217 protein-coding genes and 2 tRNA genes (2 of these 219 cut by a window edge) are annotated in these 226,009 nt (G+C 68.5%); 105 read left to right on the plus strand and 114 right to left on the minus strand.

Annotation, left to right across the window (positions count from 1 at the left end):
- The 3 genes in view from BLW00_RS09620 to BLW00_RS09630 are tightly spaced (at most 18 nt apart) and all read right to left on the minus strand, a layout consistent with a single transcriptional unit that may run on beyond the window.
- A protein-coding gene (locus BLW00_RS09620) for an error-prone DNA polymerase (RefSeq protein ID WP_092552915.1) crosses the window boundary here: on the minus strand, nt 1-1,854 show its 5' portion. The gene continues 1,548 nt to the left of window position 1, outside the view; the window shows 1,854 of its 3,402 coding nt (coding positions 1-1,854); its start codon is at nt 1,852-1,854; its stop codon lies off the left edge, out of view.
- Between the two features lie 18 nt (nt 1,855-1,872).
- Nucleotides 1,873-3,477, minus strand: a complete 1,605-nt coding sequence (locus BLW00_RS09625; RefSeq protein ID WP_092552918.1) for a DNA polymerase Y family protein — start codon at nt 3,475-3,477, stop codon at nt 1,873-1,875.
- Nucleotides 3,474-4,232, minus strand: coding sequence for a hypothetical protein (locus BLW00_RS09630; RefSeq protein WP_175494212.1), 759 nt, complete (start codon nt 4,230-4,232; stop codon nt 3,474-3,476). The genes BLW00_RS09625 and BLW00_RS09630 overlap by 4 nt, the downstream gene beginning before the upstream one ends.
- A 125-nt stretch (nt 4,233-4,357) precedes the next feature.
- Here BLW00_RS09630 and BLW00_RS09635 point away from each other — a divergent pair, with 125 nt between their 5' ends.
- The 10 genes from BLW00_RS09635 (at nt 4,358) to BLW00_RS09680 (ending at nt 14,193) form a co-directional block, all read left to right on the plus strand.
- Nucleotides 4,358-6,094, plus strand: a complete 1,737-nt coding sequence (locus BLW00_RS09635) for a DUF885 domain-containing protein (RefSeq protein WP_092552921.1) — start codon at nt 4,358-4,360, stop codon at nt 6,092-6,094.
- A gap of 7 nt (nt 6,095-6,101) precedes the next feature.
- On the plus strand, nt 6,102-6,833 hold the full coding sequence (locus BLW00_RS09640; protein WP_092552924.1) for a DUF4166 domain-containing protein: 732 nt from the start codon (nt 6,102-6,104) through the stop codon (nt 6,831-6,833).
- Nucleotides 6,830-7,867, plus strand: a complete 1,038-nt coding sequence (locus tag BLW00_RS09645; protein ID WP_092552926.1) for an epimerase — start codon at nt 6,830-6,832, stop codon at nt 7,865-7,867. The genes BLW00_RS09640 and BLW00_RS09645 overlap by 4 nt, the downstream gene beginning before the upstream one ends.
- Nucleotides 7,864-8,712 carry a DUF3592 domain-containing protein gene (locus tag BLW00_RS09650; protein WP_092552929.1) on the plus strand — a complete coding sequence of 283 codons (849 nt, stop codon included), beginning with the start codon at nt 7,864-7,866 and terminating at the stop codon, nt 8,710-8,712. The genes BLW00_RS09645 and BLW00_RS09650 overlap by 4 nt, the downstream gene beginning before the upstream one ends.
- 192 nt (nt 8,713-8,904) lie before the next feature.
- The gene (rpsA, locus tag BLW00_RS09655) at nt 8,905-10,356 is read left to right on the plus strand and encodes a 30S ribosomal protein S1 (protein ID WP_092552932.1); all 1,452 of its coding nucleotides are present in this window, start codon (nt 8,905-8,907) and stop codon (nt 10,354-10,356) included.
- Nucleotides 10,357-10,447: 91 nt separating this feature from the next.
- Complete coding sequence (locus BLW00_RS22895) at nt 10,448-10,852, plus strand: hypothetical protein (protein ID WP_139256674.1); 405 nt, start codon at nt 10,448-10,450, stop codon at nt 10,850-10,852.
- 52 nt (nt 10,853-10,904) lie between these two features.
- Nucleotides 10,905-11,534, plus strand: a complete 630-nt coding sequence (gene coaE, locus BLW00_RS09665) for a dephospho-CoA kinase (protein ID WP_092552938.1) — start codon at nt 10,905-10,907, stop codon at nt 11,532-11,534.
- Nucleotides 11,535-11,538: 4 nt separating this feature from the next.
- Nucleotides 11,539-12,309, plus strand: coding sequence for a LamB/YcsF family protein (locus tag BLW00_RS09670; protein WP_092552941.1), 771 nt, complete (start codon nt 11,539-11,541; stop codon nt 12,307-12,309).
- Nucleotides 12,306-13,064 carry a 5-oxoprolinase subunit B family protein gene (locus tag BLW00_RS09675; protein ID WP_092552944.1) on the plus strand — a complete coding sequence of 253 codons (759 nt, stop codon included), beginning with the start codon at nt 12,306-12,308 and terminating at the stop codon, nt 13,062-13,064. Before BLW00_RS09670 ends, BLW00_RS09675 begins: the two co-directional genes overlap by 4 nt.
- Nucleotides 13,054-14,193 (plus strand): 5-oxoprolinase subunit C family protein, encoded by a 1,140-nt coding sequence (locus BLW00_RS09680; RefSeq protein ID WP_217634346.1) that lies wholly within the window; start codon nt 13,054-13,056, stop codon nt 14,191-14,193. Before BLW00_RS09675 ends, BLW00_RS09680 begins: the two co-directional genes overlap by 11 nt.
- Nucleotides 14,194-14,265: 72 nt before the next feature.
- Here the strand turns inward: BLW00_RS09680 and BLW00_RS09685 are convergent, their stop codons facing one another.
- On the minus strand, nt 14,266-15,291 hold the full coding sequence (locus BLW00_RS09685) for a 6-phosphofructokinase (RefSeq protein WP_092552950.1): 1,026 nt from the start codon (nt 15,289-15,291) through the stop codon (nt 14,266-14,268).
- A 99-nt stretch (nt 15,292-15,390) separates the two neighbouring features.
- Here BLW00_RS09685 and uvrB point away from each other — a divergent pair, with 99 nt between their 5' ends.
- Together uvrB and uvrA are read left to right on the plus strand one after the other, a co-directional pair.
- Nucleotides 15,391-17,460: an excinuclease ABC subunit UvrB gene (gene uvrB, locus BLW00_RS09690; RefSeq protein ID WP_092552953.1), complete on the plus strand. Its 2,070-nt coding sequence runs from the start codon at nt 15,391-15,393 to the stop codon at nt 17,458-17,460.
- 106 nt (nt 17,461-17,566) lie between these two features.
- Nucleotides 17,567-20,455: an excinuclease ABC subunit UvrA gene (gene uvrA, locus BLW00_RS09695; protein ID WP_092554630.1), complete on the plus strand. Its 2,889-nt coding sequence runs from the start codon at nt 17,567-17,569 to the stop codon at nt 20,453-20,455.
- A gap of 53 nt (nt 20,456-20,508) precedes the next feature.
- Here the strand turns inward: uvrA and BLW00_RS09700 are convergent, their stop codons facing one another.
- Nucleotides 20,509-21,819, minus strand: a complete 1,311-nt coding sequence (locus BLW00_RS09700; protein WP_092552956.1) for an IS1096 element passenger TnpR family protein — start codon at nt 21,817-21,819, stop codon at nt 20,509-20,511.
- A 172-nt stretch (nt 21,820-21,991) separates the two neighbouring features.
- On the opposite strand from BLW00_RS09700, the gene uvrC reads away from it, so the two are divergent.
- From uvrC to BLW00_RS09750, 10 genes are all read left to right on the plus strand, one after another.
- A complete protein-coding gene (gene uvrC, locus BLW00_RS09705; protein ID WP_092552959.1) occupies nt 21,992-23,917 on the plus strand; it encodes an excinuclease ABC subunit UvrC in 1,926 nt (641 codons plus the stop codon).
- A gap of 68 nt (nt 23,918-23,985) precedes the next feature.
- Nucleotides 23,986-24,864 carry an RNase adapter RapZ gene (gene rapZ / locus BLW00_RS09710; protein ID WP_092552962.1) on the plus strand — a complete coding sequence of 293 codons (879 nt, stop codon included), beginning with the start codon at nt 23,986-23,988 and terminating at the stop codon, nt 24,862-24,864.
- 88 nt (nt 24,865-24,952) lie between these two features.
- Nucleotides 24,953-25,930, plus strand: a complete 978-nt coding sequence (gene whiA / locus BLW00_RS09715; protein WP_092552965.1) for a DNA-binding protein WhiA — start codon at nt 24,953-24,955, stop codon at nt 25,928-25,930.
- Nucleotides 25,931-25,985: 55 nt separating this feature from the next.
- Nucleotides 25,986-28,535: a helix-turn-helix transcriptional regulator gene (locus tag BLW00_RS09720; protein WP_175494213.1), complete on the plus strand. Its 2,550-nt coding sequence runs from the start codon at nt 25,986-25,988 to the stop codon at nt 28,533-28,535.
- A 67-nt stretch (nt 28,536-28,602) separates the two neighbouring features.
- The gene (locus tag BLW00_RS09725; RefSeq protein WP_092552972.1) at nt 28,603-29,226 is read left to right on the plus strand and encodes a superoxide dismutase; all 624 of its coding nucleotides are present in this window, start codon (nt 28,603-28,605) and stop codon (nt 29,224-29,226) included.
- Between the two features lie 101 nt (nt 29,227-29,327).
- Entirely contained in the window at nt 29,328-30,335 is a 1,008-nt protein-coding gene (gap, locus tag BLW00_RS09730; RefSeq protein ID WP_092552975.1) for a type I glyceraldehyde-3-phosphate dehydrogenase, read from the plus strand.
- Nucleotides 30,336-30,341: 6 nt separating this feature from the next.
- Complete coding sequence (locus tag BLW00_RS09735) at nt 30,342-31,556, plus strand: phosphoglycerate kinase (protein WP_092552978.1); 1,215 nt, start codon at nt 30,342-30,344, stop codon at nt 31,554-31,556.
- Nucleotides 31,547-32,335 (plus strand): triose-phosphate isomerase, encoded by a 789-nt coding sequence (tpiA, locus tag BLW00_RS09740; protein ID WP_092552981.1) that lies wholly within the window; start codon nt 31,547-31,549, stop codon nt 32,333-32,335. The genes BLW00_RS09735 and tpiA overlap by 10 nt, the downstream gene beginning before the upstream one ends.
- 73 nt (nt 32,336-32,408) lie before the next feature.
- A complete protein-coding gene (gene secG / locus BLW00_RS09745; protein ID WP_022894976.1) occupies nt 32,409-32,660 on the plus strand; it encodes a preprotein translocase subunit SecG in 252 nt (83 codons plus the stop codon).
- A gap of 11 nt (nt 32,661-32,671) precedes the next feature.
- On the plus strand, nt 32,672-33,031 hold the full coding sequence (locus tag BLW00_RS09750; protein ID WP_092552984.1) for an RNA polymerase-binding protein RbpA: 360 nt from the start codon (nt 32,672-32,674) through the stop codon (nt 33,029-33,031).
- A gap of 306 nt (nt 33,032-33,337) precedes the next feature.
- Here the strand turns inward: BLW00_RS09750 and pgl are convergent, their stop codons facing one another.
- The 6 genes from pgl to tkt are packed head-to-tail and all read right to left on the minus strand — an operon-like array spanning nt 33,338 to nt 41,507.
- The gene (gene pgl / locus BLW00_RS09755; RefSeq protein WP_092552987.1) at nt 33,338-34,108 is read right to left on the minus strand and encodes a 6-phosphogluconolactonase; all 771 of its coding nucleotides are present in this window, start codon (nt 34,106-34,108) and stop codon (nt 33,338-33,340) included.
- 17 nt (nt 34,109-34,125) lie between these two features.
- Nucleotides 34,126-35,100 (minus strand): glucose-6-phosphate dehydrogenase assembly protein OpcA, encoded by a 975-nt coding sequence (locus BLW00_RS09760; RefSeq protein ID WP_092552990.1) that lies wholly within the window; start codon nt 35,098-35,100, stop codon nt 34,126-34,128.
- Nucleotides 35,097-36,638: a glucose-6-phosphate dehydrogenase gene (zwf, locus tag BLW00_RS09765; protein WP_092552993.1), complete on the minus strand. Its 1,542-nt coding sequence runs from the start codon at nt 36,636-36,638 to the stop codon at nt 35,097-35,099. The genes BLW00_RS09760 and zwf overlap by 4 nt, the downstream gene beginning before the upstream one ends.
- A gap of 29 nt (nt 36,639-36,667) precedes the next feature.
- Nucleotides 36,668-38,272, minus strand: a complete 1,605-nt coding sequence (locus BLW00_RS09770) for a glucose-6-phosphate isomerase (RefSeq protein ID WP_092552996.1) — start codon at nt 38,270-38,272, stop codon at nt 36,668-36,670.
- Nucleotides 38,269-39,375, minus strand: a complete 1,107-nt coding sequence (gene tal, locus BLW00_RS09775) for a transaldolase (protein ID WP_092552999.1) — start codon at nt 39,373-39,375, stop codon at nt 38,269-38,271. Before tal ends, BLW00_RS09770 begins: the two co-directional genes overlap by 4 nt.
- 29 nt (nt 39,376-39,404) lie before the next feature.
- Complete coding sequence (tkt, locus tag BLW00_RS09780; protein ID WP_092553002.1) at nt 39,405-41,507, minus strand: transketolase; 2,103 nt, start codon at nt 41,505-41,507, stop codon at nt 39,405-39,407.
- Nucleotides 41,508-41,644: 137 nt separating this feature from the next.
- On the opposite strand from tkt, the gene BLW00_RS09785 reads away from it, so the two are divergent.
- From BLW00_RS09785 to BLW00_RS09825, 9 genes are all read left to right on the plus strand, one after another.
- Complete coding sequence (locus tag BLW00_RS09785; RefSeq protein WP_092553005.1) at nt 41,645-42,565, plus strand: heme o synthase; 921 nt, start codon at nt 41,645-41,647, stop codon at nt 42,563-42,565.
- A gap of 8 nt (nt 42,566-42,573) precedes the next feature.
- Nucleotides 42,574-43,539 (plus strand): COX15/CtaA family protein, encoded by a 966-nt coding sequence (locus tag BLW00_RS09790; RefSeq protein ID WP_092553008.1) that lies wholly within the window; start codon nt 42,574-42,576, stop codon nt 43,537-43,539.
- A 119-nt stretch (nt 43,540-43,658) separates the two neighbouring features.
- On the plus strand, nt 43,659-45,077 hold the full coding sequence (gene sufB / locus BLW00_RS09795) for a Fe-S cluster assembly protein SufB (RefSeq protein ID WP_092553011.1): 1,419 nt from the start codon (nt 43,659-43,661) through the stop codon (nt 45,075-45,077).
- Nucleotides 45,078-46,283 (plus strand): Fe-S cluster assembly protein SufD, encoded by a 1,206-nt coding sequence (gene sufD / locus BLW00_RS09800; protein WP_092553014.1) that lies wholly within the window; start codon nt 45,078-45,080, stop codon nt 46,281-46,283.
- Nucleotides 46,284-46,285: 2 nt separating this feature from the next.
- Complete coding sequence (locus tag BLW00_RS09805; RefSeq protein ID WP_092553017.1) at nt 46,286-46,612, plus strand: non-heme iron oxygenase ferredoxin subunit; 327 nt, start codon at nt 46,286-46,288, stop codon at nt 46,610-46,612.
- A gap of 1 nt (nt 46,613) precedes the next feature.
- The gene (sufC, locus tag BLW00_RS09810) at nt 46,614-47,378 is read left to right on the plus strand and encodes a Fe-S cluster assembly ATPase SufC (RefSeq protein WP_092553020.1); all 765 of its coding nucleotides are present in this window, start codon (nt 46,614-46,616) and stop codon (nt 47,376-47,378) included.
- A gap of 4 nt (nt 47,379-47,382) precedes the next feature.
- The gene (locus BLW00_RS09815; protein ID WP_092553023.1) at nt 47,383-47,712 is read left to right on the plus strand and encodes a metal-sulfur cluster assembly factor; all 330 of its coding nucleotides are present in this window, start codon (nt 47,383-47,385) and stop codon (nt 47,710-47,712) included.
- A gap of 172 nt (nt 47,713-47,884) precedes the next feature.
- Nucleotides 47,885-48,769: an endonuclease domain-containing protein gene (locus BLW00_RS09820; protein ID WP_092553027.1), complete on the plus strand. Its 885-nt coding sequence runs from the start codon at nt 47,885-47,887 to the stop codon at nt 48,767-48,769.
- Between the two features lie 217 nt (nt 48,770-48,986).
- Nucleotides 48,987-50,585, plus strand: a complete 1,599-nt coding sequence (locus tag BLW00_RS09825) for an ABC-F family ATP-binding cassette domain-containing protein (RefSeq protein WP_092553030.1) — start codon at nt 48,987-48,989, stop codon at nt 50,583-50,585.
- 31 nt (nt 50,586-50,616) lie between these two features.
- Here the strand turns inward: BLW00_RS09825 and BLW00_RS09830 are convergent, their stop codons facing one another.
- The 3 genes from BLW00_RS09830 to BLW00_RS09840 are packed head-to-tail and all read right to left on the minus strand — an operon-like array spanning nt 50,617 to nt 52,021.
- On the minus strand, nt 50,617-51,459 hold the full coding sequence (locus BLW00_RS09830) for an SURF1 family cytochrome oxidase biogenesis protein (RefSeq protein WP_092553033.1): 843 nt from the start codon (nt 51,457-51,459) through the stop codon (nt 50,617-50,619).
- Nucleotides 51,456-51,686 carry a hypothetical protein gene (locus BLW00_RS09835; protein WP_092553036.1) on the minus strand — a complete coding sequence of 77 codons (231 nt, stop codon included), beginning with the start codon at nt 51,684-51,686 and terminating at the stop codon, nt 51,456-51,458. Before BLW00_RS09835 ends, BLW00_RS09830 begins: the two co-directional genes overlap by 4 nt.
- Complete coding sequence (locus tag BLW00_RS09840; RefSeq protein WP_092553039.1) at nt 51,683-52,021, minus strand: DUF3099 domain-containing protein; 339 nt, start codon at nt 52,019-52,021, stop codon at nt 51,683-51,685. Before BLW00_RS09840 ends, BLW00_RS09835 begins: the two co-directional genes overlap by 4 nt.
- Before the next feature lie 83 nt (nt 52,022-52,104).
- Between BLW00_RS09840 and BLW00_RS09845 the strand changes: the two genes are divergently transcribed.
- A complete protein-coding gene (locus tag BLW00_RS09845; RefSeq protein WP_092553042.1) occupies nt 52,105-52,824 on the plus strand; it encodes a beta-ketoacyl-ACP reductase in 720 nt (239 codons plus the stop codon).
- Between the two features lie 28 nt (nt 52,825-52,852).
- Here the strand turns inward: BLW00_RS09845 and serB are convergent, their stop codons facing one another.
- Together serB and BLW00_RS09855 are read right to left on the minus strand one after the other, a co-directional pair.
- Nucleotides 52,853-53,536 (minus strand): phosphoserine phosphatase SerB, encoded by a 684-nt coding sequence (gene serB / locus BLW00_RS09850; RefSeq protein WP_407650966.1) that lies wholly within the window; start codon nt 53,534-53,536, stop codon nt 52,853-52,855.
- An 8-nt stretch (nt 53,537-53,544) separates the two neighbouring features.
- Nucleotides 53,545-54,789, minus strand: coding sequence for a glucose-1-phosphate adenylyltransferase (locus BLW00_RS09855; protein WP_092553048.1), 1,245 nt, complete (start codon nt 54,787-54,789; stop codon nt 53,545-53,547).
- A 48-nt stretch (nt 54,790-54,837) separates the two neighbouring features.
- Here BLW00_RS09855 and glgA point away from each other — a divergent pair, with 48 nt between their 5' ends.
- The 4 genes from glgA (at nt 54,838) to BLW00_RS09875 (ending at nt 58,085) form a co-directional block, all read left to right on the plus strand.
- Nucleotides 54,838-56,019 carry a glycogen synthase gene (glgA, locus tag BLW00_RS09860; RefSeq protein WP_092553051.1) on the plus strand — a complete coding sequence of 394 codons (1,182 nt, stop codon included), beginning with the start codon at nt 54,838-54,840 and terminating at the stop codon, nt 56,017-56,019.
- 49 nt (nt 56,020-56,068) lie between these two features.
- Nucleotides 56,069-56,851: an ABC transporter ATP-binding protein gene (locus tag BLW00_RS09865; RefSeq protein WP_092553054.1), complete on the plus strand. Its 783-nt coding sequence runs from the start codon at nt 56,069-56,071 to the stop codon at nt 56,849-56,851.
- A 104-nt stretch (nt 56,852-56,955) separates the two neighbouring features.
- The gene (locus tag BLW00_RS09870; RefSeq protein ID WP_092553057.1) at nt 56,956-57,216 is read left to right on the plus strand and encodes a type B 50S ribosomal protein L31; all 261 of its coding nucleotides are present in this window, start codon (nt 56,956-56,958) and stop codon (nt 57,214-57,216) included.
- A gap of 104 nt (nt 57,217-57,320) precedes the next feature.
- On the plus strand, nt 57,321-58,085 hold the full coding sequence (locus tag BLW00_RS09875; RefSeq protein WP_092553060.1) for a hypothetical protein: 765 nt from the start codon (nt 57,321-57,323) through the stop codon (nt 58,083-58,085).
- An 18-nt stretch (nt 58,086-58,103) separates the two neighbouring features.
- Here the strand turns inward: BLW00_RS09875 and BLW00_RS09880 are convergent, their stop codons facing one another.
- On the minus strand, nt 58,104-59,171 hold the full coding sequence (locus BLW00_RS09880) for an exonuclease domain-containing protein (RefSeq protein ID WP_092553063.1): 1,068 nt from the start codon (nt 59,169-59,171) through the stop codon (nt 58,104-58,106).
- Between the two features lie 9 nt (nt 59,172-59,180).
- Nucleotides 59,181-60,905 (minus strand): maltose alpha-D-glucosyltransferase, encoded by a 1,725-nt coding sequence (treS, locus tag BLW00_RS09885; protein ID WP_092553066.1) that lies wholly within the window; start codon nt 60,903-60,905, stop codon nt 59,181-59,183.
- A 129-nt stretch (nt 60,906-61,034) separates the two neighbouring features.
- Here treS and BLW00_RS09890 point away from each other — a divergent pair, with 129 nt between their 5' ends.
- Both BLW00_RS09890 and BLW00_RS09895 read left to right on the plus strand, forming a co-directional pair.
- Complete coding sequence (locus BLW00_RS09890; protein ID WP_092554632.1) at nt 61,035-62,006, plus strand: alpha/beta fold hydrolase; 972 nt, start codon at nt 61,035-61,037, stop codon at nt 62,004-62,006.
- Nucleotides 62,003-63,106 (plus strand): glycosyltransferase family 4 protein, encoded by a 1,104-nt coding sequence (locus BLW00_RS09895; protein ID WP_092553069.1) that lies wholly within the window; start codon nt 62,003-62,005, stop codon nt 63,104-63,106. Before BLW00_RS09890 ends, BLW00_RS09895 begins: the two co-directional genes overlap by 4 nt.
- Here BLW00_RS09895 and BLW00_RS09900 read toward each other — a convergent pair.
- On the minus strand, nt 63,033-63,659 hold the full coding sequence (locus BLW00_RS09900; protein ID WP_092553072.1) for a histidine phosphatase family protein: 627 nt from the start codon (nt 63,657-63,659) through the stop codon (nt 63,033-63,035). The two genes, BLW00_RS09895 and BLW00_RS09900, sit on opposite strands and share 74 nt — an antisense overlap.
- A gap of 49 nt (nt 63,660-63,708) precedes the next feature.
- Entirely contained in the window at nt 63,709-64,560 is an 852-nt protein-coding gene (locus BLW00_RS09905; protein WP_092553075.1) for a Sir2 family NAD-dependent protein deacetylase, read from the minus strand.
- 115 nt (nt 64,561-64,675) lie between these two features.
- Here BLW00_RS09905 and BLW00_RS09910 point away from each other — a divergent pair, with 115 nt between their 5' ends.
- From BLW00_RS09910 to BLW00_RS09920, 3 genes are read left to right on the plus strand one after another with little or no spacing between them, the layout of a single operon-like run.
- On the plus strand, nt 64,676-65,485 hold the full coding sequence (locus BLW00_RS09910; protein ID WP_092553078.1) for a TrmH family RNA methyltransferase: 810 nt from the start codon (nt 64,676-64,678) through the stop codon (nt 65,483-65,485).
- A 49-nt stretch (nt 65,486-65,534) separates the two neighbouring features.
- Entirely contained in the window at nt 65,535-67,094 is a 1,560-nt protein-coding gene (locus BLW00_RS09915; protein ID WP_092553081.1) for an APC family permease, read from the plus strand.
- 34 nt (nt 67,095-67,128) lie between these two features.
- Nucleotides 67,129-68,370 (plus strand): D-alanyl-D-alanine carboxypeptidase family protein, encoded by a 1,242-nt coding sequence (locus BLW00_RS09920; protein ID WP_092553084.1) that lies wholly within the window; start codon nt 67,129-67,131, stop codon nt 68,368-68,370.
- Nucleotides 68,371-68,483: 113 nt separating this feature from the next.
- Here the strand turns inward: BLW00_RS09920 and BLW00_RS09925 are convergent, their stop codons facing one another.
- On the minus strand, nt 68,484-69,284 hold the full coding sequence (locus BLW00_RS09925) for an SGNH/GDSL hydrolase family protein (protein WP_092553087.1): 801 nt from the start codon (nt 69,282-69,284) through the stop codon (nt 68,484-68,486).
- 110 nt (nt 69,285-69,394) lie between these two features.
- Here BLW00_RS09925 and BLW00_RS09930 point away from each other — a divergent pair, with 110 nt between their 5' ends.
- The 4 genes from BLW00_RS09930 (at nt 69,395) to BLW00_RS09945 (ending at nt 73,634) form a co-directional block, all read left to right on the plus strand.
- Nucleotides 69,395-71,218, plus strand: coding sequence for a DEAD/DEAH box helicase (locus tag BLW00_RS09930; protein WP_092553090.1), 1,824 nt, complete (start codon nt 69,395-69,397; stop codon nt 71,216-71,218).
- Nucleotides 71,197-71,709, plus strand: coding sequence for a GNAT family N-acetyltransferase (locus tag BLW00_RS09935; RefSeq protein WP_245741496.1), 513 nt, complete (start codon nt 71,197-71,199; stop codon nt 71,707-71,709). The genes BLW00_RS09930 and BLW00_RS09935 overlap by 22 nt, the downstream gene beginning before the upstream one ends.
- A 94-nt stretch (nt 71,710-71,803) precedes the next feature.
- Entirely contained in the window at nt 71,804-73,279 is a 1,476-nt protein-coding gene (locus tag BLW00_RS09940) for a peptide MFS transporter (RefSeq protein ID WP_217634347.1), read from the plus strand.
- Between the two features lie 4 nt (nt 73,280-73,283).
- The gene (locus BLW00_RS09945; protein ID WP_092553096.1) at nt 73,284-73,634 is read left to right on the plus strand and encodes a VOC family protein; all 351 of its coding nucleotides are present in this window, start codon (nt 73,284-73,286) and stop codon (nt 73,632-73,634) included.
- Nucleotides 73,635-74,197: 563 nt separating this feature from the next.
- Here BLW00_RS09945 and BLW00_RS09955 read toward each other — a convergent pair.
- The 4 genes from BLW00_RS09955 to BLW00_RS09970 form a co-directional block, all read right to left on the minus strand.
- The gene (locus BLW00_RS09955; RefSeq protein ID WP_092553099.1) at nt 74,198-74,926 is read right to left on the minus strand and encodes an FAD-binding oxidoreductase; all 729 of its coding nucleotides are present in this window, start codon (nt 74,924-74,926) and stop codon (nt 74,198-74,200) included.
- A gap of 6 nt (nt 74,927-74,932) precedes the next feature.
- Nucleotides 74,933-75,535, minus strand: coding sequence for a sulfite oxidase-like oxidoreductase (locus BLW00_RS09960; RefSeq protein ID WP_092553102.1), 603 nt, complete (start codon nt 75,533-75,535; stop codon nt 74,933-74,935).
- Nucleotides 75,536-75,565: 30 nt separating this feature from the next.
- Entirely contained in the window at nt 75,566-76,066 is a 501-nt protein-coding gene (locus tag BLW00_RS09965) for a DUF1269 domain-containing protein (protein ID WP_092553105.1), read from the minus strand.
- 111 nt (nt 76,067-76,177) lie between these two features.
- Nucleotides 76,178-76,262: transfer RNA gene (locus tag BLW00_RS09970), tRNA-Leu, on the minus strand.
- A 106-nt stretch (nt 76,263-76,368) separates the two neighbouring features.
- Between BLW00_RS09970 and BLW00_RS09975 the strand changes: the two genes are divergently transcribed.
- The 3 genes from BLW00_RS09975 to mshC all read left to right on the plus strand — a co-directional run bounded on the left by BLW00_RS09975 (nt 76,369) and on the right by mshC (nt 79,960).
- Complete coding sequence (locus BLW00_RS09975; protein WP_092553108.1) at nt 76,369-77,682, plus strand: M20/M25/M40 family metallo-hydrolase; 1,314 nt, start codon at nt 76,369-76,371, stop codon at nt 77,680-77,682.
- 94 nt (nt 77,683-77,776) lie between these two features.
- Nucleotides 77,777-78,613 (plus strand): undecaprenyl-diphosphate phosphatase, encoded by an 837-nt coding sequence (locus BLW00_RS09980; protein WP_092553111.1) that lies wholly within the window; start codon nt 77,777-77,779, stop codon nt 78,611-78,613.
- 48 nt (nt 78,614-78,661) lie between these two features.
- Complete coding sequence (mshC, locus tag BLW00_RS09985; RefSeq protein WP_092553114.1) at nt 78,662-79,960, plus strand: cysteine--1-D-myo-inosityl 2-amino-2-deoxy-alpha-D-glucopyranoside ligase; 1,299 nt, start codon at nt 78,662-78,664, stop codon at nt 79,958-79,960.
- 319 nt (nt 79,961-80,279) lie between these two features.
- Here the strand turns inward: mshC and BLW00_RS09990 are convergent, their stop codons facing one another.
- Nucleotides 80,280-81,209 (minus strand): proteasome assembly chaperone family protein, encoded by a 930-nt coding sequence (locus BLW00_RS09990; protein ID WP_092553116.1) that lies wholly within the window; start codon nt 81,207-81,209, stop codon nt 80,280-80,282.
- A gap of 119 nt (nt 81,210-81,328) precedes the next feature.
- On the opposite strand from BLW00_RS09990, the gene BLW00_RS09995 reads away from it, so the two are divergent.
- From BLW00_RS09995 to lnt, 10 genes are all read left to right on the plus strand, one after another.
- The gene (locus BLW00_RS09995; RefSeq protein ID WP_281242404.1) at nt 81,329-82,015 is read left to right on the plus strand and encodes an HAD family hydrolase; all 687 of its coding nucleotides are present in this window, start codon (nt 81,329-81,331) and stop codon (nt 82,013-82,015) included.
- The gene (locus BLW00_RS10000; RefSeq protein ID WP_092553122.1) at nt 82,012-83,034 is read left to right on the plus strand and encodes a tRNA (adenine-N1)-methyltransferase; all 1,023 of its coding nucleotides are present in this window, start codon (nt 82,012-82,014) and stop codon (nt 83,032-83,034) included. Before BLW00_RS09995 ends, BLW00_RS10000 begins: the two co-directional genes overlap by 4 nt.
- A gap of 48 nt (nt 83,035-83,082) precedes the next feature.
- The gene (locus BLW00_RS10005) at nt 83,083-84,000 is read left to right on the plus strand and encodes an FKBP-type peptidyl-prolyl cis-trans isomerase (RefSeq protein WP_092553125.1); all 918 of its coding nucleotides are present in this window, start codon (nt 83,083-83,085) and stop codon (nt 83,998-84,000) included.
- 68 nt (nt 84,001-84,068) lie between these two features.
- Nucleotides 84,069-85,088 carry a helix-turn-helix transcriptional regulator gene (locus BLW00_RS10010; protein ID WP_092553128.1) on the plus strand — a complete coding sequence of 340 codons (1,020 nt, stop codon included), beginning with the start codon at nt 84,069-84,071 and terminating at the stop codon, nt 85,086-85,088.
- On the plus strand, nt 85,088-86,107 hold the full coding sequence (locus BLW00_RS10015; protein WP_092553222.1) for a helix-turn-helix transcriptional regulator: 1,020 nt from the start codon (nt 85,088-85,090) through the stop codon (nt 86,105-86,107). Before BLW00_RS10010 ends, BLW00_RS10015 begins: the two co-directional genes overlap by 1 nt.
- A 9-nt stretch (nt 86,108-86,116) precedes the next feature.
- A complete protein-coding gene (locus BLW00_RS10020) occupies nt 86,117-86,473 on the plus strand; it encodes a hypothetical protein (protein ID WP_092553226.1) in 357 nt (118 codons plus the stop codon).
- Entirely contained in the window at nt 86,463-86,741 is a 279-nt protein-coding gene (tatA, locus tag BLW00_RS10025; RefSeq protein ID WP_092553229.1) for a Sec-independent protein translocase subunit TatA, read from the plus strand. The genes BLW00_RS10020 and tatA overlap by 11 nt, the downstream gene beginning before the upstream one ends.
- A gap of 47 nt (nt 86,742-86,788) precedes the next feature.
- Complete coding sequence (tatC, locus tag BLW00_RS10030; RefSeq protein WP_092553232.1) at nt 86,789-87,541, plus strand: twin-arginine translocase subunit TatC; 753 nt, start codon at nt 86,789-86,791, stop codon at nt 87,539-87,541.
- Nucleotides 87,541-90,036 (plus strand): DEAD/DEAH box helicase, encoded by a 2,496-nt coding sequence (locus BLW00_RS10035; RefSeq protein WP_092553235.1) that lies wholly within the window; start codon nt 87,541-87,543, stop codon nt 90,034-90,036. The genes tatC and BLW00_RS10035 overlap by 1 nt, the downstream gene beginning before the upstream one ends.
- A 13-nt stretch (nt 90,037-90,049) precedes the next feature.
- Nucleotides 90,050-91,681, plus strand: coding sequence for an apolipoprotein N-acyltransferase (gene lnt / locus BLW00_RS10040; protein ID WP_245741503.1), 1,632 nt, complete (start codon nt 90,050-90,052; stop codon nt 91,679-91,681).
- Nucleotides 91,682-91,708: 27 nt separating this feature from the next.
- Here the strand turns inward: lnt and BLW00_RS10045 are convergent, their stop codons facing one another.
- The 4 genes from BLW00_RS10045 to BLW00_RS10060 form a co-directional block, all read right to left on the minus strand.
- The gene (locus BLW00_RS10045; protein WP_092553238.1) at nt 91,709-92,074 is read right to left on the minus strand and encodes an RNA polymerase-binding protein RbpA; all 366 of its coding nucleotides are present in this window, start codon (nt 92,072-92,074) and stop codon (nt 91,709-91,711) included.
- Between the two features lie 107 nt (nt 92,075-92,181).
- On the minus strand, nt 92,182-92,985 hold the full coding sequence (locus tag BLW00_RS10050) for a glycerophosphodiester phosphodiesterase family protein (protein WP_175494201.1): 804 nt from the start codon (nt 92,983-92,985) through the stop codon (nt 92,182-92,184).
- Nucleotides 92,963-94,081 (minus strand): SPFH domain-containing protein, encoded by a 1,119-nt coding sequence (locus tag BLW00_RS10055; RefSeq protein ID WP_092553244.1) that lies wholly within the window; start codon nt 94,079-94,081, stop codon nt 92,963-92,965. Before BLW00_RS10055 ends, BLW00_RS10050 begins: the two co-directional genes overlap by 23 nt.
- Nucleotides 94,078-94,569: an NfeD family protein gene (locus BLW00_RS10060; RefSeq protein ID WP_092553247.1), complete on the minus strand. Its 492-nt coding sequence runs from the start codon at nt 94,567-94,569 to the stop codon at nt 94,078-94,080. Before BLW00_RS10060 ends, BLW00_RS10055 begins: the two co-directional genes overlap by 4 nt.
- A 125-nt stretch (nt 94,570-94,694) precedes the next feature.
- Between BLW00_RS10060 and BLW00_RS10065 the strand changes: the two genes are divergently transcribed.
- Together BLW00_RS10065 and BLW00_RS10070 are read left to right on the plus strand one after the other, a co-directional pair.
- Entirely contained in the window at nt 94,695-95,468 is a 774-nt protein-coding gene (locus BLW00_RS10065) for an SDR family oxidoreductase (RefSeq protein ID WP_092553250.1), read from the plus strand.
- A gap of 4 nt (nt 95,469-95,472) precedes the next feature.
- Complete coding sequence (locus BLW00_RS10070) at nt 95,473-95,967, plus strand: NUDIX hydrolase (RefSeq protein WP_092553254.1); 495 nt, start codon at nt 95,473-95,475, stop codon at nt 95,965-95,967.
- 14 nt (nt 95,968-95,981) lie between these two features.
- Here the strand turns inward: BLW00_RS10070 and BLW00_RS10075 are convergent, their stop codons facing one another.
- Nucleotides 95,982-96,590 (minus strand): HdeD family acid-resistance protein, encoded by a 609-nt coding sequence (locus BLW00_RS10075; RefSeq protein WP_175494214.1) that lies wholly within the window; start codon nt 96,588-96,590, stop codon nt 95,982-95,984.
- Between the two features lie 171 nt (nt 96,591-96,761).
- Here BLW00_RS10075 and BLW00_RS10080 point away from each other — a divergent pair, with 171 nt between their 5' ends.
- Genes BLW00_RS10080 through BLW00_RS10095 form a run of 4 tightly spaced genes read left to right on the plus strand, consistent with a single transcriptional unit; the run spans nt 96,762 to nt 101,336 of the window.
- The gene (locus BLW00_RS10080; RefSeq protein WP_139256675.1) at nt 96,762-97,760 is read left to right on the plus strand and encodes a hypothetical protein; all 999 of its coding nucleotides are present in this window, start codon (nt 96,762-96,764) and stop codon (nt 97,758-97,760) included.
- Nucleotides 97,760-99,388 carry a TolC family protein gene (locus BLW00_RS10085; RefSeq protein WP_245741506.1) on the plus strand — a complete coding sequence of 543 codons (1,629 nt, stop codon included), beginning with the start codon at nt 97,760-97,762 and terminating at the stop codon, nt 99,386-99,388. Before BLW00_RS10080 ends, BLW00_RS10085 begins: the two co-directional genes overlap by 1 nt.
- On the plus strand, nt 99,385-100,074 hold the full coding sequence (locus BLW00_RS10090) for an ABC transporter ATP-binding protein (RefSeq protein ID WP_092553263.1): 690 nt from the start codon (nt 99,385-99,387) through the stop codon (nt 100,072-100,074). Before BLW00_RS10085 ends, BLW00_RS10090 begins: the two co-directional genes overlap by 4 nt.
- Nucleotides 100,071-101,336: an ABC transporter permease gene (locus tag BLW00_RS10095; protein WP_245741507.1), complete on the plus strand. Its 1,266-nt coding sequence runs from the start codon at nt 100,071-100,073 to the stop codon at nt 101,334-101,336. The genes BLW00_RS10090 and BLW00_RS10095 overlap by 4 nt, the downstream gene beginning before the upstream one ends.
- A gap of 226 nt (nt 101,337-101,562) precedes the next feature.
- Here the strand turns inward: BLW00_RS10095 and BLW00_RS22900 are convergent, their stop codons facing one another.
- Complete coding sequence (locus tag BLW00_RS22900) at nt 101,563-101,775, minus strand: hypothetical protein (protein ID WP_139256676.1); 213 nt, start codon at nt 101,773-101,775, stop codon at nt 101,563-101,565.
- A gap of 188 nt (nt 101,776-101,963) precedes the next feature.
- Nucleotides 101,964-102,233 carry a hypothetical protein gene (locus BLW00_RS22905; RefSeq protein WP_139256677.1) on the minus strand — a complete coding sequence of 90 codons (270 nt, stop codon included), beginning with the start codon at nt 102,231-102,233 and terminating at the stop codon, nt 101,964-101,966.
- A gap of 676 nt (nt 102,234-102,909) precedes the next feature.
- Between BLW00_RS22905 and BLW00_RS10100 the strand changes: the two genes are divergently transcribed.
- The gene (locus BLW00_RS10100) at nt 102,910-103,917 is read left to right on the plus strand and encodes a cell wall-binding repeat-containing protein (RefSeq protein ID WP_175494215.1); all 1,008 of its coding nucleotides are present in this window, start codon (nt 102,910-102,912) and stop codon (nt 103,915-103,917) included.
- A 76-nt stretch (nt 103,918-103,993) separates the two neighbouring features.
- On the opposite strand, the gene BLW00_RS10105 is transcribed toward BLW00_RS10100, so the two are convergent.
- Genes BLW00_RS10105 through BLW00_RS10115 form a run of 3 tightly spaced genes read right to left on the minus strand, consistent with a single transcriptional unit; the run spans nt 103,994 to nt 105,591 of the window.
- Nucleotides 103,994-104,566 (minus strand): recombinase family protein, encoded by a 573-nt coding sequence (locus BLW00_RS10105; protein WP_092553269.1) that lies wholly within the window; start codon nt 104,564-104,566, stop codon nt 103,994-103,996.
- Nucleotides 104,567-104,572: 6 nt separating this feature from the next.
- Complete coding sequence (locus BLW00_RS10110) at nt 104,573-105,379, minus strand: Fic/DOC family protein (RefSeq protein ID WP_092553272.1); 807 nt, start codon at nt 105,377-105,379, stop codon at nt 104,573-104,575.
- A gap of 2 nt (nt 105,380-105,381) precedes the next feature.
- On the minus strand, nt 105,382-105,591 hold the full coding sequence (locus tag BLW00_RS10115; RefSeq protein WP_092553275.1) for a hypothetical protein: 210 nt from the start codon (nt 105,589-105,591) through the stop codon (nt 105,382-105,384).
- 84 nt (nt 105,592-105,675) lie between these two features.
- Here BLW00_RS10115 and BLW00_RS24420 point away from each other — a divergent pair, with 84 nt between their 5' ends.
- Entirely contained in the window at nt 105,676-106,032 is a 357-nt protein-coding gene (locus BLW00_RS24420; protein ID WP_175494216.1) for a translation initiation factor IF-2 N-terminal domain-containing protein, read from the plus strand.
- A gap of 5 nt (nt 106,033-106,037) precedes the next feature.
- Entirely contained in the window at nt 106,038-106,697 is a 660-nt protein-coding gene (locus tag BLW00_RS10125) for a Rossmann-fold NAD(P)-binding domain-containing protein (RefSeq protein WP_092553281.1), read from the plus strand.
- Nucleotides 106,698-106,907: 210 nt separating this feature from the next.
- Here the strand turns inward: BLW00_RS10125 and BLW00_RS10135 are convergent, their stop codons facing one another.
- The 3 genes from BLW00_RS10135 to BLW00_RS10145 all read right to left on the minus strand — a co-directional run bounded on the left by BLW00_RS10135 (nt 106,908) and on the right by BLW00_RS10145 (nt 109,565).
- Nucleotides 106,908-107,564: a dihydrofolate reductase family protein gene (locus BLW00_RS10135; RefSeq protein WP_092553287.1), complete on the minus strand. Its 657-nt coding sequence runs from the start codon at nt 107,562-107,564 to the stop codon at nt 106,908-106,910.
- Nucleotides 107,565-107,610: 46 nt separating this feature from the next.
- Nucleotides 107,611-107,982 carry a hypothetical protein gene (locus tag BLW00_RS10140; protein ID WP_092553290.1) on the minus strand — a complete coding sequence of 124 codons (372 nt, stop codon included), beginning with the start codon at nt 107,980-107,982 and terminating at the stop codon, nt 107,611-107,613.
- Nucleotides 107,983-108,053: 71 nt separating this feature from the next.
- Nucleotides 108,054-109,565: an MFS transporter gene (locus tag BLW00_RS10145; protein ID WP_092553293.1), complete on the minus strand. Its 1,512-nt coding sequence runs from the start codon at nt 109,563-109,565 to the stop codon at nt 108,054-108,056.
- Nucleotides 109,566-109,684: 119 nt separating this feature from the next.
- On the opposite strand from BLW00_RS10145, the gene BLW00_RS10150 reads away from it, so the two are divergent.
- Nucleotides 109,685-110,344: a TetR/AcrR family transcriptional regulator gene (locus BLW00_RS10150; RefSeq protein WP_092553296.1), complete on the plus strand. Its 660-nt coding sequence runs from the start codon at nt 109,685-109,687 to the stop codon at nt 110,342-110,344.
- 59 nt (nt 110,345-110,403) lie between these two features.
- Here BLW00_RS10150 and BLW00_RS10155 read toward each other — a convergent pair whose 3' ends face one another.
- A complete protein-coding gene (locus BLW00_RS10155; protein ID WP_092553299.1) occupies nt 110,404-111,405 on the minus strand; it encodes a helix-turn-helix transcriptional regulator in 1,002 nt (333 codons plus the stop codon).
- Nucleotides 111,406-111,506: 101 nt separating this feature from the next.
- Here BLW00_RS10155 and BLW00_RS10160 point away from each other — a divergent pair, with 101 nt between their 5' ends.
- The gene (locus BLW00_RS10160; protein ID WP_092553302.1) at nt 111,507-111,974 is read left to right on the plus strand and encodes a VOC family protein; all 468 of its coding nucleotides are present in this window, start codon (nt 111,507-111,509) and stop codon (nt 111,972-111,974) included.
- 19 nt (nt 111,975-111,993) lie between these two features.
- Here BLW00_RS10160 and BLW00_RS10165 read toward each other — a convergent pair whose 3' ends face one another.
- On the minus strand, nt 111,994-112,344 hold the full coding sequence (locus tag BLW00_RS10165; RefSeq protein WP_092553305.1) for an ArsR/SmtB family transcription factor: 351 nt from the start codon (nt 112,342-112,344) through the stop codon (nt 111,994-111,996).
- A 111-nt stretch (nt 112,345-112,455) separates the two neighbouring features.
- On the opposite strand from BLW00_RS10165, the gene BLW00_RS10170 reads away from it, so the two are divergent.
- From BLW00_RS10170 to BLW00_RS10180, 3 genes are read left to right on the plus strand one after another with little or no spacing between them, the layout of a single operon-like run.
- A complete protein-coding gene (locus BLW00_RS10170; RefSeq protein WP_092553308.1) occupies nt 112,456-112,866 on the plus strand; it encodes an arsenate reductase ArsC in 411 nt (136 codons plus the stop codon).
- 38 nt (nt 112,867-112,904) lie between these two features.
- Nucleotides 112,905-114,233, plus strand: coding sequence for an FAD-dependent oxidoreductase (locus BLW00_RS10175; protein WP_092554643.1), 1,329 nt, complete (start codon nt 112,905-112,907; stop codon nt 114,231-114,233).
- On the plus strand, nt 114,230-114,757 hold the full coding sequence (locus BLW00_RS10180; protein ID WP_092553311.1) for a GNAT family N-acetyltransferase: 528 nt from the start codon (nt 114,230-114,232) through the stop codon (nt 114,755-114,757). Before BLW00_RS10175 ends, BLW00_RS10180 begins: the two co-directional genes overlap by 4 nt.
- Here BLW00_RS10180 and BLW00_RS10185 read toward each other — a convergent pair.
- Nucleotides 114,732-115,589, minus strand: coding sequence for an SDR family oxidoreductase (locus tag BLW00_RS10185; RefSeq protein ID WP_092553314.1), 858 nt, complete (start codon nt 115,587-115,589; stop codon nt 114,732-114,734). The two genes, BLW00_RS10180 and BLW00_RS10185, sit on opposite strands and share 26 nt — an antisense overlap.
- A gap of 183 nt (nt 115,590-115,772) precedes the next feature.
- On the opposite strand from BLW00_RS10185, the gene BLW00_RS10190 reads away from it, so the two are divergent.
- Entirely contained in the window at nt 115,773-116,828 is a 1,056-nt protein-coding gene (locus BLW00_RS10190) for an iron-containing redox enzyme family protein (protein ID WP_092553317.1), read from the plus strand.
- Entirely contained in the window at nt 116,821-117,045 is a 225-nt protein-coding gene (locus BLW00_RS10195) for a CDGSH iron-sulfur domain-containing protein (RefSeq protein WP_092553320.1), read from the plus strand. The genes BLW00_RS10190 and BLW00_RS10195 overlap by 8 nt, the downstream gene beginning before the upstream one ends.
- 12 nt (nt 117,046-117,057) lie before the next feature.
- On the opposite strand, the gene BLW00_RS10200 is transcribed toward BLW00_RS10195, so the two are convergent.
- From BLW00_RS10200 to BLW00_RS10215, 4 genes are all read right to left on the minus strand, one after another.
- On the minus strand, nt 117,058-117,561 hold the full coding sequence (locus BLW00_RS10200) for a MarR family winged helix-turn-helix transcriptional regulator (protein ID WP_092553323.1): 504 nt from the start codon (nt 117,559-117,561) through the stop codon (nt 117,058-117,060).
- Nucleotides 117,562-117,694: 133 nt separating this feature from the next.
- Nucleotides 117,695-119,839 (minus strand): RNA polymerase recycling motor ATPase HelR, encoded by a 2,145-nt coding sequence (gene helR / locus BLW00_RS10205; protein WP_217634348.1) that lies wholly within the window; start codon nt 119,837-119,839, stop codon nt 117,695-117,697.
- Nucleotides 119,840-119,982: 143 nt separating this feature from the next.
- On the minus strand, nt 119,983-121,446 hold the full coding sequence (locus BLW00_RS10210) for a DHA2 family efflux MFS transporter permease subunit (protein ID WP_092553329.1): 1,464 nt from the start codon (nt 121,444-121,446) through the stop codon (nt 119,983-119,985).
- Between the two features lie 18 nt (nt 121,447-121,464).
- On the minus strand, nt 121,465-122,202 hold the full coding sequence (locus tag BLW00_RS10215) for an SDR family oxidoreductase (protein ID WP_092553332.1): 738 nt from the start codon (nt 122,200-122,202) through the stop codon (nt 121,465-121,467).
- Between the two features lie 299 nt (nt 122,203-122,501).
- Between BLW00_RS10215 and BLW00_RS10220 the strand changes: the two genes are divergently transcribed.
- Complete coding sequence (locus tag BLW00_RS10220; protein WP_092554645.1) at nt 122,502-123,428, plus strand: alpha/beta fold hydrolase; 927 nt, start codon at nt 122,502-122,504, stop codon at nt 123,426-123,428.
- Here BLW00_RS10220 and BLW00_RS10225 read toward each other — a convergent pair.
- On the minus strand, nt 123,346-124,029 hold the full coding sequence (locus tag BLW00_RS10225) for a YrhK family protein (protein ID WP_092554647.1): 684 nt from the start codon (nt 124,027-124,029) through the stop codon (nt 123,346-123,348). The genes BLW00_RS10220 and BLW00_RS10225 overlap by 83 nt on opposite strands.
- Before the next feature lie 85 nt (nt 124,030-124,114).
- Here BLW00_RS10225 and BLW00_RS10230 point away from each other — a divergent pair, with 85 nt between their 5' ends.
- A complete protein-coding gene (locus BLW00_RS10230; protein ID WP_092553335.1) occupies nt 124,115-125,539 on the plus strand; it encodes a glutamate decarboxylase in 1,425 nt (474 codons plus the stop codon).
- Here the strand turns inward: BLW00_RS10230 and BLW00_RS10235 are convergent.
- The 6 genes from BLW00_RS10235 to BLW00_RS10260 form a co-directional block, all read right to left on the minus strand.
- Nucleotides 125,529-126,368 carry a class II glutamine amidotransferase gene (locus BLW00_RS10235; RefSeq protein ID WP_092553338.1) on the minus strand — a complete coding sequence of 280 codons (840 nt, stop codon included), beginning with the start codon at nt 126,366-126,368 and terminating at the stop codon, nt 125,529-125,531. The genes BLW00_RS10230 and BLW00_RS10235 overlap by 11 nt on opposite strands.
- Before the next feature lie 122 nt (nt 126,369-126,490).
- The gene (locus BLW00_RS10240; protein ID WP_092553341.1) at nt 126,491-128,506 is read right to left on the minus strand and encodes a cell wall-binding repeat-containing protein; all 2,016 of its coding nucleotides are present in this window, start codon (nt 128,504-128,506) and stop codon (nt 126,491-126,493) included.
- A 44-nt stretch (nt 128,507-128,550) separates the two neighbouring features.
- Entirely contained in the window at nt 128,551-130,005 is a 1,455-nt protein-coding gene (locus BLW00_RS10245) for an aspartate ammonia-lyase (protein WP_245741559.1), read from the minus strand.
- 104 nt (nt 130,006-130,109) lie between these two features.
- On the minus strand, nt 130,110-131,546 hold the full coding sequence (locus tag BLW00_RS10250) for an aldehyde dehydrogenase family protein (RefSeq protein ID WP_092553346.1): 1,437 nt from the start codon (nt 131,544-131,546) through the stop codon (nt 130,110-130,112).
- Nucleotides 131,547-131,570: 24 nt separating this feature from the next.
- Entirely contained in the window at nt 131,571-131,807 is a 237-nt protein-coding gene (locus BLW00_RS10255) for a hypothetical protein (RefSeq protein WP_092553349.1), read from the minus strand.
- Entirely contained in the window at nt 131,804-132,988 is a 1,185-nt protein-coding gene (locus BLW00_RS10260; protein ID WP_092553352.1) for an inorganic phosphate transporter, read from the minus strand. Before BLW00_RS10260 ends, BLW00_RS10255 begins: the two co-directional genes overlap by 4 nt.
- 148 nt (nt 132,989-133,136) lie before the next feature.
- Here BLW00_RS10260 and BLW00_RS10265 point away from each other — a divergent pair, with 148 nt between their 5' ends.
- Complete coding sequence (locus tag BLW00_RS10265) at nt 133,137-135,257, plus strand: S9 family peptidase (RefSeq protein ID WP_092553355.1); 2,121 nt, start codon at nt 133,137-133,139, stop codon at nt 135,255-135,257.
- A 46-nt stretch (nt 135,258-135,303) separates the two neighbouring features.
- On the opposite strand, the gene BLW00_RS10270 is transcribed toward BLW00_RS10265, so the two are convergent.
- The 3 genes from BLW00_RS10270 to BLW00_RS10280 all read right to left on the minus strand — a co-directional run bounded on the left by BLW00_RS10270 (nt 135,304) and on the right by BLW00_RS10280 (nt 138,370).
- A complete protein-coding gene (locus BLW00_RS10270) occupies nt 135,304-135,648 on the minus strand; it encodes a cupin domain-containing protein (protein ID WP_092554649.1) in 345 nt (114 codons plus the stop codon).
- An 89-nt stretch (nt 135,649-135,737) separates the two neighbouring features.
- The gene (locus BLW00_RS10275) at nt 135,738-137,852 is read right to left on the minus strand and encodes a DEAD/DEAH box helicase (RefSeq protein ID WP_092553358.1); all 2,115 of its coding nucleotides are present in this window, start codon (nt 137,850-137,852) and stop codon (nt 135,738-135,740) included.
- A 179-nt stretch (nt 137,853-138,031) separates the two neighbouring features.
- Entirely contained in the window at nt 138,032-138,370 is a 339-nt protein-coding gene (locus tag BLW00_RS10280) for a DUF6804 family protein (protein ID WP_092553361.1), read from the minus strand.
- Nucleotides 138,371-138,409: 39 nt separating this feature from the next.
- Between BLW00_RS10280 and BLW00_RS10285 the strand changes: the two genes are divergently transcribed.
- The 4 genes from BLW00_RS10285 to BLW00_RS10300 are packed head-to-tail and all read left to right on the plus strand — an operon-like array spanning nt 138,410 to nt 142,209.
- Nucleotides 138,410-138,808 (plus strand): hypothetical protein, encoded by a 399-nt coding sequence (locus BLW00_RS10285; RefSeq protein WP_092553364.1) that lies wholly within the window; start codon nt 138,410-138,412, stop codon nt 138,806-138,808.
- A 13-nt stretch (nt 138,809-138,821) separates the two neighbouring features.
- Complete coding sequence (locus tag BLW00_RS10290; protein WP_092553367.1) at nt 138,822-139,757, plus strand: pseudouridine-5'-phosphate glycosidase; 936 nt, start codon at nt 138,822-138,824, stop codon at nt 139,755-139,757.
- Complete coding sequence (locus BLW00_RS10295) at nt 139,750-140,832, plus strand: carbohydrate kinase family protein (protein WP_092553370.1); 1,083 nt, start codon at nt 139,750-139,752, stop codon at nt 140,830-140,832. The genes BLW00_RS10290 and BLW00_RS10295 overlap by 8 nt, the downstream gene beginning before the upstream one ends.
- 9 nt (nt 140,833-140,841) lie before the next feature.
- Nucleotides 140,842-142,209, plus strand: coding sequence for a M20/M25/M40 family metallo-hydrolase (locus tag BLW00_RS10300; RefSeq protein WP_245741509.1), 1,368 nt, complete (start codon nt 140,842-140,844; stop codon nt 142,207-142,209).
- A 30-nt stretch (nt 142,210-142,239) separates the two neighbouring features.
- Here the strand turns inward: BLW00_RS10300 and BLW00_RS10305 are convergent, their stop codons facing one another.
- The 10 genes from BLW00_RS10305 to BLW00_RS10350 form a co-directional block, all read right to left on the minus strand.
- Nucleotides 142,240-142,821, minus strand: coding sequence for a GDSL-type esterase/lipase family protein (locus BLW00_RS10305; protein ID WP_092553373.1), 582 nt, complete (start codon nt 142,819-142,821; stop codon nt 142,240-142,242).
- A gap of 136 nt (nt 142,822-142,957) precedes the next feature.
- The gene (locus BLW00_RS10310; protein WP_092553376.1) at nt 142,958-143,818 is read right to left on the minus strand and encodes an aldehyde dehydrogenase family protein; all 861 of its coding nucleotides are present in this window, start codon (nt 143,816-143,818) and stop codon (nt 142,958-142,960) included.
- On the minus strand, nt 143,815-145,254 hold the full coding sequence (locus BLW00_RS10315) for an aldehyde dehydrogenase family protein (protein ID WP_092553380.1): 1,440 nt from the start codon (nt 145,252-145,254) through the stop codon (nt 143,815-143,817). Before BLW00_RS10315 ends, BLW00_RS10310 begins: the two co-directional genes overlap by 4 nt.
- A gap of 8 nt (nt 145,255-145,262) precedes the next feature.
- A complete protein-coding gene (gene deoC / locus BLW00_RS10320; protein WP_092553383.1) occupies nt 145,263-146,270 on the minus strand; it encodes a deoxyribose-phosphate aldolase in 1,008 nt (335 codons plus the stop codon).
- Nucleotides 146,271-146,331: 61 nt separating this feature from the next.
- Nucleotides 146,332-147,576 (minus strand): MFS transporter, encoded by a 1,245-nt coding sequence (locus BLW00_RS10325; RefSeq protein WP_092553386.1) that lies wholly within the window; start codon nt 147,574-147,576, stop codon nt 146,332-146,334.
- A gap of 22 nt (nt 147,577-147,598) precedes the next feature.
- Nucleotides 147,599-148,546: a bifunctional riboflavin kinase/FAD synthetase gene (locus BLW00_RS10330; protein WP_092553389.1), complete on the minus strand. Its 948-nt coding sequence runs from the start codon at nt 148,544-148,546 to the stop codon at nt 147,599-147,601.
- Nucleotides 148,543-148,953, minus strand: coding sequence for a hypothetical protein (locus BLW00_RS10335; RefSeq protein ID WP_092553392.1), 411 nt, complete (start codon nt 148,951-148,953; stop codon nt 148,543-148,545). Before BLW00_RS10335 ends, BLW00_RS10330 begins: the two co-directional genes overlap by 4 nt.
- Before the next feature lie 50 nt (nt 148,954-149,003).
- On the minus strand, nt 149,004-149,372 hold the full coding sequence (locus tag BLW00_RS10340; protein ID WP_092553395.1) for a hypothetical protein: 369 nt from the start codon (nt 149,370-149,372) through the stop codon (nt 149,004-149,006).
- Complete coding sequence (truB, locus tag BLW00_RS10345; protein WP_092553398.1) at nt 149,369-150,370, minus strand: tRNA pseudouridine(55) synthase TruB; 1,002 nt, start codon at nt 150,368-150,370, stop codon at nt 149,369-149,371. The genes BLW00_RS10340 and truB overlap by 4 nt, the downstream gene beginning before the upstream one ends.
- Before the next feature lie 37 nt (nt 150,371-150,407).
- Entirely contained in the window at nt 150,408-151,022 is a 615-nt protein-coding gene (locus BLW00_RS10350) for a nucleoside/nucleotide kinase family protein (RefSeq protein ID WP_092553401.1), read from the minus strand.
- A 31-nt stretch (nt 151,023-151,053) separates the two neighbouring features.
- On the opposite strand from BLW00_RS10350, the gene BLW00_RS10355 reads away from it, so the two are divergent.
- Nucleotides 151,054-151,947 (plus strand): HhH-GPD family protein, encoded by an 894-nt coding sequence (locus BLW00_RS10355; protein ID WP_245741510.1) that lies wholly within the window; start codon nt 151,054-151,056, stop codon nt 151,945-151,947.
- Between the two features lie 76 nt (nt 151,948-152,023).
- Here BLW00_RS10355 and rbfA read toward each other — a convergent pair whose 3' ends face one another.
- The 5 genes from rbfA to BLW00_RS10380 all read right to left on the minus strand — a co-directional run bounded on the left by rbfA (nt 152,024) and on the right by BLW00_RS10380 (nt 158,628).
- Nucleotides 152,024-152,461: a 30S ribosome-binding factor RbfA gene (gene rbfA / locus BLW00_RS10360; protein ID WP_092553404.1), complete on the minus strand. Its 438-nt coding sequence runs from the start codon at nt 152,459-152,461 to the stop codon at nt 152,024-152,026.
- Between the two features lie 76 nt (nt 152,462-152,537).
- The gene (gene infB / locus BLW00_RS10365) at nt 152,538-155,381 is read right to left on the minus strand and encodes a translation initiation factor IF-2 (RefSeq protein ID WP_092553408.1); all 2,844 of its coding nucleotides are present in this window, start codon (nt 155,379-155,381) and stop codon (nt 152,538-152,540) included.
- Nucleotides 155,382-155,466: 85 nt separating this feature from the next.
- Nucleotides 155,467-155,754, minus strand: coding sequence for a YlxR family protein (locus BLW00_RS10370; protein ID WP_092553411.1), 288 nt, complete (start codon nt 155,752-155,754; stop codon nt 155,467-155,469).
- Nucleotides 155,755-155,806: 52 nt separating this feature from the next.
- Complete coding sequence (gene nusA / locus BLW00_RS10375) at nt 155,807-156,805, minus strand: transcription termination factor NusA (RefSeq protein WP_092553414.1); 999 nt, start codon at nt 156,803-156,805, stop codon at nt 155,807-155,809.
- A gap of 59 nt (nt 156,806-156,864) precedes the next feature.
- Entirely contained in the window at nt 156,865-158,628 is a 1,764-nt protein-coding gene (locus BLW00_RS10380) for a proline--tRNA ligase (RefSeq protein WP_175494217.1), read from the minus strand.
- A gap of 124 nt (nt 158,629-158,752) precedes the next feature.
- On the opposite strand from BLW00_RS10380, the gene BLW00_RS10385 reads away from it, so the two are divergent.
- Nucleotides 158,753-159,265: a methylated-DNA--[protein]-cysteine S-methyltransferase gene (locus BLW00_RS10385; RefSeq protein WP_092553417.1), complete on the plus strand. Its 513-nt coding sequence runs from the start codon at nt 158,753-158,755 to the stop codon at nt 159,263-159,265.
- Nucleotides 159,266-159,390: 125 nt separating this feature from the next.
- Here BLW00_RS10385 and BLW00_RS10390 read toward each other — a convergent pair whose 3' ends face one another.
- The 23 genes from BLW00_RS10390 to BLW00_RS10500 form a co-directional block, all read right to left on the minus strand.
- Nucleotides 159,391-160,137, minus strand: a complete 747-nt coding sequence (locus BLW00_RS10390; protein WP_092553419.1) for a YaaA family protein — start codon at nt 160,135-160,137, stop codon at nt 159,391-159,393.
- A 73-nt stretch (nt 160,138-160,210) separates the two neighbouring features.
- A complete protein-coding gene (locus BLW00_RS10395) occupies nt 160,211-160,477 on the minus strand; it encodes a F0F1 ATP synthase subunit epsilon (protein ID WP_092553422.1) in 267 nt (88 codons plus the stop codon).
- A 2-nt stretch (nt 160,478-160,479) separates the two neighbouring features.
- A complete protein-coding gene (gene atpD, locus BLW00_RS10400; RefSeq protein WP_092553425.1) occupies nt 160,480-161,943 on the minus strand; it encodes a F0F1 ATP synthase subunit beta in 1,464 nt (487 codons plus the stop codon).
- 21 nt (nt 161,944-161,964) lie between these two features.
- Nucleotides 161,965-162,864 (minus strand): F0F1 ATP synthase subunit gamma, encoded by a 900-nt coding sequence (locus BLW00_RS10405; RefSeq protein WP_092553428.1) that lies wholly within the window; start codon nt 162,862-162,864, stop codon nt 161,965-161,967.
- Nucleotides 162,865-162,867: 3 nt separating this feature from the next.
- Nucleotides 162,868-164,505, minus strand: a complete 1,638-nt coding sequence (gene atpA, locus BLW00_RS10410; RefSeq protein ID WP_092553432.1) for a F0F1 ATP synthase subunit alpha — start codon at nt 164,503-164,505, stop codon at nt 162,868-162,870.
- Nucleotides 164,506-164,558: 53 nt separating this feature from the next.
- Complete coding sequence (locus BLW00_RS10415; RefSeq protein WP_092553435.1) at nt 164,559-165,356, minus strand: F0F1 ATP synthase subunit delta; 798 nt, start codon at nt 165,354-165,356, stop codon at nt 164,559-164,561.
- Nucleotides 165,357-165,362: 6 nt separating this feature from the next.
- Entirely contained in the window at nt 165,363-165,917 is a 555-nt protein-coding gene (locus tag BLW00_RS10420; RefSeq protein ID WP_092553437.1) for a F0F1 ATP synthase subunit B, read from the minus strand.
- 29 nt (nt 165,918-165,946) lie between these two features.
- Nucleotides 165,947-166,183: an ATP synthase F0 subunit C gene (gene atpE / locus BLW00_RS10425; protein WP_022895070.1), complete on the minus strand. Its 237-nt coding sequence runs from the start codon at nt 166,181-166,183 to the stop codon at nt 165,947-165,949.
- A gap of 48 nt (nt 166,184-166,231) precedes the next feature.
- Nucleotides 166,232-167,023 carry a F0F1 ATP synthase subunit A gene (gene atpB, locus BLW00_RS10430; protein ID WP_245741511.1) on the minus strand — a complete coding sequence of 264 codons (792 nt, stop codon included), beginning with the start codon at nt 167,021-167,023 and terminating at the stop codon, nt 166,232-166,234.
- Nucleotides 167,024-167,214: 191 nt separating this feature from the next.
- A complete protein-coding gene (locus BLW00_RS10435; RefSeq protein ID WP_245741513.1) occupies nt 167,215-167,703 on the minus strand; it encodes a hypothetical protein in 489 nt (162 codons plus the stop codon).
- A gap of 4 nt (nt 167,704-167,707) precedes the next feature.
- Entirely contained in the window at nt 167,708-168,904 is a 1,197-nt protein-coding gene (locus BLW00_RS10440) for an MraY family glycosyltransferase (RefSeq protein WP_092553443.1), read from the minus strand.
- Between the two features lie 3 nt (nt 168,905-168,907).
- A complete protein-coding gene (locus BLW00_RS10445) occupies nt 168,908-169,570 on the minus strand; it encodes an L-threonylcarbamoyladenylate synthase (protein ID WP_092553446.1) in 663 nt (220 codons plus the stop codon).
- Between the two features lie 31 nt (nt 169,571-169,601).
- Nucleotides 169,602-169,790: a PLDc N-terminal domain-containing protein gene (locus tag BLW00_RS10450; RefSeq protein WP_092553449.1), complete on the minus strand. Its 189-nt coding sequence runs from the start codon at nt 169,788-169,790 to the stop codon at nt 169,602-169,604.
- Between the two features lie 22 nt (nt 169,791-169,812).
- A complete protein-coding gene (gene prmC, locus BLW00_RS10455) occupies nt 169,813-170,706 on the minus strand; it encodes a peptide chain release factor N(5)-glutamine methyltransferase (RefSeq protein ID WP_092553452.1) in 894 nt (297 codons plus the stop codon).
- A gap of 51 nt (nt 170,707-170,757) precedes the next feature.
- Complete coding sequence (prfA, locus tag BLW00_RS10460; protein WP_092553455.1) at nt 170,758-171,837, minus strand: peptide chain release factor 1; 1,080 nt, start codon at nt 171,835-171,837, stop codon at nt 170,758-170,760.
- Nucleotides 171,837-174,077: a transcription termination factor Rho gene (gene rho, locus BLW00_RS10465; protein ID WP_092553458.1), complete on the minus strand. Its 2,241-nt coding sequence runs from the start codon at nt 174,075-174,077 to the stop codon at nt 171,837-171,839. The genes prfA and rho overlap by 1 nt, the downstream gene beginning before the upstream one ends.
- A gap of 209 nt (nt 174,078-174,286) precedes the next feature.
- A complete protein-coding gene (gene thrB / locus BLW00_RS10470; RefSeq protein WP_092553461.1) occupies nt 174,287-175,243 on the minus strand; it encodes a homoserine kinase in 957 nt (318 codons plus the stop codon).
- Nucleotides 175,240-176,346: a threonine synthase gene (gene thrC / locus BLW00_RS10475; protein WP_245741514.1), complete on the minus strand. Its 1,107-nt coding sequence runs from the start codon at nt 176,344-176,346 to the stop codon at nt 175,240-175,242. The genes thrB and thrC overlap by 4 nt, the downstream gene beginning before the upstream one ends.
- Nucleotides 176,346-177,683: a homoserine dehydrogenase gene (locus tag BLW00_RS10480; protein ID WP_092553464.1), complete on the minus strand. Its 1,338-nt coding sequence runs from the start codon at nt 177,681-177,683 to the stop codon at nt 176,346-176,348. The genes thrC and BLW00_RS10480 overlap by 1 nt, the downstream gene beginning before the upstream one ends.
- On the minus strand, nt 177,680-179,113 hold the full coding sequence (lysA, locus tag BLW00_RS10485; RefSeq protein ID WP_092553467.1) for a diaminopimelate decarboxylase: 1,434 nt from the start codon (nt 179,111-179,113) through the stop codon (nt 177,680-177,682). The genes BLW00_RS10480 and lysA overlap by 4 nt, the downstream gene beginning before the upstream one ends.
- Before the next feature lie 161 nt (nt 179,114-179,274).
- Nucleotides 179,275-180,057 carry an LmeA family phospholipid-binding protein gene (locus tag BLW00_RS10490; protein ID WP_092553470.1) on the minus strand — a complete coding sequence of 261 codons (783 nt, stop codon included), beginning with the start codon at nt 180,055-180,057 and terminating at the stop codon, nt 179,275-179,277.
- Between the two features lie 65 nt (nt 180,058-180,122).
- Entirely contained in the window at nt 180,123-181,781 is a 1,659-nt protein-coding gene (gene argS, locus BLW00_RS10495) for an arginine--tRNA ligase (RefSeq protein WP_092553472.1), read from the minus strand.
- A 43-nt stretch (nt 181,782-181,824) separates the two neighbouring features.
- The gene (locus BLW00_RS10500) at nt 181,825-182,619 is read right to left on the minus strand and encodes a transglutaminase-like domain-containing protein (protein ID WP_092553475.1); all 795 of its coding nucleotides are present in this window, start codon (nt 182,617-182,619) and stop codon (nt 181,825-181,827) included.
- 96 nt (nt 182,620-182,715) lie between these two features.
- Here BLW00_RS10500 and BLW00_RS10505 point away from each other — a divergent pair.
- Nucleotides 182,716-182,788, plus strand: a tRNA-Arg gene (locus tag BLW00_RS10505).
- A gap of 16 nt (nt 182,789-182,804) precedes the next feature.
- Here BLW00_RS10505 and BLW00_RS23405 read toward each other — a convergent pair.
- The 3 genes from BLW00_RS23405 to BLW00_RS10515 form a co-directional block, all read right to left on the minus strand.
- On the minus strand, nt 182,805-182,951 hold the full coding sequence (locus BLW00_RS23405) for a hypothetical protein (protein WP_175494219.1): 147 nt from the start codon (nt 182,949-182,951) through the stop codon (nt 182,805-182,807).
- Nucleotides 182,952-182,991: 40 nt separating this feature from the next.
- Nucleotides 182,992-184,269 carry a C40 family peptidase gene (locus BLW00_RS10510; RefSeq protein ID WP_092553478.1) on the minus strand — a complete coding sequence of 426 codons (1,278 nt, stop codon included), beginning with the start codon at nt 184,267-184,269 and terminating at the stop codon, nt 182,992-182,994.
- A gap of 248 nt (nt 184,270-184,517) precedes the next feature.
- On the minus strand, nt 184,518-185,252 hold the full coding sequence (locus BLW00_RS10515; protein WP_245741515.1) for a gamma-glutamyl-gamma-aminobutyrate hydrolase family protein: 735 nt from the start codon (nt 185,250-185,252) through the stop codon (nt 184,518-184,520).
- A gap of 171 nt (nt 185,253-185,423) precedes the next feature.
- On the opposite strand from BLW00_RS10515, the gene BLW00_RS10520 reads away from it, so the two are divergent.
- From BLW00_RS10520 to BLW00_RS10540, 5 genes are all read left to right on the plus strand, one after another.
- Nucleotides 185,424-187,481, plus strand: coding sequence for a TPM domain-containing protein (locus tag BLW00_RS10520; RefSeq protein WP_175494220.1), 2,058 nt, complete (start codon nt 185,424-185,426; stop codon nt 187,479-187,481).
- Between the two features lie 84 nt (nt 187,482-187,565).
- The gene (locus tag BLW00_RS10525) at nt 187,566-188,312 is read left to right on the plus strand and encodes a PspA/IM30 family protein (RefSeq protein ID WP_092553487.1); all 747 of its coding nucleotides are present in this window, start codon (nt 187,566-187,568) and stop codon (nt 188,310-188,312) included.
- Between the two features lie 12 nt (nt 188,313-188,324).
- Nucleotides 188,325-189,152 (plus strand): arginase family protein, encoded by an 828-nt coding sequence (locus BLW00_RS10530; protein WP_245741516.1) that lies wholly within the window; start codon nt 188,325-188,327, stop codon nt 189,150-189,152.
- Nucleotides 189,153-189,196: 44 nt separating this feature from the next.
- A complete protein-coding gene (locus BLW00_RS10535) occupies nt 189,197-190,654 on the plus strand; it encodes a dihydrolipoyl dehydrogenase family protein (protein WP_092553490.1) in 1,458 nt (485 codons plus the stop codon).
- Nucleotides 190,654-191,031 carry a Fe-S oxidoreductase gene (locus tag BLW00_RS10540; protein WP_092553493.1) on the plus strand — a complete coding sequence of 126 codons (378 nt, stop codon included), beginning with the start codon at nt 190,654-190,656 and terminating at the stop codon, nt 191,029-191,031. Before BLW00_RS10535 ends, BLW00_RS10540 begins: the two co-directional genes overlap by 1 nt.
- Nucleotides 191,032-191,060: 29 nt before the next feature.
- Here BLW00_RS10540 and BLW00_RS10545 read toward each other — a convergent pair whose 3' ends face one another.
- Together BLW00_RS10545 and BLW00_RS10550 are read right to left on the minus strand one after the other, a co-directional pair.
- Nucleotides 191,061-191,447, minus strand: coding sequence for an SIP domain-containing protein (locus BLW00_RS10545; protein WP_092553496.1), 387 nt, complete (start codon nt 191,445-191,447; stop codon nt 191,061-191,063).
- A gap of 62 nt (nt 191,448-191,509) precedes the next feature.
- Complete coding sequence (locus BLW00_RS10550; RefSeq protein ID WP_092553499.1) at nt 191,510-192,934, minus strand: amidase; 1,425 nt, start codon at nt 192,932-192,934, stop codon at nt 191,510-191,512.
- Between BLW00_RS10550 and BLW00_RS10555 the strand changes: the two genes are divergently transcribed.
- Entirely contained in the window at nt 192,933-193,358 is a 426-nt protein-coding gene (locus BLW00_RS10555) for a DMT family transporter (RefSeq protein WP_322788337.1), read from the plus strand. The genes BLW00_RS10550 and BLW00_RS10555 overlap by 2 nt on opposite strands.
- Before the next feature lie 15 nt (nt 193,359-193,373).
- Here the strand turns inward: BLW00_RS10555 and BLW00_RS10560 are convergent, their stop codons facing one another.
- From BLW00_RS10560 to BLW00_RS10580, 5 genes are all read right to left on the minus strand, one after another.
- A complete protein-coding gene (locus tag BLW00_RS10560; RefSeq protein WP_092553502.1) occupies nt 193,374-193,964 on the minus strand; it encodes a GNAT family N-acetyltransferase in 591 nt (196 codons plus the stop codon).
- A 24-nt stretch (nt 193,965-193,988) separates the two neighbouring features.
- Nucleotides 193,989-194,681, minus strand: coding sequence for a uracil-DNA glycosylase (locus BLW00_RS10565; protein WP_092553505.1), 693 nt, complete (start codon nt 194,679-194,681; stop codon nt 193,989-193,991).
- Nucleotides 194,682-194,683: 2 nt separating this feature from the next.
- Complete coding sequence (locus BLW00_RS10570) at nt 194,684-195,415, minus strand: Type 1 glutamine amidotransferase-like domain-containing protein (RefSeq protein WP_092553508.1); 732 nt, start codon at nt 195,413-195,415, stop codon at nt 194,684-194,686.
- Complete coding sequence (locus BLW00_RS10575; RefSeq protein WP_092553511.1) at nt 195,412-195,948, minus strand: phosphoribosyltransferase; 537 nt, start codon at nt 195,946-195,948, stop codon at nt 195,412-195,414. Before BLW00_RS10575 ends, BLW00_RS10570 begins: the two co-directional genes overlap by 4 nt.
- 521 nt (nt 195,949-196,469) lie before the next feature.
- Nucleotides 196,470-197,810, minus strand: coding sequence for an HNH endonuclease signature motif containing protein (locus BLW00_RS10580; RefSeq protein ID WP_092553514.1), 1,341 nt, complete (start codon nt 197,808-197,810; stop codon nt 196,470-196,472).
- A 272-nt stretch (nt 197,811-198,082) separates the two neighbouring features.
- Here BLW00_RS10580 and BLW00_RS10585 point away from each other — a divergent pair, with 272 nt between their 5' ends.
- Nucleotides 198,083-199,579 (plus strand): MFS transporter, encoded by a 1,497-nt coding sequence (locus tag BLW00_RS10585; protein ID WP_092553517.1) that lies wholly within the window; start codon nt 198,083-198,085, stop codon nt 199,577-199,579.
- Here BLW00_RS10585 and BLW00_RS10590 read toward each other — a convergent pair.
- Nucleotides 199,563-200,339: an SDR family oxidoreductase gene (locus BLW00_RS10590; RefSeq protein WP_217634349.1), complete on the minus strand. Its 777-nt coding sequence runs from the start codon at nt 200,337-200,339 to the stop codon at nt 199,563-199,565. The two genes, BLW00_RS10585 and BLW00_RS10590, sit on opposite strands and share 17 nt — an antisense overlap.
- A gap of 64 nt (nt 200,340-200,403) precedes the next feature.
- Here BLW00_RS10590 and BLW00_RS10595 point away from each other — a divergent pair, with 64 nt between their 5' ends.
- The 6 genes from BLW00_RS10595 (at nt 200,404) to BLW00_RS10620 (ending at nt 207,750) form a co-directional block, all read left to right on the plus strand.
- Nucleotides 200,404-201,462 carry an acyltransferase family protein gene (locus tag BLW00_RS10595; RefSeq protein ID WP_092553524.1) on the plus strand — a complete coding sequence of 353 codons (1,059 nt, stop codon included), beginning with the start codon at nt 200,404-200,406 and terminating at the stop codon, nt 201,460-201,462.
- 86 nt (nt 201,463-201,548) lie between these two features.
- Nucleotides 201,549-202,874: a bifunctional o-acetylhomoserine/o-acetylserine sulfhydrylase gene (locus tag BLW00_RS10600; RefSeq protein ID WP_092553527.1), complete on the plus strand. Its 1,326-nt coding sequence runs from the start codon at nt 201,549-201,551 to the stop codon at nt 202,872-202,874.
- A gap of 309 nt (nt 202,875-203,183) precedes the next feature.
- Nucleotides 203,184-204,389, plus strand: coding sequence for a homoserine O-acetyltransferase MetX (gene metX, locus BLW00_RS10605; protein ID WP_092553530.1), 1,206 nt, complete (start codon nt 203,184-203,186; stop codon nt 204,387-204,389).
- A gap of 213 nt (nt 204,390-204,602) precedes the next feature.
- Nucleotides 204,603-205,766: a sensor histidine kinase gene (locus BLW00_RS10610; protein WP_092553533.1), complete on the plus strand. Its 1,164-nt coding sequence runs from the start codon at nt 204,603-204,605 to the stop codon at nt 205,764-205,766.
- Entirely contained in the window at nt 205,763-207,022 is a 1,260-nt protein-coding gene (locus BLW00_RS10615) for a hypothetical protein (RefSeq protein WP_092553536.1), read from the plus strand. The genes BLW00_RS10610 and BLW00_RS10615 overlap by 4 nt, the downstream gene beginning before the upstream one ends.
- A 20-nt stretch (nt 207,023-207,042) precedes the next feature.
- The gene (locus tag BLW00_RS10620; protein ID WP_092554665.1) at nt 207,043-207,750 is read left to right on the plus strand and encodes a response regulator; all 708 of its coding nucleotides are present in this window, start codon (nt 207,043-207,045) and stop codon (nt 207,748-207,750) included.
- Nucleotides 207,751-207,752: 2 nt separating this feature from the next.
- On the opposite strand, the gene BLW00_RS10625 is transcribed toward BLW00_RS10620, so the two are convergent.
- Nucleotides 207,753-208,064: a thiamine-binding protein gene (locus BLW00_RS10625; RefSeq protein WP_092553539.1), complete on the minus strand. Its 312-nt coding sequence runs from the start codon at nt 208,062-208,064 to the stop codon at nt 207,753-207,755.
- A complete protein-coding gene (locus BLW00_RS10630) occupies nt 208,012-209,295 on the minus strand; it encodes a glycosyltransferase family 87 protein (protein WP_139256678.1) in 1,284 nt (427 codons plus the stop codon). The genes BLW00_RS10625 and BLW00_RS10630 overlap by 53 nt, the downstream gene beginning before the upstream one ends.
- A 129-nt stretch (nt 209,296-209,424) precedes the next feature.
- On the opposite strand from BLW00_RS10630, the gene BLW00_RS10635 reads away from it, so the two are divergent.
- Nucleotides 209,425-210,126: a YceI family protein gene (locus BLW00_RS10635; protein ID WP_139256679.1), complete on the plus strand. Its 702-nt coding sequence runs from the start codon at nt 209,425-209,427 to the stop codon at nt 210,124-210,126.
- Nucleotides 210,127-210,134: 8 nt separating this feature from the next.
- On the opposite strand, the gene BLW00_RS10640 is transcribed toward BLW00_RS10635, so the two are convergent.
- A complete protein-coding gene (locus tag BLW00_RS10640) occupies nt 210,135-211,049 on the minus strand; it encodes an ADP-dependent NAD(P)H-hydrate dehydratase (RefSeq protein ID WP_092553548.1) in 915 nt (304 codons plus the stop codon).
- A gap of 94 nt (nt 211,050-211,143) precedes the next feature.
- Between BLW00_RS10640 and BLW00_RS10645 the strand changes: the two genes are divergently transcribed.
- A complete protein-coding gene (locus BLW00_RS10645; RefSeq protein ID WP_245741517.1) occupies nt 211,144-212,226 on the plus strand; it encodes an NADH:flavin oxidoreductase/NADH oxidase in 1,083 nt (360 codons plus the stop codon).
- A 231-nt stretch (nt 212,227-212,457) separates the two neighbouring features.
- Here the strand turns inward: BLW00_RS10645 and BLW00_RS10650 are convergent, their stop codons facing one another.
- The 3 genes from BLW00_RS10650 to guaB1 form a co-directional block, all read right to left on the minus strand.
- Nucleotides 212,458-213,492: a hemolysin family protein gene (locus tag BLW00_RS10650; RefSeq protein WP_092553554.1), complete on the minus strand. Its 1,035-nt coding sequence runs from the start codon at nt 213,490-213,492 to the stop codon at nt 212,458-212,460.
- Nucleotides 213,485-214,873, minus strand: a complete 1,389-nt coding sequence (locus tag BLW00_RS10655) for a hemolysin family protein (RefSeq protein ID WP_092554667.1) — start codon at nt 214,871-214,873, stop codon at nt 213,485-213,487. Before BLW00_RS10655 ends, BLW00_RS10650 begins: the two co-directional genes overlap by 8 nt.
- A 131-nt stretch (nt 214,874-215,004) precedes the next feature.
- A complete protein-coding gene (gene guaB1, locus BLW00_RS10660; protein ID WP_092553557.1) occupies nt 215,005-216,441 on the minus strand; it encodes a GMP reductase in 1,437 nt (478 codons plus the stop codon).
- Nucleotides 216,442-216,612: 171 nt separating this feature from the next.
- Between guaB1 and BLW00_RS10665 the strand changes: the two genes are divergently transcribed.
- On the plus strand, nt 216,613-220,407 hold the full coding sequence (locus BLW00_RS10665; protein ID WP_407650963.1) for a multifunctional oxoglutarate decarboxylase/oxoglutarate dehydrogenase thiamine pyrophosphate-binding subunit/dihydrolipoyllysine-residue succinyltransferase subunit: 3,795 nt from the start codon (nt 216,613-216,615) through the stop codon (nt 220,405-220,407).
- Nucleotides 220,408-220,483: 76 nt separating this feature from the next.
- Nucleotides 220,484-220,948, plus strand: coding sequence for a septum formation family protein (locus BLW00_RS10670; protein ID WP_092553563.1), 465 nt, complete (start codon nt 220,484-220,486; stop codon nt 220,946-220,948).
- Here BLW00_RS10670 and BLW00_RS10675 read toward each other — a convergent pair.
- Nucleotides 220,945-221,184: a zf-HC2 domain-containing protein gene (locus BLW00_RS10675; protein ID WP_092553566.1), complete on the minus strand. Its 240-nt coding sequence runs from the start codon at nt 221,182-221,184 to the stop codon at nt 220,945-220,947. The two genes, BLW00_RS10670 and BLW00_RS10675, sit on opposite strands and share 4 nt — an antisense overlap.
- On the minus strand, nt 221,181-221,777 hold the full coding sequence (locus tag BLW00_RS10680) for a sigma-70 family RNA polymerase sigma factor (protein WP_092554669.1): 597 nt from the start codon (nt 221,775-221,777) through the stop codon (nt 221,181-221,183). Before BLW00_RS10680 ends, BLW00_RS10675 begins: the two co-directional genes overlap by 4 nt.
- A gap of 130 nt (nt 221,778-221,907) precedes the next feature.
- On the opposite strand from BLW00_RS10680, the gene aroA reads away from it, so the two are divergent.
- The 4 genes from aroA to BLW00_RS10700 all read left to right on the plus strand — a co-directional run bounded on the left by aroA (nt 221,908) and on the right by BLW00_RS10700 (nt 225,819).
- The gene (gene aroA / locus BLW00_RS10685) at nt 221,908-223,269 is read left to right on the plus strand and encodes a 3-phosphoshikimate 1-carboxyvinyltransferase (protein WP_092553569.1); all 1,362 of its coding nucleotides are present in this window, start codon (nt 221,908-221,910) and stop codon (nt 223,267-223,269) included.
- A complete protein-coding gene (gene rsgA / locus BLW00_RS10690; protein WP_092553572.1) occupies nt 223,266-224,306 on the plus strand; it encodes a ribosome small subunit-dependent GTPase A in 1,041 nt (346 codons plus the stop codon). The genes aroA and rsgA overlap by 4 nt, the downstream gene beginning before the upstream one ends.
- A gap of 62 nt (nt 224,307-224,368) precedes the next feature.
- Nucleotides 224,369-225,208 carry an inositol monophosphatase family protein gene (locus tag BLW00_RS10695; protein WP_092553575.1) on the plus strand — a complete coding sequence of 280 codons (840 nt, stop codon included), beginning with the start codon at nt 224,369-224,371 and terminating at the stop codon, nt 225,206-225,208.
- An 89-nt stretch (nt 225,209-225,297) separates the two neighbouring features.
- Nucleotides 225,298-225,819, plus strand: a complete 522-nt coding sequence (locus BLW00_RS10700) for a septum formation family protein (RefSeq protein WP_092553578.1) — start codon at nt 225,298-225,300, stop codon at nt 225,817-225,819.
- A 27-nt stretch (nt 225,820-225,846) separates the two neighbouring features.
- On the opposite strand, the gene BLW00_RS10705 is transcribed toward BLW00_RS10700, so the two are convergent.
- Nucleotides 225,847-226,009 carry the 3' end of a S1C family serine protease gene (locus tag BLW00_RS10705; protein WP_092553581.1) on the minus strand. 1,355 nt of this gene lie beyond the right edge of the window, so 163 of the gene's 1,518 nt are visible here — the last part of the coding sequence; the start codon falls outside the window, past its right edge; it ends in the stop codon at nt 225,847-225,849.

The following is a 226,009-nucleotide window of genomic DNA, read 5'->3' on the forward strand; positions in this document are numbered from 1 at the left end:
GAGATCCCATTTCCGGCCGGTGGATTCCTTCACGAGGTCGAAGGTGTACTGCAACGCCGAGAGCATGCCGAGCCCCAGCAGGTCGAACTTGACCAACCCCATCCAGGCGCAGTCGTCTTTGTCCCACTGCAGCACTGTGCGGTTCTCCATCCGCGCATTCTCGATGGGGCACACCTCGCCCACGGGACGATCGGTGAGCACCATGCCCCCGGAGTGGATGCCCAGATGGCGGGGGAAGCCGAGCAGCTCGGTGGCCAGCTCGATCACCTCGGGTGGGATGTCATGGTCGCCGCTTTCGACCATCGGCCCCCAGCGCTCGATCTGCTTCGACCAGGCATCCTGCTGGCCGGGGCTGTGGCCGAGCGCCTTGGCCATGTCGCGTACTGCGAATTTCGGCCGGTATTGGATGACGTTGGCCACTTGGGCGGCGTTGCGTCGGCCGTATTTCGTGTAGACGTACTGGATCACCTCCTCACGCCGCTCGGAGTCGAAATCGACGTCGATATCGGGCTCCTCCTCGCGCAGCGCCGAGAGGAAGCGCTCGAACGGCAGCTGGCAGAGGATCGGGTCGACGGCGGTGATCTTCAGCACGTAGCAGACTGCGGAGTTGGCCGCCGAGCCGCGGCCCTGGCAGAGGATGCCGAGAGAACGTGCCTCCCGCACGATGTCGTAGACGATCAGGAAATAGCCCGGGAAGTCTTTCTTCTCGATGACATCGAGTTCTTTGTCTATCCGCTTCCAGACCTCGTCTCCGGCTTCGGGGTAGCGATCGGCCACGCCCGCGGTGACCAGTTCTCGCAAATACGACATGTCGGTGTGCCCTGGCGGAACCTCCTGCTGGGGGAGCTTCGGCTTCGCCCGCCTGAGCTCGAAGGCCAGCTCGTCGGCGACCTCGACGGTGTGCTCGACCGCACCGGGGTACCGGCCGAAACGGCGTGCCATCTCCGCACCGGTGCGCAGATGGGCAGCCGGTGCCGCCGGCAGCCAGCCGTCGAGCTCGTCGAGGCTGCGGCGTGCCCGCACCGCAGCGATGGCCTCGGCCAGGCGGTGTCGGTCGGGAGTGGCGTAGTGCACGTTGCCGGTGGCGACGGCGGCGAGACGGTGCTTCTGCGCGAGGTCGAACAGGGCGTCGTTGATGCTGCTGTCGAGCGGATGGCCGCGGTCGGTCAGCTCGACCAGCACGTTCTCGCGACCGAAGAGTGCCACCAGGCGGTCGAGCTCGCGCTCGGCCCCTTCTTCTCCCTCGAGCGTGAGAGCGTGGCGCACGAGGCCTTTACGGCAGCCGGTGAGCACCATCCAATCGCCGCCGGAGTCGGCGGAGAGCTGCTCGAGGGAGTAGAGCGGCTTGCCTTTCTCGGCGCCGGGGGCGAGCTGTGCCGTGGTGATGGTGCCGGCGAGCCGGTGGTAGCCGGGCTGCTGTCGGGCGAGCACGAGCAGGTGCGAGCCCTCGGGATCGGCGATGCCGTTCTGCGGGGCGCTCAGGTCGAGCGAGAGCTCGGCGCCGAACATCGTTCTGACGCCGTGCATCTCGGCGGCCTCGGCGAAGCGGGCGAGCCCGTAGAAGCCGTCGTGATCGGTGAGGGCGATCGCGTGCAGCTTCATCCGCGCCGCTTCCTGCACCAGTTCTTCGGGCGAGGAAGCTCCGTCGAGAAAGCTGAAGTTCGAGTGCGCGTGCAGCTCGGCATAGGGCACGACTGTTTCGCCGTCGTCCGTCTCCACCACCGGCGGCGGCACGTAGGCGGGCCGCTTGTGCGAGTGCGTCTCCTCGTCGGCCATCACCCGTCGGGGTCGTGTGCGCCCCGACAACGTCGCCTCGAGTTCCGACCACTTGATCGGTGGATTACCCCATCCCATCAGCGGCCTCCGATGAACTCAGTCATAGCGGGCCTCCGCATACCAGGTGCCGCGTTCGAGGGCGAGGAGCCAGGCGGTGCCATCGGCGTCGATCATCTGGAAACGGTCGAATCGGCGGCGGGCGGCGGAATCCCACCAGCGTTCGTACACCGGCCAGGGCCCCGCCCAGGCCTCGAGCGGCCGGAGCCGCCGGCCGGCGGCCTCGGGGGAGAAGTAGGCGGGTTCTGCAGACAGCTCACCCCGCTCGGTGACCGTCACCTCTTGCTGCTCTGCAGCGAGCACCAAGACCGCGTGCGGTTGCTCGAAGACCGTGGTGGGCAACGGCGGCGGAACGCTCCCCGGCCACGGCGCCGCCTCCTCGCGCCGGCCACGGACACGACTCGTCGGGGCGACGGCGGCCTTCTGCTCGTGGCGGTCGCCCCAGGGCACCAGGACCTGTCGTTCGTGCGGCGAACGCCCCCCGCCGATCGATGCCGTGAGCACCCCCTCGTGCCCCACGATGCTCTGCACCCGGGAGAGGCCGTGATGGATGCGCTCCTCGGAGCCGCTGCCCCAGAGCCCGGTCTCGTGTCGTTCACTGCGGTCGACGGTTTCGGCGACGATGCGCACCCGGGCGATCGGCGAGGTGAGCGCGCTCTCGATGGTGCTCCCGCCCTGCAGCTGCCAGCGCACCCGGTCGACCACGTCGCTCGCGGTGAACCAGCGCGGATGCAGCCAGCCGCGATCACGCCACTCGCCACGCTCACTGGTGATCTCGACGCGCAGTGCGGTGCAGACGAGATGGGCGGCCGCGAGCTCTCCGATGAAACGCTCCGCCGCGGCCCGCACACCGAAGGCCACCTGATCGATGCGGTCGAGGGGCGGTTCGAAGTCGCTGACGCTCTCACGCACCTCGGGTGGGATGCGTGGCTCCACCCGGCGGCCGTCGAGACCGGCGGCCTTGGCGTGGGCGCGGGCGCCGGACTCCCCGAAGCGAGAACGCACGTCGTCAGCCGGCAGCCGGGCGAAGTCGCCCAGCGAGCGGATGCCGAGCCGCCACAGCAGCGTCGTGAGCTCGGGTTCGTCGAGCAGCTGCAGGGGCAGATCGCGCAGGAACTCCGGTGACGCACCAGCCGGCACGATCCTGATCAGGTCGACGCCGGGCAGCCGAGCCGCCTGATCGGCTGCGAACATCCCGTCGGCCACCCCCACCCGGGCATCCGTCACCCCCAGCTCGGCGAAGCGCTCGAGAAAGGCCAGGGCCGCGGCGTGCTCGCCGCCGTAGAACCGTGCCGCACCGCGCACGGCCAGGGCACAGCTGCCTGAGCGCACGATCTGGACGTTCGGGCTCATCTCCTCGAGCGCGCTGATCAGCGGTTCGAAGGCGCGGTCGACCCGCACCGGGTCGTAGGCGAAGTCGCGCAGCCGGGGACTCCGTGCCTGCGCCTCTCGCAGCCGCAGCCCACGCCGCACCCCGTCGGCCCGCGCCGCGGCCGAACAGGCGAACACCAGACCTTTCTCGATCACGGCGATGCTCTGCTCGACCGAGACCCCCTCGCTCGCAGCAGTGGCCACCACCGGCCAGTCCGGGCACCAGAGCACCATCGTGCGAACCGGCGCCACTGCGCTCCGCATCCCGTTCATCCCGCCACTCCCTGCAGCAGTCGGAGACCCGTGGTCGCCACACCGGGGCCACCCGTCTCACCTCGGCTGCCGGCGACATCCGTCTGCTCCAGCACCGGGCGGAACGACTCACGTCGGTCGGGCAGCCACAGTCGTGCCCGCCGCGGCCGCCCCGAGCCCACCCGAGCCGTGGAAGAGACCAGCACCTGCCGGGCGGCGAGATGCCCGTTTCCTTGCCCGATGCCCGCCCACGAGCTCTCGACGATGCGAAGGGAGGCCTCGCTCTGCGGCCAGTCGCCGAGCACGATCAGGGTGACTCCTCGCTGGCGGATGCGGGCCTGCAGCCGGGCCATGGCCGAGTCGGTGACCCGGCCGGGCGCCCTGGTCACCACCACGCCCACAACATCGGCCATCGCGGCCGTGACCGTGAGCCACTCCTCGCCCGGATGCGGCACGAGTGCGAGTCGCTCGAGGTCGATGCCGAAATGCGACGCCGCCTCCACCCCGAAATCGGGAAGCCCGATCACTCCGCACCACACCCCGTCGGCGGAGGGGCCGGCCATCAACGCCATCACCAACGCGGTGGAGGACTCGACCGAGTATGCCGCCCCGGAGCGCAACGATCCCCCGGGCAGCAGCGACTCGAGCGCCGGATGCGTTCGCACCCTCCGGGTGTCGAGCTTCGTGGCCTGCATCTGCTGGATGCGTGACTGCAGCGCACGGATCTCCTCGCCCGCCGGAGCGGGGGAGGAGAGAGTGAGTGCGGCATCGGTCATGCCCTCATGTTCGAATATATGTTCGAATAAGTCAATCCGGTGACGCAGCCTGTGGAGAACCGATTTTCATCCACAGCCTCGACCGCTCATCGACCGGTGTCGGCACCGTGCCCTAGGGTCGAAACATGACCAGCACGACAGTACCGACCCCCGCCGACACCCGTCCTCCGACCGCGATCGACGCCATCGCCGAGCGCTGGGTCGACACCGTGGTGGAGCTCGAACCGGTGCTCGGCACCTACATCGGCCGCTCCGAGGTGAACGACCGCTACGGAGACCTCTCGCCCGCGGGGAACGACCGGTACATCGCCGCCGTGAAGTCGGTGCTCACCGAACTCGCTGCGGCCACCCCGGTCGACGAGGTCGACGAGGTCACCAAGACCGACCTGCGCAACGAACTCGAACTCGCCGTGGCGAGCTCGGAGGCCGGCCTGCACCTGCGCGACCTGAACGTGATCGACTCGCCCAGTCAGCACATCCGCGAGGTCTACGACCTCATGCCCACGGCCACGGTCGACGACTGGTCGGTCGTCGCGAAGCGGCTCTCCGCGGTCGAGGAGGCCGTCGACGGCTACATCGTGACCCTGCGCGAGGGCATGCGCCGCGGCACCGTCCCGGCCCGCCGCCAGGTGGTCGAGGTGCTCGCTCAGGTGCGCAAGAACTCCGGCCCCGACAGCTTCTTCGCCGAGTTCGTCGAGGGCGCCCGGGTCGACGCCGAGACCGAGGTCGAGAGCGAGACGGGTACGGGCGGCGCTCCCTCCGAGCTGCCCGCGAGCCTCCGTGCCGATCTCGAGCGGGCCGCGGAGACCGCATCCGAGGCTTATTCGAAGCTGGCGCAATTCCTCGAGAACGAGCTGGCCCCGGTCGCCGGCTCCCAGGATGCGGTGGGCCGCGAGCACTACGCCCTGCAGTCGCGCCGCTTCCTCGGCGCCACGATCGACCTCGACGAGACCTACGAGTGGGGCATCGAGGAACTCGGCCGCATGGTGCGCGAGCAGGAGGCGATCGCCGAGGAGATCAAGCCCGGCGCATCCGTCGCCGAGGCCATCGCCTTCCTCGACGGCGATCCGAGTCGCAAGCTGCACGGCACCGATGCGTTGCAGGCCTGGATGCAAGCCACCAGCGACCGCGCGGTCGCCGAGCTCGGCAAGACGCATTTCGACATCCCGCAGGAGATCCGCGCCCTCGAGTGCATGATCGCCCCCACCCACGAGGGCGGCATCTACTACACCGGCCCCACCGACGACTTCTCCCGCCCCGGCCGCATGTGGTGGTCGGTGCCCGACGGCGTCACCGAGTTCGACACCTGGCGCGAACTCACCACGGTCTACCACGAGGGCGTTCCCGGCCATCATCTGCAGATCGGCCAGGCCGTCTACAACCGTGCCAAGCTGAACACCTGGCGCCGTCAGCTCGCCGGCACGAGCGGTCACGCCGAGGGTTGGGCGCTCTATGCCGAGCGCCTCATGGAAGAGCTGGGCTACCTCGACGACCCGGCCGACCGCCTCGGCATGCTCGACGGTCAGCGGATGCGCGCGGCCCGCGTCGTGCTCGACATCGGCGTGCACCTCCAGAAGCCGCGCCTCACCGGATCGGGGGTGTGGGATGCGGAGTACGCCCTCGAGTTCATGCGGCAGAACGTGAACATGGATGACGCGTTCATCCGCTTCGAGGTCAACCGCTACCTCGGCTGGCCCGGCCAGGCGCCGTCGTACAAAGTGGGTCAGCGCATCTGGGAGGAGTTGCGCGACACCCTCCGGGCCCGCGAGAAGGAGGCCTTCTCGTCGAAGGAGTTCCACCGCAAGGCGCTCGACCTCGGCGGCGTGGGGCTCGACACCCTGCGTTCGGCGCTGCTGAAGTAGCCGCGGCGTGGTGCGTGCTCCTCGTTCCCCCTATGAGCTGACCTCGGGCTCGGCGCTCGACGATCTGCATCCGGTGCTCCGCCGGTACTTCGGCGCGATTCCGGCCGGCCTGCGTGGCTACGGCAGCGGCACCTTCGAGGTGGTGGGCACACCACGGCGCTGGCTGCGGCCGGCGCTCGCCCTGCTGGCGCGACAAGGCGTCCTCTTTCCGGTGTGGGAGCACAACGTGCCCTTCACCGTCGTGAACGCCCCGCTGGTCGACCGCGACGGGCGAACCGCGGTGGTCGCCGTGCGTCGCTTCCACTTCCTCGGCGGGGCACGCGCGATGGTCGATGCCATCACCGCCGAGAACCCCGGTGCCGACGGTCTGGTCGATCACCTCGGGTTCGATCGTCGCTTCCGCGTGCGGCTCTCCGCCCGTGTGGTGCGGGGTGAGTTCCACCTCGCCTCCACGAGCCTGGAGCTGCGGATCGGGCGCCAGTACTTCGCCCTGCCGGCCGCGATCTCGCCGCGCGTCACGCTGATCGAGCGTTTCGACGACGCGGCAAACGGGGGAGCGGGGGCGCAGCGGGTCTCCGTCACCGTCGACGCGCCGGCGCTCGGGCGCCTCTACGAATACACGGGCACCTTCACCTACGAGCTGCGGCCGGACGATGTGGAGGAGAAGGCCGCGACCGCGGATGCCGCAGTCGCGCACGACGCGGAAGACCCCCAAGACGCCGGGGCGGGCTCCCGATGACCGAGCGCCGTCGTCGCGTCGTGCTGGCCGGCGCCTCCGGTTTCATCGGTGCGCGGTTGGCGGAGGCTTTCCGTGAGGAGGGCGCGGAGGTCGCGCTGATCGGCCGCGCCGGTCCGGCTGCGCGCTGGAACGATGCCGCCGCGATCGCCGCCCTGGTCGACGGCGCCGACCTCCTGATCAACCTGGCCGGCAAGAGCGTCAACTGCCGCTACGACGCCGCGAACCGCGCCGAGATCTTCCGCTCGCGACTCGCGACCACTCGCGCACTGCACGACGCGGTCACTGCGGCCGCGCATCCGCCCCGCCTGTGGATCAACTCATCCACCGCCACCATCTACCGGCATGCCGACGACCGCCCGATGACGGAGTCGACCGGTGAGATCGGGGAAGGCTTCTCGGTGAATGTGGCGACGAGCTGGGAAGACGAGTTCTTCCGTGGCGAGCTCGCCGGCACCCGGCGCGTCGCGCTCCGCATGGCGATCGTGCTCGGCGACGGCAGTGCGCTCACCCCCATCCTCGCGCTCGCCCGCGCCGGTCTGGGCGGTCCGCAGTTCGACGGGCACTGGCCGGCCACCCCGGCTCGGCGAGCCGCCGGCACCGACCATCGCTTCCGTCGGGGCTCGCGCGGCGGCCGGCAGAAGTTCAGTTGGGTGCACCTCGACGATGTGCTGGGCATCATCCGCTTCCTCGACACCCGTCCGGAGATCGACGGCCCTGTCAACGCCGCAGCACCGCACCCCACCGACAATCGCACATTCATGGCTTCGGTGCGCCGCGCGGTCGGAGCGCGGTTCGGCCTCCCGACCGCGCGCTGGATGCTCGAACTCGGCTCGTTCGTGATTCGCACCGAGACGGAGCTGGTGCTGAAGAGCCGCTGGGTGGTGCCCGAGCGACTCGAGGCGGCGGGGTACTCGTTCGCCTTCCGCGACCACGAGACCGCCCTCGCCGACATCGTGCGCGCCCGGCGCGCGAAGCGGGCGACGACGACCCGATCCCCCATTCAGGGGACACCTGTCGATAAACTGCCGACATGAGCACCATCGACCCTCGGATCGCCCGGGCGGAGAAGGCGAACCGGCCGGCTCGCAGCGCCGGCCGCGTCGCGATCACCGCCGTTCTCGGCATCGTTCATGTCGGCCTCTGGGCCCTCGCGGGCTATGGCTTCGGCGAGACCTTCGACACCATGCGCCTGATGGCGATCAACCAGGTCGGTGACGGGTGGGACAGCCGTTTCGACGGCACGCTTCCCCTCCTGTTCATCGTGGGCGTGACACTCGGCGCCATCCTCGGTTTCGCCCTCACCGGCGTATCCGGTCGCGTGCTGGGACTGGCCGGCGCCACCCTGTTGCCGCTGTTCACCGGAGCGACGGGCATCGCGATCGGTCTTGCCCTGTTCTACCCGGAATGGACCCCGGCCGAGAGCTACGGCCAGCTGCTGGGTTTCATGGCGGGCGACGCACCCACGCCGTGGGACACCTCCGCCTGGGTGCAGTACTGGCTGCCGGTGTGGCTGCCGATCGTCTTCGGTGTCATCGCACTGGTGCTGCTCGTCGTGGTCGTGCTCGCCGCATCCGGTGCCCGGCGCAAGGCGAAGCGGATGGCCGAACGCGTGACCACCGGGCGCAGGGTGGCGGGCGTGGTCACCGAGGTGCTGCCGACCGGCGTGGAGATCAGTGGGATGCCGCGCCTGCAGTTCACGGTGACGTTCCGCGATCTGGCGGGCGTCGATCGGTGGGTGACGAAGAAGGGCAACTTCTCGCCGGCAGCGCTCCCACGGGCCGGGGATGCGGCAGTGGTCTGGTTCGATCCGCTGAACCCCGGATCGGAGAAGGACATCGTGGTCGGGCTCGGCCCCGAGGCCGCCGCCGCGGCATCCTGAGCGCACGGAATGCTCGGAGCCTCCCGAGCGTTGTATGAAACGGCACTGAGAACGCGGCTTGCCGCATCCGGCGCCACCTAGCTAGACTAGAGCGTCACTCTTGTGACTTCTATCCGCCTGCCAGTTGCGGACCAGACAATATCACCACCTCGCAACCGGCCCGAACTATGTCCACAACGGAGCAACCACTACATGACAATCGCAACGACCGAAAAGGCAACCAAGCAGGTCGCCATCAATGACATCGGATCTGCTGAAGACTTCCTCGCCGCGGTCGAAAAGACTCTGAAATTCTTCAACGACGGAGACCTCATCGAAGGCACCGTCGTGAAGATCGACCGCGACGAGGTCCTCCTCGACGTCGGTTACAAGACGGAGGGCGTCATCCCTTCGCGTGAACTTTCCATCAAGCACGATGTGGACCCCACCGAGGTCGTCCAGGTCGGCGACTTGGTCGAGGCGCTCGTCCTCCAGAAGGAAGACAAAGAAGGCCGCCTCATCCTGTCCAAGAAGCGTGCTCAGTACGAGCGTGCGTGGGGCGACGTCGAGAAGATCAAGGACGCCGACGGCGTGGTGACGGGTTCCGTCATCGAGGTCGTCAAGGGTGGCCTCATCGTCGACATCGGCCTCCGCGGCTTCCTCCCGGCTTCGCTCATCGAGCTCCGCCGCGTGCGCGACCTGACCCCGTACCTGGGCCAGGAGATCGAGGCCAAGATCCTCGAACTCGACAAGAACCGCAACAACGTCGTTCTGTCGCGCCGCGCCCTGCTCGAGCAGACGCAGTCCGAGAGCCGCACCACCTTCCTCAACAACCTCCAGAAGGGGCAGGTCCGCAAGGGCGTCGTCTCGTCGATCGTCAACTTCGGTGCGTTCGTCGATCTGGGCGGCGTCGACGGTCTGGTGCACGTCTCCGAGCTGTCCTGGAAGCACATCGAGCACGCCTCCGAGGTCGTCGAGGTGGGCCAGGAGGTCACCGTCGAGATCCTCGAGGTCGACCTCGATCGCGAGCGCGTGTCGCTCTCGCTCAAGGCGACGCAGGAAGACCCGTGGCAGGTGTTCGCCCGTACCCACGCCATCGGCCAGGTCGCGCCCGGAAAGGTCACCAAGCTGGTGCCGTTCGGTGCGTTCGTCCGCGTCGCCGAGGGCATCGAGGGTCTGGTGCACATCTCCGAGCTCTCCGGCAAGCACGTCGAGCTCGCCGAGCAGGTCGTGTCGGTCGGCGACGAGGTCTTCGTCAAGGTCATCGACATCGACCTCGAGCGCCGCCGCATCTCGCTGAGCCTCAAGCAGGCCAACGAGGGCGTCGACCCCGAGGGCACCGAGTTCGACCCGGCACTCTACGGAATGCTCACCGAGTACGACGACCAGGGAAACTACAAGTACCCCGAGGGCTTCGACCCGGAGACCAACGAGTGGAAGGAAGGCTTCGAGGCCCAGCGCGAGAAGTGGGAGCAGGAGTACGCCGAGGCTCAGGCTCGCTGGGAGGCCCACAAGAAGCAGGTCGCCGCATCCGCTGCCGATGCAGCCGCGAGCGACATCCCTTCGGGTTCCTCCTCGTTCTCGAGCGAGTCGACCGGCGCGGGCACCCTCGCCGACGACGAGACCCTCGCCGCCCTGCGCGAGAAGCTCAGCTCGAACAACTAGTCACACCGCACCACACACGGATGGCCGTCCCTTCGGGGGCGGCCATCCGGCCGTTAACGAGCCAACCCTCACTAGCGAGTATTGTTCAGGTATGGACATTGTTGCTCCAACAGCTCTAAGCGGAATGTTCGCGGCTTGGATACTCCAACTGGGCGTTTCCGGGCCTCGTCAATCCACCCGAGTCAATGCAGTCACCAAGCAGCTGCTCGACCTGATAGGTCGACACGCGAGTGAGGGCACGGATTGGGCCGATGTCTTCGACGAATTCGGAACATCGTCATGGGCGCGTGGATGGCACGACGCGGTCGGTGTGACTCGAACGATTGCGCCGGACTTCGAGGCTCGCCGCCTAATCCGCGGGCTCCGCACGAGCTGGGAGACTGACGGCAACTACCAGCTCACCGAGATCGCTCGACGTGCGCAGGTGATGGGCGATGAAGTCATCTGGGCGTTCCCAGTCGGCCGCTTGCGCGTCCGTTGCTCCCCGATCAGCTGACCGGCGCCGGCGAGAACAGTGAGACGGATGCGGCGCCCGATACCATGAGCACGTGTACGTGATCGGACTCACCGGGGGAATCGCCGCAGGCAAGTCGACAGTGGCGCGCCGCTTCGCGGAGCACGGGGCCGTGGTCTTCGACGCCGATCAGCTCGCCCGGGAGGCCGTCGAACCGGGAACTCCGGGTCTCGCCGCCATCCGTGAGCGCTTCGGCGACTCCGTGGTCGCCCCCGACGGAAGCCTCGATCGCCCGGCGCTCGGCGCGATCGTGTTCGGCGACGAACAGGCGCGGCTCGATTTGAACGGCATCACGCATCCCGAAATCGCCCGGCTGCTGATAGAACGACTGGAGCAGACCCGCGCCGCCGATCCGGATGCCGTCGTCGTGTACGACGTGCCCCTGATGGTGGAATCGGGTGGGCGCCGGGGCGGGTTGTTCGAGCACGTCGTGGTGGTCGAGTCGCCGGCCGAGGTGCGGATCGCGCGACTGGTCGACCTGCGCGGGATGTCGCGCGAAGAGGCCGAGCGGCGCATCCGCTCGCAGGCCACCGATGAGGAGCGGCGGGCGATCGCCGACACGGTGATCGACACGAGCGGCAGCCTCGAGCAGACGCTGGAACAGGTGGATGCCGCGTGGGAGAAGCTGCAGGGGCGCGGAAGCGCTCGGGAAGCCGCGGTGTGAGGCCATGGCCGTGATCGATCTGAACGCCGACCTCGGTGAGTCGTTCGGCGCCTGGGACCTCGGCGACGACCGCGCGATGCTCGATCTCGTGACCAGCGCGAACGTCGCCTGTGGGTTCCACGCGGGCGATCCCACGCGCATCCTCGAAACCCTGCGGCTCGCCACCACCCGCCGCACCGAGATCGGCGCGCAGGTGTCCTACCCCGATCTCCGCGGTTTCGGCCGGCGCGACCTCGATCTTCCCGCCGCCGACCTCACGGCCGACGTCATCTACCAGATCGGCGCCCTGCAGGGCCTCGCCACGGCCGCCGGAACCCGGGTGCTCTACGTGAAACCGCACGGCGCCCTGTACAACCGGATCGTGCACGACGAACGGCAGGCCGGTGCCGTGGTCGACGCGGTGATCGCGATCGATCCCTCGCTCGCGATCGTCGGGTTGCCCGACTCGGAGGTGGGGCGCCTGGCCGAGGCGGAGGGTCTCCGCTTCGTGCCCGAGGCCTTCGCCGATCGCGCCTACCGGCCCGACGGCACACTGGTGCCCCGCATCGAGGCCGGCGCCGTGCTGCACGATGCCGGCGAGATCGCCGAGCGGATGCTCCGCCTCGCAACCGAAGGCGTCGTCACCGCCATCGACGGAACCGACATCGCTCTCTCGGCCGAGACCATCTGCGTGCACGGCGACACCGCCGGTGCGGTGGCGATCGCCCGGGCGGTGCGCGACTCGATCGAAGCAGCCGGCCTCACGATCGCCCCGTTCGCCTCGTCGTCGCGATGACCGCACGGCTGGTGACGCAACCCGCCGGTGCGGGAGCGTCGCGCCCCGCCCTCACGGTGCTGCCGGTCGGGTCGGCCGCGGTGCTCGTCGAGCCGCCGGATGCGCGGAACGTGGTCGAGCTGTACCTGCGGCTGCGCGCGACGGCGCCAGCTGGCGTGACGGATCTCGTGCCCGCGGCGACCACGGTGCTGGTCGGCTTCGAGCCCGGGACGCAGTCGCGCGTGGCGGTCGTCGAGTGGATCCGGCGAGTGGGCGCGGAGGAACCTCGGGCGGCGCCGGAGGAAGTCGGCGCGAGTGCCGGGCCATTGCGCGAGGCCGACATCGGAGCCGGCGCCGACGCCGCGACCCGCTTGGCAGCCGAGCCGGAGCGTGGTGCGATCGTCGAGCTGCCGCTGCGGTACGACGGGCCCGATCTCGCCGTCGTCGCGGAGTTGACCGGCGCATCCGTCGATGAGGTCATCGGGGCGCACCTCGAGCAGGTGTGGACGGCGGCGTTCATCGGGTTCGCTCCCGGTTTCGCGTACCTCGCCGGTGAGGACGACCGTCTGACGGTGCCGCGTCGGGTCACTCCACGGGCTGCTGTGCCGGCCGGTTCGGTCGCCCTGGCGGCCGGATACTGCGGCGTGTATCCGCGGGAGTCGCCAGGCGGCTGGCATGTGATCGGACACACCGCTGCGGTTCTCTGGGATGCGCAGCGCGCCGATCCGGCGCTGCTGGCGCCCGGGACGCGGGTGAGGTTCGTCCGTGAAGGCTGACGAGGGCGCTCAGGTGGCCAGTTCCACCGCGGCGTTCGAGGTGCTCGCCACCGGCCCGCTCGCGCTCCTGCAGGACGAGGGGCGGCCGGGATACGCGCACTTCGGGGTCACCGCATCCGGCGCAGCCGACCGTTGCGCCTACGCCGCGGCGAACCGGCTCGTGGGCAACGAGCAGGGCGCGGCTGCGATCGAGGTCGTCCTCGGCGGGCTCGAACTACGGGCGCTCCGCACGATGCTCGTCGCGCTGACCGGGGCTGCGGCCGTCGCCACCGTCACGGAGTTCGTGCGGGTCGGCCGCCACTCCAGAGTCGCGGACCCCGAGGCCAGCGCCCCGGTCCCTGCCCGCGCGGTGAACGATGGCAATTCGGCGGGCGGCGGTGACTCGGCGAGCGATGACGATGCACCGGGCCAGAGCGGCCCGATGGGCGGCGGCGGCCCGCCGCGTGCGGCCGATGCGGGCCCCGCCGTGGACGCTGTGCGGCGCATCCGTCGAACCGTCGTGAACCCGGCCGGCACATCGTTCACCGTGTTCGCCGGCGACACGATCGCGGTGGGAGCACCCGAGGGTGGACTCCGCTCCTATCTGGCGGTGCGCGGCGGCTTCGCGGGGGAGCGGGTGCTCGGCAGCCGCTCGAGCGACGTGTTGAGCGGGCTCGGTCCGGCGGCGCTGCGGGCGGGCGACGTGCTCGAACTCGCGGGCGACGAAGAGGGAACACCCGGCGACTGGCCTGGCACCACGCTCATCCCGCCGCCACTGCCGCGGTCCGGTCCCGTGATCCTCGCCATCGCCCGGGGTCCGCGCGACGACTGGTTCGGCGACGCCGGCTGGCAGGCCTTGCTCGGCGCGACGTGGACGGTCGGAACCGACTCGAACCGGGTCGGCGTGCGATTGGCGGCCGACGGGGTCGCGATCGAGCGTGCTCCTGGACACGCCGGCGAACTCCCCAGCGAAGGGATGGTGGTGGGCGCGGTGCAGATCCCTCCGAGCGGCCAGCCCGTCGTGTTCCTCCGCGACCACCCGGTGACCGGCGGCTACCCGGTGATCGGCGTACTCACGGCGGATTCGGTCGACCGAGCGGCGCAAGCCCGGCCGGGAGACCCGGTGCGATTCCGGGAAAGGCGTCAGTAATTACGCAGATGACGAGGACCGACGCCCTATACGGGGTCGGTCCTCGTCATGTGCGCAATCATTCGCCGCGGCTCAGCCGAAGAGCATCGCCGCTTCGTCGTAGCGGTGCTGCGGCACGACCTTGAGCTTGCCGAGCGCCTCCTCGAAGCCCACGGTCACGATGTCGGTGCCGCGCAGCGCCACCATCTGCCCCCAGGCCGATTCCTGCACGATGTCGGATGCGGCCATGCCGAGACGGGTCGCGAGCACGCGGTCGTAGGCGGTCGGCACGCCGCCGCGCTGGATGTGGCCGAGCGTGGTCGCCCGCGTCTCGATGCCGGTGAGGTCTTCGATCATGGGCGCGAGCCGCTCGCCGATGCCGCCGAGACGCGGACGACCGAAGGCGTCGAGGCCCCGCTCGGAGTGCGGGTCGTCGGCGTGGTCGGGCGTGAACCCCTCGGCCACGACGACGAGGGGAGCGCGCCCGCGGTTCGCGGCGCTCTGCACCCACTCCGCCACCTGCGCCATGCTCGTCTTCTGCTCGGGGATCAGGATGGCGTGAGCCCCCGCGGCCATGCCGGAGTGCAGCGCGATCCAGCCCACGTGCCGCCCCATCACCTCGGCCACCATGCAGCGGCTGTGCGAGTCGCCGGTGGTGCGCAGGCGGTCCATCGCCTCGGTGGCGATCTCGACGGCGGTGTCGAAGCCGAAGGTGTAGTCGGTGGCGTCGAGGTCGTTGTCGACGGTCTTGGGCACACCGACGATCTTGAGGCCGGCATCCGTCAGCCGCTTCGCCGCGGCGAGGGTGCCCTCGCCGCCGATCGCCATGATGGCGTCGATTCCGAGACGGTCGAGGGTCTCCTGGATGCGCTCCGGCCCGCCGTTGCCCTCGAAGGGATTCGTGCGCGACGTGCCGAGGATGGTGCCGCCCTGCTTGGCGATGCCGCGCACGTGGCTGCGCTCGAGCGGGAGGATGTCGCCGTTGACGACGCCGCGCCAGCCGTCTTTGAAGCCGACGAACTCCTGCCCGTTGATCTCGGTGCCCTTGAGGACTGCGCCGCGGATGACCGCGTTCAGTCCAGGACAGTCTCCGCCGCTGGTCAGGATGCCGATTCTCATGTGTGTCTGCCTCGAGGTGGTGGTGAGGTGGGATGCGCCGCCATGACGCTGAGAGCGAGCACCGACCGGGATGTCGGTGGCTCTCCCTAAACTTAATGCATGGAACCCACTCGCTCTGTTCACCCCTTCGAGGTCGTCAGCGACTACACCCCGAGTGGCGACCAGCCTGCTGCCATCGCCGAGCTGGCCGGCCGCATCAACGCGGGTGAGACGGATGTCGTGCTCCTCGGTGCCACGGGAACGGGCAAGTCCGCCACCACGGCCTGGCTCATCGAGCAGGTGCAGCGCCCCACCCTCGTGCTCGCGCACAACAAGACGCTGGCCGCTCAGCTGGCGAACGAGTTCCGTGAGCTGATGCCGAACAATGCGGTCGAGTACTTCGTGTCGTACTACGACTACTACCAGCCCGAGGCCTACGTGCCGCAGACCGACACCTTCATCGAGAAGGACTCGTCGATCAACGCCGAGGTGGAGCGCCTGCGCCACTCCACCACGAACTCGCTGCTCAGCCGCCGCGACGTCGTGGTGGTCTCGACCGTGTCCTGCATCTACGGCTTGGGCACCCCCGAGCAATACCTGAACGCGATGATCGCGTTGCAGGTCGGCCAGAAGGTCGATCGCGACTGGCTCATCCGCCGTTTCGTCTCCATGCAGTACCAGCGCAACGACATCGACTTCTCCCGCGGCAACTTCCGGGTGCGCGGCGACACCATCGAGATCATCCCGATGTACGAAGAGCTCGCCATCCGCATCGAGATGTTCGGCGACGAGATCGAGGGTCTCTACAGCCTGCATCCGCTCACCGGCGAGATCGTGCAGAAGCTCGACAACGTCTCGGTGTTCCCCGGCTCGCACTACGTGGCCGACACGAACGTGATGCATCGCGCGATCGAGACCATCCAGACCGAGCTGCACGACCGGCTGGCGGTGCTCGAGCGCGAGGGCAAGCTGCTCGAGGCGCAGCGGTTGCGCATGCGCACCACCTTCGACCTCGAGATGATGCAGCAGATCGGGTTCTGTTCCGGAATCGAGAACTACTCCCGCCACATCGACGGTCGGATGCCCGGTGAGGCCCCGCACTGCCTTCTCGACTACTTCCCCGACGACTTCCTCGTGGTGATCGACGAGTCGCACGTCACGGTGCCGCAGATCGGCGCCATGTACGAGGGTGACTCCTCGCGTAAGCGCACGCTGGTCGACCACGGGTTCCGCCTGCCGAGCGCACTCGACAACCGGCCGCTGAAGTGGAACGAGTTCAAGAACCGCGTCGGCCAGACCGTCTACCTCTCCGCGACTCCGGGCAAGTACGAGATGGGCATCGCCGACGGGGTGGTGGAGCAGATCATCCGCCCCACCGGCCTCATCGATCCGGTGCTCATCGTGAAGCCCTCGAAGGGTCAGATCGACGATCTGCTCGAAGAGATCCGCCTCCGCGCCGCCCGCGACGAGCGGGTCCTGGTCACCACGCTCACCAAGAAGATGGCCGAAGAGCTCACCGACTTCCTCACGGAGGCGGGTGTGCGGGTGCGCTACCTGCACTCCGACGTCGACACCCTCCGCCGCGTCGAACTGCTCACCGAGCTGCGGATGGGCGTGTACGACGTGCTCGTCGGCATCAACCTGCTCCGTGAAGGTCTCGACCTGCCCGAGGTGTCGCTGGTGGCCATCCTCGACGCCGACAAGGAGGGCTTCCTGCGCTCGTCGACGTCGCTCATCCAGACCATCGGCCGCGCGGCGCGCAATGTCTCCGGCGAGGTGCACCTCTACGCCGACAAGATGACCGACTCGATGCGGCTCGCGATCGACGAGACCGACCGCCGGCGCGAGAAGCAGGTCGCCTACAACACGCTGCACGGCATCGACCCGCAGCCGCTCCGCAAGCGCATCGCCGACATCACGGAGGCCCTGGCCCGCGAGGGTGCCGACACGGCGGAACTCCTGCGCGAACGCTCCGGCCGGGGTAAGAAGAGCCCCACGCCCAATCTGCGTCGCGAAGGCATCGCGGCAGCCGGCGCGAACGACCTCGAGGCCATCATCGCCGACCTCAACAGCCAGATGCTCGAGGCGGCAGCCGAGCTCAAGTTCGAGCTGGCCGGGCGGTTGCGCGACGAGGTCGCCGAGCTGAAGCGCGAGCTCCGCCAGATGGAGAAGGCGGGCCACATCAGCTGAGCCCTGAGCGTAATCGGGCGCCAGTGTCAGTGGGTCAACATAGACTTTCGGGGTGTCGATTTCGAGCGTAGATTCCGTTGATTCCCTGGGCCCTCGTCCCGTCCCGATCCCGGTCGAGCCGGTCGAGTTCCGCCATGGTTCCAGCGGAAAGCTGAGCGTCCACGGCGCCCGGGTGCACAACCTGCGCGATGTCGACATCGAGATCCCGCGCGACTCGCTCGTGGTGTTCACCGGTCTCTCCGGCTCGGGCAAGTCGAGCCTCGCCTTCGACACGATCTTCGCCGAGGGGCAGCGCCGCTACGTCGAGTCGCTGAGCGCCTATGCCCGGCAGTTCCTCGGCCAGGTCGATCGTCCCGACGTCGACTTCATCGAGGGCTTGAGCCCGGCGGTGTCGATCGATCAGAAGTCGACGAACCGCAACCCGCGATCGACGGTGGGCACCATCACCGAGATCTACGACTACATGCGTCTGCTCTGGGCACGCATCGGCATCGCGCACTGTCCGGTCTGCGGCGAGGTCATCTCGGCTCAGACCGTGCAGCAGATCGCCGATCAGCTGATGGAGCTCGAACCCGGTGTGCGGTATCAGATCCTCAGCCCGGTCGTCTCGCAGAAGAAGGGCGAGTTCGTCGACCTCTTCAAGGAGCTCTCCGCGAGCGGATACTCGCGGGCGATCGTCGACGGCGATCTCATCCAGCTCACCGAGCCGCCGAAGCTCAAGAAGCAGTTCAAGCACGACATCTCGGTGGTGGTCGACCGTCTGGTGGCCGGCCCTGAGATCCTCGGCCGGCTCACCGACTCGCTCGAGACAGCCCTGCGCCTCACCGATGGGCTGGTGCAGATCAACTATGTCGACGAGAACGGCCCCGAGGCCTGGCAGACCTTCTCCGAGAAGCTCTCCTGCCCCAATCAGCACCCCATCCAGCTCACCGAGATCGAGCCGCGCACCTTCTCGTTCAACGCCCCGTTCGGCGCCTGCCCGGAGTGCTCCGGCCTCGGCACCCGGATGTCGGTCGATCAAGACCTCCTGCTCGGAGACGAAGACCTCAGCATCAACGACGGCGTCATCATCCCGTGGACCACGCAGGGCAAGGGCCTGTTCCAGTACTACGAGAAGCTGCTCGAGGGCCTCGCCCGCGATCTCGACTTCTCGTTGAACACACCGTGGAAGAAGTTGAAGCCCGATGTGCAGGAGGCGATCCTGCGCGGCAACAACTTCGAGGTCAAGGTCAAGTGGAAGAACCGCTACGGCCGGGAGATGAGCTACACCTCGGGCTTCGAGGGCGTCATGCCCTACATCGAGCGCCAGTTCATCCAGGCCGACTCCGACTCGCAGCGCGCGCGGTGGGGTGAATACCTCCGCGAGGTGCCCTGCCCGGTCTGCGACGGCAAGCGCCTGAAGCCCGAAGTGCTCGCGGTCACGGTGAACGAGCGAAGCATCGCGGATGTCGCGGAGCTCAGCCTCATCGACGCCCAGGAGTTCATGGGCGAGCTCACGCTCACCGACCGCGAGGCCATGATCGCCGCCCAGGTGCTGCGTGAGATCAAGGCGCGCCTCGACTTCCTCATCGAGGTGGGCCTCAACTACCTCAGTCTGGCCCGTGCGGCCGGTTCGCTCTCGGGTGGCGAGGCTCAGCGCATCCGTCTCGCGACGCAGATCGGATCGGGCCTCACCGGGGTGCTCTACGTGCTCGACGAGCCGTCGATCGGTCTGCACCAGCGCGACAACCGGCGTCTGATCGAGACCCTGGTGAAGCTGAAGAGTCTCGGCAACACGCTGATCGTGGTGGAGCACGACGAAGACACCATCCGCACGGCGGACTGGATCGTCGACATCGGCCCCGGTGCCGGGGTGAACGGCGGCACCGTGGTGCACTCCGGGCACTACGACGAGCTGCTCGCCAACACCCGTTCGCTCACCGGCGACTATCTCTCCGGCCGCAAGTCGATCGAGGTGCCGAAGAAGCGTCGCCCGATCGATCGCAAGCGCATGATCTCCGTGGTCGACGCCGAGGCCAACAACCTCAAGAAGGTCACCGCCGACTTCCCGCTCGGCGTCATGACGGCGGTCACCGGTGTCAGCGGCTCGGGCAAGTCGAGTCTTGTCAACGACATCCTCTATCGCGTGATGGCCAACCAGCTGAACGGGGCGCGCAAACTCCCGGGCAAGCACAAGCGCGTGCTCGGACTCGACAACCTCGACAAGGTGGTGCACGTCGACCAGGCGCCGATCGGCCGTACCCCGCGCTCGAACCCGGCGACCTACACGGGGGTCTTCGACCGCATCCGTACGCTCTTCTCGGAGACCGCCGAGGCGAAGGCCCGGGGCTACCTGCCCGGCCGGTTCTCGTTCAACGTCAAGGGAGGCCGCTGCGAGGCCTGCTCGGGTGACGGCACGATCAAGATCGAGATGAACTTCCTGCCCGACGTCTACGTCGCGTGTGAGGTCTGCGGTGGTGCGCGCTACAACCGCGACACCCTGGCCGTGCACTACAAGGGCAAGAACATCGCCGAAGTGCTCGACATGCCGATCTCCGAGGCGGCCGAGTTCTTCGAGCCGATCTCGGCCATCCACCGGTTCTTGAAAACACTGGTCGAGGTGGGCCTCGGCTACGTGCGTCTCGGCCAGAGCGCCACCACGCTGTCGGGCGGCGAGGCGCAGCGCGTCAAGCTCGCCACCGAGCTGCAGCGACGGTCGAACGGCCGGAGCGTCTACGTTCTCGACGAGCCGACCACGGGTCTGCACTTCGAAGACGTGCGCAAGCTCCTGCTGGTGCTGAACAGCCTGGTCGACAAGGGAAACACGGTGATCGTGATCGAGCACAACCTCGACGTGATCAAGTCGGCCGACTGGCTGATCGACCTCGGCCCTGAGGGCGGATCGGGTGGCGGCACGGTCATCGCCACCGGTACGCCGGAGAAGGTCGCCAAGGTCGAAGCGAGCCACACCGGACGGTTCCTCAAGGAGGTCCTCGCCGCTCCCGGCAAGCGCTGAGGAGCTCGTGAGGTGCGCTGAGCAGCCGAGCTGCGCGTCGGCGCGCCCGCCTGTCAGCGCAGGCGGAGCGGCGCGAGCAGCCGGTCGGCTTCGGCGACGTCGGCCGACGCCCCGACACAGCGGGGGAGCGGTCGCGCGTCGGACTCCGCGACCCGTTCCAGACGGATCACCAGCCGGCGCGGATCGTCGGCACCGTAGCGGTAGGAGATCTCGTCTCCGACGTCGATGAGCAATTCGCCGAGCTGCACCTCGTTCTCGTCGATGGTGCTGTCGTCGGAGTCGTCGGCCGATCCGACGCCGCCGGCCGGCCCGTCGTCGCCGATCCGGTCGACCGCGGTGATCACCACGCCGGGCTCGGCCGCCACGGTGAACGCGTGGGGTTCGTCGTTCGGCCAGTCCAGACTCAGTTGGGAGGCCAGATGCAGTTCCCCGAGATCGGAGCCGGAGGCCAGCAGCAGCCGCCGCCACTGGGCGGGCCGAGACCCGATCACCGCGACCTTCACCTGGAGCGCCGTTCCTGCGTGGTGCGGGTTGAGCGGGTCGTCGTCGAGGAGTCCCAACTCTTCCGCGATCTCGACCACCGCGTCGGCGAGGGCGGGCCGCAGATCGGCCGGCGTCTCGTAACGGGCGACCCCGGAGGCTTCGGTGAGCCGGAGCAGTCCATCGTGCTCGAGGAGCGCCAGCATCCGTGCCGTGTCAGGGTCGGCGGCGCGCGCCTCCTCGACGGTCACACCGGCGGCGGTGTCGAGCATCGCACGGATGCGTTCCTCCGACCTCTCCGGCAGGAGGCCTGGATCGGCGGCCACGCAGAGCAGCCCCATGACGCGCTCGACCGCCAAGGCTGCCGGAACGGCGGGCTCGACGTCACCCGACACGCGGTCGACCGGGTCGCCGGGCACAGCCCCCAGAACGCCTCGAAGGCGCTGGACCAGCTCGGCCGGGGTACGGATGGTGGCCGGCAGGCCTTCGAAGGCGCGGCGCGCTCGGCCGGCCGGAACGGCTTCGACATCGTCGAGCGAATCCAGGAGGAAACCGAGCAGTTCCGTGCTCAACTCGAACGCCACCTCGAGGAGCTCGGCGCTCTCGTCGATCTCCTCGTCGGTGCCCAGCCACGTGCCCGTCTCCACCACGAAGTCGAGATAGTGCTCGAGCGTCTGGATGACCTCGGGCAGGTCGGCGGATCGCTCCGGGTCGTCGTCGATCCCGGCGAGCAGATCTTCCAGCACGGGGGCGAGCGGCGCGTGCAGCGCGCCCCGGCTCCGGTCGAACAGTTCGCCGAGCAGGGCGACGGCGTCGTCGGCGCTCAAGTGGCCTTCGCTGTCGACGATCAGGTGCCGCGCATACCAGCGCTCGAAACCGATCAAGAGGGCCTTCGTCGCGGTCGCCGACGTCGGGCCGGCCCCCTGACGTACGGGTCGCCGAGGCGGTCGACGTTTGACACCCATCACGAACCTGCTTCCTGTCCGCTCACCGCGCACTCCTCACCGATCGTAGACGCGCCCGATGTCGGTGCCGGATGCGAGAATTGAAACAACCATGGCAGACACCGTCTCTTATCGCCCGAAGGCCGGGGAGATCCCCACGCAACCGGGCGTCTACCGCTTCAAAGACGCATCCGGTCGTGTGCTCTACGTCGGCAAGGCGAAGAACCTCCGGGCCCGGCTCAGCAACTACTTCGCGCCCCTGCGGAGCCTGCACGAGCGCACCCGGCGCATGGTCACGAGCGCCGCGGGTGTCGAGTGGACGGTGGTGGCGACGGATGTCGAGTCACTGCAACTCGAATACACCTGGATCAAGGAGTTCGACCCGCCCTTCAACGTCAAGTTCCGCGACGACAAGACCTACCCCTTCATGGCGGTGACGCTCGGCGACGAGGCGCCGCGGGTGATGGTGACGCGCAACCACAAGATCAAGGGCGCCCGCTATTTCGGGCCGTACCCGAAGATCTGGGCGGTGAAGGACACCATCGACCTGATGATCAAGGCCTTCCCCATCCGCACCTGTTCCGACTCGAGCTACAAGCACGCGATGCAGACGGGGCGACCCTGTTTCCCCGGGCAGATCGGCCGTTGCGGCGGGCCGTGCTCGGGCAAGGTCACGATCGAGGAGCACCGGAAGATCGTCGACGACTTCGTGGCGTTCATGGCCGGCGGCGACACCCGCTTCGTCTCGGCGGCGCGCAAGAACATGAAGAAGGCCTCCGAGCGCCTGGACTACGAGGCGGCCGCGAAGTACCGCGACCAGTTGCAGGCCCTCGAGGCGGTGCTCGCGAAGAGTGCGGTGGTGCTGCGCGACGGCGTCGACGCCGACGTCTTCGGCGTCGAGCACGACGAGCTGGCCGCCAGCGTGCAGCAGTTCATCGTGCGCGGGGGGCGCATCCGCGGTGAGCGGTCGTGGACCGTCGACAAGGAGATCGACGTCGACACGGCCGAGCTGGTCGACTCGATCCTGCAGCAGGCCTACGAGGGCGACCAGGAGCCGCCGCGCGAGATCATCGTGCCGGCGCTGCCCGACGACACGGCCGAGCTCGAGACCTGGCTGGGGGAGCGGCGGGCCAAGGGCAAGGTCAAGCTGCACACGGCCCAGCGCGGCGAGAAGGCCGCCCTGATGACCACGGCGTCGATGAACGCCAAGAACAATCTGATGCTCTACAAGACGCGGCGATCCTCCGATTTCGTGGCGCGGTCGCAGGCCCTCACCGACATCCAGGAGGCGCTCGGGATGACCGATGCGCCGCTCCGGATGGAGTGCTACGACGTCTCGCACCTGGCCGGCACCAACATCGTCGCCTCGATGGTGGTGTTCGAAGACGGGCTGGCGCGCAAAGACCAGTACCGCCGTTTCTCGATCGCCGACTCCACCGACGACACCGAATCGATCTACCAGGTGATCACCCGGCGACTGGCCTACCTGAAAGACCAGCCCGCCGAGGAGGCGTCGACCCGACCCGACCAGACCTTCACCGAGGGCGAAGGCCCCGCCGAGAGTGCGGCAGAGGAGTCGGTGGTGCAGGAGCGACGCAAGAAGTTCGCCTACCCGCCGAACCTGCTCATCGTCGACGGCGGCCAGCCCCAGGTGAACGCGGCTGCTCGTGCCCTCGAGGAGTCGGGGGTGCAGGGCATCTTCCTGGCCGGCATCGCGAAGCGCCTCGAAGAGGTCTGGCTGCCCGACACCGACTACCCGGTCATCCTCCCGCGCGGCAGTGAGGCCCTGTTCATGATCCAGCGCATCCGCGACGAGGCGCACCGTTTCGCCATCACGCACCAGCGGGCCCGGCGCAAGCGCGACATCTCGAGCGTGCTGAGCGACGTTCCGGGCCTCGGGCCGTCGCGGGTGCGCGAGTTGCTGAAGCACTTCGGGTCGGTGAGCGAGCTGAAGAAGGCGGATGCCGCGGCCATCGCCGAGGTGAAGGGGATCGGGCCCCTGCTGGCCGAGAGCATCCGCTCCACTCTGTCCCGGTGACCGACTCCTGTCGATAGGCTAGACGCACGGCCCAGACCCCACGATCACCTTCGAAGCGAAAGCGCACGATGACCCCGGAACCACCCCAGCAGCAGGAAGTGCTGATCGTCACGGGCATGTCCGGCGCGGGTCGTTCCACCGTCGCCAACGCGCTGGAAGACCTCGGCTGGTACGTGGTCGACAACCTCCCGCCTCAGATGCTGCGGCCCCTGGTCGATCTGGCCGAACACGCCGGTTCGACGCTCCCGCGCATCGCCGCGGTGGTGGATGTGCGCGGCCGAGACTTCTTCTCCGATCTGCAGGAGATCATCCAGGCCCTCCGCGGCGGCATCCAGCTGCGCGTGGTCTTCCTCGAAGCCACCGATCAGGCGCTGGTGCGCCGCTTCGAGCAGGTGCGGCGCCCGCATCCGCTGCAAGGCAACGGAACACTGCTCGACGGGATCGGTGCGGAGCGCTCCAGGCTCAGCCCCATCCGCGAGTCGAGCGACATCGTGATCGACACATCCGATCTCAACATCCACCAGCTGGCCACCGTGGTGCAGGAGCGGTTCTCCACCGCCGACACGGCCGGCGTGCAGGTGACCGTGATGAGCTTCGGTTTCAAGTACGGCGCGCCGACGGATGCCGACGGCATCGCCGACGCGCGGTTCCTGCCCAACCCGTTCTGGGTGCCGGAGTTGCGCGCCCACACCGGCCTCGACGCCGACGTCGCCGACTACGTGCTCGGGCAGCCCGGAGCGCGCGAGTTCGTCGACGCCTACGCCAAAGCACTCGAACCCGTTCTCGCGGGGTATCAGCGAGAGAACAAGAGACACGCGACGATCGCGATCGGATGCACGGGCGGCAAGCACCGCTCCGTCGCCGTCGCGCGTGAACTCGCCGACCAGATCGCCAAATACCCGGGCGTGGTCGTCAACGTCAAGCACCGCGACCTCGGTCGCGAGTGACGGCGACATCCGGACCGGGGATTCGTGTTCCCCGCTCCGGATGAACAGAACGTGAATGAACGCCCGCTAACAGAAGAAGGTTTGCATCTTGGCACTCACCGCCGACGTCAAAGACGAACTGGCCCGCGTCGCGGTCAGCAAGACGACCGTGCGCGCCGCCGAGCTCGCGACCGTGCTGCGCTTCGCAGGAGGGCTGCACCTCATCTCGTCGCGGATCGCGATCGAGGCCGAGCTCGACACCCCCGACATCGTGAAGCGCGTGCTCCGCGATCTCGCCGAACTCTACGGAGTGAAGGGCGACGTGTCGATGATCGCCCCCTCCGGCGTGCGCCGCGAGGGCACCTACCTCGTGCGCGTGCTCGACGGGGGAGAGACGCTGGCCCGCCAGACGGGGCTCCTGGATGCGCGCCGGCGCCCCATCCGCGGCCTCCCGAACCGACTCACCACCGGTGGGCGCGACGATCTCGCGGCCGTCTGGCGCGGGGCGTTCCTCGCCGCCGGATCGCTCACCGACCCCGGCCGGTCGGCCGCCCTCGAGGTCACCTGCCCCGGCAACGAGGCCGCCATGGCGCTCGTCGGGGCGGCCTCCCGGCTCGGTGTCTCCACCAAGGCGCGTGAGGTGCGCGGAGTGCACCGTGTCGTCATCCGCGACGGCGAGGCGATCGCCGCGATGCTGGCTGTCATGGGCGCCGCCAACACGGTCACGAAGTGGGAGGAGATGCGCCAGCGCCGTGAGGTGCGGGCCACCGCGAACCGCCTGGTGAACTTCGACGACGCGAATCTCCGGCGTTCGGCGCAGGCCGCGGTGGCCGCGTGCGCGCGGGTGGAGCGGGCCATGGAGATCCTCGGCGACGACATCCCGGAGCACCTGAAATACGCCGGCGAGCTGCGCCTGGCGCACCGCGACTCCAGTCTCGACGAACTCGGACATCACGCCGATCCGCCGATGACCAAGGATGCGATCGCGGGCCGCATCCGTCGCCTGCTCGCGATGGCCGACAAACAGGCCTCCGATCTCGGCATCCCGGGCACGGAGGCCAATCTGCCGCCCGATCTCGACGACTGACCCGTGGAGGAGTGAGCGACGTGGCTGGCGCGCCCGACATCGGCGAGGCGATCTGATGCTGCCCGGGCCGCCGTCGGCCCGATCGGCCGCGGTGATCACGGTGCGCGAGGCGCTGTCACAGGGTGTCGGTGTCTTCGTCGTCGGAGACACCGGTTCGGGCCGCACCCGGTTCGTGCAGCAGGTGCTCGCCACGGTGAGCGCTGAGACGCGTGAACGCCTGTGGGTCGGCGACGACGTGCAGCGTCTCGATGACGCACAGGCGGATCGACTCGCCCGGGCGGTCGCGGCGGGCAAGGTGCTTCCTCTGGCGACGTCGCTGGCCGGCCATCACCTTCCAGCTGACCTCGAGAGACTGTGCCGCGACGGCCTCGCCCAGCGGATCGAGCTTCCTCCGCTCTCGGCCGCTGAGATGCTGCGGATGGTGGAAGAGGCCCTCGGCGCGCCGCTGCATCCGGATTCCGTGCCGGCGTTCGTGCCCCGACGCGCCGGCGGGGACCTCGTCGTGCTGCGGGAATCGGTGCTCGCCGCGCGCGCATCGGGTGCGCTCGTCGAGAGCGGCGGGAGTTGGCGGCTGACGACTCCGCTCCGGCCGAGCGACGGTGTGCGCCGACTGGTGCACGCCCGGCTGATGCCCCCGCCCTCGATGACGCCGGAGACCGCCCTGGTGCTGGACATCCTCGGACTCGCGCCGGAGTTGCGGTTGGACAACTGTGTCGGCGTGGCCTCGCGCGAAGCGTCGCGCGATGACGTCGTGGCTCAGCTCGAGCGTCTCGAGAGCGACGGAGTGATCGACGTGCTGGGCACACCCGGTGAGTTGCGGCTGCGCATCCGCGATGCCGTCGTCGAACTCGTGCTGCCCCAGACGATGGGAGTGCTGCGCCGGCAGCGGCTGACGACCGCGTTGGTCGACCTGCTTGGCGAATTCGAACCCGCGGCGCTCGGGGGCGGCGAATTGGCCGCTCTGGCCAAGTACGCCACTCCGCTCGGCCGCCCCGTCGATCCGGCGGTCTTGACCCGGGCGGCGGTGGCCGCCTTGCAGGCATCCCGGTTCGAGCTCTCGTTCCAACTCGCGTCCGCCGCGGCACGGCACGGCGGGGATTTCGACACCCAGCTGGTGCTCGCCGCAGCGGAGTCGAGACTGGGTCAGGCTCGAGCCGCCCTGGCTCGGCTGAGTGCACTCGAGGAGAAGGCGCGGGGCCGGCCCGACCGGATCGAGACGCTCACGAGGCTGACCGGCGACGTGCGCGACCAGCTCGGTGAGCCGGCTTTCGGCTGGGATCTTCCGTCCGGCGCCCAGGTCGATGCTCAGCGGCTCGATCTCTCCTCGGTTCTCCGGGTGGACTCGACCCGCGCCAATCTCGAGCCGGTGCCCGACGGGGAGCCGCCGGTGCCCGAGCGCCTGCACGAGCTGCTCGGGGGCGAGTGGCATCTTCAGGAGGCCGTGCTCGCGGCGCTGAAGGGGGAGTTGACCGTCGCCCATGAGCATCTGAACGCGAGCGAGGCGATCTTCGCGGGCGTGAACGGCGGCTCGCGCGGTCTGGAACTCCGTCGACTGTTCACGGAGAGTCTCGACGGCCGCCTGGGCGAGAGCATCGACGCCGCTCTCGCGCTGGCCGATCAGGCAGCGGCAGAAGGGCAAGCCGTCGACCAGGCGGTGGCCACCTGGCTCTCGGGCCATCTCCTGCTCTACTCCGGCCGACTGGCCGACGCGTCTCGCGTGCTGGTGACGGCGGCGACGATGATGGACCGGTTCGGCATGCACCGCACCGGCCACCTGTCGCGCGCGGAGGCCGCGATCGCGCTGGCCCAACTCGGTGCGGTGGAGGAGGCGTCGGCGACGTTGGCGCCGGCCTTGGACGCACCGGACGATCAGTTCGCGTTCGCGGCGACCGCGCATCAGGCCTCCGGCTGGATCCACGCGGCATCCGGGCGCCTCGACGCCGCCGTCGAGAGCTTCCTCCGGGCTGCGGACGCGTTCGACGTGCTCGGGCACGAACTGATCGCGGTCGTTCCCCTCGTCGAAGCGGCGCGCGCCGGTGCTGCCCGCCGGGTGCTGTCGCGGCTCGACGAACGGGCGGGCGTCGTTCAGGGTCTGAACGGCACGACCTTGATCCAGCACGCGCGGGTGCTCGCATCGTTCGAGGCGTACGAGGCCGGGGCCGGGAAGGGCGACGTGCCGCAGGGGATGGCCGACGAATTCGACGCGGTGGGCGCAGCCTATGTGACCGCGAGCTTCCATCTGAACGCCGCCGAAGCCTTCTCGCGGGCTGCGCTGCTGCACGGGCGATCAGGGCATGATCGCCACGCCGCAGCCTCGGCGCGGTGCGCCGACCAGCAGCTCGCGATCTGCGGGGTCTCCACCGCACCGCTGCTGCCCTCCCACAGCAGCACGCTGCTCTCGCAGCGGGAGCAGGAGATCGCGGCGCTGGCCGTCGCCGGCTCGAGCAATCGTGAGATCGCCGAGACGCTGGTGCTCTCGGTGCGTACCGTCGAGACGCACCTGCAGCGGGTGTACTCGAAGCTGGGTGTACGCGGTCGTTCCGAGCTCGCCGCTGCGCTGCCATCCGGTGTCATGCGCGGGCAGCCGTCCAGCGGAACGCAATAGACTGAAGAGGTCACTCACAGCCGCCGCTCAACGGGTCGGCGGCCTCTATCACGAGGAGATCATCACAATGGCTGAGTACACTCTGCCGGAACTGCCGTACGACTACGCGGCGCTCGAGCCGCACATCAGTGGCAAGATCATGCAGCTGCACCACGACAAGCATCACGCCACCTACGTCGCGGGTGCGAACACCGCGCTCGGCGCCCTCGCCGCGGCCCGTGAGGCCGGCGACCTCGCCAACGTGAACAAACTCGAGAAAGACCTGGCGTTCAACCTCGGTGGCCACGTCAACCACTCGATCTTCTGGACCAACCTCACCCCCGACACACAGACCCCCGAGGGCGAACTGGCGGCGGCGATCGACGACGCGTTCGGCTCCTTCGAGAAGTTCCAGGCCCACTTCACCGCCGTCGCGCTGGGTGTGCAGGGTTCCGGCTGGGCGGTGCTCGGCTACGACGTGATCGGTGGCAACATCACCGTGTTCCAGCTCTTCGACCAGCAGGGCAACATCCCGTTCGGCGTCGTGCCGCTGTTCATGCTCGACGTCTGGGAGCACGCCTACTACCTCGACTACCTCAACGTGCGTGCCGACTACATCAAGGCTGTCTGGAACATCGCCAGCTGGGCGAACGTCGCGGAGCGCCTGGCGGCGGCCCGCGAGAAGACCTCCGGCCTGCTGGTACTGTCGTAGCGACGCAGGTTTCCGCCGGGGCGCGTCATTGACCGCCCCGGCGTCCTCTCCATCGCTACCCACCACCCTGCCCTCCCGGGCCCCAGCAACAGGAGCAATTCGTGTCTGTAAAGATCGGCATCAACGGCTTCGGCCGCATCGGTCGTAACTTCTTCCGCGCCGCCCTCGCCAAGGGAAGTGACCTCGAGATCGTCGCGGTCAACGACCTCACCGACAACAAGGCCCTCGCCCACCTGCTCAAGTACGACTCGATCACCGGCCGTCTCGACGCCAAGGTGGAGCTCGACGGCGACAAGATCGTCGTCAACGGCAAGCCGATCATCGTGCTGGCCGAGCGCAACCCCGCCGACCTGCCCTGGGGCGAGCTGGGCGTCGACATCGTCATCGAGTCGACCGGCCGCTTCACCAAGAGCGACGACGCGCGTCAGCACATCACCGCCGGCGCCAAGAAGGTCATCGTCTCCGCGCCGGCGACCGGTTCGGATGTCGCGACTCTGGTGCTCGGCGTCAACGAGGGTACCTACGACCCCGCCGTGCACGACATCATCTCCAACGCCTCCTGCACCACGAACTGCCTCGCGCCGCTCGCCAAGGTGCTGCTCGACAACTTCGGCATCGAGCGCGGCCTGATGACCACGGTGCACGCCTACACCGCCGACCAGAACCTGCAGGACGGCCCGCACAGCGACCTCCGCCGTGCCCGCGCCGCCGCGGTCAACATCATCCCGACGTCGACGGGTGCCGCCAAGGCGCTCGGTCTCGTCATCCCCGAGCTCGTCGGCAAGCTCGACGGCTACGCGCTGCGCGTTCCGGTTCCGACCGGTTCGATCACCGACCTCACGGTCGAGCTCAGCACCCCGGCCACGGTCGAGCAGATCAACGAGGCGTACAAGAACGCCGCGAACGACTCGCTCAAGGGCATCCTGAGCTACACCGAAGACCCGATCGTGTCGAGCGACATCGTCTCCGACCCGCACTCCTCGATCTTCGACGCCGGCCTCACCAAGGTCATCGGCAACCAGGTCAAGGTCGCGTCGTGGTACGACAACGAGTGGGGCTACTCCAACCGTCTCGTCGACATCACCGAGTACGTCGCCGACCGGCTGTAAACACCCGTGACGCTCCGCACTCTCGACTCTCTCGGTTCGCTCGCGGGCAAACGCGTCATCGTCCGGTGTGACCTCAACGTTCCTGTGAAGGACGGGGTCATCACCGACGATGGGCGCGTGCGCGCGAGCCTGCCCACCCTGAACGCCCTCATCAACCAGGGCGCCCGGGTGGTCGTGATCAGCCACCTCGGCCGCCCCGACGGCGCCCCCGACACCAAGTACACCTTGGAGCCCGTGGCGCAGCGCCTCAGCGAACTGCTCGGCAAGCCGGTCGTGTTCGCGCACGACACGGTGGGCCAAGCCGCTCAGGATGCGGTCGGCGGCCTGGAAGACGGCGACGTCGCCTTGCTCGAGAACCTCCGTTTCAACCCGGGCGAGACGAGCAAGGACGAGGCGGAGCGTCGCGGGTTCGCGGAGCGCCTGGCCGCGTTCGGAGACGCCTTCGTCTCCGACGGCTTCGGCGTGGTGCACCGCAAGCAGGCGAGCGTCTACGACCTCGCCGAACTGCTGCCGAGTGCGGCGGGTCTGCTCATCCAGACCGAGCTCGAGGTGCTCGACAAGCTCACCGAGAACCCCGAGCGCCCCTATACGGTGGTGCTCGGCGGTTCGAAGGTCTCCGACAAGCTCGGCGTGATCGGTCACCTGCTCCCGCGGGTGGACACGTTGCTCATCGGTGGCGGAATGCTCTTCACCTTCCTCAAGGCGCAAGGTCACGCGGTCGGTTCCAGCCTCCTCGAAGAGGACCAGCTCGACACGGTGCGCGGCTACCTGAAGAAAGCCGACGAGCTGGGTGTCACCATCGTGCTGCCCACCGACGTCGTGGTGGCCTCGAAGTTCGGGGCGGATGCCGATGTCGTGATCACGGCGGCCGACGCCATCGAAGAGACTCCGTTCGGCGCATCCGGTCTGGGGCTCGACATCGGCCCCGAGACCGCCAAGGCGTTCGCCGAGATCATCGTGGCCTCGAACACCGTGTTCTGGAACGGCCCGATGGGCGTGTTCGAGCTCGCCCCGTTCGCCGAGGGCACCCGGGCCGTCGCAGCGGCCCTCACCGAAGTCGACGGCCTCGGCGTCGTCGGCGGGGGAGACTCCGCAGCCGCCGTGCGCGCGCTCGGTTTCTCCGACGACCAGTTCGGTCACATCTCAACCGGAGGCGGTGCCAGTCTCGAGTTCCTCGAGGGCAAGCGTCTCCCCGGCCTGGAGGTCCTCGGATGGTCCTGAAGCGCACGCCCCTGATCGCGGGCAACTGGAAGATGAATCTCGACCACCTGCAGGCCATCGCCTTCGTGCAGAAGCTCGCCTGGTCGTTGAACGATGCGAAGCACGACTTCAGCACGGTCGAGGTCGCCATCTTCCCGCCCTTCACCGATCTGCGCTCGGTGCAGACGCTCGTGTCGGCCGACAAGCTCGAGATCGCGTACGGCGCGCAGGATGTCTCGGCGCACGACTCGGGCGCCTACACCGGTGAGATCTCGGGCCAGTTCCTGGCCCAGCTCGACGCCAAGTACGTCATCATCGGCCACTCCGAGCGGCGCACGCTGCACGGCGAGACCGACGACGACGTCGCGGCGAAGGTCAAAGCAGCGATCAAGCACGGTCTCGTGCCCGTGATCTGCGTCGGCGAGACCGCCGAAGACCTGGAGAAGCACGGGCAGAGCGCCGTGCCGGTCGCCCAGCTGAAGGTGGCCCTCGACGGCCTCAAGGCCGATGCTGATGTCGTCGTGGCCTACGAGCCCGTCTGGGCCATCGGCTCCGGCCAGGCCGCGACCCCCGAGCAGGCGGAGACCGTCGGGGCGGCCCTGCGGGCCGTCGTGGCCGAGAGCCTCAGCGCCGACGCGGCCGCCGCGACGCGCATCCTCTACGGCGGTTCGGTGAAGTCGGGCAACATCGCCGGCTTCATGCGCGAGCCCAACGTCGACGGTGCTCTCGTCGGCGGCGCGAGTCTCGACATTGCGGAGTTTGCGGCCATCGTGCGGTATCAGAAGCACGTCGGCGTGTGACCTCCGGGTTATACTAACCTGTGGTCTTCGGGGGAGCGACCCGGCTCTCCCGTATGTGAAAGGCAAGCAAGCAGTGCAAATCCTTCAGGTCATCCTCCAGGTGGTGCTCGGCATCACGAGCCTGCTCTTGACCCTTCTCATCCTCCTGCACAAGGGGCGCGGTGGCGGACTGTCCGACATGTTCGGCGGCGGCGTCACCTCGAACCTCGGTGCGTCGGGCGTGGCTGAGCGCAACCTCAACCGCATCACCGTCATCCTCGGGTTGGTCTGGGTCGGCAGCATCGTCGTGCTCGGCCTGATCACCAAGTTCGACACCAGCCTTTAGGGGGCAACAGCATGGCATCAGGAGGAAGCGCGATCCGTGGATCCCGCGTCGGCGCGGGGCCCATGGGCGAACAAGACCGTGGTTTCCACGCGGAACGCATCCAGGTCTCGTACTGGGATGCGCTGGGCAACGAGACCGTGCGGTACTTCGCGGCGAACCTGCCCGACGAGGAGATCCCCGAGACCATCGACTGCCCCACCTCGGGGCTGCCGGCCGGTCGCGACAAGGAGAACCCGCCGTCGGTGGCGAAGCTCGAACCCTACAAGACCCACCTCGCCTACGTGAAGGAGCGCCGCACCGAGAAAGAGGCGGAGCAACTCCTCGAAGACGCGCTGCAGCAGCTCCGCGCCCGCCGAGGCACCGCCTCCTGACCCGAGAACGTCAGTTCGTCTCTGAACCCTGAAAGGGAGCCCTCACAACGACGTGGGAGCCTCCCTTTCAGTGTTTGTGGGTTCCGCTCCGCCACATTTCCCGGGCTCGCCCGGCCTCTGGCTGGGCGGGCCCTCACTGCTCGCGCCGCCGCTTCTGCGGCGCGAGGCGACATGTTCGCGTGCGGTCGCAAGGCGGCCGCGCGCTCACCCTGGGTCGTCGAGCGCGGCCCGCAGCCTGCGATCACGTACCGACCCATGCGGGCGGTTGGAACCAGCGCCCTCTGACCGCGCGCTCACATGTGGCAGCTAATAAGACGGCGCGATCAGGGACTCCGGCACCTCGGCGGCCGCCTCACGGTCGACGAAGAAGACCGTGCGCTTGCGGCCCTGGGCACCTGCCACGGGCACCTCGTCGGTGCTCGCGCCCGCGAGGGCCAGACCGATGGCCGAAGCCTTGTCGGCGCCGGCCAGCACCATCCAGATGCGGTCGGCCGACTGGATGACCGGAAGGGTCAGGCTGAGACGCTCGGGTGGCGGTTTGGGGGAGTTGCGCACCGGCACGACCGTCGCATCCGTGATGCGGATCTCGTCGTGGCCGGGAAAGAGCGACGCGATGTGGCCGTCGGGCCCCACGCCGAGGAACATGATGTCGAACCGCGGGTAGGCGGCTCCCTCGGGCGCAGCGGCGGCGAGCTCGCGCGCATACACGCGGGCCGCTTCGTCGAGATCGGCGACCTCGTCGGAGGCCGGGAAGGCGTGCACCCGCGACTCATCGATCGGGATGTGATCGAGCAGCGCCTCCCGCGCCTGGAGGTCGTTGCGGTCGGGGTCGCCCTTCGGCACGAACCGCTCGTCGCCCCACCAGAAGTTGATGCGCGACCAGTCGATGGTGTCCGCCGCCGCCGACGAACGGATCGCCGCGAGCACTGCGCTCCCCATGGTGCCGCCGGTGAGCACCACGGTCGCATCGTCGAACTCGTCGAGGATGTCGATCACCTTCGTGATGAACCGGGCGGCCACGGAGCCGGCGAGCGACTCCTTGTCGGGGTGGACGAGTACACGGCGATCAGTTGTCATAGGGCCACACCTTAAGATCAGACCGCGTCGCGCGCGCTGCCGTCGTTCTTCTCGAGCAACTCGACCAGTCCTTGGGAGATGACTTCACCATACAGGTCATCCGGGTCGAGTCGCCGCAGCTCCTCGGCCAGGCAATCCCGCAGGTTGCGGCGGGGGAGCGAGAGGTCGTGCGTGGGCTGGTTCGGCTGGCTGAGCCGTGCCACGTTGGGCACTTCCCGCACGAGCTCGATCGGCCCGGCATCCCGCGAGAGGATGACGCCGTGGATGCCGCTGGAGCCGTTCGCCCGCGGTGCGAGGCCGTACTTCACCGACACCTTCAACTGGTGGCGGAGCCAGGCGGCCAGCAGCATCGTCGACGGGGAATCGGATGCGCCCGAGACCTCGACGGCGGTGACCGGCTCGTACGGCGGCTGGTCGAGCACCGCGGCGAGCTGTGCCCGCCACAGGGTCAGCCTGGTCCAGGCGAAGTCGGTGTCGCCGGGTGCATAGGTCTTCGAACGGCTGAGCAGCGCCTCGTACGGGTTCGCCTGGTTCGACGAGTCGGTGATGCGCCGTGTGGCGATCCGGCCGAGGTCCGAGGTGGAGACGTTCTCGGGTGCCGCACCCGGCCACCAGACGACCACCGGTGCGTCGGAGAGGAGAAGACCCGTCACGAGCCCCTCCTGGTCGCTCGCCGCGGCTCCGTAGGCGCGCAGCACGATGACCTCGCTCGCGCCGGCGTCGCCGCCGACCCGGATCTGGGCATCCAGTCGCGCACCGCGACCGGTGTTCATGCCGTCGTTCTCATGGTCGGTGGAGACCACGATGACGCGCATCGGATGCTCGCGCGAGGCGTCGTTCGCCGCCTCGATGGCGTCCTCTTCCTCGCCGAGCGAGGTCACGATCACGAGGGTGAGCACGCGGCCCAGTGCGACCGCGCCGCCCTCCTCTCGGATCTTGACGAGCGACTTCGAGATCTTGCTCGTAGTGGTGTCAGGCAGATCGACGATCACGGACGTCTCCAAGTTCTTCCGTCGCGGGCCAGCAGTTCATCGGCCGAAGCCGGACCCCAGGTTCCGGGGCGGTACTGCTCAGGCTGGCCCTGCGTGGTCCAGTACTCCTCGATGGGGTCGAGGATCATCCAGGAGAGCTCGACCTCCTTCTGACGTGGGAACAGCGGCGGATCGCCGAGCAGCACGTCGAGGATGAGGCGCTCGTAGGCCTCGGGGCTGGCTTCGGTGAAGGCGTGGCCGTAACCGAAGTCCATGGTCACGTCGCGCACCTGCACGCCGGCGCCGGGCACCTTCGAGCCGAAGCGGATCGTGACACCCTCGTCGGGCTGAACGCGGATGACAAGGGCGTTCTGGCCGAGTTCGGAGGTCTGGCTCTCGGCGAAGAGATACTGCGGGGCGCGCTTGAACACCACCGCGATCTCCGTCACCCGCCGGCCGAGGCGCTTGCCCGCGCGCAGGTAGAACGGAACGCCCGACCAGCGCCGGGTGCCGATGTCGAGCCGCACGGCGGCGTAGGTCTCCGTGGTCGACTGGGGGTTCATCCCGTCTTCCTCGAGGAAGCCGAGCACCTTCTCGCCGCCCTGCCAACCGCCGGAGTACTGACCCCGTGCCGTGACGGTGCTGAGGTCGTCGGGCAGCTTCACCGCAGCGAGCACCTTCTCCTTCTCGGCACGCAGATCCGCGGCGTCGAAGGAGATCGGCTCCTCCATGGCGGTGAGCGCCATGAGCTGGAGCAGGTGGTTCTGGATGACGTCGCGAGCGGCGCCGATCCCGTCGTAGTAACCGGCGCGACCGCCCACGCCGATGTCTTCGGCCATCGTGATCTGCACGTGGTCGACGTAGTTGGCGTTCCAGATGGGTTCGTACAGCTGGTTCGCGAAGCGGAGGGCCAGGATGTTCTGAACCGTCTCCTTGCCGAGATAGTGGTCGATGCGGAACACCGAGTCGGGCGGGAACACCGATTCCACGACCTCGTTGAGCTCGATGGCTGTCTTCAGGTCGCTGCCGAACGGCTTCTCGATGACGACCCGGCGCCAACGGTCTTCGCGCTGGTCGGCCAGGCCCGAACGGCGCAGTTGCTCGGTGACGAGCGGGAACGCCTTCGGCGGGATGGAGAGGTAGAACGCGTAGTTGCCCATCGTTCCGCGGTCGCGGTCGAGTTCGTCGATCGTGGTCTTCAGCTGCTCGAAGGCCTGGTCGTCGTCGAATTCGCCCGACACGAAGCGGATGCCCTCGGAGAGCTGACGCCAGACGTCTTCATCGAAGGGAGTGCGGGAGTGCTCCTTCACGGAGTCGTGCACGACCCGCTCGAAGTCCTGGTCTTCCCAATCGCGCCGGGCGAACCCGATGAGGGAGAATCCGGGCGGCAGCAGCCCCCGGCTGGCGAGGTCGTAGACCGCCGGCATCAGCTTCTTGCGCGACAGGTCGCCGGTGACACCGAAGATCACGAGGCCTGAGGGCCCGGCGATGCGGTTCAGTCGGCGATCCGTCGGCAACCTGAGCGGGTTGTACTCCGGCGTTATCTCAACGGGAGGCATTGAACTCCTTGTATCTGGCGTGGTGCGGTTCAGCGCAGCGCGGCGACGAGGGCCGGCACGTCGGCGGACGCGTCGGTCAGGTTCAGGCGGAGCACCGGACGACCGTGTTGCGCCAGCACACCGGCGTCGCCGGCGGCCTGCGCTTGGATGAGCTGTCCGAATGTGAACGGACGATCGGGGATGTCGAGGTCGTCGGTGGTGTCCGCCGTGATCTGCAGGAACACACCGACGGCCGGGCCGCCCTTGTGGTACTGACCGGTGGAATGCAGGAACCGGGGCCCCCATCCGAAGGTCACGGGGCGCCCGGAGCGGGCCGCGAGCAGGTCGCGGAGCTCGGCGAGCTGGGCGAGCGCGACGCGATCGACGTAGGCGGTGATCGCCAGGTAGCCGTCGGACGGGAGCTGCGCGAGCAGCGCGTCGACGGCCCCGGCGACCGTGCCCGGGGCGGTGAGGGAATCCAGCGTGCCGCGCACCTCGACGCCGCCGTCGACGAACGCCGGGGCGGTCGGCTCGGGACGGTCGTCGAGCAGACCGCGGGCGGCCTCCTTGGCGGATTCGACGTCGGGCTGGTCGAAGGGGTCGATGCCGAGCAACCGCCCGGCCACCGCCGCGGCGTACTCCCAGGTGAGGAACAGGGCGCCGAGCGATCCGCTCAGCAGTACCTCACCCGGGTGCTTCTCGCGAAGGTGGAACTCGTGCGCATCGCGGACGAGGCGCACGACCTGCAGGTCGGGCAGATTCTCCGCGAGCTCGGGGGAGTTCACGTCGAGCACCACCGGGAGCAGGCCCTTGCCGTCTTTTCCGGTCGACTCGGCGATCAGCTGCTCGACCCAGTCGCCGAAACCGACAACGTGGGTGCCGTCGGCGACGATCCCCAGCTTGGTGCGCAGCGGCTGCGTGCCGGCGATGGCGGCGCCGAGGATGAGGCCGAAGTTCTCGTCGCCGTCCTCGGCGAGGTTCAGCGAGATCGCGTCGGCCTCGTCGAGCAGTTCCCCGACGTTCGCCCCGGCCAGACCCGAGGGCACGAGACCGAACGCGGTGAGCGCCGAATAGCGGCCGCCGACGTTCGGATCGGCCAGGAAGGTGCGGTAGCCGGCATCCGTGGCCAGTGCCTGCAACGGCGAACCGGGATCGGTGACGATCACGATGCGCTCGGTCGGGTCGATGTCAGCCGCGCGGAACGCTTTCTCGTAGGCGCGGCGCTGGCTGTCGGTCTCGAGAGTGCCGCCCGACTTCGACGACGCGATGAGCACCGTCGTCTCCAGGCGGTCGGCGAGTGCCGAACGGATCTGGCCCGGGTCGGTCGAGTCGAGGATGGTCAGCTCGACGCCCAGCGTACGGGTGATGACCTCCGGCGCGAGCGACGAGCCGCCCATGCCGGCCAGCACGAAATGGTCGATCCCCAGCTCGAGGAACTGGGCCCGGAGGGCCTCGACCTCGGCGACCAGCGGCCGCGAGATCGAGACCGCTTCGGTCCAGCCGAGGCGCTTGGCGGCCTCGGCCTCGGCCGCGGGGCCCCAGAGCGCCGGGTCCTGGGCGGTGATGCCTGATGCGACCAGGTCTTTCACCAGCTGCGGAACGACGGTCTGGATCGCCTTCTTGGCGTCCCCCGAGGAGTGGATCGCGATGGTCATTTGGCCGAGTTCAGTGCGGCGGTGACCGTGTCGAGGAGCTCGTTCCAGGAGACGATGAACTTCTCCACGCCCTCCTTCTCGAGAAGCTCCGTGACCTCGGCGTAGGAGATGCCGAGAGCGCCGATGGCGTCGAGCACCTTGTTCGCCGCGGCGTAGGAGCCGGCGATCGTGTTGCCCTCGATCACGCCGTGGTCGGAGACCGCGTCGAGCGTCTTCTCGGGCATCGTGTTGACGACCTCGGGGGCGGCGAGCTCCACAACGTAGGTGGTGTCGGGAACCGACGGGTCCTTCACACCGGTCGAAGCCCAGAGCGGGCGCTGCTTGTTCGCGCCGGCGTCGAGGAGGAACTTCGCGCGCTCGGTGGTGAAGGCCTGCTCGTAGACCTCGTAGGCGAGCTGGGCGTTCGCGACACCGGCCTTGCTCTTGAGGGCGAGGGCCTCGTCGGTGCCGATCGCCACCAGGCGCTTGTCGATCTCGGTGTCGACGCGCGACACGAAGAACGAGGCGACGGAGTGGATCTTCGAGAGGTCGTGGCCGGCCTCCTTCGCCTTCTCGAGGCCTGCGAGGTAGGCGTTGATGACGTCGCGGTAGCGCTCGAGCGAGAAGATCAGCGTGACGTTCACCGAGATGCCGGCGGCGATGGTCTCGGTGATGGCCTCGAGGCCCTCGACCGTCGCGGGGATCTTGATCAGCACGTTCTCGCGATTCACCTTGGCGTAGAGCGCCTTGGCCTGCTCGATGGTGGCGGCGGCGTCGTGCGCCAGCCCCGGCTCGACCTCGATCGAGACGCGGCCGTCGAAGCCGTTCGTGGCGTCATAGACCGGCTTGAAGATGTCGGATGCCGCGGCCACGTCATCCGTGGTGATCTCGAACACTGCGGTGGTCACATCCGTGCCGGCCTTGGCCAACACCGCGACCTGCTCGGCATACGACTCACCCTTGGCGAGAGCGCCCGCGAAGATCGTGGGGTTCGTGGTGACGCCGACGACGTTCTGCTCGTCGATCAGCTTCTGCAGCCCACCGCTCGTGATGCGCGAGCGGGACAGGTCGTCGAGCCAGATCGACACGCCGACATCGGAAAGCTTCTGTGTTGCTTCTGTCATTTCATTTCTCCTTGAATGCTGACGCTGGGTCAGTGGGAACTGACGGCGGCCAGCGACGTCTTGGCTGCTTCGACGGCGGCTTCGGTGGTGATGCCGAACTCGCGGAACAGGGTCTTGTAGTCGGCGGATGCGCCGAAGTGCTCGATCGACACGCTGCGGCCGGCGTCGCCGACGTAACCGCGCCAGCCGAGGCCGATGCCGGCCTCGATCGAGACCCGAGCCTTCACGGATGCCGGCAGCACCGACTCCTTGTACTCGTCGCTCTGCTCCTCGAACCACTCGAGGCTCGGTGCCGAGACCACGCGGGCATTGATGCCTTCTTCTTTCAGGATGGCTCGCGCGTTCACGGCGAGCTGCACCTCGGAGCCGGTGGCGATGAAGATGACATCGGGCGTGCCGTTCGGTGCCTCAGCAAGAACGTACGCACCCTTGGAAACATTCCGCGCGGAGGCGAAGGTCTCGCCCGTGGCGTCGCCGTCGCCGCGCTCGAACACCGGGATGTTCTGGCGGGTCAGCGCGATGCCGGCCGGGTTGTGGTGGCGGCCCAGGATGGTGAGCCACGCGTGGCCCACCTCGTTGGCGTCGGCGGGACGCACGACGTCGAGACCCGGGATCGCGCGGAGCGCGGTCAGCTGCTCGATCGGCTGGTGCGTCGGGCCGTCTTCGCCGAGTGCGACGGAGTCGTGGGTCCAGACGAAGATCGAGGGGACCTTCATCAGCGCGGCCAGACGCACCGCGGGGCGCATGTAGTCGCTGAAGATGAGGAAGGTGCCGCCGAACGGGCGGGTCTTGCCATGCAGCACGATGCCGTTCAGGATGGCGCCCATCGCGTGCTCGCGGATGCCGAAGTGCAGCACGCGGCCGTAGGGGCTGCCGGTCCACTCGTGGGTGGAGTGCACCGCGGGCACGAACGACGCCGCCGACTCGATGGTGGTGTTGTTCGACTCGGCGAGGTCGGCGGAGCCGCCCCAGAACTCGGGGAGGACCTCAGCCAGGGCGTTGATGACCTTGCCCGAGGCGGCACGGGTGGAGACATCCTTGCCGGCTTCGAACACCGGGAGCACCGACTCGAGGTTCTCGGGCAGCTCGCCGGCCTCGAGGCGGTCGAGCAGCGCCTTGCGCTCGGGGTTCGCCTCGGCCCAGGCATCGAAGCCCTTCTGCCACTCGGCGCGCTCCTCGGAGCCGCGGGCGATCGCGCCGCGGGTGTGCTCGAGCACGTCGGCGTCGACCTCGAAGGTCTTCTCGGGGTCGAAACCGAGGACCTCCTTGAGGCCCTTCAGCTCGTCGGCGCCGAGCGCCGATCCGTGGATCTTGCCGGTGTTCTGCTTCTTCGGGCTCGGCCAGCCGATGATCGTCTTGAGGATGATCAGCGACGGCTTCGAGGTCTCGGCCTTGGCCGCCTCGATGGCATCGTTCAGGGCCTGCACGTCTTCGACGTACTCGCCCGTCTTCTTCCAGTCGACGACCTGCACGTGCCAGTGGTAGGCCTCGTAGCGGGCCTTCACGTCTTCGGTGAAGGCAATGTTCGTGTCGTCTTCGATCGAGATCTGGTTGGAGTCGTAGATGCCGATGAGGTTGCCGAGCTGCTGGTGGCCGGCGAGCGAGGACGCCTCGCTGGTGATGCCTTCTTCGAGGTCGCCGTCGCCGGCGATGAAGTAGACGTGGTGGTCGAAGGGGCTGGTGCCCTGCTCCGCCTCCGGGTCGAACAGCCCGCGCTCGAAGCGCTGGGCGTAGGCGAAGCCGACCGCCGAGGAGAGGCCCTGGCCGAGCGGGCCGGTGGTGATCTCCACGCCGTCGGTGTGGCCGTACTCCGGGTGACCGGGGGTGAGCGAGCCCCAGGTGCGGAGCGCCTTCAGGTCGTCGAGCTCGAGGCCGTAGCCGCCCAGGTAGAGCTGGATGTACTGGGTCAACGAGGAGTGACCGACGGAGAGGATGAAGCGGTCGCGACCCAGCCAGTGCTGGTCGCGGGGGTCTTTGCGCATGACCTTCTGGAAGAGCAGGTACGCGGCCGGAGCGAGGCTGATCGCCGTGCCCGGGTGGCCGTTCCCCACCTTCTCGACGGCGTCTGCCGCCAGGACTTTGACCGTCTTCACTGCTTTGTCGTCAATGGGTTCCCATTGGAGTGTCGCCACGAGGTATATGACCCTTCTCGATTGCGATCCCTGTCTAAGGAATCGTCCGCATCAATCATATGGGCGCGGGCGGGGCCGCCGCCCGCCATCGAATAGACTTGGCCAGGGGTTCACCAACGGGCACGTAATGAGGAGTAATGGACGTAGCGGTTGACGGCCGGGTAGAGCATCGGCGAATCAGCCCGATGGAGAAGGTGAAGGCGTACTTCGCCCTCACCAAACCGCGGGTCATCGAGCTCTTGCTGGTCACCACCGTCCCGGTCATGATCCTGGCCCAGAACGGCATCCCGGACCTCTGGCTGGTGTTCGCCACGCTCATCGGGGGCGCCCTCTCCGCCGGCAGCGCGGGCGCCTTCAACTGCTATTTCGACCGCGACATCGACCGGGTGATGAACCGCACGTCGAAGCGGCCGCTGGTCACCGGCGTGCTCTCCGACCGCGAGGCGCTCGTGTTCGCCTGGACCATCGGGGTCATCTCGATCGTCTGGCTGGCAGTGTTCACGAACCTGCTCGCGGCTTCGCTCTCGCTCCTCGCGATCCTCATCTACGTGCTGCTCTACACGCTCGTGCTGAAGCGCCGCACGCCGCAGAACATCGTCTGGGGCGGCACGGCGGGCTGCATGCCCGTGCTCATCGGCTGTGCCGCTGTCACCAACTCGCTCTCGTGGGAAGCGCTCATCCTCTTCGGCATCATCTTCCTCTGGACGCCGCCGCACTACTGGCCGCTGTCGATGAAGTACCGCACCGACTACAAGACGGCCGGCGTGCCGATGCTCGCGGTGGTGCGCGGCCGCGTGGTGGTGGGCCTCCAGATCGTGCTCTACGCGTGGGCCATGGTGGCCTGCTCGCTGCTGCTCATCCCGGTGGGGCACATGGGACTGGTGTACTCGGTCACCGCCGTCGCCGCCGGCGCCTGGTTCCTCTTCGAGTCGCACCGGCTCTACAGCCGTTCGATCCGCGATCTGTCGATCAAGCCGATGCGCGTCTTCCATGGCTCGATCACGTATCTGACGCTGATCTTCCTCGCGGTCGCCATCGACCCGCTGCTGCCGTTCTGAGCGCTGCGATGAAGACGCCACTCGGCTGGGCCGCCGACCGCTGGACCCTCACGCCCCGCGCCCTGCGCTGGGGCACCACCGCCGCGCTCGTGGTGAGCATCCTCATCATCGTCACCGGCGGAGTGGTCCGCGTCACCGGTTCGGGGCTGGGCTGCCCGACCTGGCCCGCCTGCGACAGCGGATCGCTCTCCACGACGCCCGAGCTCGGCATCCACGGGGTGATCGAGTTCACCAACCGCGCGCTCACCGGAGTCCTGATCGCGGCCGTCGGATGGGCCATCGTCGCCGCACGGCTGCAGTCGCCGCGCGATCGCACGATGACGCGACTGGCCTGGTCGCAGTTCTGGCTCGTCGTCATCAACGCGCTGGCCGGCGGCGTGACCGTGCTGAGCGAGCTCAACCCCTACATCGTGGCCATGCACTTCGTGCTCGCCGTTGCGCTGCTCACCACCACCACGCTCACCTGGCACCGGGCGCACCGCAGCCAGTCGGCCGACGTCGTCTTCTCGCGCTGGATCGGGGTGCTCGCGTGGACGTTGGTGGCCGTGACCGCCGTGCTCATCCTGGTGGGCACCATCGTGACCGGTTCCGGGCCACACGCGGGCGACTCGGCCGACGTGCCCCGCATGGCGTTCGTCTGGGCCGATGTCGCCGTGGTGCACGGAGTGCTCGGGTTCGCGACCCTCGGTCTCGGCGTCGTGCTCCTGGTGGCGCTGTCGCGCATCCGGGGCGCCGAGATCGCCCGCCGTCGGGCGCTGACCTTCGTGGTGGTGGTGGTGCTGCAGGCGGCGCTCGGTGTGACGCAGGCATTGATCGGGTTGCCCGAGTGGCTCGTGGTGCTGCACCTGCTCGGCTCGGCCCTGGTCTGGGTCGGCGCGCTCCGGGTGCTGCTCGATGTGCATCCGCAACTCTTCGCCCGGCGTCAGACGGGCACGTATACAATGGAATCTCAGGCACACGCTCTTAACGCGTAGTTCTGCCCGACACACAATCCGCCCTGAATCGCCACGCGACAGATAGATCGCAGCGACGATGGAATGTCGGAGACCTTTGACTCGTTAGAGGTTGTCAGCAGCAAGGAAGGGAGTCAGTCATGTCAGACGTACTCATCGACCGACCCGAACTCGAGAACCTCGGTGTCTATGAATTCGGATGGTCGGACTCGGACACGGCGGGCGCCACGGCCAAACGCGGCATCAACGAGGCCGTCGTCACGAACATCTCCGAGCTCAAGAACGAGCCGGAATGGATGCTGAAGAACCGCCTGAAGGCGCTTCAGATCTTCGGCCGCAAGCCGATGCCGACGTGGGGTGCCGATCTCTCGGGCATCGACTTCGACAACATCAAGTACTTCGTGCGATCGACCGAGAAGCAGGCCCAGACCTGGGACGACCTGCCCGACGACATCAAGAACACCTACGAGAAGCTCGGCATCCCCGAGGCGGAGCGTCAGCGCCTCGTCTCCGGCGTGGCCGCGCAGTACGAGTCGGAGGTGGTCTACCACCAGATCCGTGAAGACCTCGAGGCGCAGGGCGTCATCTTCATGGACACCGACACCGCGCTCCGCGAGCACCCCGAGTTCTTCACCGAGTACTTCGGCACGGTCATCCCGTCGGGCGATAACAAGTTCGCCGCGCTGAACACGGCCGTCTGGTCGGGCGGTTCCTTCGTCTACGTTCCCAAGGGCGTGCACGTCGAGATCCCGCTGCAGGCCTACTTCCGCATCAACACGGAGAACATGGGTCAGTTCGAGCGCACGCTGATCATCGCCGACGAGGGCTCGTACGTGCACTACATCGAGGGCTGCACCGCGCCGATCTACAAGAGCGACTCGCTGCACTCGGCCGTGGTGGAGATCATCGTGAAGAAGAACGCCCGCGTTCGCTACACGACGATCCAGAACTGGTCGAACAACGTCTACAACCTCGTCACCAAGCGCGCGATCGCGCACGAGGGCGCGACGATGGAGTGGATCGACGGCAACATCGGTTCCAAGGTCACCATGAAGTACCCGTCGATCTACCTGGTCGGCGAGCATGCCAAGGGCGAGACGCTCTCGGTCGCCTTCGCGGGCCCCGGTCAGCACCAGGACGCGGGCGCGAAGATGATCCACATGGCTCCCTACACGCAGTCGTCGATCGTCTCGAAGTCGATCGCCCGCGGCGGAGGCCGAGCCGGCTACCGCGGCGAGGTGCGGATGTCGGAGAACGCGCATCACTCGGCCAACACGGTGCGCTGCGATGCGCTGCTGGTCGACACGATCTCGCGATCGGACACCTACCCGGCCATCGACATCCGGGTCGACGATGTGCAGCTCGGTCATGAGGCCACGGTCTCGAAGGTCTCCGAGGAGCAGTTGTTCTACCTCATGTCGCGGGGTCTTCCCGAAGACGAGGCGATGGCGATGATCGTGCGCGGCTTCATCGAGCCCATCGCGCGTGAGCTGCCGATGGAATACGCCCTCGAACTCAACAAGCTCATCGAGATGGGCATGGAAGGCAGCGTCGGCTAAATGGCGGCACCCGAAACAACCGCACCCGCAGCCCGGGTCGAGCCCGTTCAGCACGGATTCCAGGCGCACTCCGACGGCGGATCGGCCTTCGTGCCGGTGCAGACCCGCTCGGAGCGCTTCACCTCCACTTCGGCCGACGACTTCGCCGCCGTGACGGGGCTGGAGTTCGAGTGGAAGTTCGCGCCGATGGCGAAGATCGCGCACCTCACGGCGGAGCCGCTCGACGGCTCGGTGGTCGAGGTGGCGGCCGACGCCGTCGACGGATTCTCGGTCGACTGGATCGCCCACGACGACGCCTTGATCGGATCGGCCGGCGCACCCGAAGACCGCGCCTCGGCCAACGCCTGGTCGACGGCCGAGAAGGCCCTTCACGTGCGCGTCTCGGGTGAGGAGGGCGGCGAACTCATCGTCCGCCGCACCGGCTTCGGCAGCGCGCCCCGCGCCGCCCACGTCGTGATCGAAGCGGCACCGAACAGCCGCGGTGTCGTCATCCTGGAGCACAGCGGTGCGGCGAACCTCGCCGAGAACGTCGAGATCATCGTGCGCGAGGGCGCCCAGCTCACGGTCGTGACCGTGCAGGAGTGGGACGACGAGGCGCTGCACCTGTCGAGCCACTTCGCCACGGTCGGCCGCGACGCCAACCTGCGTCACGTGATCGTCTCGCTCGGCGGCTCGGTGGTGCGGGTCAACCCCGCCATCCACCTCGTCGAGCAGGGAGCCTCGACGGATGCCTTCGGGCTCTACTTCGCCGACGCCGGCCAGTTCCTCGAGCAGCGCCCGTACATCGACCACGTCGCCGCGAACACCCGCAGCCGGGTCAACTACAAGGGCGCGCTGCAGGGCAAGGGCGCGCACACCGTGTGGGTGGGCGACGTGCTGATCGGCCCGCACGCCGACGGCACCGACAGCTACGAGCAGAACCGCAACCTCGTGCTCTCCGAGGGGACGCGGGCCGACAGCATCCCGAACCTCGAGATCGAGACCGGCAACATCGTCGGCGCGGGCCACGCCTCCTCGACGGGCCGCTTCGACGACGAGCAGCTGTTCTACCTGCAGTCCCGCGGCATCTCGGAGGAAGAGGCGCGGCGACTCGTGGTGCGCGGCTTCCTCGCCGAGATCATCCAGCAGATCGGGTCGCCCGCGCTCGAGGAGCGACTGGCCGTGGCCGTCGAGGCGGAGCTGATCCGCTCCCAGGCTGCGGAGTAGAGATGGCAGAGAAAGTCTGTGCATTCGACGACGTTCCCGTGAACCAGGCGATGCGCGTGGTGGTCGGGGGAGTGGCGATCGCGCTCGTGAAGGACTCGGCCGGCGAGTGCCACGCCATCGGCGACACCTGCACCCACGGCGACATCTCGCTCTCGGAGGGCTTCGTCGAAGACGACACGCTCGAGTGCTGGGCCCACGGCTCCAAGTTCTCGCTCGAGACCGGGAAGCCGCTGTCGCTCCCGGCCTACGAGCCCGTTCCCGTCTTCGAGATCCAGGTGATCGACGGGGACATCTACATCGACCCAACCGTGACGAAAGTGATTGATTAGCATGTCGGTTCTGAAGATCGAAGACCTCCAGGTGAGCGTCGAGACCGAGCAGGGGACCAAGCACATCCTCCGCGGGGTCGACCTCACGATCGGCGAGGGCGAGACCCACGCGATCATGGGCCCGAACGGATCGGGTAAGTCCACGCTCGCCTACGCGATCGCCGGCCACCCGAAGTATCACGTCGAGGGCGGCTCCGTGACGCTCGACGGCGAGGAGATGCTCACCAAGACGGTCGACGAGCGCGCTCGTGCCGGACTCTTCCTCGCGATGCAGTACCCGGTGGAGGTCCCGGGGGTCTCGGTGTCGAACTTCCTGCGCACCGCCAAGACCGCGATCGACGGCGAAGCGCCGGCCATCCGCGGCTGGATCAAAGACCTCGACGCGTCGATGCAGGCCTTGCGCATGGACAAGTCGTTCCGCGAGCGCAACGTGAACGAGGGCTTCTCGGGCGGCGAGAAGAAGCGCAACGAGATCCTGCAGCTCGAGCTACTGAAGCCCAAGTTCGCGGTGCTCGACGAGACCGACTCCGGTCTCGACGTCGACGCCCTGAAGGTAGTCTCCGAGGGCGTCAACCGGGCGAAGGCCAACACGGGTCTCGGCATCCTGCTGATCACCCACTACAACCGCATCCTCCGCTACGTGCACCCCGACTTCGTGCACGTGTTCGTCGCCGGCCGGGTGGCCGAGCAGGGCGGCCCCGAGCTCGCCGTGCGACTGGAGAACGAGGGATACGATCGCTTTCTCGAAGGCTCGAACGTAGGATAACGATATGGTCACGACACTCGAACCGAAACTCTTCGACCAGGTCGAAGAGGCGCTGAAAGACGTGATGGACCCCGAGCTCGGTGTGAACATCGTCGACCTCGGCCTCATCTACGATCTCGGCTGGGATGCGGAGCAGGACGCTCTGGTCATCAGCATGACCCTGACCTCGGCGGGGTGCCCGCTCACCGATGTGCTCGAAGAGCAGACGGCAGAGGCGCTCGACGGCGTGGTCGAGCAGTTCCGCATCAACTGGGTGTGGATGCCGCCGTGGGGCCCCGACAAGATCACCGACGACGGCCGCGACATGATGCGCGCCCTCGGCTTCTCCATCTGAACCACCGCGCCCGACCGAAATCGCAAACGTCGCGGCATCCGGCCCCACAGGGGGCTCGGATGCCGCGACGTTTGCGTTTCTGAACCGGATCTGACTTCTCCACAGGCCGGCTGTTCTCCACAGATGCCCGTGCTCGGCCCCCGTTCGGCGGACCGGCCTGCACGATGATGCGATGTCATCCGTCGCTTCTCTCGTCTCCGCGCTCGGTGGCGTCGCGTCCTGTCGCGAGCTCGCCGAATACGGCCACCCCGCCGCCGATGTCACGCGCGCTGTTCGCACCGGATCCGTGCTCAGGGTGCGGAACGGATGGGTGGCGGTGCCGACCGGCGCGCCTGAGAATGTCGTGGCCGCGGTGAGAGCAGGCGGCACGCTCTCGTGCTTGTCCGCGCTTGCCCCGCTCACCGTGTGGACCGCCGACGACGCTCGACGACACATCCGCATCCGTCGGCACGGTGTGGCTCCTCCTGCTGCTGCGGGGGTCGTGGTTCATCGTGCCCTTCCGCTCGTCGGACTGCAGTCTGCGCGCGGGGGAGTCGACAGCCCTGAGTGGGCGATCGCACACGCCGTACTGTGCCAGGGTCGCCGCGACGCGGTGGCCACGCTCGACTCGGCGATCTACCGCGGCGTGATCACGCGCCGCCGCCTCGAATCCGTGCTGGCCCAGCTGCCCCGACGGTATTCAGATCTGCTCCTGTTGTGCAATCCGGAAGCGGAGTCCGGGCTCGAAACCCATCTGCGGCTCCTGTTGCGTTCGGTCGGGATCGACCTGCGTGTGCAGGTGAAGATCAGCGGTGTCGGCCGTGTCGACCTCCTGATCGGCGAACGACTGGTGATCGAGACAGATGGGCGAGAATGGCACTCGGACAAGGATTCCTTCGCGAAAGACAAGTGGCGTGATCTTGCGCTGGCCGAGCGAGGCTACCTCGTGCTGCGCCTCAGCTACCAACAGGTACTGTTCGAGTCCGAGCGCGTTCTCGAGGTCGTGCGCGGAATCGTAGGGCGTGGCGAGCACCGCTGGAACGGGCGGCATCGGCGTGCCGGACTCGTGGGGTTGTGACGCCGATGCCGTTCAGAATCGCACGCTTCGCGCAATCCGAGCCCCATACGAGGCCGGGTAATCCCACGTTTGCGATTCTGAACCGGGTGGCCGCGCGGATGGGCGGATGGGCGGTGGGTGGCCGGAGGATTGCGCTGGGGGCGAGCGGGGTCGGGCGGGGGCGCGGGGCGGAATAGACTGGAGCGTTCCCCCGTCGCAACAAGAATTGGATATCTCTGTGCTCAGCGTTACAGACCTGGCCATCCGGGTCGGCGCACGTACCCTCATGGAGGACGTGTCGTTCCGAGTCGGAGCCGGCGACAAGGTCGGCCTCGTGGGCCGCAACGGCGCGGGGAAGACCACCCTCACGAAGGTTCTCTCCGGCGAACTCCAGCCCTCGGGCGGGGCCGTGCAGCGCACGGGCGAGCTCGGGTATCTGCCACAGGACCCCCGTTCGGGCGACCCGGAGGAATTGGCGCGCACGCGCATCCTGAACGCCCGCGGTCTCGGCTCCCTGGTGCTCGGCATGCAGCAGTCGTCGATGGAGATGGCGAGCAGCGACGCGAAAGTCAGCGAAGCCGCCATGAAGAAGTACGGCAACCTCACCGAGCGCTTCGACGCGCTCGGCGGGTATGCGGCCGAAGCGGAAGCGGCCTCGATCGCGAGCAACCTCAGCCTGCCCGACCGGATTCTCGACCAGCCGCTCAAGACGCTCTCGGGAGGCCAGCGGCGGCGCATCGAGCTGGCGCGCATCCTGTTCTCCGACGCCGAGACGCTGATCCTCGACGAGCCCACCAACCACCTCGACGCCGACTCGGTGGTGTGGCTACGCGAGTTCCTCAAGAGCTACAACGGCGGCTTCATCGTCATCTCGCACGACATCGAGCTGGTGGGAGAGACGGTCAACCGTGTGTTCTACCTCGATGCGAACCGCCAGGTCATCGACGTGTACAACATGAACTGGCGCAACTACCTCAAGCAGCGCGAGGCCGACGAGGAGCGCCGCAAGAAGGAGCGCGTCAACGTCGAGAAGAAGGCCACCCAGCTGCAGATGCAGGCCGCTCGTTTCGGCGCGAAAGCCTCGAAGGCCGCAGCAGCGCACCAGATGGTTGCTCGCGCCGAGAAGATGCTCTCCGGGCTCGAGGAGGTGCGCGCGGTCGACCGTGTCGCCAAGCTGCGCTTCCCGACCCCGGTCGCGTGCGGCCGCACGCCCCTGATGGCGTCGAACCTCTCGAAGAGCTACGGCTCGCTCGAGATCTTCACCGCCGTCGACCTGGCGATCGACCGCGGCTCGAAAGTGGTCGTGCTCGGGCTCAACGGCGCCGGCAAGACCACGCTGCTCCGCATCCTGGGCGGCGTCGACAAGCCTGACACCGGGCAGATCGAGCCAGGCCACGGGCTTCGGATCGGCTACTACGCCCAGGAGCACGAGACCATCGACGTGAAGCGCTCCGTGCTCGAGAACATGGTGTCGGCCTCACCGAACCTCACCGAGACCGAGGCGCGCCGGGTGCTCGGCTCGTTCCTGTTCACCGGCGACGACTCGCACAAGCCGGCCGGGGTGCTCTCCGGCGGCGAGAAGACCCGACTCGCGCTGGCGATGATCGTCGTCTCCGGCGCCAACGTGCTGCTGCTCGACGAGCCCACGAACAACCTCGACCCGGCCAGCCGCGAGGAGATCCTGGATGCGCTCGCGCACTACGAGGGGGCGGTCGTGCTGGTGAGCCACGACGAGGGCGCCGTCGAAGCGCTGAACCCCGAGCGGGTGCTCATCTTGCCCGATGGCGTTGAAGACCACTGGAACAAGGACTACGCCGACCTCATCAGCCTGGCCTGATCCGGCTGACCTGATCGGCTCGGCCTGATTGTCACCGCCCCGTGCGGTCGATGATCTCGTCTTCGATCTCGGCGTCGGTCTTGCGGGCGAGGCGCTTGCGCTCCCGCTCAGCGGCGCGCTCCTGTTCCTCGGGGTCGTCTTCGTTCACGCGGCGGAACTCCTGCCGCACGATGTAGCCGAGGGCCACGAACCCGAGCAGCCCGAACGCGAACCACTGGAAGGTGTAGGAGAGGTGGGCGCCTTCGTCGGGCGTCGGCTTCACGGCGGCGGTGGGGCGCTCGGCGGGCGCAGGGTTCTCCGAGGCGAGCAGACCGTAGGCGGCGGTGTAGGTCGGCAGCCCGACCTGGTCGGCGAGCACGGGGAGTTCGATCGTGGCGATCTGCCCGGCGACCGCGCTGCGATTGTCGAGGTGCGGCTCTCCGGCTTTCAGGCGTGCGACGACCGAGACCGTTCCCGTGGGAGCCGCGGGCACGGCATCCGGAACGTCCTGCTTCTGACCGGTGGGCACCCAGCCGCGGTCGACGATGAAGACCTCGCCGCTCGTCAACTGGAACGGCACCAACACGTCGAAACCCACGTCGCCGCCGAGCGGTCGGTTGCGCACGAGCACCTGGTCATCGACGAGGTAGTGTCCCTGCATCGAGACGGTCAGCCACTCCTGCGAGGGATCGTAGGAATCGAGCTGGGGGAGCGCCGTGGCGAGCGGGGTGGGGTCGGCGTCGAAATTCGTGGCGACGCGGTTGATCTCGGCCACCGCTTCGTCTCGGCGGGCGAGTTGCCACATCGCCAAGAGCACGCACACGATCGCGAACACGATCACGAGCGCGAGATAGCCGGCCCAGCGACGGCTGAGCAGGAACCGCCAGCCCGTCATGCGTCGACCGCTCCCGCCGAGGCCAACGGGGAGACAGTGAGCGGGAAGTCACGCGCATCCAGGAAGTCGCGCAGGTAGTCGACATGGTCGTCGCAGGCGAGCCAGGTCTTGCGCCGATCCTCGGCGTGGATGCGGGGGTTGCGCCAATCGATGCGCCAGGTGGCCGCCGCACGGCAGTGCGCGCGGGAGCATTCCTCGGTAGCCGGATCGAGGCCGAGCGAGATCACGGACGGGGCTCCTCGGTGTTCGGGGCCGCGGCAGCAGCCGTGGATCCGTCGCCCGGCGCGACGGGCGGCACCGGACGCCGGTACACCTCGATCGCGGTGGGCCGCTCGGCGTGGCTGACCCAGGAGGTTCCGACGTTGCCGAGCACCACGGCGAAGTAGGGCAACAGGATGGCGCCGGCCGCGCACACGGCGAGCCACCAGCCCTGCACGAAGAGCATGAGAACGAGGCAGACGATGCGAATGCCCATGGTCACGAGGTACTTGGTCATGCGCGAGCGCCGCTCGTCCTCGGGGGACCGCGGGATGCTCGTGACGGACTGGGGCGCATGTCTCATGGTGTGCCCCTAGCCTACGCTTCGGAAACTGCTCCTAAGCTGGTACGGCACCACTGTCTCCCCGAAGTTAGGACCACCCCGCAGTGACTACTCCGACCACTCCTCGCACCGTGCTCGTCACCGGCGGAAACCGCGGCATCGGCTACGCCATCGCCGCAGAATTCGTGGCCCAGGGCCACCGCGTCGCGGTGACCGCCCGCTCCGGGAAGGGGCCGGAGGGAACCCTCACCGTCATCGCCGACGTGACCGACAGCGCCTCGATCGATGCCGCCTTCTCCGAGGTGGAGAACGAACTCGGCCCGGTCGAGGTGGTGGTGGCGAACGCCGGCATCACGAAGGACACTCTGCTGCTCCGGATGTCGGAAGACGACTTCACGAGTGTCGTCGACACGAACCTCACCGGCTCGTTCCGCGTGGTGAAGCGCGCGTCGAAGGGGATGCTCAAGGCTCGATTCGGCCGCATCGTGCTGATCTCGAGCGTGGTCGGTCTCTACGGTTCACCCGGGCAGGTGAACTACAGCGCCTCGAAGAGCGCGTTGGTGGGCTTCGCGCGTTCGATCACGCGCGAGCTCGGCGCGCGAGGCATCACCGCGAACATCGTGGCGCCCGGGTTCATCGAGACCGACATGACGGCCGAGCTGCCCGAGGAGCAGCAGGCCGAGTACAAGAAGAGCATCCCGGCCGGTCGCTACGGATCGGCCGCCGAGGTCGCCAAGGCGGTCGCGTGGCTCGCGTCGGATGACGCGGCGTACATCTCGGGTGCAGTCATCCCGGTCGATGGTGGTCTGGGGATGGGCCACTAGGGGGTTGGCTCGGTGGGGCCGAGCGGGTCTAGCCGCGGAGGCCCAGGAGGGGCAGGAGCTGGCTGAGGTCGCGGCGGTCCATGATGACGTCGGCGTGCTCGCGCACCAGCGGGCGGGCGTCGAAGGCGACCGAGAGGCCGGCGACCTCCATCATGCGCAAGTCGTTCGCGCCGTCGCCGACGGCGAGGGTGTGGGCGAGCGGAATGCCGCGCGAACCAGCCCATTCGGTGAGCGCATCCGCTTTGCTCTGCGGGTCGATGATGGGGCCCGAGACTTCGCCCGTGAGGCGGCCGTCGCGGACACCCAGACGGTTGGCGCGCCAGTGGTCGAGGCCGAGCGACTGGGCCAGCGGGTCGAGCACCTCGTGGAAGCCGCCCGACACCACGCCCACGGCGCCGCCGTCGGCCTGCACCGCCGCGATCATCTCGGGAACCCCTGGAGTGACGCGGATGGCTGCGCCGACCTCGGCGAAGCAGGTATCGGCCAGGCCCTCGAGCAGCGCCACCCGGGCCGCGAGGCTCTGCGCGAAATCGAGCTCACCGCGCATCGCGCGCTCGGTGATCTCGGCGACCTCGGCATGGCATCCGGCCAGATCGCCGAGCATCTCGATGACCTCGTTCTCGATCAGTGTCGAATCGACGTCGAGGACGACGAGGAATCGCGGTCGATCAGCGGGGTGCTGGCTCGCGGGCAGGGGGTCGGGTGCCAGCATCTGCTGCGTCATGGAACTACGCGGACTCCTTTGCCGACGACCGTGATCCCCGTGTCGGTCACGGTGAACCCGCGTTCCCGATCGCGTTCGGGATCGACGCCCACCTGGGCGCCCGCGAGGACGACGACGTTCTTGTCCAGGATAGCCCGGCGCACGACCGCATCCGGTTCGATGTGGACACGGTCGAAGAGCACCGACTGCTGCACGAGAGCTCCCGAATCGACTGTCGTCCACGGCCCGACGACGCTTCCCTCGACGCGGGCGCCGGAGATGAGGCAGCCGAGCGACACGATCGACTCCACGGTGACGCCCGGGTTGCCCTTGCTGTCGCGAACGAACTTCGCCGGCGGCGAGTTGAGCTGCTGGGTGTAGATCGGCCACTTCTCGTTGTAGAGGTTGAACACCGGGAGTGCCGAGATGAGGTCTTGGTGGGCGTCGTAGAACGACTCGATGGTTCCCACGTCGCGCCAGTAGTAACGGTCGCGGTCGGTGGAACCGGGCACTTCGTTGCGGTTGAGGTCGTAGACCGCGGCGTTGCCGGCGGCCACGAAGTCGGGGATGATGTCGCCGCCCATGTCATGGCTCGACTCGGGCCGCTCGCCGTCGCGGATGACGGCGTCGATCAGTTGATCGGCGTCGAAGATGTAGTTGCCCATCGACGCGAGCACCTCGTGCGGCGCGTCGGCGAGCCCGGTGGCGTTCTTCGGCTTCTCGAGGAACTCGTCGATCAGCGTCGGGTCGTCGGGGGAGACCTGGATGACGCCGAACTGATCGCTCAGCTCGATCGGCTGGCGGATCGCGGCGACGGTGGCGCCCTTGCCCGACGCGATATGGGCCTGGATCATCTGCTCGAAGTCCATGCGGTAGACGTGGTCGGCGCCGACCACGACCACGATGTCGGGCTTCTCGTCGCGGATCAGGTTGAGCGACTGCAGGATGGCGTCGGCCGAGCCGCTGAACCAGCGCTTGCCGAGGCGCTGCTGCGCGGGCACGGAGGCGATGTAGGAGTTCAGCAGGCCATCGAGGTGCCAGGTCTGCGAGACGTGCCGGTCGAGCGAATGCGACTTGTACTGCGTGAGCACGACGATCTGACGCAGACCGGAATTCACGAGGTTGGAGAGCGCGAAATCGATGAGGCGGTAACCGCCCCCGAAAGGCACGCCGGGCTTGGCCCGGTCCGCCGTGAGGGGCATGAGTCGCTTGCCCTCACCTCCGGCCAACACGATGCCGAAGATCTTCTTTGATGCAGCCATGACCCCAACCCTAATGAGGTTTCCCCCGGACCGTACTACCGTTCAACTATGCGAGTAGATGTGATTTCCCGTGAGTATCCGCCCGAGGTCTACGGAGGGGCGGGAGTGCACGTCGCCGAACTCGTCAAAGGCCTCCGCGCCCACCTCGACGTCGCCGTGCGGTGCTTCGGCGCTCCGCGCGACGAAGCGGGCGTCTTCGCCTACCGGGTGCCCGCCGAACTCGACGGCGCGAACCCCGCGCTGACCACCCTCGGGGTCGACCTGCAGATCGCGGAGGCGACCGCCGGCACCGATCTGGTGCACTCGCACACCTGGTACGCCAACGCCGCCGGTCGACTCTCGGCGCTGCTGCACGGCGTTCCCCACGTGGTCACCGCGCACTCGCTGGAGCCGCTCCGGCCGTGGAAGGCCGAGCAGCTCGGCGGCGGCTACCGCGTCTCCTCCTGGATCGAGAAGGATGCGTTCGAGTCGGCCGACGCGGTGATCGCGGTGAGCGACGGGATGCGCCGCGACATCCTGCGCTCTTACCCCGCGCTCGACGAGTCGAAGGTGACCGTGGTCTACAACGGCATCGACCTGGACACCTGGAAGCCGCACTACGACGAAGAGGTGCTCGCCCGGCACGGGATCGACAGCACACGGCCGACCGTGGTGTTCGTGGGCCGGATCACCCGCCAGAAGGGTCTGCCGTACCTGCTGCGCGCCATCGCGCTGTTGCCGACGGAGGTGCAGGTCGTGCTGTGCGCCGGAGCGCCCGACACGCCCGCGATCCTCGAGGAGGTCAGTTCGGCGGTGAAACAGCTGCAGGAGACGCGAGGGGGAGTCGTCTGGATCGACGAGATCCTGCCGCAACCGGCCCTCGCCGCGGTTCTGACGGCCGCCACCGTCTTCGTCTGCCCCTCGATCTACGAGCCGCTCGGCATCGTGAACCTCGAGGCGATGGCCTGCGGACTGCCGGTGGTGGGCACGGCGACCGGCGGGATCCCGGAGGTCGTCGACGACGGCGTCACGGGTCTGCTCGTGCCCATCGACCAGCTGCAGGACGGCACCGGCACGCCGACCGACCCCGACCGCTTCGTCGTGGACCTCGCGCGGGCCCTCACCGAGGTCGTCACGGACCCGGTGCGGGCGGCCCGGATGGGCGACGCCGGCCGGGCACGTGCGGAGGCCGAGTTCAGCTGGTCGTCGATCGCGGCGCAGACGGTGGCCATCTACCGCTCTCTGGTCTGAGCCCGCCCGACGGGCGAATCCACACCCCGGGGCCCGATAAACTTCTTGCATGCCCAACGTGCTCGACCTCCAGAACGTCTCTGTCACCCGGGACGGGAACGAAATCCTCAGCGACGTGAACTGGAGGGTCGACGGCGACCAGCGATGGGTGGTGCTCGGGCCGAACGGCGCCGGCAAGACCACGTTGCTGCAGATCGCGGCCGCGATGAACCACCCTTCGGGCGGCACGGTGCAGGTGCTCGACGGCAAGCTCGGCGAGGTCGACCTGTTCGAGCTGCGGCCGCGCGTCGGTTTCGCGTCGAGCGCCATGGCCCGCCGGTTCCCCGGCAACGAGACGGTGCTGAACGTGGTGCTCACGGCGGCCTACTCGGTCACCGGCCGCTGGAACGAGTCCTACGAAGACATCGACCTCCGTCGCGCCCAGCGCGTGCTCACCGAGTGGAAGCTCGACCACCTCTCCGAGCGGCTCTTCGGCTCGCTCAGCGACGGCGAGCAGAAGCGCGTGCAGATCGCACGTTCGGTGATGACCGATCCAGAACTGCTTCTGCTCGACGAGCCGGCCGCTTCGCTTGACCTGGGTGCCCGCGAGGAGCTGCTCCAGCTGCTCGGAGGCTACGCCTCGGCACCCGAAGCGCCCGCGATCGTGATGGTCACGCACCATGTGGAGGAGATCCCGCGCGGTTTCACGCACGCGCTGTTGCTGAACGACGGCGGGATCGTGGCGAGCGGACCGATCGGCGAGGTTCTGACCTCCGAGAACCTCGAGACCACGTTCGGCCTGCCGATCACGCTGAGCGAAGACGACGGGCGCTACACGGCGCGTGCATCCTGACGCCTGATCGGAATCGGATCTGCTAAACTGTCTAGCTGGCCCGTCTGGCCGTAGATTTCATCCCGTGCAGTACACACCAACAGCCGTGAAACAAGGACACCACTATGAAGACTGACATCCACCCGACGTACGAAGCCGTGGTCTTCCGAGACCTCGCGTCCGGCGCCACCTTCCTCACCCGTTCGACCGTGTCGTCGTCGAAGACGATCGAGTGGGAAGACGGAAACACCTACCCGGTGATCGATGTCGAGATCTCGTCGGAGTCGCACCCGTTCTACACGGGCAAGCAGCGCATCCTCGACTCGGCCGGTCGTGTCGAGAAGTTCAACAGCCGCTACAAGGGCTTCGGCGGCGCGAGCAAGTAACCTCCGCCTCCACGCACGAAGAACCCCGTCGACTCCGGTCGGCGGGGTTCTTCGCGTCGGAGCATCGCTCGCCGGGCAGCGGACCCGCCGGGCATACTGGAGGCATGAGCACGCGGCAGGAGTTCCGCTCGGCGCTGACGGCGCTCGCGCCGCAGGAGTGGCCGCAGTACCTCGCAGAGCACTCCGGGCTGCCGGGTCCACGGGGGAACCTCGAGCTGGCGGCAGCGGTCGGCGACGTCGCGATCGCGTCGCAGATCGCCGAGTTGATCGCGTCGGACGACGAGTTCTCGATGATGTGCGGGGCGATCGGTCTGGGCCGGCTGCTGGCGGCCGATTCCGACGAGCGTGTCGAGAGCGAATTGCGGACGCTCGCCACCGACCCGCGCTGGCGCGTGCGGGAGGGCGTCGCGATGGCGCTCCAGCGCCTCGGCGACGCGGATCTCGATGGGCTGTTGGTGCTCGCCGAGCGCTGGACCGCATCGGCGAGCGCACCGACGGACGCGCCTGATCTGCTCCTGCTGCGTGCGGTGGCGGCGGGGGTTGCCGAGTCGCGTCTGGTGACGGCGGAGCCGGCCGCGCTCCGCGCGCTGCGCATCCTCGACAGGATCACCGCGACGCTGGTAGGCATTCCGATCGGCGCGAGGCGGGGGAGGGAGGACGTGCGGGTGCTCCGTCAGGCGCTGGGCTACGCCTGGAGCGTGGTGTGCGGAGGAGCTCCCGACGAAGGCTTCGCCTCGCTCGAGCGATGGGCGGAGTCAGGAGATCCGGATGCCCGATGGATCGTGCGGAGCAACACGACGAAAGCGCGACTGCGTCGCCTCGATCCGGTGCGCACCGAGGCACTGGGCCGCCTGGCCGGTGCCAGCTGACCGCACCGGCACGAGGGGTCAGGCGGGGCGGGCGGACTCGGGCCAACCCCGACGGGAGGTGAACGTGGGGTCGCGGGTGCGACGCATGTAGTCCTCGAAGGAGTCGGACTGGGCGTCGTGCCAGGCCACCTGAGCGGCGTGCAGCTGGTCGAGCGACAGGTCGAGGTCGACCGCGTACTTGGCGGCCAGGGCCTGGGCCACGCGCCCCGCCGCGATGGCGTCGGCGCCGGCGTCGTGCGCGTCGGTGAGTGCGACGCCGTAGAACGCCGCAGAGACCTCCAGGGTGCGCTTGCCCTTGCGGTAGCGGTCGATCTGCTTGTCGATGACGAGCGGATCGATCACCGCGGGCGGGGTGACGAGCGGGTCGCCGCCGTGGCGGAGCGCCTCACGGTTGAGCAGCGTGAGGTCGTAAGGCGCGTTGTAGACGACGAGGGCGTAACCCTCGTCGAACACCCGGCGCAGCTCCGCCACGATCTCGGCCACCACCTCGGCTGCCGGCCGCCCGGCCGCTCGCGCGTGCTCGGTGCTGACACCGTGCACGGCTGTCGCCTGCTCGGGGATGGGCACTCCCGGATCGGCCAGCCAGTCGCGACGGCTCACCACCTGACCCGCCGCATCCAGCAGGCTGATGTTCGCAGTGACCACCCGACTGGTCTCGACGTCGATGCCCGTGGTCTCGAGGTCGAACACGGCGAGCCGGTCGGCCCAGGCAGGGCGGGGGACGAGCGGCAGCGTGATCTCGGTGTCGACCACGAGCTCGGCCTCGGGGGCGGCCCGCACCGCCTCTTCGAGGTCTTCGAGCACCGCCGCCCGGCCCGTCTCGAGCACGGCCGCGGCATCCACGTCGAGCACGATCGTGTCGTCGGAGGTGAGCGCCGCGTCGCGTTCGAGCACGACCACGGAGCCGACCCGCACCTCGCTGTTCACGGTCGAGTGCGGCGCCACGACGGTGGCGGCGGCCGGCGCACCAGGTGCGGGTGCGGCCGGAGCGGGTGCGTCGGGGGCGGGAGTCGCCGCATCCAACAGCTCGTCGTCGAAGTCGAACAGCGGCACCTCGACCACGACCGGTCGGGATGATTCGGGCATCGGCACCGCTTAGCGCCCCTGTTCTTGTTCGGTGGACTGGCCGACGTGCAGCCAGTAGAACGCCTGGGTTCCGAAGGTGAGCGTAACGCGACCGTTCTCGTCGAAGGCGGGGAACTCGCCGTGCCCGAACAGATCGAACAGCCGCCGCCCGGCGAACTGCGGCGCCGTGATCGTGGCCGACACGGGATTGTGGGCGAAGCTGAACACGCAGAGCACGTCTTCGGGGCCGTCGCCGAAGTAGGCGCCCGAGCCCTCGTACGACCGCACGAACGCCAGCACCGACTCGTGGTCGCTGCCCACCACCTCCATCGAACCCAGGCCGAAGGTCGGATGCGCCTTCCGCACGTGGATCACGTTGCGCACCCAGTGCAGCAACGATCGCGACTGCGCGAGCTGCGACTCCACGTTCACGAGGTTGTAGTTGTAGACCAGCGACTGCACGACCGGCAGGAAGAGCTTGCCGGGGTCGGCGGTGGAGAAGCCGGCGTTGCGATCGGGCGTCCACTGCATCGGGGTACGCGAGGAATCGCGGTCGGGCAGCCAGATGTTGTCGCCCATGCCGATCTCGTCGCCGTAGTACAGGAACGGTGAGCCCGGCAGCGCGAAGAGCAGGGCGTGCGCCAGTTCGAGCTCGGCGCGGGAGTTGTCGAGCAGGGGCGCGAGGCGACGCCGGATGCCGATGTTGGAGCGCATCCGCGGGTCGTAGGCATACCAGCCGTACATCGCCTGCCGGTATTCCTCCGACACCATCTCGAGCGTCAGCTCGTCGTGGTTGCGCAGGAAGACGCCCCAGGCGGCACCCTCGGGAATGGCGGTGGTCTCCGACAGCACCCGGATGAGCTCATCGGCCTTCTGCGACCGGAGCGAGTAGTAGATGCGCGGCATCACCGGGAAGTCGAACGCCATGTGGCACTCCGGCTCCTCGTCGCTGCCGAAGAAGGCGGCCACCTCGCGCGGCCACTGGTTGGCCTCGGCCACCAGCATCCGCCCGGGGTATTCCGCGTCGATCATCTGGCGCAGCCGCACGATGTAGTCGTGCGTCTTCGGCTCACCCTCGCCGTTGCCCTCCTCGGACTCGAAGAGGTAGGGGATGGCGTCGAGCCGCAGGCCGTCGACGCCCATGTCGAGCCAGAACCGGCAGATGTCGAAGATCGCCTCCTGCACCGCCGGGTTCTCGAAGTTGAGGTCGGGCTGGTGGGAGAAGAAGCGGTGCCAGAAGAACTGCCGGCGCACCGGATCGAACGTCCAGTTCGACTCCTCGGTGTCGACGAAGATGATGCGGATGTTCTCGTACTTCTCGTCGGTGTCGCTCCACACGTAGAAGTCGCCGTAGGGGCCCTCCGGGTCTTCGCGGGACTGCTGGAACCACTCGTGCTGATCGGAGGTGTGGTTGAGCGGGAAGTCCATGATGATGCGCATGTTGCGCTCGTGGGCCTTGGTGACGAGGTCGCGGAACTCCTCGACCGTGCCGTAGTCGGGCAGCACGGCCTTGAAGTCGGAGACGTCGTAGCCGCCGTCGCGCAACGGCGACTGGAAGAACGGCGGCAGCCAGAGCGCGTCGATGCCGAGCCACTGCAGGTAGTCGAGTTTCGAGATGAGGCCGGCGATGTCTCCGAAGCCGTCGCCGTTGGAGTCGACGAACGACCGGATCATCACCTCGTAGAAGACCGACCTCCGATACCATTGCGGATCGAGCGTGAGCCCCGGCAACTGGATGGGAGCGGTGAAGTTCACGGGCGTCCTTTCGGAACATGAGTCCTGCCGGCGGAGGTACGTTTTCACGATAGCCCAGGACACCGACACGCAAAGGGGCACCCAGCAGACCTCAGGAACCAGAACGGCCCGCCGTCTATGCTGGACCGGGTGACCGTCGCCTCTCCCTATGCCGTGGAACTCTCCCGGATGCCCGTCACCACGCGCGTGCTCCCGGTGGCCGGCAGCGAGACCCACGTGTGGGAGTACGGCGAGTGCGGATCGGATGCCGAGACGCGGGCGAGTGCCGGCACGCTCGTGGTCGTCGTGCACGGCTATCGGGGCGACCATCACGGGCTGGAACCCGTGATCGCCCAGTTGAACCATCCCGGCTACCGCGTCGTGGCACCCGACCTGCCGGGTTTCGGGGTCTCGACCCCGATGCGGGCGGTGCACGACCTCGACGGGTATGTCGAGTGGCTGCACGAGTTCGTCGAACGGGTGCGCGCCGAGTCGCCGTCGGCCCGGCTCGTGATCGTGGGGCACTCGTTCGGCTCCATCGTGGTGGCCGCCGCACTCGCGGGCAGCCCGGCCGGCTCCGGCACTCCGGCCCGCCCCGGCCTCGCGGTCGACGACGCGGTGCTCATCAACCCCATCGCGGCGCCGGCGCTGAAAGGCCCACGCGGCGTCATGACCCGGGTGGCCATCGGCTACTACCGCCTGGGCGCCGCGGCTCCCGAGAAGCTCGGCCACGTCATCCTGTCGAGCCCCGTGATGGTGCGCGTCATCAGCATCACCATGGCCACGACGAAGAACAAGGCCCTGCGCCGCTGGATCCATGACCAGCACCACCGCTACTTCAGCGCGTTCGCGAACCGCACCGTGGTGCTCGACGCCTTCCGCGCCTCGGTCAGCAACGACGTGAGCGAGTACGCCGGGCGGATCACCGCCCGCACCCTGCTGATCGCCGCCGACAAAGACGACATCACGCCGATCGCCGCCCAGCACCGGCTGCGCGACTCGATGTCCGATGCGCGCCTCGTGGTGCTCGACGACGTCGGCCATCTCATCCACTACGAGCGCCCGATCGAGGCCGCGCGGGCGATCGACGCCTTCCTCGAACCGTCGGCGTCGGCGTCGTGAAGCTCGCCTTCGACTGCCGCTACACCCGCATCGGCCGGCACGACGGCATCAGTCGCTACACCGCGGGGGTGGTGGGCGAGCTGGCGAAGATCGACGGACTCGACCTCACCATGATCATCAGCGACGAGCGCCAGCTCACGATGCTGCCCGATCTGCCCTGGATCAAGGTCTCCGGTCCCACGAGCGTGCGGGAGCCGCTGGTGGCTCGCCAGGTCAACCGCGCGCATCCGGATGTCGTGATCAGCCCCATGCAGACGATGGGCACCGCCGGGCGCAGATATCGCTTGGCGCTCACCGTGCACGACCTGATCTACTATTCGAATCCCGAACCGCCGCACGACCTGCCCGCCTTCGTGCGTGTGCTCTGGCGGCTCTATCACAAGGCCTGGTGGCCGCAGCGGATGCTCCTCAACCGCGCCGATGCGGTCGTGACGGTCTCCGAGACCACCCGCGGCCTGATCGCCGAGCACCATCTCACCAAGCGGCCGGTCGTGGTGGCGCGGAACGCAGCCGACCTGCCCGGCCCGGCCGAGGCATCCGCCGCCGCCGACGCTGCGGACACCCGTGCCGGCGCGAAGTCGCTGCTCTACATGGGCTCGTTCATGCCCTACAAGAACGTCGAGACACTGGTGCGCGCCGTCGGCGACCTGCCCGGATACACGCTGCACCTGCTCAGCCGGGCGACGGATGCCGACAAGCGGCGACTGCAGGCGATCGACCCGGCGGCTCGGCTCGTGTTCCACGACGGGGTCAGCGACGAGGAGTACCACGCCCTGCTGCAGCAGGCGACGGCGCTCGTGACCGCCTCGCTCGACGAGGGTTTCGGCATCCCGCTGGTCGAGTCGATGGGCTACGGCACGCCCGTCGTGGTGAGCGACATCCCCGTGTTCCGGGAGATCGGGGGAGAGGCCGCGCTCTACGCGCCCGCCCGCGACGCCGCGCGATTCGCGTCGACCGTCGCGCGGTTGGAGGAGCCGGCCGAATGGCGACGACGCTCGATCGCCTCGCGCACCCAGGCCGAGGAATTCAGTTGGGCAGCGTCAGCTCGAGCGATAGCGGAGCTCGCGATCGGATTGACGGGTCGATCGGCACCCCGTTGAACTCGGTGATCGAGAGCTCGCCGCTGTCGACCACGAAGTCGTGCGCCGATCCGTTCGGAATGGCGTGGCCCTGCTGCGGCAGCATCTTCTCGGTGATGTAGCGGATCAGGGATCCGATCACGCCACCGTGCGACACCACGATGAGCGACTCGCCCGGATGCTCCGCCGCCAGCCGCTCGAGCGCGGGGAGCACGCGGCGCACGACGTGGGACCGCTTCTCGCGGCCGGGCACGTCGGCCATCGGATCGGGGAAGCGCACGGCGAGTTCGGCGGCGTTCAGGCCTTCGACCTCGCCGTAGCTGCGCTCGACCAGGGCCGGCACGAGTTCGGGCTCGGGGAGGCCGACGATGCCGGCGATGATCTCGGCGGTCTCGCGCGCGCGGCTGAGTGGGCTCGCGACGATGCCGTCCCACGACCTTTCAGCCAGAGCGGCTCCGGTCTCCCGGGCCTGCTCCCGTCCGGTCTCGTTGAGCGGGATGTCGGTCGAGCCCTGGATGCGCTTCTGGAAGTTCCAGTCGGTCTGGCCGTGCCGCACGAAGGTGAAGGTAGTCATCGCCCCCATCCTACGGGGCCGCTCCCGGGCCCCGAAGCGGCCGCCGGACTCAGGGGAGGAGGCGGGCCGCGAGGGTGCGGAGGGTCTCGGTGGTGCCGGCGTCGATCTTCACGGTGGCGCGGCCGTCGCCCTTGGTGACACCCCGGTTCACGATGACGACCGGTAGCTTGCGGCGGCGGGCCTGCTCCAGAAGACGGATGCCCGAGTTCACCACGAGCGACGATCCCGCGATCACCATCGCGTCCGACGACGCCACCATCGAGGAGGCCTCGGCGAACTTCTCGGTGGGGATGAACTCGCCGAAGAACACCACGTCGGGCTTGAGGGTGCCGCCGCACACGGTGCAGGCGGGAACCACGAAGGCCTCGTACTCGGCCACCTCGGCGTCGCCGTCGGGCGCCATCCGCACGAGCTCGGGCTCGGTGAGCCAGGGGTTGGCCTCGCTGATGCGCTGGGCGATGCCCGCGCGGGCGTAGCTCTGGCCGCAGCGCAGACAGGACACCCGATCCATGGAGCCGTGCAGGTCGACCAGATGTTTGGTGCCGGCGCGCGCGTGCAGGCCGTCGACGTTCTGGGTTACGACGCCGGTGACGAGGCCGGCGTCTTCGAGGTCGGCGAGGATGCGGTGGCCGTCGTTGGGCTGCGCCGCGTCGAACATGGTCCAGCCGAGGTGGCTGCCCGCCCAGTAGCGCTTGCGGTACGACTCGCTGCCGAGGAACTGGTCGAAGGTCATCGGGTTGCGCGGCGGCGCGCCTTCGCCCCGGTAGTCGGGGATGCCCGAATCGGTGCTGACTCCGGCGCCCGTGAGCACCACGATCCGCCTGCCGCTGAGCACCTCCACGGCCTCGTCGACGGCGATCCCCGTCGACGCTCCGGATGCCGACGACACGAGCGAAACCATGACACCTCCTCGCCGGTACAGCGCACCGGCCACTTGAGAGTCTAAACAGCGAAGTTTTCCGGAATGTTTCCGGCCTGGCAGAGTTGACCGTGAACCGCAGCACAGAAAGGGTCTCGTGCCCGTCATCCGCATCACCGACCTCGACCATCCGGGGCTCGCCGACTACGCCGACCTCACCGACGTGGCCCTCCGCCGCATCCTGGAGCCGGCCGGTGGTCTCTACCTCGCCGAGTCGAGCAAGGTGATCGAGCGCGCGGTGGCGGCCGGGCACCGACCGCGCTCGGTACTGCTGCAGGAGAAGTGGCTGCCCGACCTCCACTGGGTGGCCGAGCGCTATCCCGAGGTGCCCGTCTTCGTGGCGAGCGACGAGCTGCTCGAGCAGCTGACGGGCTTCTCGATGCACCGCGGAGCGCTGGCCTCGATGCACCGCCCGGTGCTGCCCGACCCGCGCGACCTGCTCGCCGGGGCACGCACGGTGGTGGTGCTCGAGGACATCGTCGACCACACGAATGTGGGCGCCGCCTTCCGCTCCGCCGCCGGGCTCGGGGCCGACGCGGTCTTGATCAGCCCGCGCTGTGCCGATCCGCTCTACCGGCGGAGCGTGCGCGTGAGCATGGGCACGGTGCTGCAGGTGCCGTGGACCCGCATCGGAGAGTGGAAGGATGCCGCGCCGCTCCTGCACGAGGCCGGGTTCACCATCGCCGCGCTCGCGCTGGGCGAGGACTCGGTGCCCCTGCCGGAGTTCGCCGCCGCGCTGCCGGAGCGGGTGGCGATCGTGCTCGGCACCGAAGGCGACGGGTTGAGTCGACGCGCCCTGGCGGCCGCCGATGTGCGTGTCGAGATCCCGATGCTGCACGGCGTCGACTCGCTCAACGTGGCCTCGGCGAGCGCGGTGGCCCTCTATGCCATCCGGTTCATGTCCTGAGGCTCCCTCACCCACTATGCTCTCCCTACCGAACCAAGGGAGGTCCGCCATGAGTGAGAAGACCACCGCCGCGCCCGCGCGCTCGTCCGGCTCCTCCGGGAAGGGCCTGGCCACCGGCACGCTCGGCCTGTTCGGCTCGACCGTGATCGGTCTGGCCTCCACGGCTCCGGTCTACTCGCTGGCCGCGACCATCGGATTCGTCGTGCTGGCGGTGGGCGCACAGGCGCCGATCGCGATGATCCTCGCCTTCATCCCGATGTTCCTCACGGCATACGCCTACCGCGAGCTCAACCGGGCCGTGCCCGACTGCGGCACCTCCTTCACCTGGGCCACGAAGGCCTTCGGCCCGTGGGTCGGCTGGATGGGCGGCTGGGGCGTGGCCGTGGCCGGCATCATCGTGCTCGCGAACCTCGCGCAGATCGGCAGCAAGTACCTCTGGCTGCTCACGAACAACCCCGATCTCTACGACAACGTGCCGCTGGTCACCGCCACGGGCGTGGTGTTCATCGCCGTGATGACCTTCGTGAGCGTGCGCGGCCTCGAACTCGGGGAGCGGTTGCAGAACGTGCTGCTCGGCATCCAGTACCTCACCCTCGCCCTCTTCGTGGGCATCGCCCTCTGGAACGTGTTCGCGGGCACCGCTCCCGAGGGGTCGACGGTGCCGCAGGCCGATTGGTTCAACCCCTTCGCGTTCACGTCGCTCTCCGGCTTCACCGAGGCCATCCTGCTCTGCCTCTTCATCTACTGGGGGTGGGACACCTGTCTCGCGCTGAACGAGGAGACGAAGGATCCCGAACGCACCCCCGGTCGCGCAGCGGTGCTCTCGACCGTCATCCTTCTCGTCACCTATGTCTCGGTGACGGTTGCGGCCATGGCGTACGCGGGCCTCGGCACCTCGGGCATGGGGCTCGGCAACGAAGACAACGCCGAAGACGTGTTCTTCGCCCTGAAAGACGCGTTGTTCGGGCCGTTCGCCTGGCTGCTCGTGATCGCGGTGTGCGTGTCGGCGGTCTCGTCGACCCAGACCACGATCTTGCCGACCGCCCGCGGCACGCTCGCCATGGCCACCTACAAGGCCCTGCCGGCGGCGTTCGGGCGCATCCATCCGAAGTTCCGCACCCCGCGCTTCGCCACGATCTTCATGAGCGTCGTGGCCATCGCCTTCTACATCGGCATGACCCTGGTGAGCGAGAACATCCTCTCCGACACGATCCTCTCGCTGGGCCTTGCCATCGCGTTCTATTACGCCATCACGAGCTACGCCTGCGTCTGGTACTTCCGGCGCGAGATCTTCACCACGATGCGCAACTTCCTGTTCAAGGGGCTGTTCCCGCTGCTCGGCGGCCTGATGCTCACGGCTGCGTTCATCCAGTCGGCCATCGACATGTACGACCCCGACTACGGCTACACCGTCATCTGGGGCATCGGTGGGGTGTTCGTGATCGGCATCGGCTCGCTCGCCGTCGGCGTGGTGCTCATGGTGGTGTGGTTCTTCTTCCCGGGTTCGAAACCGTTCTACCGGGGCGAGAGCCTCAATCGAGACACCGCGGTGCTGGTGCCCGAGGAGGAATCCGTGGTGCTGCGCTCCGTCGACGGCGGCCTGATGTAGCTTCGCTCCCCGACCCGGCTAATAGGATGGCGGGGTGAGTCCGACCCGTGCGCACTACCGGCGGCGGCGGATCGTGGTGGGCTCGCTCGTGGTGATCGTCGCCCTGCTGGGCACCTACCTCCCCGTCGCCTTGCTGGCGCCCGTTCCGGCGGCGACCGCGGTGATCCCGGATGCGCCGGCCGTCTCCTCGACGCCGGTCACGTTGACCACTCCCGGCACCGGCGCCAGCGCCATCGCCATCGCGGCGGGTGGCGGCGAGGTCACCGCGCTCGGCACGAGCGGGCCGGCCGATCCGCTGCCCATCGCCAGCATCGCCAAGTCGGTCACCGCGCTCGTGGTGCTCGACGCGAAGCCGATCCCCGAGGGTGGCGACGGCCCCGAGATCACGATCACGGATGCCGACGCGGCCATCCTGCAGGCCACCATCGCGGTGGGCGGATCGTGGGCATCCGTCTACCCCGGCCAGGTGCTCTCGGAACGTCAGGTGATCGAGATCATGATGCTCGAATCGGCCAACAACTACAGCGTCACGCTGACCGACTGGGCCTTCGGATCGACCGCGGCCTACCTGGCGGCCGCCACGAGCTGGCTGGCCGACCACGGGTTGACGGACACGAGCGTGGTCGACACCTCCGGGCTCGATCCAGGGAGTCGGAGCAGCACCCGCGACCTTCTGGCGATCGCGTCGATGGTGGTCGCCGACCCGGTGCTCGGCACCATCGTCGGCACCGCGAGCGACCAGGTGCCGCAGCTCGGCGAGATCGAGAACACGAACACGCTGATCGGCACGTCCGGCATCGACGGCGTGAAGACCGGAACCACCGATGAAGCGGGTTTCTGCCTGCTGTTCTCGGCCGAGGTCGCGGTGGGGGAGCAGACGGTGCAGCTCGTCGGTGTGGTGCTGGGTGCCACGGGAGAAGACGAGTTGCACGCGGCCGTGCTCGCGCTGCTGCAGAGCGCGCAGAGCGGCTTCCAGACCCTTCCGCTCGTGAGCGCCGGCGATGTGCTCGGCAGCTACACGACTCCCTGGGGTGCCACGGCCGACATCGTCGCCGGCGGCTCGCTCAGCGAAACGGTGTGGTCGCAGGCCGACGTCGCACGGGAGGCGGAGGCGCAGACGCTCTCGAGCGGCGCCTCCGGCACCGAGGTCGGCACCGCCCGCTACACCGTGACGGGCACGACACTCGGCGGCTCGGAACTGACGGTGCCGTTGACCCTCTCGGGTGAGCTCGACGGGCCCGACGCCTGGTGGCGGCTCACGCATCCGTTCCGCTGACCCTCCGACGCGCTGCCGAGCGCTCCCACCCCTCGCCGACCCGTCAGTTCATGTCGCTTTCGGCACTCCACAACGGCATCAGGTGACGGCTCGGCGAAGATGGAAGCACTCGCTCAGGGGCGAGCGTCGTCTTTCTGCACGTACACGGGCTCGGGGACGGGGCGTTTCGGCGTGACGCCGTCGCCGCTCGAACGGTGGGTGATGCGCCGGATGACCCACGGCACCAGATGCACGCGCGCCCACACCAGGTCTTCGGCGCGGGCCTGGCGCCAGCTCGTGCGGGGGAGCGGCTCCGGTTCGCCGGGCTGCAGGTCGTTGTCGACGTTCAACGCCTCGAGCACCCGGCGGGCCACCTCGTGGTGGCCGAGCGGATTGAGGTGCAGGCGGTCGTCGGCCCACATCCGGGGATCCTGGATGGCTTTGAGACCCCACTGGTCGACCACGATGCAGTCGTAGCGATCGGCGATCACCCGCAGGTTCTCGTTGTAGATCGCGACCTTCCCCCGGATGCCGCGGAACACGGGCGTGAAGTTCGTGTCGACCCCGGTGAAGATGGCCACGGTCGCGTCGTCGTGCCGCAAGCGGCGGATCCCGACCTCGAAGCGAGCCGCGATGTCGTCGGGATCGGTACCCGGGCGGATGACGTCGTTGCCGCCCGCAGAGATCGTGACGAGGTCGGGTCGCAGCGCGAGCGCGGGTTCGATCTGCTCGTCGACGATCTGCTGCAGCAGCCGGCCCCGGATGGCCAGGTTCGCGTAGGAGAACTCGCCATCGGCCGATGCGGCCAGCGTCTCCGCCACCCGGTCGGCCCATCCGCGGTAGCCGCCGGGGCTCCCGGGCTCTGGGTCCCCGATGCCTTCCGTGAACGAATCGCCGAGGGCGACGTAGCGCCGCCAGGGATGGGGCTGGGTCATGGTGTGATGCTCCTTTCGCGGTGCACCCTCCAGGGTAACTCCGGCACACCCGAGCAGACCGGACCGGGGGCCGTACCCGACGCAGCAAGCAGGTTATCCTTGAGAACATCGTGACCAACCTGCCGCTGTTCGAACCCGCTCCGGGTACGAGCGCAGCAGGCCACCTCCCGCCGTCGTTCCCGGGCCGCGCCCCCTGGGGCACCGCGGGCCGCCTCCGGGCCTGGCAGGAGGAGGCGCTCACCGCCTACTTCGAGCACGAGCCGCGCGACTTCCTGGCCGCCGCGACGCCGGGCGCCGGTAAGACCACGTTCGCCCTCCGGCTGGCCTCCGAGCTGCTGCATCGCCGCACCGTCGACCGCGTGATCGTGGTCGCGCCCACCGAGCACTTGAAGCGGCAGTGGGCCGACGCGGCCGACCGCGCCGGGGTGCGGCTGAACCCGGGATTCAAGAACAGCGAGTCGCGTTTCGGGCGCCACTTCCACGGCGTCGCGCTTACCTATGCGCAGGTGGCGGCGCGACCCGTGCTGCACCGCGAGCTGACCCAGGGCGCGAACACGCTGGTCATCCTCGACGAGGTGCACCATGGCGGCGACGCACTGAGCTGGGGCGAAGCGGTGCGTGAGGCCTTCGAGCCCGCCACCCGGCGACTCTCGCTCACCGGAACGCCGTTCCGTTCAGACACCTCGCCCATCCCGTTCGTGGAATACGCGCCCGACGAGCACGGCATCCGGGTCTCGCGCAGCGACTACAGCTACGGCTACGGGCGTGCGCTGAAAGACGGCGTGGTGCGGTCCGTGCTGTTCATGGTCTACGCCGGGCACATGCGCTGGCGCACCAAGGCGGGCGACGAGATGGAGGCCCGGCTCGGCGAGGGCAACACCAAGGACATCACCTCCCAGGCCTGGCGCACGGCTCTCGACCCGAGCGGCGAGTGGATTCCGCAGGTGCTCGGCGCGGCCGACAAGAGGTTGAGTGAAGTGCGGCAGGCGATTCCGGATGCCGGTGGGCTCGTGATCGCCACCGACCAGACGGTCGCGCGTGCCTATGCGGCAATCCTCGAGGGGATCTCGGGCGAATCCGTCACGGTGGTGCTCTCCGACGAGAAGGAGGCGTCCGACCGCATCCAGCAGTTCTCGGAGTCGTCGAAGCGCTGGATGGTGGCGGTGCGGATGGTGTCGGAAGGCGTCGACGTGCCGCGGCTCGCGGTGGGCGTCTACGCCACGAGCGCGTCGACCCCGCTCTTCTTCGCGCAGGCGGTGGGCCGCTTCGTGCGGGCACGGCGCCGGGGCGAGACAGCCTCGATCTTCTTGCCCAACGTGCCCTCGCTGATGGCGCTGGCGGCCCAGCTCGAGCTCGAGCGCGACCACGCCCTCGACCGCCGCGATGACGGATCGAACCCCGAGGGCGACTTCTACAACCCCGAAGACGCCATGATGGCCGAGGCGAACCGCGACGAGAAGGCGTCGGAGCGGCTCATGGACGAGTTCTCGTTCCAGGCCATCAGCTCGGGTGCGACCTTCGATCGCGTCGTCTACGACGGCGGCGAGTTCGGGTTCGAGGCCGTGGTGGGCAGCGAAGAGGAGCTCGACTTCCTGGGGCTGCCGGGCATCCTGGAGCCCGAGCAGGTGAAAGACCTGCTGCAGCACCGTCAGGCCCGTCAGCAGAAGCACGCCAAGTCGAACAAGGCGTCCCCAGGCCCCGACACCGAGGGCGACGGGGGAGTGCCGGCGCCGCTCTACCGCACGCTGAAGGAGCAGCGATCGCTGCTCAACAGCCTCGTGGGCCTGTGGTCGAAGACGTCGAACGAGCCGCACGGCCTCATCCACGCCGAGCTCCGTCGCATCTGCGGCGGTCCCGCGGTCGCGCAGGCGAGCGTCACCCAGCTGCAGGCCCGTATTGTGACGGTGCGCAAGTGGATGTCGGCGGGGCACTGATCATGGTGCTGATCAGGGAGGCGGATCTGGTGGGCGCCGATGCCAATGCCGTGGGCGCGGCGGCGCGGGACTACCTCCGCCAGACCGAGCAGGAGAAGGCCGAGCAGGGCCTCACCGCCCCACGAGCCGACGACGCACCCCTGCCACGGCGATATCAGGACGAGGTGGACGATCCGCGGAGCGCCTACGAAGGCTGCCACGTGCTGGTGGCCGAGGTCGACGACGAAGTCGTCGGCCTCGTCGTCCTGAAGCCGCAGGGCGTGGTGACCGAGATCAAACGACTCTGGGCCGCGCCGCGCCTGCGTGGCCGCGGGATCGGCTCGGCGCTGCTGGATGCGGCCATCGCCACCGGCGCGGGCGGCGGCGCGCTCCGGCTGTCGGTGTGGGACTGGCGTACCGGTGCGATTCGGCTCTATGAGTCGCGGGGGTTCGGGCGGGTGGCGTCGTGGGATGCCCGCGACCGGTTGCTCTGTCTCCAGCGGCCGGCCTAGGCCGGTCGGCGGGCCTGAGGTCGCGCTTCCTGGCCCGTGAATGCGGGGTGAGGCGAACCGGGCCTCGGCGCATTCCGCATGCCACTATGTGTGCATGACGACTGAGACAGCGCTGCCTCCGGGAGTTCCGACGAAGAAGGAGCGCACCTTCTTCGGGCAGCCCTTCGCCCTCGTCCACATCTTCGGGGTGGAGATGTGGGAGCGCTTCTCGTTCTACGGCATGCAGGGCATCCTGCTGCTCTACATGTTCTACACGGTGGCCGAGGGCGGTCTGGGCATCCCGAAGCCCGTCGCGGTGGGGATCGTGGGGGCGTACGGCGGATCGGTGTACCTCGCCACCATCCTCGGGGCGTGGCTCGCCGACCGGCTGCTCGGCTCGGAGCGCACGCTGTTCTACGCGGCCATCGTCGTCATGGCCGGGCACATCGCGCTCTCGTTGATCCCGGGGGTGCCGGGACTCGCCGCGGGACTCATCCTGATCGCCCTCGGCTCCGGGGGTGTGAAAGCCAATGCCACCTCGGTGGTCGGCACCCTCTACGGCGAGAAGGACATCCGGCGCGACGCCGGTTTCTCGATCTTCTACCTGGGCATCAACCTCGGCGCCTTCCTCGGCCCGCTGCTCACCGGTCTGCTGCAGACCTCCTTCGGGTTCCACGTCGGCTTCGGGGTCGCCGCGGTCGGCATGGCGATCGGGCTCATCCAGTACTCCTTCGGGCGTCGCTCGCTGCCGCCCGAAGCGAAGACCGTGCCGAACCCGTTGCCGCGCAAGCACCGCCTGATCATGGTCGGCGTCGCGGTGGGGGTGATGGTGCTGATCGTGGCCGCCGTGCTGATCGGCGTGCTGAACGCCGACAATCTCGCCGACGCGGTGGCCATCGTCACGCTCGCGGCCTCGATCGCGTACTTCGTGATCATCCTCTCGTCGAAACGCATCACGAGCGTCGAGCGCAAGCGGGTGTTCTCGTTCATCCCGATGTTCATCACCAGCGTGGCGTTCTGGTCGCTCTACCAGCAGCAGTTCACCGTCGTGACGCTCTACGCCAACGATCGTCTGAACCTGAACCTGTTCGGCTGGCAGATGCCGGTGGCGTGGGTGCAGTCGATCAACCCGATCTTCATCATCATCCTCTCCGGCGTGTTCGCAGCGATCTGGACGAAGTGGGGCGCGAAGCAGCCGGCCACCCCCTACAAGTTCGCGGCCGCGGCCGTCGTGATGGGCCTGGCGTTCCTGCTGTTCATCCCCTTCTCGGGCACGGGTGCGCACGGCACGCCGCTGCTTGCCCTGGTGGGTATCCTCTTCGTCTTCACGATCGCCGAGCTGCTGCTCTCTCCTGTGGGGCTCTCGCTCTCGACGAAGCTGGCACCGAAGGTGTTCCACACGCAGATGGTGGCCCTGTTCTTCCTCTCGATCGCCCTCGGAACGGCCCTGTCGGGCATCCTGGCGGGTTTCTACAACGAGAACGACGAGGTGCCCTACTTCGGCATCTCGGGCCTCGTGGCCATCGGAGTGGGCGCTGCCCTCGTCGCGGTCACACCCTGGGTGCGCAGAATGATGAGCGGGGTCAGGTAAGCGGATGCTCGGCTCACTCGACGAGGTCGTCTTCGACTGTGCAGAGCCCACCGCCCTGGTGCGGTTCTGGCATCAGGTGCTGGGAGGCAGTGCACCCACCGACCGCAGCCCCGACTGGTCGTTCTTCGATGCGCCATCCGGGCTCCGGATCGCGTTCCAGCGCGTCCCCGAGGGCAAGAGCGCGAAGAACCGGGTGCATCTCGACGTCGCGGTCGACGACGTTCCGGATGCGACGGACGCCGCAGAACGCCTGGGAGCCGTCAGGCAGGGCCCACTGCACAGCGACGCCGTGGGAACCTTCCAGGTGCTCCTCGACCCCGAGGGCAACGAGTGGTGCGTGGTACGCGCGAACTAGGTGGTGTCTGACAGGTGCCGTCGGATCGCGCGGGGCGAGTGTGCCTTGTCGCCGCGAGCCGCATCCGGTCTCCTGCTCGGGGTCGGCGTCCCGGCCAAGGGCGACGTAATGGTCCATGACGGCGGGCCGGTAGCGCACGGGGAACGTCTGTCCTGCGGCGAGTCGGGTGAGCTCGGTGATCGTGAGGTCTTCGTCCGCGATACCGCGGAACGAGATGCCGTCGGCCGTCTCCGTGTCGAACATCAGGACCACGCGTGGACTGCCGTCGCTGCTGACCTCCCGCCAGTCGACGAGAACGCCGAGCGCAAGCGCCCCCGTCCGCAGCTCCGCGTTGCGCTTGCGTGCGTCACCGCTGAGGAGCGGATTGGGGGCGATGCCCGGGAAGCCGGGCCCGACGCCGAGTGATGACCGACTCAGATCGGGCCTGAGCTGCGCCATCAGATCGTTGAGCTTCGAACCGAACATCTCGACCCCTCCGCACACCGGTGCGGAATCTCGGCCTGGCTCTTCGCCCTCACCACGTTCGCATGGCACGGCCATGCGCTTTCCCGGGGTGGGGTGGATCAGGCGCCGCCGAAGCGCTCCGTCTTCACCGACATGGGGTCGGCGCCCGACGCGACGAGGGTGTCGGCCGCCAGCTCGACGAAGCGGGTGGGGCCGCAGATGTAGGTGGAGACAGCGCCGCCGTCGGCGGGGGACGTGCTCGCCGCCCACGACGTCACACGAGCGCCGTCGAGGCGGCCCACCGTGCCGGTCCAGCCCTGCGGTGCGTGGCGGGTGTACTGGATCGTGAGCTCCGCGTTCGCGGCCGCCGCCAACGCGTCGAGCTCGTCGTGGAAGTAGACGTAGTCGGGGGAGCGCACGGAGTAGAGCAGGTGCGCGGGCGCCGCGCTCTTCGCCTCGGCGTGCGTGCGCAGGATCGAGACGAGCGGCGCGATGCCCGATCCACCGCCGATCAGGCGGATCGGTTCGGGCTGCGAGGGCTTCCAGACGAACCAGCCGCCGAGCGGCCCCAGCACCTCGAGCTGATCGCCGACGTTCACCCCGCGCACGAGGTAGGGCGAGACCTCCCCGTCGGGCATCAGCTCCACGCTCACGGCCGCGAACTCGGCGCCGGCAGCGGAGGAGAGGGAATACGACCTCGCAGCCTGATAGCCGTCGGGCGCGGTCAGCCGGATGTCGATGTGCTGGCCGGCGAGAGCGCCCGTCCAGCCCGGGATGCGCAGCATGAGCGTGCGCGCCGTCGGTGTCTCCTCACGAACGCCGACCACGTCGGCGACGGCCCACTTCATCGGGCATCAGGAGTCGTAGTAATAGCGCTGTTCCTTCCACGGGTCGCCGTAGGCGTGGTATCCGTTGACCTCCCAGAAACCGAGTTCGTCGGTTTCGTGCATGGTGAGGCCGGTGACCCACTTCGCGCTCTTCCAGAAGTAGAGGTGCGGAACGAGCAGTCGAGCCGGCCCGCCGTGCTCCGGATCGAGGGGCTCTCCGTCGAACTCGAACGCCACCCAGGCCTTGCCCTCGAGCAGGTCTTCGAGCGGCACGTTGGTGGTGTACCCGCCGTAGGAGTGCGCCATCGTGAACGGCGCATCCGTCTCGACCTCGGCGAAGAGCGTGTCGAGCGAGACGCCTCGCCATTTCGTGTCGAACTTCGACCATCGGGTGACGCAGTGGATGTCGGTGTCGATGTTCTCGATGGGCAGGTCCATGAACTCGTCCCACGACCAGCGCTTCACGTCGCCGGACTCGTTGGTGATCGAGAACTCCCACTCACCCTCGTGGATGTTGGGGGTCGGACCGGCGGAGAGCACCGGGAAATCCTTGGTCTCGTACTGGCCGGGCGGCAGGTGAGGGTCGGCCTCACGCCTCTTCCCGAAGAATCCGGGGGTCACGATTCCCATGGTGCTCTCCTCCCGTCGGTGCGACTAAGACTACGCCTGGGGCTGCTCGGCGAGGTCGTGGATGAGGGCCTTCTCGTCCTCCTCGCTCAGCGAGGTCTTGATGACCTTGCCGTTGAAGGGCGCGAGGGCGGCGGCGAACTTGTCTTCGGTGAGCTTCACCGCGTAGATGACCACGGCGGACTTGCCGGCCGAGACCGACTCCTTCACCTGGGACCGGAACTCGCTGTTGAGGCCCGTCTTGTCGATGCCGGCGAACAGCGCGCCGATCAGGCCGCCGAACACCAGGCCGAAGAACGGCACGAAGAACAGGATGCCGATGAGCGTGCCGAAGAGGGCGCCACCGGCGGCTCCGAGGCCGATGTTGCCGGCCGCACCGGGGTGCTCCACGTGGGTCTTGCCCTGCTCGTCGACCTTGACGAGGGCGAGTCCGGAGAGCTCGACGATCAGGTCGCCCTGGAGCTCCTGAACCTTCTCATAGGCGCCCTCGGCGTCTTTTTCGTTGTCGAAGGCGATGACGATCAAATCGGCCATGAGTGTGTGAAACCTTTCTGGTGTTTTTTACGAGCGTAGAGGATGCGGGTTAACGAAAAGAAGACCCGGCGTCATGCCAGGTCTTCTTTCGTTTCACTGTCTCAACCAGTGTGTCCGAGGGGGGACTTGAACCCCCACGCCCTATACGGGCACTAGCACCTCAAGCTAGCGCGTCTGCCATTTCCGCCACCCGGACCGGTGCCGGTGATTGATTGCTCAACCAGCCAAGGAAAGACAATAGCACGGATGCGCACCCGGCAAATCCACCGGTCCCGCCGCCTGGTACGGGTAGCGTGAGGGGTATGACGTCCACTCCTCCGAGCGCCGAACCCGACCTGACGACGCGCATCGCGCGGGACCTCATCCGGTTCGACACCTCGAACTTCGGGGAGGGGCGATCCAACGGCGAGACCGAGGCAGCCGAGTACCTCGCCGCGCATCTGGAGCGACTCGGCCTGACGGTGCAGTCCTTCGACGCGGCGCCGCGCCGCACGAGCATCGTGACCCGGGTGGAGGGCCGCAACCGCTCCAAGCCCGCACTCGTCGTGCACGGCCACACGGATGTCGTGCCCGCCATCGCCGAGGACTGGTCGGTCGACCCTTTCGGTGGCGCGATCGCCGACGGCATGCTCTGGGGGCGCGGGGCGGTCGACATGAAGAACATGGATGCGATGATCGTCACCGCACTCGACCGCATCGTCAGCGCCGGGCAGCAGCCCGAACGCGACCTCGTGGTGGCCTTCTTCGCCGATGAGGAGAACGGGGGAGTGTTCGGCTCCCACCATCTGGTGACGGAGCATCCTGAGCTCTTCTCCGGCGCCACCGAAGCCATCAGCGAGGTGGGCGGATACTCGATCGACCTCGACGGAAAGCGTGCCTACCTCGTGCAGACCGGGGAGAAGGCGCTCATCTGGCTGAAGCTCGTGGCGCGGGGCACCGCGGGCCACGGCTCGCAGATCAACCGCGACAACGCCGTCACCCGCCTGGCGACGGCGGTCGCCGCGATCGGTGCTCGCGAGTGGCCGATGCATCTCACCGCGACCACCCGTCAGCTTCTCGACCGCGTCGCCGACCTGCTCGGGAAGGACGCGCAGGTGCTCAGCCCCGACGAGATCGCCCTGGCCACCGGGACCGCCTCCCGGTTCATCACGGCGACCCTCCGCACCACGACCAACCCGACGGGCCTGACCGCCGGGTACAAGCACAACGTCATCCCGGATCGTGCCGAGGCCATGATCGACGTCCGCGTGCTGCCGGGTGAAGAAGACGCCGTGCTCGAGGAGATCCGTGCGATCGTGGGCGAGGACATCGAGATCGTGATCTCGCACCGCGACATCGGGCTCGAGACCACGTTCGACGGCGAGCTCGTCGACGCCATGGTCGGCTCGCTGCAGCGGCACGATCCGGGAGCCGAGGTGCTGCCATACCTGCTCTCCGGCGGCACCGACAACAAGGCGCTGAGCCTCCTCGGAATCCGGGGTTTCGGGTTCGCGCCGCTCCAGCTGCCGCCCACCCTCGACTTTCCCGCGATGTTCCATGGCGTTGACGAGCGCGTGCCGCTCGACGCGCTAGGGTTTGGCTCAGACGTTCTGACCGACCTGCTGCTGCGGTACTGATCCCGCGCCGCCGGAAGGCCCCACTGCGACCACGTGGTCGCGACCGGCGCGACCGATGCCCCGCATCGGCGCACGATCACTCCAAAAGGGAGACATGGACTTTCTCAACGCCGTCATCCTCGGATTCGTCCAGGGCCTGACCGAGTTCCTGCCGATCTCGTCGAGCGCGCACCTGCGCATCGTGGGCGAACTGCTGCCCGGCGCGAAAGACCCCGGCGCGGCCTTCACCGCCATCACCCAGCTCGGAACCGAGACCGCGGTGGTGGTGTTCTTCTGGCGCGACATCGTGCGCATCGTGAGCCGGTGGGCCAAGTCGCTGGCCGGTCGCGTTCCGCGCAACGATCCGGATGCGCGCATGGGCTGGCTGATCATCGTCGGCTCCATCCCCATCGTCATCCTCGGCGTGCTCTTCCAAGACGACATCGAGACGACGTTCCGCTCGCTCTGGATCGTGGCGACCACGCTGATCGTGTTCGGCATCCTGCTCGGTATCGCCGACTACGTGGGTGCGAAGCGCCGGCGGCTGAAAGACCTCACCATCCCGCACGGCATCATCTTCGGCTTCGCGCAGGCGCTGGCTCTCATCCCGGGCGTCTCGCGCTCGGGCGGCACCATCACGGCCGGGCTCTTCATGGGGTACGAGCGCCGCGCGGCAGCGCGCTACTCCTTTCTTCTCGCCATCCCCGCGGTGTTCGGCAGCGGGCTGTTCCAGGTGGCGAAGAGCATCGGAGGCAGTGAGACCGCGGCGGGGGGATTCGGCCCGCTCGAGACATTGGTCGCGACCGTTATCGCCTTCATCGTGGGCCTCGTGGTCATCGCGTTCTTCATGAGCTACATCTCCAAGCGCAGCTTCCTGCCCTTCGTGATCTACCGCATCGCGCTCGGCGTCGTCCTGATCGTGCTGCTGTCGGCCGGGGTCATCGCGGCGTAACGCCCCTCCCCGACGTTTTCGTTCAGCGAACACAACTAGGCTTGACCGGTGCGTTCCTGGTCCCGACCCGACATCCCCGAGCTCCCCGGGCGCGGTGCGGCGCCGCGCATCCACGACGACTCGAGTGGCCGCTTCCTCGACTCCACCGTCGCCGGTGCCGGCGGTGAGGCCACCCTCTACGTCTGCGGCATCACCCCCTATGACGCGACGCACATCGGACACGCGGCCACCTATCTGGCCTTCGACACGCTGATCCGGTCGTGGATCGACGCGGGGCTCGACGTCTCGTACACCCAGAACATCACCGACGTCGACGACCCGCTGCTCGAGCGGGCGGCCGCGACCGGCGTCGACTGGCAGCAACTCGCGGCAGGCCAGATCGAACTGTTCCGCACCGACATGGCAGCCCTCGGCGTGCGGCCCCCGGATGCCTACGTCGGCGTCACGGAGACCATCGACGACATCGCACGCGCCGTCGACGAGTTGCGGGCCGCGGGTTTCGCCTACACCGTGCCGACTCTGGATGCGCTCGACGACGGATCCGAGGACTGGTACTTCGACATCGCGGCAGCCGAGCGGTCGACGCCCTGGGTGCTCGGCTCCGAGAGCGGTCTGGACCGGGCGACGATGAGCCGCTTGTTCGCCGAACGCGGGGGAGACCCCGATCGGGCCGGCAAGCGCGATCCGCTCGATCCGCTGCTCTGGCGGGTGGAACGCGCGGGCGAGCCGGCCTGGGACACGTCCTTCCCCGAGATCCGGCGTGGGCGGCCGGGCTGGCACATCGAGTGCTCGGTGATCGCGCGTGAGACGCTCGGCGACACGATCTGCGTGCAGGGCGGAGGAGGAGACCTGGTCTTTCCGCACCACGAGTTCAGCGCCGCCCACGCCACCGCCCTGACCGGACAGCGCTTCGCGCGCGTCAACGCGCACGGCGGGCTGGTGGCGTTCGACGGCGAGAAGATGAGCAAGTCGCTCGGCAACCTGGTGCTGGTCTCCGAACTGCGGGAGGCGGGCGTGGAGCCCGCCGCGATCCGCCTGGCCATCCTCTCGCACTGCTACCGAGACGACTGGGAGTGGCACCGCGGCGACGAGCTCCGCGCCGCGGAACGCGTGGCAGCCTGGCGCGCTTCCGCCGCCCACCCGATCGTGGGCGATGCGCTCGACGAGGGTGTGGACGCGGATGACGCCCTGCTCCTGCTCGAGCGCGTCCGCGTCCGCCTCCACGACGATCTCGACACCCCCGGCGCCCTCGACGAGTTCGACGCCTGGTTCACGCAGCCGCACTCGGCGGGGTCGAACGCGCTGGCCGCCCAGGTGCTGGACGCCCTTCTGGGGATCCGGCTGTAGTCAGTCCGCCAAAAACCTCACCCCGAGATCGCAGGCCGCGGGCCGCGCTCGACGACGTAGGGTGAGCGCGCGGCCGGAGGGCCCGACCGCAGGCCGGGCTCTCCGACCGCACGCGAACATGTCGCCTCGCGCCGCAGCAGCGGCGGCGCGAGCAATGAGCGCCTGACCGGCCGAAGGACGGCCGGGCGTGGGAAGTGGCGAGGCGGTACCCACTCCAGCCCGTAAGTCGACTCGGTACCCGTATCCCGGGCTAGTCGCGGCGCCGGGCAGGGACCGGCGACGCCCGAGGACGCCGCGCGAAGCACGGCGCCCGAGGCAGCTAATGCCGCCAGGGCTCGTCGGGGCGGGAGTCGCCGCCGGCGCGACCGTCGCCGCGCTTGCGGAGGTAGCGCTCGAACTCCTGCGCGATGGCCTCGCCGCTGGCCTCGGGGGAGTCGACGGTGTCGCGAGCCTGCTCGAGCTGCTGGATGTAGGCCGCCATGTCCTCGTCTTCGCCGGCCAGGGCGTCGATGCCCGACTCCCAGGCGGTCGACTCGTCGACGAGTTCGCCGCGGTCGATCTGCACGTCGATGAGCTCCTCGATCTTGTCGATCAGGGCGAGCGTGGCCTTGGGCGAGGGCGCGTTGTGCACGTAGTGCGGCACCGACGCCCAGATCGAGATGGCGGGGATGCCGGCGCTCTCCGCGGCGTCGGCGATGACGCTGAGGATGCCGACCGGCCCTTCGTAGGAGCTGCGCTCGATGTCGAGCTCGCTGCGCACGAGCGGGTTCTCGCTGGTGGCGAAGACGGAGATGGGGCGCGTGTGCGGCACGTCGGCGAGCATCGCGCCGAGCAGCACCACGCCGCCGATGTCTTCGGCCAGGGCGGTCGACACGACCTCCGCGGTGAACTTCCTCCAGTTGCGCGAGGGCTCGGACCCGATCAGCAGATAGACGTGCGAATCGTCCCCTGCGTCGACGGATGCGCCGGGCGTGACTGCCGCTTCGGCGTCGAGCGCGTCATCCGGACCGTACACGATGGCGCCGGGCCAGGTCAGCACACGCCGGCCCTCGTCGTCGGCGGACACCGTGGGGCGGTTGAACTGGAAGTCGAAGTACTCCTCGGTGTCGACCTCGGTGATCGGAACCACGTCGAGCTGCTCCTTGAGCACCCGGAGGGCTCCGGTGGCCGCTTCGCCGGCGTCGTTCCAGCCTTCGAACGCGACGAGGAGCAGTCGTCCGCGGAGGAATCCGTTGTCTGTCGCCGTGATGGGTACCTCACTGCCTTCCGAGACATCCGCACGGTGCGGTGCCGTCAGTCAAGGATAGGCGTTCCACCGGGAGCGGAGGAAAAGTGAGGCCGGATCGCGACGCCGTAGACTTGTCGCCCGTGACCGAATCCTCACCCGCCCTTCCCGCCGCTGTCCTGTGGGACATGGACGGCACCATCGTCGACACCGAGCCGTACTGGATGCGCGCCCAGGAGAAGCTGGTGGAGTCCTACGGCGGCACCTGGACGCATGAGGCCGCGATGACCCTGGTGGGCTCCGGTCTCGACCGCAGTGCCCGCATCCTGCAGGAGTTCGGGGTGGACATGCCGGCCGACGAGATCATCCAGCTCCTCTCCACGCGGGTGATGGAACAGATCAGCGAGCACGTGCCCTGGCGCCCCGGTGCGCTCGAACTGCTCATCGCGCTGCACGAGCGCGGGGTGCCGCAGGCGCTCGTCACCATGTCGATCGGCCGGATGGCGCACCACGTCGCCTCCTTCCTGCCCGCCGACGTCTTCTCCACGGTGGTCTCGGCCGACGTCGTGACCGAGAGCAAGCCGCATCCGGAGGCCTACCTCACCGCGGCGGCGACCCTCGGGGTGGACATCGCGCAGACGGTCGCGATCGAGGACTCGGTGACCGGAGTCACCTCCGCCGTCGCCGCCGGCGCCGCCGTGATCGGCGTGCAGCACCTGCTGAACCTCGACGATTCCGGCGCCGACCGCATCTGGAGCACCCTCGCGGGCGTGACGCCCGACGACGTGGCGAGCGTGCTCGCCGAGGTGCGAACGGAGCAGAGCGCATGACCGCCCAGTACAGCGGCCCCTTCCGCGAGGGCGACCGGGTGCAGCTCACCGGTCCCAAAGGCAAGCTCAACAGCATCACCCTCGAATCGGGCAAGGTGTTCCACACGCATCGCGGCTTCATCGACCACGACGCGCTGATCGGCTTGCCCGACGGCTCGGTGGTGAAGAACTCGGTGGGCGTGGAGCACCTCGCGTTGCGCCCGCTGCTGACCGATTTCGTGATGTCGATGCCCCGCGGCGCCGCCATCATCTACCCGAAGGATGCCGCGCAGATCCTCGCGCAGGCCGACGTGTTCCCGGGGGCCACCGTGGTCGAGGCCGGGGTCGGTTCGGGAGCGCTCTCGCTCTGGCTGCTCCGCGCCATCGGACCGGAGGGCCACCTGTCGAGCTTCGAACGGCGCGACGAGTTCGCCGATGTGGCGCGTGCGAACGTGGCCGCCTACTTCGGCCGCGATCCCGAATCCTGGACCGTCACGGTCGGCGACCTGGTCGAAGCGCTGCCGGCGACGCATCCCGATCACACCGTCGACCGCGTCGTGCTCGACATGCTCGCACCCTGGGAGTGCATCGACGTCGTCGCCGCGGCGCTGAAGCCCGGCGGGGTGGTGCTCTGCTACGTCGCGACCGTCACCCAGCTCTCCCGGGTGGTCGAGGCGATGCGTGAGTCGGATGTCTTCACCAACCCGGTCCCGAGCGAGACCATGGTGCGCGGCTGGCACGTCGAGGGGCTCGCGGTGCGCCCCGATCACCGGATGATCGGACACACCGGCTTTCTGGTGACCGCCCGGCGGCTCGCGCCCGGCTCGATCCTGCCCGAACTCAAGCGCCGCGCGTCGAAGAGCGACTTCTCGGAGGAGGACGTCGAGGCGTGGACTCCGGGTGCCCTGGGGGAGCGCGGCATCAGCGCGAAGAGCCTCCGCAAGCGGGTGCGGGCGGCCACGGCGACCGCGGATGCCGCCAAGGCCCGTGAGGCGCGGGAGTCAGGCGGAATTCAGCTTCACGACGATGAAATAGGATAGTTTCGCTCACCGGGCCGACGGCTCGTCGAATGCAGGAAATGAGGATCCGTGCGCAAGTCTCTCGCGCTCATTCTGTCGGCAGGGCTTCTGCTCTCGCTCGCCGCATGCAGCGGCTCGCCCGCCGCTCCCGACTGCTCGACGGCCACGCCGTCCGGTGACTCGAGCGAGGCCATCACCGCCACCGGCGACCTGGGCGCCGACCCGGCGGCCACCTTCCCGTTCCCGCTCGTGGCGGAGCAGGCCGAGCGCTCGGTGCTCATCCCCGGTTCCGGCGACCTGGTGGGGCCCGGCAGCACCGTGGTGGCGAACTACACGGTCTACGACGGAGAGACCGGTGCCGCTGCCGGAGCCCCGCAGTCCACCGCTCTCGTCGTCGCCGACTCCCTGCCGGATGGCCTCCGCAACGGCCTGCTCTGCACCAGCGCCGGAGAGCGCGTCGCAATCGTGCTGCCGAACGACCAGGCAACCGCGATCTTCAGCGGCGCCACCGGCTCCGTCGTGATGGTGTTCGACATCACCTCGACCTTCCCGCGCGCCGCGACCGGCGCCGACCAGCCCGCGCAGGCCGGTTTCCCGAGCGTCGTGCACGACTCGAACGGGCGCCCGGGCATCACGATCGTCTCCGGCGACACGCCGACCGATGCCAAGTCGGCCCTGCTCAAGAAGGGTGAGGGCACGGTCGTGGCGAAGGGCGACTCGATCATCGTGCAGTCGCTCGCGGTGTCGTACGCGACGCCCGACAAAGTGGTGTCCTCGACCTGGGAAGACGGCACACCGAAGCTCTGGGCGATGAGCGACACCCCGTCCACCGGCTCTTCGTCCACCACGCCGCCCGGTATCACGCCGTTCCTGGTGGGCCAGACCGTCGGCTCCGAGGTGCTCGTGGTGCTGCCGGATGCGTCGGGCGGATCGGCCACGGCGTACGTCGTCGACATCCTGGGCATCCTGCCGACCGCGTCGAACTGATTCTGCCGGTCGCGATGCGGTCGTCGCGGTGCGCCCGCGGACCGCATCCCACGAACTAGAATTCTTGCGTGTCGCCGCAGAAGCAATCGCCCGCGCCTGTCCCGGTCGAGGAGAGGCTGTTCAGCCTGGTGCTGGCCCTTCTGGCGACCGAGGCGGGGCTGACGAAGAACGAGATCCTCTCGACCGTGCAGGGTTACCGTCAGCGCTACGACCCCTACGGCGACAACGCCACACTGGAGCGGCAGTTCGAGCGCGACAAAGACGACATCCGGGAACTCGGCGTTCCACTCGAGACCATCGAGACGCCGGGGGATCCGGGCAACAACCAGTCGTCGCGCTATCGCATTCCCCGAACGGCATATGAACTGCCCGCCGACATCGCGTTCTCCTCCGCCGAGACCACCCTGCTGAACCTCGCCGCGATGGCCTGGCGGGAAGGCTCGCTCTCTCGGGAGTCGCAGCGGGCACTGTTGAAGCTGCGGTCGATCGGCGTCGACACCAGCGACCCCGTGCTCGGCTACGCTCCACGGATCCGAACCCGCGACGCCGCGTTCGACCCCCTCTCGGATGCGCTCTCCCGCCGCGTGACGGCATCCTTCTCGTATCTCAAGCCCGGGGACCCGGCCGCCCGGCTGCGTACGGTGACCCCGTTGGCGCTGGTGCAGCACCAGGGCCGCTGGCACCTCAAGGCAATCGACCACGGGGTGGGGGAGCCGCGCACCTTCCTGCTCTCGCGCATCACCGGTGCGGTGAAACTCGGCCGGCAGACGGTCGACGTGCCGCCCGGCAACTACGCCGCCTCGGCGCTCGAGGAGCTCGACGACATCTGGGAGCTCAACGTGGCGGAACTCGATGTCGAACCCGGCACGGACGCCGAGGTGCGACTCTCCCGCCGACGCGGTGCCGAACTCGGCGACCGAGGGCGGGTGCTGTTGCACTTCACCGACGTGAACCTCCTGGCCGACGAGCTGGCGGGCTTCGGCCCCGAGGTGCGCGTGCGCGGCCCCGAGCGGCTGGTCGAAGCCGTGATCTCCCGGCTCGAAGCGGCGGTGCGCTCCCACGCGACGCCGGCAGGGGTGGCCGAGTGATGGCATCCGCTCGCGAAGGGCAGCCCTTGGCCTACGCGCAGGACAAACTCACCTTCCTGCTCGCACTCGTTCCGTACCTGATCGATCACGGCCGTGTCTCGGTGGCGGATGCCGCAGCCCATTTCCAGGTCTCCGAGAAGCAGATCCGCGACGCCGTCTCGCTCATCGCCGTCTCCGGTGTGCCGGGCGACACCACGCAGTACCAGCACGGCGACCTCTTCGACATCTCCTGGGACGACTTCGACGAGCGCGACGAGATCGTCATCACCCACATGGTCGCCCTCGACGACTCTCCGCGGTTCTCCGCGCGCGAGGCCGCCGCCCTGATCGCCGGGCTGCAGTATCTGCAGTCGCTGCCCGAGAACGTCGACAGCGGCGTCTACTCCTCGCTGATGGACAAGCTGGCGCGCGGGGCCTCCGAGAGCCCGAGCCAGGTCGCGATCGCGTCATCCGACTCGGCCGGATCGCTCGCCGAGCTGCGGGATGCGCTCGGCCGCCGGGTGCAGATCGAGTTCGACTACCTCACCTCGCGCGGTTCGCGGGAACGACGACGGGTCGATCCGTTGCGCATCGACTCCGACAACGAGGACTGGTACCTCCGCGCCTGGGACCATCTGCGCGAGGCGGTGCGCACCTTCCGTCTCGACCGGATGACCGACATCCGGGTCACCGACGACCCGGTCAGTTCGACGCACGACGACGTCCGGCTCGGCGACAGTCTCTTCCAGGGCGCGGCCGACGACCTCGTGGTGACGATCGAACTCGACCCCTCCGCCCTGTCGCTCCTCGGCGAGTTCGTCTCGAGCGTCGACACGCGGGCCCCGGATGCGCCGGCCGCCGAATCCGGGCGCGTGCGGGCCCGCATCCGCGTCGCCCACATCCACAGCCTGAAGCGCCTGGTGGCCGCGATGTCGTCGGCGGTGACCATCGTCGACCCTCCGGAGGCCCGCGCCGCCGTGGTGGACTGGGCCGAGGCCGCACTCGCCCGTTACCGCGACGCCGGGCAGGGCGCCGGATAGGCTGTGGCGATGGCGTGGTGGGCGTGGCTGATCATCTGGGTCGTTCTCGGGCTCGGCTTCTTCGGCATGCTCGCCTGGCTCGGCTACCGGCTGTTCCGCAAAGGCGTGGCGGTGATGCACGCGCTCGAGGAGCTCACCGACAAGGTCGCGCAGCTCAACGAGAACATCGAAGAGCTGGCGCCGGAAGAACCCGCCGAGCGTGCCATCCTGATCGGCTACGCCGAAACCGCCCGGCGCCGCGAACTTCATCTGGAAAGGAAAGCCGAATTGAAGCAGGCACGCAGAGAAGCACGCATCAAACGCGGTAAACTGCTGGTGAATCCCGAAACGATTCCGACGATAAGGAAGTGGACCAATGCTCGGTAACCTCAACGGGTGGCACCTGGTCATCATCCTCGTCGTCATCCTGCTGTTGTTCGGGGCGACCCGTCTGCCTGCCTTGTCGAAGAGCCTCGGCCAGTCGATGCGCATCTTCCGCAGCGAGACCAAGGCCATGAAGGAGGAGAACGCCGACCCGGTGACTCCGCCGGCCGAGCCGACCGCATCGGCCGCTCCCGCTGCACCCCCGGCCTCCGGCACGGCGCCTTCTGAGGCGACGACCGCACCGGAGACGAAGTCCGAACCGAAGTCGTAGGGTCGGTGGCCGTCAAGTCTTCCCGGCGGCGCTCCCGTGACGGCCGGATGTCGCTCGGCGCCCACCTCGTCGAGCTGCGCAACCGGCTCTTCATCTCGGCGCTGGCCATCGTGCTCGGCATGGTGGTCGGGTTCATCCTCTCCGACTTCATCCTCTCGGCACTGACCCAGCCGATCGCCGATCTCGCCGCCCAGCAGGGCCGCGAAGCGAGCCTCAACTTCACCGACGTCTCCTCGGCGTTCGATCTGCGCATCCAGATCGCCTTCACCGTGGGGGTCGTGCTCTCGTCGCCGGTGTGGCTCTACCAGGTGTTCGCATTCGTGATGCCCGGGTTGAAGAAGAAAGAGAAGCGGTATGCGCTCGGCTTCGTGTGCGCCGCCGTTCCGCTGTTCCTCGCAGGCTGCGTGGCCGGCTGGTTCGTGCTGCCGCACATGGTGACCCTGCTCACCGGGTTCGCCCCCGAGGGCACGACGGCGCTGCTCACCGCGCGCTCCTACTACGACTTCGTGCTGAAACTCGTGCTCGCGATCGGTATCGCCTTCGTGCTGCCGGTGTTCCTCGTCATCCTCAACTTCGCGGGGGTGCTGAGCGCGGTGGCCATCCTGAAGTCGTGGCGCATCGCGATCCTCGCCATCACCTTGTTCACCGCCATCGCCACGCCCGCCGCCGACGTGATGTCGATGTTCCTGCTCGCCATCCCGATGCTGTTGCTCTACTTCGCGGCGGCCGGCATCGCCTGGCTGCACGACCGCCGGAAGCGGCGGGCGATGGAGAGCCTCGACATCGAATTGGCCGTCTGATGGCTCTCGCAGACGAGACCAGCGCCGTGCTGAGCCCTGCGGAGCGGTTCGCGGCGAGTCGCAAGCGGGCCGGGCATCCGCAGGTCGAACAGTTCCGGAGCGGGCTGGGCTTCGACCTCGACCCCTTCCAGATCGAGGCGGCCGGAGCACTCGAAGACGGCCGCAGCGTGCTGGTGGCCGCACCGACCGGCGCGGGCAAGACGGTCGTGGCGGAGTTCGCGGTGCACCTCGCCATGCAGTCGGTGCGCGACAAGGTGTTCTACACGGCGCCGATGAAGGCCCTCTCGAACCAGAAGTTCCAGGAGTTCGTGACGGAGTACGGTCCCGACGAGGTGGGGCTGCTCACCGGGGACACCAACATCAACGCCGACGCCCGCATCGTGGTGATGACCACCGAGGTGCTCCGCAACATGCTCTACGCCGACTCGGGGCTGCTCAAGAACCTCCGGTTCGTGGTGATGGACGAGGTGCACTACCTGGCCGATCGCTTCCGCGGTGCCGTGTGGGAAGAGGTGATCATCCACCTCCCACAGACGGTCAAACTGGTGTCACTCTCGGCCACGGTCTCGAACGCCGAGGAGTTCGGCGACTGGCTGCAGGCCGTGCGCGGAGACACCGAGGTGATCGTCTCCGAGGAGCGGCCGGTGCCGCTCGACCAGCACGCGCTGGTGAAGACGAAGCTGATCGACCTCTTCGACTCGACCGGGCGGGCGGCGACCAATCGTGTCAATCCCGAGCTCGCGCAGCTGGTGCGGGGCGGGGCGTCGCTCGCGTCCGTCGACCGCCTCGGCGGTCGGGGTGGTGGCGGGGGAGGGCGACGCGGGGGTGGGGGAGGCCGTGGTCGCGGTGGGTACCGCCCGCACGCCCAGAGCCTCGAGCGGATGGATCGACCCGACGTGGTGGCCCTGCTCGACGAGCACCGGCTGCTGCCCGCCATCTTCTTCGTGTTCAGCCGGATCGGATGCGACCAGGCCGTCAAACAAGTGCTGCGCGGGGGAGTGCGTCTCACCACCGCCGAGGAGCGTGAGGAGATCCGCCGCATCGTCGACGAGCGCTGCCGCACCCTGCTCGACGAGGATCTCGCCGTGCTCGGCTACTGGGAGTGGACCGAGGGCTTGATGCGCGGGGTGGCGGCGCACCACGCCGGCATGTTGCCGGCCTTCAAAGAGGTCGTGGAGGAGCTCTACCAGAAGAAGCTCGTGAAGGTCGTGTTCGCCACCGAGACCCTCGCGCTCGGCATCAACATGCCGGCGCGCACCGTGGTGCTCGAGAAGCTCGAGAAGTTCAACGGCGAGGCCCGTGTCTCGATCACGGCCGGGGAGTACACCCAGCTCACCGGTCGCGCGGGGCGACGCGGCATCGACGTGGAGGGGCACTCGGTCATCCAGTGGCGCGAGGGCCTCGACCCGCAGGAGGTCGCCTCCTTGGCCTCGCGGCGCACCTATCCGCTGAATTCCAGCTTCCGGCCCACCTACAACATGGCCGTGAACCTGATCGACCAGTTCGGGCGGCCGCGCACCCGCGAGATCCTGGAGTCGTCGTTCGCGCAGTTCCAGGCCGACCGGGCCGTGGTCGACCTGGCCCGCAAGGTGCGGCAGCAGGAGGAGTCGCTGGCCGGCTACGAGAAATCGATGACCTGCCACCTCGGCGACTTCAAGGAGTACGCGCGCATCCGCCGCGAACTCACCGATCTCGAGCGGGCCGGCGCCGGGCGCTCAGCCACGCAGTCTCGCGGCGAACGGGAGAAGCGGCAGCGGCGCATCGAGTCGTTGCGCAAGCAGCTGCGCTCGCATCCGGTGCACGGGTGCAAAGACCGGGAGGCGCACGCTCGCTGGGCCGAGCGGTGGTTCACGCTGAAGAAGGAGACGGACCGGCTCACCCAGCAGATCCAGACGCGCACCAACGTGATCGCCAAGGTGTTCGACCGCGTCACCGACGTGCTGCTCGGCCTCGGCTACCTCGCCACCGACGACGACGGGGTGACCACGCTCACGCAGCACGGTCACACGCTCAAGCGGATCTATGGCGAACGCGACCTCCTGGTGGCCGAGTGCATCCGTCGGCAGGTGTGGCACGACCTCGACCCGGCATCCCTCGCAGCCATCGCCTGCGCCCTGGTCTACGAGCCGCGACGCGACGAGAGCGAGGCGGCGGAACGCTTCCTGCCGCGCGGCGCCTTCCGCGTCGCGCTCGACAAGACGCAGACGCTCTGGGCCCAGATCGACGACATCGAGCGTGAGCACAAGCTGCCGGGCAGCGATCCCGTGGCCACGGGGCTGTCCACCGCCATGCACAAGTGGGCCCGCGGGGGCGCGCTCGACGACGTGCTGAACGAGGCCGACATGGCGGCGGGAGACTTCGTGCGCTGGTCGAAGCAGACCATCGACCTGCTGGACCAGCTGCAGGGGACCTCGGATGCCCGCCTCTCGTCGACGGCGCGGTCGGCCATCGACGCGGTGCGCCGTGGCATCGTCGCGTACTCGTCGGTGGCATGAGCGGACACGGATGATGAGCGCGACACTGACTCCGGCGACCCGCGCGGCCGCCGCCTCGGCCCCCACACCACAGCTGATCGACCTGCGGCGCCCGCTCGCCGAGCCACAGCGCTTCACGCGACCCCTGATGCCCCTCTGGCTCGCCCTCGTGGGTGCGGTCGGGGCCGGAATCGCCCTCGACGCCGGATTCCCCGACAAGGGCTGGTGGCCGCTCACCCTGGTGGGAGTGGGCATCGTGCTCGTCGGTCTCGTGGGGCGTGGATGGGGGAGTGCGTTCCTCATCGGCGTCGTCGCCGGCGCCACGTTCTGGGGCGTGCACATCTTCTGGCTCACCCTCTACCTCGGGCCCATACCGTGGCTCGGGCTCTCCGGATTCGAGGCGGTCTACTTCGGGCTCGGCTCCATCCTGATCGCACTCGTCTACCGTCGCGCCGACCGGGTCTGGCCGAGTCGCTGGGGTCGCCTCGGGCTCGTTCCGATCATCGTCTCCGGGCTCTGGGTGCTGCGCGAGGGAATCAATTCCATCGCACCGTACGGTGGCTTCTCGTGGGGCCGTGTCGCCATGTCGCAGTCCGAGAGCCCCTTCGCCGACATCGTCGCCTGGCTCGGGATGTCGGGGCTCAGCTTCGCGCTCGTCTGGATGGTCGCGTTCCTCATCCAGCTCGCTCGCGAGTTCGACCTCCGCACCTCGAGCCGGGTGCTCGCCGGCGCGATCGCGATCGCCGCGCTGCTGGCCGTTCCCGCGTGGCCGGCGCCCACATCCGGAACCTCACGGATCGCCGGGGTGCAGGGCAACTCGAACGCCGGCCTGTTCGCGGTGCATCAGCCCGGCGACATCCTGAGCGACCATGTCGCGGCGTCGGTGCCGCTCGAGGGCGACAAGCTCGATGTGGTGGTGTGGCCGGAGAACGCCTCCGACATCGACCCCACGCGCTACCCGGTGGCGGCCGAGACCCTCGACTCGGTGAGCCGGTCGCTCGGGGGAGTGCCGATCGTGGTCGGCACCATCCAGCAGCGTGGCGACAAGGTCTACAACACGTCGCTGCTCTGGCAGAACGGGGGCGTCGCCGACTTCTACGACAAGCGCCACCCGGTGCCCTTCGCCGAGTGGATGCCCAACCGCGACTTCTTCCATGCCCTCCAGCCCGATCTCGTCGACCTGGTGACCCGCGACTACGAGTTCGGCGGCACCGACCTCACCTTCGACATCAATGGGCTGATCGCCGGGATCTCGATCTGCTTCGACATCACCGATGACGCCGTGATGCGCGAGATGAGCGACGAGGGCGCGCAGGTGGTGCTCTCGCAGACCAACAACGCCGACTTCGGCAAGACCGACGAGAACCTGCAGCAACTGGCCATCGCTCGGCTGCGGGCGATCGAGCTGGGCCGCAGCGTCGTGAACATCTCGACTGTCGGCACCAGCCAGATCATCGGACCCGACGGGCGCACGATCACCGGCATCCCGGCCTACCAGGCGGGTGCCATGGTGGCCGACGTGCCACTGGCCACCGTGCCGACGCCGGCCTCGCTGTTCGGCTTCCAGATCGAATGGCTGGTGGCCGGGTTCGGCGTCATCGGTCTTGCGGTGGCGTTAACGACGAGAACGTCGCCCCGGCCCGTGAAGGCCAGGCGACGTTCCTGATCGTGACTGGCGCTCTGCCCTCTGTGTTCAAGCGCCGATCTTCTGCGTTCCGCGACGTGCCCGGAGGTACTGGAGGCGCTCTTCCAAGAGCTCCTCGAGCTCGGCCCGGGTGCGGCGCTCGAGCAGCATGTCCCAGTGACTACGGGGCGTCTTCACGTCTCCGTGGTCGACCTCGACGGGCTCCGAACCGACCATGAGGGTCGCTTCGTGGCTGCAGTACTTGCATTCCCAGGTCTCAGGCGCTTCGGCCTCGGCCGAGAACACCATGTCGGTGTCACGGCCACATGTCGCGCAGCGGTACGTATAGGTCGTTCGGGGCGAGAAAACCACGCCCTCTTCGCTCTGCAGGCTTTGTGCGCCCAGACGCATTCCACGCAAACTGCGATCTGCCATTGTGTGGTCTCCTCTCGCGTTGCTTCAAACGTTATAAACCGCCGGGCTGAGTGAAACCTTTCCGCTGCTGCTGATTGCCAGTACTCTCTCAGCGAAATGAGCCGAGGTCAACGCAGCGCGCGGAACTCCCGGGCGAGTGGCAGCATGAGGTCGGCGCGGTCGGTCACGATGCCGTTGACACCCCGTTCGAGCAGGCCGCGAGCCACGGCGACGTCGTTGATCGTCCAGACGTGCACCTCGACACCGGCAGCGTGCAGGCGCCGCACCATCCGCGCGGTGGTGGTGCGCATCCGGAAGACGGTCAGCGGGATCTGAACCGCGTCGACTCGACGGAGCAACAGGCGCACCAGCGGCACCAGGCCCAGCTTCGCGGCCAGGAGCGCCGGCACGAATTCACCGGCCGAGGCCGAAGCCGCGACCCGGTTGCCGCCGGCCTCGAGCAGGTCGACGGCCGAGCGTCGGCGTCGGGTGGAGAACGAGGTGATCAGAACCCGATCGGAGGCGCCGGCGTCGAGGATGGCGCGAGCGGCCGGTGCGGCGACGTCGTCGGATTTGATGTCGATGTTGAAACGCACGCCCGGATGCGCGGCCAGCACGTCGGCGAGGGTCACGAAGCGCACTCCGCCACCCAGGTCGATCCCGAGCAGTTGCTCCAGGGTCAGCTCGGCGATGCGTTCTGGCCGGCCCGCGAGGCGTTCTAGCGTCGGATCGTGGCTCACGATCGCGACGCCGTCGGCCGAGGCGTTGACATCGGTCTCGAGGTAGTCGACCCCTGCGGAGATCGCCTTTTCGAACGATGCGAGCGTGTTCTCCGGAACGCCGAGCGCGAGGCCCCGATGCGCGAGGATGCGGGGGAGTGCGGGCCGGAACCAGCCCGACTCCCGCCCGTCACTCCTTCGGCGGCTCGGCACCGGGGGTGCCCGTCGCCGGCTCGCCTGATGCCGCCGTGCCTGGCTCTGTCGTGACCGCCGGAGTCGCCAGAGTGCTCGTGGCCTCCGTCGAGGCTGCTGCCGCGGCATCCATCGCAGCGCCCGCAGCGCGTTCCGCGTCTTCGGCCAATTGACTGCGCTCGGCGACTCCCGCAGCCGCATGACGTTCGGCGGCCCCCGGAGCGGCAGCGCCCCGATCGCCGAATGCCTGCCCGATGCCCTTCAGCGCCTCGGTGAGCTCGCTCGGGATGACCCAGAGCTTGTTCGCGTTGCCCTCGGCGATCTTCGGCAGCGTCTGCAGGTACTGGTAGGCCAGCAACAGGTTGTCGGGCTCGCCGCGGTGGATGGCGCCGAACACCGTGGTGATGGCCTCCGCTTCACCCTGCGCGCGCAGCACGGCGGCCTTCGCGTCACCCTCGGCCCGGAGGATCTCACCCTGCCGGTGACCCTCGGCCTCGAGGATCGCCGACTGCTTCGTTCCCTCGGCGGTGAGGATGACCGCGCGGCGCTCCCGCTCGGCGCGCATCTGCTTCTCCATCGAGTCCTGGATGGAGAGGGGCGGATCGATCGCCTTGAGCTCGACGCGGGACACGCGGATGCCCCACTTGCCGGTGGCTTCGTCGAGCACGATGCGCAGCTGGCCGTTGATCTCGTCGCGGCTGGTGAGCGCTTCTTCGAGGTTGAGGCCACCCACCACGTTACGGAGGGTGGTGGTGGCGAGCTGCTCGACCGCGCCGAGGTAGTTGGCGATCTCGTAGGTCGCAGCACGCGCATCCGTCACCTGGAAGAACACCACCGTGTCGATCGAGACCACCAGGTTGTCTTCGGTGATCACCGGCTGCGGCGGGAACGACACGACCTGCTCGCGGAGATCGATCAGCGGCCGCAGGCGGTCGATGAACGGCACCAGGATGTTCAGGCCCGGCATGAGCGTCTTGTGGTAGCGGCCCAGCCGTTCGACCACGCCTGCTCGCGCCTGCGGGATGATCCGCACCGAGCGGGACACCACCACCAGCACGAAGATGACGATGATCGCGATGACGGCGATCAGGATGACCTGCCCGACGATGTCGTTCACAGAGTGCCTTCCTTCCGGTCGGAGGTGCGTTCGGCCGGCACCACGATCGCGGTGGCGCCGTCGATGGCCGTGACGAGCACGCGTTCGCCGCGACGGAGCTCGCGGTTCTCGGTGAGCGGCGAGACCCTCGCCGTCCAGATGTCGCCGTTCGCCAGCTTCACCTGCCCGGCGGTGCTCGTGACCTGGTCGACTACGAGACCCTCGAGACCGAGGAGCGCGTCGACATTGCTCTTCGTGGGGTCGCCTCCCCGTTTCAGCAGGCGCAGCAACGGTGGACGGAGCGTGAGCAGGAGCAGCAGCGACAGGATGCCCGCCACCACGATCTGCAGGTACCACGGTGCGCCGAACACGCCGGCGATCAAGCCGCCCAGGCTGCCGATCGCGATCATCAGGAAGGTGAATTCGAGCGTGAGCATCTCGATCACCACGAACAGGAGGATCAACCCGAGCCAGAAGATCCAGGCGTACGAGTCGAGGAATTCAAGCATCCACGGTCTCCTCTCGGCATCGATCGGCTGTGCTTCGACGCTATCAGTGTTCGACAGGTGAGGGGTTGGAGTATCGGCTACTTGGTAGTCTCGGATGGTCGTTTTCGATCCACGAGGAGTCTCACGTGCCCAATCCACTCGCCCCCGGTTCGCTCGCAGGTAAGCGCGTCCTCGTCACGGGCTCCTCACGCGGTATCGGGGCCGACACGGTCGGCTACTTCGCCGAAGCCGGAGCATCGGTCGTCATCAACTACCGCAACAAGGAGGCGCGTGCGGCGAAGCTCGCGAACAGCATCCGGGAGGCGGGCGGCACCGCGATCGTGGTGGGCGCCGATCTCACCGATCCGGAATCGGTCGCCGCGATGTTCGACCAGGTGCAGGCCGAGCTCGACGGACTCGACATCCTCGTGCTGAACGCATCCGGCGGCATGGAGAGCGGGATGGCCGAGGACTACGCGATGACGCTCAACCGCGACGCGCAGGTCGACCTGCTGACATCGGCGCTGCCGCTGCTCGCTCCGGGCTCCCGTGTGGTGTTCGTCACCAGCCACCAGGCGCACTTCATCAACACCACCGAGACGATGCCGGAATACCTTCCGGTCGCGCTGTCGAAGCGTGCCGGTGAGGATGCGTTGCGCTCCCTCATCCCGCGGCTCGACGAGGCCGGCATCGGGTTCGTCGTGGTGTCGGGCGACATGATCGAGGGCACGATCACGGCGACCCTGCTCGAGCGGGCCAACCCCGGTGCGATCGGCGCACGCAAAGAAGCCGCCGGAAGGCTCTACAACGTGAGCGAGTTCGCCGCCGAGGTGGCTGCTGCCGCCGTCGATCCGATTCCCGCGAACCACACCCGCTACGTCGGCGACGTCTCCGATTTCGGGCCGATCGAGGGCGAGTAGCGGCATGAGCGGAGCGGCGGATGCGGCGACATCCGACGACGCCGTCATCGTGAAGTCGCGGGTGCTGCTGCTCGATCAGGCAGGGCGCGCGTTGCTGTTCTATACGCGAGCCGACGTGGCCACGAATCCGACGCGCTGGCTGACACCGGGCGGGCACCTGGAAATGGGGGAGACCCACGTGCGCGCCGCGGTGCGGGAGCTCTTCGAGGAGACCGGGCTGGTGGCATCCGAGGCTCAACTCGGCCCGGTGTTCTGGTCGCAGGATTTCGTGGGGGAGCCGGCGCCGGGCGTTCGGCGCGCCTACCACGAGGAGTGGTATCTGCTGCGCACCGAGGCGTTCCTGCCGGTCGACACGCACTGGACGCCCGAGGAGCGCATCGATGTCGAGGCCTTGCGGTGGTGGAGCCTGGACGAACTGGAAAGGACGGCCGACTCCCTCGAGCCGACCGTCCTCACCGATCTGTTGCGCCGGGCGCTGGACGCTCCCATGCGGCGCTGAGTGCGAAGCGCGGACTAGACCTTCGCGGTCTTGGGCGTGCGGCCGAGCATGATCGCGGTGATCGCCGACATGATGCCGGTGACGATCAGCAGGATGCCGGCGAACAGCACCAGGACGCCGATCGACTCCAGCGGCAGGAAGATCACGACGATGCCGGCGATCACCGAGATGACGCCGAGGATCGTGCCGAACCACTGCGAGGAGTCTTTCGCGGTCTCGATGACGGCGAGCACGCCCTCGATGATCCAGGAGAAGCCGATCACCAGGGCGAGTGCGAGGAGCGCGACGACGGGGTTCCGCACCGCGACGACGCCGGCGAGGATCAGCAGCACGCCGAGGATGATGTTGAGCGCTCGGATGCCGCCGGTCACGGTGTTGTTCACGATGCCCGAGACGACGCGCACGAGACCGACGATCCAGAAGTAGATCGCGAACAGCCAGGCGATCGTGTAGACGATGGCATCGGGGTTGTTGAACGCGAGCACCAGGAGCACGATGCCGAGCACGACGGAGAGGATGGCGCGCACCCAGAGACCGCCCTTGAGCCAGCGTGCCGCGGTGGCGGTGATGTCGGCGTCGTGCAGCCAGAATCCGAGCGGACTCGGTGCGGTCGGTGTGGTCATGAGATTCCCCCTCGTGGGTGCCGGATGGCGGTGTGTTCTGTCGATCAACAATCTAGCGCTCAGCGTGCGGAGCATGGGAGTTCGCCGAGAGCATGTCGCGTCCGCTGCCGCGATGTCGGAGGAGTGACCTATTCTCACTGCTGAGCAATCGTCATGTCTTCGAGGAGCGTCATGAGAATTCAGCGCAGCACGTCCTTCATCGTCCTCTGTGCGGCCGCCGGGGTGCTTCTCTCCGGTTGTGCCGGGCTCGGCGCAGGGGGAGGGGCGGAGGCGACGTCGAACAGCAGTGGCTCGGAGAGCCCGTTGCAGAAGTATTGGTCGCTGTTGTACGGAGGGCAGGATCAGGCCGACGTCGACCGGCAGAATGCCGAGGTGCAAGACAAAGTCGCCGAATGCATGGGGGAGCAAGGTTTCGACTACGTGCCCGATACGCACAACGGTGCCGTTGTGATGGCGGCCGACAGCGGCCTCGACTGGACCAGCGAGGATTTCGCGAAGACCTACGGATACGGCATCACCACCGATCCGCTCGGCATGGGTGACGGACCGGAAGAGCCGGGCGCCGACCCGAACGCCGACTATGTCGCGTCGCTCAGCCAGTCGGAGCAGGCGGCCTACAACGACGCGTTGTGGGGGCCGAGCCCCCCGGCGACCGATGCCGGCGAACCGACCGAGTACGACTGGAAGACCGGCGGCTGCAACGGAGAGGCGCAGCACGAGGTGTTCGGTGATGCCGGTGTGGGAGCCGATCCGGAGTTCGAAGCCCTCACCGACGGCATGAACGGCCTGTACGACGAGGTGCGCACGTCGCCGGCCGTCGTCGAGAAGGAGCAGGACTGGTCGGATTGCCTCGCCGACGCCGGGTTCGGCGACTTCGAGCACAAAGACGACGCACCCGCGGCGATCAGCGAGGAATACAGTGCGCTGTTCACGATGCCCGACGGGGACGCGAGTGCGAGCACTGCTGCGCCGAAGGCCGATCCTGCGGCCCTCGATGCGCTCCGGCAACGCGAGATCGCCCAGGCGACCGCCGACTACGGCTGTGCGCAGGAGAGCGGATACGCCGAGACTCTGAAATCGGAACAGTTCCGGATGGAACAGGCCTTCATCGACGAGCACAAGACGGAGCTCGACGCCATGGCCGCGCGGTACGGAGACGCCTCGCAGTGATGGACGAGGTGCCACCGGCTTCCGGGCCACCTGAGCGCACCACGCCGCAGCTCTCGCCGGGGCGCGGGCGATTGGCGGCGTTCACCCGCGGGCCGCGGCTGGTCGCGCTGATCGGTGCCGTCGCCGTCGCATCCCTCGTGCTCGGCATCGTGCTGAGCCGGTTCGTCGTTTCGCCGGCGCAGTTGGCCGCCGACGCACAAGCACCGGTGGCAGGTCCGGTGACGGCACCGATCGAGGAGCGGGTGATCCAGAACGTGATCACCACACGCGCCGATGTCACCTATGCGGATGCGGTGGACGTCAAGGTCGACACCGCCGGGCTCGCGGGCCCGGCGGTGGTCACCGGGCACGTCCCCGAGGTCGGCGCGACGCTCGTGGCGGGTTCGGTCGCTCTCGAGGTCGCGGGTCGTCCACTGGTCGTCCTTCCGGGTGATCTGCCCGTCTACCGCACGCTCCACGCCGGCCTCTCCGGCCCCGACGTCGCACAGTTGAAGGCGGCACTCGTGGGTTTGGGACTCGACGTCGGCGACGCGGCATCCGACCTCTTCGATGCGGCGACCGCGGCCGCCGTCGATTCCCTCTATCGCAAGGTCGGGTATTCGCCGCCGGCGTCGAGCCCGGATGCCGAGCGGCAGCTCGCCTCCGCACGGGAGGCCGTGCGCGGGGCATCCGCTTCCGTGGATCAAGCCGTGGCGGCGCTCGACCGGGCGGCCGAAGGTCCGAAGGGCTCCGACGTCGTGGAGGCTGACAATGCGGTGCGGCAGGCGCAGCGCGAGCTGGACATCGCGCTCTGGCGCGGCGACGACGACACCGAGATCGGCCGGTTGCGCGACGTCTTGAGCCTCGCCCAGGCCCGGAGGGCGGAGCTCGATCGACCGGCCGACGTGTCGGCCGAGCAGGCGTCGGTCGAGGCAGCCCGTGGTCAGCTCGACGACGCCCAGGAGGCACTTGCGGCAGCCGAGACCGATGCGCTCACGGTGCTGCCGGCGAGCGAGGTCGTCTACCTCTCGTCGCTGCCTCGCCGGGTGGACAACGTCGACGCGATCCGGGGCACGGTCACGACAGGAACGGCGATGACGGTTTCAGGCGCGACATTGATGCTGGCCGGATCGGCTTCTGCCGGCGACGCCGCGCTGCTCTCAGACGGGATGCCCGGAACCTTCTCCGCTGCCGACGGGTCGTCGTACACCGCGACCGTCGCGTCGATCCATGCGCAGAAGCCCGACGCGGGGGAGGAAGGGCCTGCCGACGGCGACAAGCGGTACGACGTCGCTCTCCGACCCCAGGAACTCGATGAGGCGACGATCGAGCGGCTCCGTGGCAGCAATGTGAAGGTGAGCATCCCGGTGCAGGCGACCTCGGGAAAGGTTCTCGCGGTTCCCGTCGCCGCGCTCACCGCTGGTCCGGGTGGCGAAAGCCGCGTCGAGCTCGTTCCGGGTGGCGTGGACGACGCGGACGGCATGGATCCTGCGGCAGCACAGGTCGGATCTGGGAACTCCGGCGGTTCTTCGAGTGAGTCGACAGAACTGGTCACCGTGAAGACCGGCTTGTCGGCGGGGGGATACGTGGAGATCTCCTCCGACGATCCGCGGGTCACCGCAGGAGCCCGGGTGGTGGTCGGCCGGTGAGCGAACCCCTGCAGCCACTGCTCGACCTCCGGCAGGTGACGCGATCGTTCGGGGGAGCGGGCGCGGTGACTGCTCTGGCAGGGATCGAACTGAGTGTCGCCTCCGGCGATCACGTTGCGATCACCGGGCCCTCGGGGGCGGGCAAGTCGACGATGCTCAACATCCTCGGCCTGCTCGATCGGCCGTCGACGGGGGAGTACCTCTTCGACGGTGAGCCGACGTCGCGGCTCAGCGAGCGGCGGCGCTCGACACTGCGGGCGACCCAGATCGGGTTCGTGTTCCAGGCGTTCCACCTCCTCCCAGGCCGAACGGTGCTCGAGAACGTCTCGATGGCCTACCTCTACGGCACGGTGCCGCGATACGAAAGAGGCAGGCGTGCCCGGGATGCGCTCGATCGCGTCGGACTGTCGCACCGGATCGGGTTCCAGCCCGGCACGCTCTCGGGCGGTGAACGTCAGCGGGTGGCAATTGCGAGGGCGGTCTGCACCGAGCCCCGACTGTTGCTCGCCGACGAACCGACCGGCAATCTCGATCGCGCGAACTCCGAGGAGATCCTGGCGCTCTTCGACGAATTGAACGCCGACGGGCTCACGCTCGTGACGATCACCCACGACCAGCGCGTGGCAGACCGGGCCCGTCGTCGGGTTCGGATCGAGCAGGGCCGGCTGACGGAGCCGACGGCGTGAGCGATCGCAAGTGGAGGCCACGACCGGCGATCGCGCTGCCGAGCCGTCGACGCGGTGCGCACTACACGGTGCGCGACCTGCTCACCGAGTCGTTGAACGGTGTCTCCGCGAAACCCTCGCGGCTCGTCATCAGCGTCGTCGGAACACTGGTCGGGATCGGCGCGTTGGTGATGACGATCGGCCTCGGTCAGACGGCAGCCGGGCAGGTCGCGACGCGATTCGACTCAGTCGCGGCGACGCACCTGGAGGTGCAACCGGCGACCGCGTCCGGGGCGGACGGCAAAGACCACCCGACGGCGAGCATCCCTGCCGATGCGCTCGACCGGGTCACACGACTCGCCGGAGTCGAGGCGGCGGCGGCGCTCGCGAAGGTGTCGTTCGAGGCTCGGATCACGGCCGTGCCGGTTAACGATCCGTCGTCGACGGCGGCCGTCCCGCCACCGATCGTCGCGGTGTCCGGAGACCTGCTCGCCGCCGTGGGGGGAGCCGTGTCGGGGCGGATGTTCGACCGGGGGCACGAGGAGAGGGTCGACCGGGTGGCCGTGCTCGGCGCGGGAGCGGCACAGGCGTTAGGGATCGAGAACGCGGCCAGCAGTCCATCGATCTTCATCGATGAGCACGCCTTCACGGTGGTGGGCATCCTCGAGTCGAGCGAGATCGAGCCCGGCCTGGTGGATTCGGTGATCGTTCCGCTTGCGACGGCCCAGCGTGATCTCCGGGCCGGCCCCGCAGATACGCTGGCGTTGCGGATCGCAGTCGGCGCGGCGTCGACGGTCTCCCATCAGGCGCCCATCGCTCTGGCACCCAACGCGCCCGACGGGTTCACAGCGGCCGCACCCCCGACCGGGGCCGAATTGCACGGAGACGTGCAAGGCGACCTGGACCTGGTGTTCTTCATGATCGGGCTCATCACTCTCGTGGCGGGCGGCCTCGGGATCGCGAACGTCACGATGCTCAGCATCTCCGAGCGTCGGAGCGAGATCGGATTGCGTCGAGCGCTCGGCGCCACGCGGCGGCAGATCGCGGCGCAATTCATGACGGAATCGCTCGTGGTGGGCACGCTGGGCGGGCTGATCGGTGCTGCGGTCGGCGTGCTGACCGTCGTCATCGTGTCGCTGGCCCAGGGCTGGACGCCCGTTCTCGACCTCGGGCTCGTGCTCGGCAGCACTGTGTCGGGTGGCCTGGTCGGTCTCGCCGCAGGCTGCTTTCCTGCCGTCAGGGCCGCGCGTGTCGAGCCGGCGGATGCCCTACGAGACAGCTAGCTCTCAGCAGTCTCCCAGGAATGGGAACGCGCATCCGGTTCCACCACACGCGAACAGCGTCATCATCACGTTCTCAGACCTTCAGGCCGCGCGAGGATTACGAGGGACGCTTCTGTACCATTCCGGCACGAATTCTGGGCGCGAGGAGTTGTGTATTGCGCATCTGGATACCCGAGTCGCAGCCGCTCTCGCCCCTCCTTGAGGCACGCTGATAATGCACATTATGTCAATACAAAGACGGTGTCTTCGCATTGGATGCGAATTGGCCGGTCCCCTCGACACCCATGAGCCACAGTGATCTAGAGCCGACCAGGGTGACGTTGAGGAGCGCGATGAGGGGTGAACTGTCGTTGCGTCCGAACTGCAATGGGATGCTGACCTGGCTATGTCCGGACAGGGTCCGAACGTCCAGCGTCACGCGCGCCGAAGACTCATTCACGGTCACCCCTTCAATAGATCAGCCAAGCGCGAGGCTTAGTGATCTGTTACTCGATATCGAATCGCCGCGAGAGCTCCGCGACATCCGACTGTCAGCTTGTCACGCATGGCATCCACGAACCGCCGGCGGTTGCTCCGCTTCAGGGAAGGCAGAACTCTCTCCGCATATTCGAACGCCCAATTGCGGTTTCACAGCGCGGGATCCTCGTCAAAGATCGCGAGTTCGTCCTGCCACTGGTCGAACCGTTGTCGCGAGATCGATTGTCTTTCGCGAGACGTGATCAGGTTCTCATTGAGCATCAACAAGCCGCGATAGATCAACTCCTCTGGCCCATAATCCACAATTCGCATATTGATGTATTCAGCAGTCGAGGCTCGGTCGGCCGAGCCATCCAAGAACCCTGACCAGCGGTCGAACAGCCCCTGGCGATACGGATGCGGACTAGACGGCACGAACATCAGCCTAGACACCCGCCTGCCTCAGACCGAGAACTGGCCGGTCACGAATCCGCCGGGGAAACACATAAACGAGCACTATTGCAACAGATGCACGATGACGCCCTCGACACGACCACTGGTCTCTGCATGGCTGACGAGGCGGGTTCTGCGGCGATTGTGCTGACTACATCGACTCTCCGGACTTGAACTTCAGAAAAGCCGGGGCTGACTTTCGCTGGATAGTTTCTCGTCGTTTCTCGACCAGCTCATCTGGCAGTGATTCCGAACTTCTCGCATCGCTCGTAGCCAACGATTGGTATGACCACAACTTCGCCGAACCAGCACCCACTCGCCCTTTTCCCGGTGACCGAGTTGAAGGGCCCTATCGCCTTGACGCCATCTCGGCGGCGACCTTTCACGACGAATCCGATGGTGGTGGTAAAAGGATGCCGCCGATAATCACGCCGAACAGTGCCGGCGTGTTAGCGTAGCCGGCCTTCTTGGACCGCCAGATGGCGATAGCGCTGACGATCAGGTCGTCTTTCCATCACGGGCTCAGATCTCACGGCTCTGGAAGTCTACGGCGTCCGGCATTGGATTTGCTTGCATGGGTATTCACTAGTGAATAATATTCATTAACTGAATCCGATCGCACAGTAGGAGTGAAATGCCTCGAAAAAAGAGACTGCGATGGCTCATGTCGCTCTCACTGCTGACCACACTCACGGTGGCAGGGGCTGGGATCTCTGCAGCAGGGGCGTTTGCGTCCCCGGCGGAATCGTCAGCCCCGGCGCAGGTTCCGAGGGTTTCCCGAATTGCGGGCAGCGACCGATTCGATGTTGCCGTCCAGATCTCGCAGCGCATGTTCCCCGCTGGCAACTCTGCTCTTTATATTGCTTCTGGAGCGAATTTTCCTGACGCATTGAGCGCGGGCCCTGCTGCAATTCACTGGGGCAACCCGCTGTTGATCGTGCCGCCCGATCGTGTACCCGCGCAAGTCGCCAGCGAGATCGTGCGACTCCATCCGCTTGTGATTAAGGTTGTGGGCGGGGAGAATTCCGTGTCTCGTGCGGTTTTCGACCAGATCCAAGCTTTGGCGCCGAGTAGCCGCGTGTTCCGGTTAGGAGGCACTGACCGTTATGCGGTGAGTCGCGCCGTCGTCGCCGACGCATTCCCTTTTGCATGGAATGCATATGTCACGACCGGAAACACATTCGCGGACGCGCTTTCCGCCACGCCGGCTGCTGGCCAGGCTCTCGATCCAGTCATTCTCGTTGATGGGCGGGCGGCAACAGTGGACAAGGAGACCTTGGATCTGCTTGGCGATCTTACCCGAAACACGATCAGAATCGTTGGCGGCCGTGATTCTGTCTCCGACGCCGTCGAATCATGGCTGTGGACTGTTCGCCCCGTCCTGCGGATCGACGGTACCGACCGCTTCGACGCGTCCATCAATGTGAACAGAAAGGTGTTCACTTCTGCTAAGACGGTCTACTTGGCTACTGGTCTCAATTATCCCGATGCTCTGACGGGTGGTGTCCTCGCCGGTGTCAGCAACTCGCCACTCTACGTCGTGCCCACGAGTTGCGTTCCGCAGAAGGTCTTGCTCGACATCCAGCAGCTCGGAGCCACCGATGTTGTCCTCATCGGCGGAGAAGCGTCATTGAGCTCAGCCGTATCTGAGCTCACGCCGTGTGTGTTTTAGAAGGGACACAGTCGTCGGCCATCGCTCCACCTGCAGCCGATCCGCACACTCAGCGACGCTGCTGCGAATCGTTCGCTCATTGCGCGGTCTCCACTTCCTCGGGCGCCTCGAGCGCACGGCGCACGCTGGAAACCCCGACGCCGAGAGCGGTGGCGATCGTGGGCCACGTCGCCTTCTCGGCCCGCATCCGCCGGGCGATCTTGACCCGCTCTGGGGTCATCACCGTGGGACGGCCGCCAGCGCGCCCGCGAGCCCTCGCGGCCGCGAGGCCGGCGCGGGTGCGGTCAGAGATGATGCGCCCGTTCATCTGCGCGAACGCGGCGCAGATGTGGAAGAACAGCTCCCCACCCGGGGTGGTGGTGTCGAACGGTTCAGTGAGGGACTTGAACTCCACGCCCCGCTCCCCCAGCTCGGTCACGATCGTCACGACGTCGGTCATCGACCGGCCGAGCCGATCGGTCGAATACACCAGCAGCGTGTCTCCGGCACGGAGGAACTTCTTGGCGTCGATGAGCCCGGGACGCGCGGCGTTCTTGCCGGTGAGCTTGTCGGAGAAGATCGGATCGGCGCCAGCCGCTTTCAGGGCATCGATCTGTGAGTGGAGGTTCTGCTCCTGGGTCGAAACTCGGGTGTATCCGACGATGGCCACCAGCCTCTACCTTCCGTATCCGTAGTCGGTGCTGAGTCCCTGCTGAGGCGGCACGTGCCCGCGACCCGGCGTCGAGCTACCGGGTTCGGGTGCCCGGATCTCGGTCGCGCTCGTAGGGAAGTTGAGCTTGTTCAGGTCGACGATGCGCTGCAGCTCCGGGTGCAACTGAGGCGGCGCGGCCGGCCGTCTGTCGATCGGCTCGATGGCCTTCGACAGCACAGCAGCCAGCTGGGTGTTGCTTCCCGTGTCCTGGCTGTGGAACCGTGCTGCGACGAACTCGTCGCGCAGCGGCGAGCCAACTCTGAAAGCGTCGGTGTCGATCCGGTAGCCGGCGTTCTCGGCGAGCTGAGAGAAGAACACGAACTGCGTGCGAGTGTTGCCCTCGCGGAAGCTGTGGATGACGTTCAACTCGCCCCATCGTTCTGCGAGCTCGTCGACGAACGCGGCCTTGTCGAGGCCGCGGAGGAAGTCTTTGCTCGCCAGCTTCCTGTACTCGGCGTGAGCCGCTTCGGTCAGGGTGGGGCCGGCCGGGTAGTACGAGTGCCCGTCCTTCGACATGAAACCCACGGGGCCCACGCGCTCCTCTCCCGCCCACTCATAGACGTCTTGGAAGATGTGCCGGTGGATGGCCTTCATGTGGTCATAGTCGAACGTCGCCGGCAGAGGTGCGTCGGCCAGCTCGACGAGCCGCACGTGCGCCTGGGCCTCTTCGTAGCGGCGCAACTGATCGCCATCGGTGATGCCCTCGACGTTCCTTAAGACGGAAGTACCTGGGATGAAATAGTCATCCCAGGTACGAAAGCCCTTCGCCACAGTTAGCGGGTGCCGAGAAGCTGCGCCTTCACGAGCGCTGCAGCCTCATCCCCCGTGACCTCACCTGCAGCCAGTCGCCGGCTGATCGCCCGCACGGCGGGGTCGGTGACCTCGTGGCCGGCCGCTCCGAGAGCGGCGTCAGCGAAGCTCATCCGGCGCTCCACGTCGGCCTCGTCGACGACGGGTGCGGTGCGTGCATTCGCGATGCTCATGGCGGCTCCAATCTGGTTGCCACCAGTCTACCGGATCTGTTCAAAAACCTCTAGGAGCAGGTTTCGGCCGATTTGACTTCGGTAATGGGTTTTGAACAGATCGCGACCCTCCTGAAATCAAGGGCGAAGCAGGTCGACGTCGACCTGCTCGCAAACGATCGTTATTGGCAGTCGACATCCGTGGGAAGCTATCGCCCAACGAAACGAGGGGGCGAGGTGGCGAGAAAGCCGCGCGTGCACGAAGTGACGTCAGAGCTCGGTGTCGACGTCAAGGTGGCGATGGCCACCTTGAGAAGCATGGGGGTGTTCGTCAAAGGGCCGAGCAGCTCGATAGAGCCGCCGGTCGCCCGCCGGCTTCGGGAAGCTCTGATCGCTGGTGGACACACCTTGCCACCCTCCGCCGAGCAGCGGATGAGATCGCGAACCTCGGCCTCACGCTAGGCGGCGTGTTGAACAATGCCGGCATCATGCCGACGACACCGGCTAAGTCGAAGCAGCGCTGGGATTCGGCATTCGCAACCAACCATCTCGGGCCCCTCGCTTTCACTGAGGCGCTCATTCCTGTTCTGCCAGACGGGGCGAATGTGGTCTTCATTGCTTCGGCGGTGGAGGACCCGGAACGCAAGATCGCCGTGCAGGCCGGATTCCGCGGCAGCCGGTTCATCTCCGCGGAGGCAGCCGCCCGCGGGGAGTACGCCCCCGGCGGATCCACCCATGCGGGAGCGGATGCGTATGCAACCTCCAAGCAGGGAGCTCTCGCCACGGTGTTCAGCCTCGCGCGTGAGATTCCGCGGCTGCATTTTCGCGCCGTTGAGCCTGGCGTGAACCCGGGCTCGAACCTCGCTCGCGATATGGCAGCACCGATCCGCGTGCTCAGTAGGGTTCTCGCGCCCGTTATGGTTCTCATGCCTTACTATTCGACCCCGAAGCGCGCCGCGAAAGTCATCTCCACCGTCCTTACCGACCCGTCAACGGCCACCGGCATCTACTACGACGAGAACGGCAAGCCTATGCAGGCCTCCAAGCAGGTCAGCGACCCTGCCTACGCCGACTGGTACGTGACGGAAAGCCGCGAGCTACTCGCTACCGTCCCCGCGGGGAAGTAGCAGCCGTGTCGAACGATCGATCTGGTTGCGGGATCGGCGAGTCGTGAGTTTCGACGGCGACCAATCTGACGATCTCCGCGATGATGAACGTGACCACGCCCGCGAGCGGAAGCAGACCCACGATCCGATTCGGCTCCTCGAGGGATCGTCCCGCTGTGTACTCCGGTGTCATCCGTTCCCCCTGGACCCGCTCCTGCATGGAGCCCTCCGCTATCGGCGGGTGAAGACGTAGTGCACCACGCCCGAGGGCGACGCCGTGACCTCGAGATCGAAGCGCTCCTCGAGGCCCTCGAGGCCGTCCCACAACCGCACCCCGCGCCCGAGCACGATCGGCACGACCACGATGTGCAGGTGATCGACGAGATCGGCCGCAAGGAAGTCGCGCACCACGGTGGGACCGCCACCGAGGCGCACATCCTGCCCGGCCGCCAAATCGGTCGCCAACGCGAGGGCGTCGCGCGGTGGCAGGTCACGAAAGAGGAACGTCGTCTCCCCCACCGCGAGGTCCGGGCGCGTGTGATGGGTCAGCACCACCACCGGGCTGTGGAAAGGTGGTTCCTCGCCCCACCACCCGCGCCACGACTCGTCCTCCCAGGCGCCGAGCTGCGGCCCGAACTTGCGCCGGCCCATGATCTCAGCACCGATCCCCCGGTTGGTGGCGGCCGCGAAGGCGTCGTCGACGCCCCGCGTGCCCGACCCGACCGCTTCGGAGTCGTGACCGCTCATGCTCACGAAGGTGCTTGTCGGGAAGAACCACTCCATCAGACGGCCACCGGCATGGCCGAACGGCGTCTCGAGGGCCTGGCCCTCCCCGGTGGCGAAACCGTCGATCGAGACGGCGAGGTTGTGCACCCTGAGCTTTGTCATACCATCACGCTACCAGGATGTGAACACTGTCAACATCACTCGGTGCTCACGCGGCGGGCCCCACGAGAACGGCGAACACCGTGAGCACTCCCCCGATGATGAACAGGGCGGTGCCGAGCTGCATCGTTCGGGTCTTGTTGCGATCGGCGGTGGGCACGTCGACCTCGAGGATCGGGCATCCCGACCACCCGATCAGGCCGAGGCTCCCGGCGACCATCAGCGCTCCGACCCACCAGATCGCCTCATCCAGGCCACCGAGTTGTGCGGGCCGCCACCCGGAGGCGAGCAGCGGACCGAGGAAGAGGGCCACGGAGGCGACGGCGGCGGCGAACCAGATGGTTCCCGTCCGCATGATCCGTTTGACGTTCTTCTCCGGTGTCATCAGCTCGTGCAGGGCACCGGTCTCCCTGCTCGTCATGTGCGTCGCCACGTCGGGCCAACTCCCTTCTGTTCGTTCTGTTCGTGCGTCGATCCGCCGACGCCCACCAGTCAGCTCGGCGTCGAGGCGTCGAGCTCGTCGAAGTCGTCCACTCCCGCTGCAGCGGCGTCGCGGCGGCGGGCACGCAATGACGGCGCGACCAGCGCGGCGAGGATCGCGAGCACCCCGACGCCCGCCGACACCCAGAATCCGATCGTGAACGCATCGTCGGTGGGCGCGCCCTGCGCCGTGACGTTCGACGAGATGAGCGCGGCGATGACCGCGGTTCCGATGCTCGATCCGACGGTGCGGATCACGGTGTTGGCGCTGATCGCCTCGCCGGTCTGGGCGGCGGGCACGCTCTCGACGATCGCATTCGAGGTCGCCGCGAGAGCCATGCCGATGCCGATGCCCGTGAGCACGCCCGAGACCACGATCTGCCACGCCTCGGAGTGCCCGAGAGCCGGGATGAGGAAGGCCACCGTCACCGCGATGCCGCCGACGATCATCGGGATCTTCGGCCCGATGCGGCGGATCAGGATGCCGGCGACGACACCCGAGATGACCATGGCGACAACGGTCGGCAGCAGGAACAAGCCCGCTTCGGTCACTGACTTGCCGAAGCCGTAGCCGAGCACCGTCGGCAGCTGCAGCAGCGTAGGCACCAGGATGAAGGTGCCGAACATCGCGAAACCGAAGGCGAGCGCGACGATATGGGCGGTCCAGACCCCGCGGTGCTTGAACAAGCGCATGTCGATCAGCGGGTTCTTGACCCGCAGTTCGACGAACACGAACACGACGAGCGCGACTCCCCCGAGCACGAGCAGGCCGATGGTCTTGCCGTCGCCCCAGCCCCACTTCTCGCCTTCGCTGATGGCCAGCAGCACGGCCACGAGTCCGACCGAGAGGATGCCGGTGCCGAGCACGTCGAGGCGCCCGGGCGTACGCACCGGCGACTCGGGGATGCCGAAGATCGCGCCGAGCAGGGCGATGGCCACCAGAACTGCGGGAAGCCAGAACAGCCAGTGCCACGACAGGGCCTCGACGATGGGACCGGCGGCCACGATCCCGACGCCGGCGCCGATGCCGAAGATGGCCGAGAGCAGACCGATGGTCACACTCACGCGCTCTCGGGGCAGCTCGTCGCGCACGATGCCGATCGACAGAGGCAACACTGCTCCGGCGGCTCCCTGGAGGATGCGGCCGACGATCAGCACGCCGAGGTTCGGTGCGAGCGCGGCGATCACGGTGCCGATGAGCAGAAGCGCGAGCACGACGATGATGACCTTGCGCTTACCCACCATGTCGCCGAGACGCCCGAGGATCGGCGTGAGCACGGCGGCCGAGAGCAGGTAGGCGGTGAGCACCCAGCTCGCATCCGCCGTCGCGACGCCCAGATCGTCGCCGATGGTGCCGAGGGCCGGGGCCACCAACGACTGCAGAACCGCGAACGACAGACCGCCCAGCGAGAGGAACAGGATGATGGCGGTACTGCGGGTGCGCGGCCCTTTCGCCACCGGGGTCGCCGACCCCGGGTGAGTCGGAACCGATCCCGAGGCGGGGCTCTGTGCTGGGGCGGACATGCATCTCCTCGTCATGTAAGCAGTCGCTGACTTGACGAGTATTCCTTAACGTGCGTGAAGTGTCAACAAGGGTTTACTTTCAGATCCGACCGGGTACAGTAACTCGTGGGAAGTGGGATATGACCAACCAGACACCCGGCGCGACAGATGCTCTCGCCGAGGCCGTGACCGGGGCGGACGACGAGCTCCTCCGCTCGGGCCGAGACGCCGCGGCGACCCGGCGCGCCCTCGTGCGCGCCGCCCGCCGCAGGTTCGCCACCGACGGCTACCGCGCCACCACCGTTCGCCAGATCGCGGCGGATGCGGGTGTGAACGTCGCTCTGATCAACCGCTATTTCGTCTCGAAGGACGGCCTGTTCGAGGCCTGCATGCTGCGGACATCCGACGAGCTCGACACGCGCACACCGAACCCCGCGACGAGCATCGACGACGTCATCGCCCGGCTCGTCGCGCACGTCGTGAACGCGCCCGACGGCGACGATCCGCTCCAACTGCTCCTGCTGCTGCGCTCCTCCGGCGACGAGAACGCCGACCGCATCCGCCGCCGCACGCTCGAGCACTTCACCCAGCGACTCGCCGCCGCGGCCGGATGGGATGCCGACGATCCCGACACGGCCCCGGTGCTCCTGCGGGCACAGCTCGCCATCGCCACGATGCTGGGCGTGGTGATGCTCCGCACCTCCGCGGCGGTGCAGCCGGTCGCGTCCGCCGACTCCGACGACCTCAACGGTCCGCTCGGGCAGGTCTTCCGCGTGCTCCTGGCCGATCCGGATCACTGACGGGCCGGTTCGCGCCCAGGCCGACGGGAGACCGCGACGACCCGACCGCCGGCTTTCGGTCAGATCGAGAGCATCGCCGCCCGGGCAGAGCGGTCTGCGAGCACGGCGAAGGCCTGAGCAAGCTCGGGTGGCCCGATGACGTCGACGGCCGCGTCGAAACGCCCGAGCGACGCGGCGAGGGCGATCCACGACCAGGATCCCGCTTCGACGACGCAGCGGTCGGGGCCGAGGTCTTCGACCGTTCCGTCGCCGACGAATGGGAGCACCTCGCTCGCGGGTCGGTGGAGCACGACCTTGCCGAGGCAGGGCCAGCGGTCGGTTCGATCGGACCCTTTGAATCGCGCCGACACATAAGCCGCGACATCACCACCCGGAACCGCCTTGGGCGTGAAGCGGGGGCCGGTCGGGGTGCGCGGGGCGATCCGGTCGGCGCGGAAGATCCGCCAGTCCTCGCGCTCGAGATCCCACGCGACGAGGTACCAGCGGCCGTTCGAGGTGACGAGATGGTGGGGCTCCACCCGGCGGGCCGGGCGCGGAATCGCCGGCCCGCCTGGATCGGGAGAGTGCGACGCACGATCGTTCGCGTAGTCGAACCGCAACACCTCGTGGGCGCGAACGGCCGTCGACAACGCGATCAGCACATCCGGTGACACCGGATCGGATGCCGCGCCCGGGCCGCTCGGGAGGGCGGTGAACTCCACGGCATCCAGGCGATGACGCAGGCGCGAGGGCATGACCTGCCGCACGGTGGTCAGAGCGCGAACCGCCGCTTCGCCGATTCCCGCGCCGGTGGCGGTGGCCGCCTGCAGTGCGACAGCGAGGGCGACGACCTGGTCGTCGTCGAAGAGCAGCGGAGGCAGCTCGCTGCCTGCATCGAGGCGGTAGCCGCCATCCGGCCCCATCGTGGCCTCGATGCGGTATCCCATCTCGCGGAGCCGGTCGATGTCGCGACGCACCGTCCGATGGCTGATGCCGAGGCGCCCCGCCAGCACCGCGCCCGGCCAGTCCCGCCGGGTCTGGAGCAGCGACAGCAGGGTGAGCAGTCGCGAGGTCGTCGTCATGTTCTCGATCCTAGATCGAGTCGAGGACCGAAACTGTCCTCCATAGCTGCGAGTGTGGACGGGCCGGGAGGCACCCGGCGTCCATCTCTCAAGGAGCAGACATGAGCATCACCACCACCACGCACCTCAACTTCCGCGGCGACGCCCGGGCGGCACTGGAGTTCTACCAGTCCGTGTTCGGCGGACGGATCACCATCGCGACATACGGCGACTTCGGGATGCCGGCCGGCGCACCCGGCGCCGACACGGTCGTCTTCGGTCAGGTGGAGAGCGCTGAGGGTTTCCGCGTCATGGCCTACGACATCCCCGGGCAGGCCGGTGGCGATGCGGCGCGACCCGGCTCGACGCATCGCGAGAACGGCGTGACGATCACCGATCAGTCCTTCTTCGTCTCGGTGCGGGGAGAGACCCTCGAGGAGGTGCAGGCCTACTGGGACGCACTCTCCCGGGGCGCGTCGATCGTCGAGCCGCTTGCCGCCTCAGCCTGGAGCCCCGGCTTCGGCCTGCTCACCGACGCACTCGGTGTGACCTGGATCCTCGACGTCGCGACGGCCTCCGCGCCGGAGTGACCCGGGCGCTCGAGGCCGATCAGACCGAGGTGAGCAGTCCGGCCACCGCGTCGAGCGAGCCCGGTACGATCCGGTAGTACGCCCAGGTCGCGCGCTTCGAGCGGGTGAGGAAGCCGGCCTCGACGAGGATCTTCAGGTGATGCGACACCGTGGGCTGCGACAGGCCGAGCGGTTCCGTGAGGTCGCAGACGCAGGCCTCGTCGTCGTCGTGCGCGGCGACCAATGACAGCAGCCGCAACCGGGCCGGATCGGCCAGCGCCTTCAAGGTGCGCGCCATCACCTCGGCTTGTTCGGCCGTCATCGCGTCGAGCGTGATCGGCGTGCAGCAGGCCGTGACGTCGGTGAGGGGCAGCAGTTCGGCAACGGGCATGAGACCAGCATCGCACAAACATTGACAACCGTCGATGTTTGTCGCGATACTTCATGCATCGACATTCTTCGATGCATGGATGGGCCCCGACGGGCCGGGAAAGGATGCGCAATGGCTGCCGCACCCACTGTTCTGTTCGTCTGCATTCACAACACAGGACGCTCCCAGATGGCCGCCGGCTACCTGCAGGCCCTGTCCGCGGGGCGCGTCCAGGTGCTGTCGGCCGGAAGCGAGCCGGCCGACAGCATCAACCCGGTCGCGATCGAGGTGATGGCCGAAGAGGGCATCGACATCGCGTCGAATCAACCGAAGATCCTGACGACGGATGCGGTGCGCGAGTCCGACGTCGTGATCACCATGGGCTGCGGCGACACCTGCCCGATCTTCCCCGGTAAACGGTACGAGGATTGGGAGCTGACCGACCCGGCCGGCAAGGGCGCCGAGGAGGTCCGGCCGATCCGCGACGACATCAAGGCACGCGTCGAAGCGCTGCTCGCCGAGCTCCTGCCGGTCACCGCCTGAGACCTGTCGTCAGCCGAGAAAGGACTCCCGCCGTGACCATGACTCTCACCGTTCCCCCGCGCACCACCGGTTCACGGCGTGACGGGCTTCCCGTCGCCGTGATCGGTGCCGGCCCGGTCGGCCTCGCCGCAGCCGCACATCTGCTCGAACGCGGGCTCGAGGTGACCGTGTTCGAAGCAGGCGACCGGGCCGGAAGCGCTGTCGCGGAGTGGGCGCACACGCGGCTGTTCTCGCCGTGGACCTATCTGATCGATCCCGCCGGCCGTCGGCTGCTCGAAGCCACAGGATGGACCGCCCCGCACGGCGACCGCTCCCCCACCGGGGCCGAACTCCTCGAGAGGTACCTGACTCCGCTCGCCCGTACTCCCGAGCTCGAGTCGCGCCTCCGCCTGAACAGCCGCGTCGTGGCGGTGAGCCGACAGGGCATGGACCGCACGCGCTCCACGGGCCGCGCCGACACGCCCTTCCTCCTCCGGATCGAGCACGAAGGCGCCGTGACGGAGATGCTCGCGCGGGCCGTCGTCGACACCTCGGGCACCTGGCGCTCGCCGAATCCGCTCACCGCGGCCGGGCTCGATCCCGCCACAGGAGCCTCGGACCGGGTCGTCACCGGACTGCCCGACGTGCTCGGCCGCGATCGCGGCCGCTTCGCCGGCAAGCGCGTTCTCGTGGTCGGCGCCGGACACTCCGCCGCGAACACACTGCTGGCACTCGACCAGCTCGCCCGCACCGCACCCGGCACCAGCATCAGCTGGGCCATCCGGAACCGGTCGGCGGAGCGCATCTTCACCGCCGACGACGACGGTCTGCCCGACCGCGCCTCGATCGGACAGCGCGTCGACGCCCTGGTGCGAGACGGACGGATCGCGCTGGTCGACCGGTTCGAGATCGACGACCTCGAGCCTGCCGATGATTCGGCGAACGAGGGCGGCGACGGCCCCGTGCGGGTTCGCGGCCGTCGCGCGGGCCGATCCGCCGTCGTCGAGGCCGATGTCATCGTGAACGCGACCGGGTTCCGTCCCGACCTCGAGCCGCTCCGCGAAATCCGTCTCGGTCTCGACGAGATCGTCGAAGCACCCCGGATGCTCGCGCCCTTGATCGATCCGAACCTGCATTCCTGCGGCTCGGTGCCTCCGCACGGCGTCACCGAGCTGACGCATCCTGAAGCCGACTTCTTCATCGCCGGGATGAAGTCGTACGGCCGCGCCCCGACCTTCCTGCTCGCCACCGGTTACGAGCAGGTGCGCTCGATCGCCGACGAGCTCGCGGGCAATCGCGACGCCGCACGTGTCGTGAACCTCGTGCTGCCGGAAACCGGGGTCTGCTCGACCTCCACGTCGTCTGACGACTCGGCCTGCTGCGGATGACCGGCGTCGACATCCGCCGTCTGCTGGCTGCGGACTGGCCGGCCGTCGAGGCCATCTACCGTGAGGGGATCGCGACCGGTAACGCGACGTTCGAATCGGAACCGCCCGGCTGGAAATCCTTCGACGCCGGCAAGATCGCGCTGCCGCGTCTGGTGGCGACGACGGCGAGTGGCGGGATCGTGGGGTGGGCGGCTGCTTCCCGGGTCTCCGACCGGGAGGTCTATCGAGGCGTGATCGAGCACTCCGTCTACGTCGCCGAATCCGCCCGGGGAAAGGGAGTGGGCCACGCTCTCCTCGAGGCGTTCGTCGCGGAAGCCGAGGCCGCCGGATACTGGACCATCCAGTCCAGCATCTTCCCGGAGAACGCCGCCAGCCTCGCGGTGCACGAACGAGCCGGGTTCCGCGTCGTCGGCACCCGTCGGGCCATCGCGAGGATGCGCGACGGACCCTGGGCGGGTCAGTGGCGCGACACTGTGCTCGTCGAATGGCGCAGCAGCGTCATCGGGTGGGATCGACCCCTCTGAGATAGTCCTCGAGCGACCGGGGCGGGGTGCCGGTGAGAGCCTCGACGTCGGGGCTCACCTCTGCCAGAGCGCCGCTCGCGATCGCGGTGTAGGTGCTCACCCACGCGTCAAGCTGCCACTGCGGTGCACCATAGTGGGCACGGGAGGCGTAGGCCGCGTCGATGGTCTCGTTCTCGAAGCGCACGTCGCGGCCACGCACCCGCGAGATCGTCGCGGCGGCCTCCTCGAGGGTGATCGCCTGCGGACCCGTGAGGTCGTAGCGGCGGAAGGCGTGGGGCGACGGATCGGCGAGAACGGCGACCGCGGAACGCGCGACATCCGCTCGGGCCACGACCGAGACCCGACCGCCGTCGGCGGGGCCGCGGATGACGCCGTCGTCCCCCACCAGGTTCTCGACGAAGTCGGTGTAGAGGTTGTCGCGCAGGAAGGTCCACGCGAGCCCCGAGGCCTCGATGTGCTGTTCGGTGGCGTGGTGGTCGCGGCCCAGCGTGAAGACCGAATCGGCCGCTGCCGCGAGGAACGAGGTGTAGACGATCCGGCGCACGCCGGCCGCGACGGCGGCGTCGATGAAGGCCATGTGCTCGGCGCGGCGGTCGGCGGTCTCCGCGGCGGACACCATGAAGAGCGTTTCGACGCCCTTCAGAGCGCTCCGTGCGGCATCCTGGTCGCGATACGCGACCTCGTGCACGGTGCTCCCCGGCAGCTGGGGCGCCCGAGCCGGCGTGCGGGCGAGCAGGCGCAGCGGGGTGCCTCGAGCAGCGAGTTCGCGAGCCACCCGTCCTCCGACCGCGCCCGTGACACCCGTGACCGCGATCGCTGGTTGACTCGTCATGCTTGAAGGATACCGACGCCGACGCCCTGGCTGTGACGTGCCCGCGATGTCGGATGTCCGGGTCTGACTCCCGTGTGGGCGTAGCAGATCGAAGGCCGTCTGACCAGTGTCTGGCCGGAATTCCTCGGGCGCGTAGGGTCGGGCGCATCGAGACCCCGAGGTCTCGCCGACGGAAGTAGACCCATGCACCTCCCCCCATCCCGTGGCGCCGTCAGCGCCGCCCTCGCGTCGTGCCTCCTGCACGGCGACGAGCCCGATGCGCTCAACGACCTCGTCGAAGCCGCCCTCGTGCTGGTCGACGACCTGATCGCCGACGACGACATCCAGATCTCCCTGTTCATGCTCTACGAACTGCACTATGGCGGGTTCGACGACGTCGACGACGCCCTGGAGTGGAATCCCGACCTGCTGCGCGCCCGCGCCCGCATCGAAGCGCGGCTCGAGGAACAGCTGCGTTCGGCGGTCTCGGTCACCGAGCATCCGCTGCCCACGGTCGACGCCGTGGCGGGCGCCCTGTTCCGGATGACGGCGCCCACCGCGGGCCCCGGCTTCTCACGCCACGTGGCGAAGAAGGCCGACGAGCAGCAGCTGCGCGAACTGCTCCTGCACCGCTCGATCTACCAGTTGAAGGAAGCCGATCCGCACACCTGGGCGATCCCGCGCCTGCGCGGCGTGCCGAAAGCCGCGCTGGTGGAAGTGCAATGCGACGAGTACGGCAACGGACGGCCCGAGTTGATGCACAGTGCCCTCTTCGCCCAGACGATGCGCGGACTGGGGCTGAACGACGACTACGGCCACTACGTCGATCAGCTGCCCGCGGTGACGCTCGCGTCGCTCAACACGATGTCGATGTTCGGTCTGCACCGACGACTGCGCGGCGCGATCGCCGGCCACCTCGCCGCCATCGAGATGACGTCGTCGATCCCGAACCGCCTCTACGGCGACGGGTTCCGCCGCCTCGGCCATGACAGCGCGACCACGCTCTACTTCGACGAGCATGTCGAAGCGGATGCGGTGCACGAGCAGATCGCCGGCCGCGACCTCGCCGGTGCTCTGGCCGCGGCGTCTCCTGAGCTGCTCGACGACATCCTGTTCGGCGCGGCGAGCTGTCTGCTGCTCGACGAGCTGACGGCCCAGCACCTGCTCTCGGCCTGGCGGAACGGCGAGTCGTCGTTGCGCCAGGCCGAGCGGTCGCGCGGCACGACACGCACGCGAGCACCCGGCCACTACCATGGCTGAGCACACCGGGGACGTCGAGATCGTGCCCTGCCCCGACGGCCCGGTCCTCGTGCGCGGCAGCTTCGCGATCGTCGGTGCGACCGGGCCGAGCGTCGACCGAGGGCGCCCCACCGTCGCGCTCTGCCGCTGCGGGCTCTCCCAACGCAAGCCCTTTTGCGACGGAACGCACCGCATCACCGGATTCCGCACCGACGACGAGCCGACCCCGCTCAGCTGACACGACGGAACGTCAGGGGGCGTGACCGCTCTCGATCCCATCGGTCACGTCGTTGAGAACGCGCGCCACGATCGTCGCATCCGCCGGCGAGAGCCCGTCCATCACCCGGACCATGGTCTCGTGAAAGGTGCGGTAGCCCGCTTCGACCTTCGCGGCCGCGGCCGGTGTCGGGCGCAACAGCTGCGCACGCCGGTCGTCGGGGTGTCGCAGCCGCTCGAGGTCGCCGTTCTGCTCCAGCCGATCGACCACGTTGGTGACCGAGGCGTTCGAGATGGCGAGCATGGTGCCGAGGTCCTTCGGCCCGGTGTCGCGCCCCTCCCGCTGCGCCTGCAGCAGATACCGGATGGCGCGGAACTCGTTGTTGCTGAGCCCCACGGCGGCGCGCACACGGTCGACCTCGGTCTCCTCGGCCCGTTGCAGGCGCAGCAACGCGTCGACGGCTCCTTTCGCCGCGGCGGTGCTCGGGGCATCCGCGTAGAGATGGCGGGCCTCGCGGCGTACGACGTTCTGCGGCATCAGGCCACCCGGCAGGGGGTTCGCCCGATCCGCGGCGCGGATCGATCCTTCATCTTCTGAATATGGCCCTGCGCGATCGATTCGGCCACCGATCCGCCGCGAGATCACGCAACGTGGTGCTGCGGCCTGACCGTCAAGTGAGGATCACCAGCTGCTGCGTGGCGCGGGTCATCGCCACGTAGCGGTCGACCGCTCCCTCGATACCGTGGCCGAACGCCTGCGGGTCGATGAGCACGACGAGGTCGAACTCCAATCCCTTCGACAGTTCCGGCGTGAGCGAGCGCACCCGAGGCCTCGACGGCACGGTGGGGTCGCCGATCACGCAGGCGACCCCCTCGTCGTGCTCGGCCAGCCAGGAGTCGAGGATGCCGTCGAGCTCCTCCCGCGAGCCCAGCCGTACCGGGATGCCGCTCCGGCGGATCGACGTCGGCACGTTTGCATCCGGGAGCACGGTCCGGATGACCGGCTCGGCCTCGGCCATGACCTCCTCGGGAGTGCGGTAGTTGATGGCGAGGGAGGCCAGGGTGACCTGCTTCAGTGCGACGCGTGCGAGGCGCTCCTCCCACGACTCCCGGAAGCCGTGCCGCGCTTGGGCGCGGTCGCCGACGATCGTGAAGCTGCGCGAGGGGCAGCGGCGCAGCAGCATCTGCCACTCGGCGTCGCTCAGTTCCTGGGCTTCGTCGATCACGACGTGCGCGAACGGGCCGGCGAGTTGATCCGGGTCGATGCTCGGCAGCGCCGCGTCGTCGACCAGGCTGTTGCGGGCGTCCTGACCACGCAGCATCGACATCACGAGCAGTTCGGAGTCGTCGGCGGCGATCAGTTCGTCGACCACGCGATCACGTGTCTCCTGCTCGGCGGCGAGGGCGGCCTCGCGCCGGCGACGACGACGGGAGGCCTCGGGGTCGCCGATCCGCAGGCGCGCCGCGTCGAGGTACGGCAGGTCGGACACCGTCCACGCGCGGGCGTCGTCGCGCTGCAGCAGGTGCACCTCCTCGGCGCTCAACCAGGGCGCGCACCGCTGCAGCTGAGCGGGCACCGACCACAGGTCGCCGACCACGCCGAGCGGTTCGAGCAGCGGCCAGGCCCGGTTGAACGTGCCGGTGAGCTCGTCGTGCTGCACCAGGATGCGACGGAGCTGAGACGGTGAGATCTCGTCGTCGCCCACGTGCTTGTCGAGCAGGATCTCGACGAGCGCCTCCCACACCTCGTCGCGGGCGTCATTGTGCGGGGTTCCGGGTTCGGGTGCGTCGAAGGCTTCGGCCCAGTCGTGACGATCGACCTCGACCTCCGACCACGGAGTCTCCACCGTGATCGTCTGCGTGGGCGGCTGTTCATGCAAGGCCACGGCCCGGTCGATCGCGGTCACCAGATCGGCGGATGCCTTCAACCGCGCGACTTCGGCATCGCTCTCCGCCCCGGCATCCGCACCCTCGACCACGAGGTCACGGAGCGTGGCGATCTGCACGCCCTCCTCCCCCAGGCTCGGCAGCACGTCGTCGACGTAGGCCAGATACCCTGCACTGGGTCCGACGAACAGCACGCCGCCGCGGCGGCGCTCGAGGCGAGGATCGGAGTAGAGCAGGTAGGCGGTGCGATGCAGCGCCACCACCGTCTTGCCGGTGCCCGGCCCTCCGTCGACGACGAGTGCTCCGCGGGATCCGGCCCGGATGATCGCATCCTGATCGGCCTGGATGGTGCCGAGCACGTCGCGCATGCGGCTCGACCGACTGCTGCCGAGACTGGCGATGAACGCGGACTGATCGTCGAGCGCCACTGCGCCGCCGAAGCCGTCGGCGGTGAACACCTCGTCCCAGTAGTCGCTGATGCGACCCCGGGTCCAGCGATAGCGGCGGCGGCTGACCAGACCCATCGGATCGGCGAGTGTGGCGCCGAAGAACGGCTCGGCCGCCGGCGACCGCCAATCCAGCAGGAGTCGGTGACCCGCGCTGTCGGTGAGACCGAAGCGTCCGATGTACAGGGGGTCGGGTTCGTCGGCGCGCACCACCCGCCCGAGGCACAGGTCGAGTCCGTAGCGCCGCAAGGCGCGCAGCCGGGCCGTCAACTGGTGCACCTCGAGGTCGCGGTCCATCGCTTCCTGGCCCACACCGCCGGGGCTCCGGCGCACGCGGTCGAGCCGCTCGGAGAGCTCGGCGATCGACTGCTCCAGGCTCTCGGCGAGCGCCGCGAAGTGCCGCTCGTCGGCGGCGATCAGTGCCGGGTCGCCCTTGCGGGCCAGGCGGTCGGGCAGGTCGAACGCACTCGTCGTCAGCGTCATCAGATCCCTTCGATCAGGCTACGGCCGACAAGTCTGCGGCACCGCGGGGGCCTTGCCGCAAGCCCCCCTCTCCGCTATAAATTGAGAAGGGCAAGGTGTGGTCGAGAGATCCGCCTTGTTGTTCGTTAAGCCGGGTCTGCGCGTCAGGCGGAGACGCGTCGATCGACCGCCTCGGGCAGGCAGGCGTGCGGCATCGGTGCGGCCGTGACAGGCGCGGCCGCGGGAGCGTTCGAGACGAACACCGCAGCGATCGCCGCGGCCACCAGGCACAACAGCGCCGTGATCACCATCCCGGGCTGATAGGCCGCGTCGATGGTCTCGGCCAGCGTGTGCACACCCGGACCCGCGAGGGCGGGGATGATGGCGATCGCCACCGCTCCGCCGAGGCGTGAGACGGCGTTGTTGATCGCCGAGGCCTCGCCGAGGTCGGCATTGCGCACCGCCGCGAGCACCGCGGACGTGAGCGGCGTGACGGCCAGGCCGAAGCCGAGCCCCTGCAGGAGATTGCCCGGCAGCACACCGAGCCAATAGCTCGACGACGGCCCGAGGAACGACAGCCACAGGAAGCCGATCCCGGCCACCAGGATGCCGGCCGTCATCAACCATCGCGGTCCGAACGTCGCCACCAGGCTCCCGCTGATCGGAGCCACGATCAGGAAGACCACCGACGACGGGATGAGCGCTGCGCCCGCGAGCGTCGGCGTGTAGTGGAGCTGGAGTTCGAGCCGGAGCAGCACGAGGTAGCCGACCCCGCTGATCGCCGCGTAGAACAGCAGCGTGCTGGCGTTGATGGCCGAGAACTGCTTCGAGCGGAACAGGCGGAGCTTCAGCACCGGGTTCTCGACGCGCAGCTCCACCGGAACCAGCGTCACGAGACAACCGATGCCCACGATGCCGGCCAGGATGATCGCCGGCCGCGCCCAGCCGTTGGCGGAGCCGTCGGTGAGCGCGTAGACCACCGCGCCGAGCCCGATGGCGATCAGCACGGCCCCCAGGTAGTCGATGCCACCGCTGGCCTCCGGGTTCTTCTGCTCGCGCACGCGGATGAGGGCGAGCAGCGCCAGGATGACCAGCGGCACGTTGAGCAGGAACAGCCAGCGCCAGGACCCGTTGTCCACCAGCCAGCCGCCGGCATACGGGCCGACCGTGTAGCCGACGGTCGACAGCGCCGCCCAGAGCCCGATCCCTCGCGGGCGATCCTGAGAGCGGAGCGTGCCGTTGAGCAGAGCCAGGCTGCTCGGCACCGTGAGCGCACCCCCGATCCCCTGGGCGATCCGGCCCACCACCAGGAGGGAGGCATCCGGAGCGAGCGCGCAGAACACGGAGGCCACCAGGGTGATCGACAGACCGATGATCAGGATACGGCGACGCCCGTAGCGGTCCGACAGTGCCCCGGCCACCAGGAGGAGGGCGGTCACGGCCACCAGATAGCTCGTGACCGTCCATTGCAGGTCGGCGACCGCGGCGTTCAGGTCCTTGCCGATGGCCGGGATGGCCACGTTCACGACGGAGGCGTCGAGGAACCCGATGGTGGACGCGAGCACCGTGGCCACGAGCACGAAGACTCCGCGGCTGCTCCGCAGGGGAACGGTTCCGACGTCGTCCATGACGCGATCCGGATCGTCTCAGGCTTCGACGGCCGGGAGGAGTTGCTGGCCGCCGTCGAGGTCGTAGACCACGCCGGTGATGGCCGTGTTGGTCATGAGGTGCAGCGCGAGGTCTGCGACATCCGAGGCCTCGATCACTCGATGCACCGGGAGGGTCTCGCGCAACTGACGACGCCGGTCGTCCAGCCCGTCGCCGAGCAGGCGCGCGGAGAGCGGGGTGTCGACGAAACCCGCGGCGATGAGATTCATCCGCACCGGCCCGATCTCCAGAGCCAGGTTCGCCGCCGCGGCCGCACGGGAAGCGACGGTGGCGCCGATCACCGTGAGTCCGGGCGCGGGGTGCTTCGAGCCGGTGCCCGACATGAGAGTGATGCTTCCGCCGGGCCGCGACAACGGCGGAACGAGCTGCGCCAACCGGATCATCAACTCCAGGCTCTTGCCGATCGCACGCCCTGCCTGCTCCGGGTCGAGATCGGCGAGACGGCCGTAATAGGGGCCGCCGGCCGAGACGAAGACATGATCGACAGGGCGATCGAGCCCGGCGAAGAAGCCGGTCAATGCCGCCGGATCGCCGGCGTCGAACGCCTGTCCCCTCGCACCCGGCAGCTCGCCGAGCGCGGCGCCCAATCGCTCGGAATCCCGCCCGGTAATGGTCACGGCCGCACCTGCCTCGAGGGCATGCCGAGCCACCGCCAGTCCGATTCCGGCGCTGCCGCCGAGAACGACGACGCTCTGGCCGTCGAGCGATTCGGTCATGTCCTTCTCCTCTGAGTCGGCGTGAGCACATGGTACGGCGGCTGAAATCACGAATCAATGACGGATTCGCTCGACAGAGTTCACCCCGTTCGGGTGACGTCTCGACTGCGGGGCGTCGCTATCGTCGGGCCACACGCCGATCCGCTCCGAGACCCCCGGGCCGATCGGCGAGGGAGGTGAGTGGCGCCATGACCCGTCGCCGTCAAGGCCGCCCCTGGAACGTGGTGCCGGAGAACACGAGCGACGATCCGTACGACGCCTACCTGAACTGGGCCTCGAAGAGACAGGAGGCAGCCACGATGCCGACCGCGGCGGAGTATTCCGATCGGCGCCGGCGTCGGCGCTCGCCGCGGCATCCGGCGTCGGCGTTGGCCGAGCGCTGGACCGTCGTCGACGACGTCGACGTCTTCTACCGGGAGTCGCCCGAACCACCGGCCGCCCCGGTGATGATGCACCTGCACGGCTTCGGCCTCTCCGGCCGCTACCTGCTGCCCACCGCCGAGCGGCTGCGCGACGAATTCCACATCCTCGTCCCCGACCTGCCCGGATTCGGGCGCAGCGGGCGACCGTCCGAGCCCCTCGACGTGCCGGAACTCGCTCACGCGGCCACGCGGTTCCTCGACGACCGCGGTATCGAGCGCGCGACGCTCGTCGGCAACTCGATGGGCTGCCCCATCATCTGCGAGTTCGCGCACAACCACCCCGAACGCATCGACCGCGCCATCCTGGTCTCCCCGGCAGGCGGTCTGCACAACCAGCCCCTGAGACGTGCGGTCGGCCAGCTCGCCCGCGACGGCACCCGCGAGCCGCCCCGGATGATGCGTGTCGCGGCTCCCGACTACGTGCGGTTCGGGGTGCCCAGCACGGTGCGGATGTTCCGCGCGCTCACCCGCTATCCCTCCCTGGACCGGTTACTCGCACTCGAGATCCCGACCCTCGTGGTGATCGGTGATCGCGACCCGCTGATGCCGGGTCCCGACCGCATCCGCGAGGTCGCGTCGCTCACCGACAACCACGTGCTCGTGGTGGTGATGGAGGGGGCCGCGCACGCCATCAACTTCAGCAATCCGGGTGAGCTCGCGCACGTCATCCGGTTGTTCATGGCCGACCAGCCCATCGTCGACGACCCGGATTCCCCCGGTTTCACGCGGGCCTACGAGATCCATCGGGGAACCCTGCATCCTGCGCCGAAGGCGCCGCCCGACGGGGCGGCGCCGGCCGGCTGAGCAGGGCTGCCACGAGGAAGCAGACAGCGCCGAGGAAGGTGCCGAGGTTCGCCCAGAACAAGCTCACCAGATCGGCGGTGGACGGGAGAACGTATGCTCCCACCGCGGATGCGCCGAAGAACACCGACCCGAGCAGGTTGAGCCAGGTGCACCGCCAGCTGCGGGCGTTCGGATCCCACAAGCGGTCGCGTTCGGTGGTCGCGACGACGGCGAGGGTGCTCGCCACCAGGAAGCAGACGGAGCCGGCGGCATCCGGTCGCCACCCGCTGTTCACGCGCGTGGTGCTGTCGACGGCGGTGAGCAGGGCGTCGGTGGTGCTGATGTTGAAGAACAGCGTTCCGACCAGTTGAACGACCGCCGCCCACCAATCGAACACGTCGGGTCGAGCGGTTCCGCGGGCGGGGCGATGCCTCCCGCTGAGCGCGAGTTGGATGAACGCGGCAGCCGTGAAGAACAGGGCGCCGACGAAGAAGGTGAGGTCGGTGACCGCGACGCCGACGGCCTCCGCGTACCACGGGATCGCGCCGACCAGGAAGCAGAGCGAACCGATCGCGAACCCCCAGGCCTCACGTCGGAGGCGGATCACGCGAGTGGCCGGCATGAGGCGACAGTAGGCGCTGCCGCGGACGGCGACATCACCCATCTGGTATGACGACGCGCGGTCGGTGGGTTCTTAGTGTCAGGGCATGACCAGGACAACCGCAACGCCGACTTCGACTTCTTCGTCGCGTGGGTTCACCGGCGACGGCACCCACAATCAGCTCAACCCCATGTTCGCCCGCGTCGGGGAGTCGATCGACTTCCCGCTCGACGAACTCCCGCAGCACGAGTCGCTGCCCGAGACGGCCTATCAGATCGTGCACGACGAGGCGATGCTCGATGGCAACTCGCGCCTGAACCTCGCGACGTTCGTGGGCACCTGGATGGACCCGTTCGCCCAGAAGCTCTACGCCGAGACCGCCGACAAGAACATGGTCGACAAAGACGAGTACCCACAGACGGCCGCGATCGAGACCCGGTGCTGGAAGATGCTCGCGAGCCTCTGGAACGCTCCGGACACCGCGAACGCCATCGGCACCTCCACGATCGGGTCCTCCGAGGCGTGCATGCTCGGCGGCCTCGCCCTGAAACGACGCTGGCAGCACGCCCGCCGCGCCGCCGGGCTGTCCACCGACAAACCCAACCTGGTGCTCTCCAGCGCAGTCCAGGTGTGCTGGGAGAAGTTCTGCAACTACTGGGACGTCGAACCCCGCTACGTGCCGATCACCGACGAGCACCGCGTGCTCGACGGCCACGACCTCGACAAGTACGTCGACGAGAACACCATCGGCGTCGTCGCGATCATGGGCGTCACCTACACGGGCATGTACGAACCCGTCGCCGAGATCGCCGCAGCACTCGACCGCATCCAGACCCAGACCGGACTCGACGTGCCCATCCACGTCGACGGCGCATCCGGAGCCATGATCGCCCCCTTCCTCCAGCCCGACCTCGTCTGGGACTTCCGGCTCGAACGCGTGCACTCGATCAGCACCTCCGCGCACAAGTACGGCCTCGTGTACCCCGGACTCGGCTGGGTGATCTGGCGCACGGTCGACGACCTGCCATCCGATCTCGTCTTCGACGTCACCTACCTCGGCGGCCACATGCCCTCCTTCGCCCTCAACTTCTCCCGCCCCGGCGCACAGGTGCTGCTGCAGTACTACCTCTTCCTCCGGCTCGGATGGGAGGGGTACTACAAAGTGCAGAAGACGACCCAGGATGTCGCGGTCTACCTCTCGGGACGGATCGGTGCGATGCCGGCCTTCGACCTCTGGAACGACGGGACCGACATCCCGGTCTTCGCCTGGCAGTTGAAGGCCGGGTACACGGACAAGTGGAACCTCTACCACCTGTCCGAGCGACTGCGCCTCAAAGGGTGGCTGATCCCCGCCTATCCGATGCCCGACGACCTCACCGACATCGTGGTGCAGCGCATCGTGGTGCGCAACGGCCTCAGCCGCAACCTCGCCGAAAGCCTGATGAACGACATCACCGAGGCGGTCGACTACCTCGACGCGCTGGAAGCGCCGATGCCGACCGAAGGGCTGGTGTCGACCTTCACGCACTGACCACGAACGGCTCGTGCCGGTATCCGGAGTGATCGACGACGGCCACGGTCGACTCGGGCACTTCGAGGAACACGCCGGGCACATCGTTCAGCGGCTCGGAGACGATCACGTGGGCGTGGCTGCCGAACAGCTTCAGCCGCTCGGCATCGGGATACATCTCCCGCACGACGTCGACATCGACCGAATGGTAGAGCGTGCGCGTGCGCCCCTGCGAGGAGTAGCGGAACGCCCACACGGTCTCCCCGTCGGTGACCGCGATCGTGCCTTGCATCGGAAAGGCGATGCCGTGCTCGTGGCCGACCGATTCCACCATCCCGATGGCGGCTCCGAGTGCGGCGATCGGATCGTCGCGGAGTCCCAGCGACAGCGCGAGGTGGAAGAGCACCTCGGAATCGGTGGTGCCGAGGATGTGCGGATAGAGCGACGGGTCGACGGCGTAGGTCAGGTCGCGCTTCACTTTCGGGAACTCGGCGAGGTAGCCGTTGTGCATGAAGAGCCAGTTCTCGTAGCGGTAGGGGTGGCAGTTGGTCTGTTGGATCGGCGGCCCGGCGGCGGCGCGAACGTGACTGAAGAAGAGCGGGCTCCGGATGCTCCGGGTCAGTTCACGCAGGTTCTGGTCGTTCCAGGCCGGCTCGATGCTGTGGAAGTAGCCGGGCTCCGCCCCCGGACCGCCGTCGACGGGATACCACCCGAATCCGAACCCGTCGCCGTTGACGGTCTCGGCGCCGAGTGGCGAGTTGAGCGACTGAGCCACCAGCGAGTGCGGCGAGTCGAGGATCACGATCGAGGGTTGAAGCGGCTCCCCCGTGTATGCCAGCCACCTGCACATGTCGATCCGCCTGCCTTTCGTCGAGAGGAGAATGCGCCGACAGTACCTCCGCCCCCGGCCCCGGTCGTCATCCGTTCGGGATGATGCTCGGCCGTTCATGCTTCACCGGCGGCTGCTCGCGATCACAACCGGAATATGTACGGCACGAGCTGAGTGAGCACCGCATCGCTGATCGTGTTCGGGCCGCCCAGCACGACGATCTTCCGCGGGTTGAGCCTGTCGAGTTCCGCCGCGACCCCGTCGGGAATGCCGTCCTTGGTCACGAGGAGCACCGGCGCGTTCGCCACGATCGCGGCCGCCGACCCGGAGAGCGCATCGGGGAAGACGGCCCCGGAGGCCACATAGACCGTGGATGCACCCGTCGGGTAGGTGTCCGCGGAGACGGCTGCGGACACCGCATAGCGATCAGCACCGGCGAGGCGTGCAATGGGTGAAGCCGCTGGTGCATGGGTCGCGACCTCGCTGAGAGTGGCCTCGCTGACGCTGTTGGGGCCGCCGAGGATCACCACCTTCTTGGGCTGCAGGCGCTCCAACTCGGAGGCGACGGTTGCCGGCACGGAGTCCTTCGTGACGAGGAGCACAGGTCCGTTCAGATGGCCCGCGGCAGCGGACCCGGAGAGCGCGTCGGGAAAGTTCTGGCCCGAGGCGACGTAGGCGACGGCGACACCCGCGCTGAAGTCCCGAGCGGACAGCGCCGCCGACACGGCGTACCGATCGGCGCCCCCGACCCGCGTCGTCGGACCGTACACGGCCAGTGCAGTGGCCACCCCGTCGCTGATGGTGGTGGTACCGCCCATGACCACAATGCTTCCCGGCTTCAATCGCTTGAGCTCAGCAGCCACCACGCCGGGAACGCTGTCACGGGTCACCAGCAACACGGGAGCCTTCTTGACGCCAGCGGCAGCAGACGCCGAAAGCGCATCGGGAAAGTTCTCCCCTGACGCGATGTACACCGACGGGACGCCGGGCGCGAAGGAACCCGCCGAGACCGCCGCAGAAACCGCGTATCGGTCGGCACCGCCGATCCGCGACACCGCCGAGTTCGATTGGATCCCGATCACCGAGACCGTGTCGGAACCGCTGTTGGTCACGTACGCGCGCTGCGTGCCCGGGTCGATCCCGATTCCGTCCGGCTGTCTCCCGATACCCGTCGAATCGTCATGGGGAATCACCTCGGTGACGACATCGGACACGGTGTCGATCACGGATACCGTGCCGTCGTTGTTGTTGACGACGAAGGCGGTGAGCGAGGCCGGGTCGAACGCGATCCGCACCGGGTACATACCGATCCCCACCCCGCCTGCCGGTGCATATGGGATCACCTTCGTGACCTTTCGTGCCACCGTGTCCACCACCGAGACCGTCGCGGAGTTGTGCTGCGTCACGTAGACCTTGTGGCCGCCCGGAGCGACCGCGATTCCCTCGGGATGGTCGCCGATGCCGTCAGCACGACCGATCGACGGCAGCACGGTGTCGCTGGAGGTGTCGATCACGGCGATCGAGTCATTCCAGTGGTTGGTGATGTAAGCCCGATGGTCGATCTCGTCGACGGCGATCTGCAGTGGATTGTTGTCGGGGGTGACGCGGAGGACCTTGATGACGGCGTGGGAGATCGTGTCGATGACCGAGACCGTGCCATCCCAGTAGTTGTTCACATACGCGCGGTGGGTGGTCGAATCGATGCCGATGCCGAAGGGCTGCTTGTGGATCCCGTTCCCTTCATCGTGTGGAATGACGTGGGTGACTCGATTGGTCCGGGTGTCGATCACCGACACGGTCGAGTCTTGATGATTGACCACATAGGCTTCGTGCGCTGCGGCATCGACGGCGATGTAGGACGGCTCACCGCCGATCCCATTCGCGGAGTCGTGTGGAATGACCGTCAGCACCGTATCCGTCTGGGTGTCTACGACAGATACGCTGCCACTCTTCCAGTTGGTGACGTAGGCGCGATGAAGCCCCGTGTCCACCCCCACAGCGGTTGGACTCTCGCCGATTCCGGTCGAATCGTCGTGCTGGATGACAGACCGCACCGGAGTCGCAGCCTCTGCCGTGGCCGGCGCCATCGTCGCGCAGAGCATGGCGGCCGCAACGGTCGCAGTGACGCCGGAGATCAAGACGTGGCGGAGTTGCTTCATACTCCCGGATGTTACACGAGGAATGCTCAGTGTTGGCTGCGAGTTCAGTCGACGACGGGGATCGCCGAGGTGATCGTCTCGAGGCCCGAGAGGCGGGCGGGCGAGATGAGCTTCATCACGCGCTCGCGACTCATCAGCTCGGCATCGACGACGAGGTCGGCGATGTTGCGGTGCGTGAGCAGAGCCGTCTTCGCCAGCGCGGAGGCCGCCGCGTAACCGATGTAGGGCGTCAGCGCCGTCACGACGCCGACCGACGTCGAGACCATCGTGTCGAGCCGGTCGAGGTTGGCGGTGATGCCGTCGATGCAGTTGATGCGGAGGGTGCGGCATCCGCCCGTCATCCAGGCCAGGCTCTGCAGCAGCGAGTGTGCGATCACCGGTTCGAACGCGTTCAGCTGGAGCTGCCCGCCTTCCGCGGCCATCGTCACCGTCACGTCGGCCCCGGCCACGGCGAACGCGACCTGGTTGACGACCTCGGGAATGACCGGGTTCACCTTGCCGGGCATGATGCTCGACCCGGCCTGCCGTGGGGGCAGATTGATCTCGCCGAATCCCGCCTGCGGGCCGCTGGAGAGCAGGCGCAGGTCGTTGCAGATCTTCGAGAGCTTGATGGCCGAGCGCTTGAGCACGCCCGAGAGGGTCATGAACACGCCGGCGTCGCTCGTGGCCTCGACGAGGTCGGCCGCCGTCACGTGCTCGAAACCGGTGAGCTCACGGAGGTGGCGGCAGACCGTCGCGGCGTAGGCAGGATCGGCCGTGATGCCGGTGCCGATCGCGGTGGCGCCGAGGTTGATCTCCCAGAGCAGCGGCAGGGTGTGCCGCATCCGCTCGAGGTCTTCGGTGAGCGTCGTGGCGAATCCGTGGAACTCCTGGCCGAGCGTCATCGGCACGGCATCCTGCAACTGCGTGCGGCCGACCTTCAGTACGTTCGCGAACTCGTGGCCCTTCGCGCCGAAGGAGTCGCGGAGCAGTGCGTGCTCGGCCATCAGACGGTCGAGGGAGAAGCACATCGCGAGCTTCACCGCGGTCGGATACACGTCGTTGGTCGATTGGCTGCGGTTGACATCGTCGAGCGGATGCAGCACGTCGTACGACCCCTGCGGGTGCCCGTGTGCCACCAGGGCGACGTTGGCGATCACCTCGTTGGCGTTCATGTTGGTCGACGTGCCGGCCCCGCCCTGGATGACGCCCACCACGAACTGGTCGTGGAACTCACCGGCGCGGACGCGTTCGCAGGCCTCCTCGATCCACTCGGCCTTCCACGCGTCGAGCACGCCGATCTCCCGGTTGGCCCGGGCCGCGGCCTGCTTCACGATGGCCAGGGCGTTGACGAGGTCGGGGTAGACAGAGATGGGCCGGCGGCTGATCGGGAAGTTGTCGATCGCGCGGGCGGTGTGGATGCCCCAATAGGCCTCGGCGGGGATCTCGACCGACCCGAGGCTGTCGGTCTCGAGCCGGGTGGCTCCGGCGACCGGGTCGCCGGGCTGAGGGGTGTTCAGGGTGTGTTCTGCGGACGCCGCTGGGGTTGTCACGGTGAGCTCCATTGCTTGTGTCATGTCGTATCGCTTGTGGCTGGACGACATCGACTCTACTCGCGCACGGATCAGCTGAGGCGGCGCAGCAGACCCCGGATGAATCCGTCTTTGCGCTCCGTGAACGGCGGATACACCAGCTTCATCGTGTCGGGAGTGAGGGGTTTCCGCAGCACGGCCTTCTCATGGCTGAAGGTCTCGACGCTGCGCCGCCCGTGGTAACGCCCCATCCCGCTCTCCCCCACGCCGCCGAAGGGCAGGCCGGAGACGCTGAGGTGGGCCGCGGGGATGCCGAAGCCGACGGCGCCCGACGAGGTCTCGGTGAGGATGCGCCGCGCCGCGGTCTTCGAGTTCGTGAAGGCGTAGAGCGCGAGCGGCTTGTCGCCCGCGCGGATGACCTCGATCGCCTCGTCGAGGCCCGACACCTGCACCATCGGCAGGATCGGACCGAAGATCTCCTGCTGCATCACCGGGGCGTCGCGAGCGACGCCGCCGAGCAGCGTCGGTGCGACGTAGCGCGTGCGCTCGTCGGAGCGGCCGCCCGCGAGCACGCGCTCCCCCTCCAGCAGACCGGTGAGCCGCGCGAAGTGGTGGTCGTTCACGATCCGGCCATAGCTGGAACTCGATCGCGGGTCGCCGTCGTACAGCTCGCCGATCGCCTCGATCAGGTGCGGCGTGAGCGCTGCCGACACCCCGGCCGTGGCGAGCAGATAATCGGGCGCCACGCAGGTCTGGCCGGCGTTCAGGAATTTGCCCCAGACGATCCGGCGCGCCGTGGCGGCCAGGTCGACCGTGTCGTCGACGTACACCGGCGACTTGCCGCCGAGTTCCAGGGTCACGGGCGTCAGGTGCTTCGCCGCCGCGGACATCACGATCCGGCCCACGGTTCCGTTGCCGGTGTAGAAGATGTGGTCGAATCGCTCGGCGAGCAACTCGGTGGTCTCGGTCACACCGCCTTCCACCACGGCCACGGCACGCGGATCGAGGTACTCGGGCACGAGGGCCGCCAGCAGCGCCGAAATGGCGGGTGCCAGCTCGCTCGGCTTCAGCAGCACGGCGTTGCCCGCGGCCAGCGCCCCGACCACGGGGGCGAGCAGCAGCTGCACGGGATAGTTCCACGGTGCGATCACGAGCACCACCCCGAGCGGTTCGAGCAGCGTCGACGCGGAGGCCGGCGCGATCGCGAGCGGCACAGCCACCCGTCGCGGTCGCAGCCACCGGTGCAGGTGCGCGAGCGTGTGATCGATCTCCGCGAGCACGATGCCGATCTCGGTCAGCTGCGACTCGGCGGGGTTCTTGCCGAGGTCGAGGAAGAGCGCGTCTTCCAACTCGGCCGAGCGCTCCACGAGCATCCGCTTCAAAGCGGTGAGCTGCTCGGTGCGCCAGCGCAGCGAGCGGGTGACCCCGCGGTCGAAGGCGCTGCGGAGCGCGGGCACGATCGCGGCCACGGGCACGGCAGCGCGGTCGGCGGGATCGGTGGCGGAACCGGCGGTGGACTCCAGAGTCATGTGCCCATCGTAGGAGCGTGCGGGCTACCCGTGGAAGAACGGCACGATCAGATAGATGCCGTAGAGCACGGCACAGGCACTCAGTCCGAAGCAGAGATACGACAGCACGGTCGCGTAGGCGGGCCGCACCTGCTCACCGGTGCGGGCGTCCGGATGCGTGAGCCCGCGAAAGCGCAGCCCGAACGAATACAGGCTCACCACGACGGCGGTGGAGACCAGCGATGCAATGGCGACCGCCAGGAACGAACCCCACTCGATCATCCGGCCACCCTTCTCTTGCGACGCGTCGCCTTCGGGCTCCGCACCGCGATCGACGCGGCGTCGACCTCGCTGATGGCGTTGTTCGAGTCGACCCGGTTGCGGCGGGAGAGCAGGAAGATCGTGACGATGACGGCGAGCCCCACCCCCAGGTCGATGATGATGCCCGCGGTGCCGATGGTGGCGACGAAAGCCGCCAGGGCTCCCACGACGGCCGAGGCCGGAAGGGTCATCGCCCAGCCGAGGCCGATGCGCCCGGCCGTGCGCCAACGCACCGAGGAGCCCTTGCGCCCGAGACCCGAGCCGATCACCGAACCCGAGGCCACCTGCGTGGTGGAGAGGGCGAATCCGAGGTGGCTGGAGGCCAGGATCGTGGCGGCGGTGCTCGTCTCGGCGGCGAACCCCTGTGCCGGCTTCACGTCGGTGAGTCCGGCGCCGAGGGTGCGGATGATGCGCCAGCCGCCCATGTAGGTGCCGAGGGCGATCGCGACGGCGCAGGTGACGATCACCCAGATCTGCGGCCCGGTTCCGGAGTCCTGCAGGCCCGCCGAGATGAGCATCAGGGTGATGACCCCCATGGTCTTCTGGGCGTCGTTCGTGCCGTGCGCGAGGGCCACGAGCGAGGAGGAGAAGATCTGGCCGTAGCGGAACCGCCCGCGCACGCCCGATTGGGCGCTGGAGGCGGGCATCCGGGTGATGGCGTAGGCCAACCGGGTGGCCGTGAACGCCACCACCCCGGCCACCACCGGGGCGATCAGAGCGGGCAGGATGACCTTGCTCACCAGCACGCTGTAGTCGACCACTCCGAATCCGGCGCCGACGATGGCAGCACCGATCAGGCCGCCGAAGAGGGCGTGCGACGAGCTCGAGGGCAGGCCGAACAGCCAGGTCACGAGGTTCCAGACGATGGCGCCGATCAATCCGGCGAAGATCATCTCGGGCAGGATCTGCACCCCGCCGTCGCCCTCTTTGATCAGCCCGTTGGAGATGGTCCGGGCCACCTCCGTGCTGAGGAACGCACCCACGAGGTTCAACGCGGCCGCGAGGCCCACGGCCACCTTGGGCTTCAGCGCCCCGGTGGCGATCGGCGTCGCCATGGCGTTCGCCGTGTCGTGGAAGCCGTTGGTGAAGTCGAAGAACAGGGCCAGAACGACGACCAGCACGACGATGACGGTCAGATCCACCCGTGCCTCTCCAGCCGTTGATGCCTGCGGCGCGCAAGACGAGAATTCATCGGGAGTTCATGCACGTCGGGTGGCCCGAACAGGAGCCGTCACGATAATCGCATCCGCCCCCGTCGAGGTCAACTCGGGATCGCTCTACGCTGGAGGAATGGATGCTCTCCCTCCCGTCGCCCCCAAGTTCCCGCTCGAACGCTCGCACCACGGCGACGTGGTCGTCGACGACTACGAATGGCTGCGCGAAAAGGAGAATCCGGAGACGCTTCGCTACCTCGAGGCGGAGAACGCGTACACCGATGAGGCGACCGCGCACCTCGCGGAGCTGCGTCAGCGCATCTTCGACGAGATCAAGGCGCGCACGCTCGAGACCGACCTCTCGGTGCCGGTGCGCGACGGGCGGTACTGGTATTACACCCGCACCGCCGAGGGCTCCCAGTACGGCGTGCACTGCCGCGCGCCGATCTCCGGCGACGACGACTGGACTCCCCCGGCCGTGGAAGCGGGCACCCCCATCGACGGAGAGCAGGTCGTGCTCGACGACAACGCCGAGGCCGACGGCCACGACTTCTATTCGCTCGGCTCCTTCGACGTCAGCCCCGACGGCGACTTCCTGGCCTACGCCGTCGACGTGCTGGGCGACGAGCGCTACACGCTGCGCATCCGCGATCTCCGCACGGGTGAAGACCTGCCCGACGTGATCGCCGACACCTTCCCGGGCGCCGTGTTCTCGGGCGACGGCGGCAGCGTCTACTACCCCACCGTCGACGACGCCTGGCGCCCCGACACCATCTGGCGGCACGTCGTGGGCGGCACCGAGCCCGACGTGCAGGTGTTCACCGAGCCCGACGAGCGCTACTGGGTGGGCGTGGGACTCACCCGCAGCAAGAAATACCTCGAGATCGCGATCGGATCGAAGATCACCAGCGAGGTGCTGCTGCTCGACACCAGCGATCCCGATGCCACGTTCGAGGTGGTCTGGCCGCGGCGCGAGGGTGTCGAGTACTCCGTCGAGCACGCGGTGGTGGGCGGCCGCGACCGCCTCCTCATCCTGCACAACGACGGCGCGGAGAACTTCGAGCTGATCGACGTCGACCCGGCGCATCCGCTCGACCGCGCCGGCTGGCACACCGTGTTCGCGCACGATCCCGCCGTGCGTCTGGAAGAGGTGGAGGCCTTCGCCGCACACCTCACGGTCGACTACCGGCGTGATGGCCTGACCCGCATCGGCGTGCTGCCACTGGCCCCCGATGCTCCGGAGATCGACGGCTCGGCCTTGGTCGAGATCGCGTTCGACGAGCCGTTGTTCTCGGTGGGCACCTCGGGCAACCCGGAGTGGCTGCAGCCGACGGTGCGCTACGGCTTCACCTCCTTCGTCACGCCGTCATCGGTGTTCGACTACGACGTGACGACCGGCGTCTCGACACTGCTGAAGCAGCATCCGGTGCTCGGCGGCTACGATCCGGCCGACTACGTGCAGCGGCGCGAATGGGCGACGGCGGCCGACGGCACGCAGGTGCCGCTCTCGATCGTCGCCCGGGCGGGGGTTCTGGATGCCGGCTCCCCCGCGCCCTTCGTGCTCTATGGTTACGGCTCCTACGAGGCGTCGATCGACCCGGGCTTCTCGGTGGCGCGGCTGTCGCTGCTCGACCGCGGCGTGGTGTTCGCGATCGCGCACGTGCGCGGCGGCGGCGAGCTCGGGCGGCACTGGTATGAGAACGGCAAGACGCTCAGCAAGAAGAACACGTTCACCGATTTCGTCGCGGCGGCGGAACGGGTCATCGAACTCGGCCTCACCTCACCGTCGCAACTGGTGGCTCAGGGCGGCAGCGCAGGCGGGCTGCTGATGGGCGCGGTGGCGAACCTGGCGCCGCACCTGTTCGCCGGCATCCTGGCTCAGGTGCCGTTCGTCGATGCCCTGACCTCCATCCTCGACCCGTCGCTCCCGCTGACGGTGATCGAGTGGGACGAGTGGGGCGACCCGCTGCACGACCCCGAGGTGTACGCCTACATGAAGTCGTACTCCCCCTACGAGAACGTCGTGCAGCAGCAGTATCCGCGCATCCTGGCGGTCACGAGCCTCAACGACACCCGCGTGCTCTACGTCGAACCCGCGAAATGGACGGCACGCCTCCGCACGGTCGGTGCTCCCGTACTCCTCCGCACCGAGATGTCGGCCGGCCACGGTGGCGTCAGCGGCCGCTACGAGCGCTGGAAGGAGATCGCGGAGGAGTACGCCTGGATGCTCGACGTGCTCGGTCGCGCGTCGGCCTGACGGCCGTGAGGAGCCCGGCCACCGCTCCGGCCGGGCTCGAATCCGCCTACTCGTCGCCGGCGATGTCGACCGAGATCTCAACCGCCGGAACGCTCCCCCGGTTCTCCAGCCAGTGGACGGTGTCCCGGTCTTCGGGCCATCCCACGCCCGGCCCGTATTCCGTCGCGATCCCGTCTCGATGGTCGGTGATGGTTCCCTGCAACACGTAGACCGTCCCCGGTCTGCCCTTGTGGTCGTGAACCGGGCCGAAGACCGCGCCGGGCTCGAGAGTCACCCTGCGCATCCGGAGCTCTCGCCCGCCCAGACCCGGGAAATCGGGACCGAGATCGACGGAGGTCAGCAGCTCGACCTTGACACCGTTCTTCGCCCGTGCGACATCGTCGTCACTCATGGTCATCCCTCCTCCTGAGACGGGGCCGTGGCAGGCTCTCCTCCCGAGAGTGACGTCTGCGACGTCATGAGTCAAGATCTGTTCGGCGCCTACTCCGTGAGTGCGGAGCGCAGCAGGGACACGAGCGCATCCAGCTGCACGCTGTCCGACGACCCGACCTCTTCGTCCGAGCCGTCGAGGGCCCGGGCCGCGAGTCCTTGCTTCGAGTCGATGAGCTCGGCGATGCGGGTGTCGATGGTCTGCGCGGCGATGATCCGCCACGCCGTCACCGGCTCCTCCTGCCCGATGCGGTGCACGCGGTCGATCGCCTGGGTCTGCTCCGCCGCCGTCCACGACAGCTCGGCGAGCACGACGTTCGACGCGGCCTGGAGGTTGAGCCCCACACCTGCCGCGGTGAGCGAACACACCGCCACGGACACCTCGGGGTCGTTGTTGAAGGCGTCGATCTCGCGCTGGCGCAGCACCGCCGACTGGTCGCCGCGGATCGACACCGTCTTGAGCTCCCGTCGCGCGAACAGGTCTTCGGCCGCATCCATCACGTCGATGTGCTTCGCGAAGAACACGACCTTGCCCACGGAACGCGCCAGCTGGGCGGCGTAGTCGGCGGCGAGGCCGGCCTTCGCCGTTCCGATCTGCCGCACCATGGTGAACACGTTGAGACCCTGTTCGGTGGCCTGTGTGTCTTCGAGCTCCTGTCGGGCCACCAGGCGCATGAGGTCGTCGTCGGGGATGTCGTCGACGTCGTCGCCGCGTGCGTTCGCCCGCGCTGCGATGAGCCGGCGGTAGCGCGTCACCAGGCGGGCGCCGAGCTCGCGCTCGGCCTCGCGGATGGAGCGGCCGAGGTCGTCGTCGAGCTCCACCGGGAGGTCGACGATGCGCTTGGCGGGAAGGTCGGCGGCCACGTCGATCTTCCGCCGTCGCACGATCCCCATGTCGATCACGGCCTCGCGAGCCTCGGTGAAGAACCCGGCGTCGGCGGGCGTCAGGCCCACCTCTTCGAGCCGCTCCATCAGCACCGGCGTCGGCTTCGTGCCGTCGATCCAGCCGAGGAACTGCCAGATGGCGCGGAAGTCGTCGACGTCGTTGATCAGCGGGGTGCCGGTGAGGGCCATCATCAGCGGATTGCCGCCCGGGGCGGTGCGACGGATGCGGTCGGCCAGCGCGAGCACGTTGCGCGAGCGCAGCGACGACAGGTTCTTAATGAAGTGGGCCTCGTCGACCACCATGCCGCGGAAGCCGAGCGTGCCGAGCCAGGAGAGGTGACGGTCGAGCACTTCGTAGTTGACGATCACCACGTCGGCGAACGCGTCGAGGGTGTCGCCGTCGCCGTGCACCACGGTGGCGCGGCGGTGCGGGGTCCAGATCTCGACCTCGCGCGCCCAGTTCATCTTCACCACGTTCGGCACCACGGCGAGCAACGGATAGGCGTCGGCGACGGATGCGGCCAGCAGCGACTGCGCCGTCTTTCCGAGACCGGGCTCGTCGGCCAGCAGGAACGTGCGGTGCCCGGCCTGCACGCTCTGCAGGAATCGGGACTGGTGCACCATCAGCTCGTGCCCGGGAGGCGAGAGACGATCGATCGTGGGTGCTTCGGGCAGCTCCATGCTGGCGGCCTGCCCGCCGGCGCCGTATTCGAAGGCACGGTAGAGCGGGCCGAGCAGCTCCCAGTTCGACAGCCGCCCCACGCCGTGCGGCTTCGCGGGCGTGAGGTCGGGCGCCATGAAGGGGTTCGCGAGCTGGCGTGACTTCACCGAGAGGGGCACCACCTGGCGCTCAGCGAGTTCGGGCGGCACGACCGTGGCGACCGGGCGGGGTGCTTCGGGCTCCTCGTCGGGAACGTCGTATCCGGCGTCCTCCAGGTATTCGCGGCGCAGCTTCTTCGCAGCGGGCGAGAGGGCCGCGTCGTTCTCGAGCAGCGCGATCAGCGAGGTGTCGCGTGCGGCGGTGCGGGCGAGGATCGAGGCGATGCCGTCGAGCCGCTTCAACTGCTCGGCGCGCTCGGAGTCGCTCAACGCGGCATCCGTCTTGATCGTGGCGCGCTCCTCGCGCATCAACAGCGCCACCACGAGGAACTTGGTGCGGTTCGCCGGAGCGACCTTGCCCCGCTGCGCGGCGGCTTCGACCTCGCGCACCTTGCGGGCGAGGATCGGAATGAGACCAGTGTTGTCTGCACTGCGTGTTCGGCGTGCGCCGGACCTTGACATCGTTCTCCTGTGGAGTAAGGGCGGGGCCTCGTCTTCGCCGGAGGCCACGCGGCCAGTCGATCGGTCGGCACCGGAACGGTGCCGCTTCTGACGTGCGGGCAGTTCGAAACGGGGGCCTGGGCCGAGCAACGCGACATAGGTCGCGGTCGGCACGAAGAGCGGGATTCCCCGTCGTCCTCTCAGTCTACGCGATGGACCTTGATGAACAGGCCACTTGCGACGAACAGGGCCGCGCCGAGGATGTGCGCGATCTGCCAGACGAACACGGGCAGGTCGATCGGCAGCACCGGGTTCCACAGCACGGCCACCGCGAGGAGGAACGGGATCCACCACCATTGCTTCGCCTGAAAGGCGAACCAGCACATGATGAGGGCCAGGATGCTCACGACGTAGCGGGCGATGGTGAACCAGCCCGGGTCGCCCACGACGGCGATGAACGCCAGGAGCGCGATGGCCCCGAGGATTCCGGGAGCGAGTGCCGGGCGCGTGAAAGCCGGGGTGGCGTATCGATTGCTCATGTCTCGCCAATCCTACGCGGCGCTCGATATGGTGAACTCATGACACTTCCCACCGGAACCCCTGGCCCTCAGTTCGCCGGCCCGGAGGGGCTCTGGACCGCCGATCCCGAGGAGCTGGCCGCTCGCCTGTTCGTCGCCGTCTTCGCCGGTCAGGGCGCCGTTCCGCTGCCGCAGAAGGAGGTCTCCGAGGTCTATGCGACACTCGCGGCACTCGGCGGCTACTCGCTCCCGGATGTGCGCTCCGGCAACACGCAGCCGCTCGGCCTCACCGTGCAGCTGGCGCAGGAGGCCATCCTGATCTGGGAGCGCGCCACCGTCGCCACCCGCCTCAGCGCCGGAGCCGGCCCCGTCTCGCACACCATCACCATGCTCCGCTTCGGTCCGGGCGTGCTGACCTCGGCCGACCCGGTCGCCGCTCTGAAGGCCCGGCTCCACTGAGCACGGTCGATCGATGAGCCGCGGTACGCATCCGTTCCTGGTCGCCGCCGAGGTGGCCGACGCCCTCGACGAGGGCCGCCCCGTCGTGGCCCTGGAGTCCACGATCATCTCGCACGGTCTCCCCCGTCCGCGTAATCTCGCGGCCGCGCAGGAGTTCGAGGAGATCCTGCGCTCGGCCGGTGTCGTGCCGGCCACCATCGCGGTGCTCGACGGAGTGCCGCGCATCGGCCTCGACGAGGAGGGCGTGCAGCGCATCGCGGGCGACGACATGGCCAAGGCCAGCGTGCGCGACCTCCCGATCCTCGCGGCCAAGGGCGCCAGCGGTGCGACCACGGTCGCGGCCACGGCCTACCTCGCAGGGCGGGCCGGGGTGCGGGTGTTCGCCACCGGCGGGCTCGGCGGGGTGCATCGCGGCGCGTCGGAGTCGTTCGACGAATCGGCCGACCTCAGCTCGCTGGCCCTCTCCGGCGTCACCGTGGTCTCCGCGGGGGTGAAGTCGGTGCTCGACATCCCGGCCACCCTGGAACGGCTGGAGACCCTCAGCGTGCCCGTGGTGGGCTATCGCACCACCGACTTCCCGAGCTTCTGGTTGCGCGCTTCGGGCCACACCCTCGACTGGCAGGTCGATGACGCGGCCGAGATCGCCCGCGTCATGCGCGGACAGGACGAGCTGGGCCACGGGCAGGGCATCGTGGTGGCGAACCCGATCCCGGTCGACGAGCAGTGGGATCCGGTGGAGCATGACCGCATCCTGGCCACGGCGTTCGCCGCCGCCGACGCCGCCGGCGTCACCGGCAAGGCGGTCACGCCGTTCCTGCTGGGCTTCATCGTGGAGGCGTCGGGTGGCAAGAGCCTCGAGGTGAACCTCGACATCGCCCGCAACAACGTGCGGCTCGCCGCCGAGATCGCGATCGCCTGGAGTGCCCTGAACGCCTCGGCGGATGACTGATCCGCGCGGCGCCGCCCCGCACGCCGCTGCCCCGCACGTCTGCGTGTTCGGAGACGTCTTCGACGACCTGATCGTGACGCCGTCGGGCGCCATCCGCGCCGACACCGACACCACGGCACGCATCGAGCGGCAGGCGGGCGGGTCGGCGGCGAACGCGGCAGCCTGGTTCGCGCACCTCGGCTGCCGCGTCGACTTCGCCGGGCACGTCAACGTCGACGACGTCGCCCGCCACGAAAACCTGCTGCGGCAGCACGGCGTCACTCCCCACCTCGCCGGCGCCGACCTGCCCACGGGCACCATCGTCGTCATCCTGCAGCCCGACCGCACCCGCACGATGCTCACCGAGCGCGGTGCGAACGCCCTGACCTCACCGGCCGACGTCGACCGGGCGCTCTTCCGCACCGGGGGCCACCTGCATTTCACGGGCTACTCCGTCTTCCGCCACGGCGCCCCGGATGCGACGCACGCCTTCGCCGCGCTGGTGCAGGAGGCGCGCGCCGCCGGTGTCTCGGTGTCGGTGAACCCCGGATCGGCCGGCTTCATCGCCACCCACGGCGCCGGGAGTCTCCTCGCGGCCATGGCGGGAGCCACGGTCGTACTGCCGAACCTCGACGAGGGCCGGGCGCTGACGGGCGCCCACGACCCCGACGACGTGGTGACCGCCCTGCTCGAACGGCACGAGATCGTGGCGTTGACGCTCGGGCGGGCGGGCGCCCTCGTGGCCAGCCGCGCCCCGGCCCCCGCTCGACCCCACGGCGATGCAGCGCGCTCATCCGGCGCCCCGGGCCCGGTCGACGGCTCGACGCGGGTGCACGTGGCGGCCGTCCCCGTCGCCCCCGTCGACACCACCGGCGCGGGCGACGCGTTCGGGGCGGGGTTCGTGGATTCGCTGCTGCGCTCCGGAGCGATGACCGCCGACGCGATGGACGCCCCCCGGCTCGAGGCGGCCGCGCGCGCCGGAGTCGCCGGCGCGGCACTGGCCGTGACGCACGTCGGCGGCCGGCCGCCGGTGCCGGACGCCGCCGCGCCATCGGCACCATCCACGTCGCGGGCCGTCCGGGCCGCTCATCCCTAGACTGTTCTCGTGATCAGCGACGACCCCCGAGACGCCGACGCGCTCGCCCGCCTCCGCGAGCTGATCCGCATCCCCACCGTGTCACCGCTCGCCACGGGTATCGGTGAGAACACCGAGGCATCCGCCGACTGGTCGCCCTTCGACGCCTTCGCGGCGGCTCTCGAACGCCTGTACCCGGCGATTCATCGAGTCCTCTCCCGCGAGGTCGTGGCCGGCCACACCCTGCTCTACCGCTGGGTGGGCCAGGAGCCCGGGGCGGCAGCCGTGCTCATGGCGCACTACGACGTGGTGCCGGCCACCGACGAGGGTTGGACGCATCCGCCCTTCGCCGCCGAGGTCTCCGGCGAGGGTGCCGATCGCGTGCTCTGGGGGCGCGGAACGCTCGACAACAAGGGATCGGCCACCACCATCCTCGAGGCGGCCGAGAGCGCCGCGGCCGCGGGCTTCACGCCGCGACACGATGTCTACCTCCTGTTCGGGCACGACGAGGAGACCGCCGGCACCGGTGCCGAGGCCGTGGTCGCGCTGCTGCGAGAGCGTGGGGTGACGGTCGGGTTCGTGCTCGACGAGGGAGGTGCGGTGGTGGAGAAGCTGTTCCCCACCGTCGACGTGCCGATCGCCGTGGTCGGGGTCAGCGAGAAGGGCACCACGAGCTTCACCCTCACTGTGGAACAGCAGGGCGGTCACGCGTCGACTCCCCCGCGCCTCACGGCGACGGCCCGACTCGCGCGGGCGATCGTGCGGGTGACGGATCGGCCCTTCCGGGCGCGGCTCAACGCGGTCACGGAGCGGATGATCCGGACCGTGGGCGCTCACGGCCGGGGGCCGCTCAAGTTCGTGTTCACCCGCGCGAACCTGTTCCGGCCCCTCCTCGTGGCCGTGTTCGCCCGCATGAGCGACGAGACCGCCGCGATCGTGCGCACCACGGTCGCGGTGACGCAGCTCTCCGCCGGACTCGCGGCGAACGCCCTGGCCGAACGCGCGCAGGCGGTGCTGAACGTGCGGATCGCGATCGGCTCGACCGTCGAGCAGACCCGGCGGCAGCTCGAACGCGCCATCGCCGATCCGCTGGTGCGGGTCGAGATCCTCAGCGCCAACGATCCGGCGCCCGTGTCACGGATGGACGGGCCGGAGTGGAATCTGCTCGCGGAGTCGATCACCGCGGCCTACCCGACGGCCGTGGTCACGCCGTACGTGCAGACCAGCGCCACCGACTCCCGCCAGTTCTCGCGGGTCAGCCGCACGGTCTACCGCTTCAGCCCCTTCGAGATGTCGGCCGAGGAGCGCGGCACCCTGCACGCCAAGAACGAGCGGATGCACGTGCAGACCTTCTTCACCGGCATCCGCTTCTACGAAGGCCTGATCGCCCGCCTCTGACGCGCCGCTGGCCCCCCTGTACCGCTGTCGCTAATCGACCTTGCCGAGTTCGGGGAGGCGGATCGGGCGGCTCGACGGTGGGAGATCGTGCACACGCTCGAGGGCGGGCACCAGCTCGGAGAGCCAGGCCTCGTAGCCCGCGTCGTTGAGGTGCAGACGGTCGGTCGTGTAAGCGGGGTTCAGTTCGCCGTCGTCGAGCGCCATCACCGGCCAGAGGTCGAGATAGTGCGCCTTCACGGTGGCGGCGAACTGCCAGACGTGGCGGTTGATCTCCTTCACGAACTCGGCGTACTCCCGCCCGCGCGGCAGCACCGACTGCACCAGGATGCGCGCATCCGGCAATGCCGCGCGCAACTCCACCAGGATGGTCTCGATGTTGCGCACCACCTGCTCCACCGCGCGGCGGTTGGCGACGTCATTGGTGCCGATGAGCAGCACCACGGTGTCGGGGTCGTGCGCGGCCACCTCGTCGAGGCGGTCGATCAGCCCCTCGGTGGTGTCGGCCGCGATGCCGAGATTGATCGCCTCGACCTCGGGGAACCACTCCTGCCAGCGCCCGCCCTCGGTGAGACTGTCACCCACGAACACCGTCTTCGCTTTTCCGGTCGTCATCTGAGCCTCCCGCTGAAGATCCTCACAGTTTACCCGCTCGCCTTCACGGCATTCATTCGCCAAGAACGGTCGGTATGCGTGGGCCGGTAGCGGCGTGTTTTGGCGACTCGTTGCGCGTACCACTGGGGCGGCACAGTCAGATCAGGGCTTTGGTGTGCCAGACCGTCTTCGTTTCGGTGAATGCGGTGATGCGCGACAGCGCGGGCGCCGCGGCATCCGGGCCGTTCTCGGGCGGGTAGACGCGCTTCAGGGTGTCGGCGGCGGCGATCTCGAGGTCGATCCAGTCGAGCGCTCCGGCGCCCACCAGGTCGAGCGCGTTCACGTCGGCGTGCGACGCGAGCCACGGTGCGATCTCGGCCGGCGACCCGGTGAGCACGTTCACGACGCCCTTCGGCAGGTCGCTCGTGGCGAGCACCTCCGCGAGGGTGATGGATGAGAGCGGGAACGTCTCGCTGGCAACCACGACAACCGCGTTGCCCGACACCAGCGCGGGCGCGACGGCGCTCACGAGGCCGAGCAGCGACGAGTCCTGGGGCGCGACGATGGCGACGACACCCGTCGGCTCGGGCACCGTGAGGTTGAAGTACGGACCGGCCACCGGATTCGCGTTGCCCACGACCTGCGTGAACTTGTCGGTCCACCCGGCGTACCAGACCCAGCGGTCGATCGCCTCGTCGACCTGGGCGCGTGCAGCGGAGGCCGATACGCCCTCCTGGCGCACGATCTCGTCTTCGAACTGGGCGCGCCGACCCTCGAGCACCTCGGCCACCCGGTAGAGCACCTGCCCGCGGTTGTAGGCGGTGGCGCCGGCCCAGCCCGAGACGGCGCCTCGGGCGGCCACGACGGCATCGCGCGCATCCTTCCGCGAGGCCTTGGCCGCGTTGGCGAGGAAGACGCCCTTCGGCGTCGCGACCTCGTAGGTGCGACCCGATTCACTGCGCGGGAACGCGCCACCGATGAACAGCTTGTAGGTCTTGGGAACCGCGATGTGCGTCATTTCGCGCCTTTCAGGTATGCGGCGAGACCGTGCCGGCCGCCCTCGCGGCCGTAGCCCGACTCCTTGTAGCCGCCGAAGGGCGACGCCGGGTCGAAGCGGTTGAAGGTGTTGGCCCAGATCACGCCGGCGCGGAGCTTGTCGGCCACGGCGAGGATGCGGCTGCCCTTGTCGCTCCAGATGCCGGCCGACAGGCCGTACGGCGTGTTGTTGGCCTTCGCGATGGCCTCGGCCGGTGTGCGGAAGGTGAGCACGGAGAGCACCGGACCGAAGATCTCCTCCCTCGCGATGCGCGACGAGGTCGACACGTTGTCGAAGATCGTCGGCGCGAACCAGAACCCGTTCTCGGGGATGGCGCATTCCGCCGTCCAGCGCTCGGCTCCTTCGGCCTCGCCGATGTCGGAGAGCTCGCGGATGCGCTGCAGTTGCTCGGCGCTGTTGATCGCCCCGATGTCGGTGTTCTTGTCGAGCGGATCGCCGAGCCGCAGCGTCGAGAGCCGGTTCTTCAGCCGCTCGACGACGTCGTCGTGGATGTTCTCCTGCACCAGCAGGCGTGATCCCGCACAGCAGACATGCCCCTGGTTGAAGAAGATGCCGTTGACGATGCCCTCGACGGCCTGGTCGATCGGTGCGTCGTCGAACACGATGTTCGCGGCCTTGCCGCCGAGTTCGAGCGTGACCTTTTTGCCCGATCCCGCGGTGGAGCGGGCGATCTGCCGGCCGACCTCGGTCGATCCGGTGAAGGCGACCTTGTCGACATCCGGGTGGTTCACGAGCGCGCGCCCGGTCTCACCGGCACCGGTGATGATGTTCACCACTCCCGCCGGCAGGTCGGCCTGCTGCACGATCTCGGCGAAGAGCAGCGCGGTCAGCGGCGTGGTCTCGGCGGGCTTCAGCACCACGGTGTTTCCGGCCGCCAGAGCCGGGGCGATCTTCCAGGCCAGCATGAGCAGCGGGAAGTTCCACGGGATGACCTGGGCGGCCACCCCGAGCGAACGGGGGTTCCCACCGAGGCCGGCGTAGTCGAGCTTGTCGGCCCAGCCGGCGTAGTAGAAGAACCAGGCGGCCACGAGCGGAACGTCGACGTCGCGACTCTCCTTGATGGGCTTGCCGTTGTCGAGCGATTCGGCCACGGCCAGCTCACGGGCACGCTCCTGCACCAGACGGGCGATCCGGAACAGGTACTTTCCGCGGTCCCGCCCCGACAACTTCGACCAGGTCTTGTCGTAGGCCTTGCGGGCGGCGGCCACGGCGCGATCGACGTCGGCCGCGCTCGCGTTCGCCACACGGGCGATCTCCTTCTCCGTGGCGGGCGAGATGGTCGAGAACGACTCCCCCTCCGCTGCCACGAACTCGTTGCCGATGAACAGGCCGTATTCGGGCTTCAGATTCAGGATCGCGGTCGACTCGGGCGCCGGTGCGTATTCGAGGAATGTCATGTCAGGTCCTAGTCGATCGTCACGTAGTCGGCGCCGGAGTAGTGCCCGGACTTCATCTTCTGCCGCTGGAGCAGGACGTCGTTCAGCAGACTCGACGCACCGAAGCGGAACAGGTGCGGCTGCAGCCACTCCTCGCCCACGGTCTCGGCCACGGTCACCACGTACTTGATGGCGTCTTTCGACGAGCGGATGCCGCCGGCCGGCTTCACGCCGATCTTCTCGCCGGTGAGGCGGTGCCAGTCGCGCACCACTTCGAGCATCGAGAGCGTCACCGGCAGGGTGGCCGCCGGGGCGACCTTTCCGGTGGAGGTCTTGATGAAGTCGCCGCCGGCCAGAATCGCCAGCCACGACGCGCGCCGCACGTTGTCGTAGGTGTTCAGCTCTCCAGTCTCGAGGATGACCTTGAGGTGGGCGTAGGAGCCGTCCGCGCGGCGGCAGGCCTCTTTGACCGCCACGATCTCGTCGAAGACCTGACCGAAGCGGCCCGACAGGAACGCGCCGCGATCGATCACCATGTCGATCTCGTCGGCGCCCGCGGCCACGGCATCCGCGGTGTCGGCGAGCTTCACGGCCAGCGAGGCGCGACCCGAGGGGAAGGCGGTGGCGACGGCGGCCACGTTGACGCCCTCGTCCGTTCCCGCCGAGTGGGCGGCGCCGAGCGCCTCGACGGCGTAGGGCACCATGTCGCCGTAGACGCAGACCGCGGCGACCCGGGGGGTGCTGAGGTCGGAGGGATCGGGCAGCAGCGCCTTGGCCACCAACGACCGCACCTTGCCGGGCGTGTCGGCGCCCTCCAGGGTGGTGAGGTCGATCAACTCGATGATCCTGTCGAGGGCCCAGGCCTTCGACGTGGTCTTGATCGACCGCGTGCCGAGGCCGGCCGCCCGCTGCTCGAGGCCCACGGCGTCGATGCCCGGGATGCCTTCGAGGTAGCGCTTCAGGGTTGTCTCGGTGAGGTCGTCTCCCAGCACCTGAATGGCGCGCTGGGCGGGACTGACCGCTCGTTCTATCGTCACGACGTCTCCGTACTTCTCTCGTCGTTGCCTGCGCTGCACGGTCTCGTGCCGAGCGCATCGATCAATTGTGCCACTGGTCTTCGAGCATGCGGGGCTTCGAGACCACAATGCCGCAGATCGCGAAGGTGAGGGCGGTCGCGAGCAGGAAGAGCAGAGGAACCGTCCAGCCTCCGGATGCCTCGTGCAGCACCCCGAGCAGCAGCGGCCCGAGCGCTCCCAGCCCGTAGCCGAAGCTCTGCACGAAGGAGCTCAGGGCGACGGCACCCTCGTGTGTGCGGGTGCGCAGGTTGATCAGCACGAGACACAGCGGAAAGAGCATCCCGCCGAGGCCGACGAGGGCCACCCAGAGCCAGGTCACGGCGTCGGGCGCCAGCAGCAGTCCGCCGTAGCCGACGATGTCGAAGATCGCGCCGGCGGCCATCAGGGGATAGACATTGCGCATCCGCGCCGCCAGGATCGGCACCAGCAAGGCGGCCGGCAGACCCATCACGGCGAAGAGCGAGAGCAGGGCGCCGGACTGCTCCTGGCTGACGGTCGAGACGTCGAGCAGGATCTCGGGCAGCCAGGCGAACAGGGCGTAGGAGTTCAGCGCCGTCACCCCGAACACGAGCATGAGCGACCAGGCGATGGGCGAGCGCCAGACGAGCCCGAAGACGGCCGGGGTCGGGACGTCCACGGCCGCCGGCTCCTCCGCGGAGGCACGCCTCTCGACCGCTTCCTGCCGCTCCGCGCGTCGCACCCGACGTTCGCGCGCGCTCAGCAGCACCAGGGGCAGGAGCGCCAGCACCGCGAGCACCGACCACATGCCCACCGAGACCCGCCAGCCCGCGGAGTCGCTCACCTGCACGGCGATGAGAGCGGGCACCGAGGCGCCGAGCGCCATCACCGTCGCGTAGAGCGAAGTGACGAGCCCGATCCGGTCGGGGAAGTAACGCTTCACGAGCGGCGGCAGCAGCACGTTCGCCACGCCCATCCCGGCGAAGGTCAGCGTGCTGGCCAGAACGAGCACGAGATACGACCCGGATGCCCCGCGAGCGAGCTGGCCGAGCAGGATCGCCGTGAGGGCGCCGATGACCACGCGCTCCAGACCGAACCGGCGGTGCAGGGCCGGAGCGAACAGGCCCACCACGGCGAAGCAGACGGGCGGCAGCATGCCGAGCAGGCCGATCCCCACACTGCCGAGCGGGATGTCGGCCGAGATCTCGTCGAAGATGGGCGACAGCGCGGCGACGGCGGTGCGCAGGTTCAGGGCCACGAAGACGATGGCCAGGAGCGCGAGCACCCGGCCGCGCCAGAGCGGACGCACTGCTGCGCCCGCTCCCCCGCCCCTAGGGGGCGTCACTCAACAGGGCCCGAACGCCCGCGACATCCTGATTCATCTGCGTGATGAGAGGTTCGATGCCGGTGAATCGCACCTGACCGCGGATGCGCGCCACGAACGACACGTCCACCACGTGGTCGTAGAGATCCAGCTCTTCGTCGAGCACGTAGGCCTCGACCTGCTTCGGCGGCACGCCGGCGAAGGTCGGGTTGCTGCCGACGGAGATCGCGGCCGGGTAGCGCCGCCCCTCCTCGCTGAGGTCGGTGAGCCAGCCCGCGTACACCCCGTCGGCCGGGATCAGGCCCTCCGACTCGGGCGAGAGGTTCGCCGTGGGGAAGCCGAGCTCGCGCCCCCGCGCAGCACCGTGCACCACCATGCCGCGAACCGACGGCGTGCGGCCGAGCAGCTCCCCCGCCCGCTCGACGTCGCCGGCGGCCAAGAGTTCGCGGATCCACGTCGACGATACCTTGCGGGCCTCCCCCGGCTTCACTTCCGGAATGAGGTCGACGTCGAAGCCGAATTCGGTGCCGAGCGTGCGCAGCGTGTCGATGTTCCCCTCGCCCCGGGCGCCGAACCGGAAATCCGCGCCCACCATCACCACACGGGTGCCGCAGATGTCGTGCAGCACGCGCGACACGAACTCGCGTGGGGGCATCGAAGCCAGCGCCGCGTCGAAGCTGAGCAGGATGGTCACGTCGACGCCGGCGTCGGCGAGGAGCTCCAGCTTCTGCTCCGTGCCCACCAGCGCATCCGGCCGGGCCAGCGGATCGAGCTGGGCGAGCGGATGCCGGTCGAAGGTGATGACGATCGACGTGAGGTCGCGCTCGTGCGCCACCGAGAGCAGCTCCGCGATCACGGCGCGGTGGCCCGCGTGCACGCCGTCGAACTTGCCGATCGTGACGGCCGAGGGGCCGAGACCTCGGGGCGCCTCGCTGAGGCCGTAGTAGGTCTTCACTTGGTCCGCCGCAACCAGAGCATGCCGAGCACGGGGAGCACGAGCGGGATGAACAGGTAGCCCATGCCGTACCACGACCACACCGACGCCTTGGCGAACAGCTCGGGCAGGAAGAGGCTCAGCGTGCCGACGGTCAGCACGCCCACGAGCTCGAAGGTGATGGTGATCCAGGCCACGCGGTACCAGACCGGCCCGGGCGCGATGAGAGCGACGGTGGCGACGATGTACACCACGGCGGCAACGGCCGAGAGCGAATACGCGAACGGCGCCTGATCGAACTTGGCGATGATCTCGTACACCGAGCGGCCGGTGGCCGCGAGGGCGAGGATGCCGTAGACGATGATGAGCACCCGCCCGATTCCACGAGCGCGGGTCCTGGGTCGTTCAGCGAGTGTCTCTTGAGCCATGGCAGTACGAGTTTATGGCACCGCCGTGCCCCACCACGCCCGGCGCAGGACTACTGCCCCTGCACGAACCAGATCACGTTCATCCGGTACACCATCACGGCCACGGCCAGGCAGACGGCGCCCAGGATGACCGTGCTCCAGCGACTGCGTTCGATCAGCGCCCAGAATCCGCCGGCCACGGGAAGCAGCACCGCTGAGATGAGATAGATGTAGAACTCCAGCAGGCTGCCGCGGGGATCGTTGCCGAAGGCGGGCGAGAACAGGGCGATGAACAGCTGCACGATCAGCAGCAGTTCGACCAGCGCCGCGGCGCCCATGGTGAGGTCGTTGGGCTTGCGCCCGGCGAGGCCGAGCACGATGCAGAGCAGGCCGGCGGCCAGAGCCACGACCACCTGCACGATGGTGAACCACTCGATCACGCGTTCTCTCCTGGATACTCGTCAGACGGGGCGTACTCGTCGGGCGGGAAGTTCACGATGCTCTTGCCCCTGCCCCCGGCGATCTCGATCAGGCCGAGCAATCGGCCCTCGGGCGTGATCGCGGCCACGGGGCCCCCGGACGGTCCGTCTGCGACCTCGATGCGCTGCCCGTGACCGAGCGCGACGGCGTCGGCGGCCGAGACCTCGAGCACCGGGAACAGCTGACGGGCCACCTCGGCGGGCCCGAGCAGGGGCAGGGCCTCGTCGAGGTCGGCCGCGGCGGCGAGTCGCTCCAGGGTGTGCGCGGCCGTCACCGGGAACGGGCCGATCCTCGTGCGTCGCAGACTCGTGAGGTGCCCGCCCACGCCGAGGGCGGCGCCGACATCCCGCGCGATGGCCCGGATGTAGGTGCCCGAGGAGCAGACCACGCGCACATCGATGTCGACGACCGGATGTCCGTCCTCGCCGACCGCCGACCGCTGCGGCCCCAGCAGCTCGATCTCGGAGATCTCGACCACGCGGCCGGCCAGCACCACGTCCTCCCCCGCCCGCACGCGGGCGTAGGCGCGCTGTCCGTCGACCTTGATGGCACTGACCGAGCTCGGCACCTGCACGATGTGTCCCTGCTGGGCGGCGAACGCGGCCGCGAGGGCACGTGCGTCGAGAGCGGCGACCGCATCCGGATCGCCCGTCGTCAGCGTCTCGCCCTCGGAGTCGTCGGTGGTGGTGGCGGCGCCGAGTCGAACCGTGGCGAGATATTCCTTGTCGAGGCCCACGACATACGTCAGCAGACGGGTCGAGCTGTTCAGGCCCAGGATGAGCAGGCCCGTGGCGAGCGGATCGAGCGTGCCGGCGTGCCCCACCTTGCGGGTGCCGGCCAGGCGTCGGGTGCGCGCCACGATGTCGTGGCTGGTCAGGCCCCCGGCCTTGTCGACCAGAAGGATGCCGCTGCGTGCGGATCCCGGGCGGCTGGAGCGGGTGGAGGGCTGTTTCGGCACGCCTGACACGCTAACAGGTGCGGTCACGCCGCCGTGCTCAGCAGGAGTCGGCGAAGCTGCGCCGCGGATGCTCGGGGTCGGCCACGTCGATGATCGCGCTTGCTCCGAACCGCGGCCCGGCCTCGGCCTGGTAGAGCTCGTCGGCGCCGATCACGGCGGGGTCGAGCCCGAACTGCCGGCCCTCGAGGTAGGCGGTGAAGTTGAACAGCCCGCGGAGCCCCGGCCGCTGCAGGAAGGGACCGTCGAGCACGAGCACGGCGTCGGCGGGCGCGGTGATCCACTTCGACTCCCGTTCGACGTCGCGGGCGGCATCGAACGAGGCGGTCTGGAATCCCGCGCTGCCGGCGAAGCGGAACGGCTCGATGAGCACCCGCTGCAGTGTCGAAAGGTCGTAGCGGTCGAAGTAGTAACCCTCGGGCGAGTCGGGCCCGCGCAGTTCACGGGCGGCGCGGGGTCGCTGGAAGTCGTCGAGCGACGCACGCACCACGTTCACGTCGGCACGGCGGTAGGCGGCGGCCAATTCGTCGGCGAAGGCACGAGTGCCCTCCACGCCGTCGACGGCCACGAGCACGCGGCCGAGCGCGTAGTTGTGCCGGATCTCCCCCATCAGGGCGTCGGCGAAGTCGCTCGCCGGAGTAGCGGTCTGCACCATGCTTCGAGTCTACGTTCCGTAGGGTGGATGGGTGCCTCTGCCGTCCATCGCTCGCTCAGACGAACTCGCCCCCCTCGTCGTCGACTGGTTCGCGGTGCACGCCCGCGACCTGCCCTGGCGCCGCCCGGGCTTCCCGCCGTGGGGCACGCTGGTCAGCGAGTTCATGCTGCAGCAGACGCCGGTCGTGCGCGTGATCCCCCGCCTCGACGAGTGGCTCACCCGCTGGCCGGAACCGGCCGATCTGGCCGCCGAGCCGGCAGGTGAAGCGGTGCGGGCCTGGCAGTCGCTCGGTTACCCGCGCCGGGCGCTCAACCTGCATGCCTGCGCGGTGGTGATCACCGAGCGTTTCGGCGGCGCCGTTCCGAACGACGTCGACGCCCTGCTGTCCCTGCCCGGTGTCGGCGACTACACGGCGCGCGCGGTGGCAGTCTTCGCGTTCGGCTCCCGCCATCCGGTGGTCGACACGAACATCCGCCGCGTCATCGCTCGCGCCGTCGATGGCCACCCGGATGCCTCGACCCCCAACGCCAAGCGTGACCTCCCGGCCATGACGGCCCTGCTCCCCGCCGACGACACCGCGGCCGCCCGCTTCAACGCCGGCATGATGGAACTGGGCGCCCTGATCTGCACGGCCCGCTCCCCCAAGTGCGAGGTCTGCCCCTTGGCGAACGTCTGCGCCTGGCGCGCCGCGGGCTACCCCGACGTGGAGATCACGCGCAAGCCGAAGCAGAAGAAGTACGAGGGTTCCGATCGCCAGGCCCGGGGCGCCATCATCCGCGTCCTCCGCGAATCCCCCGGGCCCGTTCCCGCCGCCCGCCTCGCCGAGGCAGTGACGGAGCCGGCTCAGTACTCACGAGCCCTCTCGGGTCTGCTCGCCGACGGCCTGCTGGTCGCGATCGACGACGACCTCTTCGCCCTGCCCTGACGGTTCCAAACCACAAACGTCGTGAGCTCCGACCTCCTATGAGGGGCGGAAGCCACGACGTTTGCGGTTTCGAACGCTACTCGTCTTCGTCGATGACTCGCGGCTTGACGTACGGGTCTTCGTCGCCGGCGTACTGCGCCGTCTTCGCGAGACCCTCGACCTCGGCATCCCGCGCCCGCGCTTCGGCGAGCAGCCCCTCGAGCACCTGAGCGTTCTCGGGCAGCGCGTCGGCGATGAACTCGAGCGACGGCGTGAGCCGGGCGGTGATGTTCTTGCCGACTTCGCTCCGCAGCATCCCGGTTGCCGATTTGAGGGCGGCGGCCGAGTCGGCGCGCTCCTCATCGGTGCCGTAGACGGTGTAGAAGATGGAGGCGTGCTGCAGGTCGCCGGTCACCCGAACATCCGTGATGGTCACGAAGCCGAGGCGCGGATCCTTGATCCCCCGCTCCAGCCGCTTGGCCACGATCACTTTGATGCGGTCCGCCATCTTGGCGGCTCGAGCCGGATCAGCCACGATCGTCCTGCCTTTCTGTCGATATCGAAGAAGGAGTGGTGAGACATCCGCCTCACCACTCCTCCGTCAGCTCACGCTAGGCGCGCGGCTTCTCCTTCAGTTCGATCGTCTCGATCTCGTCGCCGATCTGGATGTCGTTGAACTTGCCGAGGCCGATACCGGCTTCGAAGTCCGTGCGCACCTCGGTGACGTCGTCCTTGAATCGACGCAGCGACTCGATGGCGAGGTTGTCGCCCACGACGACGCCCTCGCGGATGACCCGCGCCTTGGCGTTGCGCGTGATCGTTCCCGACCGCACGATGACACCCGCGATGTTCCCGAACTTGGAGGAACGGAAGATCTCGCGGATCTCGGCGACGCCCGACTGCACCTCTTCGAACTCGGGCTTGAGCATGCCCTTGAGCGAGTTCTCGATGTCGTCGAGAGCGTTGTAGATGACCGAGTAGAAGCGGATGTCCACGCCTTCTCGGGCAGCACGCTCGCGCGCCTTGGTGTCGGGCCGCACGTTGAACCCGATGATGATCGCGTTGTCCACGGTCGCCAGGTTGACGTCGGACTCGGTGACCGCACCCACACCGCGGTGGATGATGCGGAGCTGAACCGAGTCGTCGACCTCGATCTTGAGCAGCGATTCCTCGAGGGCCTCGACGGCACCCGAGACATCACCCTTGATGATGAGGTTGAGGGCTTCGACCTTGCCTTCTTCGAGGGCACGGGTGAAGTCTTCGAGCGAGATGCGCTTGCGGGCCTTGGCCAGCGACGCGTTGCGCTCGGCGGCTTCACGCTTCTCAGCGATCTGACGCGCGGTGCGATCCTCCTCGGTGACGAGGAAGGTGTCGCCGGCGCGGGGCACGGTCGACAGACCCTGCACCTGTACCGGACGCGACGGGGTCGCCTCGGTGACGGTGTCGCCGTTCTCGTCGACCATGGCACGAACGCGCCCGTAGGCGGTTCCGGCCACGATCGCGTCTCCGACGCGCAGCGTTCCCGACTGGATGAGCACGGTTGCGACCGCACCACGACCCTTGTCGAGCTTGGCTTCGATCGCCACCCCGCGGGCATCCTTGTTCGGGTTGGCCCGCAGGTCGAGACCGGCGTCGGCGGTGAGGAGCACGGCGTCGAGGAGATCCTGGATGCCGATGTCGTTGCGCGCCGACACGTCGACGAACATGACGTCTCCACCGTATTCTTCGGCCACGAGGCCGAACTCGGTGAGCTGCTGACGCACCTTCGCCGGGTTGGCGTCGGGCTTGTCGATCTTGTTGACCGCCACCACGATCGGCACGTTGGCCGCCTGGGCGTGGTTCAGAGCCTCGATCGTCTGCGGCATGATGCCGTCGTCGGCCGCCACCACGAGAATCGCGATGTCGGTGACCTGCGCACCACGAGCACGCATGGCGGTGAACGCCTCGTGACCCGGGGTGTCGATGAAGGTGATCGGGCGCTCGATGCCCTCGTGCTCCGTGACGACCTGGTAGGCACCGATGTGCTGGGTGATGCCACCCGCCTCACCGGCCACCACGTTCGCGTTACGGATCGCGTCGAGCAGTCGCGTCTTACCGTGGTCGACGTGACCCATGACGGTGACGACCGGGGGACGGATCTCCAGGTCTTCGTCGGTCTCGTCTTCCAGCTCCTGGTCGAGATCGATGTCGAAGCCTTCGAGCAGCTCGCGGTCTTCCTCTTCGGGAGAGACGACCATGATCTTGTAGCCGAGCTCTTCGCCGAGCACCTGGAAGGTGGCCTCGTCGAGCGACTCCGTCGCCGTCGCCATCTCACCGAGGTGGAACAGCACGGTCACCAGGTTGCCGGGGCTCGCGTCGATCTTGTCGGCGAAGTCGGTGATGGAGGCGCCACGACGCAGCCGCACGACGGTGTTGCCGTCGCCGCGGGGTACGCTCACGCCACCCAGCGACGGGGCCTCGCGCAGTTCGAATTCTGCTCTCTTCGTGCGCTTCGACTTGCGCGCCTTGCTCTTGCCGCCACCGCGACCGAACGCACCGGCGGTTCCACCACCGGGGCCACGGCCACGACCACCCGCACCGGGACGAGGTGCGAAGCCACCACCGGGCGCGCCGCCCGGACGGTAACCGGGTGTGCCGGGGGCGGGACGAGCGCCGCCACCCTGAGCCGCGCCGGGGCGGAAGCCACCGGCTCCGGCTCCGCCGGGACGGAAGCCGCCCGGGCCGCCGGGACGCGGGGCACCAGGGCGGGGAGCACCCGGACGCGGAGCGCCGGGACGGGGAGCACCGGGACGCGGGATGGCGGAGTTGCCGCCCGTGCCTCCGCTGGCGCCGCCGCGCTGCATGCCCTGCTGGCTGGCGAAGGGGTTGTTGCCCGGGCGTGGTGCGCCGGGGCGCTGCATGCCCTGCTGGCTCGAGAAGGGGTTGTTGCCGGGGCGCGGGATGCCCGGACGCGGTGCACCCGGACGGGGCGCGGCCGAATCGGACGAGCCGGAAGCGGCAGCCGGAGCTGCAGCTGGGGTCGCCGGAGCGGCCGGAGCCTCCGCCGGAGCGTCGGCCTTGGCAGCGGCGGGTGCCGCTGCGGGTGCCGCAGCCTCGGGTGCCTTCGGCGCGGTGGGTGCAGCAGGTGCAACCGGTGCACTGGCGGCAGGTGCCGCGACAGCGGGTGCCGGAGCCGACGATGCGGGCGCCGGTGCCGGTGCACCCGGGCGAGCGCCCGGACGCGGGCCCGACGAGGTCGAGCGTGGCGCCGCAGCCGCGGGTGCCGCGGCGGGCGCGCCGGAGCCGACCGCACCATCGGCGATCAGTCGTTCCTTCAAGCGTCGGGCCACGGGGGGCTCGATGCTCGACGACGGGCCCTTGACGAACTGGCCCATCTCTTTGAGGGTTGCAAGGGCGACCTTGCTGTCGACGCCGAGCTCGGCGGCGACTTCATGTACACGTGGTTTTGCAGCCACAATTCTCCTGTCTGAGGTCTACCCCAGACAGGGCAGACCGCTAAAAACGGACGGGTCTCATTTCGAGCCGCTCATCAGTTGTCACTCATGGGTTCACGGTGCCGTTCAGCCTGTTCTCTAATGTTGTCGTGTCGAGCACACCCTCAACGCGGAGCGCACGCCCGAAAGCACGACGCGTGACCGCGGTGTGAAAGCACTCGCGTGAGGGATGCAACCATGCGCCTCGCCCGGGAAGAGTGGCCGACTCGTCGACGACCAGAGCACGTCCCTCAGGAACACCGTCCTCAGGAATAACTTCCTTGGCAACGACCCTCAGAAGAGAGGACCGCGTGGCGCGCGCACGACATCCGACGCACGTTCTAACGGGTTCCATGTTACTCCATATTCCCTGAGCGCCCGTCTCACGGCGCACCGGGGCGGGGGTGTCAGTCGCCGTCGAGGATCGAATCCGGCTGGATGTCGATCTTCGCGCCCGTCAGTTTGGCGGCCAGGCGGGCGTTCTGCCCCTCCTTGCCGATGGCCAGCGAGAGCTGGTAGTCGGGCACCAGCGCGCGAACCGCCTTCAGCGATTCATCGATCACGAAGGCGCTGGACACCTTCGCGGGCGAGAGCGCGTTGGCCACGAAGGTCGGCAGGTCGTCGGAGTAGTCGACGATGTCGATCTTCTCGTTGCCGAGCTCTGCGGTGACCGCGCGCACGCGCTGCCCGAGCTCGCCGATGCAGGCGCCCTTGGCGTTCACGCCGGGCTCGGTGGCCCGCACGGCGATCTTCGTGCGGTGGCCGGCTTCGCGGGCCAGAGAGACGATCTCCACCACACCCGACGCGATCTCCGGAACCTCGAGGGCGAAGAGCTTGCGCACGAGCGAGGGGTGGGTGCGCGACACGGTGATCGACGGGCCCTTCGGCCCCTTGGCCACGCTCGTCACGTAGACCCGGATGCGCGAGCCGTGCGCGTAGTTCTCGCCCGGCACCTGCTCTTCAGGAGGCAGGATGGCCTCGATCGTGCCGAGGTCGACGTGCACCATCCGGGGGTTCGGACCCTGCTGGATGACACCGGCGATGATGTCGCCCTCGCGCCCCTTGAATTCGCCGAGCACATGGTCGTCGGCGATGTCGCGCAGACGCTGGTTGATGACCTGCTTCGCCGCGAACGCCGCGATGCGACCGAAGTCGCTCGGGTTCTCCTCGGCTTCGCCGATCAGCACGCCGTCTTCGTCGTATTCCGGCACGAAGATGCCGATGTGTCCCGTCTTGCGATCGAGGTGCACGCGGGCAGCAGGGGTGCCGTCTTCGGTCGTCGCCGGTCGATCGGTGTGCTTGAGGAATGCCGTCAGGATGGCCTGCTCGATGATTCCCACGAGTTCCTCAAAGGGAATCTCTCGCTCGCGTTCCAAGAGACGTAAGACGCTGAGGTCGATGTCCATTTCCGGCCTCCTCTGTTCAGATCTCAGGTGCCGAAAACTCCGGCAGTCAAACGCTCAGACTACCCGAAGCTCGCGGCGACGGCATCCAGAGCGACCTGCGTTCGCTCTCCGCTTGCGCGATCCCACAGTTCCACGACCCCGTCGACCACCCCACGGCCGACGATCACGATCTTCGGAACGCCGATCAGTTCGGCGTCGCCGAACTTCACTCCGGGCGACACCTTGGGCCGGTCGTCGAACAGCACGTCGAGGCCCTGCGCCTCGAGATCGGCCACCACACGTTCGGCCGCGGCATAGATGTCGGGGTCTTTGCCCGTGGCGATCACGTGCACGTCGAAGGGCGCGACGGCCGGGGGCCAGATCAGCCCCTTGTCGTCATTGTTGAGCTCGGCGATGATGGCGAGGATGCGCGTGACCCCGATGCCGTACGACCCCATGGTCACCGTGACCAGCTTGCCGTTCTCGTCGAGCACCTTGAGGCCGAGCGCCTCGGCGTACTTGCGGCCGAGCTGGAAGACGTGGCCGATCTCCATGCCGCGAGCGAGCTCGACCGGCCCGGATCCGTCCGGTGCCGGGTCGCCCGCGAGAACCTCGGCGGCCTCGACCGTGCCGTCGGCCTGGAAGTCGCGGCCGGCGACCAGGCCGAACACGTGTTTGCCGTGCACGTTGGAGCCGGTGATCCAGCCGCTGCCGTCGGAGACTCGAGGGTCGACGAGGTAGCGGATGCCGGTGCTCGACTTCTCGCCGAGCACCGCGCCCTCGGGTGACCACGGGCCGATGTACCCCTTCACCAGACCGGGGTTCTTCGCGAAGTCGGCGTCCGTCGCCGGTTCGATCTCGGCCGGTGCGAAAGCGACCTCGGCGCGCTTCATGTCGACCTCACGGTCGCCGGGCAGGCCCACCGCCACGAGCTCGCGCGTGCCGTCGAGGTGGGTGAGTGCGAGCACCACGTTCTTGAGCGTGTCGGCGGCCGTCCAGAGCCTTCCGTCGGGTCGCGGATGCGCGGCGTTGGCCCGGTCGACGAGCGTCTGGATCGTCGGGGTGTCGGGGGTGTCCAGCACCTCGGCGGGCGTCAGGTTCTCGTAGGAGCGGGGCGCGGGCGCGATCGTGGTGAAGGCCTCGACATTCGCGGCGTAGCCACCGGCCGAACGCACGAAGGTGTCTTCGCCGACCGGTGTGGGGTGCAGGAACTCCTCGCTCTTCGAGCCGCCCATGGCGCCGGCGTCGGCCTTCACGATGACGTACTCGAGGCCCAGGCGCTGGAAGATGCGCTCGTAGGCGTCGCGCTGCGCCTGGTAGGACGCGTCGAGTCCGGCATCCGTGGCGTCGAAGGAATAGGCGTCTTTCATCGTGAACTCGCGGCCACGCAGCAGTCCCGCACGGGGCCGCGCCTCGTCGCGGTACTTGTCCTGGATCTGGTAGATCGTGAGCGGCAGGTCTTTGTAGCTCGAGTAGAGGTCTTTCACGAGCAGTGTGAAGACTTCCTCATGCGTGGGGGCGAGCACGAGGCCCGCGTCTTTGCGGTCGGAGAGCCGGAACATCCCGGGACCGTATTCTTCATAGCGCCCGGTCACCTCGTAGGGCTCCTTGGGCAGCAGCGCCGGGAAATGCACCTCGAAGGCGCCGGCCGCCGCCATCTCCTCCCGCACGATCGCCTCGATCTTCGCCTTCACCCGGAGGCCCAACGGCAGCCAGGCGAAGATGCCCGGTGCCTGGCGGCGGATGTAGCCCGCGCGCACCAGGAGGATGTGGCTGGTCACCTCCGCGTCGGAGGGCACGTCTCGGAGGGTTCGGAGGAAGTAGTTCGACAGGCGAGTAGGCACGAGAACGAGTTTAGCCAGCCCGCTCGACCTGTCTTCTCCTCCCGGTTCTCGGGCGTGCCCGGAATCGTCCACAGATTCACTGGCGGTCTCGGCGTCGTGTCGGCCTTCCCCTACCGTCGGGGCCATGGACACTCTCACTCAACTCCGCTCGGCGTCGCCGTACCTGCAACGCTGCGACACCCCGATCGGGCGCATCGAGGTCGCCAGCGACGGCGACGCGATCACCGCGGTGGCGATCGAGCACAACGGGTCTCTGCCGCACGACGGATTGGCCTATGACTCCAACGCCGTCGCCGACGAGGCGATCGCGCAGTTGCTCGACTACTTCGAGGGGTACCGGCGCGGGTTCTCGGTGCCCGTCGCCCATCGCGGCACGCCGTTCCAGCTGGCGGTGTGGCAGCAGCTCGCGCGCTTGCGCTGGGGGCAGGTCACCACCTACGGCGCGATCGCAGCGGCCGTCGGCAAGACCGGATCGGGGCGTGCCGTCGGAGGCGCGATCGCCTCGAACCCCACTCCGCTGCTCGTCGGCTGTCACCGCGTGCTCTCGGCCACCGGTCGCATCACCGGATACAGCTGGGGCGAAGGGGTGAAGACGAAGGCCTGGCTGCTCGATCACGAGAGCATCGGCCATGCCTGAGCAGGCCGGCCTCACAGACACTCGGGAGGATTCCGCATCCCGAAACCCGCTCGGGAGGACCCGAACTCCTCCCGAACGACCGAACTCCTCCCGAACGACCGCACAGCCGCCGGGGAGAACGGAGGTCAGACCTCGAGCAGGAGTTCGCCGTTCGGGGCGACGGACAGGCGGTGTCCGGATGCGCGGGCCCACGTGTGCAGGGCGTCGATGTCGGCGAAGTCCTCGCCGTGCTCCGCGATCGCACGCACCAAGGCGCCCTTGCCGTGCTTGTTGAAGTGGTTGAGCGCGCGCTGCACGCCGTCGGCGCCCGTCGTCACGACGCGCAGGAAGTACGACGGCGTGGTGGGCGGGATCGGGCCGAGAGCCACGTACGACTCCGAGCGCAGATCGAGCACGAGTTCCCCGCGGTGCGCCGCGAACTCCTTCGACACCGCGGCGCTCCAGGTTGCCTTGAGCGAATCTCCGTCCAGACGAGTGCTGGACGAGAGGCGGTAGGCCGGAATGGGATCGCCCGCGCCCAGGAGCCCGAAGAGCGCGGAATGGATGCGCACATGCTCCGCCGCGAACGCGCGCGCCGCGGGGTCGAGGCTCGGTGCGTCGAGGGCCTCGTAGAGCACACCGGTATAGCGGTCCATCGCCGCCATGGTCGGCGCCGTGACGAGGGCGCGATTGCGCTCGACTTCGAACGCGAGCTTGGGGCCGAGTTTCAGCCGCGCCATCATCTCGTCGGGCGTGCGGGCAAGGGCTCGCACCCGGCGCACGAGTTGTCGACGCGCTCGGGTGAGGCCCGGGTGCGACAGGGCCGCGAAGTCGAGAGGTGCGCCCTCTCCCCCGTCGCGCTTCGTCTCGGAGGGAGGCAGAACAATCAGCACGGGACATCGCCTTTCACGACGAAGACCGCCGCACCGGCTCCGAAGAGCGGATGCGGCGGTCAGAAGACGTCGACTACTTGATCAGTTCCGCGTCGCGGGCCACGATCGTGACGGTGTCGTTCTCGACCGAGAGGAACCCGTCGTCGGCGCGCGCCACCAGGCGCTCGCCGCTTGTCGTGCTCACCCGCACCTCACCGGCGGCGAGGATCGCGAGCAGCGGCTCGTGGCCGGCGAGGATACCGATCTCGCCCTCCACGGTCTTCGCGATCACCATCGACGCTTCGCCCGACCAGATCTCCTGGTCGGCCGCGACGACGCTCACGTTCAGCGGAGCAGCCATGACTAGCCGTTCTCCTTCTGGATCTGAGCCCACTTCTCTTCGACGTCGGTGATCGGGCCGACGTTGAAGAACGCCTGCTCGGCCACATGGTCGAAGTCACCCTTGGTGATCGCGTCGAAGGACTCGATGGTGTCCTTCAGCGGAACCGTCGAACCCTCGACTCCGGTGAACTTCTTCGCCATGTAGGTGTTCTGCGAGAGGAACTGCTGGATGCGGCGCGCCCGCGACACGGTGATCTTGTCTTCTTCGGAGAGCTCGTCGACACCGAGGATCGCGATGATCTCCTGGAGTTCCTTGTTCTTCTGCAGGATCTGCTTGACGTTCGTGGCCACGCGGTAGTGGTCGGCGCCCAAGTAGCGGGGGTCGAGGATGCGCGAGGTCGACGTCAGCGGGTCGACCGCCGGGTACAGACCCTTCGACGCGATCTCTCGGGAGAGCTCCGTCGTGGCGTCGAGGTGGGCGAAGGTGGTGGCCGGCGCCGGGTCGGTGTAGTCGTCGGCAGGCACGTAGATCGCCTGCAGGGAGGTGATCGAGTGACCACGGGTCGAGGTGATGCGCTCCTGGAGCACACCCATCTCGTCGGCGAGGTTCGGCTGGTAGCCCACCGCGGAAGGCATGCGGCCCAGCAGGGTCGACACCTCGGAGCCCGCCTGGGTGAAGCGGAAGATGTTGTCGATGAACAGCAGCACGTCCTGGTTCTGCACATCGCGGAAGTACTCCGCCATGGTCAGCGCCGACAGCGCCACGCGGAGACGGGTTCCGGGCGGCTCGTCCATCTGGCCGAAGACGAGGGCCGTCTTGTCGAAGACACCCGCCTCCTCCATCTCGTGGATGAGGTCGTTGCCCTCACGGGTGCGCTCACCGACGCCGGCGAACACCGACACACCACCGTGGTCCTGAGCGACGCGCTGGATCATCTCCTGGATGAGCACGGTCTTGCCCACGCCCGCACCACCGAAGAGGCCGATCTTTCCACCGAGCACGTACGGCGTCAGCAGGTCGATGACCTTGATTCCGGTCTCGAAGAGCTGCGTCTTGGACTCGAGCTGGTCGAACGCCGGGGGCTTGCGGTGGATGGGCCAGCGCTCCGTGATCTCGATCTTCTCGCCGGGAGCCGCGTTCAGCACCTCGCCGATCACGTTGAAGACCTTGCCCTTGGTGACGTCGCCGACGGGAACCGAGATGGCGGCTCCGGTGTCGCGCACCTCCTGGCCGCGCACCAGACCGTCGGTGGGCTTCAGAGCGATGGCACGCACGAGGTCGTCGCCGAGGTGCTGAGCGACCTCGAGCGTGATCTCGTGGGCGTCGTCACCGATGGTGATCGTGGTCTTCAGGGCGTTGTAGACCTCAGGGATCGAGTCGTGCGGGAACTCGATGTCCACGACCGGGCCCGTGACACGGGCGACACGTCCGACGCCGCCCGGCGTCTCCTCAGCCTGGACTGGCGCAACAGCAGTGTCAGTCATAGTGCTTTCTCTTCTCTTCGGTTACTTCTTGGCGGAGGCCAGTGCGTCGGCCCCACCCACGATCTCGGAAATCTGCTGCGTGATCTCGCTCTGGCGAGCGTTGTTCGCCAGTCGGGTGTAGTCACGGATCAGGTTGTCGGCGTTGTCGCTCGCCGACTTCATCGCCTTCTGGCGGGCAGCGTGCTCGGCCGCGGCCGACTGCAGCATCGCGTTGAAGATGCGGCTCTCGACATAGATCGGCAGCAGTGCGTCGAGCACGGTCTCGGCATCGGGCTCGAACTCGTAGAGCGGGAACACCTCACCCGTCGACGGCTCCTCCCCCTCCACGATCTCGAGCGGCAGCAGACGCACGACCTCGGGAACCTGGGTGACCATGCTCACGAAGCGGTTGTAGACCAGGTGGATCTCGTCGACCCCGCCCTCTTCGTCATCGAGGTTGTAGGCCGTGACGACCGCATCCGCGATCTCCTTGGCCGTCTCGAAGACGGGCTGGTCGGTTCCGCCGGTCCACGACTTCTCGCTCTCGCGACGGCGGAAACTGAAGTAGCCGACAGCCTTACGACCCACCAGGAAGTAGACGACCTTCTTGCCTTCGCTGCGCAGCAGCTCGGCGAGGCTCTCGGCTTCCTTGAGGATCGACGACGAGAACGCGCCCGCGAGACCGCGATCGGAGGTGAAGATGACGATCGCAGCGGTGTCGAGCTTCTCGCGCTCGGTCGTCAGCGGGTGCTCCACGTTGGAGTACGTCGCCACGGCCGACACGGCGCGGGTGATCGCCTGCGAATACGGAGTCGACTGCTTCACCCGCGTCTGCGCCTTCTGGATGCGCGACGCGGAGATCAGCTCCATCGCCCTCGTGATCTTCTTGGTCGTCTGGGCCGACTTGATCTTCGACCGGTAGACCCTGAGCTGTGCGCCCATGGCTTAGCGGCGACCCTTCACGATCTTCTCCTGGCCGACGTTCTCGGGGTCGGTGGCGACGAACTCCTCGCGGCCCACCGAGGCGAGCGGCTTGCCCTCGCCCGTCTGGAACTCGAGCTTGAAGTCGTCGACCGCCTTCTCGAGGGCCTCGACCGTCTCGTCGGAGAGCACGTTCGTGTCGCGGAGGGTGGTGAGGATCTCGGTGTTGCGGCCGAGGAAGTCATGGAACTCCGCCTCGAAGCGCAGGATGTCGTCGACCGGAACCTCGTCGAGCTTGCCGTTCGTGCCGGCCCAGATCGACACGACCTGGTTCTCGACCGGGAACGGCGAGTACTGCGGCTGCTTGAGCAGTTCGGTGAGGCGGGCGCCCCGGGCGAGCTGACGACGCGAAGCCGCGTCGAGGTCGGACGCGAACATCGCGAAGGCCTCCAGCGAGCGGTACTGCGCGAGTTCGAGCTTCAGCGTTCCGGAGACCTTCTTGATCGACTTCACCTGCGCGTCGCCGCCGACTCGCGACACCGAGATGCCGACGTCGACCGCGGGGCGCTGGTTGGCGTTGAAGAGGTCGGACTGCAGGAAGATCTGGCCGTCGGTGATCGAGATCACGTTGGTCGGGATGTAGGCCGACACGTCGTTCGCCTTGGTCTCGATGATCGGAAGACCGGTCATCGAACCGGCGCCCAGCTCGTCGGAGAGCTTCGCGCAACGCTCGAGCAGACGCGAGTGCAGGTAGAACACGTCACCGGGGTACGCCTCGCGTCCCGGCGGGCGGCGGAGCAGCAGCGACACGGCACGGTAGGCCTCGGCCTGCTTCGACAGGTCGTCGAAGATGATCAGCACGTGCTTGCCGCCGTACATCCAGTGCTGGCCGATGGCCGAGCCGGTGTAGGGGGCGAGGTACTTGAAGCCGGCCGGGTCGGAGGCGGGCGACGCCACGATGGTGGTGTACTCCATCGCTCCGGCGTCTTCCAGCGCGCCCTTGACGGAGGCGATGGTGGAGCCCTTCTGGCCGATGGCGACGTAGATGCAGCGAACCTGCTTGTTCTCGTCGCCCGACTCCCAGTTGGCCTTCTGGTTGATGATCGTGTCGATCGCGATGGCGGTCTTGCCGGTCTGGCGGTCGCCGATGATCAGCTGGCGCTGGCCGCGGCCGATCGGGATCATCGCGTCGATCGCCTTGATGCCGGTCTGCATCGGCTCATGCACGCTCTTGCGGGCCATGACGCCGGGGGCCTGGAGCTCGAGCTCACGACGACCTTCGGTGGCGATGTCGCCCAGTCCGTCGATCGGGTTGCCCAGCGGGTCGACGACGCGCCCGAGGTAGCCGTCGCCGACCGGAACGGACAGCACCTCACCGGTGCGGGTGACTTCCTGGCCCTCTTCGATGCCGGTGAACTCACCGAGCACCACGACGCCGATCTCGTCTTCGTCGAGGTTCTGGGCCAGGCCCAGCGTGCCGTCGGAGAAGCGGATCAGCTCGTTGGCCATGACACCGGGGAGGCCCTCGACGTGCGCGATGCCGTCGGCGGCGTCGATGACGTAACCCACCTCGGTGGTCGCGGCCTTGCCGGGCTCGTAGGCCGCGACGAAGTCCTTGAGAGCGTCGCGGATCTCATCGGGGCGGATCGTAAGTTCAGCCATCGTTTTCCCTTTTCTGATGGGGTATGCCCCCAGTGTGTTCCTGTGCCCGCCGATTAGCCAGCGAGCTGAAGTCTCAAATCGTTGATACGCGTGGCGACGCTTCCGTCGATGACGTCGTCGCCGATCTGGATGCGGATGCCGCCGATCACCGAGGCGTCGATCACCTGGTTCAGCTGCACCCGGCGGCCGTACTGGGCCGCCAGCGTGGTCTGCAGCCGCTGCACCTGAGCCGGAGCGAGCGGCGCCGCCGTGGTCACGGTGGCGACCGCCGAACCCGACTGGTCGGCGACGATCGTCGAGGCGAAGCGGATGAGCTCGCCGATCCGCCGGCCGCGCGGCTGGGTGACCAGCTGACGTGCGATGGCGACGGTCTGCGCCGAGGCCCGACCGCCGAGCAGACGCTCGACGAGGCCGCGCTTCTGATCGGTGGAGCCGAGCTTGGACCCGAGGGCCAGCTCCAGCTTCGCGTCGCTGGTGATCGCACGGCCGAACTCGAACAACTCGGCGTCGATCGCGGCCGACGCCGGCGCGGAGCTCGCGACGGCGCGGATGCCGATCTCCTCGATGCCGGCCAGCAGATCGGTGTGACTCGACCACCGGCTCGACGCGATTCCCGACAGCAGCTCCACCGTGGTGGGGCCGTAGCCGGGCGCGAACAGCTGCTTGACGAGCGCCACCTTGATCGCGGCCTCGACTCCGGGGTCCGAAAGAGCACCGAGCAGGTGTGTCGAATCTCCGATGATCCGGCCCGCGGCGAAGAGCTCTTCTCCCGTGGCCAGATCGACCTGGGAACCGAGGCTCGACAAGCGAGCCTTGGCCTCCCCGAGGGCTACTCTGGTCGCGCTACCCATGCGTGATTACTTCTTTCCCGCTGTGTCGGATGCTTCCAGGTCGGCCAGGAATCGGTCGACGAGCGCCGTGGCCTTCTTGTCGTCGGAGAGCGACTCCCCGATGACGCCCGACGCGAGGTCGATGGCGAGGCTGCCCACCTCGGTGCGCAGCGAGACGAGCGCCGACTGGCGATCGGCCTCGATGGCGACCTGGGCGTTGGCCTTCACACGCTCGGCGTCGCTCTGGGCCTGGGCCTGGATCTCCGCGCCGATGCGCTGGGCGTCGACACGGGCCTGCTCACGGATCTTGCCGGCTTCGGCGCGAGCCTCGGCGAGCTGAGCCGTGTACTGCTCGAGAGCAGCTTCGGCTTCACGCTGCGCTTCGTCGGCCTTCTCCATGTTGCCTTCGATGGCGGCGGAGCGCTCGTCGAGCAGCTTCTTCATGCGCGGCAGCACGAGCCGCCAGAAGAAGAAGAGGATGACGACGAAGCAGACCAGCGACCAGATGATGTCGTAGGGCTCCGGAAGCAACGGGTTCGGCTGTGCTTCTTCGGTGGCTGCTACAAGAATGGTCTGAAGCATGGCGCCTCCTTCCTAGGGTGAAAGAGGGTTTAGAAGCCGAAGATGAAGCCGGTGGCGATACCGATGAAGGCCAGGGCCTCGGTGAACGCGATACCGATGTACATCAGAACCTGAAGACGGCCGGCCAGTTCGGGCTGACGGGCGACGCCCTCGATGGTCTTGCCGACGACGATGCCCACGCCGATGGCCGGGCCGATTGCGGCGAGGCCGTATCCGACGGTGGCGATGCTACCGGAGACCTCGGCGAGGATGGCTGTGTCTGCCATTGTTGTTCCCTTTCGTGATGGTGGAGCAGGCGGGTGCCTGGCGCCGTTTTAGTGTTCGTCAGCCAGCGCGAGCTGGATGTAGACCGTGGTGAGCAGTGCGAAGACGTAAGCCTGCAGCACGGCCACCAAGACCTCGAAGAGCGTGAAGACGAAGCCGAAGGCCAACGTTCCCACTCCGAACAGACCGTAGAAGATGCTGGTCTGAGTGGCGGTGAAGAGGAAGAACTGCGTGGCCGAGAAGAACAGCACCAGCAGCAGGTGGCCGACGAGCATGTTCATCAGGAGTCGCAGCGTCAGCGTGATCGGCCGGAGGATGAAGGTCGAGACGAACTCGATCGGCGTGACGATGATGTAGAGCGGCCACGGCACTCCAGGCGGGAACAGCGCGTTCTTGAAGAACGCCCCCGGATGCTTCTTGAGACCGGCGTACATGAACGCGAGCCAGGCCACCACGGCGAGCACCAGCGGCATGCCGATGATGGCGTTCGACGAGATGTTCAGGAACGGGATGATGCCCGTCAGGTTCGCGAACAGCACCACGAAGAAGATCGTCGTGATCAGCGGGAGGAACCGGCGGCCGTCTTTCTTGCCGAGCAGGTCTTCGGCGATGTTCACCCGGGCGAAGTCCAGGCCCATCTCGACGACGCTCTGGAAGCGGCCGGGCACGACCTTCATGCGGCGCGTGCCGATCCAGAAGATCAGGATGATGGCCAGCATCGCGAGGAAGCGGATGAGGATGATTCGATTGATTTCGAACGGCGTGCCAGCGAAGAAAATGGCCTCGGGGAAGAACTCCTCGATCGACGGACCGTGGAAACCACCATCGTCGGAGGTTGCCATTGGGGCTAGCAGGTTCACAGCGTTAGCTATCAGCGCTATCTCCTGTTTCGGGGCGTGGAACTTTTCACAGTTCTCGCGACGACGAACGGTTGGGGGTGTGCTGTATACAAGCCTCGACGGCATTGCTCAACAGCGGAACGATCGTCATAACCCTATCAATACTCAGGGCATCCTGACGAATCGTAGTGGTCTCACTCCCCGCTGGGAAGCTTCACATCGGAGACGTACGACATCCGCGTTCGGGCGACCACGACGACGTCGACCACGAGGGTTCCGATGACCGCTGCGACGATGCTCAGGAAGAGCACCGTGCCGTTGGTCCAGGGCTGTCCGCGCAAGAGCAGCACGATCACGATGAACAGCACGAACTTGAGCATCCAGGAGCCCAGCACGATCACGAAGAACAGCGTCGTGTAGAGCGGCGATGCCGTGAACCGATTGGCCACCAGGATGCTCGCCACGGTGATGCCGGCGAACACCAGCACCAGGGCCGTGCCGATGAGCGCACTGATCGCGCCGGGCCAGCCGTCGACGAGGTAGCCGATCACTCCCCCGATGACGGCGATCGCGACGGCGAGGATGATGTCCCAGCGCAGGATGGTCGAGAAGACCTTGTTGGAGGACGGCGTCGGGTAGTTCCCGCGGATCACCGGGTCGGTGCCGTTCACAGGCTCGGTCACGTGTCTAGGACTCCTTGATTTCGTCGGCGGCCGCGTCGAGCGGGTCGTCACCGGCTTTCACTTCGGCTTCGAGGGTACCCGCATCGGCTGACTGCGCCTCGATCTCGCGGCGTTTCTCCCGGCTCAGCGGGCTCAGCGTGACGGCGGTGCAGACCACGAGACCGACGCCGAGGAAGATGAAGGCCAGCCAGTAGGGCTGCAGCACGAAGAACAGCAGGCAGCCGATGGAGATCACCGCCGTCCAGGCGTAGAAGATCAGCACGGCCTGCAGGTGTGAGTGTCCCATGTCGAGCAGCCGGTGGTGAAGGTGCTTGCGGTCGGCGCTGAACGGGCTCTTGCCCGCGCGCAGCCGGCGGAACACCGCGAGTCCGAAGTCGAGCAGCGGGATCACGAGGATGGCGAAGGGCAGCAGGATCGGGATGAACGCGGGGAAAAGCTGCGAACGGCCGAGCTGCGCCGGGTCGACCTGACCGGTGACGGCGATGGCGCTGGTGGCCATCAGGAGGCCCACCAGGAGCGCGCCCGCGTCGCCCATGAACAACTTCGCCGGGTGGAAGTTCAGCGGCAGGAAGCCGGCGCAGGCGCCGATCAGCACCGCGGTGATGAGCGAGGCGAGGTTGAAGTAGTCGAAGGGCGAGGTGTCCTGCACCAGCAGGTAGCTGTAGATGAAGAACACGCCGTTGGCGATCAGCGCGACCCCGGCCACCAAGCCGTCCAGCCCGTCGATGAAGTTGATGGCGTTCATCACGAGTACGACGGCCAGGATGGTGATCACGAGCGACATCCCGCTCGATCCGATGGTCAGCCCGCCGATCGGCAGCGACACGATCTGCACGCCCTGCCAGGCCAGCAGCCCCGCCGCGATGATCTGCCCGGCCAGTTTCGTGAGCCAGTCCAGGTCCCAGATGTCGTCGGCCACGCCGATCAGCACGATGATGAGCGCCGCGCCGAGGATGGCCCACACCTTGCCGGGCTCGGCGAACACCAGCCGGAACCAGCTGATCTGCGAGGCGACGGCGAACGCCACCACCACGCCGATGAACATCGCGATGCCGCCGAGCCGCGGGGTGGGCCGGGTGTGCACGTCGCGCTCACGGATCTTCGGGTACAGCCGGTATCGGTGGCTGAGCTTGTAGATCACCCAGGTCAACCCGAAGGTGACGACGGCGGAGACGAGGGCGACGAGGAGATAGAACCGCATGCGTCAGGCGCTGGTTTCCGGCGGCAGGAGGTCGCCCACCACGTCGCGGATGCGCTCGGCCGACACGGCGCCGAGCCGGACGATCGTGATGCGTCCACCGGGATCGGTGGCGTCGACGATGGTGGACGCGACCGCCTCAGGGCGCTCCCCGCCGTCGAGGTACACCTCGACGCTGTCGCCGAGCATGTCGAAGGCCGCCGCCGCGGTGGTCGCGGCCGGCTGACCGGTGAGGTTGGCACTGGAGACGGCCAGCGGGCCGGTCTCGGCGAGGAGCTCGAGAGCGAGCGGGTCGTTCGGCATGCGGAGGGCGACGGTACCGCCGGTCTCGCCCAGGTCCCACATCAGCGACGGCGTGGCGCGCAGGATGACGGTGAGACCACCCGGCCAGAACTCAGCCACCAGGGCGCGCACGGAATCGGGGATGTCCGTGGCCAAGGCGTCGAGCGTCGACAGGTTGGGGATCAGCACCGGCGGCGGCGACTGCCGGGTGCGGCCCTTCGCGTCGAGCAGACGCTGCACGGCGGCAGGGTCGAAGGCGTCGGCCGCGAGGCCGTAGACGGTGTCGGTCGGCAGCACCACCAGTTCGCCCTTGCCGAGCGCCGCCCGCGCGAGCCGCATTCCGGTGAGAAGCTCCGTCGGCGCAGAGCAGTCGTAAATGGCAGCCATCTCGCCCTAATGATAGCGGGGGTCGGGGTCGCTACTTGGAGACCCGGCCGCGACCGAAGACAAGCCACAGGATCGAGCCGAGGATCGACAGGAAGAACGCCACCGCCATCCACAGCAGCTTGCCGAAGAACCCGTGGTTCGGGTTGTTCGCGATCGAGATCACGGTGATGACGAAGATCACCAGCGCGACGATGCCGATTCCGAGGCTGATCGGGTCCATGAATGCTCCTAGCGGTGGCGGATTAGCGGATGGCCGTGGTCGCGCGGTCGCGCCCGGTGAGGTCGCGGTGGGTGGCGGCGGCGCGCCAGCCCTCCGCCGTCAGGAGAGCGCGCATCTCCGCCCCCTGCAGATCGCCGTGCTCGACCACCAGGCTGCCCCCGGGGCGGAGCAGTCGCCGCGCCGTGGCGGAGACGCTCCGCACCACCTCGAGGCCGTCCTCGCCCCCGTAGAGCGCGTGCTCGGGGTCGTGCAGCCGCACCTCGGGGTCGCGCGGAACGGCACCGGCCGGGATGTAGGGCGGGTTCGACACCACGACGTCGACGGTTCCGTCGAGCTCGGGCAACGCGTCGGCCAGATCGATGAACACCAGACGGGCGTTCTCGACGCCCACCGTACGGAGGTTCTGCTTGGCCCAGATGAACGCGGCGGTCGAGTTCTCGACGGCCACCACCTCGGCGTGCGGCACCTCCGTGGCCAGGGAGAGGGCGATGGCCCCGCTCCCGGTGCCGAGGTCGACGGCGAGCGGTCGCGCATCCGGAGCCGCCACGACGGCACGCAGGGAGTCGATGGCGAGCCCCGCGACGAACTCGGTCTCAGGCCGGGGCACGAAGACGCCGGGCCCGACCGCCAGTTCGAGCGAGCGGAACCAGGCGACGCCCGTGATGTGCTGCAGCGGTTCCCGCGCGGCGCGACGCTCGACCGCCTCGACGATCGCGAGCGTGTCCTCGACGCCGAGCGGCGCATCCGTGACCGCGAGGGACTGCACGCGGCCGCGCGAGGCGCCGAGCACGTGCCCGATCAGGAGTTCCGCGTCGACCTGCGGGTCGGCGATGCCGCTGGAAGCCAGGATCGCCACGGAGCGTTCGTAGAGCGAACGCACGGTGACGGGCCGCTCGGCGGTGTCGATGGTGGTCATGGGCGGTTCTGCCTTTCACGCAGCGGGTGACTGCGCTGGGAGCGGGGAACGCTACGCGTCGTTGCCGACGGCGGCGAGACGGCTCTCCTCGTCGGCCGTGATGGCCGACTGGATGATCGGCTCGAGCGCGCCGTCCATGACCTGATCGAGGTTGTAGGCCTTGTACCCGGTGCGGTGGTCGGCGATGCGGTTCTCGGGGAAGTTGTAGGTGCGGATGCGCTCGGAACGGTCGACCGTGCGGATCTGGCTCTTGCGAGCGGCGGATGCTTCGGCGTCGAGTTCCTCCTGCTGCTTCGCCAGGATGCGGGCACGCAGCACGCGCATGCCGGCCTCACGGTTCTGCAGCTGGCTCTTCTCGTTCTGCATCGACACCACGATCCCGGTGGGGAGGTGGGTGATGCGCACGGCGGAGTCGGTGGTGTTGACCGACTGGCCGCCGGGACCGGAGGAACGGAAGACGTCGATCTTGAGGTCGTTGGGGTTGATCTCGACCTCTTCGGGCTCGTCGACCTCGGGGAAGACGAGCACGCCGGCCGCGGAGGTGTGGATGCGCCCCTGCGACTCCGTGGCCGGCACACGCTGCACGCGGTGCACGCCACCTTCGTACTTGAGGTGCGCCCAGACACCCTCGGCGGGGTCGGTCGACTTGCCCTTCACCGCGACCTGCACGTCCTTGTAGCCGCCGAGATCGCTCTCGGTGCGCTCGAGGAGCTCGGTCTTCCAACCCTTCGACTCGGCGTAGTGCAGGTACATGCGCAGGAGGTCGGCAACGAAGAGCATGCTCTCGGCACCGCCCTCCCCCGCCTTGATCTCCATGATCACGTCGCGCGCGTCATCCGGATCCCGCGGGATCAGGAGCCGCCGGAGCTTCTCCTCCGACTCCGCGAGACTCTCCTCGAGCGCCGGGACCTCCTCGGCGAACGACTCGTCGTCCTTCGCCAGTTCCCGCGCGGCCTCGAGGTCTTCGACCCCCTGCTTCCAGGCGGCGTGCGCGGCGACGATACGGCTCAACTCGGCGTAACGCCGGTTGACCCGCTTCGACCGCGCGGGGTCGCTGTGGAGCTCGGGATCGGAGAGTTGCTGCTGCAGGTCGTCGTGTTCGGCCAGCAGCGTGCTGACGGACTCGAACATCAGTCGGCCTTGTGACCGTTGTGGCCGTTCTGCGCGGGCGTGGGCATCGACTTCTGCACCTGCATGAGGAACTCCACGTTCGAGGAGGTCTCCTTGAGCCGGCCCAGCACGATCTCGAGCGCCTGCTGCTGGTCGACACCCGCGAGGGCGCGACGCAGCTTCCAGGTGATCTTGGTCTCGTCGGCGCCCATCAGCAGCTCTTCACGACGGGTGCTCGACGCATTGACGTCGACCGCCGGGAAGATGCGCTTGTCGGCCAGCTGACGCGAGAGGCGGAGCTCCGAGTTGCCGGTGCCCTTGAACTCTTCGAAGATCACCTCGTCCATCTTCGATCCGGTCTCGACCAGCGCGGTGGCGAGGATGGTGAGCGATCCGCCGTTCTCGATGTTGCGCGCGGCTCCGAAGAAGCGCTTCGGCGGGTACAGCGCCGAGGCGTCGACACCGCCCGAGAGGATGCGGCCCGAGGCCGGCGACGCCAGGTTGTAGGCGCGGCCGAGGCGGGTGATCGAGTCGAGCAGCACCACCACGTCGTGACCGAGCTCCACCAGGCGCTTGGCGCGCTCGATGGCGAGCTCGGCGACCGTGGTGTGGTCTTCGGCGGGGCGGTCGAAGGTGGAGGCGATGACCTCGCCCTTCACGGTGCGCTGCATGTCGGTGACCTCTTCGGGCCGCTCGTCGACGAGCACGACCATGAGGTGCACCTCGGGGTTGTTCGTCGAGATCGCGTTGGCGATCTGCTGCAACACGATGGTCTTACCGGCCTTGGGCGGCGCGACGATGAGGCCGCGCTGGCCCTTGCCGATGGGGGCGACGAGGTCGATGATGCGCTGGGTCAGCTTGCCCGGCTCGGTCTCGAGACGCAGACGCTCCTGCGGGTAGAGCGGGGTGAGCTTGCCGAACTCGACGCGGTTCAGCGCCTCTTCGACGGGCAGACCGTTGATCGACTCGATGCGCACGATCGCGTTGTACTTCTGGCGGCCGCTCTGGTCGCCCTCGCGCGGCTGGCGGATCGAGCCGACGACGGCGTCGCCCTTGCGCAGGTTGTACTTCTTCACCTGGCCGAGCGAGACGTAGACGTCGCTGTTGCCCGGCAGGTAGCCACTGGTGCGCACGAAGGCGTAGTTGTCGAGGATGTCGAGGATGCCGGCGACGGGGATGAGCACGTCGTCTTCGCTGATCTCGGGCTCGATCTCGTCGCCGCCGCCCTGGCCGCGACGCTTGCGGTCGCGGTAGCGGTTGCGGGCGCCCCGCTCGCTGCGGTCGTCGTCTCCGGCGCCGCGCTGGTTCTGACCCTGACCGCGGTCGCCCTGCTGCGCCTCCTGCTTGGCCGCGTCGCTGTTCTGCTGCGCGCGCTCGCTCTGGCTGGAACGGTCGTTCTGGGTGGTGCGCTCGCCCTGGCCGCGCTCGTTCTGCGCGCCCCGGTCGCCGCGGTCGTTCTGGTTCTGGTTCTGGTTGCCGCGCTGGCCCTGGCCGTTCTGGCCGTTGCCGGCCGGCGCCTCGCCGGCGTTGCCGCCCTGCTGGCCGCCCTCGGTGTTCTGGTTGCGATTGCGGCGGTTGCGGTTGCGACCGCCCCGGCCTTCGGATCGCTCGCTCTGCTCGGCCTGGCCGTCGACGCCGGCCTCGGCCGGGGCATCCGTCTGCTCGGGGGCGGTGGTCGTGGAGTCGGTGGTCGGCGCGGCGAAGTCGTCTGCGGTGGGCAGCAGCGGCGCCTCGGCGGCGCCGTCGGTGTTCACGTGCGAGGCGGCCGACACGCGGCTCCCGGTCGAACGACCGTTGCTTCGCTCGATGGCGATGCCGCCGTCGACCGAGGTGACCCGGCGGGATCCGCGGCGCTTGGGCGACACGGGGCCTTCGGGGAGCTCGATGACGATCGGCTCCTTCGGCTGGGTGTGGGTGACCGGCGCGGCGAGCAGCAGCTCATCGGGCACGATCGGGCCCACCGCATCCGGAGTGGCTTCGACAGTCGGAGTCTCGGCAGCGGTCGGCGCGGCCTCGGCGGCCGGGGTCTCGACCACGGGAACCGGGGCATCCGCTGCCGGAACAGCCGGTGCGGCGTCGAAGTCGAGCGTGGGCAGCTCGGCAGGCAGCCCGGTGGCCCCTGCCTGGGCCTGGCGGATGGCCTCGACCAGGTCACCCTTGCGGAGTTTGGAGGCGCCGGCCATTCCGAGCTGAGCCGCGATGGCCTGCAGTTCGGAGACCTTCAAGGTCGAGAGGTCGGCTTGGGTGTTGACGTCAGTCACGGAGATTGTGTCCTTCCCCTGTCGGCTACGAAAAGCCAGGCAGAGAACTGTCCACGGACGGGAACGCACCAGGATGTGGCTCTCCACGCGGAGAACCGGGGCCGGATACGTCTCTGCACGCGGCAGGAAATGAGTTGGAAGAAATGCGACCGGGACGGGATTCGAAGCAGTTCAGGTGGTGCTGCGGTGTTTCAGAGCAAACCTGAGGGCTACTTGACTTCGTCCGGGTGCAGCACCACTGTAGCACCTTTGAAGTCCACCGCCAGAACCAGCGCTTGCCAGGGTGTCGCGGCCCGCGACCCCACCAGTTCGGCGGCGGCCAGGCGCTGACCCGGGTCGCTGCAGAGCACCAGGATGCTCGGGCCTGCGCCCGAGACGACGGCCGGGAACCCGGCGGCGCGCAGCTCCTGGATCAATCGGTCGGTCTCGGGCATCGCGCTCGCGCGGTAGCTCTGGTGCAGCTTGTCCTCGGTGGCCGCGAGCAGCAGTTCGGGGCTCTGGATGAGAGCGGCGATCAGGAGCGTCGACCGCGAGACGTTGAAGATCGCGTCGGCGTGCGGCACCGATTCGGGCTGCAGGCTACGGGCCAGCGCCGTCGACATGGTCTCCTGCGGCACGAGCACGAGCGGCGAGACGCCGCGGTGCACGATCAGCTTCTTGAACTGCGGGCCGTCGGGCGTCGTCCAGGCGATGGTGAGGCCCCCGAAGAGCGCCGGCGCCACGTTGTCGGGGTGACCCTCGAGCTCGGTCGCCCGGGCGAGCAGCCCCAACGGATCGATCTCGACGATGCCTTCGAGCAGGCCTTTCGCGGCCATGACGCCGGACACGATCGCCGCGCCCGACGAGCCGAGGCCGCGCCCGTGTGGGATCGCGTTCTTCGCCACCAGGTGCAGACCCGGGAGCTCCTGGCCGTAGGCGGCGAAGGTGTGGGCGATGGAGCGCACGACGAGGTTCGTCTCATCGGTCGGCACCTCGCCCTCGCCCACGCCGTGCACCTCGACGAAGGCACCGGGCTCGTCGCGCACCGAGACCGTCAGCTCGTCGTAGAGCGCCAGCGCGAGGCCGAGGGTGTCGAAGCCCGGACCGAGGTTCGCCGTGGTGCCCGGAACGCGCACCGTGACGGTGCGGCCGGCCGGCGACACCGACGACGAGGACGTGTCGGTCACGAGGTGGCTTTCGAGAGTCCGAGCACGCTCGCGATCTCGCCCGCGTCGACCGGCACGACGATGGGCTCGACCTCGGAGCCGTCCTCCGAGCGCAGGGCCCACTGCGGGTCTTTCAGGCCGTGGCCCGTGACCGTCAGCACCACGGTCGATCCGGCCGGGATGACCCCGGCCTCGGAGCGCTCGAGGAGTCCGGCCACGCTGATCGCCGAGGCGGGCTCGACGAAGATGCCGACCTCGGCCGAGAGGATGCGGTGGGCGGCAAGGATGTGCTCGTCGCTGATGGCGCCGAAATAGCCCGAAGTGGCGTCGCGGGCGGCGAGGGCGAGCTCCCAGGAGGCCGGGTTGCCGATGCGGATGGCGCTCGCGATGGTCTCGGGGTGCGCCACCGGGTGCCCGAGCACGATCGGGGCGGAGCCGGCGGCCTGGAAGCCGAACATGCGGGGCAGCTTCGTGGTGGCACCCCGCTCGAGCTCCTCGGTGTAGCCGCGGGTGTACGCGGTGTAGTTGCCCGCGTTCCCCACCGGCACGATGTGGAAGTCGGGCGCATCCTGCAGCACCTCGACCACCTCGAAGGCGGCCGTCTTCTGGCCCGCGATGCGGTCGGGGTTCACGGAGTTGACCAGGTGCACCGGGTAGTTGGCGGCGAGGTCGCGCGCGAGGTCGAGACAGTCGTCGAAGTTGCCCTGCACCTGGATGAGCTGCGCGTTGTGCGCGATGGCCTGGCTGAGCTTGCCCATGGCGATCTTGCCTTCGGGCACGAGCACGGCGGCCGTGATGCCGGCGTGGGTCGCGTAGGCCGCGGCGGAGGCCGAGGTGTTTCCGGTGGAGGCGCAGATGACGGCCTTCGCACCGTGCTCGAGGGCCTTGGAGATCGCCATCGTCATCCCGCGGTCTTTGAAGGAGCCGGTGGGGTTCATCCCCTCGAACTTCACGAAGACGTTCGCGCCAGTGCGGGCCGACAGGGCCGGCGCCGGGATGAGCGGCGTGCCGCCCTCGCCGAGGGTGACGATCGGGGTCGCGTCGGAGATGTCGAGGCGGTCGGCGTATTCGCGCAGAACCCCGCGCCACTGGCGGGAGGGGATGCGGGGGGTGGTGTCGGCCACTAGGGCGTGTCTCCTTCAACTCGTAGGACTGATTCGACCCGGACGACGGCGTCGTTCGAGGAAACAGCCGCCACCGTCGCCGACAAGGCGGCTTCGGGGGCTTCGTGCGTGACAATGACAAGGGTAGCGGTGAGTGCTTCGCCCGGTGACCGCCCGGGCTCGGCCGACGCCACGGTCTGCTGCACCGCCTCCACCGACACGCTGTGCTCGCTGAACAGCCCGGCGACCTGGGCGAGCACGCCCGGCTTGTCGGTGACCTGCAGCGTGATCTGGTAGCGCGTGTTGACCGCGCCGATGCCGAAGATCGGCAGGTTGGCGTGGGTCGACTCCCCCACGCCCGGGCCCCCGGCGACGTGCCGCCGGGCGGCGGAGACGAGGTCGCCGAGCACGGCGGAGGCCGTCTCCAGCCCGCCCGCGCCGGCGCCGTAGAACATGAGGTCGCCGGCCGCCTCGGCCTGCACGAACACCGCGTTCTTCGCCCCGTGCACGGCGGCCAGCGGATGCAGTCGGCTGATCAGGGCGGGATGCACGCGCACCGACACACCCTCGACACCGGTCTGCGCATCCGTCAGCCGCTCGCAGATGGCGAGCAGTTTCACCACGAAGCCGGCCCGCTTGGCCGCTTCGACCTCACCCGCCGTGATCGAAGTGATGCCCTCGCGGTGCACGGCCTCGACCGGCACCGCGGTGTGGAAGGCGAGGCTGGCCAGGATCGCGGCCTTCTGCGCGGCATCGTAGCCCTCGACGTCGGCAGTGGGGTCGGCCTCGGCGTACCCCAGCGCGGTCGCCGTGGCCAGCGCGCTCTCGAAGGTGTCGCCCTCGGTGTCCATCCGGTCGAGGATGAAGTTCGTGGTGCCGTTGACGATGCCCATCACGCGGCGCACCCGGTCGCCCGCGAGGCTGTCGCGGAGCGGACGGATGATCGGGATGGCACCGCCGGCGGCGGCCTCGTAGTAGAGCTGCGCGCCCACCTGAGCGGCGGCGTCGAAGAGCTCGGGCCCGTGGGTGGCGAGCAGCGCCTTGTTGCCGGTGACGACGTCGGCACCGGAGTTGATGGCGAGCAGGATGTATTCCCGGGCCGGCTCGATGCCGCCCATCAGCTCGATCACGACATCGGCCGACTGGATGAGCGTGCGGGCATCCGTGGTGAACAGCTCGCGTGGCAGATCGGCGTCGCGCGGGGCGTCGACGTCGCGCACGGCGATGCCGATCAGTTCGAGTCCCGCGCCTACCCGGGAGGCGAGTTCCTCGCCCTGCTCGAGCAGCAGGCGCGCCACCTGCGAGCCGACCGAGCCGGCGCCGAGCAGGGCGATGCGGAGGTTGCGGTATTCGATCATCGTGGTTCTCCGACTCGTGCTTCGGGGTAGGCGGCGTCGCGGGCGAGCAGGTCGTGCTCGGTCTCGCGGCGCACGATCAGGCGGGCCCGTCCATCGGCGACCGCGACGACGGCGGGGCGGCCGAGGTAGTTGTAGTTGCTCGCCAGCGACCAGCAGTAGGCGCCGGTGGCGGGCACCGCCACCAGGTCGCCGGGCGCGACGTCGCCCGGCAGGTAGTCGGCGTAGACCACGATGTCACCGCTCTCGCAATGCTTTCCGGCGATGCGGACGAGCGCCGGATCGGCCTCCGACACCCGGCCGGCGAGGCGCACGGAGTAGTCGGCGCCGTAGAGCGCGGGGCGTGCGTTGTCGCTCATCCCGCCGTCGACGCTGACGTACTTGCGCACCAGGTCGGCCGCCTCGCCATTCTCCCCCGGCACGCTCACCAGCACGTCTTTGACCGTGCCGACCTCGTAGAGAGTGGTGCCGGCGGTGCCGATGATCGCCCGGCCCGGCTCGAAGGCGAGCGCCGGAACCGGGATGCCGAGGCGAGTGCACTCCCCCGCCACCGCGTCGACGATGGCCGCCGCGAGGTCGGCGATGGGCGTGGGATCGTCGGCGGTGGTGTAGGCGATGCCGAAGCCCCCGCCGAGGTTGAGCTCGGGCACCTCCCCCCCGGCGAGCAGCCCTGCGTGGGCCTCGAGCAGACGCGCGGCCGACTCGGCGAAGCCCTCGGAGCCGAAGATCTGCGAGCCGATGTGGCAGTGCAGGCCGAGGAAGCGGAGTTCCGGATGCGAGCGGATGGCCGCCGCGAACTCCGCCGCCTGGTCGAGCCGCACACCGAACTTCTGGTCTTCGTGCGCGGTGGCCAGGAAGTCGTGGGTGTGCGCGTGCACGCCGCTGTTGACCCGCACCCGCACCGGCTGCACGCGACCGTGCCGAGCCGCGGCATCCGCCACCCGCTCGACCTCGACGGCGCTGTCGATCACGATCACACCGACGCCCACGCTCACCGCGCGGTCGATCTCGGCCAGCGACTTGTTGTTGCCGTGCAGTCCGATCGTGGCCGGGTCGACTCCCGCCGCCAGCGCGACGGCGAGCTCGCCTCCGCTGCAGACGTCGATCGCGAGGCCCTCGGCCGCCATCCAGCGCGCGACCTCGATGCTGAGGAAGGCCTTGCCGGCGTAGTAGATCTTCGCCGTGGTGCCGACGCGCCCGGCTTCGGTGGCGAACGCGTCGCGGAGCTCACGGGCACGGGAGCGGGCATCCGACTCGTCGACGACGTAGAGCGGGGTGCCGAACTCGGCGGCGAGGGCGCCGGCGGAGACACCGCCGATCTCGAGCTCGCCGGCCACCGTGCGGGCCGCGGTGCGCGACCAGATCGGGGCGGGCAGCGCGTTCGCGTCAGCGGGGTGGGCGAGCCACGCAGGGGCCAGCGGGCTGGACGTCATGGGGAATCCCTCTGATGTGTCGTCGCCCGGCTGGGCTCGACGGATTGGCACAAGGGGGCGAGCGGACCCGGATTGGTCCCTGAAGCCGTCCGAACACTCGGAGATGACAAAATTCTACCGGGTGTGTCGCGCGTGTTACGCGGGGTGCCCGTCTGGCCCCCTCAGGGGCAGGTGCCGAGGTTCTTGAGGCTGTCGTCGCTCAGCACGAAGTCGCGCGCGGTGAGGTGCGCCGTGGCGCGCCCGGCGGTGATCTCGAGCGAATCGACCTCGGCGCCTTGCGGCAGGTACTGCGCCACGCAGACCGTGATCGGATCTTTCGTGAGACCGCCGAGGATGGATCCCAGGTCGACGTCGACGTCGTTCGAGCCCTGGGTCAGAGTGGCGTTCTGCGGCTGGATCACGACGTCGGTTCCGGAGGCGGTCACGTCGCCGGTGACGCGGTAGCCCAGTTCGATGCCGAAGATCGCCACCGTGCCCTCGTAGGACACGCCCTCGTCGCCGAGCACGAGCGTCGCGTCGCCCGGCAGATCGACGATGCCGTTCACCGCATCCTGATCGAGCGAAACCGCCGCCTCGATGTCGCCGACCGGCTGGCTGAGATCGGTGGGCACGTCGCGGGCGACCACGTGCGCCGAAATGGGCACGCCGTTCACGGTCAGCGCGGGCGCGTCCAACTGCACTTCGCCGAAGCTGCCGGCGAGGAGCTGGCCGAGAAAGGAGAAGCCGCCGATCTGCACGGTCACGTCGCCCTGCACCGTGTCGGGCAGCTGCGACTCGATCTCCGACTCGGCCTGCCCTTCGGCGTAGGCACGGATGGCGACGTCCGCCACCACGACCAGCACCGCGAGCACCACCACGATGCCGATCAGCCACCACAGCCAGCGCATCGAGTGCCGCCTCGGGGCGGCGGGCTCGGTCGGGGCCACGTGGAACTCAGTGCTCATGCCCCTATCCTGCCGCCTCCGGGCCGTCGGCGGCGGGTTCGCGGGCGATCAGCGCGGCGTGCGACTCACATCCGGTCAGGAGCGGAGACGCCGATCAGGGCCAGTCCGTTGCGGATGACCTGACCGGTGGCGTCGTTCAGCCACAGCCGGGTGCCGTGAATGGCCGAGATCGGCTCCTCACCGAAGGGCAGCACACGGGTGGCGTCGTACCAGCGGTGGTAATACCCGGCGAGCTCCTCGAGGTAGCGGGCGACACGGTGCGGTTCGCGGAGCTCCGCGGCGTGCGCCACGATCCGCGGGAATTCCTGGAGCACTCCGATCAGAGCCGTCTCCGTGGGGTGCACGAGCAGCGCGGGCTCGAAGACGTCGCGGGTGACCCCGGCGTCGGCTGCGTTCCGCGCCACCGACCGGGTGCGGGCATGCGCGTACTGCACGTAGAACACGGGGTTGTCGTTGGTGCGCGACCGCAGCTTCTCGCCGTCGAGCGCGAGCGGCGAGTCGGCCGGATAGCGGGCGAGCCAGTAGCGCAGGGCGTCGGCGCCGAGCCAATCGAGCAGGTCGTCGAGCTCGATGATGTTGCCGGCGCGCTTGGAGAGCTTCGCGCCGTTGAGGTTCACCAGCTGGCCGATCAGCACCGAGAGCCCGGTGTCGGGGTCGTCGCCGGCGGCCGCCGCGAGAGCCTTCAGGCGCCCGACGTAGCCGTGGTGATCGGCGCCGAGCAGATAGATCTTCTCGGGGAAGCCGCGATCCTTCTTGCTCAGGTAGTAGGCCGCGTCGGCCGCGAAATAGGTGACGACGCCGTTGCCGCGGGTGAGCACGCGGTCTTTGTCGTCGCCGAAGTCGGTGGTGCGCACCCACACGGCGTCGTCGGCCTCGTAGACGTGGCCCTGGGCGCGCAGGCGTTCCTCGGCGTCGTCGATGGCCGTCTTGCCCGTGACCGCATCCGGAGCGTGCAGGGTGCGCTCGGAGAAGAACACGTCGAAGTGCACGTGGAAGTTGGCCAGCGACTGCTTGATCTCGGCCAGCTGGTAGTCGTAGGCGAGGTCGCGGGCGATCGCGACCGCCTCCTCCTCGGGCTTGTCGAGCAGGTCGGGCACCGCGGCGAGCACGCGCTGCGCCAGCTCCTGGATGTAGGGGCCCGGATAGCCCTTCTCGGGTGTCGGCAGGCCCTTGGCGGCGTGCAGCACCGAGAGGCCGAAGACGTCCATCTGACTGCCGGCGTCGTTGATGTAGTACTCGGTGGTGACCTGGGCTCCGGATGCCTTCAGCACCCGGGCGATGGAGTCGCCGAGCGCCGCCCAGCGGGTGTGGCCGATGTGCAAGGGGCCGGTGGGGTTGGCCGAGACGAATTCCATGTTGATGGTGTGCCCGGCGAGCACCGCGTTGTGGCCGTAGCCGTCGCCGGCCTCCACGATGGTGCGGGCGATCTCGGCAGCCGCGGCGGTCTCGAGGGTGATGTTGATGAACCCGGGGCCCGCGACATCCACCGCGGCGACGCCGTCGATGGCCTGGATCAGCGGAGCGAGCTCACCGGCGAACTCCCGCGGGTTCGTTCCGATGCGCTTGGCCAGCTTCATCGCGATGTTCGAGGCCCAGTCCCCGTGGTCGCGGTTGCGCGGACGCTCGAGCGCGACATCCGACTCGGTGATCGTGACGCCGTCGACTGCGGCGAGGCGGTCGGTCACGATGGTGAACAGAGCGGCGGAGAGGTCTTCGGGAGTCACGGCGGACAAGCCTATCGCGCGCACCTGGAGGCGGGCGACGCGGTCAGCGCAGGCGCACCAGCTGGGTGATGTCGTCGTTCGGCAGCACGTCGACCACGGCGGAGACCTCGAGGCGGTCGAGCACGAGGTTGCCGCCGTGATTGGTGAGGAAGGCGGTGTCGGCCGCGTCGCGGCCCGTCGCGATGCGCACGAGCGACTGGCGAGGCGCCAGCGTGGTGGCGTCGACGACGTGCCAGGCGCCTTCGACGAAGGCCTCCGCGACGGCGTGGAAGTCCATCGGCGAGAGCCCCGGCGCATACACCGAGACCAGGCGTGCCGGCACGTCGAGGGCGCGCAGCAACGCGATCACGAGGTGGGCGTAGTCGCGGCAGACGCCCTTGCGCAGCAGCAGGGTCTGCACCGCGCCGTCGGTGGGGAGGCTCGAGCCGGGCACGTAGCTGAGCTCCGAGCCCACCCAGGAGCTCACGGCCTCGAGCAGGTCGCGGTCGAACAGACCCCGGAACTCCCCCAGCGCCGTGGGCATCAGCGTGTCGGACTCGCAGTAGCGACTCGGCCGGAGATACCGGATGAGGTCGACCGGCTCCACCGGAGCCTCCATCGCGCGGCCGTCGATCGTCGCCTCGTAGACCGCGGTGAAACGGCCCGGCAGCACGTCGAACTGGTGCAGCCGGGTGCCGTGCGCATCCGTGATCTCGAACGGTTCGATCGGCTTGCCGTCGACCCGGAAATCCAGCACTTCATGGGCGAACGCCGCACCGGGAGCGGCGGCGATCGAGAACACGACGGTGGTCGCCTGGTCGACGGTCGCGCCGATGTGGGCGGTGACGGATCGCTGCATGATCTCGATCCTGTCACGGTTGCGACGCGATCGACGACGGGCCTCGGCATGACCTTCGGGGGCCCGACATCCTGCTAACCTAGTCAGGCACCCCGGGCCCCCATAGCTCAGGGGATAGAGCGTCTGCCTCCGGAGCAGAAGGCCGTAGGTTCAAATCCTACTGGGGGCACATTCTTCCGCCCGCCTTAGTCGGCGGGGCCGCCCGAGGCGGTGTCCTCCTCGGTCTCCGCGTCGTGGTGCTTCTGCTGCGAGGGCTCGGCGTCGGTGCCCGAACCGTCGGCCAGCTCGTCGGGGTCGGTGGCGGGCTTGGTGGAATCGCTCTGATCGCTCATGCCGTGCACGCTACGCCCGAAGGCCGCCGGCCGGTAGCGATCAGAGGATGCGCACGAAGTAGTAACTGCCCCAGAGGCCCGGGTTGTGCGTGACGTAGCGGCCCCAGTCGGGCGAGTGGATGACGCCGCCGTGGCCGTCGTAGATGCCGATGTGAGCACCCGGCCACACGACGAGGTCGCCTGGCAATGCGTCCTGCGGCGAGACCTGCACGCCCATCGCGGCCTGGCGGCTCACCAAGCGGGGCAGCTGGATGCCGAACTGCCCGTAGACGTACTGGGTCAGGCCGTCGCAACCGAAGCTGTCGTTGGGGTCGGCGCCGTAGCCGTAGGGCACCACGCCGACGAACTGCTCGGCGAACGCGACGACCGCATCGCCGCTGATCGACTGCGAGGGAGGCGTGACGACGATGCCGCCGCCACCGCCTGAGTCGCCGCCGCCGTCGTTCGACCCTCCACCGCCCGAGTCCCCGCCGTCCCCGCCGTCGTTCGCCGCGGCCGCGGCCTCGGCACGGGCCCGCGCATCCTGCTCGTCCTGCAACCGCTGCTTCTCCGCTGCGATCGCCTGTCCGGTGTTGAAATCGGCCAGCGTCTGCACCGAATTCTGCTGCAGCGCGGCCAGCTGCACGGTGAGTTCGGCCTGGTGCGCCTCCTGGTCGAGCAGCGCACCCTGCACCACCTTCTGGGCGTCGCGCGCGGCCTGCAGCGAGGCATCCGCCGCCGCCGCGAGGCTCTCGAGCTCCGACTTCGCCACGACCGCCTGACGGCTGAGCGAATCAGCGGTGTTCGCATCCTGCTTCGCCTTGTCGAAGACGCCCTGGCTGGTCTCGCTGAGCTTGCTCATGGTGCCGAGCTGGTAGAGCAGGTCGTCGCTGTCACCGCCGGACACGATGAGGTGCGAGGTGAGATCGTTGCCCGCGCTGCGGGCGAACTGGGCGGCGAGGCCGGCTGCGCGCTTGCTCGACTGCTCCGAAGCGACCTTCGCGGCGTCGGCCTGGGTCTGCAGCGAGTTCGCTTTGGCGGTGCCTTCGGCGAGAGCCTTCTGGGCCACCTGGTCGGCTTCCCAAGCCTTCTGCGCCACCGCCTGGGCTTCGTCGACCTGAGCCTGGAGACCCGAGATCAGGCCCTGGATCTCGGCGATCTGACTCTGCTTGGCCCCCTCGTTCGCCTGAGCGGCGACCACGTCGTCCCACGAGGGATAGTCGGTCGCGGCGGCGGGTGAGGTGACGAGCAGCGTGGCCGCCAGCGCCATCGCCGACACCAGCGCAGCGGCACCCAGACCGCGCTTACCGCTGAACGTGCTTGACGCGGTGACCCGCATGACTCCCCCGACCGTTCGGTGACGCGGCCCTGATTCACTTCAGTCACACGCGTAACAGCAACAACGCTGATCACAATAGCAACTCGCCGGCGTTTCTAACAGCCGGATGCGCGCGGGCAGAGTTATAGTCAGCGCCCTCGATCGAGTGCGGGGTCGCACAAACCGCGCGAAACGCCGCGTGGGGCAGCCCATTCGCGCTACCCGGGCACGCTGGCCGCGAGGTCGGACCGCCGAGTCAGACCGGGAGGTCAGGCCGCGAGGGCGACCGGCACCGCGAGCGTGCCGAGCAGAGCGGCGAGCTGGCCACGGGGTGCGCCCGGGTCTTCAGGGTGCCACTGCACGCCGAGCACCGGCGCGGTCACGTGCTCGATTCCTTCGATCAGGCCGTCGGATGCGCGAGCCGCGACGACGAGCCCGTCACCCAGGCGGTCAACGGCCTGGTGGTGGGCGCTGCGCGTCTGCGCGACCGCGCCGAGTCCCTCGAACAGCCGGCTGCGCGCATCCACGTGCACCGCGTGGTCGGACATGACCCGCTCGATCGGAACGTCGTCGTGACGGTGTGTCGAGCCTTCGCCGAGGTCTTGGAGCAGAGTGCCGCCCAGCGCGACATCGATGATCTGGTGGCCGCGGCAGACACCGAGCAGCGGTGTGCCCCGGCGCACGGCGCGGTGCACGAGCGCGATCTGCGCCTCGTCGGCCCGCTCCGCGTGCGCTCCCTCGCCGCGGTACCCGCGCGCGGCACCGTAGAACTCCGGCGCGATGTCCTCGCCGCCGAGAATGACGAGGGCGCCGGAATCGTCGGTGCGCCGCAGCGTCTCGTGGCGACCCTCGTCCTGCGCTGCGACCACGTCGACCTGCCAGCCGGCCCGGGTCGCCGCCGCGACGGCACGTCCGACGAGCAGGCTCGAGTAGGCGTGGTACTCCGGAGCGTACGGGCGCTCACGCGTCACGATGACGACGCTGAGGCGGGCTGCGGAGGACACCCCTTCATCCTGCCCATGCCGGTCGGGCAGTGCATCCGGCCGCGTAACGGAGCGACACATGCCGCGGCGCGCATCCGATCGTCGCGCTGCCTGCACGACTCCCGGGAATCGTCGGGGCAACATCCAGTTTGCATAGACGGCCCTGGCTTCGCTCTCCTAGAATCTGGGTCAATGAGACACCCGCACCGGAATCGCCGAGCGGCGACGCTCCGCTCCCTGTTCGCCGTCGTCGTCGCCGCGATCGGGCTCTCCGTGCTGGCCCCCGCGCTCCCCGCATTCGCGGGCGATCCGGTCGATCTGAACGGCGCCTACATCGTCGACGAATCGGGCGTGCTCGGTTCGGATCAGGTGGCCTTGCAGAACGCTCTCGACACGCTGTCGACCGAGCACGGCGTGAACCTCTTCGTGGTCTACACCGACAGCTTCACCAATCCCTCCGACCGGCAGGAGTGGGCGAACGACGTCGCGACGATGAATCAGTTCGGCACGAACGACGTGCTGCTCGCCGTGGCCACCGATGACCGGGTCTACCAGCTCTCGGTCGACAAGGACTTCCCGCTGAGCGACGACCAGCTCGCCGCCATCGAGACCGACGACATCGTGCCGGCGCTCCGCGACAACGACTGGGCGGGTGCCGGCATCGGCGCGGCCAAGGGCATCGGCGACGCCCTCGGGGGCGGAGGCGGCTCAGGCGGTGGGGGCGCCGTGCTCGCCTGGGTGATCGCGATCGTGGTCATCGTCGCGGCGGCGGTGCTGCTCATCGTGTTCCTCGTGCGGCGGCGCAAGAAGGTCGATGCGGGAGTGAATGCGAACGCCGCAGCCGCCGGACCCACGCAGAAGGAGCTCGACCGCCAGGTGGGGGCCGTGCTCGTCGACCTCGACGACGCCGTGACCTCGAGCGAAGAAGAGCTCGGCTTCGCCGTGGCGCAATTCGGGGCCGAAGCCACGAAGACCTTCTCCGATGTGCTCAGCGGGGCGAAGGGCAAGCTCTCCGAGGCCTTCGCCCTCAAGCAGAGGCTCGACGACGCGGAGCCCGACACCGACGAAGAGCGCCGCGCCTGGTCGCAGCAGATCATCGCGATCTGCGACCAGGCCTCCGATGAGCTCGACGCGCAGAAAGATTCCTTCGCAGCCCTGCGGGATGTGGAGCGTGATCCCGCATCCGCGCTGCAAACCGCCAAGACCGAGCTGGCCGCTCTCGCCGGCAGCGGAACGGATGCGCGCGAGCGGCTCGGCCGCCTCACCCAGCAGTACGACCCGCCTGCACTCACCACGGCGGGCGGCAGCATCGAGCAGGCCGACCAGCTGCGCACCTTCGCCGACGCCCAGCTCACCGCCGCAGCCACTGCGATCACCGCGGGCGACACGGCGCAGGCCGCTCTCAGCATCAGCGCGGCACGGCAGGCCGTGGCCCAGGCCGGCACGCTGGTGACCTCGATCGCGACCCTGGAGAGCGATCTCCAGACGGCGGGTGCCGGTCTCGCCGCCGCGATCGCCGACGCTCAGCAGGACATCACGGAGGCGGCGCGGATCCAGGCCTCCGGCACGTCGCCCGATCCGAACCTCCCCTCGCTCGCCGCCTCGCTCGGCGTCGAGGTGCACCGTGCGCAGACCGCGGGGGCGCGCGATCCGCTGAACGCCCGGATCGCCCTCGAAGCGGCGAACACTCCCCTCGACCAGGCCCTCGCCTCCGCGCGCACCGAACAAGAACGAGTCGCGCGGCTGATCGCCCAGCGCGACCGGGCGATCGCCACCGCGCAGAGCGAGGTCGCGGCCGCGGCGAGCTACCTGCAGACCCGGCGCGGTGCGGTGGGTCCGGATGCGCGCACCCGGCTCTCCGAGGCCCAGCGCCACCTCGACCAGTCGCTCAGTCTGGCCACCACCGATCCGGAGGCCTCGCTGCGGGAGGCCTCGACCGCGGCGAACCTCGCCTCGCGGGCCACCGCATCCGCGCAACAGGACGTCAGCTGGGCGCAGAGCTCGGGCGACCAGGGCATGCCGACGGGCGGAGGCGGAGGCGACTTCAGCGGCGCTCTGCTCGGCGGAATCCTCGGCGGCCTGCTCAGCGGCGGCGGTGGCGGCCGTTCCAGCGGCGGCTTCGGCGGTTGGGGCGGGGGCAGCCGTTCGGGCGGTTGGGGCGGCGGCAGCCGCGGGGGCGGAGGCTTCTCCGGAGGTCGCTCCAGCGGTGGCAGCTCCGGAGGCCGGCGCGGCGGAGGAGGCCGATTCTGACCCGCCCGACACCCGCCGACGCCCCCGCCTTCCCACCCGGATCCACGACAGCACCTCGAAAAGCCAGTACAGAAGGAGATCACGATGTCCAGTAAGCAGTCCATCTTCGGTCGTATCGCCCAGCTCGCCAAGGCCAACATCAACGCCTTGATCGATCAGGCCGAAGACCCCCAGCTCATGCTCGACCAGCTCGTGCGCGACTACACGGAGAACATCGCCGACGCCGAGAGCGCGATCGCCCAGACCATCGGCAACCTCCGCCTGCTCGAAGACGACCACCGCGAAGACGTGGCGGCCGCAGAAGACTGGGGTCGCAAGGCGCTCGCCGCCAGCACCAAGGCCGACGAGTACCGCGCGGCCGGCAACACGGTCGACGCCGACAAGTTCGATGCCCTCGCGAAGGTGGCTCTGACCCGTCAGCTGCAGTCCGAGAACGAGGCGAAGGACGCCGAGCCGTCGATCGCGTCGCAGACCGAGTCGGTCGACAAGCTGAAGTCGGGCCTGGCGTCGATGAAGGAGAAGCTCAACCAGCTGAAGTCCAGGCGCGACAACCTGGTCGCCCGCGCCAAGACCGCCCAGGCGCAGGGCCAGGTTCAGGATGCGCTGAAGAACATCGACGTGCTCGACCCCACGAGCGACCTCGGCCGCTTCGAAGACAAGATCCGCCGTGAAGAAGCTCGTGTGCGTGGCCAGGAGGAGCTCAACGCCTCCAGCCTCGACGCGCAGTTCGAGAGCCTCGACGACATCGGCGAGCTGACCGAGGTCGAGGCGCGACTCGCCGCCCTGAAGTCGGGCTCGAGCCCGGTCAAGTCCGTCACCAGCGGCGACTAGGCGCGGCGCACGGTGTCCGCGACCTTCGTCGTCGTTCCCGAATGGCAGGGCTCCGGATCGAGCCGCGCCATGCGACTGATCGACGGAGCCGAGGCGATCCGCGGCGACCTGCCCTCGACGGCCACGCGTCTGGTCGACGTTCCGGCGGGAGCCGGTGAGTCCCTGGAGACGGGGGTTCACCGGTTCTCGTCGATCAGCCTGATCGCCGAAGCCGCCGCGCTGGCGCTCGGCGAGGTGCCCGACGTGGCCGTCGTGATCGGAGGCGACTGCGGGGTGGAGTTCGCGGCCATCCGGCACGCCGTGCAGCGCTCCACGGGTCCTGTCGCCGTGGTCTGGTTCGACGCCCACGCCGACCTGAACACGCCCGACTCGTCGCCGTCGGGCGCCTTCCACGGCATGGTGCTGCGCACCCTGCTCGGCGGTGGCCCGGCCGAACTCGCGCCTGAACCACTCCTCGATCCGGGCCTCGTGGTGCTCGCGGGCAGCCGCGCGCTCGACGACGCCGAAGCCGACTACGCCGAGGCGGCGGGCATCGCCCTGCTCTCCCCCGACCGCTTCGACACCGCGGAAGCCGTCATCGCCGCTCTGCGCGACACCGGAGCCACCGAGGTGTACCTGCACGTGGATCTCGACGTGCTCGATCCGAGCGAGATCGAGGGCGTCGCCTTTCCGGAACCCTTCGGTGTGACCACCGCCCAGCTCACCACGGCCATCCGCGCCATCCGCGAAGAGTTCACCGTGGTGGGCGCGGGCATCACCGAATTCGCCCCTTCCACGCCCGACGCGGCGGTGGAGGACCTGCCGACCATCCTCCGGATCGTGTCGGCGCTCGTACGATGAACAGCACAGGCCCGCACCCGGACCACGGCAGCTAGGAGGCCACAATGAGCACGGACGTCAAGGAGTACGACCTCATCGTCATCGGTGCCGGAGCGATCGGTGAGAACGTCGCCGACCGGGCCGTGCAGGGCGGGCTCAGCGCCCTGCTGGTCGAAGCCGAACTCGTGGGCGGTGAGTGCTCCTACTGGGCTTGCATGCCGTCGAAGGCGCTGCTGCGTCCGGCCGAGGCGGTGCACTCCGCGCAGCATGTCAACGGTGCGAAGCAGGCGGTGACCGGAGAGATCGACGTCGAGGCCGTTCTGAAACGCCGCGACTCCTTCACCAGCAACTGGGACGATTCGGGCCAGGTCGCGTGGGTGAAGGGTGCCGGCATCGAGCTGCTGCGCGGGCACGCCGTGTTCACCGGCGTGAAAGAGCTCCAGGTCACCACTCCCGACGGAGAGACCGTGCGGCTCCGGGCCCGCCACGCCGTCACGGCCTCCACCGGATCGACCTCCCTGCTCCCCGACATCCCGGGGCTCGCCGACGCCCGGCCATGGACGAGCCGTGAGGCGACCAGCGCGAAGTCGGTGCCCGCCCGTCTGGTGATCATCGGAGGCGGTGTGGTCGCGGCCGAGATGGCCACCGCCTACAGCTCCTTCGGTACCCGGGTGACCATCCTGTCGCGCAGCAAGCTGCTCGCGAAGGAGGAGGACTTCGCGAGCCTCGCGGTCACCGAGTCGCTGCGCGAACTCGGCGTCGACCTGCGGATCGGCGAGTCGGCGACCGAGGTGCACCGCGACGCGGAGGGCATCGTGCACACCACCCTGCGAGACGGCACGGTGCTCGACTCCGAGGAGATCCTGGTGGCCGCCGGCCGGCTTCCACGCACCGGCGACCTGGGGCTCGAGGCCATCGGATTGACACCCCACCAGTGGCTCGAGACCGACGACACCCTGCTCGTGCTGGGCGACGACGGCAAGCCGCTGCCGGGCGAGTGGCTCTACGCCACCGGCGACGTCAATCACCGGGTGCTGCTCACCCACCAGGGCAAATACCAGGCCCGCGCGGCCGGCGACGTCATCGCCGCGCGCGCCACCGGCCAGGCCGTCTCGGATGCCCCGTGGGGCCGCCATGTGGCGACCGCCGACCACCAGTCCGTGCCGCAGGTGACCTTCACGGAGCCGCCCGTCGCATCCGTCGGCCTCACCTCCGTCGCGGCGGAGAAGGCGGGCTACCGCACCAAAGTGGTCGACTACGAGATCGGCTACGTCGCGGGGGCGAGCGTGCACATCGACGGCTACAAGGGTCATGCCCGGATGGTGGTCGACGAGGATCGCAAGGTGGTGCTCGGGGTGACCTTCGTGGGCCCCGACGTGCAGGAGTTGCTCACGTCGGCCACGATGGCGATCGTGGGTGAGATCCCGCTCGACCGGCTCTGGCACGTCGTGCCCGCCTACCCGACCATCAGCGAAGTGTGGCTGCGCCTGCTCGAGACCTACGGGCGGGACGCCAGCGCCTGATGGAGCGGCTCCGTCGCCTCCTCTACGCACCGCCCGTCGCCCGCGCCGGCTACCTCTACGCCACCGCCGTCGGGCTGACGCTCGGTGTGCTCTTCAGCACCGGGCGCATCCGGCGCGTCGAGGGGTTGTTCGTCTGCGCCGGGATGCCGCGCTGGGCGTTCCGGCGCGGCGGAACCTGTGTGGGCGGCGTGTACCTCACCGACACGAACGACGGGCCGGCGGTGCTGCGGCACGAGGCCGTGCACCGGCGGCAGTGGCAGGAGTACGGGATGATGTTCCCGTTGCTCTACTGGCTGGCCGGACAGGATCCGCTGCAGAACCACTTCGAGATCGAAGCGGGGCTGGAAGACGGCAACTACCTGCCACGCAAGCGCTGACCGGTCGCGCCAGGGGTTGTGAAACCGGGTCAGACGGTGGCGAAGTCGTTCGGCACGTCGCCGCCGACCCAGACGCATACCGCGTCGCCGTCGATCTCGGCGTCGCCGGTCGACATCTCGCCCATCCAGGCACGCACGGCGCGGCCCACGGCCTGGCCGGGCGCGCACGCGAGACCGGAACCCATGTCGCCCGATCGCACGTCGCGAGGCAACCAGGTCACCGTCACGCACTCGGGCGTGGCGATCGGATCGATCTCGGCCGCCGACGGCACCTCGACGAAGATCTGGCCCCGGGCCCTCTCGGTGAGCGTCGCGACGATCGCGCGGATCTCGTCGAGATTCGCTTCCGTGCCGGCGAGCAGAACGCGGCCGACGGCACGGGAGACGAGGGTGGCGTCGGAGGCGATCACATACATGGTGAGGCAAGTATAGGCATACCTAACTTAGGATTGCCATACCAATCACCACCCTGTACCAATCACCACTGAGCGGGATGCACCCGGTCCCAGCGCACCCGCCGCTCGAGTTGGCGGCCCAGCGCGAGCAGCGTCGCCTCGCCGCCCGGGCGCCCGATGAGCTGGGCGCCCATCGGCAGCCCCTCGACGGTGCGGTGCACCGGGAGGGTGATCGCGGGTAGGCCCGCCACGTTCACGAACGACGTGAAGGGCGTGTACTGCACCTGCTGGGCGAAGTTGCGATCGCCGTCTTCCTGGTCGTACCAGCCGAGAGGGCGTGGTGTCATCGCGAGCGTCGGCATGAGCACGGCGTCGTAGCCGTCGAACTGCCGGATGATCGACCGCTCGTAGGCCGACAACGTCGCCAGAGCGCGTGCCAGTTCCGACGCCGGGATCGAGCGCCCCTCGTGCACCAGCCACCGCGTGAGCGGCTCGAGCAGGTCCTCTCCCTCGTCGTCGACCGGGATCTGCGACGCGCCCACCTGCCAGATCACCCGGAACGCCTCCGCATACTGCGGCGCCGGCTCGAGCGTGAACTCCTCCATGCCGTGCCCCAGCGCCACCAGTGCGTCGCGGGCGGCGTCGAGCGCATCCCGCGCCTCCGGGGCGAGGGTGATGTCGTAGGCCGTCTCCCACGGCGACCCCGTGGTCACCCCGATCTGGAACCGCCCCTCCCCACGCACGGCCGCCGCGAGGAACTGCCCGCCGTCGCTCGGCGCCCGAAGCGTGTGGTGGTGCAGGATGCGGTCCCCTCGACGCGCGATCATGCCGTCGAGCAGCAGCGCGGCATCCCCCACCGTGCGAGCCAGCGGACCGGCCACGGGAAGCCCGGCCAGCGAATCCTGCCCTGAGCCGGCGGGCACGAGGCCGCGTGAGGGCTTCAGCCCGACGAGACCGCAGGCCGCGGCGGGGATGCGGATCGAACCCCCGCCGTCCGAGCCCGGCGCGAAGGGCAGCATCCCGGCTGCCACCGCCACCGCCGCTCCCCCGCTGGAGCCGCCGGCGCCGCGCGTGAGATCGTAGGGATCCCGCGCGGGCGGCGCCACCAGGTTCTCGGTGTAGCTCGGCAGTCCGAACTCCGGCGTCGCCGTCTTGCCGAGACTGATCGCGCCGGCCTGGTCGAGCAGCAGCGGCAGTTCGTCTGACTCATCCGGCACGAACTCGGCGAACAGCCGCGAGCCGAACGTCGTGCGCACCCCCGCCCGACGCACCAGGTCTTTGTCGGCGTAGGCGAGCCCCCAGAGCGCCGCGGTGCGGGGAACGGATGTCTCCACGTCGGCCGCACGCGCCCGCGCGGCATCCGGGGTCACGGTGTGGAACGCGCCGAGCTCGGGGTTCAGTCGCTCGATCCGCTCGAGATAGTGCTCGACGACCTCGGTGACCCGGAGCTCGCCCTTCTGGAGGAGCCGGTACTGTTCGAGCGCGGTGAGGTCGTGGATCTCGGTCATGAGACGAGACGATACCGGTAACGTCTCCTCGGGGTGCCCGAGCGGGCAGCGTCCGGAGGGAGCAATCGTGGGGTATCTGTATCTGTCCGTGGCGATCGTCGCCGAAGTGATCGCCACCACCTTCCTCAAGGTGGCCTCGGGCGAAGGCTCGAAGTGGTGGGCCTACCTCATCGTCGCGGCCGGCTACCTGCTGGCCTTCACCATGCTGAGTCTCACCCTGGGCGCCGGCGTTCCACTCGGCATCGCCTACGCGGTCTGGGCGGGTGCCGGGGTCGTGCTCGTGGCCGTGGTGAGCTGGCTCGCGTTCGGGGAGCTGCTCACCTGGCAGCAACTCGTCGGGATAGCCCTCGTGGTGGGCGGCGTGCTGCTGCTCGAGCTCGGTGGCAACCACGGAGACGCCGCTGCCGCCGGCAAGGCCTCCTGAGTCAGCAGCATCCGCTCACTTGAGCGACTTCTGCAGCAGCACCGTGCCGAGCCAGTGGCCGAACTTGAACCCCACCCGGCCCAGTCGGCCCACCTCCTTGAATCCGAAGCTCTCGTGCAGCTTGATCGAGGCTTCCGCGCCCTGATCGGCGATGACGGCGAGGATCTCCTTGATGCCGGCCTCCCGAGACCGCTCGATCAGTTCGCCGAGCAGCACGCGCCCGAGGCCCTTGCCGGTGGCCGCCGGCCCGAGGTAGATCGAGTTCTCGACGGTGCGGCGGTAGGCCGCCTTCTGCTTCCAGGCCGACACGTAGGCGAATCCGAGCAGGGTTCCGCTCGGCGACAGGGCGACCAGGAAGGGATACTTCTGCTTCTGCGTCCAGGCGAACTTGTGGCGCCACTCCTTGAGGGTCATCGCGTCTTCGTCGAAGGTCACCACCGTGTTGGCCACGTAGTGGTTGTAGATCTCGCGGATGTAGGGCAGATCGGTCTCGGTCGCGTCGCGGATGGTGTATTCGAACGGCACCTCCAGCGGAGGGTGCTCCGCCGGCACCGGGCGCAACTCCCGGGGCAGTTTGCGGCGCGGCTGATACTCCTCTTCCAACATGACTTCAGCCTACCGATCGGCGGGTCACGACACGGTCCAGTCGACCGGCGCCGCGCCCTGGGCGACGAACAGGTCGTTGGCCCGGCTGAACGGCTTCGATCCGAAGAAGCCGCGGCTCGCCGACAGCGGGCTCGGATGCGCCGAGGTGATCGACGGCACCCGACCCAGCATCGGCACGAGCCCCGCGGCATCCCGGCCCCACAGGATGGCGACGAGGGGGGCGTCCCGCTCCACCAGCACCCGGATGGCGTGCTCGGTCACCTGTTCCCAGCCCTTTCCGCGATGCGACGCCGGCGTGCCTGGGCGTACCGTGAGCAGGCGGTTCAGCAGCATCACGCCGTGCGCGCCCCACGATGAGAGGTCGCCGTGCTCCGCGGGCGGGATGCCGAGGTCGTCGTTCAGCTCGCGGTAGATGTTCGAGAGGCTCCGCGGCAACGGTCGCACGTGACGCTCCACGGCGAAGGAGAGGCCGATCGGATGTCCCGGTGTCGGATACGGATCCTGCCCCACGATCAGCACCCGCACATCCTGGAGCGGCGCTCCGAAGGCCCGGAGCACGTTCTGCCCCGCCGGCAGGTAGCCGCGCCCGGCGGCGGTCTCGGCCCGCAGGAAGTCGCCGAGCTGCGCGATGGTGCCGGCCACCGGCTCGAGGGCCGTCGCCCAGCCGTGATCGATCAGGCCGTTCGCGGCCAGTTCGGGAAGCGAGAGAGCAGCCATCCTCAGCTCGCGTCGGCGCCTGCCGTCGACACGCGCACGCTGCCCGAGTCGGGGGTGACCTTCCACACGCTGCCCCGCCCGGCGACCCGGAGCGGGCCGTCGCCCACGATCAGTGCCGTGTGCTCGTCGATCGCGACGCCACCGTCGACGACGCCGGCCTCCACCGCGGCGATCAGTCGCGAGACCGAGCCCCACTGCGCCGCGTGCACGTCGACGGCGAGGTCGATCAGACCGATCCCCTGCTCGACGGTGAGCTGCTCGAGGTCTTCAGAGGCGTCTTCGGTGCCGATCTCGACCGCGTCGATCTTCCAGCCGCCCACGATCGCGTGTTCGGCGGCGATGGCCGCGCCGGCCGAGAAACCGAGATACGGCACCCCGGATGCGACCTGTCGCCGGATCTCACCGAACGACGGTTCCAGGGACTGCCGGTAGGCGGGAGTCAGGCCACCCCAGACGACGATGCCGTCGGCATCCGCGAACACGGACGGCTCGATCGGGCGCCCCTCCGCCGAGATGACCGGGACGGGCACGATCTTGGCGAGTTGCTCGTAGGCGGTCACGATCTCCGCGTATTTCTGCGGTCCGTCGCCGTCGCGAACGAGCACGAGCACCAGGCGGGCGCCATCGAGCTTGCCGGCCGTCTCGGCGTGTGCGGTGACCTCGTCGAAGAACGGCCGGTAGACGGCTCCCTCGTCGACCAGCGGCCACCCGCCGCCGACCAGGTGGATGCTCACGCTTCGGTCGGCAGGTCGTCGCTCACCGGCGGATGCGCCGACCACGGGAACACGATCCAGCGATCGGTGACCTTCCAGTGGAAGTCGGGCGCGATGACCGAGCGCGGCTTGAGGAAGAGGGTGGCCGACTTCACCGTGATGTCGACCTTCTCGAGCAGCTCCACGACGAGTGCGAGCGTGCGGCCGGAGTCGGCGACGTCGTCGACCAGCAGCACGTTCTTGCCGATCAACGGTTCGTTGTCGAGGAGCGGGGGAAGGATGATGGGCTCGGGCAGCGTCTCCTCGATGTCGGAGTAGAACTCCACGTTGAGACTGCCGCAGCTCTTGACGCCCAGCGCGTATGCGAGGGCGCCGCCCGGGATGAGGCCGCCGCGCGCGATCGCGATCACGAAGTCGGGCTCGAACCCCGACTCCACGATGTCACGGGCGAGTGCCCGGGAGGCGTCGCCGAACTCGAGCCAGCCGAGTACCTCCCGCTCCGGCGCCACCGGCGCGTCTTCCACAGTGTCTACGTCGTTCGCGCCGGAATTCATGCAGGCAACGCTACCGGATGCGCGGCCGTCGCAACTGTCCCCTGCGCGGCGAAGGCCTCGTGGGGCAATGCTCCCTGCGCATGACCATTCCGTTGCGGTGTGTGCCCATGCGCCTTGGAGCCTCGGAAGCCTGCTGCTCCTCGGGCGTGTTCATGCGCGGCCCGGATGCCGATGTGGTGAACGTGTCCCGTGCGCTGATCTGGGTGGCCCGCCACCCGCCGCCCGCCGCGGTCTACCCATCGGCAAGCGCGGGTGGGGTACGGCCCGGATGCCGGTGTGGCGAACGTGCCCCGCAGGCAGAATTGCGCGGCCGCCCGCCCGCTCGCACGTGGGGTGGGCGCTTGCGACGCCCCGAGGTCTACCCATCGGCGGGGTGGGTGGGGGTGTGGTGGTGTGTTGGCGTCCGTGGGGGCTGCGCCAGTTGAGGTGGCGGGGCTTGTCGGGGTGGGGTTGGACGGTCCAGCGGGACTCGTGTTTCAGGTGGTGGTGGCGGGGGCAGGTGCACCGCCCGACCCCGAGGTCTACCCGTCGGCGGGGGCGCCTGGTGGTGCGGTGGTGTGTTGGCGTCCGTGGGGGCTGCGCCAGTTGAGGTGGCGGGGCCTGTCGGGGTCGGATTCGACGGTCCAGCGGGTGTTGTGTTTGAGGTGGTGGTGCCGGGAGCAGAGGTAGGTGAGGTTCTCGGGGGTGGTGGTGCCGCCGTGGGCCCAGTCCATGGTGTGGTCGAGTTCGCATCGGTTGGCGCGTCGGCTGCAGCCGGGGAATCGGCAGGTCTGGTCGATGGCGGCGAGCACGAGGCGGAGTTCGGGTGCGGCGCTGTACCGTTCCCGCTCGGTGGTCTCGCGGTCGTCGGTGCCGCCGGTGGGGCCGGTGCCGCTGGTGGGGTGGTGGGCGCGGGTGGGGTGGTGGTCGGCGACCGGACGGCCGCGGTGTCGGGTGACCATGGTCGGTTCCCGAGTTGTCGGGTGGGTGAGGACCCGGAGGAAGGTGGGTGCCGTCGCCGCGATCTGACGGGCGGTGTCGGGGTCGATGGGCCCGTACCCGTGGAGGTCGCCGGGCTGGTCGGTGGTTCCGGCGATGGTGGTGGCGGGCACGGTGACGAGCACGTTCGCGGTGATCGATGCGGGCCGGGCGGGGTTGTCGGGGGTGAGGATCAGGCGGGTGAGGGCGTCGGCGCGGCGCTGCAGATGGGTGCGGGGATCCGTATCGGAGCGTTCACTCCTCGCGATTTTGTCGAGGAGGTCATCGACAGCGACCGCGTCGACCGCGGGCAGGTGATGGGTGAGGGTCGCCATCCCGTCACACTCCGGCGACAACCACACGCTCCGTTCCTCCCGGGCCTGCCGGTGACGGACCGTGATCGAGTCCGGGTGGGCGGTCTCCCGCAGACGACGCGCCCGCTCCGCGAACCGGTGCGCCGGCAGCACCGCCGCCTCCGCAAGCAACCGTGCCTCGAACCCGGGTCGCGCCTGGGCGGGCAGGGTGGCGGCGTGAGCGATCAGGTGCCGGGCATGCAACCCGGACACCCTGCCCTCGGACAGCGCAGCCAGGGTGGCGGGGTAGTCGTGGACGAGTTGTTCGGCGTCGTTGATCATCCGCGCCACGGTCCGCTCGGACCGCAGCGTGGCGGTCGCGATCTCCACCGCGACCAGCCGCCGTTCGCCCTCCCGCGCCTCCGACAACCCGCGCCCGGTCGGGGAGGCAAGCGCGGCCCGCTCGTCCGCGATCCGCCCCACCGCGGCCAGACACCGGGCCCGGCGCGCATCCAACCCGGCGGTGGCGAGGTCGATGTCGTGGAGTTCATCGATCTCCGCATCCAGGCGCGCGTCGAGTTCCTCGATGCGGGTCACAACCAAACTCTTCATGAGGTTTATTCAAACACCAGCCACCGACATTGAACCCGCCGAGCCGGACCGGCTGCCGCGCGCTCCGCGCTTGCCGAAAAGGAACCATGGCTAGGTCGAACAGACGGTCACCGGAATCCAGACCAACCGCATCCGTCACGATCTCAGAAAACCCGGGCAGTACCCCTCGTCGGCAAGCGCCCAGCGCCCGGCAGCAACAGCAACTCACCGCCGCCACACCCAGTTCCGCATGCCGCTCCCCCGATGCCGCCCCCAGCCGCTAGCATCCGTTCATGACTTCGTCGTCGACCGGGCTGCCCGGATTCCGCACCGGGGCAATCGGGGTCACCGCCTCGCTCATCGGTTTCCTCTTTCTCGTCGAGATCACGAGCGGAATCATCCAGGGCTACTACGTTCCCCTGATTCCCGACCTCGTGCAGCATCTCGGCATCCACGACGCCGACTTCAACTGGTTCGAGGCCGCACAGTTGCTGCTCTCCGCCATCGTGGTGCCCGTGCTCGCCAAGCTCGGCGACATGGTGGGCCACAAGCGGATGCTTCTCATCTCGACGGTGCTCACCGCGGCGGCGAGCTGGTGGCTGGTGGCCGCCGGCGACTTCACGAGCTTCCTCATCGCCTGGGCACTGCAGGGCTTCTACGTGGTGTGGCTGCCGCTCGAGGTGGCGTTGATCTTCGACCGCGGCCGTCGCACCGGGCGGGCCGCCTCCCAGACCCGCCGCGCAGCGGGACTGCTCGTGGTGGCGCTCGAGGCGGGAGCGATCATCGGCGCGCTCTCCAGCGGCATCCTGTTCGACGTGTTCGGCAAGAACGTGCCGCTCACGATGGCGGTGCCCGCTGTGGCGGTGACCCTGGTCTTCTTCGCCATCCTGTTCGGGGTGCCCGAATCGTCGCCGGTGCCGGGACGGAAGCTCGACGTGGTGGGCTTCACCATCCTCACGCTCGGCCTCCTGCTCATCACGAGCGGCCTGACCTTCCTGCGCATCAACGGACCGGAGACCTGGTGGGTCTGGCTGCTCGTGGTCATCGGCGCGCTGGTGTTCGTACCGTTCGGGTTCTACGAGCTGCGGCAGCCCGACCCGGCGATCGACCTCCGCGTGCTGCGGCAGCCGAGCATGTGGCCCGTGCAGGTGACCGCAGCACTCATCGGCATCAGCCTGCTCGGCGCGCAGGCCCCGCTGAGCACCTTCGCGGGCACCGACCCGGTCAACGGCTACGGTCTGGGCCTCGGGTCATCGAGCCGCAGCATTCTGATCGGCGTCTACCTGCTGTCGATGATCGTCGGCGCCCTGCTCTTCCCGCTGTTCTCACGCCGGTCGAGTCCTCGGGTCGCGCTCATCGGCGCGACCTTCCTCGTGGCGCTCGGCTACGCCCTGTTCCTGCCCTTCCACGCCGAGACCTGGCAGGTGTTCGTCAACATGTTCATCGCGGGCATCGGATCGGGCGCCCTCGTCGGTGCACTCCCCGCCGCGGCCGCCGCCGCCGCTCCTCGGGGCCAGACCGGTATCGCCGCCGGTCTCACGAACACCACCAAGACCATCGGCGGCTCCTTCGCCTCGGCCGTCTTCGGCGTGGTTCTGTTCCAGGGCGCATCGGCGGCCGTCACGGCGACCGCATCCAGTCTCTCCGGCTACATGACGGTGTGGGCGATCTGCGCCGGCGGCGCGCTGGTGGCCGGCGTGCTGCTGTTCTTCGTGCCGAAGCTCGCCTTCGCCGACGCGACGGTGCCGGTCGAACCGGCACCCGCGCCGCTGCCTACTCCGCCGCTCTGACCTTCAGCGCGCCACGCGCCACCTTGTAGGCCGCCGACTGGGCCACCGGCTTGATCACCACCAGGTCGAGGCTCACGTGCGGCGGCAGCTCGAGGGTCGACACGATGGTGCGCGCCACGTCCTCGGCCGAGAGCGGATCGGGCACGTTGTCGTAGACCTTGTCGGCCCGCGCCTGGTCGCCCTTGAAGCGGTTGAGCGAGAACTCCTCGGTCTTCACCATGCCCGGCGCGATCTCCAGCACCCGGATGGGCTCGCCGCTCAGTTCGAGCCGCAAGACGTCGACCATCGCGTGCACCGCGAACTTCGACGCGTTGTATCCGCCACCGCCCTCGTAGGCGATGTGGCCGGCGATCGACGACACGGTCATGATGTCGGCCGATCCACCCGGCTCGACGGATGCGCGCAGGAGCGGCAGCAAGGCGGCGGTCACGCGTTGCACCGCCAGCACGTTCACGTCGAACATGGCCTGCCAGTCGTCGGGATCGGCGGATTCGACGGAGTCGAGCCCCACCGCACCGCCCGCATTGTTGACCAGGGTGCTGACACCACCCGTGGCGGCCAGGTGGTCGCGCAGGGCGTCGACGTCGGCCTGCTTCGTGAGGTCGGCCACATAGACCTCGGCGCCGGTCTCCGACGCGAGCCGCTCCAGGCGCTCGACCCGGCGCGCCACGCCGACGACCTCCCAACCGTGTTCGCGCAGCAGCCGCACGGTCGCTGCCCCGATCCCCGAACTCGCTCCTGTCACCACTGCACGCTTCATCCGCATCCTCTCGCCGCCCGGGCTCGCCCGGTGCCGTTCGTCTCTTCAAAGGTAGTGTGGAACGATGTCCCGCCCGGCCACTCCCGCGGTCGCCCGACCCGCAGCGGGCACCCGGGTGCCGATGTGGGACAACGCGCGTTTCATCGCGATCACGCTCGTCGTGGTCGGCCACGCCATCCTGAAGCTGATCGCCGAATCCGACACCGCCTACGGGGTCTACCTCTTCGTCTACGCCTTCCACGTGCCGGTCTTCGTGGCCGTGGCCGGCTATTTCGCCAAGGCGAACCCACCCGGCGTCAAGCAGCTGAAACGCATCGTCACCGACCTGGTGCTGCCCTACTTCATCTTCGAGGCGATCTGGTCGGCCATCCACAGCATCCGGACCGGCTGGCTGTCGGTCGACTTCGTGAGCCCGTCGTGGACCCTGTGGTTCCTCCTCGCGCTGATCGTCTGGCGGGTGACACTCCCCTACCTGGCGCTGCTGCGCTTCCCGTTCCTCATCTCGGTGGCCGTGTCGGTGGCCTGCGGCTACCTGCCCGGCGTGGGCGGCGACTTCGCCCTCAACCGCACGCTCGCTCTGCTGCCGTTCTTCGTGCTCGGCTGGAAACTGCGCCAGCTTCCCTTCACGGCGATCTGGCTGCGCGCCTCCACCCGCGTGGTGTGGGTCGTGCGGGCCGGGGCGATCGCGATCTTCGGTGTGCTCGCCCTCGTCATCGCCCTCGACGTGCCGCTCTGGCGCGACCTGAAGGTGCGGCGCGTGTTGCTCTACGAACAGGCGTATCCCGAGTTCGGCTACGACCAGTGGTGGGCCGGGGCGCTCCGGCTGGCGGCGATCGCGCTCGCCGTGGTGCTGATCGTCGCGTTCCTCACCCTCGTGCCGCGGCGCACCACCTGGTTCTCGCCGCTCGGCCGGGCCACGATGTACGTCTACCTGCTGCACACCTTCGTGCTCTACCCGATTCGGGAGTCCGGCCTGCTCGACGGCCCGCAGTCCGACCTGCTGCTGGTGGCGATGATCCTGCTCAGCGTCCTCATCGCCATCGTGCTCTCGCAGCCGATCGTGCGCCGGATCTTCCGGCCGTTGGTCGAACCCCGGGCACGCTGGCTGTTCGCCGAACGTTGAGTTACGCCGCATGTCGGGGCGATTGACCCCGCATCGCGGCGTATCTAGGCTTCCAGCAGCAACCCACCGACTTTGAGGATGAACCCATGAGCGACAACGCTGCGAACTGGAAGTTCGAGACCAAGCAGATCCACACCGGCGCCCAGCCCGACCCGGTGACCAACGCCCGCGCGACGCCGATCTACCAGACCACGTCGTATGTGTTCAACAACTCGCAGCACGCGCAGAACCTGTTCGCGCTGGCCGAGTTCGGCAACATCTACACGCGCATCCAGAACCCCACGCAGAACGTGGTCGAAGAGCGCGTCGCGGCACTCGAAGGCGGAACAGCAGCGCTGCTGGTCGCCTCCGGCCAGGCCGCGGAGACCTTCGCCGTGCTGAACATCGCGCAGGCCGGCGACCACATCGTGTCGTCGTCGTCGATCTACGGCGGCACCTACAACCTGTTCAAGTACACCCTGGCGAAGCTCGGAATCGAGACCACCTTCGTGGAGAACCAGGACGACGCCGACGAGTGGCGCCGCGCGGTCCGCCCCAACACGAAGCTGTTCTTCGGCGAGACCATCGGCAACCCGAAGATCAACATCCTCGACATCCAGCTCGTGGCAGACGTCGCGCACGAGAACGGCGTGCCGCTGATCGTCGACAACACCATCGCGACGCCCTACCTCATCCGCCCCTTCGAGCACGGCGCCGACATCGTGGTGCACTCGGCGACGAAGTTCCTCGGCGGCCACGGCACCGTCATCGGCGGCATCATCGTCGACGGCGGAAAGTTCGAGTGGTCGAAGAACGTCGAGAAGTTCCCCGGCCTCACCGAGCCCGACCCCTCGTACCACGGCGCGAGCTACACCGGCGTGCTGGGCGACGGCATCGCCTACATCATCAAGGCGCGCGTGCAGCTGCTGCGCGACCTGGGCTCGTCGATCGCGCCGGCCAGCGCCTGGCAGCTCATCCAGGGCATCGAGACGCTCTCGCTGCGTGTCGAGCGCCACGTGCAGAACGCCCAGGAGATCGCCGAGTGGCTGGATGCCCACGACGACATCGCCACGGTCTACTACGCGGGGCTCCCGTCGAGCCCCTGGTACGCGGCCGCCAACAAATACGCCCCCAAGGGCGTCGGCGCCGTGCTCTCGTTCGAGCTGAAGGGCGGTGTGGATGCGGGCCGCACCTTCGTCGACAGCCTCAGCCTGTTCAGTCACCTGGCCAACATCGGCGACGTGCGCTCGCTCGTCATCCACCCGGCGTCGACCACGCACTCGCAGCTCACCCCCGAGCAGCAGCTGACCGCGGGCGTGACGCCCGGCCTGGTGCGCCTCTCCGTGGGCCTGGAGAACATCGACGACCTCAAGGCCGACCTCGAGGCCGGCCTCGCGGCGGCCCGTGAGACGGTGCGGGCGAACGCGCTCTAGCTGAACACCGAATCGCCAAAACACGCCGCTACGAAGAGTCTGGTAGCGGCGTGTTTTGGCGTCTCGGCGACCAAACACTGGGGAAACGAGATCGAAAGCCGCGGGCCGCGCTGAGACGACCCAGGGTGACGGCGAGGCCGCGTCAGCGACCTCACCGGAACATGTCGCCTCGCGCCGCAGAAGCGGCGGCGCGAGCAAAGAGCGACGCGCGACCGCAGGCCGCGCCTCGCGGGAAGCGGCGAGGCAGCACCCAGCGGCCTTCGTAACAATTCACGGCTGCGTGGTTCGGCAGGCCAGAATCGTAGAGACATGGACTGGCAGACGAACGAAGACACCGTACCCAGTGGGTTCATCACCGAAGCGCAGATTCGGTCGGTGCTGGGCAAACCGCCCGCATCGGGGGCCTGGCGGGAGGGCGACCCCGTGGGGCGCCGTCGGTTCGCGAACATCGGGGACTTCGCGTTCGAGAACGGCGGCTCGGTGCCGCACACCCACATCGCCTACGAGACGTACGGCACACTCTCGCCGGCGCGGGACAACGCGATCCTGGTGCTGCACGCGCTCACGGGCGACAGCAACCTGAACCACCCGGCCGAGCCCGGTCATCCGACCGACGGCTGGTGGCCCGGTCTCGTGGGCCCCGGCCTGCCGATCGACACCGACCGCTGGTTCGTGGTGGCCCCCAACATGCTGGGCAGCTGCCAAGGAAGCACGGGCCCCTCCTCGATGGCGCCCGACGGCGCCGAATGGGCGGCCCGCTTCCCTTACACCACCATCTCCGACCAAGTGCGGGCCCAGCACGGCCTCGCTGACGCGCTCGGCATCGACCGCTGGTTCGCCGTGGTCGGCGGCTCGATGGGCGGGATGCAGGTGCTCGAGTGGGGCGCCCGCTATCCCGACGAGGTGGCCCGGATGGCCGTGATCGCGGCGCCCGCCACCAGTTCGGCCGACCAGATCGCGTTGAACTCGGTGCAGATCCAGGCGATCCGCGCCGATCCGCTCTTCCACGGCGGCGACTACTATGACGCGCCCGACGGCGAGGGCCCACATCAGGGCCTCGCTCTGGCCCGCCGGATGGCGCTGCTCAACTACCGCAGCCCGTCGGAGCTCAACGACCGCTTCCAGCGAAGCTGGCAGAGCGGCATCAGCCCGCTCGGCGGTGGTGGCCGCTTCGCGGTGGAGTCGTATCTCGACTTCCACGGCAACAAGTTCACCCGCCGTTTCGACGCGAACAGCTACATCACCCTGGTCGAGGCGATGAACTCGCACGACATCGGGCGAGGACGCGCGGGCGTCATCCCGGCGCTCGAATCGATCACGGCTCAGACGCTCGTGATCGGCATCGACAGCGACCGGCTGTTCCCGGTGCCCGACCAGGAGCTGATCGCGCGGCATCTGCCGAACAACATCGACGGAGACGTTCCCGTGGTGATCGAGTCGAACTTCGGCCACGACGGATTCCTGATCGAATTCGACGCCGTGGGCCGAGAGATCTCGCGCCTGCTGACGCTCTGATCCGGCCTGATCCGGTCGTACGAAAAATGAGGCCGGGGAACCGCCTTGCCAACGGTTCCCCGGCCAATTCCCCCCAAGATCTGTTTTCGAGGCTACTGACACCTGTTGATATCCACGCTCCCCAGTTCAGGGGGTACGGCGCCGCTGTATCATGCAGACTGTGTTGCTGCACCGTCGATGGAGTCCTGACCTCGCTGGTCTGCAGGAGGCCTGATGCCGAGAACGGATCGTGAACGCCGAAAGCTCCTCACGCGTTCGACGCGCAATCTGGGAATGATGTTCACCGGCGCCGCGGTGCTGACCGTCGCCGTGCCGAACCTCGGTCAGCTGGCGGGATTCGCGCCGAGTCTCACCCTCATGGTGCTGACCGGCGCCGGGTTCTACCTCGTCGGAGAATCCCGCTCGCTGCTCTGGACCGCGGTCACCTATCTGCTGGCGCTCGCGGCGCTCGCCGCCTTCCTCCTGCCCGGCACACCCGCCGTCGACGCCCTCACCGCGAGCGGCATCACCTTCTTCGCGGCAACCGCCGTCCCCTCCCTCATCGCCACGCTCGCCACCTCGCCCCGCCTGCACCTCCTGGTGCTGGCCGGCTACGTTCCGGTGCTCGCACTCACGACGCTCGCCACTTGGCCCTCCGGCCGCGCGGCGGTCGTCATCCTCGCCCTCGCGGTCGGCTGGATCGCGCTCTTCGTGGCCGCCGCCTGGATCTCGGCGAGCCTCCGCCGTGCCTTCGACGGCATGGCGAGACTCGGCCGGGCGCACGCCGTCGAGCGGCAGGCCAGCGAGTTGGAGGCACAGCGCCGCCAGGGTGCGCGGTTGCTGCACGACACCGTGCTCGCCACGCTCACACTGCTCGCCCACTCCGGCATCGGTGTGAATCCGGATGCGCTGCGCAACCAGGCGGGCGAGGATGCGCGCCTGCTCCGCCAGCTGCGGCTCGGTGGCACACCGATGCCGCGCTCCTCGGGCGGTTACACCCTCGAACCCGTGGAGACCGGTGATCTCGGCCACACGCTGGAGTCGGTGAAGCAGCGCTTCGGCCGCATGGGTCTCCAGGTCGCCTGGCACGGCGCCGGCCAGATCCTCCTCCCGAGCCACGTGCTCGACGCCTTTCTGCTCTCGCTCTCCGAATGCCTGGAGAACGTGCGGAGGCACGCCGAGGTCGGCTCGGCCGACGTCACCATCACCCAAGACGATGTGACCGTGCGCGCCATGGTCACCGACTCCGGCGTCGGCTTCGACCTCGAGGCCGTGGACGTCGGGCGGTTGGGGCTCGCCGAATCGGTGATCGCGCGCATCCGCGACGTCGGCGGCAAGGTGCGCCTGTTCTCCGCGCCGGGGTCGGGCACCACCGTGGTGCTGGAGGTGCCGAAGTGAGCGGCGCGGGTCGCAGTCGCGCCCGCACGCCCGATGGCGGCGTGCTCACCCAACTGGTGCGCGCCCGCCGCATCGGGCCGCGTGCCGTCGACGCGGTGCGCCAGGACATCGAGCGCGACTCACGCCTCGGCCTCGGCTATCTCGGCATCGGCGCGGTCATCGTCGGCGTCATGCTGCTCATCCGTGGGCTGGTGTCGTTCGCCTGGACCTGGACGGCGAACGACTGGCGCCTGCTCACCGTGGTGGCCTGGCTGATCGTCATCGGCGCCTTCGCGGTGGCCGTGCTGATGGCCCGGCGCAGCCGCGGCGTTCTCGCGCCCTGGGCGTTCCGCTCCCTGCTCGCCGTCGACGCCGTGGCGCTGGGGCTCGACTACACCGCTCTGCTGCTCGCCGACGACCCGGCGAACTACGTCACCATCGGCATCGGCGTGGGCGCCACCCTGCTGGCCTGCGTCACCTTCCGACCCCTCGGGTCGATCCTCACCTCGACAATCGCCCTGACCGCGATCTCGCTGGCCTTCCTGGCGTGGCAATCGGTCACCGATCCGGAGAACGCCGCTTTCGGCTTCGCCCAGCTGGTGCTCACCGTCATGCCCGCGTTCGCCGGCATCGTCATCGTGCGCTCGTTCGGGCAACTGGTGCAACGCGAGCTCGACCGCACGGTGATCGAGAGCACGATCGACGCTCCGCGCTTCGGCCTGGGCCTGCTCGCATCGTCTGAACTCGCCCGTCTCGACCTCGCCGCCGAGGAACTGCTGCAAGATGTGGCGACCGGCCGCGTCGACCTGCCGCTCGACCGCGACCTCGCCTCGACGGCCTCCTCCCTCGCCACCGACCTGCGGCGCACCCTGGTCGCGGGCCGGCGCGAGACCTGGCTGCACCACGCGATCACCGAGTCGGAGTACCTCGCCCCGGCCGTGACGCTGAGCGACCCGGGCGGCCTCGCCGGCTACCTCGAACCCGTGCAGCGCGACGGCTTGCTCTCGGCGATCTGGCTGATCGTCGACGAATCCGGCCGGTCGAATCCCACCATCGACCTCTCGGTCGACGACCAGGGTGTTCCGAGCAGATCGACGGCTGACGATAGGATGGGGCTCCCGATAGTCATGTCGGTCGGCGGAATACCCCGACGCCGCATCGACCCGGCTGTCTGGTCGGCTCTTTCCCGTGTCGGTCAGTACTCTGTGGATGCCCGTGCCGGTCGCCTGCGGGTCAGTGTCGACGCACACGTTGTCGTTCCGGATGCCTCACGGTGATCCGGACGAAAGGAGAACAGGTGACGATCACCCGCGAACCGATCCGTCTGGCCATCGTCGACGACCACCGCATGCTGCTCGGTGCGTTGACCGAATGGATCCGTGGAGCCGCCGACGACATCAGCATGGTCGCGGCGGTGACGACCTGGCCCGATCTGCTGACGCATCCGGAGTTCCCGGTCGACGTGGTGCTGCTCGACCTCGACTTGAAGGACAACCTGCCGGTGTCGGTGAAGCTGCGCGCGCTGAAGTCGGCCGGGGTGAAGACGGTGCTGATGAGCACCTACTCCGAACCCGTGGTGGTGCGCGAGGCGATCGCCGCCGGGGCCCTCGGCTACCTCGTGAAGAGCGAGGAGGCCGACATGATCGTCGAAGCCATCCGAGCGGCATCCTCGGGCGACAGCTTCATCTCCACCGAGCTCGACCTGGCCCTCGCGGCCGATGATCTCGAGTCGTCGCCGCGTCTCTCGGCGCAGGAGCGCCGTGTGATGGCCCTCTACGGCGGCGGCGAGCCGGTGAAGCAGGTGGCGAAGGCCCTCGACATCTCCGAGGAGACGGCGAAGTCGTATCTCAAGCGCATCCGCGAGAAGTACCGGCTGGTGGGCATCGACGTGGGCACGAAGGTGGCTCTGCGCAAGCGCGCCATCCAAGACGGCCTGCTCCCCCGCGACGAATACCTCGGCAATCAGACCGCCGACACCTTCGAAGACGACGTGCTGCCCAGCTGACCCTATGAGTCGCGCCGTTCCAGAGCAGCTTCCAACCGCTCCACCTTGCCGGTGAGCTCTCCGGTGTGACCGGGGCGGATGTCGGCCTTCAGCACGAGGGAGACGCGCGGGCCGAACGCCTGCACCGCCTCGGTGGCGCGCTTGACGACGTCGAAGACCTCGTCCCACTCTCCCTCGATCGTGGTGAACATCGAGTCGGTGGAGTTCGGCAGACCGGATGCGCGCACCACGGCGACCGCGGCGGCGACCGCGTCGTGCACGCTAGCGCCCGGCGACGGTCCCCCGGAAGGTGCTACGGAAAAGGCCACCAGCATCTTCGACCACCTCTCTCGATGTCTTCCTACTCTGCCACAGCATCATCACGGCGAGCACGAGCAGGCAGACGGTCAGGAGGTTGCGCAGGGTGAGCACGGTGAGCATGAGCGGATCGAGTCCGAGCACCTCGTCATAGGCGATCGGGTAGATGATCTGAGTGAGCCCCGCCATCACGAAGGCGGTGATCGCGGGCACGAAGAAGCGCCGACCCTGGGTCACGATGCCGAGGATGATCGGCGCCGAGAGCCACACCATGAACTGCGGCGACCCCACCTTGTTGAACACGATCAGGGCGGTCACGAGCGCGAGCGCGAGCGGCGGCAGCACCACGGTCGACGCGGCGCCGGACCGCACCACGAAGAAGGCCAGCACGAGGATGGCGGCGACCGCCACCACCAGCAGCGGCGTCATCAGCTTGGCGGCGAGAGCGCTGCCCGGGCCGGTGACCTGGAAGGTGAGGATCTCGTGGTCGTAGTACACCCGGGAGTGGTCGCCGGCGAAGGCGAGCCACATCCACAGGCTCGAGGCCGGCGACTCCACCTGCATACCGCGGCCGGTCTGCTCGCTCACGAAGCTGAAGGCGTTCATCCCTGCACCGAAGGCCAGGGCCCCCGCGGCGACGCCGACCAGGGTGATCACGGCGCCCACGGCCACCCGGAGACGACGGCGCATCGCGATGATACCCGCGGCGATCAGAGCGGCGGGCCACACCTTCACCCAGGTGGCGAGACCGAGCAGCACCCCGGCGACAGCGGGCCGGTTGCGGATGACGAGGAGCCCCGCGATCACGAGATCGACCGTGAAGATGTCGATCCGCCCCACCGAGACCGGGCCGAGCAGCAGGAGGAAGGCCAGCCACCACCAGGCGGCGGTGAGGCGCAGCTCGCCGTCAGCGGTTCCCGGCCGGGAGCGGGTGATCAGGAACGCGAAGATCGCCGCGTTCGCGATGGTGACCATGATCATCCAGCCGATGCCGTACAGGCCCGGGCCGAGCACCATCGAGGCCAGCATCGGCAGGAATGCGAGGATCGGGTACACCCACGGGCCGTCGATGCCGAGACGGAACCCGTCGAGCGACTGCTGCACCCAGGGCAGGTACACGTTCGTGACGTCGCCGAAGGGCAGATTCGGGTGGGTGAGGCCCACATACCCGAGCCACAGATGAGTGGCGAGGAATGCGGCCCAGAGGACGACAGGCCTGGCCGCGAGTCGTCGTACGCGTATCAGCACGCGTCGATCCTATTCTGCGCAGTCTGAAAGGACGGTGACGAATGATTCAGGTGCCGTTCCGCCCGCTCTCAGCCGCCGAACACCTTCGCTTGGTTGACTGTGATGTCCGATCCGAACCGGAAGTCCCCCGTGAACAGCACAGCCAAGTACGCGCTCGCCCTCGTGGCGGGAGTCGCCGCCGTCGGCGTCGTGGCGGTCGTCGCGCTGCCCATCGTGAGCCGCGGCGTCACCCTCGACCCGGGCGCTTCCCTGCAACAGGTGGTGCCCACCGTGTTCGACTCGCCCGAGCAGGGCGACGACGGTGACGGCGAATCGCAGACCTGGCACCTGGACTCCGCCTCCACCGTGGGCTACCGCATCTCGTCGGGCGACGAGGTGGTGAGCGGCCAGACCTCCGAACTCTCCGGCGTCATCATGATGAGCGGCGACCGATTGACCGACGCCGAGTTCATGGTCGATCTCTCGACCCTCGACAGCGACCACGGCCGACTGGATGCGCTGCTGCAGACCCTGATCCTGGCCGGCGGCGGGTCGACGGCCTCGTTCGTGCTCACGAAGCCCGTCGACCTCGGCGAGGCGATCGATGCGGCCTCCGACGTGGAACCCGCTCCCCGCACCGTCTCGATCGTCGGCGCACTCACGGTGCGCGGCATCACGAACCCGGTGGAGGCCGAGGTGTCACTCTCCTTCGACGGCGACTCCGGCGTCATGACGGGGAGCATCCCGGTCGATCTCGCCTCCTACGGCATCGACGTGCCCGATCTCGGAGTGCTCGATCTCGACGACACGGCCTACATCGACGTCGACCTCGTCGCGTCTCCCGCGGGCTGAGAAGCCCGTCAGTCGCGGGTGCCGCTGGCGAGCCGCGCAATGACGCGGGGTACAGCGTGCGCGATGTCGAGGGCCGCGATCGGACCTTTGTCGGAGGCCCGTTCGGCCGCCCAGGCGTGCACATAGGCGCCGGTGGCGGCGAGGGCGACGAGTCGTTCGGCGATGCCGGCGTCGTCGAGCTCCGCCAGCGCGGACGCGTTGGTGGCCACGATCGCGCCCACGATGCCGCCCAAGACGTCGCCCGAACCGGCCGTGGCCGCCCAGCTCGACGGCGCCTCGACGCGCACGGCGACGCGCCCCCGGCCGTTGCGCGCCGGCGCACACACGTGGGTCAGGCGCCCCTTCAGCAGAACGACGTGGCCCGTGGCGTCGGCTGCGACGGCGGCCCAGTGCTCCGGATGCCCCGCGACGGCCGACCGATCGACCTCCGTCCCGTACGCCTTCAGCAGCGTCACCAGCTCGCCGGCGTGCGGCGTGAGCACGGCCGGGGCGCTGATGCGGTCGCTGAGGTCGAGCGCCCCCGCGTCGACCACGAGAGGCGCACCGTCATCGAGGGCGTGGTCGAGCAGCTGGGCGGCGGCGGCACTGCGGGTCGACGCATCCATGCCCGATCCGAGGAGCCAGGCCTGCACGCGCCCCGCCATCGTCACCACTTCGGGCCGGGCCTGCAGCACGAGCCGGCTCGGCCGGCCAGGACCGAGGTAGCGCACCATGCCGAGGCCGGTGCGGACGGCGGCCTCGGCCCCGAGCACGGCGGCTCCCGGGAACTCGGCCGAACCGGTGACCATCCCGAGCACCCCCCGGGAGTACTTGTCGTCGGCCGCGCCGGGCACCACGACGCACCGTGCCGCGTCGAGTTCGGTCCAATCGCGCCACGGGGATCCGGTGGTGGTGTCGCTGGTGTCGTGCGCATCCGTCGTCATGCTGTCCACGATAGGACGCCGCGGCGTCGCCGCACGGGGCGATAATCGAAGAGTCGGCGACGGTCTGCCGAACTCCCTCCGTGAAAGGTCGTCCGTGCCCGCCTCTGCGCTCTTCGCCCCCCTCGACATCCGCTCGGTCACCGTTCGCAATCGCATCTGGGTGGCGCCGATGTGCCAGTACTCCGCCGAGGATCGCGACGGCGTGCCGACGGACTGGCACCTCGTGCACCTCGGCTCGTTCGCCACGGGCGGCGCGGGGCTGGTGTTCACGGAGGCGACCGCGGTGAGTCCGGAGGGCCGGATCGCTCCGCAGGATCTCGGACTCTGGAACGACACGCAGCGCGACGCCTTCGTGCGCATCACCGCGTTCATCCGCTCGCAGGGTGCGGTTCCGGGCATCCAGCTCGCCCACGCCGGGCGGAAGGCGTCGACGTTCCGGCCGTGGGAGAGCCGACGCGGTACCGTTCCGGCGACGGAGGGCGGGTGGCCTACCGTCGGGCCGTCGGCTCTCGCGTTCGGCGACTACGCCACGCCCCGGGCGCTGACGGTCGAGGAGATCCACGAGCTGGTCGCGGCGTTCGCGGCAGCCGCGCGCCGGGCCGTCGACGCCGGATTCGCGGTGCTCGAACTGCACGCGGCGCACGGCTACCTCCTGCACCAGTTCCTCTCGCCACTGTCGAACGTGCGCACCGACGAGTACGGCGGGTCGCTCCAGAACCGGGCGCGCTTCCTGCTCGAGACGGTGCGCGCGGTGCGGTCGGAGATCGGCGAAGACCTCCCGCTCTTCGTGCGGTTCTCGGCGACCGACTGGACCGAGGGCGGCTGGAACGAGGAGCAGACCGCCGTCGTGGCCGGATGGGCACGGGATGCGGGAGCCGACGTCTTCGACGTGTCGAGCGGCGGAAACGTGGCCGGTGCGCGCATCCCGCTGGGCCCGCTCTACCAGGTGCCCTTCGCCTCGGAGGTGAAGTCGCGGGCCGGCGTGCGCGTGTCGGCCGTGGGGCTGATCACGACACCCGAGGAGGCCGACGACGTCATCGCGAGCGGCCGGGCCGACGCGGTCATGATGGCGCGCGAACTCCTGCGCGACCCGCACTTCCCCCTGCGGGCCGCGCACGCGCTCGGCGTCGACATCGACTACTGGCCCCCGCAGTACCTCCGCGCCCGTTGGCAGTAGGTTTCGCCCATTCCCGCGACCGGCCGGCCGAAGGCCGGTCGGTCGCTCGTTGCCGGCGCCGCCGCTTCTGCGGCGCCGGGCGACATGTTCGCGTGCGGTCGGAGGGCCCGGCCTGCGGTCGAGCCCTCCGGCCGCGCGCTCACCCTGGGTCGTCGAGCGCGGCCCGCGGCCTGCGATCTCGTTTCCCAATAGCTCGGGACGTGAAATGTCAGCAGCGAGCCCGCACGGTAGCTAACGCCTGGTCGCGTCCTGCACCTCGCCGACCAGCTCCTCGATGATGTCCTCCAAGAAGAGCACGCCCTTCGTGAGGCCCGACTCGGTGAAGGATCGGGCCAGGTGCGCGCCCGTGCGCCGCATCGAGGCGAGCGCATCCTCCAGGTCGGTCTTCTCGAAGATCGACGGCAGCTGACGGATGCGCTTGGCCGGGATCGGATCGTCGAACTCGTCGTCGTCGAGGTCGATCACGTCTTTCAGGTGCACGTACCCGGCCGGCAGTCCTTCACCGTCGAGCACGACGTAACGCGAGAAGCCGTACTTGGCCACCGCACGCTCCACATCGGCGGGGGTCGCCGACGCGGGCAGACTCACCAGCGACTCGAGCGGCACCGCGACCTCCGACACCGTCTTCGCGGTGAATTCGAATGCGGCCGAGAGCGTTCCGGTGCGGTCGGAGAGCACGCCCTCCCGCGTCGACTGCGCCACGATGGTCGACACCTCGTCGAGGGTGAAGGCGCTCGCCGCCTCGCTCTTGGGTTCGACCCGGAACAGCCGCAGCACCCCGTTCGCCGTGGAGTTGAGCGCCACGATGATGAACTTGAAGATGCGCGCGATTCCCACGAGCGGCGGCGCGAGCATCAGCACCGCGCGGTCGGGCATCGAGAACGAGAGGTTCTTCGGCACCATCTCGCCGAACACGACGTGCAGGAAGGACACCAGCACCAGCGTGATGATGAACGCGACGGTGCCGATCACCTCCTCCGGCAGACCGGTGAGGTGCAACGGCACCTCGAGCAGATGGTGGATGGCGGGCTCCGACACGTTCAGGATGAGCAGCGAGCACACGGTGATGCCCAACTGGCTGGTCGCCAGCATGAGCGTCGCGTGCTCCATGGCCCACAAGGCCGTCTTCGCACTCGACCGACCCTGTTCGGCGAGCGGTTCGATCTGCGAGCGGCGCGCGGAGATCACGGCGAATTCCGCCGCGACGAAGAAGGCGTTGCCGGCCAGCAGCACGACGAGCCAGACGATTCCGAGCCAATCAGCCACGGGTCGCCTCCTTCCACTCGTCGTCGCGGTCTCGGTCGGCGGTGCGCGTCTCCTCGTTCGCAAGGCGACCCCGGGCGGCGTCCTCGGCGGTCTGCTCCGAACCGTCCGGAGACGGGATGAACCGCAGCCGATCGATCCGGCGCCCGTCGAGCCGCTCCACCCGCAAGGCCCCCTCCGGGAGCGACACCGTGTCGCCCACGACGGGCAGCCGGCCGAGCTCGCTCATCACGAACCCGGCGACCGTCTCGTAGGGGCCGTCCTCGGGCACGCGGATGCCGGCCTGATCGGCCAGCTCGTCGGGCCGCAGCATGCCCGGGAACGTCGTGGCGCCACGCGAGCGCACGACACCCGCTCGGGTGCGGTCGTGCTCGTCGGCGAGGTCGCCCACCAGCTCCTCGACGAGGTCTTCGAGGGTCACCACGCCCGCGGTTCCACCGTATTCGTCGACCACGACGGCCATCTGGTAGCCCCGGCCGCGCAGTTCGCCGAGCAGCACGTCGAGCATCATCGTCTCCGGAACCCGAACCGTGTCGGTGAGGATCGCCGCGACCGGCACCTCCGCGCGCCGCTCCCGCGGGATGGCCACGGCCTGCTTCACGTGCACGAGCCCCACCACGTCGTCGATGTCCTCGTCGATGACCGGAAAACGGGAGTGGCCGGTCGAGCGCGCGAGGTCGAGCACGGCCGTGGCGGAGTCGCTGCGCTTGACGCTCGCGATCCGGGGTCGCGGGGTCATCGCATCCGATGCGGTGTGCGACGAGAACAACAGGGTGCGGTTCAGGAGGGTCGCCGTGTCCTCGTCGAGGCTGCCCTGCAGGGCCGACCGGCGCACCAGCGAGGAGAGCTCCTCGGCCGTGCGGGCGCCCGAGAGCTCCTCTTTCGGCTCGATGCCCACCAGCCGCAACAGCGCATTGGCCGTGTTGTTGAGCAGCGACACGGCGGGTTTGAACACCATCGTGAACGCCAGCTGGAAGGGCACGACGACACGTGCCGTCTGCAGGGGCAGGGCGAGGGCGAAGTTCTTCGGCACCAGTTCGCCGACGATCATCGAGAGCAGGGTGGCGATGACGATACCGATGGTGGCGCTGATCGGTGGCACCACCGACGCGGGGATGCCGATGGCTGTCAACGGGTCCCGCAGCAGGCTCGAGATGGCCGGCTCCATCGTGTAACCGGTGAGCAGCGTCGTCAGCGTGATGCCGAGCTGGGCGCTGGAGAGATGCGTCGAGGTGTGCTTCAGTGCGGTGATGGCGGGCTGCAGGCCCTTCTCCCCGCGCACGGTGCGCGCTTCGAGGTCGGAGCGGTCGAGATTGACCAGCGAGAACTCGGAGGCGACGAAGAAACCGGTGCCGACGGTCAGAAGAACGCCGACTCCCAGCATGATCAACTCAAAGGCCACGGGGGCCTCCGGAGGGGAGTCGATCGCGTTCGATCATGGTCGGCGACGGATGATGATGGGCAGAGGGAGGGTCGTCCATTGTCCGTGCGATTATACAGGGCCGGGCAGAGCGCTCACCAGCTGACCGGCAGGGCCTTCCCCTCTTCATAGCCGGCGGCCGACTGGATGCCCACGAGGGCCCGGTCGTGGAACTCCGCCAGTGTCGCGGCCCCGGCGTAGGTGAACGAGCTGCGCACCCCGGAGGTGATCATGTCGAGCAGGTCCTCGACCGAGGGCCGTAACGGGTCGAGGTAGATGCGGCTCGAGGAGATGCCCTCGGCGAACAACGTCTTGCGTGCCAACTCGTAAGGGTCGAGGCGGCCGAACCGCTCGTGCACCGCCTTCGTCGACGCCATCCCCCAGCTCTCCTTGTAGAGGCGGCCCTCGGCATCGCGGTCGAGGGTGCCCGGTGCCTCGAGCGTGCCGGCGAACCAGGAGCCGATCATCACCGCCGACGCCCCCGCCGCGAGGGCGAGTGCCACGTCACGCGGGTAGCGCACTCCCCCGTCGGCCCACACGTGAGCGCCGAGTTCGTGCGCGGCGGCCGCGGTCTCGAGCACGGCCGAGAACTGCGGACGACCGACAGCGGTCATCATGCGCGTCGTGCACATGGCGCCAGGGCCGACTCCGACCTTCAGGATGTCGGCTCCCGCGTCGACGAGATCGGCCACGGCGCGAGCGGTCACCACGTTCCCGGCTGCGATCGGGACGCCCAGCTTCGCCTGCTTGAGTGCGTGCAGTGCCCGCAGCATCCCCTCCTGATGCCCGTGCGCGGTGTCGACAACGAGCACGTCGACACCGGCGGCCACGAGCGCGCGAGCCTTGGTCACGACGTCGCCGTTGATGCCGACCGCGGCGGCCACGCGGAGCCGTCCGTCGGCATCCACCGCCGGACGGTAGATCGTGGAGCGCAACGCGCTCGTGCGGCTCAGCGTGCCCACCACCGTGCCGTGCCGCATCACCGGCGCGAAGTCGATGTCGGCCGCCACCATGGCGTCGAACGCCTCGCGCGGGCCGGCCACATCGTCGGCCGAGATCGAGGTGAGCGCACCGTGCACGAGGTCGCCGAGCTGCGCATCCGGCAGAGCGGTGGCCAGGCGCGACGCGGCGATGCATCCGACGAAGCGGCCGTCATCGTGCAGCACGATGCCGTGCCCGGGCACTGCCGGCACGGTCTTCAGCGCCACCTCGACCGTGTCGGAAGGGTGGAAGTCGAAGGGCGTGTCGAAGGCCACCGGCTGATCCTTCACCCAGCGGATGGCGGCATCGAGGTCTTGCAGATGCATGTCCTGCGGCAGCACGCCGAGACCACCGCGCCGGGCGAGGGTCGCCGCGAGCCGCGGCCCGGTGACCGAGTTCATGTTGGCGGAGACGATCGGGATCGACGCCCCCGTGCCGTCGCTCGGCGCCAGCGAGACGTCGAGCCGACTGGTGACCGCCGAGCGCGACGGGATGAGGAAGACATCGGAATACGTCAGGTCGGTTCGCCCGGCCTCGCCATAGAACTCCATGTCTCAACGCTAACCCGGGCCGGACCCCGACGTGTGATGAGCAGACCACGCTCCGGAAAGGTTTAGGCTTGACGATGCACGTGTCCACGCGTGAACAAGCAGCGCAGCAGACACCGGCACGTGCCCAGTACGAGGCAAACGGAGAGTGGGCGATCGGCTTTGGCTAGCCAATTGACGGGTACGAGCACCGATGACGGAACATCGGCGGAATTCGGAGCGAACGAGTGGCTCGTCGACGAACTGTATGAACAGTACGTCGCCGACAAGAACTCGGTCGACAAGTCGTGGTGGCCGGTGCTGGAGAGCTACCGCTCCCACGTCTCCGGCGGCAGCGGTGCTCCGGCCGAGAGCGTGACGCCCCCCGCGGCATCCGCGTCGACTCCGCCCGCCGAGGCGGTCGCCACGCCGCCCACCGCCAAGACCGAGTCGCAGCAGGTCGCCGAGGCCTCGGGCGCGGAAGCCCGCCCGCTGACCCAACCGATCGCGCGCACGACGAGCATCGAGGCCAAGCCGCAGCCGATCCCCGCCGAGGCGCCGAGCGCCCGGCCCGCGACCCCTGAGCAGGCGGCGAAAGAAGCGGCCGAAGACACCGAGAAAGACACCGTCACCCCGCTCCGCGGCATGTCGAAGTCGCTCGCGACCAACATGGACGCCAGTCTCACGGTGCCCACCGCCACGAGTGTGCGGTCCATCCCGGCGAAGCTCCTGATCGACAACCGCATCGTCATCAACAACCACCTGCGGCGCGCCCGCGGCGGCAAGGTCTCCTTCACCCACCTCATCGGATGGGCGCTGGTGCAGGCGCTCAAGGAGTTCCCGAGCCAGAACGTGTACTACGAGGAGGTCGACGGCAAGCCCTCGGTCGTCGCCCCCGCCCACATCGGCCTCGGCATCGCGATCGACCTGCCGAAGCCCGACGGCTCGCGCGCGCTCCTCGTGCCCGGCATCAAGCGCGCCGACACCATGGGCTTCAACGAGTTCCTCGCCGCCTACGAAGACCTCGTGCAGCGCGCCCGGGCCAACAAGCTCACCGCCACCGACTTCCAGGGCACCACGATCTCGCTCACCAACCCGGGCGGCATCGGCACCGTGCACTCCGTGCCGCGACTGATGAAGGGCCAGGGCGCCATCATCGGCGCCGGTGCCCTCGAATACCCGGCGGAGTTCCAGGGCGCCTCGCCGAAGGTGCTCTCCGATCTGGGCATCGGCAAGGTCATCACCCTCACCTCCACCTACGACCACCGCGTCATCCAGGGTGCCGGCTCGGGCGAATTCCTCAAGAAGGTGCACGAGCTGCTGCTCGGGGAGCGCAAGTTCTACGAGAACATCTTCGCCGAGCTGCGCATCCCCTACGAGCCGATCCACTGGGCCGCCGACATCAGCGTCGACGAGGCCAGCGCCATCGACAAGACGGCCCGCGTGCAGGAGCTCATCAACGCCTTCCGCGTGCGCGGCCACCTGATGGCCGACATCGACCCGCTGGAATACCGCCAGCGCTCGCACCCCGATCTCGACATCGCCACCCACGGCCTGACCTTCTGGGATCTCGACCGCGAGTTCGTGACGGGTGAGTTCGGTCTCACCCGCCAGGCCTACCTCCGCGACATCCTGGGCGTGCTGCGCGACTCCTACTGCCGCAAGATCGGCATCGAGTACATGCACATCCAAGATCCCGGCCAGCGCCGCTGGATCCAGGAGAAGGTGGAGCGCCCCTACGCGAAGCCCGGGCACGACGAGCAGATGCGCATCCTCGAGAAGCTCAACGAGGCCGAGGCCTTCGAGACCTTCCTGCAGACCAAGTACGTCGGCCAGAAGCGCTTCTCGCTCGAGGGCGGTGAATCCACCATCGCGCTGCTCGACCGCATCATCCAGGGTGCCGCGGAAGAGGGCCTCGACGAGGTCGCGATCGGAATGGCCCACCGCGGCCGTCTGAACGTGCTCACCAACATCGCCGGCAAGACCTATGGCCAGATCTTCCGCGAGTTCGAGGGCACGCAAGACCCGCGCACCGTGCAGGGCTCGGGCGACGTGAAGTACCACCTCGGCACCGAGGGCACCTTCACCTCCTCCGACGGCACCGAGATCCCCGTCTACCTCGCGGCGAACCCCTCGCACCTCGAGGCGGCCGACGGCGTGCTCGAAGGCATCGCCCGCGCGAAGCAGGATCGCAAGCCCATCGGCACCTTCTCGACCCTGCCCATCCTCATCCACGGTGACGCCGCCCTCGCGGGCCAGGGCGTCGTGGTGGAGACCCTGCAGATGTCGCAGCTGCGCGGCTACCGCACCGGGGGCACCATCCACGTCAACATCAACAACCAGGTGGGCTTCACGACTCCCCCGTCGGAGTCGCGTTCGTCGGTGTACTCCACCGACGTGGCGAAGACCATCCAGGCGCCGATCTTCCACGTGAACGGCGACGACCCCGAGTCGGTGGTGCGCGTGGCGCAGCTCGCGTTCGAGTACCGCCAGCAGTTCCACCGCGACGTGTTCATCGACCTCATCTGCTACCGCCGCCGCGGTCACAACGAGGGCGACGACCCGTCGATGACCCAGCCGTTGATGTACAACCTGATCGAGGCCAAGCGCTCGGTGCGCAAGCTCTACACCGAGTCGCTGGTCGGCCGTGGCGACATCACCGAGGAGGAGTACGAGGCCGCACATCGCGACTTCCAAGACCGCCTCGAGCGCGCCTTCGCCGAGACGCACGCGGCGCAGACCTCCTCGATCCCGGTCATCACGGGCGACACGAACGCGGTCGCCGACCTCGAGCGGCCCGAAGCCCAGCGTGACGACAGCTCGAAGACCCCGTTCGCCACCGCCGTGGCGGAATCGACCATCCATCTCATCGGCGACGCCTTCGACAACCCGCCCTCGGGCTTCAGCGTGCACCCGAAGCTGCAGCAGCTGCTCGCCAAGCGGCTGGAGATGAGCCGCTCGGGCAACATCGACTGGGCCTTCGGCGAGCTGCTCGCGCTCGGTTCTCTCCTCGTCGAAGGCACCCCGGTGCGTCTCGCGGGTCAGGATGCGCGACGCGGCACCTTCGTGCAGCGTCACGCGGTGCTGCACGACCGTGAGAACGGCCAGGAGTGGCTGCCGCTGGCGAACCTCGCCGACAACCAGGCGCGGTTCTGGATCTACGACTCGCTGCTCAGCGAGTACGCGGCGATGGGCTTCGAATACGGCTACTCGGTGGAGCGGCCGGACGCGCTGGTGCTCTGGGAGGCACAGTTCGGCGATTTCGCCAACGGGGCACAGACCATCATCGACGAGTTCATCTCTTCGGCCGAGCAGAAGTGGGGCCAGCGCTCCTCCCTCGTGCTGCTGCTGCCGCACGGCTACGAGGGCCAGGGGCCGGACCACTCCTCCGCCCGCATCGAGCGCTACCTGCAGATGTGCGCCGAAGACAACATGACGGTCGCACGGCCCTCCACGCCGGCCTCCTACTTCCACCTGCTGCGTCGTCAGGCGTATGCCCGCCCCCGCCGGCCGCTCATCGTCTTCACCCCGAAGGCCATGCTCCGGTTGCGCGGCGCCACCAGCTCGGTGGCCGACCTCACCGCGGGCCGCTTCGAGCCCGTGATCGATGACGCGCGCATCACCGACAAGAACGCCGTGACGAAGCTGCTGCTGCACTCGGGCAAGGTCTACTACGACCTCGCCAGCGAGCTGCAGAAGAACCCCGACGATTCGATCGCCCTGGTGCGGGTGGAACAGTTCTACCCGCTTCCGCTCGAGGAGATCAACGCCGTCATCGCCCAGTATCCCAACGCCGAACTGGTGTGGGTGCAGGACGAGCCGCAGAACCAGGGCGCGTGGCCCTTCATCTGCACCGAGCTGGCCCGCCGCCTCGACGGCCGCACGATCTCGGTCGTCTCCCGTCCGGCAGCGGCGTCACCGGCAGCCGGTTCGGCGAAGCGTCACGCCGTGGAGCAGAGCGACCTCATCGCCCGGGCGGTCGCGCACTAAGTCCCATCGCGTCACATCCTGCCCTATACTGACTAATGCTCGACTCTGAGCATTAGTCAGTAGGGAAGGAAGATCGATGGTGAACTGCACGGGCGTCATCGTGCGCCGCCTTGTTGCCGCGGCTGCCGTGGTCGTCGCCATCGGCTCCACGGCCGGATGCGCCGCAGACGACGGGGGCAGCCAGAGCGTGTTCGCCGTCTCGGTCGGCGACTGTCTGAACGATGCCGGCCAGAGCGGCAACGTCGACTCGGTCCCCGTGGTCGACTGCGCCGAACCGCACGACTCCGAGGTGTACTACGAGTTCGACGCCACGGGCGAGATGTATCCGAGCGACGACGATCTGGCCGCTCAGGCCGACGAGGGGTGCCGTGCAGCCTTCGCCGACTTCGTCGGCATCGCGTACGGTGAATCCCACTACCAATACGCCACCTACACGCCGCTGCTGGCGTCATGGTACGACGACGGCGGCAAGGAGATCAGCTGCGTGATCTTCGATCCCGATGGCCAGACCACCGGTTCGCTCGAGGCGATCGGCGCCTAGAGAACCTGCAGGCCGCGAAGCCGCGCCATCAGCTGGTCGCGGAGCTCCTCGGGGGCGGTCTCCTTGCAGGCGCGCTGCACCGTCTGGGTGAGCACGATGCCGATGTGGAGCTCGGACTGGCAGCCCTCGCAGGTCTCCAGGTGTGCCCGGATCTCCGACGCATCCGTTCGGCAGATCTCGTTGCGCAGATACTCTTCGAGTTCTGCCCGTGCCTTGTCGCAGCCGCAGTCAGTCATTTCTTGCTCCCTTTGACAGAGGCGGTGGCCAGGCCGCGCTCCCGTGCGTAATCGGTCAACAGACCCCGCAGCAGTCGCCGGCCACGATGCAGGCGACTCATGACCGTTCCCACCGGGGTCTTCATGATGTCGGCTATCTCCTGGTAGGAGAAGCCTTCGACGTCGGCCAGGTAGACGGCCAGACGGAAGTCTTCGGGAATCGACTGCAACGCTTCTTTGACGTCGCTGTCGGGCAGGTGATCGATCGCTTCGGCCTCGGCCGAACGGCTGGAGAGGCTGGCGGTGGCCGACTCGGCCGTTCCGAGCTGCCAATCCTCCATGTCGCTCGTCGAGCCCTGGTAGGGATCGCGCTGCTTCTTGCGGTAGGTGTTGATGAACGTGTTCGTGAGGATGCGGTAGAGCCAGGCCTTGAGGTTGGTGCCCTGCTCGAACTGCGCGAACGCCGCGAAAGCCTTCACGAAGGTCTCTTGCACGAGATCTTGAGCGTCACTGGGGTTACGGGTCATACGCAGCGCCGCGCCGTACAACTGATCGAGGAACGGGATTGCCTGCTCTTCGAAGAGGGCGCGCGGGTCGGGGGTGGGTGTGCTCATCACGCCCAAGTCTACGACCGGGGTCACCGGTTCGACCCCGAACGAGAGTTCGACGGGATTCGTGAGCACTGCAGTCGCCACCACGCGTATGACCTCCAGGAGTTTTCTCTGCCGACTACTCTGATAACCGATGCCTGTTTCGAGATATTCCAAGCCGGAGTTCAACCCCTACGGCGACGACGCGCCCCAGACCGCGGAGGAGCACTGGCCGGCGCCGCGTGCCTCCGCGCCCATCGACGCCGTGGTTTCGCTCCCGGGGTCGAAGTCGCTCACCAATCGTGAACTCGTGCTCTCGGCCCTCGCCGACTCCCCATCGCTCCTGCGCGCGCCGCTGCACTCCCGCGACAGCGACCTGATGGTCGAAGCCCTGCGCTCGCTCGGCACCACGATCACGCGGGTCGACGGATCGGGCCGCTTCGGCCCCGACCTCGCCATCACCCCGGCCGAGGAGCTGCTCGGCAGCACGACGATCGACTGCGGTCTGGCCGGAACAGTGATGCGCTTCTTGCCCCCGGTCGCGGCCCTCGCCCTCGGCCCCACCACCTTCGACGGCGACGAGGGCGCGCGACGCCGCCCGATGGCCACCACGATCACGTCTCTGCGCGCCCTGGGCGTCGACATCGGCGACGACGGGCGCGCCGCTCTCCCCTTCACCGTGCACGGCACCGGACGGGTCGCCGGCGGTGCGCTCACCATCGACGCCTCGGCCTCGAGCCAGTTCGTCAGCGGTCTGCTGCTCGCGGCGGCCCGCTTCGACGACGGTCTCGAGCTCCAGCATTCCGGGTCGCGTCTGCCGAGCCAGCCGCACATCGAGATGACGATCGCTGCGCTCCGCGCCCGCGGCGTCGAGGTGTCCGTCGGTGCCGCTGGTGACAGCTGGACCGTGCGCCCCGGCCGGATCGCCGGTGCCGAGGTCGCGATCGAGCCCGACCTCTCCAATGCCGCGCCGTTCCTCGCGGCGGCCGTCGTCACCGGCGGACGCGTGACGATCACCGGGTGGCCAGATGCGACGACTCAGGTCGGCGCCGATCTCGCCGAGATCCTCCCCCTCTTCGGCGCCACCGTGGAGCGTGACGGCGACCGTCTCACGGTCACGGGCGGCGACACCGTCCGCGGCGTCACCCTCGACCTCAGCACCGGCGGGGAACTCGCGCCCACCGTCGTCGCGCTCGCCGCGCTGGCCGACGGGCCGAGCGAGATCACCGGGATCGGGCACATCCGGCACCACGAGACCGACCGGCTCGCGGCGCTCGCCACCGAGATCAACCGGCTCGGCGGCGATGTCACCGAACTCCCCGACGGGCTCGCCATCACGCCCCGCCCACTGCACGGCGGCGTCTGGTCGAGCTATGCCGACCACCGGATGGCCACAGCCGGCGCGGTGATCGGCCTCGCGACCGACGGCGTGCTCGTCCACGACATCGGCACCACGTCGAAGACCCTGCCCGAGTTCCCGGAACTCTGGCGCAGCATGCTCACGGGTGGCGCATGAGCTGGTGGGCCGACGACGACGAGGATGACGACGACGACTTCGACGAGTCGTCCATCCGGGTCCGCCCGAATCCCAAGGGCAACCGCCCACGCACGAAGACGCGACCGGAGCACAAGGACGCGGTGGCCGGTCGCATCATGACGGTCGACCGGGGCCGCTTCTCGGTGTTGATCGATCAGGACACCCCCGAGGAACGGGAGATCACCGCCTCGCGCGCTCGCGAACTGGGGCGCACAGCGATCGTCACGGGAGACTGGGTCGATCTGGTCGGGGACACCTCCGGCGACGAGGGCACACTCTCCCGCGTCGTGCGCGTGCACGAGCGCAGCACGCTGCTCCGGCGAAGCGCCGACGATTCCGACGCGGTCGAACGCGTCATCGTGGCGAACGCCGATCAGATGCTGATCGTGGTCGCGGCAGCGAACCCCGAACCGCGCGCCCGCCTGATCGATCGCTACCTCGTTGCGGCTTTCGACGCGGGGATCACGCCGATCCTCTGCATCACGAAGACCGACCTGGCCGACCCGGCACCGCTGCTGTCCGAATTCGACGCCCTCGACCTCCGGGTCGTCACGTTGTCGCAGAACGACGTGCCGGTGGAGGAGCTGACCGACCTGCTGGTCGGCCACACCACGGTGACGGTCGGTCACTCGGGCGTGGGCAAGTCGACGTTGGTGAACGTGCTGGTGCCGAGCGCCGAACGGGCCACCGGGGTCGTCAACACCGTGACCGGGCGCGGCCGTCACACCTCCTCCTCGACCATCTGTCTCCGGTTGCGCGCCGCTGACGGGCGCACGGGCTGGATCATCGACACCCCGGGCGTCCGGTCGTTCGGCCTCGGACACGTCGATCCGGCGAACATCCTCAAGTCGTTCGCGGCCACCGCGCGTGTGCCCGAGGGGGAGCCTCCGGGCGGCATCCCGCTCACCGAGGCGCACGACTGGGAGATCATCGATCGCGTCGAAGCGGGTGAGCTCGGCGAGAGCGGCAAGGCGCGCATCGAATCGTTGCGCAAACTCATCGAGCACACTGCCTGAGCGGGCACCGGGTGCGACCACGAGGGCGGGATCTCGACGACCTGGCCCGCTAGCCTGGACGCGTGACCTCGAACGCCCCAGCCGCACCGCCCGTATCCGCGTCGCCTGCCGACCTCGCCCTCGCCCTGCGTCTCGCCGATCTGGCCGACGCCATCTCGCGCGAACGCTTCCGCGCCACCGACCTCACGGTCGTGACGAAGCCCGACCGCACGCCGGTGACGGATGCGGATCGCGCCGTCGAGCAGGCCATCCGCACCGAATTGACTGCCCAGCGGCCCGGCGACTCGATCTTCGGTGAGGAGTTCGGGACGGCCGGCGAGTCGTCGCGGCAATGGATCCTCGATCCGATCGACGGCACGGCCAACTTCATGCGCGGCGTGCCCGTCTGGGCGACCCTCATCTCCCTCGCCGTCGACGGAGTGCCGGTGGTGGGCGTGGTGAGCTCGCCCGCACTCGGCCGCCGGTGGTGGGGAGCCACCGGACTGGGCGCCTACACGACGGATGCGCTCGACGACCGCACCGGAGCACCCCGGCCCATCCACGTCTCCGGCATCGGACGACTCGCTGACGCCTCCCTCAGCTACAACAGCTTCAAAGGCTGGGACGAAGAAGGCCGACTCGACCAGCTCACCGCGCTCGCCCGCGCCGTATGGCGCACCCGGGCCTACGGGGAGATGTGGTCGTACATGATGGTCGCGGAAGGGCAACTCGAGATCGCGGCCGAGTTCGACCTGAAGCCCTATGACATGGCAGCACTGGTTCCGATCGTGCAAGAAGCCGGCGGTCGCTTCAGCTCGGCCGATGGCGAGGACGGTCCGTGGGGCGGAAGTGCTCTGGCGACGAACGGGCTGCTCCACGACGACGTCATCGCCCTCATCTCCGGTCGACGTGCGTCGAATTGACCCCTCCACCGAATGCCCCCCATAATGGTGACTCAGGGGCGTTCACAGGCTCCTCACAGGCGAATCACACCCTCACCCACGGAGACCTCATGGCGACTTCTTCCCGTACATCCGGCATTTCCTTGAAGGCCACCCTCACCGCTGCGGCGGTTCTCGCGTTCGGCCTCACGCTCTCGGGCTGCACCGCACTGTTCCCGAGCTCGGCGCCGCCCGCGACCGACTCACAGACCGGCGAGGAGATCGAACAGACCGACACCGACGTCTTCACCCTCTCCGTCGGTCAGTGTCTGAACGACACCGACGGAACCGAGGTGACGGAGGTGCCGATCGTCGACTGCGCCAACGAGCACGACTTCGAGGTCTACGGCGAGTTCGAGATCGCGGGCGACGAGTTCCCCGGCGACGACGTCATCGACGAACAGGCCGATGCCCAGTGCCTCGACCTGTTCCAGCCCTTCGTCGGCATCTCCTATGACGACTCCGTCTACGGCTACACCTACTTCACTCCCACCGAAGGCTCCTGGACCGACGGCGACGACCGACTGGTCTCGTGCCTCATCGGCATGCCCGACGGGAAAGTCGTGGGCAGCCTCCAGGGAGTGGCCAAGTAGCCACCCCCTCGGGGCGCCGCAGCCGCGTCAGAACGTGGCCGCGAAGCTGCCCATCACGTGTTCGATGGCCGGGAGATCGGCATCACTCGCGATGGCGACCGTGACCACGAGCACGTAGCTCTGATCGTCGGGGTAGGCCACCACGATCACGTAGTCACTCTGCCCGCCGCATTGCGAGAAGTACTGGTAC

It is taken from the genome of Herbiconiux ginsengi (assembly GCF_900107435.1).
Taxonomy (GTDB): domain Bacteria; phylum Actinomycetota; class Actinomycetes; order Actinomycetales; family Microbacteriaceae; genus Herbiconiux; species Herbiconiux ginsengi.

What these genes read in the sequence shown, in the direction of transcription:
- guaB1 (WP_092553557.1), bottom strand. Translation starts at nt 216,441, where the DNA reads ATGGAGTTCTATGGCGAGGCCGGGCGAACCGACCTGACGTATTCCGAT.
- BLW00_RS10035 (WP_092553235.1), top strand. Translation starts at nt 87,541, where the DNA reads ATGGCTCTCGCAGACGAGACCAGCGCCGTGCTGAGCCCTGCGGAGCGG.
- atpE (WP_022895070.1), bottom strand. Translation starts at nt 166,183, where the DNA reads ATGGCAGACACAGCCATCCTCGCCGAGGTCTCCGGTAGCATCGCCACC.
- BLW00_RS10565 (WP_092553505.1), bottom strand. Translation starts at nt 194,681, where the DNA reads ATGGCTGCTCTCTCGCTTCCCGAACTGGCCGCGAACGGCCTGATCGAT.
- BLW00_RS10385 (WP_092553417.1), top strand. Translation starts at nt 158,753, where the DNA reads ATGGACACTCTCACTCAACTCCGCTCGGCGTCGCCGTACCTGCAACGC.
- BLW00_RS10115 (WP_092553275.1), bottom strand. Translation starts at nt 105,591, where the DNA reads ATGAGCATCGCGAATGCACGCACCGCACCCGTCGTCGACGAGGCCGAC.
- BLW00_RS10450 (WP_092553449.1), bottom strand. Translation starts at nt 169,790, where the DNA reads ATGGACCCGATCAGCCTCGGAATCGGCATCGTCGCGCTGGTGATCTTC.
- atpD (WP_092553425.1), bottom strand. Translation starts at nt 161,943, where the DNA reads ATGACTGACACTGCTGTTGCGCCAGTCCAGGCTGAGGAGACGCCGGGC.
- lysA (WP_092553467.1), bottom strand. Translation starts at nt 179,113, where the DNA reads ATGACGTCCAGCCCGCTGGCCCCTGCGTGGCTCGCCCACCCCGCTGAC.
- tatC (WP_092553232.1), top strand. Translation starts at nt 86,789, where the DNA reads ATGTCGCTCGGCGCCCACCTCGTCGAGCTGCGCAACCGGCTCTTCATC.
- BLW00_RS09855 (WP_092553048.1), bottom strand. Translation starts at nt 54,789, where the DNA reads ATGGCTGCATCAAAGAAGATCTTCGGCATCGTGTTGGCCGGAGGTGAG.
- BLW00_RS10315 (WP_092553380.1), bottom strand. Translation starts at nt 145,254, where the DNA reads ATGACATTCCTCGAATACGCACCGGCGCCCGAGTCGACCGCGATCCTG.
- BLW00_RS09675 (WP_092552944.1), top strand. Translation starts at nt 12,306, where the DNA reads ATGACCGCACGGCTGGTGACGCAACCCGCCGGTGCGGGAGCGTCGCGC.
- BLW00_RS10220 (WP_092554645.1), top strand. Translation starts at nt 122,502, where the DNA reads ATGCCGACCGCGGCGGAGTATTCCGATCGGCGCCGGCGTCGGCGCTCG.
- BLW00_RS09840 (WP_092553039.1), bottom strand. Translation starts at nt 52,021, where the DNA reads ATGAGACATGCGCCCCAGTCCGTCACGAGCATCCCGCGGTCCCCCGAG.
- BLW00_RS10350 (WP_092553401.1), bottom strand. Translation starts at nt 151,022, where the DNA reads ATGGTGCAGACCGCTACTCCGGCGAGCGACTTCGCCGACGCCCTGATG.
- BLW00_RS10275 (WP_092553358.1), bottom strand. Translation starts at nt 137,852, where the DNA reads ATGTCAAGGTCCGGCGCACGCCGAACACGCAGTGCAGACAACACTGGT.
- BLW00_RS10610 (WP_092553533.1), top strand. Translation starts at nt 204,603, where the DNA reads ATGCCGAGAACGGATCGTGAACGCCGAAAGCTCCTCACGCGTTCGACG.
- BLW00_RS10070 (WP_092553254.1), top strand. Translation starts at nt 95,473, where the DNA reads ATGAGCGGAGCGGCGGATGCGGCGACATCCGACGACGCCGTCATCGTG.
- BLW00_RS10585 (WP_092553517.1), top strand. Translation starts at nt 198,083, where the DNA reads ATGACTTCGTCGTCGACCGGGCTGCCCGGATTCCGCACCGGGGCAATC.
- BLW00_RS09980 (WP_092553111.1), top strand. Translation starts at nt 77,777, where the DNA reads ATGGACTTTCTCAACGCCGTCATCCTCGGATTCGTCCAGGGCCTGACC.
- BLW00_RS09725 (WP_092552972.1), top strand. Translation starts at nt 28,603, where the DNA reads ATGGCTGAGTACACTCTGCCGGAACTGCCGTACGACTACGCGGCGCTC.
- BLW00_RS10335 (WP_092553392.1), bottom strand. Translation starts at nt 148,953, where the DNA reads ATGGCTCAAGAGACACTCGCTGAACGACCCAGGACCCGCGCTCGTGGA.
- atpB (WP_245741511.1), bottom strand. Translation starts at nt 167,023, where the DNA reads ATGGCAACCTCCGACGATGGTGGTTTCCACGGTCCGTCGATCGAGGAG.
- BLW00_RS10080 (WP_139256675.1), top strand. Translation starts at nt 96,762, where the DNA reads ATGAGAATTCAGCGCAGCACGTCCTTCATCGTCCTCTGTGCGGCCGCC.
- BLW00_RS10575 (WP_092553511.1), bottom strand. Translation starts at nt 195,948, where the DNA reads ATGAATTCCGGCGCGAACGACGTAGACACTGTGGAAGACGCGCCGGTG.
- tal (WP_092552999.1), bottom strand. Translation starts at nt 39,375, where the DNA reads ATGACAGAAGCAACACAGAAGCTTTCCGATGTCGGCGTGTCGATCTGG.
- BLW00_RS10490 (WP_092553470.1), bottom strand. Translation starts at nt 180,057, where the DNA reads ATGAGCACTGAGTTCCACGTGGCCCCGACCGAGCCCGCCGCCCCGAGG.
- BLW00_RS09830 (WP_092553033.1), bottom strand. Translation starts at nt 51,459, where the DNA reads ATGACGGGCTGGCGGTTCCTGCTCAGCCGTCGCTGGGCCGGCTATCTC.
- BLW00_RS10270 (WP_092554649.1), bottom strand. Translation starts at nt 135,648, where the DNA reads ATGAGTGACGACGATGTCGCACGGGCGAAGAACGGTGTCAAGGTCGAG.
- pgl (WP_092552987.1), bottom strand. Translation starts at nt 34,108, where the DNA reads ATGACAACTGATCGCCGTGTACTCGTCCACCCCGACAAGGAGTCGCTC.
- BLW00_RS09960 (WP_092553102.1), bottom strand. Translation starts at nt 75,535, where the DNA reads ATGGGAATCGTGACCCCCGGATTCTTCGGGAAGAGGCGTGAGGCCGAC.
- BLW00_RS10655 (WP_092554667.1), bottom strand. Translation starts at nt 214,873, where the DNA reads ATGCTGGGAGTCGGCGTTCTTCTGACCGTCGGCACCGGTTTCTTCGTC.
- BLW00_RS10280 (WP_092553361.1), bottom strand. Translation starts at nt 138,370, where the DNA reads ATGAGCAATCGATACGCCACCCCGGCTTTCACGCGCCCGGCACTCGCT.
- BLW00_RS10180 (WP_092553311.1), top strand. Translation starts at nt 114,230, where the DNA reads ATGACCGGCGTCGACATCCGCCGTCTGCTGGCTGCGGACTGGCCGGCC.
- BLW00_RS10625 (WP_092553539.1), bottom strand. Translation starts at nt 208,064, where the DNA reads ATGCTGGTGGCCTTTTCCGTAGCACCTTCCGGGGGACCGTCGCCGGGC.
- glgA (WP_092553051.1), top strand. Translation starts at nt 54,838, where the DNA reads ATGCGAGTAGATGTGATTTCCCGTGAGTATCCGCCCGAGGTCTACGGA.
- BLW00_RS10175 (WP_092554643.1), top strand. Translation starts at nt 112,905, where the DNA reads ATGACTCTCACCGTTCCCCCGCGCACCACCGGTTCACGGCGTGACGGG.
- BLW00_RS10550 (WP_092553499.1), bottom strand. Translation starts at nt 192,934, where the DNA reads ATGACCGAGATCCACGACCTCACCGCGCTCGAACAGTACCGGCTCCTC.
- sufC (WP_092553020.1), top strand. Translation starts at nt 46,614, where the DNA reads ATGTCGGTTCTGAAGATCGAAGACCTCCAGGTGAGCGTCGAGACCGAG.
- BLW00_RS10675 (WP_092553566.1), bottom strand. Translation starts at nt 221,184, where the DNA reads ATGACTGACTGCGGCTGCGACAAGGCACGGGCAGAACTCGAAGAGTAT.
- BLW00_RS10640 (WP_092553548.1), bottom strand. Translation starts at nt 211,049, where the DNA reads ATGACGACGGATGCGCACGACACCAGCGACACCACCACCGGATCCCCG.
- rapZ (WP_092552962.1), top strand. Translation starts at nt 23,986, where the DNA reads ATGACCCCGGAACCACCCCAGCAGCAGGAAGTGCTGATCGTCACGGGC.
- BLW00_RS10165 (WP_092553305.1), bottom strand. Translation starts at nt 112,344, where the DNA reads ATGCCCGTTGCCGAACTGCTGCCCCTCACCGACGTCACGGCCTGCTGC.
- BLW00_RS10210 (WP_092553329.1), bottom strand. Translation starts at nt 121,446, where the DNA reads ATGGACGACGTCGGAACCGTTCCCCTGCGGAGCAGCCGCGGAGTCTTC.
- uvrB (WP_092552953.1), top strand. Translation starts at nt 15,391, where the DNA reads ATGGAACCCACTCGCTCTGTTCACCCCTTCGAGGTCGTCAGCGACTAC.
- BLW00_RS10160 (WP_092553302.1), top strand. Translation starts at nt 111,507, where the DNA reads ATGAGCATCACCACCACCACGCACCTCAACTTCCGCGGCGACGCCCGG.
- BLW00_RS09685 (WP_092552950.1), bottom strand. Translation starts at nt 15,291, where the DNA reads ATGAGAATCGGCATCCTGACCAGCGGCGGAGACTGTCCTGGACTGAAC.
- BLW00_RS22895 (WP_139256674.1), top strand. Translation starts at nt 10,448, where the DNA reads ATGGACATTGTTGCTCCAACAGCTCTAAGCGGAATGTTCGCGGCTTGG.
- BLW00_RS10555 (WP_322788337.1), top strand. Translation starts at nt 192,933, where the DNA reads ATGAGACGAGACGATACCGGTAACGTCTCCTCGGGGTGCCCGAGCGGG.
- rpsA (WP_092552932.1), top strand. Translation starts at nt 8,905, where the DNA reads ATGACAATCGCAACGACCGAAAAGGCAACCAAGCAGGTCGCCATCAAT.
- BLW00_RS09925 (WP_092553087.1), bottom strand. Translation starts at nt 69,284, where the DNA reads ATGACCCAGCCCCATCCCTGGCGGCGCTACGTCGCCCTCGGCGATTCG.
- BLW00_RS09865 (WP_092553054.1), top strand. Translation starts at nt 56,069, where the DNA reads ATGCCCAACGTGCTCGACCTCCAGAACGTCTCTGTCACCCGGGACGGG.
- BLW00_RS10305 (WP_092553373.1), bottom strand. Translation starts at nt 142,821, where the DNA reads ATGACGACCGGAAAAGCGAAGACGGTGTTCGTGGGTGACAGTCTCACC.
- BLW00_RS10295 (WP_092553370.1), top strand. Translation starts at nt 139,750, where the DNA reads ATGACTGATCCGCGCGGCGCCGCCCCGCACGCCGCTGCCCCGCACGTC.
- atpA (WP_092553432.1), bottom strand. Translation starts at nt 164,505, where the DNA reads ATGGCTGAACTTACGATCCGCCCCGATGAGATCCGCGACGCTCTCAAG.
- BLW00_RS09770 (WP_092552996.1), bottom strand. Translation starts at nt 38,272, where the DNA reads ATGACCATCGCGATCCACTCCTCGGGGGACGCCAAGAAGGCGATCCAG.
- BLW00_RS09805 (WP_092553017.1), top strand. Translation starts at nt 46,286, where the DNA reads ATGGCAGAGAAAGTCTGTGCATTCGACGACGTTCCCGTGAACCAGGCG.
- BLW00_RS10255 (WP_092553349.1), bottom strand. Translation starts at nt 131,807, where the DNA reads ATGATCGAGTGGGGTTCGTTCCTGGCGGTCGCCATTGCATCGCTGGTC.
- BLW00_RS10370 (WP_092553411.1), bottom strand. Translation starts at nt 155,754, where the DNA reads ATGGAACCCGTTAGAACGTGCGTCGGATGTCGTGCGCGCGCCACGCGG.
- BLW00_RS24420 (WP_175494216.1), top strand. Translation starts at nt 105,676, where the DNA reads ATGGGTTTTGAACAGATCGCGACCCTCCTGAAATCAAGGGCGAAGCAG.
- BLW00_RS09815 (WP_092553023.1), top strand. Translation starts at nt 47,383, where the DNA reads ATGGTCACGACACTCGAACCGAAACTCTTCGACCAGGTCGAAGAGGCG.
- lnt (WP_245741503.1), top strand. Translation starts at nt 90,050, where the DNA reads ATGAGCGCGACACTGACTCCGGCGACCCGCGCGGCCGCCGCCTCGGCC.
- BLW00_RS10540 (WP_092553493.1), top strand. Translation starts at nt 190,654, where the DNA reads ATGGAGCGGCTCCGTCGCCTCCTCTACGCACCGCCCGTCGCCCGCGCC.
- BLW00_RS09945 (WP_092553096.1), top strand. Translation starts at nt 73,284, where the DNA reads ATGCTCGGCTCACTCGACGAGGTCGTCTTCGACTGTGCAGAGCCCACC.
- BLW00_RS10235 (WP_092553338.1), bottom strand. Translation starts at nt 126,368, where the DNA reads ATGTGCAGGTGGCTGGCATACACGGGGGAGCCGCTTCAACCCTCGATC.
- tatA (WP_092553229.1), top strand. Translation starts at nt 86,463, where the DNA reads ATGCTCGGTAACCTCAACGGGTGGCACCTGGTCATCATCCTCGTCGTC.
- BLW00_RS10560 (WP_092553502.1), bottom strand. Translation starts at nt 193,964, where the DNA reads ATGTTGGAAGAGGAGTATCAGCCGCGCCGCAAACTGCCCCGGGAGTTG.
- BLW00_RS09785 (WP_092553005.1), top strand. Translation starts at nt 41,645, where the DNA reads ATGGACGTAGCGGTTGACGGCCGGGTAGAGCATCGGCGAATCAGCCCG.
- BLW00_RS09940 (WP_217634347.1), top strand. Translation starts at nt 71,804, where the DNA reads ATGACGACTGAGACAGCGCTGCCTCCGGGAGTTCCGACGAAGAAGGAG.
- BLW00_RS10290 (WP_092553367.1), top strand. Translation starts at nt 138,822, where the DNA reads ATGAGCCGCGGTACGCATCCGTTCCTGGTCGCCGCCGAGGTGGCCGAC.
- BLW00_RS09955 (WP_092553099.1), bottom strand. Translation starts at nt 74,926, where the DNA reads ATGAAGTGGGCCGTCGCCGACGTGGTCGGCGTTCGTGAGGAGACACCG.
- BLW00_RS10215 (WP_092553332.1), bottom strand. Translation starts at nt 122,202, where the DNA reads ATGACCGAATCGCTCGACGGCCAGAGCGTCGTCGTTCTCGGCGGCAGC.
- uvrC (WP_092552959.1), top strand. Translation starts at nt 21,992, where the DNA reads ATGGCAGACACCGTCTCTTATCGCCCGAAGGCCGGGGAGATCCCCACG.
- BLW00_RS10445 (WP_092553446.1), bottom strand. Translation starts at nt 169,570, where the DNA reads ATGGCTGCCATTTACGACTGCTCTGCGCCGACGGAGCTTCTCACCGGA.
- BLW00_RS09875 (WP_092553060.1), top strand. Translation starts at nt 57,321, where the DNA reads ATGAGCACGCGGCAGGAGTTCCGCTCGGCGCTGACGGCGCTCGCGCCG.
- BLW00_RS10545 (WP_092553496.1), bottom strand. Translation starts at nt 191,447, where the DNA reads ATGTATGTGATCGCCTCCGACGCCACCCTCGTCTCCCGTGCCGTCGGC.
- BLW00_RS10020 (WP_092553226.1), top strand. Translation starts at nt 86,117, where the DNA reads ATGGCGTGGTGGGCGTGGCTGATCATCTGGGTCGTTCTCGGGCTCGGC.
- BLW00_RS10440 (WP_092553443.1), bottom strand. Translation starts at nt 168,904, where the DNA reads ATGCGGTTCTATCTCCTCGTCGCCCTCGTCTCCGCCGTCGTCACCTTC.
- BLW00_RS09750 (WP_092552984.1), top strand. Translation starts at nt 32,672, where the DNA reads ATGGCATCAGGAGGAAGCGCGATCCGTGGATCCCGCGTCGGCGCGGGG.
- helR (WP_217634348.1), bottom strand. Translation starts at nt 119,839, where the DNA reads ATGACGCTGACGACGAGTGCGTTCGACCTGCCCGACCGCCTGGCCCGC.
- BLW00_RS10500 (WP_092553475.1), bottom strand. Translation starts at nt 182,619, where the DNA reads ATGCAGCGATCCGTCACCGCCCACATCGGCGCGACCGTCGACCAGGCG.
- BLW00_RS10250 (WP_092553346.1), bottom strand. Translation starts at nt 131,546, where the DNA reads ATGACTCTGGAGTCCACCGCCGGTTCCGCCACCGATCCCGCCGACCGC.
- serB (WP_407650966.1), bottom strand. Translation starts at nt 53,536, where the DNA reads ATGCTGGCACCCGACCCCCTGCCCGCGAGCCAGCACCCCGCTGATCGA.
- BLW00_RS09870 (WP_092553057.1), top strand. Translation starts at nt 56,956, where the DNA reads ATGAAGACTGACATCCACCCGACGTACGAAGCCGTGGTCTTCCGAGAC.
- BLW00_RS09900 (WP_092553072.1), bottom strand. Translation starts at nt 63,659, where the DNA reads ATGACTACCTTCACCTTCGTGCGGCACGGCCAGACCGACTGGAACTTC.
- BLW00_RS10140 (WP_092553290.1), bottom strand. Translation starts at nt 107,982, where the DNA reads ATGACGAGCAGGGAGACCGGTGCCCTGCACGAGCTGATGACACCGGAG.
- BLW00_RS09965 (WP_092553105.1), bottom strand. Translation starts at nt 76,066, where the DNA reads ATGGCCGATTTGATCGTCATCGCCTTCGACAACGAAAAAGACGCCGAG.
- BLW00_RS10310 (WP_092553376.1), bottom strand. Translation starts at nt 143,818, where the DNA reads ATGACGCACATCGCGGTTCCCAAGACCTACAAGCTGTTCATCGGTGGC.
- BLW00_RS09625 (WP_092552918.1), bottom strand. Translation starts at nt 3,477, where the DNA reads ATGAACGGGATGCGGAGCGCAGTGGCGCCGGTTCGCACGATGGTGCTC.
- BLW00_RS09635 (WP_092552921.1), top strand. Translation starts at nt 4,358, where the DNA reads ATGACCAGCACGACAGTACCGACCCCCGCCGACACCCGTCCTCCGACC.
- BLW00_RS09670 (WP_092552941.1), top strand. Translation starts at nt 11,539, where the DNA reads ATGGCCGTGATCGATCTGAACGCCGACCTCGGTGAGTCGTTCGGCGCC.
- BLW00_RS10230 (WP_092553335.1), top strand. Translation starts at nt 124,115, where the DNA reads ATGACCAGGACAACCGCAACGCCGACTTCGACTTCTTCGTCGCGTGGG.
- BLW00_RS09645 (WP_092552926.1), top strand. Translation starts at nt 6,830, where the DNA reads ATGACCGAGCGCCGTCGTCGCGTCGTGCTGGCCGGCGCCTCCGGTTTC.
- BLW00_RS10100 (WP_175494215.1), top strand. Translation starts at nt 102,910, where the DNA reads ATGTCGCTCTCACTGCTGACCACACTCACGGTGGCAGGGGCTGGGATC.
- BLW00_RS10265 (WP_092553355.1), top strand. Translation starts at nt 133,137, where the DNA reads ATGGATGCTCTCCCTCCCGTCGCCCCCAAGTTCCCGCTCGAACGCTCG.
- BLW00_RS10225 (WP_092554647.1), bottom strand. Translation starts at nt 124,029, where the DNA reads ATGCCGGCCACTCGCGTGATCCGCCTCCGACGTGAGGCCTGGGGGTTC.
- metX (WP_092553530.1), top strand. Translation starts at nt 203,184, where the DNA reads ATGGACTGGCAGACGAACGAAGACACCGTACCCAGTGGGTTCATCACC.
- BLW00_RS10015 (WP_092553222.1), top strand. Translation starts at nt 85,088, where the DNA reads ATGGCATCCGCTCGCGAAGGGCAGCCCTTGGCCTACGCGCAGGACAAA.
- rsgA (WP_092553572.1), top strand. Translation starts at nt 223,266, where the DNA reads ATGAGCTGGTGGGCCGACGACGACGAGGATGACGACGACGACTTCGAC.
- BLW00_RS10520 (WP_175494220.1), top strand. Translation starts at nt 185,424, where the DNA reads ATGAGACACCCGCACCGGAATCGCCGAGCGGCGACGCTCCGCTCCCTG.
- BLW00_RS10150 (WP_092553296.1), top strand. Translation starts at nt 109,685, where the DNA reads ATGACCAACCAGACACCCGGCGCGACAGATGCTCTCGCCGAGGCCGTG.
- BLW00_RS09880 (WP_092553063.1), bottom strand. Translation starts at nt 59,171, where the DNA reads ATGCCCGAATCATCCCGACCGGTCGTGGTCGAGGTGCCGCTGTTCGAC.
- sufD (WP_092553014.1), top strand. Translation starts at nt 45,078, where the DNA reads ATGGCGGCACCCGAAACAACCGCACCCGCAGCCCGGGTCGAGCCCGTT.
- BLW00_RS10200 (WP_092553323.1), bottom strand. Translation starts at nt 117,561, where the DNA reads ATGCCGCAGAACGTCGTACGCCGCGAGGCCCGCCATCTCTACGCGGAT.
- BLW00_RS09975 (WP_092553108.1), top strand. Translation starts at nt 76,369, where the DNA reads ATGACGTCCACTCCTCCGAGCGCCGAACCCGACCTGACGACGCGCATC.
- BLW00_RS10535 (WP_092553490.1), top strand. Translation starts at nt 189,197, where the DNA reads ATGAGCACGGACGTCAAGGAGTACGACCTCATCGTCATCGGTGCCGGA.
- BLW00_RS10170 (WP_092553308.1), top strand. Translation starts at nt 112,456, where the DNA reads ATGGCTGCCGCACCCACTGTTCTGTTCGTCTGCATTCACAACACAGGA.
- BLW00_RS10190 (WP_092553317.1), top strand. Translation starts at nt 115,773, where the DNA reads ATGCACCTCCCCCCATCCCGTGGCGCCGTCAGCGCCGCCCTCGCGTCG.
- prmC (WP_092553452.1), bottom strand. Translation starts at nt 170,706, where the DNA reads ATGACCACCATCGACACCGCCGAGCGGCCCGTCACCGTGCGTTCGCTC.
- BLW00_RS10135 (WP_092553287.1), bottom strand. Translation starts at nt 107,564, where the DNA reads ATGACAAAGCTCAGGGTGCACAACCTCGCCGTCTCGATCGACGGTTTC.
- BLW00_RS10075 (WP_175494214.1), bottom strand. Translation starts at nt 96,590, where the DNA reads ATGACCACACCGACCGCACCGAGTCCGCTCGGATTCTGGCTGCACGAC.
- BLW00_RS10185 (WP_092553314.1), bottom strand. Translation starts at nt 115,589, where the DNA reads ATGACGAGTCAACCAGCGATCGCGGTCACGGGTGTCACGGGCGCGGTC.
- BLW00_RS23405 (WP_175494219.1), bottom strand. Translation starts at nt 182,951, where the DNA reads ATGAGCGATCAGAGCGATTCCACCAAGCCCGCCACCGACCCCGACGAG.
- BLW00_RS10195 (WP_092553320.1), top strand. Translation starts at nt 116,821, where the DNA reads ATGGCTGAGCACACCGGGGACGTCGAGATCGTGCCCTGCCCCGACGGC.
- BLW00_RS10680 (WP_092554669.1), bottom strand. Translation starts at nt 221,777, where the DNA reads ATGAGCACACCCACCCCCGACCCGCGCGCCCTCTTCGAAGAGCAGGCA.
- BLW00_RS10405 (WP_092553428.1), bottom strand. Translation starts at nt 162,864, where the DNA reads ATGGGCGCACAGCTCAGGGTCTACCGGTCGAAGATCAAGTCGGCCCAG.
- BLW00_RS09650 (WP_092552929.1), top strand. Translation starts at nt 7,864, where the DNA reads ATGAGCACCATCGACCCTCGGATCGCCCGGGCGGAGAAGGCGAACCGG.
- prfA (WP_092553455.1), bottom strand. Translation starts at nt 171,837, where the DNA reads ATGTTCGAGTCCGTCAGCACGCTGCTGGCCGAACACGACGACCTGCAG.
- BLW00_RS10145 (WP_092553293.1), bottom strand. Translation starts at nt 109,565, where the DNA reads ATGTCCGCCCCAGCACAGAGCCCCGCCTCGGGATCGGTTCCGACTCAC.
- BLW00_RS10595 (WP_092553524.1), top strand. Translation starts at nt 200,404, where the DNA reads ATGTCCCGCCCGGCCACTCCCGCGGTCGCCCGACCCGCAGCGGGCACC.
- BLW00_RS22905 (WP_139256677.1), bottom strand. Translation starts at nt 102,233, where the DNA reads ATGTTCGTGCCGTCTAGTCCGCATCCGTATCGCCAGGGGCTGTTCGAC.
- BLW00_RS10060 (WP_092553247.1), bottom strand. Translation starts at nt 94,569, where the DNA reads ATGCTTGAATTCCTCGACTCGTACGCCTGGATCTTCTGGCTCGGGTTG.
- BLW00_RS10240 (WP_092553341.1), bottom strand. Translation starts at nt 128,506, where the DNA reads ATGAAGCAACTCCGCCACGTCTTGATCTCCGGCGTCACTGCGACCGTT.
- BLW00_RS09905 (WP_092553075.1), bottom strand. Translation starts at nt 64,560, where the DNA reads ATGGTTTCGCTCGTGTCGTCGGCATCCGGAGCGTCGACGGGGATCGCC.
- BLW00_RS10525 (WP_092553487.1), top strand. Translation starts at nt 187,566, where the DNA reads ATGTCCAGTAAGCAGTCCATCTTCGGTCGTATCGCCCAGCTCGCCAAG.
- sufB (WP_092553011.1), top strand. Translation starts at nt 43,659, where the DNA reads ATGTCAGACGTACTCATCGACCGACCCGAACTCGAGAACCTCGGTGTC.
- BLW00_RS10395 (WP_092553422.1), bottom strand. Translation starts at nt 160,477, where the DNA reads ATGGCTGCTCCGCTGAACGTGAGCGTCGTCGCGGCCGACCAGGAGATC.
- tpiA (WP_092552981.1), top strand. Translation starts at nt 31,547, where the DNA reads ATGGTCCTGAAGCGCACGCCCCTGATCGCGGGCAACTGGAAGATGAAT.
- BLW00_RS09790 (WP_092553008.1), top strand. Translation starts at nt 42,574, where the DNA reads ATGAAGACGCCACTCGGCTGGGCCGCCGACCGCTGGACCCTCACGCCC.
- BLW00_RS10510 (WP_092553478.1), bottom strand. Translation starts at nt 184,269, where the DNA reads ATGCGGGTCACCGCGTCAAGCACGTTCAGCGGTAAGCGCGGTCTGGGT.
- BLW00_RS10480 (WP_092553464.1), bottom strand. Translation starts at nt 177,683, where the DNA reads ATGATCGAATACCGCAACCTCCGCATCGCCCTGCTCGGCGCCGGCTCG.
- aroA (WP_092553569.1), top strand. Translation starts at nt 221,908, where the DNA reads ATGCCTGTTTCGAGATATTCCAAGCCGGAGTTCAACCCCTACGGCGAC.
- BLW00_RS10285 (WP_092553364.1), top strand. Translation starts at nt 138,410, where the DNA reads ATGACACTTCCCACCGGAACCCCTGGCCCTCAGTTCGCCGGCCCGGAG.
- BLW00_RS10045 (WP_092553238.1), bottom strand. Translation starts at nt 92,074, where the DNA reads ATGGCAGATCGCAGTTTGCGTGGAATGCGTCTGGGCGCACAAAGCCTG.
- BLW00_RS10670 (WP_092553563.1), top strand. Translation starts at nt 220,484, where the DNA reads ATGGTGAACTGCACGGGCGTCATCGTGCGCCGCCTTGTTGCCGCGGCT.
- BLW00_RS10600 (WP_092553527.1), top strand. Translation starts at nt 201,549, where the DNA reads ATGAGCGACAACGCTGCGAACTGGAAGTTCGAGACCAAGCAGATCCAC.
- BLW00_RS09915 (WP_092553081.1), top strand. Translation starts at nt 65,535, where the DNA reads ATGAGTGAGAAGACCACCGCCGCGCCCGCGCGCTCGTCCGGCTCCTCC.
- BLW00_RS10700 (WP_092553578.1), top strand. Translation starts at nt 225,298, where the DNA reads ATGGCGACTTCTTCCCGTACATCCGGCATTTCCTTGAAGGCCACCCTC.
- BLW00_RS10155 (WP_092553299.1), bottom strand. Translation starts at nt 111,405, where the DNA reads ATGACGACGACCTCGCGACTGCTCACCCTGCTGTCGCTGCTCCAGACC.
- BLW00_RS10415 (WP_092553435.1), bottom strand. Translation starts at nt 165,356, where the DNA reads ATGGGTAGCGCGACCAGAGTAGCCCTCGGGGAGGCCAAGGCTCGCTTG.
- BLW00_RS09820 (WP_092553027.1), top strand. Translation starts at nt 47,885, where the DNA reads ATGTCATCCGTCGCTTCTCTCGTCTCCGCGCTCGGTGGCGTCGCGTCC.
- BLW00_RS09720 (WP_175494213.1), top strand. Translation starts at nt 25,986, where the DNA reads ATGCTGCCCGGGCCGCCGTCGGCCCGATCGGCCGCGGTGATCACGGTG.
- zwf (WP_092552993.1), bottom strand. Translation starts at nt 36,638, where the DNA reads ATGCCTCCCGTTGAGATAACGCCGGAGTACAACCCGCTCAGGTTGCCG.
- nusA (WP_092553414.1), bottom strand. Translation starts at nt 156,805, where the DNA reads ATGGACATCGACCTCAGCGTCTTACGTCTCTTGGAACGCGAGCGAGAG.
- BLW00_RS10420 (WP_092553437.1), bottom strand. Translation starts at nt 165,917, where the DNA reads ATGCTTCAGACCATTCTTGTAGCAGCCACCGAAGAAGCACAGCCGAAC.
- BLW00_RS10580 (WP_092553514.1), bottom strand. Translation starts at nt 197,810, where the DNA reads ATGAAGAGTTTGGTTGTGACCCGCATCGAGGAACTCGACGCGCGCCTG.
- BLW00_RS10085 (WP_245741506.1), top strand. Translation starts at nt 97,760, where the DNA reads ATGGACGAGGTGCCACCGGCTTCCGGGCCACCTGAGCGCACCACGCCG.
- BLW00_RS10000 (WP_092553122.1), top strand. Translation starts at nt 82,012, where the DNA reads ATGACCGCCCAGTACAGCGGCCCCTTCCGCGAGGGCGACCGGGTGCAG.
- BLW00_RS09630 (WP_175494212.1), bottom strand. Translation starts at nt 4,232, where the DNA reads ATGACCGATGCCGCACTCACTCTCTCCTCCCCCGCTCCGGCGGGCGAG.
- BLW00_RS10590 (WP_217634349.1), bottom strand. Translation starts at nt 200,339, where the DNA reads ATGAAGCGTGCAGTGGTGACAGGAGCGAGTTCGGGGATCGGGGCAGCG.